The organism is Bradyrhizobium sp. B120, from assembly GCF_049075665.1.
Lineage (GTDB): Bacteria > Pseudomonadota > Alphaproteobacteria > Rhizobiales > Xanthobacteraceae > Bradyrhizobium.
On the sequence record NZ_CP185242.1, the window covers coordinates 5,762,928 to 5,991,741 of the forward strand.

Here is a 228,814-nt window from a genome sequence, read left to right on the forward strand (position 1 = left end):
ATTGCCAGCAGTTGCGGGCAGATCGCGAGATAGCCGGTGCCGGCACCGATGAACAGCATCGCCAGACATCCGGCGGCCGAGATCGCGGCGCCGAGCGCGATCGTCCGCGGCGAGCCGATCCGCTCGGCGAGATGCGGCGCGATCAAATTGGCGGGCAGCACGGCGCCGAGCATCGGCACGAAGGCGAGGCCGGTGGCGAACGCCGACAGCCCGTTGACCTGCTGGAAGTAGAGGCTGAGCACGAAGATCAGCCCGTAGAACGCAACGTTCACCAGCAGGCCGACCATCGAGGTCAGGGCAAACATCCTGTTGCCGAACAGCGAGAGCGGCAGCATCGGCTGCGCCGTGCGCGCCTCATGCCAGACGAACAGCACGGAGAAGACGGTCGCCAGAGCGAAGCCTGCGACGACGAACGGGCTATCCCAGCCGAGCGCGCCGCCTTCGATGAGCGCGCCGGCCAGCGTGCCGAGCGCGGCGATCGCCGCAATTTGTCCCGGCAGATCGAGCCGGTGCTGGGGATGGCGCGTGGTTTCGCCGGCAAAGCGCCAGGCGAGCCACAGCCCGGCCAGGCCGATCGGCAGATTGACCAGGAAGATCGCACGCCAGCCGACCAGCGTGATCAGCCCGCCGCCGACGAACGGGCCGGCGGTCAGCGCAAGGCTCGCGCCTGCGGCCCAGACGCCGACCGCGCGTCCGCGCGCCTTCTCGTCCGCATAGGCGTGGCGAAGCAGCGCGAGCGAGTTCGGCACCAGGATGGCCGCGGCCAGCCCCTGCACGCAGCGCCCGGCGATCAGCGTCACGGCATCAGGCGCGACGGCGCACCCAACCGATGCCGCGGTGAAGATGGCAAAGCCGGCCATGAAAATGCGCTTGGCGCCGATCCGGTCGCCGAGCGCGCCTGCGGTCAGGATGAAGGCGGCAAACGCGATGGTGTAGGCGCTGACCACCCATTGCAGCTCGGCGACGCCGCCGCCGAGCGAGCCGCCGATGGCGTTGAGCGCCGTGTTGACGATGGTGACGTCGAGCTGCACGACGCCGTAACCGAGACTCATCGCGGCGAGCGTCAACGTCGCCGCAAGCCCGGTCGACGGCTGATGCGACGCCGCGCGCTGGTCCGGCACGCGCCGGAGGTTCAGGGATGTCTGTTGCATGGTCTTGACCTCGCTTCTCGGCAACCAATGCGAGAGATAGGTCTTCGTTTCTCAATGATACTTCGCTGCGGATCGAAGTGTGGCATCGTCATGCCGGCCGGGGCCGCGTGGCCGCGGCGATGTTGCGCGGCGTTTTGCCTCAATAGACCTACGGACCGCCCCCCGGGCGCCTCATTCCGGCCCGAACGGCGGTCCACAGCCGGATCACGCAGATGCGCACATCGACTTCACGCTTTGGTAAACGCCGCAGCCGGCCCGGACCTCCCCCACGCTGATGCATATCGTCTATTCGCTCCGCTCCGACGGCCCCGCAGTGGCGCTGCGACGACGGCAAAATCGGCAAAAATACCAACGAAATCGCTGGGAACGGCTGACGGACGGCGGAACAGGCAGTGATGCCGTCGCGGACGACGACATGGCTGCGACTCACATTCCGCAGAGCGAGAACATATGTAGCCAGTATGACAACAACGCTGGACGGGAGCCGAAGGTTGGCTTGTCAAGGGCTGCACAACGCATCGGTTTTGCCTTATGGGTCATCGCGTACGGTGCGTTTGCCCGTCACCCGTCGCCGTTCGTGACCGGGTCCCACTGAAATTGTCCCTGCCGGGAGGATGAATGCTTCGGCTGCTGACCACGCTTGGGCGTGGCTTCAAGGAAAAGATCGGCTGGAAACGGCTCGGGATCGCTGCGAGCGTGCTCATCATCGCGTTCGCGGTCACGACGCTGGTCCACACCCTGAAGGGCGTCGACACCGGTATCATCCTCACCGCGCTGACCGACATCGCGCCGCACCGGATCGCGCTGGCGGCGCTCTGCGTGGTCGGGGCGTTCTGCACGCTGACCTTCTATGACTTCTTCGCGCTGCGCACGATCGGCAAGACCCACGTCCCCTACCGCATCGCAGCGCTGTCGAGCTTCACCAGCTACACGATCGGCCACAATATCGGCGCCACCGTCTTTACCGGCGGCGCGATCCGCTTCCGGATCTATTCCGATTACGGCCTCTCCGCGATCGACGTCGCCAAGATCTGCTTTCTCTCCGGCCTGACCTTCTGGCTCGGCAATCTGTTCGTGCTCGGCTTCGGCATGGCCTGGCACCCCGCGGCGGCGTCGGCGATGGACCTGCTGCCGCCGGCGATGAACCGGCTGATCGCGCTCGGCTGCCTTGCCGGCATCGGCGCCTATTTTGTCTGGCTCCTGACCGGCGAGAAGCGCCGCGAGCTCGGCCAGAACGGCTGGAAGGTGGTGCTGCCCTCGGCCAAGCTGACGCTGCTGCAGATCATCATCGGCGTGGTCGATCTCGGCTTCTGCGCGCTTGCGATGTATCTCTTGATGCCGACCGAGCCGCATATCGACTTCGTCTCGCTGGCGGTGGTGTTCATCCTGGCGACGCTGCTCGGCTTCGCGAGCCACGCCCCCGGCTCGATCGGCGTGTTCGACGCTGCGATGCTGGTGGCGCTGCCGGAGTTCAGCAAGGAGCAATTGCTGGCGACGCTGGTCGTGTTCCGTATCCTCTATTTCCTGATCCCGTTCGGGATTTCGATCTCGATCATGGGCATGCGCGAGCTGTGGCTCAACGTGGTGCGGCCCTGGCAGGAACGAAAAAGACTCAGCCAAGCCTGCACGGCTTCGGCGACCGTGCGGCAACCGATCGAAAGCCGGCAGCAGCAGATCAGGCGGCTGAGACGGTAACAGCGAACGTTATCGGCCTCTCGCCCCGGTGTTTCGATCCCGGATTGTTGGTCTCTGCAGCCGCTTCTCTTATTTTCGCCGTACCACTCGCGTCAAACCGCGCCATGATTGGCTTTCTGGTTCGATTTTCGTTTCGCGTCACGGTCTGCAGCGTGCTGCTCGGCAGCGCGCTCGCGGCGGTATTGGCTTCAGCCGCCGACGCGCAGGATACCCAGCTCTCGATCTCCTGGGAGGTCCGCAACCGCTTCCGGCTGTTCCGCGAGGAACGCGACTTCCGCCTGCAGGTCGAAAGCGGACTCGGCCGCAGCGTGCTGGCCTCGGAACAGGCGCTGGAGCTGCAGAGCGACGGCCGCGGCTGGGCGCGCAACACGGTCAACCGGCTCTGCATCGACCTGCAGGGCCGCGTCAGCGAGCCCTGCACCCGCGACAACGTCAAGGAAAGCTATCTGACGCCGATCGATCATCCGATCGTGGTGCGGCTCGCGGGTCCGGTTCCGGTCGGCGCGACCTGCGCCTGGTCGTTCGACGATGGCGACGGGCCGCAATCCTCGACATTCGATTGCGCCGAGCCGGTCAATCTGCGGGTCCGCTACGGCCGCACCACGGTCGCGACCGTCGATGTCGCCAGCGGCTCGGACGCCAATCAGCGCGTGACGACCCAGATCGCGGTGCGCGATTTGCTGATCGCCGGCCTCGGCGACAGCATCGCATCCGGCGAAGGCAATCCCGATCGCGCGATCGCACTTTCCGACGAGGGGTTCTGCTTCCGCTCCTATCTCGGCGGCGCGCAATACTACCGGCCGAGCCGCGCCGGCTTCAAAGGCGGCCGCGCTTGCGAAGCGCCCGACACCCTGACCAACTGGCAGCGCCAGAGCGCGCTGTGGCTCAACTCGGCCTGTCACCGTTCGCTGTACAGCTACCAGACCCGCACCGCGCTTGCGCTCGCCGTGCAATATCCGCACATCGCGGTGACCTATCTGCCGCTGGCCTGCACCGGCGCCACCATCGCCGACGGCCTGCTCGGCTCGCAGCAGGCGCGGGAATGTCTGCCGACGAAGACCGCCAACACCTGCTCGGGCACCGTCAACGGCCAGATCGCGGAGCTGCGCACGGCGCTCGCAGCCGCCAAGCGCCGGCAGCCGGACCGCACGCTCGATCTCGTGCTGCTGTCGGTCGGCGCCAACGACATCTACTTCTCCGGCCTCGTCGCCAACGTGATCGTCGACACGCCGACCGAACGCGCGCTGTTCAGCCAGGGCGGCTCGATGGCCAGCGTCGACGATGCCCGTTCGGCATTGGCGCGCGACCTGCCGGCCGACTTCGCCAAGCTGCGCGATGCGCTGAAGCCGTTGGTCGGCGGCGATCTCTCGCACGTGGTCTACACGGCCTACGCCAATCCGGCGCTGGCCAATGGCGGCGCGCCCTGCCCCGGCGGCCGCGCCGGCTTCGAGATCCATCCCTCGTTCAACGCCGATCCGAAGCGGCTCGCGGCGGTCTCGGGCTTCGTGCAGAACGAGTTCCTGCCGCAGCTCAAGGCCATCGCGCAGTGCCAGTCCGGCATCATCTGCCGCAATCCGCAGGCCGACCGCATGACCTTTGTCGATGCGCATCAGGATGCGTTTGCAAGCCACGGCTTCTGCGCACGCGCGTCGACCGATCCGGAGTTCGACCGCGACTGCTTCGCCGCCAACGGCGACAGCTTCGTCTCCGACATCGTCGCCGCGGCCAACCAGCCGCTCAAATGCGGCCGCAGCGCCGGCGAATACCGCGCCTATCTGCCGCGGGCGCGCTGGATCCGCGACGCCAATGACAGCTATTTCGCGGCGATGACCTACCCGCAGGGCCTGCCGTCCTCGATGCAGCCGACCGACATCCACGATGCGACATGGGGCATCCTGTCGGCGGTGTATGGCGGCGCGGTGCATCCGAGCGCCGAAGGTCATGCGGCGATGGCCGATGCTGCTGTCCCCGCAGCCGCCACCGTGCTTCAGTTGAACACCACGGTGCCTGAGGTGATCTCCGAGCCGGTCGCGCCATTGCCGACCGCACCGGTGCAACGCTGAACGCTGCACGCTCGCGACGCCGCACGTGTTGTGCGGCCGCGAACCAACGTGAACCCAATGAAGGTGTCTAGTGCCGCTTCGTCGCGGGCAAAGGCGCCGGCGGTGGCGGCGGCTTGATCGCTGCGGCTTGCGCCGGCAGATATTTGGCGACGATTGTGGGATCGAGCTGCGCCAGCGCCGTGTCCGGCAGCCGGGTCCAGACCTCGTCCTTGCCGAACAGCGAGATGCCGAGATAGCCGCGCATGGTCAGCGTCTGTCCATCGGCGCTCAGCGTCATCTTGGCCTTGTAGACCTTGCCGTTGCGCGGATCGAGCACGTTGCCGCCTTCATAGGCGAGCCCGTTGCGCTTCATGTCGCGGATCAGGGGAATGCCAAGCCACGGCATGTCCTTGCGATCGTCGGTGCATTTCGAGCAGACCGGATTGGGCGGATCGCCGGGCGCCGAGAACATCTTTGCGATCATGCCTTCGAACAGGCCGTTGCGCTCGATCACCAGGAACCAGCCCTCGGGCTTGCCGTCTTCGATCTTCTGCCAGAGTCCGGCCGCCGATAGCTCGGCCGCGGAAGCTGCAAGCGGAGCAGCTAGCGCAAAGGCCGTAGCGATCGCCAGGATCAGCCGAAGTCTGGATAGCGTGTTCCGCATCATCATCACCTGATCAATCGACAAACTCGATTACGAGCAGACTACGGCCATTTCGCGGAGTGTTCCAGTACCCGCGCCGCACGGGCCAAGAGACACGGGACATGGCCCATGCCCCGGCATTGGTCGCTGCTGAAGTGGAATCAGTTCACGCCAAGCTTCTTCTGCAAACTTGATGACGAGGTTGTGTACTGGAACACCAGCCGCTTGTCCGGATACACGTAGCGGTGCGCCTTCTGCGCCATCAGCGCGCCCTCATGGAAGCCGGAGAGAATGAGCTTCAGCTTGCCCGGATAGGTGTTGATGTCGCCGATCGCGAAGATGCCTGAAACGTTGGTCTCGAACGCTGCGGTGTCGACCGGCACCAGATTGTTCTCCAGCGCCACGCCCCAGTTCGCGACCGGACCGAGCTTCATGGTAAGCCCGAAGAACGGCAGCATCGTATCGCAGGTGATCGTCGACATCGCATTGTCGTTGCCCTTCAGCGCGGCGCCCGAGAGTTGACCGTTGGCGCCCTCGAGCCCGGTGACCTGGCCGATCTTCAGATCCATCTTGCCGTCGGCGACCAGCGAGCGCATCTGCTCGACGCTGTGCGGCGCCGCGCGGAAATCGTCGCGCCGATGCAGCAGCGTGATGCGCTTGGCGATCGGATGCAGGTTGAGCGTCCAGTCGAGCGCGGAGTCGCCGCCGCCGACGATCAGGATGTTCTTGTCGCGGAACTGCTCCATCTTGCGCACGGCATAGAACACCGACGTGCCCTCATAGGCCTCGATGCCCGGCACCGGCGGACGCTTCGGCTGGAACGAACCGCCGCCCGCGGAGATCACGACGACCTTGCACTCGAACTCCTTGCCGGCATCGGTCTTCACGCGGAACAGGGGATCGCCGATCTTCTCGATGCTCTCCACCATCTCGTTGAGGTGGAAGGTCGCGCCGAACGGCTTGATCTGCTCCAGCAGCTGCTCGGTCAGGCCCTGGCCGGTGACAAAGGGAATCCCGGGAATGTCGTAGATCGGCTTCTCCGGATAGAGCTCGGCGCACTGCCCGCCGATCTTGTCGAGGATGTCGACCAGATGCACCTTCATGTCGAGCAGACCCAGTTCGAACACGGCGAACAGTCCGCAGGGGCCCGCGCCAATTATCAGCACATCGGTCTTGATCGCTTCGCTCATGTCCGCTTCTTTTCAGTTGAGATCGACTGGACGGCTCTCGCCTGTCCAGCCGAATGGGCCGGATCGGGACATGCATAATAGGGACAGTGGCTGGCGCGGCAACCCCTTGCCGAGCCTGCGTAACTCGGCTGTATGGGCGGGAAACCGACGGAGATCCCCCTCGTGAATGCCCCTGTCCGCGCCGACGACGCACCGCGCCTGGAAGACTTTCCCTATCGCCTGTCCGACAATGTGCGCTTTGCCGATCTCGACCCGAACGGGCACGTCAACAACGCCGTCTATGCGAGCTATTTCGAGAGCGGCCGCGTCACGCTGGTGAAGGACCTCAGCATGGGGCTGATGCCGGCCGGGCTTGGCTGGATCATGGTGCGGCTCGACATCCATTTCCGCGCCGAGCTGCACTGGCCGGGACAGATCGAGCTCGGGCTCGGTCTCGTCAAGTTCGGACGGACGTCGACCACTTTCGATCAGGTGGTATTTTCGGAAGGGAGATGCGTGGCGTCGGCGAAGGCGGTCACCGTGATGATCGATGAGGCCACGCGCAGACCGACGCCGCTGCCGGCGGAGGTCAAGGAGAACTTCCGCCGCTGGGTCCGTCGCGGTGTGAACCCGGACGGCGAATAGGAGACGACAGAGCGTTTTCGAGCGAAGTGGACACCGGTTCGCGTGAAGAAAACGCGTCAGAACAAAATCTAGAGCCCCGTTCCGATTCAATCGGAACGAAGGGCTCTAGGCCTGGCGTTCCGGCGTCGACACGACCAGTCCGTCGAGATCGTCGGTCACCTTGATCTGGCAGGACAGCCGCGAATTCGGACGCACGTCGAAGCCGAAATCCAGCATGTCCTCTTCCATCGGCGACGGCGCGCCGACCTTCTCGCGCCACGCGTCATCGACATAGACATGGCAGGTCGCACAGGCGCAGGCGCCACCGCATTCGGCTTCAATGCCGGGAATGGCGTTGCGGATCGCACCTTCCATCACCGTCGCGCCGTTCTCGATATCAATGGAGCGTTTCTCTCCGGAATGGTCGATAAAGTGTATTTTGGCCATGATTGCTCGTGCTGCCGGAATGCGCCGGACGATGGTTGGAAAGGTCCCGGCAGTCGTATAACGGGTCGATCCGTACAGCGCTAGCACGGAGACCGAAAAGCTGCCGGCCGGCCAGGGACGGCGCCCTACTCGTTGCCGCAGGCCGTGGAGAGGGCCGAAAGCCTAGGAGCGGCCCAGAATCAGCTCGATCGCCGTGCGCGCCTCGGCAATCGCGGCCCCGAGCGCGGCAAGCGGCTGGGCCGGGTCGGAACCGGCGGTCAGCGCGGTTTCCAGGTTGGCGGCCGCCTCGGCGACGCCGAAGGCGCCAATCGCCCGCGCCGATCCTTTCAGGGTGTGGGCGTGGGTCGGAGCCTCGGGCGGCAGGGCAGCCAGCTCGCCAAGGATCCGGGCCGACTGGGTCGAGAACATCGCCAGCACTTCCCGTTCCAGCCCCGGGTCGCCCAGCGTCATCCGCCGGAGGTGATCGACGTCGATCGGCCCGTCGCCCGGCGCGAGCGGCGGCGATTGCGTCCATTCAACCCGTTCGAGATGAAGCGGCATGGCCTGTCCCTGTCGTCTCTGCCGGGCTTCACCGGCGGACCGTTCGCCCAGCCAATCACGAAACTGGTTAACGAATTGTTGTCGGGACGATCGGCAAAACCGCCCGATTCTGGACAATTTCCGGACACAATCGACCCTCTGGGGCAGGAATTTCGAGTACCCATAAGGCCTTATGGCGCAAAGCTGTTAACGATGATTAAGAAAGTATTAATCGCAAGCATTTCATTCGCATCGCTCTCCCAATAGGATGTTTGCGGATGTAGCGGACAAGCCGCCGAGGGGGCGCTTGCGCTCCGCTTGTGGGCACCGGCTTCGAGCTTGCGTGGGGACGATCGCAGGCTCGCCGACGCGTAAAATAGTGAGAGGGCTCAGACTGAACATGGCGAACACTCCCAAGAAGGTCAAAGATCCCACCGAAGTCGCGCTTTCTGCCATCCAGGAAGCCCTCAACATCAGCGAGCAAGGCGCGGAGAGCCGCAGCCCCCTCAACGACGGCGCCGCGCCGCCGAGCCTGCCGCCGTCAGCTCCGGATTTTTCAGCCGCATCGTTCGAGTCCCGCTCGAGCAGCGATCGTTCGGTGTTCGAGCCGATCGAGGAACCGCGCGCGCCGCGCCGCGCCGCCAATGATGATCGCGAGACCATCGGACAGATGCTGCAGACGCTGCAGGGAGGCCGCGCCCGCAACGCCTTCACGCTGTTCTTTGTCTGCTCCGGCGCCTGGCTGCTCGGCGGCGTCATCCTCACCATCGCGTTCTGGCCGGCCCTGCAGGCTTCGATGGCTCAGGGCACCGGCGTCCTGGTGCTCGCCGGCCTCGCCGCGTTGTTCGCCGTTCCGGTGCTGCTGTTCTACTATCTCGCCAGCCTCGCCTCGCATGGTCAGCGCATGCAGATGATCGCGCAATCGATGGCGCAGGTCGCAATGCGATTCTCCGAGCCGGAAAACGCCGCCGCCGATTCCATGGTGACGGTCGGCCAGGCGATCCGCCGCGAGGTCGCGGCGATGGGCGACGGCGTCGAACGCGCGATCGCGCGCGCCGGCGAACTCGAGACCCTGGTTGCCAACGAGGTGGCGGCGCTGGAACGCGCCTATTCCGACAATGAAGTGCGCATCCGCGCGCTGCTGCAGGACATCGCCCACCAGCGCGACAATCTGGTCGGCCAGGCCGAGCAGGTGCGCAGCGCGATCTCCGGCGTGCAGATCGACCTGCGCCACGACATCGCGCTGATCTCGGACGCCATTGCCTCGCGCGTCGACGAGGTCGCCAAGAGCATCACCGGCGCGCTGGAAGAGCGCGGCCAGCACATCACGACCGCGCTGAGCCATGCCGGCGACAACATGATCCTCGCGCTCGGCGAGCGCGGCGGCGACCTGCTCGACCGCCTCGAGGAAGCCAGCGCCGAGACCACGCGCGCGGTGATGGACGCCTCCGAGCGGCTCACCACCAGCCTCAACTTCAAGACCGGCCACGTCCATGACGAGTTCGTCGATCTGGCCGACCGCGTCCACGAGATGCTGAACGAGCGCATCGACCGCATCACCGGCGAGTTCGAGCAGCGTTCGTCTGCGATCGTCGACGGCATCTCCGACCGCACCGAAGAGGTCCACGACTCCCTGAAGAATTCCGCGGACTCGCTGCTGCTCGAGCTCGAACTGCGCAGCAACGACCTGGTCAGCAAGATCGACGACGCCGGCAACCGCCTCGCCGGCCAGATCATGAACTCCGGCGACAGGGCGAGCGAGGCGCTCGACGTTACCGTCAATTCGCTGGTCGCCAAGGTGGTGGGCCAGACCGAGACCGCGCACGACTCGCTGTCGCTGCAGATGAGCGCGTTCGACGACCTGGTGAAGAACCACGGCAGCGAGCTCGCCGAGAAATTCGCCCGCGACTCCGGCACGCTCGGTGCGCTGATCACCCGCCACATCTCGGAATTCGACCGCACCGTGAAGACGTTCGGCGGCGACATCGTCGAGCGCATGGGCCAGCGGACCCAGGACATCGCCGACAGCCTGAAGACCTATGTCGACACCTTCGACAATCGCGTCACCAGCAACAGCGGCGAGATCACCGCTTCGCTCGACCAGCGCCTGCTGCAGTTCGAGACCACGCTCGGCAGCCGCGTCACCAACCTCGACGCCTCGCTGACCGACAAGCTGTCGTCGTTCGACTCATCGCTCGCCACCAAGATCGGCTCGTTCGACGGCCGCCTGCAGTCGCTGGATGACGCGATCGACGGCCGCATGCGGACGCTCGAAGTCACCTTCGAGAGCCGCGCCAAGTCGGTCACCGACACCATCGACGGCCATCTCGGCACGCTCGCGACCCAGCTGACCGAAGGCGCCACCCAGGCGATCCACTCGATCGACTCGCGCCTCGGCCTGCTGACCACGACCCTGACCGAGGGCACCGTGCAGGCGATCGCAGCGGTCGACCACCGCATCAACGGCGTCACCGAGACCATCGACGGCCACAGCAACCGCCTGGTCGACACCATCAACGGCCACAGCACCCGCCTCGCCGATACCATCAACGGTCACAACACCCGCCTCGTCGAGACCATCAGTGGCCATAGCTCGAACCTGACCGACACCATCTCGGCGCGCTTCGCCGACATCCAGCAGGGCATCGAGAGCAGTGTCGGCGTCATCGCAGGTGACATCGACACCCGCGTCGCGCAGTTCGAGGATCTGCTGGGCTCGCGCGTCGAGGCCGTCGCCGGCCGCATCGAGAGCAGCGGCCGCCAGGCGAGCGAGGACATGATGTCCCGCGCCGAGCTGCTGTCGTCGAGTATCAAGTCCCATGTCGAGGACGCCGAGCGCTCGCTGACCAACCTCGTGGTCAACACCAGCGAAACCATCCAGACCGGCGCGCGCACCGCGCAGCAGGCGCTGCTCACCGTGTCCGCGGATGTCGGCAACCAGCTCAAGCTGAGCTCGGCCGAGGTCGAGGGCGTGCTGACCGCGGTCGGCACCAGCGCCGCCAACTCGATCCTCACCAGTGCCCGCGACGCCCAGGTCTCGCTGGTCGCCGCATCCGGCGACGTCGCCTCGCAGATCAAGGCGCTGTCGGAGGACGTCGAGCGCACGCTGCAGGCGGCCGGTAGCGCCACCGCGGCCTCGGTGTTGTCGGGCGCCCGCGACGCGCAGACCACGCTGGTCTCCGCCTCGATCGAAGCCGCAAGCCAGGTCAAGTCGCTGGCTTCCGATGTCGAGCAATCGCTGTCGATGTCCGGCTCTGCCGCTGCCGAAGCGATCATGACCGGCGCCCGCGAGGCCCAGACCACGCTGATCGCGACATCGGCCGACGTCACCGGCCAGGTCAAGTCGCTCGCCAGCGACGTCGAGCGCTCGCTGTCGATGGCCGGTTCCGCCACCGCGGAAGCCGTCGTCGCCTCCGCTCGCGAAGCCCAGAGCACGCTGGCCGGCGCCTCGACCGAAGCCACCAACCTCGCCCGCACGCTCGCGGCCGACATCCAGCACTCGCTCTCGACCGCCGGCACCGCGACCGCGGAAGCCGTTGTCGCCTCCGCCCGCGAGGCCCAGAACACGCTGGCCGGTGCATCGACCGACGCCACCAATCTGGTCCGCACCCTGTCGGCCGATATCGAGCGCTCGCTGTCGATGGCAGGCTCCGCCACCGCGGAAGCCATCGTCGCCTCGGCCCGCGAGGCCCAGAGCACGCTGGCCGGCGCATCCACCGAGGCCACCGATCTGGTCCGCACGCTGGCGGCCGACATGGAGCGCTCGCTGTCGATGGCCGGCTCCGCCACTGCGGAATCGATCACATCAGGCGCGCGTGAAGCCCAGAGCATGCTGGTCAACGCATCGACCGAGTCTGCGACAAAGGTGTCGGCGCTTGCCGCCGATATCCAGCGCGCGCTGTCGATGGCCGGTTCAGGCACCATCGAGGTGCTGACGGCCGGCGCGCGCGAGGCGCAGAACACCCTCGTCACCGCGTCGACGGATGCGGCCAACCACGTCAAGTCGCTGGCAGCCGATGTCGAGCGCACCCTGACCTCGGTCGGCACCAACACCGCCCAGACGATCCTCGGCAGCGCCCGCGATGCCCAGAACTCGTTCGTGGCAACCTCCAACGAGGCCGCAACCCAGATCCGCGCGATCTCGGTCGAGATCGAGCGCTCGCTGACCACGACCAGCGCGGAGACTGCACAGACCATCCTGGGCAGCGCCCGCGAGGCCCAGAGCTCGTTTGCGGCGACCTCCGCCGATGCCGCCGCCCAGATCCGCACGCTCTCGACCGATATCGAGCGCGCGCTGGGTTCGGTCACGGCCAAGACCACCGACAACATCCAGACCTCTGCGCAGAACGCACAGGCCGCGCTGATCACCATGTCCAACGAGGTCTCGACCAAGGTCAAGACGACCTCCGCCGACATCGAACGTTCGGTGCTGTCCGCGTCCAGCGCATTCGGCTCGGCGATGACCGGCAAGACCGACGAGATCGTCACCTATGTGCAGCAGCAGACCGAGCGGCTGTCGCAGATGGTCGACGGCCGCCGCGGCTCGCTGGTCGAGGCGCTGACCGCCAAGACCACGCAGCTGTCGAACGACATGGATCGCGCCACCGCGGACGCGCTGAAGGCGATCGAAACCCGCGGCCTCGCCTTCTCGCAGTCGATGGCGGCGCATGGCGGCGATGTCGCGCGCAACATCACCTCGGCCGGCGATCAGGCGACCGGCGCGGTGGCGAAGTCGCTCAAGGAGCTCGAGCAGGCCTCGCGCGCGGCGATCGACCAGTCGCGCCAGGTCTCGATCTCGGCCGTCACGGAGATGCAGGAGACCAGCAAGATCCTGCGCACCGATACGGTGGCGCTGTTCGAGCGGCTGCGCGAGGGCAACATCCTGCTACAGGAAGTGTTGACCGGCGCCCACGACAACCTCAACTCGCTGGAGCGCGCGCTGGTGACCCGCGTGGCCGACTTCGTGTCCGCCATGAACGACGTCACCTCGCGCAACGGCGTGGCGACCCAGACGCTGGAAGACCAGCTCACGGTGTTCAACAGCAAGACCGGCAAGGCGCTGGAAGATCTCGGCGCGCTGTCGAGCCAGTTCGAGACCCATGGCAAGGCGCTGATCGAGGCGGCTGCCGTGGTCGAACAGGCCAACCGCTCGACGACGGCCTCCGTCAGCGAGCGCAAGTCGGCGCTGGAATCGCTGGTCACCACCATCGACCTGCGCACCACCGATCTCGACCAGCGGCTGTCGCGCTTCACCGGCCTGCTCGATGAATCGCTCGGCGCGGCCGAAGAACGCGCCCGCGACATCGCGCGCGTGGTGGCGGAGACCGCAGGCGCCGGTTCGGCTGCGATCAGCAAGCAGTTCGAGGCGGTGCGCATGGCCGCCGAGAACGAGCGTCAGCAGACCGTCGACGCCATGAGTGACCTCTACCAGCAGAGCAACGCCGAGACCGACGCGATGTTCAAGGAATCGACGGAGAAGTTCTCCGCGATGGTCACGGCGATGAAGCAGATGGCGAGCGAGATGCACAGCGAGCTCGAGGCCACCCGCAACGAGCTGCGCCGCGGCGTGCTGGAAATGCCGCAGGAGGCCGCCGAAAACACCGCGCAGATGCGCAAGGTGATCGTCGACCAGATCGAGGCCTTGGCCGAGCTGAACCGCATCGTCGCCCATCACGGCCGCGGGCTCGACGTGGTCTCGTCCAACCGCGCCAGCGTCCGCCACGAGGAGCCGGTGATGGCTGCCGCCGGTGGCCGCGCCGACGTGCGGATGCGCGACAGCGTGCGCGACAATGGCAACAGCGCCTCGACGCTGCCGCCGCCGGATCTCGGCATGGCGACCTCGCGCCGCACCGAGGCCCCGTCGGTCAGCCCGGCCGCCGGCCCCAACAACGGCGATGGCTGGCTGTCCGACCTGCTCAACCGCAGTGACGCGCCGCCGCCTGCCCCGCAGGGCCGCGACGCCCAGCAGCGCCCGCGTCCGCAGCAGCAGCCGGCCGCCAATCCGCTGGAATCGCTGTCGCTCGACATCGGCCGGCTGATGGACCGCACGCTGGCGGCCGAGATGTGGGACCGCTACCAGCGCGGCGAGAACAAGGCGTTCTCCAAGCGCCTCTACACGCCGGCCGGCCAGAAGGCCTTCGATGAAGTGGCCCGCAAGTACCGCGCCGACCGCGGCTTCAAGCAGACGGTCGACCGCTACATCGCGGAGTTCGAGCGCCTGCTCGACGAAGTCGCCCGCGAAGGTCGCGGCCAGCAGGAGCTGAGCAGCCACCTGACCTCGGAGACCGGACTGGTCTACACCCTGCTCGCGCACGCCGCGGGACGGCTGGGGTAAGCGTTCGAACCGTCGCAGTACAAGAAACGGAGGCAGCGATGCCTCCGTTTTGCTTTTGACCGCCGCAAGACTAAGTTTTGCAGGAGAACGAGCTGGGAGGGTTCAGATGTTGCTCGCATGCTGGCGGCCCATCGTCGCGCTGACGATGCTCGGGACAATTGGGGTGGCCGCGATTGCGACGGCGGACCCGATCCAGCCGTCCAAAATCCGGACCATCAAAATACAGGAGCCGAACAAGCCGGCAGCCGACACGCCTGTCGTTCGAACGACGCCCGTCCGGCCGGCCGCCGGTGAGGTCCGCGATGCGTCCGGTCGCGAATGGCCGGCGGCTAACGGCGTCGTCGATGCGGCATCCGATCCTCGCCATATTCGCAGCTTGAGGATCCGCTCGGAGCAGACCTATCCGGACGACCGCTATCGCCGCTTCGTGCCTGAAGCAGCCGAGCCATCTCAGGCAGCGCCCCAGTAGGACTGCGACGATCGTCGGGACGAACGGAGGGCGCGTAGCCTATTGCTGCCGCCGCCGCGGCCCGGCCGGTGCTGCGGCCGGAGCCGGCGCGGGCTCGGGTGCGGCATTGTTGCTGCCGCCGAAGATCACCCGGCTCGGGTTGCGGTCGAAATTGTTCACGGCGCGGCTGATGTCGGACAGCGTGCGGCGGCCATCGTTGATCAGGAGATTGGAGCGCTTATCGAGATCGTCGGCGAGTTCGCGGATCGACTTCACCATCAGGTTCAGCTCGCTGCCATTGTTGCCGCCCGCGATCGCATTGAGGCCCAGCATCAGATTGTCGGCCTTGCCCATCACGCCGTCGACCTTGAGCATGACGTTGTCGATCTTCTCGGAATTGCGCGCTAAGGCCTGGGTGAAGACCTCGAGATTCTTCAGCGAATTCTTCACCGACTGCTGATTGTCGGCGACGATGCGGTTGACGTTCTGCAGGGTGGCGCGGATCGCCTCGGTGACGTCCTGCAGCGCGTTCGGGTCGGCGGTCAGAACCGGGATACCGTCCTCATCCAGCGGCACCGGCGGGGCGGCCTCTTCGCCGCCCTTCAGCGAGATCGCGGCGACGCCGGTCAGGCCCTGGAATTCGAGGCCGACCAGGGTGTCCTTGCGCAGCGGTGCGTTGTTCTCGATCATCGCCAGCGCGACGACGCGCCTGGGGTTGTCGAGCTTGACCGAGACCACTTCCCCTATCCTGATACCGTTGAAGTTGACGTTGCCGCCGTTGCGCAGGCCCGACGCCGGCCCCTCGAAGATCACCCGCAAAGGGCTCCGCTGCTTGGTCGTGTGCAGGCTCTGGAACCACAGCACGAAGCCGAACGCCGCGGCGATTACCGCCAGCGTGAAAGCCCCGATCAAGACGTAGTTCGCCCGCGTTTCCATCAATTGCTCGCGTTCATCACTCTTGGGCGCTGGCGCAGTCGGCCTGCGTTCGAGCCCGTCGAATTCCCTGTTGGCGCATGATCTCGTCCGAAAACCGGTCTTTTCGTTTCGGGATCATGGGCTAGGCCACAACGGCACGGGCGCGCTTGCCGTTGAAATATTGCTGCAGCCACGGATGCTGCGATGCCTTCATGTCGGCGATCGATCCTGCAGCAATGATCTTACCGTTCCCTAAAACCGCGATACGGTCGCACGCGGTGTAAAGGCTGTCGAGATCGTGGGTTACCATGAAAACGGTCAGCCCCAAAGTGCGCTGCAGGGTGCGCACCAGCTCGTCGAAATCGCCGGCGCCGATCGGATCGAGGCCCGACGTCGGCTCGTCGAGAAACACCAGCTCGGGATCGAGCGCGAGTGCGCGCGCCAGCGCGACGCGCTTGATCATGCCGCCGGACAGTTCCGACGGATAGCGATCGGCGACCTCGGGCTTCAGCCCGACCATCACCAGCTTCGCCACCATGATCTCGTCGAGCAGCCGCTGCGAGACCCGAAGATATTCGCGCGCCGGAAACTGGATGTTCTGGCGCACCGTGAGCGAGGAGAACAGCGCGCCCTGCTGGAACAGGATGCCCCAGCGCCGCTCGACGGCGCGGCGCTGCGCCGAGCTCGCGGCATCGAGATCGACGCCGAACACTTCGATGCGGCCGGAGACCTTCGGCACCAGGCCGATGATGGTGCGCGTCAGCACCGATTTGCCGGCACCCGACGGGCCGACGAAGCCGAGTATCTCGCCGCGCTTGACGTCGAGGTCGAGGCCGTCGAGCACACGCGTGTTGCCGAATTGGACCGTGATGTCGCGGACCCGGATGATGGCGTCGATGTCCTGCTCGGCCATGATCACATCCCGATCGAGGCGAAGAAGATCGCGAACACGCCGTCCATCACGATCACGAAGAAGATGCCTTTCACCACCGACGCGGTGGTGTGCTGACCGAGCGACTCCGCCGAGCCCTGCACCGCAAGCCCCTCGACGCAGGCGACGATGCCGATCACCGCGGCCATGACGGGCGCCTTGACCATGCCGACGATGAAATGGTCGATCGATATGGCATCACGAAGGCGGAGCAGGAAGGCCTCCGGATCGACGCCGCCATAGAGCCAGGCCACCAGGCCGCCGCCATAGAGCGCGGCCATCGCGCCGAGGAAGGCCAGGATCGGCAGCGCCAGCACCAGCGCCAGCATGCGCGGCAGGATCAAGACCTCGATCGGATCGAAGCCCATGGTGCGCAGCGCGTCGATCTCCTCGCGCATCTTCATCGAGCCAAGCTCGGCGGTATAGGCCGAGCCGGAGCGGCCCGCGACCATGATCGCCACCAGCAGCACGCCGATCTCGCGCAACACCAGCACGCCCAGCATGTCGACCACGAAGATATCGGCGCCGAACCTGCGGAAATGGAAGATGCCCTGCTGCGAGATGATGCAGCCGATCAGGAAGGTGATCAGCACCACGATCGGCACCGCGCGCAAGCAGACCTGCTCGAGGTGATGCACCGTCGAGGTGAGGCGGAAGCTGCGCGGATGGATCAGCACCTTGCCGGCCGCGGCCAGCACCGCGCCGAGCATATCCACCAGGCCGATGATGGTGGCGCTGATCCCGGCCACGGTGCGCCCGATCTGCTCCAGCATGCCTACTATCAAGAGCTGGTCGTTCGCGGCCTTGGGCGCAGGGCCGACGCGGCGCACCTCGTCGACCAGACTGGAATAATTGGCTGAGAGGCCCGCGATCTCCGCTTCGGCGCTGGCATCGCTGAGGCTGCGGCGCAGCCGCTCGATCAGCCACGCGCCGAACGTGTCGAGGCTCGCGACCTGCGAAACGTCGATGAAGATGTGGGGACGGCTGCCGCGCAGTTTCTCGGCGTCGGAGACGATCCGCTCGAGCGCGGGAGCAAAGCGGGCCGTCCAGTTGCCCGCCGCGCACAACGCCAGTCCTTCGCCTTGGGCTATCCGCTCCAGTGTCGGGTCGCCGCTCACCTTTTGCCTACCCCTCAAGCCGGCTGGCCGTTTGATCTCCGGCGGCTTGCCGGATCGGCTTGTCGAATCTGTCGCTAACCAGCCATAGTTGGTTGCGCGTCGCAAGCTACGGTTCAGGAAATAGTAGACTTTAAAATGACTTCCACCCCTCCCGGAGCGGTTTCCCTGACAGGGCGGATCGAGCGCTGGCCGATCGCCGGAACCTTCACGATCAGCCGTGGCGCCAAGACCGAGGCGGTCGTCGTGGTGGCCGAGGTGAGCCAGGGCGGCCTCACCGGCCGCGGCGAATGCATGCCCTACCCACGCTACGGCGAAACGCCCGAGGCGACGCTGCGGGCGATCCAGGCGATGCAGGAGCCGCTCGCCAATGGCATGGACCGTGTCGCCTTGCAGGCCGGCATGCCCGCCGGCGCGGCCCGCAATGCGCTGGATTGCGCGCTGGCGGACCTCGAGGCCAAACGCGCCGGCAGGCGGATCTGGAACCTGCTCGGCCGCTCCGCGCCCGAACCGCGCACCACGGCCTATACGATCTCGCTCGGGACATCAGAGGCGATGGCGGAGGCCACCGCGAAGGCCGCGCATCGCGCGCTGCTCAAGATCAAGCTCGGCGGCGATGGCGACATCGCGCGGATCGCCGCCGTGCGCAAGGCGGCGCCGGCATCCGAACTCATCGTCGATGCCAACGAAGCGTGGACCGAGGACAACCTCGCCGCCAATCTCGCGGCCTGCGCCGATGCCGGCGTCACGCTGATCGAGCAGCCGCTGCCGGCGGGCAAGGACGAGGCGCTGCTGCGGATCGAGCGCCCGGTTGCGGTCTGTGCCGACGAAAGCGTGCATGACCGCGCCTCACTCGAAGGCCTGCGCGGCCGCTACGACGCCGTCAACATCAAGCTCGACAAGACCGGCGGGCTGACCGAAGCGCTGGCGATGGCGGACGCCGCCCGCGCGCTCGGCTTCGAGGTCATGATCGGCTGCATGGTCGCGACCTCGCTCGCGATGGCGCCGGCGATGCTGATCGCGCAAGCCGCGCGCTTCGTCGATCTCGACGGCCCGCTGCTGCTGGCCAGGGATCGCGACAACGGCCTACGCTACGACGGCAGCCTGGTCTATCCGCCCGACGCCGCGCTCTGGGGCTAGTGGGTTAGCCGCTTGCGCGCCAACCACATCACCAGCCCGCCCACGGCCGCCATCACCGCCATCATGTCGTAGACGCCGAGCCCGAAGCGCGCATAGACCATGCCGCTGACGATCGCCGTGGTGCTGGCAACAATGCCGCCGCAGGCAGTCAGATAGCCCTGTGCACGCGCCATCACATGCACCGGCACGTGGTGGACCATCAGCCCCATGATGCCGACCTGGGTCAGGCCGAAGCTCAGCCCGTGTCCGAGCTGGACCACGGCCAGCACCGCAAGCGGCGGGTCCTGCGCGGTGATCGCCCAGCGCGCCACGGCGCTGGCGGCCGCGATCATCACCAGCACAGCCGACGGCAGCGTGAAGCGCGGCGAGGCCGCAAACAGCACGATCTCGGCGATCACGCCGAGCACCCAAAGGGCCGCGATGGTCAGGCCGCTGAAGCCGGCCTGCTGCCAGGCAATCGATGCGAAGATGTAATAGGCGCCGTGGCTGCCCTGGATCAGCGCGGAGGACACGATGATGGCGAGGAACGTGGGATTGCGCAGCAGTTTTGGCACGCCGGCCGTCGGCGTGGCGGTTGCCGTCGGGCGGCCCAGCGGCCGCAGTGTCAGCCCGACCAGCGCGCCGAGCACGGTCACCGCGGTGATGATCCAGATCAGATCGACCTCGGCGACATAGCGCAGCAGGAACCCGCTGATCAGCGCGCAGACCGCGAAGGCAGCCGAGCCCCAGAGCCGCAACGGTCCGTAGCTCAGGCCAAATTGCCTGACGCCGCGCAGCGCGTAGGCATCGGTGAGCGGCACCATCGGCGTCCACACGCAGCAGGTCAGCGCATAGACCGCGAGCAGCACCCACGGCTGGTGCTGGGTGCCGATCACGGCAAAGCCGAGCGCGGTGGCGAATCCCGTGGCGATCATCGCACCGCGCAGCATCTGGCGACGCTCCGCAGCCGCGGTGACCAGCGGCAGCACGGTGAAGCGCGTCACCGGCGGCACCGCGGTGATGAGGCCGATCCAGGTGGCATCGATCCCGATCGCCTTCAGCCACACCGTGAAAAACGGCAGGTGGACCCCGGTCATCCCGAACGTCGTGGCATAGAATGCCGCGAGGCTGCGCGCGAATCGCCGCGGTGCGACCTTGGCTGCGATGGGGATTTGTGATTCGGAAGACATCAATTCAATTGCGATTCGCGCGATATCGTGGTGATCGTTAGCGTAACGCGCAGTGATTTGCGCGGAGAGATTGTGATGGCCGAAGAAGCATTCGCCCTGTCTCCGATATCCGCCCGCGCGGCCCTGCCGAGCGAGGAGGACTATGCTGCGATCAGCGCGGCCTTCATGGAGACCTCGCGGGGCCGCTGGTTCCTCGGCGAATATGCCAAGCGCAACCGCAATGCGGATACCCGCATGGTGCTCGATGCCGTGGCGCGGATCGAGGACAGCCTCAGCGCGCAGCGGCAGGCGGCCGCAGCGGCCATCCGGGACGAGCAGCTGGCGCAGGCGCTGGCCGCCCTGCGCGGCGCGATCGAGGCCGCCCAGGCCTCCGCCATCGCGGCGCTCGACGGTATCAGCTTCGAGCCGAATCTCGCGCCGGTGCGCAAGGGCGTGCGGGTGATTCGGGAGATCTCCTGGCGGCTGCGCGAGATCGGCAATGACGGCCGGATCTGCGATATCATCGATTCGCAGGCCAGCGCGATCGAGGCCGGTGCGACCGAGGTCTCGATGGACGACGCCAAGGCCGTGCTGGATGCCGCTTTCGCGGCGCTGGCCCGCCGGCTCAGCGAATTCGATCCGGACAAGGCGGAAACGCCTGCGGCCAAACCCGATGTGGCCGAAGCACCGGTTGCGGAACCGCCCGATGCTGTCCCCTCGCCGCAACCAGCGGCGGAAAGCGTTGCCACCGCGAGCACTGCGCCCGATGCCGCCGTGGCCGCCACGTCGCCGGTGCCGCCTCAGGAGGCCGCTGCAACGCCGAGCATTGAGGCTACCGCGGCCGCAATGCCGGAGCCGAGCGAAGCATGGCTCAAGGCAGAGGCCGCGCTGGCCGCAGCCGAAGCCGCAGAGCTCGCCCGCGTCACCGAGGCCGCCGCTGACGCCCAGGACGAAGCGGTGCTCGACCTCATCGCGATGGAGATGGGCGCGCCCGATCCGATCGACGAAGAAGCGATCGCCGAGGAGATGCACCTTGCCGAGGAGATGCGCGTCGCCGAGGCGATGGCTGACGAGCCCGAGATGGTTGCACCGGCCATTCAGCCCGAGCCCGCACCGGCGCCCGAGCTGATCGAGCTCAAGGTCGAGCCGCCGCCGATGGCCGCAGCGCCGATTGCTGCAGCACCGGTTGCCGCGGCTCCGGCAGCCGTGCCGCCGCCTCTCCCACCCGCCGTCGAGGCTGCCGCAGCTCCCGCAGCAGAACTCTCACTCGGCTCGACCATCATCGCGAGTGGCCTTTTGAAAAAGCCGAGCGTCGCGGCCAACGATCCGCTGGCGCCGATCCGCCGCATGAGCCAGGTCGAGAGAATCGCGTTCTTCTCGTAGGCGCTGGACATTCGCTTTTCGTCATTGCCGGGCTTGACCCGGCAATCCATCAACAACAAAGGCTCTTGTTGTGATGGATGCGCGGGTCAAGCCCGCGCATGACGGGCGGTGCGGTCCGAGCATTCACCTCCCATTGACTGCCCACGCAGCGTGACCCAGCTCACTTACCGCGCCCCGATCTGCGCCTAGCCTCCCCGCGACCGGTCCTGCACCGGGACCAGCTTTTGGGAGCGCGCGATGGTCCGCCTGACATCCATCATGATATCGGCCGCGTTGCTCGGCCTGTTGAGCCTTGGTGTATCAGGCTCCGCATCTGCCGAGACCAGCGGCATCACCGTCGGCAATGCAACGCAGACGCCGGCACAATCGATCGATCAAGTAGCTTCGCCGGCGACATCTGCCGCAGCGGCGCCGGCTGCGCTACGCGGCCCCGAGCAGCGCGTCGCGCTCGTGATCGGCAATGCGAACTATGAGAATGCGCCAAAGCTGGCCAATCCCGGCAATGACGCGCAGTCGATGGCCGAGCTGTTGAACGCGGCCGGCTTCGAGGTGATCGCCGCGACCGACCTCAGGCAGGGCGACATGGTCAAGGTGTTGCAGGATTTCTCCGACAAGGTCTCAGCGCGCGGCCCCGGCACCGTCGCGATGATCTATTACGCCGGCCACGGCGTGCAGCTCGCCGGCGAGAACTATCTGATTCCGGTCGACGCGAAGATCGCAACGCCGTCCGACCTCGACGGCAATTCGGTGCGCCTCGTCGACGTGATGGGCACGCTCGAGAACGTCCCGAGCCGGATGCGCATCGTGGTGCTCGATGCCTGCCGCAACAACCCGTTTCCGAACGTCAACGACGCCGGCCGCGGTCTTGCCGTCGTTGACGCCCCGAGCGGCTCGATCGTCGGCTATTCGACCGCGCCCGGCATGGAAGCGCAGGACGGCAGCAACGGCCACAGTCCCTACACCAACGCCTTCTTGCGTCTGGCGCGCGAGCCCAACCTGCCGATCGAGCAGCTGTTCAAGCGCGTCCGCCTCGACGTCAACTCTACGACCGACGGCCGGCAGACGCCCTGGGAAAGCTCGTCGCTGACCTCCGACTTCTATTTCTTCGGCGACACCGCGGTCGCGTCGACCCGTGCACCGGCGAATGGCCCGGTGGTGCAGATGGCGTCGAACCTGCCGAACCGCTCGGTGCGCCAGGCCTATGACTTCGTGCTGTCGGAGGGCCGGCCGGAATACTATGAGGAGTTCATCCGGCTGTATCCGCGCGATCCGCTGTGCGATCGCATTCGCTTCCTGCTGACGAACTGGCTGCAGGTCGCGGCCTGGCACAAGGCGGTGCTCGCCAACACGCCGTTCGCCTACAAGACCTTCCACGACAATTTCGGCAACAGCCCCTACGCGCAGTCGGCGTTGAAGCTGCAGGCGCAGCCGAAGGCGATTCCGCTGATGCAGTTCACGCGGCTTTCTAGTCGTCCAGCCTTCCGGCCGATCAATGCCGGCGTGCAGAGTACCGTCGGCAAGATCGTGACCATGCCTGCGCCTGGAGCGAAGCCGGTCGGCATGCCGAGCTCAATCGGCAAGGGCAAAGTCGCGAGCCTTCCTGGAGCCAATGCCGGCAACACCACATCGAACCGGATCATGAAAGATAACAGCGGGCAGCGCCTGCGCGCCGAGCGGCAGAGCATGCGAGTCAACCGGACGGGATCAGGCGGCAGCAATGCCTCGTTCCACTCCAGTCCGTCCGGCTCACATCTCGGCGGAATGGGCGGCGGCAACCGTGGCGGCTTCAAGCACTGATCCGCCGCGCTCCACAACGAAACGGGGGCAGAGAGCGACGACTGCCCTGCCCCCTTTCTTTTCAGGATGCTGGTCTCAGGCGACGAGCTTCGCGAACAGGTCGGCGTCGACATTGCCGCCCGAGAGCACGATGACGACGTTCTTGCCCTTGGCGTCGATCCGCCCCGCCAGCAGCGCCGCGAGCCCGACCGCGCCGCCGGGCTCGACCACGAGCTTCAGCTCGCGATAGGCGAACGCGACGGCGGCACCGACCTCGTCGTCGGAGACGCTGACGCCATTTGCGAGCAGCTTGCTGTTGATGGCGAAGGTCAGCTCGCCCGGCATCATCGCCATCAGCGCATCGCAGATGGTACGCGGCGCAACCGCATGCGCCTCGCGATGGCCGACCTTGAGCGACAGAGCGTGATCGTCATAGCCCGCGGGCTCGGCGACGATCACCTGGGCCTGCGGATATTTTGCCTTCACCGCGGTAGCGACACCTGCGATCAGGCCGCCGCCGGAAGCCGGCGCGACCACGATGTCGGGCACGAGCCCGAGCGCGGCCATGTCCTCGGCGATCTCGCGGCCGGCGGTGCCCTGGCCCGCGATCACGAAGGGATCGTCATAGGGACGCACCAACGTCGCGCCGCGCTTGCTGGCGATGCCATTGGCGATCGCCTCGCGGTCGTCGCGATCGCGATCGTACAGCACGACCTCGGCGCCATAGGACTTGGTCCGCTCACGCTTGGTGATCGGGGAGTCCGCAGGCATCACGATGGTCGCCTGCATGTTGAGGATCTTTGCCGCCGCGGCAACGCCCTGGGCGTGGTTGCCCGAGGAGAACGCGACGACGCCCCCGCTCCGCTTGTCCTGCGGTATCGAGGCGAGCTTGTTGAAGGCGCCGCGGAACTTGAACGATCCGGTCCGTTGCAGCATCTCGGGCTTGAGGAAGACCTGGGTTCCAACGCGTTCATTGAGAACGGGGAAAGTCAGAAGCGGCGTGCGCACCGCGAACGGCGCGACCACCCTTGCGGCGGCATCGATGTCCGCAGCAGCGACGGGTGGATTGAGAGTGATGTCCGTCATCCACGATTTGTATCGCGGCGGCGGGTAACCCGGCAAGACGCTTTAGCGTGAGTTTGGCTGAGGCGCCGGCAAGGACGCGAAATGATGCTCTTCGGCGCCGAATTCGAGCGCCTCGCCCTCGCTGTCCGGCGGTGCGGGGCGGACGTTCATGCAGCGGTCGATGAACACCCGGGCCGACGCCTGCCAGGTGTGGAGTGCGGCAAAATCGACGCAAGCCTGCCGCGAGATGCCGAGCGCCTCCAGGCAGGCGTGGTGCAGATCCTCGTCGAGCACGCCGACCGGCGCGGCGCCGATCACGTCGCGGGGACCGGTGACCGGAAAAGCGGCAACCGGCAGGCCGCTGGCCAACGCCTCGAGCAGCACCAAACCGAACGTATCCGTGCGGCTGGGGAAAACGAACACATCGGCCGCGGCATAGATTTCGGCCAACTCTTCCCCATGGCGGGCGCCGAGGAAGACGGCTTCCGGATATTTCCGCTCCAGCGCCGCCCGCGCCGGGCCGTCGCCGACCACGACCTTGGTGCCGGGCAGATCGAGATCGAGGAACGCCTCGAGGTTCTTCTCCACCGCCACCCGGCCGACGCTGAGATAGACCGGCTGCGGCAGGCAGAGGTCGACATCGCGCGGATGGAACAGGGCGGTATCGACGCCGCGCGACCACAGCACCACGTTGCGGAAGCCGCGCTGGCGCAGTTCGGCGGCCAGCGCCGGGGTCGCGGCCATCACCGCCCGGCTCGGCTTGTGGAACCAGCGCAGCGCCCGCCACACCCAGGCTTCCGGGACCGGCGTGCGTGCCGAGACGTATTCGGGAAAGCGGGTATGGAAGCTCGTCGTGAACGGCAACCCGCGCTTGCGGCAATAGCGGCGAACCGACAGCCCGATCGGACCTTCGGTCGCGATATGGATGCTGTCGGGCCTGGCCGCCTCGATCAGGCTGGCGACCTTGGCCTGATACGGCAGCGCCAGCCGGAGATCGCGATAGCTCGGCATCGCGAAGGTGCGGAACTCGTCCGGCGTCAGGAAGCTCACCTCGACGCCGAGCGATTTCGCCGCCTGTGCCATCATGGTCAGCGTGCGGACAACCCCGTTGACCTGGGGATGCCACGCATCGGTCGCGACCAGGATATGCGTCATGCAGCGCGTGCCGTCACTCGCGGAACTGGCGCGATCCGGCGCACCGGGTCGGTCCAGGTGATGATCTCGAAATGGCCGTCCTCATGCTCGGCGAGGGCCGTGCAGCTCTCGACCCAGTCCCCGCAATTCATGTAGCGGATGCCGTGCTCGTCATGAATCGTCGCGTAGTGGATGTGGCCGCAGATCACGCCGTCGCAGCCGTGACGCCGCGCCTCGCCGGCCAGCGTCGCCTCGAACGCGCCGATATAGTTCACGGCCTTCTTGACCTTCAGCTTGGCCCATTGCGACAGCGACCAGTAGGGCACGCCGAACATCTTGCGGAAGAAGTTGACGAAGCGATTCATCTGGATCGCGAAGTCATAGGCCTTGTCGCCGAGATGGGCGAGCCAGCGCGCGTTCTGCACCACGAGATCGAAGATGTCGCCGTGGATCACGAGGTAGCGCTTGCCGTCGGCGCCGGTGTGAACGGTGTTCTCCACCACGTCGATGCCGCCGAAATGCGTGCCGTAATATTTGCGCAGGAACTCGTCGTGGTTGCCCGGGACGTAGATCACCTTGGCGCCCTTGCGCGCCTTGCGCAGCATCTTCTGCACGAAATCGTTGTGGGTCTGCGGCCAGTACCAGTTCGACTTCAGCGCCCAGCCGTCGACGATATCACCAACGAGGTAGATCGTGTCGGCATCGTGGGAGCGGAGGAAGTCCAGCAGGCGGTCAGCTTGCGAACCGCGGGCTCCGAGATGAACATCGGAGATAAACAAAGTGCGAAAGCGCCGCTCGGGGCTTTCTTCACTCAAGGAGTCACTTCCCATGCCTGTGCACCTAACAGATTCCTGTGACAAGGCGATGACGATCCCCGCGACCCAAGGCCTCACTAACAGTTAACGAGAATCAGCAGCACGCCCCTCCAGTGCGGATAACAGCGGCGTGCGACAATCTGGCGACATCGGTGGACGCAGCTGTGCGGAACAGTGGTTGTGTTGCCTGCATATCGCGGCGGAACACTACGCATTCAAAGAGGCGATGGATGCGTAGCCCGGATGAAGCGCAGCGTAATCCGGGGTCTTGCGTCCGCGGATGATCTGTTCCCGGATTTCGCGGAGCCTGTCATCGGGCGCGCATTCGCGCGACCCGTTGGCTTCATCCGGGCTACAAACTTCAGCCGGGCTACCGAGCGTCAGTAATATCTGTGGAAGTGATGCACCGGCCCGTGGCCATGTCCGACCGCGAAGCGATCGGCGGCGGCGATCGCATCCGTGATCCACGCCTTGGCGCTGCGCACGGCGGTCTCCATCGCCTCACCCTTCGCGAGCCCTGCCGCGATCGCCGATGACAGCGAGCAGCCGGTGCCGTGCGTGTTTGATGTCGCGATGCGCGGCGCCGCGAGCGCGATGCTGCGCTCGCCGTCGATCAGATAGTCGGTGCTCTCGGCGCCGTGCCCGTGGCCGCCCTTGACCAGCACCGCGCGACATCCCATCGCCAGCAATTGCCTGCCCTGTCGCGCGACGTCGGCCTCGTTTGAGGCGACCGGCTCGTTCAGCAGCGCCGCCGTTTCCGGCAGGTTCGGCGTAATCAGCGAGGCCAGCGGAAACAGCATGGTCTTCAGTGCATCGACCGCCTCGGCCGCGAGCAGCCGATCGCCCGAAGTTGCGACCATCACCGGATCGAGCACGACATGGCGCGGCGCCCAGCGCTTCAGCGCGCCCGCGATCGCCACGATGGTCTCGGCCTGCGCCACCATGCCGATCTTCACCGCGCTGACGTCGAGGTCGGAGAACACCGCATCGATCTGGGCCGTGACGAACGAAGCGGGCACCGGATGGATGCCGCTGACGCCGGTGGTGTTCTGCGCCGTCAGCGCCGTGATGGCCGAGGCGCCATAGACCCCGAGCGCGGCAAAGCTCTTGAGGTCGGCCTGGATGCCCGCCCCGCCCGAGGAATCCGAACCGGCAATGGTGAGCGCAACCGGCGTCATTGTGCGGCACCGGCGGTTGAGACGAATGAGACCATGACGAACAAGCTCATGGCCTGTCCTAGCCCGGCCGCCCGTCGGCAGCAAGTTCGCCTGACTTTACCGCGAGTTGGCCTTGTTGCCCCGTTGCCTTGCCCCTTGCCTTGGCGGCCGGTTTTTGGCCTATAGTCGCGGAAATCCCCGGAGACGACTTTGATGGTTCCTTTCTTCGTCCAGATCAAATGCAAGCTCGGCCAGTCCTACACCGTCGCCAACGCGCTGGCGGAAGCCGAGATTGCGTCCGAGATCTATTCCACCGCGGGCAATTACGATCTGCTGGTCAAGTTCTACGTCGACCACGACACCGACATCGGCCATTTCATCAACGAGAAGGTTCAGGTGATCCCGGGCATCCAGGACACCCTCACGATCATCACCTTCAAGGCGTTCGGCGCGAAGTAGCGCATCGACCTCCATACGTGCCCGATTGGCGAGGCGCGCGCCGCTAGGCGGCCGGCGCCGAGTCGATCAGCGCCTTCAGGAACGTGACGACGATACGGCCGCTGCGATTCACCTCGCCGCCCCTCGACAACAGCGCCATGCCGCGGCCCAATGCGATGAAGCCGGTAGCGATCTCCACGGGATCGGCGGGCGCCTGCTTGCCAAGCACCTCGAACAGGCGCGTCACCAGCACGCCCAGCGCACGGCGGTGCTTGCGGTTGAGTTCGTTATAGCCTTGCGCGAACGTCGGGCTGCGCAGCGCCTGCAATTGCAACTCGATCGCCAGCACGGCAAACCCCGGATCCGAATTGGCGGTGGCGGCCCATTTTTCGAGGCCCGCCATCACCTTCGCAGGCTCGCCCGGCGTCTGCCCCAACACGCTTTCGATTTTTGCACGCTCCTCGGATTGGTGCTGTTGCACCAGTTCCAGGAGGATCGCCTCCTTGTCGGGAAAATTCGAATAGAACGCGCCCTGCGAAAATCCGGCCGCGTCGGCGATGTCGCGCACGGAGGCCTGCGCAAACCCCTTCTTGATGATCTCCTCGCGCGCCGCCTCGATCAGGAGACTCTTCGTACGGGCCTGACTTTCCTCGCGATTTAGCCTGGGCAACGAATAAGACTCCCGAACCTGCAAATACCAATTGATTTTCAGATATCATCTGATATCTATTTTCAGATAGCAGTTGATATCTGTAACCCGACGAGTCGGCTCGACGCGCACGGAGTAGCTATATCATGCAGATCGGACGATTGGACCGCACGCTCGCAATCCTGGCGACGCTCGCGGCGTCGACCGTCGCCGCCATGGTGATCGGTATCCTGACCACCAAGGGTTCGCAGGACTTCTTCCAGACCGCCCGCTCCGTCGAAGCCTATGGCGCGTATCTTGCGACCCCCCTCGTGCCGTTCGGCCTGCGGCTCAATCTCGGGCTCGATAATCTCTTCATGATCTTCTACGGCGCATTTTTCATCGTGCTGGCCGCCCGGCTACGCATCATCATGGACCCCTATCTGCTGGGCACAGCGCTCGCCTCCATGATGCTCACGGTGATCCTCGATTGCGTCGAGAACCACCACATCATGACCATGGTGCATGCGATGCAGAACGGATTGCCGCTGTCGCCGGCCGATGGGGAGCTGCAGATGATCGCCTCCCAGGTCAAGTTTCACGCCAGCTATCTCGCAGTCTTGCTGTTCTCGTTCGGCTTCCTGCAGTTCGGCAGGCTCGGCAGGACCATCGCGGCGGTGCTGTGGTGCTACATCCCGTTCGGGGTCCTGATTTCGGTCACGCCGGTGGAGCAGGCGAAGGCATTGGTGCTGGGACGGACAATCTTCTTCGTCTTTGCCTTCATCCTGTCCGCCGTCCTGTTCGCTTCACAAGCCAAAAGCCACGGTCAGAACAGCCAATAACAAGCCCGGAGGATCCCCTGATGCCGATCACGATGGTCACGATTGCCGGACGAAGCCTGCTCGCATTGCTGTTCATCCTTGCCGGCGCAGCCAAGATCGCTGGCCCGAAGCCGTTCCTCGACCACATGGCGGCACACCATATTCCCGGCATGCTGCTGCCGCTGGTCATCGCGCTCGAGCTTGGCGCGGGCCTGGCGTTGCTGATCGGCTGGCAGCCGTCATTTACCGCCGGCGCGCTTGCGCTGTTTTGCCTCGCGACCGCGTTCGGGTTTCACCTCGACCTCGCCGACAAGGTGGAACGAACGCTCTTCTTCAAGGACCTCGCGATTGCCGGTGGCTTGATGGTCATTGCGGCCAGTGCGTGGCGCGGATAGCAGACCAAGCATCACCCGGCGCAATCAGGAAGGATCCGTCTTGTCCGCCTTGCGCGTCGGCTTCGGCGGCCCCTCGACCGGCGGCAGCGACTTGATGTATTCGGCGATCGCGTCGCGATCGGTCGGCGAGAGTTGCGAGGTGTTGCGGATCACGCGCACCATCGATCCGCCGGCGCTGTCGCCGTCCGGCGTCTGTCCGCTCTCGAGGAAATAGGCGATGTCCTTCGCGCTCCAGTCCGCGATGCCCCGCGGCGTGATGTTGGGCACCCAGCCCTCGCCTTCCGGATTCGGGCCACCGGCGAAGCGCTGCGAAGTGATGATGCCGCCGAGGAAATTGCGCGGGCTGTGACACTCGGCGCAATGGCCGAAGCCGTTGACGAGATAGGCGCCGCGATACCAATGCGCCGAGCGGCTGGCATCCGCGACGAACGGCTTGCCGTCCATGAACAGGAATTTCCAGACACCGACATTGCGCCTGACGTTGAAGGGAAACGGCACATCGTGGTCGCGCACCTTGCCGGCGACCGGCGGCAAGGTCTTCAGATAGGCGAACAGGTCGCGCACGTCATTGAGCCTGGCGTGCTGATAGGATGTGTAGGGAAACGCCGGAAAATAGTGCGTCCCCGACGGCGAGGTGCCCTTCATGACCGCGGTGACGAAATCAGCCTCACTCCAGCGGCCGATGCCGTCGTTCGGGTCGGGCGAGATGTTCGGCGCATAGAAGGTACCGAACGGCGACGGTATCGCGAGGCCGCCGCCGAGCCTGGTGCGGTCGTCCTGCTTCGGCACCGCGTGGCAGGAGGAACATCCTCCCGCATTGAACGTTGTGAGCCCGTTGGCCAGATTGGGCTGGTAGGCGGGCAGCGCACTCGCGGCGACGGTCGCGGGGATCGTCAACCACCAGAACACACCGAAGCCGATCAAGCCGGCCAAAGCGGCCAATAGGAGAATTCGTCGCAACATTCACCGATCCGTCATTGGTCGCGTCAGTTCATCAACCAGTATGATGGCAACCGATCGCACAAGCTCGCATCAAATTTGCCGCACTCACGATCATTTTGGGAATAAATCCGGAGAGCCGCGGTTTGAAGATTTGCAACCATCGTGTGACGTCAAAGGGGAGAGAACCATGCCAAACAAGACCTTGCTTGCCACGCTGACATTGGGCGCCGCCATCGCCCTCGCCGGTCCGGCCTTTGCCGAGAAGTTGACGGCGAAGCTGGACGGCAAGTCCGAAGTGCCTGCCAACACCAGCGCCGGCACCGGCACTGCCGACATCGACTACGACGCGGCCACCAAGAAGCTGAGCTGGAAGCTGACCTATTCCGGTCTGTCGGGCCCTGCGACCGCCGCACATTTCCACGGCCCCGCCGAGGCCGGCAAGAATTCCGGTGTCGCGGTCGCCATCTCGAACGCGACGTCGAGCCCGGTCGAAGGCAGCGCAACGTTGACCGACGCGCAGGCCGCCGATCTCCTCGCCGGCAAGTACTATGTCAACGTCCACACCGCGGCCAACCCGGGCGGCGAGATCCGCGGCCAAGTGACGAAGTAGATCTCACGAAGTAAACCTCAACAAGAAACGGCCGACACAACAAAGGGCGGATGCTTCACAGCATCCGCCCTTTTCATTGACCGAATGGCGTTCAGCCCTTCTTGAGGCGATAGGTCTCGTGGCAGCCGCCGCACTGCTTGCCGATCACGGTCAGCTCGGCCTTCAGCGTGTCGACATCCTTGATCTTGCCCTTGGCGTCGGCGACGGATTTGGCAAAGCTCGCGATGTGCTGCTCGAAGCCGGCCTTGTCTTCCCAGATCTTCGGCCCGGCGGAGTAATCGCCTTCCGTCTTGAGGCCCTTGCTGCTTTCAGGAAAGAGCGTCGGCAGCTTCTTGGCGGTATCCTCGAACTTCGCCAGCGCGGCGTCGACCGTTGCCTGGTCGTAGGGCTTCTCGCCCTTGATCATGGCGCCGAGCGCACCGGCGTTCTTGCCGGTTTCCTTCATCTGGGCCTGGGTCACCTTGACCTGCTCCTGGTCGGCCACCACCGCCCCCGCACTCAACGCAAGCATCGCTGCAACGACGACAATCCGCTTCATCGGCAAAACCCCTCAAATCCTGTTCTGTCCGGGTCCGCAGGAACGCGGCCGGCCTGGTTTGCAAACACCGCAGGCGGAATCTTCATTCCGCCTGCGACAAATTTATCAGAGATTATGGCGGCGCTGCGCCTCGCGGATCGCGATCCAGACCCGCTCCGGCGTCGCCGGCATGTCGATGTGGTCGATCCCGAACTCGCGATGCAGTCCCTCGACGATCGCGTTGACGACCGCCGGACACGAGCCGATCGCGCCGGCCTCACCTGCGCCCTTCACGCCGAGCGGGTTGGTCGTGCACGGCACGTTGTGGGTCTCGAACACGAAGGACGGCCCGTCGGCGGCGCGCGGCATCGCATAGTCCATGAAGGTGCCGGTGACGAGCTGACCGTCGGTCGGGCTGTACACCGCCTGCTCCATCAGCGCCTGCCCGATGCCCTGCATCGCGCCGCCATGCACCTGGCCCGCGAGCATCAGCGGATTGAGCGTGACGCCGAAATCGTCGACGATGACGTAGCTGACGATCTTGATGATGCCGGTGGCGGGATCGATCTCGACCTCGGCGAGGTGCGTGCCGTTCGGATAGGTGCCGTCGGCGCTGGCGAAGGTCGCGCTCGAATTCATCTTCGACGTATCGCCGCCGGGACGCTTGGCGAGATCGGCAAAGCTGACCGAGCGGTCGGTGCCGGCGATGCGGATGCGGCCGTCGGCGATCTCGAGGTCGCCGGCGCCGGCTTCCAGCGCCTGCGCCGCAAGCTCCTTCAGCTTGTTGCCGAGCTCGTGCGTCGCCCGCTGCACGCTGACGCCGCCGGACGGGATCGAGGCCGAACCGCCGGTGCCGAGACCGGTCGCGATCTTGTCGGTGTCGCCCTGCAGCACATGGACGCGCTCCGGCGGCACGCCGAACTGCTCGGCAACGATCTGCGCATAAGCGGTCTGGTGGCCCTGCCCGCTCGACTGCGTGCCGATCAGGATCGAGATGTCGCCGTTGGGATCGAGCGCCACATTGGCGGTCTCCTCGCCCATGGTGCCGCAGACCTCGACATAGCTCGCCATGCCGATGCCCCGCACCAGGCCGTCCTTCTTGGCGGCCTTGGCGCGCTTCGGAAACTCCTTCCAGTTCGCGATCTCCATCGCGCGTTTCATATGCGCGACGAAATCGCCGGAGTCGTAGACCTTGCCGGTCGCGGTCGTGTAGGGCAGCGACTTCGGCGGGATGAAATTCTTCCGCCTGATGGCATCCGGCGTCATGCCGAGCTTTCGCGCGGCTGCGTCGACCAGCCGCTCGATCACATAGGCCGCCTCCGGGCGGCCGGCGCCGCGATAGGCATCGACCGGCACCGTGTTGGTGAACACGGTGCGGACGCGGCAGTGGAAGGCCTGGATGTCATAGAGGCCCGGCAACATTCCGGCGCCGCCATGGGGGATATAGGGCGCAAACGTCGAGAGATAGGCACCCATGTCGCCCATCAGATCGACATCCATGCCGAGGAATTTGCCGTCCTCGGCGAGCGCCATCTTCGCGGTGGTGAGGTTGTCGCGGCCCTGCGCGTCGCCCATGAAATGGTCGGAGCGCTCGGCGGTCCACTTGACGGATTTCTTGAGCTTGCGCGCCGCAACCGAGATCAGCGCATACTCGCGATAGGGAAACAGCTTGGTGCCGAAGCCGCCGCCGACATCCGGGCAGATCACCCGCATGTTCTCCTTCGGCATCTTCAGGATCATGTCGCAGAGGATATCGCGCAGGCGGTGACTGCCCTGGCTGCCGATCGTCAGCGTCAGATGATCCTTCCTGGCGTCGTATTCGGCGACCGCGGCGCGTGTCTCCATGAAGTTGGTGATGACGCGCGGATTGACGATGGTGATCTCGGCCACCGCATGCGCCTTGGCGAAGGCGGCCTCGGCGGCGCCCTTGTCGCCGATCGAGACGTCGAACAGCAGATTGCCGGGCTTGTCGGGCCACACCTGCGGCGCGCCCTTCTTCACCGCATTGGTCAGGCCGGCCACCGCCGGCAGCGGCGTCCACTTGACGTCGATCGCCTCGATCGCGTCGCGGGCGTGATCGAGGGTATCGGCGACCACAAAAGCGATGGCATCGCCAACATGGCGCACCTCATCCTTGGCGAGGATCGGATAAGGCGGTGCGGTGAACGGATCGGTTTCGAGATTGAACAGGCACGGCAGGCCGCCGAGCTCGGCGACATCGGCCGCGGTCAGGATCAGCGCCACGCCGGGCATGCCGCGGGCCTTGCCGGCATCGATCGTGTAGGTCGCGTGCGCATGCGGCGAACGCAGCATCAGCGCGTGCAATGCGGGAGACGGGGCGACGTCGTCGGTATAGCGGCCCTTGCCGCGAATCAGAGCGTCATCCTCCTTGCGCCGTACACTTTGTCCGACGCCGAACTTGATGGGAGCTGCCATCGTCTCTCCAATTGCCTTGGTTGTTTGCGCGCATATTGGCGTGGTTGTCAGCGAAGCGCAAACGCCTTTCTCGGGTCGTTTTGCCCCTTGCGGAGCGGGCCTCGATCACTATAGCGGGTTCGGGCGGAGCGGCCTTGGCTCGATCGTCTGCCGGTAAAGCTCGATCGCCCGGCCGGCCTCCTCCATCCGATCTGTTTCCATCAGCCCGCCTGCATAAGCCATCCGCTCGACGAGCTGCGACGTCGCGAAGGTCCAATACTGGGACATCAATGGGTTGACGAACAGATCGCTGCCACTGGTGCGATTGGTGGCATGATAGTTTCCGAATTCTCCGCGCACGGCGCTTGCGATCGAATTGGAGACGATGCTCGGATGCGCCGGCTGGCGTTGGTTGGCATAGTCGACCAGATCGAGAAACGCCGCCCCTTCCGCCGTCTTAGACGACAGGGAAAAGGTGCCGAGAAATCCCCCGTCAGTTGTCAATCGCGCAACGTTCTCGAGGAAGGCATGGTGCGAGACGCCATGGAAATGATCGATGCCGAAACCGATCGCAGCAAGAAGTGCCCGCCCATCAGTGGCATTCTGCGCAGCGACGATCGATACCGCATCCTCGATGATGGTACCGAGTCCAGGCTCGTCGCCGAAAAGAATGCTGTCGGTGCCGCCATCGACCAGCACAACCAGATCGATTTGGTGCTGCTCGACGATCCAGCGGTAGGTGGCAGCAAGCGGCCGGACGCAACTCTTGGCAAAGGCGTAGATCGGTACAGCACGCTCACGCGTCGCAAGCCACTCCGCCAACCACTTCTCGGGAAAGTATGGAATCTCGGCAGAGCTCCGATCGACCCGCCAAGTGGTCGGATTGATGCGCTCGCCACCGCAAAGCCAGAGATTGGTGAACGAAAAATTCCCGAAGACGACCTGCTTGCCCCGCGACCAAAGGTGCTCGGCAATAGGCACGCCACCGAATACGTCGAAGCCCCCGCCGCAACCTGCGATGAGGACGTTGGTCGCCTGCTCCAGGCGATCGAGAAATGGGATCATGTGATACAGCCAATTGCTTCCTGGCGTGCCAGCCCTTGCTGCATTCGGGCACTATTCCAAGCGCTTGACAAGACTAAAGAAATCTATACGCGCCGCAGCGCGAACAGCCAGCCGCGGCCAAACAGCGTGAGGATCAGCAAGGCGTAGACGAAGACGCCGACCGCAATCAGCAGCAGCAGGATCATCTCATCGCGGAAGTGCTGCATCGGCGCGAACCACACATAGGCAAAATGCGAGGTCAGCCACAGCGCGAGCGCGAGCAGCACGCCGCACAGCGCAAAAGTGCCGAACGAGCGGATCAGCGCGCGATCGAACGCGAGGTAGCCGCGGCGCACGGCGAACAGCAGCACCAGCAGCAGATTGACCCAGGCCCCGACCGCGGTCGCGAGCGCGAGCCCGACCTGCGCCAGCGAGCCGACCAGCGCGATCTTCAGCGCGACGTTGACCGCGACCCCGGTCAGCGCCGCCTTGACAGGGGTTGCGGTATCCTTGCGGGCATAGAAGGTCGCGACCGCGCTGCGGATCATCACAAAGGGAATGAGCCCAACCGCATAGGCCGCGAGCGTGGCGCCGGCGCTGGCGGCATCGGCCTTCGAGAACGCGCCGCGGGCGAACATCGCGCGCATGATCGGATCGGCAACCGTCAGGAACGCCGCCACGAACGGCACCGAGAACAGCAGCGTGAAATCGAAGGCGCGGCGCTGCGCGGCCATGGCGCCTGTATGATCGTCGGCGGTCAGGCGCCGCGACATCTCCGGCAGCAGCACGGTGCCGATCGCGATCCCGATCACCCCGATTGGCAGTTGATTGAGGCGGTCGGCATAGTACAGCGCCGACAGCGCGCCGGCGGGCAGGAAGGTCGCGATGATGGTGTCGGCGAACAGCGCGACCTGCGTTCCCATCGAGCCCAAGGTTGCAGGCCCCAGCGCGCGGAAGAAGGCGCGGACATCCTCGTCGAGTTTCAACGGCGCGAATCGCGGCAGGCCGCCGTGGCGGGCGAGGTCGCCGGCGAGCAGGAAGAACTGCAAGAAGCCCGAGATCAGGACGCCCCAGGCCGCGGCGTGGCCGGCGCTGGGGAAGAACGCGGCGAGCGCCAGCGTCATCATCATGGCGAGGTTGAGGAAGATCGGCGCCGCCGCGGCGCTGGCGAAGCGATGCATCACGTTGAGCATGCCGCCGTAGAGCGTCACCAGCGTGATCAGCAGCAGATAGGGAAAGGTGATCCGCGTCAGCTCGATCGCGAGCTGGCGCTGCGATGCGTCCTCGGTGAAGCCCGGCGCGAGAATGCTCATCGCCTGCGGCATGAACACCATCGCCACCACCAGCAGGATCACCTGCGAGGCGAACAGCAGCGTGAAGATGCGGTCGGCGAACAGCCGCGCCGACGCCTCGCCGCGCTCGCCATGGACATGGGCATAGGCCGGCACGAAGGCGGCGTTGAAGGCGCCTTCGGCAAAGATCGCGCGGAAATGATTGGGCAGCCGCAGCGCCACGAAGAAGGCGTCGGCGACCGGCCCGGCACCGAGGATCGCCGCGAGCATGATGTCGCGCGCGAACCCGGTGACCCGGGATAGCAGGGTATAGCCGCCAACCGTGAAGATGCGCCCAAGCATGGCTGCTTCTAGCGCATCATCACCCTACGTCAAAATCAGGCAGAAAGTGCGCTGCGCACAGCCGCGATGACGCGGTCCTGCGCCGCCTCGTCGAGATAGGGGTGCATCGGCAGGGCGATGACGTCCTTCGACAGGCGCTCGCTGACCGGCAGGCCACCGTCGGCAACCGGATAGTGGCTGTAGGCCGTCTGCTGGTGGACCGACTTCGGATAGTAGATCATGGTCGGCACGCCCTGCGCCTTCAAGGCGGCCGCGAAGGCGTCACGATCGATGCCGTTGGTCAAACGGATGGTGTATTGCGCCCACACCGAGGTGCAGCCGGGAGCAACGCGCGGCACCGAAACCAGGTTGCCGAGCGCCCGCGAATAGCGTTCCGCCACCTTGTTGCGCGCCGCGATCTCGTCGTCGAAGATCTTCAGCTTCTCGAGCAGGATCGCCGCCTGCATGGTGTCGAGCCGCGCCGTGAGGCCGAGCCGCACGTTATCGTACTTGTCCGAGCCCTGGCCGTGGACGCGAATGCTGCGCAGCGTGCGCGCCAGTTCCTCGTCGTCGGTGAAGATCGCGCCGCCGTCGCCGAAACAGCCGAGCGGCTTGGCCGGGAAGAAGCTGGTTCCGGTCGCGAGCCCGAAGGTGCCGAGCTTGCGGTTCTTGTAGGTTGCGCCAAAGCCCTGCGCGGCATCGTCGAGCACGAACAGGCCCTCGGCCTCGGCGACCGCGCCGATCGCGTCGTGATCGGCGCTCTGGCCGAACAGATCGACCGGGATCACGGCAACCGGCTTCAACCCGCGTGCGCGCGCCGTCGCAATGCCGCGCTTCAGCGAGTTGACGTCGATGTTGAAGGTCTCTTCGTCGACGTCGACGAACACCGGCGTCGCACCGGTCAGCGTCACGACTTCGCCGGTCGCGCAGAAGGTGAAGGTCGGGCACAGCACCGCATCGCCCGGTCCGACATTCTTCGCCATCAGCACCATGAGGAGCGCGTCGGTGCCGCTGGCACAGCTCACCACGTGCTTGGCGCCGCTGTAATCCGCCAGCGCCTTCTCCAGCGCAATGACTTCCGGGCCGTTGATGAACTGGCAATGGTCGAGCACGCGCGCGACCGCGTCATCGATCGACTTGCCGAGCCGACGGCGCTGCGCGGCGATATCGATGAAGGGAATGGGCTCAAGCTGCATATGCTGGTTCATGGAAGCTCTTTGCACGTGTTGAATGGATGACAATCAGCCAGTGAAGGCAATCAGCCGGCGATGCGGCGCGGTCCCTTGCGCATCGTCGAGGCGGCGGGCCGCGCCGGCGATTCCAGGCAGCGGATCGCGATCTCGAGGCTCGCCACGCCTTCGTCGCCGGACACCGCCGGCAGCTTGCCGCTGCGCACGGCATCGAGGAAGGCAATCAGTTCGGCGCGCAGCGGCTCGTCGTGACCGACCGGCAGATGGCGCATCGAATAGCTGCCGTCCGGCTTGAAGCCGAAGCATTCGGTGACCTGGCGCGTGAGCAGGTCGCCCATCACGTACTTGCCGCGGGTTGCGACCGTGACGTTGCGCGCCTTGAACGGCGTCAGCCAGTTGGTATTGATATGGGCGAGCACGCCGGACGCCGTGCGGAACTGCAGCAGCGCGATGTCCTCGCGCTCGGCAACCGCGCTCGAGAGCTGCGGCTGCACCTCGACGATGTCGGACTCGGTGAACCAACGGATCAGGTCGATGTCGTGCACGGCAAGATCGATCACGACGCCGACATTGGACATCCGCGGTGGGAACGGGCCGACCCGGGTGATGCCGATCGACAGGATATCCTCGCCCGAGATCGCCTGCTTGATCGCGGCGACCGCCGGATTGAAACGCTCGACATGGCCGACCATCAGCGTGACGCCGGTCCGCTCGGCAGCCGCGACGATCTCGCGGCCCTCTTCGACCGTGGATGCGACCGGCTTCTCGACCAGGATGTGGATGTTGCGCGCGATGCAGGCGAGCGCGATCTCGTGATGCAGGTGGGTGGGTGCGGCGATCGTCACCGCATCGACGCCCTCGGCAAGCAGCTGATCGAGGTTTTCGAAGGCGCGGCAACCGACCAGGTCGATGGCGCGTGCGCGGTGCTCCGGCAGCGGATCGACGATGCCGATCAGCACGACGCCGGGCAGTCCGGCCAGTACGCGGGCATGGTTGCTGCCCATTACGCCGGCGCCGATCACGCCGACGCGTAATGCGCGGCCGATATCGGCCCTCGCGCCAGCTGCGGACACTTTTGCATTCATATCGTAGACCCCAAGTAGCGTTCTGGCGGTTGTCCCGGCTCCTCAGGGAGCCATCCAGGCTCCGAGGGAATCAGACCAAGGCCCCTCGTCCCGATCTGCGCCTCCGGCGCAGATCACCCCGCTTCGTTGGCAGCCGCTATAGCACGGCGTCACAAATGTGGCGAATGCCAAGGACGAAATCCGGACACGTTTTGATTCAAAGAGTTACATCGTCCCGCGCCCGGCGATTGGCGCGGGAACCGGCTCGCCTCAGTTGCGCCGGTAGTCGTCCTCGATGCGGATGATGTCGTCCTCGCCGAAATAGCTGCCGGTCTGCACCTCGATCAGCTCGAGCTGGATCTTGCCTGGATTCTCCAGCCGGTGCACCGCGCCGATCGGGATGTAGATCGACTCGTTCTCGTGCACTGTCTTGATCAGCTCGTTGACGGTGACCTGCGCGGTGCCGCGCACCACGATCCAGTGCTCGGAGCGGTGATGGTGCTTCTGCAAAGACAGCCGCCCGCCCGGCTTGACGATGATGCGCTTGACCTGGTGGCGGTCGCCATTGTCGACCGATTGATAGGAGCCCCAGGGGCGATGCACCTTGATGTGGTTCTCGGTCACCCCGGGCGCCGCCACTTTCAATTTCGCGACCAGCCGCTTCAGCCCGTTGGCGTCCTTCTGGCGTGACACCAGCACGGCGTCCTGGGTCGCGACCACGACGAGATCGTCGACGCCTTCGAGCGCGACCAGCGCCCGGTCGGTCGAGACGTTGCAATTGCGGGAATCCTCGAACACCGCCATGCCGCGCGCCGCGTTGCCGAGACTGTCCTTGTCGGAGAGCTCCCAGACCTGACGCCATGAGCCGATGTCGGACCAGCCGCACGCCACCGGCACCACCGCGGCATGAGCGGTCTTCTCCATCACCGCGTAATCGATCGAGATCGCCTTTGCCGCGCCGAACGCTGCTGCATCGAGCTTGACGAAGCCGAGATCCCGCGTCGCTGACGCAACCGACTGCTCCACCGACGCAATGCTGTCGGCATCGACATTGCGATACTCGTCGAGCAGCACGCTTGCGCGGAACATGAAGTTGCCGCTGTTCCAGAGATAGCCCGCATCGATATAGCCTGCCGCCGTCGCGGCATCCGGCTTCTCGACGAATTTTGCCACCGCGCGCACCTCGCCGGCGACCACCTCGCCCGGGCTAATATAGCCGTATTCGGTCGCGGGCCGTTCCGGCTTGACGCCGAAGGTGACGATGCGGCCGGCTTCGGCAGCCACCAATCCGCCGCGGCATGCGGCGACGAAGGCCGGCGTATCCCGCACCAGATGGTCGGCGGCGAGCGCCAGCACGATCGCTTCGCCGTCACGACTCTGCGCGAATGCCGCACCGGCCGCGATCGCGGGCCCGGAGTCGCGGCGCATCGGCTCCAGCAGCACATCTGCCTCGCGGCCGATCTCGGCCAGCTGCTCCAGCACCATGAAGCGATAGGCCTCGTTGGTGATCACGATCGGCCGCTCGAACAGGCCGGCGTCGGAGACCCGCAGCAGCGTCTCCTGGAAGGTCGAGCGCGCCCCGAACAGCGACAGGAACTGCTTCGGATGCACCTCGCGCGACGCCGGCCAGAGCCGCGTCCCTGCGCCGCCGCACATGATCAGGGGGATAATTCGTCGATCCATCGATGCCTCAAGTCCTGTCGTGGCAGTCCTGTCGTATCCATCCGCAGGCGGCACACCAAATTGGCCCGGGCTGCCGTGGCCGGCAGCCCTGTTACCTGGGAGGCACGATCCGGGCAGTCACGCGCCCCCACGCGTCTGGTCGGATCTTACCGGTCTTGTAAACTCCCGGTGAACGGCTGGCCGTCCCCCGTTCCGACCTGTTTAGCCGCCCCTTCGCGCCTGCCGCAATAGGGACCAGTACGGGTATTGCCAGATCGGTGCGGAAACCATACCAAGGCGGCGAATTTGGGCGCGCGAAAGCGTTTTGCGCTGTTTTTGACACATTCTGAAAACCTGGCAGCGCGAACGGAAATGCGCCGAATCCTGCTTTCGACCGTCAAGATCCTGATCTCGGCTGCGCTGCTCTATTTCTCGCTGCGCAAGGTCAACCTGTATGACCTCGCCTCCCGCATCCAGGTCGAGAGCCTGGGCTGGCTCGGCCTCGCGATCGCGGTCACCTTCCTGCAGATATTTCTCGGGGTGTTGCGCTGGCGCGAGATCAGCGTGGAGTGCGGCGCGCCGCTGGAGACATCCCAGGCGATGCGCTTCAACGTGATCGGCACCTTCTTCAACCAGACCCTGCCGTCCTCGATCGGCGGCGACGCCGTGCGGCTTTGGCTCGTCGCGCGCGCCGGCGCGGGCTGGCGCGCGGCCACCTATTCGATCTTCGTCGATCGCGCGGTCGGACTGATCGCGCTGGCCGTCGTCATCGCGGTCACCCTGCCCTGGAGCTATCGGCTGATCTCCGATTCCCACGGCTGGATGGCGTTGCTGCTGCTCGACCTCGCCGCGCTTGCGGCCGGATTTGGTTTCCTCGTGATCGGGCTGTTGCCGTGGCCCTGGCTGAAGCAGTGGTGGGCAACGCACCACATCCACGCCTGCGCGGTCATCGCGAACCGGGTGTTGTTCAGCCGCCAGCACGGATTGCGGGTCGCGACCCTTTCGATCGCCATTCACGTCGTGACCGTCGTGATCGGCTGGTGTGTGGTGAAGTCGATCACGGCCCCCGTCACCTTCGGCGAAATCTTCCAGCTGTTGCCCCCGGTGATGCTGATCACGATGATGCCGATCTCGATCGCGGGCTGGGGGGTGCGCGAGGCCACGATGGCGCTGGCCTTCGGCTATGCCGGCCTGATCGCGAATGAAGGCGTCAACATCTCGCTGCTGTTCGGCGCGGTGTCGTTCGTGGTCGGTGTGTTCGGCGGCCTGGTGTGGATCCTGAGCCCGGAGAAGGCCGCCAAGGGCGCCGAGCCGATCGAAGTCCCGGGATCGCAGTGACCGGACCAAAATGAGCAGTTTCGAGACCCTCCTGTCATTGATCGCAGCGGTGCTGGCCGCATCGATCTCGGCCGTCCTGATCCGCGCAACGCGGCCTCTGCTGCTGCGCGTGGCACTGGCGAAGCCGAATGCGCGCTCGTCGCACCGCATTCCAACGCCGCAGGGCGCCGGCATCGCGGTCATCGCAGCCACGCTGCTGGCGGGCGGGATCGTCATCGTGCTGGCCGGATCGCCGGACCTGACAATACCATTTGCGGTGTTCGCGGCCTGCCTGTTCATCGCGGTGGTGGGCTTTGCCGACGACATCCGGTCGCTACCTGTCGTCCCGCGGCTGTTGCTGCAGGCTGCCGCCGTTGCGGCCGTGGTGTTTTCGGCGCCGGTCGATCTCAGGCTCGTTGCGGCCTGCCCGGTCTGGCTCGAACGCGGCCTGCTGCTGATCGCCGGCCTCTGGTTCGTGAACCTCGTCAACTTCATGGACGGGCTCGACCTGATGACGGCGGCCGAGGCCGTGCCGATCACGGTGGCCGTCGCCCTGCTCGGCAGCTTCGGCCATGTGCCCGCGGCTTGCGCGCTGGTCGCGGCGGCGCTGTGCGGCGCGTTGCTCGGCTTCGCGCCGTTCAACCGGCCGGTGGCCAAGATATTCCTCGGAGATGTCGGCAGCCTGCCGATCGGCTTGCTGCTGGGCTGGTGCCTGCTCGAGCTTGCCCTGCATCAGCAATTCGCCGCCGCGCTGCTGCTGCCGCTGTATTATTTGACCGATGCGACGGTCACGCTGTTTCGCCGCATCGCGCGGCGCGAGCCGTTCTGGTCCGCGCACCGCTCGCATTTCTATCAGCGCGCGACCGACAACGGATTTGTGGTGTGGCGCGTCGTCGGCGAGGTCTTTGCGCTCAACGTGGTGTTGGCGCTGCTCGCGTTCGCCTCGGTCGCCCTCAATTCCCTCGCAGCAGACATCGTCCTGCTGCTGGCCGGCGCGCTCGCCGTCGCCTGGCAACTGCGCCGGTTCTCGCGACCGTTCTGATCGGGCCAGAGCGTTTTCCAGCGAAGTGGATACCGGTTCGCGTGAAGAAAACGCGTCAAAATAGAATCTAGATATCCGTTCGAGTCAGTGCGCGTCTCAGCCCCTCGTCGAGGCTGATCGGCTGCTGCCATCCGGTGCTCGCGACCTTGGACAGATCGAGTTCAAGCGAGGCGAACAGGCTGTCATAGGCTTCCTTGCGGCCGCCCACCGTGAGCGACAGTTTCAGGAGCGGCGACGGCAGCCAGAACAGACGCGGCGAGGTTTCTGCCGCGCGGGCAAGGCGTTCGACGAACTCCCGCGTCGAGACCTGCTCGCGGTCGGCCACCAGAAAGACGTCGAAATCATTTCCTGGTCGCGACAACCGATACAGAATGAACGACGCCAGGTTTTCCGCGGACAGGAACGCGCGGCGATTCTTCACAAAGGCGAGCGGGAGCGGCATGCGATTGATCACCGCACGCTTGAGCAGGGCGAAATTTCCTTTCGCACCGGCGCCGTAGATCAGCGGCGGCCTGATCACGGTCACCCTCATGCCGCTGCCCGGCACAATCCCCTTCAGACCAACCTCGGCGGCGGCCTTCGAGTTTCCGTAGAGACCGCGAGGTGTCAGGACATCGTCCTCGCGAAACGGCGGGCGTCCGTAATTGCTGCGCCCATGCACCAGGATCGTGCTGACAAAAATGAAATCCCGAACGCCCGCCGCGACCGCCGAACGCGCCAGGTGCAGCGTGCCTTCGATATTGACGTTGCGGTAGAGCTCGATCGCCTGTTCATCGGACTGCTGGTGAACGCGAGCCGCAAGATGAACGACGGCGTCCACGCCATCGAGCGCGGCGCGCCAATCGGTGGCGGGACTGAGCGAGCCGATCGCCACGTCGTTTGCGTCTTGCAGCGGGGTGCGCACCGCGCGTCGCACCAACCAGCCGTTCTGCTCCAGCTCGGGCACGACGTGGCGACCGACAAAGCCGCTCGCACCCGTCACAAGAACGGTCGGCCGGTGATCATTCATGCTGTCCGCTCCACGTCTTGATTGGATAACAGCTCCGCAACCAGCGCGGCGTAGCTCGACAGCGCCCGCTCGGGACTGAAGGTCCGCGCGGTCGCGACGGCGCGCTCGGCCATCGCGGCGTCTTGCGATTGCGACGCCATCCTGATCGCATCGGCGAGTTGGTCGGGCCGTCCCGGCGTGACAACCCAGCCCAGCCGGTTCTCGCTGACGGTCAGCGCGGCCTCGGCTTCGGGTTCGGAGACCAGGATGACGGGCCGGCCGGCTGCGAGCAGATTATAGAACCGGCTCGGGACCGATACACCGGCAACGTTCTCGCGATAGGGAATCAGCCAGACGTCCGCGCTGGAGAGCAGCGCATCGAGCTCGCCATCCGCGACGCGCTCGACCAGCGTGACGTTGGCGAGCTGCGCCTCGGCCTGCATCACCTTCAGCCGCGCAAAACCCATGCCCCATCCCGACAACAGGAAATGGATGTCGCGTTCGTCACGCAACAGCCGCGCGGCCCCGAAGACGATGTCCGGATCGTGGGTGAAGCCGAGATTGCCGGACAGGCCGACGACGAAGCGGGCGGCGATCGCCTTGCGAAACGGATTATCGGGGCTGACGGGACGATTGCCGGGATCGAGCGTGGCCCAGTTTGGGATGAACCTGATCTTGTCCGGTGTCATGCCACGATAGCGCAGCAGCAGCTTCTCGGCGTCGCGGCCGATCACGATAACGGCGTTCAAGGCACGGAACATCAGCGCGTTGATCGCGCGCATCGCCCGCGCAACCAGCGAGGACGGCCGCAGCAGGCCGGCCATCACGAGAACATCCGGAAACAAATCGTGCAGGATCAACGCCGACTTGGCCCCCTTCAGCCGCGCCGCGACGGCAACCGCATAAGGCAGCGCGAAGGGAGCGGTCACCGTCAGCGCCACGTCGCCGCGCTGCAGCCGCGACAACAACGCAATGAACATCCGTGCGGTGAACAGCGCCTCGGCGAGCGCGCGCTTGATCAGCGCCGCTTTTCCCGGCAACCAGTTCCTGATCTCGACGACGACGGGCCGCCCCGGCGCCGGCGCCCTCGCCGAGCCCGGCATCCCGGAGACCACCACCACCTCCGCCTCCTGCGCGATCCGTTCGGCGATCGCGGACATGATCGCGGCGGTCGTGCTGTGGTCCGGCGGATAATGCTGGCTGGCGACCACGACTTTTCGAGAACTGGGCATCAATGGCTTTCGAAGCGGTCCTGCCTGATCGCCCGCAGGACGGCGCGGTCAGGCGGCATTCGACCCGAACTCGGGCACGGCGTCCTGAAGGACGGCACGGATGGTGACGCGGTCATCCCTCTCGATCGCATCTTCCAGCGCCGCGAGCCACTTGCGCAGCGTCGACATTGGAGGCTGGTTCGGCTTGGCGGCCATGACGCCGGCAACGCCGATTTCGAGCGTCGGCTCCTGGCTTGCGAACAGGATCTCGTTCAGCCGCTCGCCGGGACGGATGCCGCTGAACACGATCTCGACGTCGGCGCCCGGTTGCAGGCCCGACAGGCGGATCATCCGCTCGGCGAGATCGACGATCTTCACCGGCTGCCCCATGTTCAGCACATAGACCGAGACGTCAGGCCGCGCCGGCGTCATGGCGTGCGTCGCGGCGGTGATCACGAGATCGCAGGCTTCGCGGATCGTCATGAAATAGCGGACCATATCCGGATGGGTCACCGTGATCGGTCCGCCGGCCTCGATCTGGGCCTTGAATTTCGGGACCACGGATCCGTTGGACGCCAGCACGTTGCCGAACCGCACCGAGATCAGCCGCATATGCGACTTGCCCCTGGCCTCGGCCATCAGGTCATGATCCATCGCCTGACAGTACATCTCGGCGAACCGCTTGGTCAGGCCCAGCATCGACACCGGCTCGATCGCCTTGTCGGTCGAGATCATCACCATGGCGCTCGCGCCCGCGGCACGCGCCGCGTCGGCGACGTTCACGGACCCGAAGATGTTGGTCTTGACCCCTTCGCTCCAGTCGCGCTCCAGGATCGGCACATGCTTGAGCGCCGCGGCATGGAACACGATGTCGGGCTTGAACTCGCTCATCAGGCGCGTGATGCGCTCGCGATCCCTGATGTCCGCGATCCGGCCCTCGATCTCGGGGCCCGCATCGCGCGCGGACAGCGCCTCGGTGACCGCATAGAGCGCCGGCTCCGAGTTCTCGACGACCAAAAGACGCGCCGCGCCGAAGGTCGCGACCCTCTCGCAGATCTCCGCGCCGATCGAGCCGCCGCCGCCGGTCACGATGACGGACTTGCCCTTCACCAGCGTCTCGAGCCGCGCATAGTCGATCTTCTGGCTCGGGCGCAGCAGCAGGTCCTCGACCGCGACATTGGTGAGCCGTGGCGTATCGCCGCCCTCCAGCGACGGCAGGCGGCTGACCATCAGACCGAGCCGCTTGGCGCGCATCAGCACGCTTTCCGGATGCGCATCCGGCTCGAAGGCCGAGGGCGTCATGATCACGCGCTTGATCGGCCGCTGGCGGCTCTCGAAATCCCGAATCACCGCTTCGATATCGTCGACGCCGCCGACCACGGGAATGTTGCGGATCATCTGGCCGCGGTCCGCGGCCGACGGCGAGAGCACGCCGACCGGCCAGAGCCGCTTGATGGCGCCGTTCTCGATGCCGCGCAGCACGACTTCCGCGTCGGCCGTGCGTCCGACCAGCAGCGCCGACGCGGCATTGTCGGATCGGGCATGAAGCCGCGTGCGCGAATAGCGGAAGTAGCGATAGCCGAGGCGCAGCGCGCTCAGCGCGAACACCTCGAGGAAGAAGAACAGGATGATCGTGACGCGGCCGAGGAACACCGGGCTTGGCGAATTCGCTCCGGTGAAGAAGTAGACATAGTCCACCACGACCAGCGCCAGCGTCAGCACCGCTGCGACCCGCAGGATGTTCACCGCGTCCGGCAGCGAGGTGAAGCGCCATTTCGCGGTGGTCAGATTGGAGAAATAGCTGACCACGATGCTGAACAGCACGAACCAGGGCAGAATGCGCAGCAAGTGCGGCAGCCGATCGGTAAGCAGGCTGCCCTCGAAGCGCAGATAGAAGCTCGCCAGCAACGCAAACGTCGTCGCCAGCGCGTCATGTGCCAGAATCAGGAAGTTGCGCAGGGTGAATTGTGAAAGGCGCGTCATCTAACGGACGGGTTGCTGGCAACTGGGAGTTGGCGACGAGACATTGGCAGGCTGTAGCGTATCTGCGGAGCCCTTGCCAGCGATCATGGACGGATCGGAGGCTCGGGTTCCATATCCGTCCCCAATCGCCCCTTCAACGCCATCCCGCCCGCAACGCCGACGCCCAGCACGTACATCCAGCCTTCATGAAAGTCGAAGATGTGTGAATTAAACAACGAACTTGAAATATTCTGTACCACGACGAGAAGCCCGATCCAGTTGACGAGACCGTCGCCGCGGAACAGCAACAGGTGCAGCAGCCACATCGCGTACAGTATCGCTACACCCACAATGCCCCACTGCACGGCGACGTTCAACGTTTGATTGTGGGGGTTTCCGATCACTTCGGCGGACGCCTGGTTCACGCCGCCGGCCGCGACGCGCTCGAACAGACCCCGCGTCGCGCCGGTACCGTGGCCGATGACCGGAGCCTCGGCGAAGAAGCCGAGCGACTTGCGCCAGAATTCGAGCCGCAGACCAAGCGACGTCGCCTCGTTGCGCTCCATGTAGAGCTTGTAGTCGCGCTGGAATGAATCGGCCGTCGCGCGCAGTTGCGGCGAGGCGTACCACGCCGCCACGAACAACGCGCCAGCCGCACACGCGATCAGGGCAATGCTGCGCCAGCGCAAATGCAGCAGCGCAAACACCGCGAACATGATCGGAATGGTCACCAGCGCGGTTCGCGACACCACCACGAACGCCATGTTGGCAAGCAGGCTGAGCGCAATCCCGACCAGCAACACGGCCGGCAGGACGCGACTGGCCCGCAACAGCATCACGATCGGATAGGCCAGCGCGACCGCGCACAGCGTGAATTCCTGGCTCTGGTCGATGTAGTTCTTGACGAAGACGCCCTGCTCGCCGGGGGCCGGCGCCCGCAGCGCGAGGTGGGGATAGGCAAGCACCAGCCACGACATCAGCATCAGCAGCGTGCAGGAGACGAGGAAAGCCACGAACACCCATGCCCCGCGGCTCGAGCGCTGGAAGTGATAGAGCAGCACCGGAAGCACCAAGAGCTTTGCGGTCGGCCCGACCGCGTAGAATCTCGCGCCCCAGGCGGCGTCCGACCAGAGCGTGCCGGTGAGCGCGAGGCAAAACAATGCGATCGGCGCCACGCAGATCGGCCGCTTCAGCAGCGTCCAGAACGCCCGCAGGTCGACGGTCGGCGCAATCGAGATCAGCAGCACCACGCCGAAGATGCCGACCAGCGAGGTCGACCACGGCAGCGACACCGCAATCAGGACCGCGACCACATCGGTCGTGCTCTGCCAGCGCGCCGGATCGCGCCAGGCCGGGCACGCCGCGGCGCCTGCCGGGGATGCCATGCTCGCGCTCACGCCTTGCCCTCACGGGCCCGGGCAACCAGCGACGTGGTGCTGTGGCCCTGCAGGATCTCGACCAGCACCACCTCGCCGCCGGCGGCCTCGACGATCTCGTGGCCGACCACCTGCTCGCGCGTATAGTCGCCGCCCTTGACCAGTACGCTCGGCCGCACCTTCGTGATCAGGTTGATCGGCGTGTCCTCCTCGAAGATTGCGACGAGGTCGACGGCTTCCAGCGCCGCCAGCACCTCGGCGCGGGCGCGCTCGTCCTGCACCGGACGTCCCTCGCCCTTCAGCCGCTTCACCGAGGCGTCGCTGTTCAATCCGACGATCAGCCGGTCACAGGCGCTGCGCGCGGCGGTCAGCACCTTGACGTGGCCGGGATGCAGGATGTCGAAACAGCCATTGGTGAAGCCGATCCGCAGATCCTGCCTGCGCCATTCCTCGAGATACGCGTCGACATCGCCGCCGGCCGGGACGATCTTCTCCTCCGCCGCCAGCGAGGCGTGCGGCAGGATCTTTCGCCGCAACTCGGCGGACCTGACGATCGCGGTACCGGTCTTGCCGACCGCAACCGCGGCCGCGGCGCTCGCGATCCGCAGCGCGCCGTCCCAGTCGGCACCGGCAGCCAGCGCCAGCGCCAGCGCCGCGGCGACGGTATCGCCGGCCCCGGAGACATCGCGCACCTTGACCGGCAGCGCCGGCACGTGGATCGAACCACCGTCCCGCGTCACCAGCGTCATGCCGCGCTCGCCCTGTGTCACCAGCATCGCCTCGCAATCGGCGAGGACCATCGCGTCGGGCGCGGCCTGCGCGATGCTGTCCTGGCTGTCGGCGCGGCTGCGGGTCGCCTCGGCGAATTCCTTCCGGTTCGGCGTCAACACGGTCGCGCCGCGATAGATCGCGAGGTTGGCGCTCTTCGGGTCGACGATCACGCGCTTGCCCGCCTGGCGCGCGGCGTCGATCACATTGCGGATCACGCGCGCGGTCAGCACGCCCTTGGCGTAATCGGACAGCAGCACGATGTCGGCGCGCGCAAGGCGCGGCAGGATCGCGTCGATCAGCTGCTGCTCGATGGCGGGCGCGGCCGGCGCGGCCAGCTCCCAATCGGAGCGCAGCATGTGGGTCGAGAACTGTTCGGAGACGAAGCGCACCTTGCGCGTGGTCGGACGCGCGGCGTCGCGCACCAGCACGGCCTCGATCCCGACCTCTTTCGCCAGCGCCTCTGATAGCACCGTTCCGGCGGCGTCCTCGCCGATCAGGCCGACGAAGATGCAGCGGCCGCCGAGCGCGGCGATATTGCGCGCGACGTTGCCGGCGCCGCCGATATTGATCTCGCTGCGCCTGACCGCGATCACCGGCGCCGGCGCCTCCGGCGAGATCCGCGACACCTCGCCATACACGAACTCGTCGAGCATGAGGTCGCCGACGCAGAGCACGGTCTGGCCGGACATTGCACGCGAGATCGCTTCAAAATCGAACATCAGTCACCGTCATCCGCTCTAGCGATAGCGATCCGCGCGATCGAGAAAGCCGTTCACATAGGCTCCGACCGCGTCTTCCAACTGCGTAAAACCGCCATTGTATCCGGCGCGCCCGAGACGATCGACGACGCTCTGGGTGAAATATTGGTAACTGCCGCGAATCTGCTCGGGCATGTCGACATACTGGATGTTCGGCTGCAGGCCGAGCGCGCCGTAGGCCGAGACGATCAGGTCCTTGAAGCTGCGCGCCTTGCCGGTGCCGACATTGAAGAGGCCGGAGACCCGCGGCGTCGCGACCAGCCACATCATCACCCGCACGACGTCGTCGACATAGATGAAGTCGCGGCGCTGATCGCCATCGGCGATGCCCTCGCGATGCGACTTGAACAGCTGCACGACGCGGCCCGCTCTGATGTCGTCGAAGCGGCGCGCCAGCACGCTCATCATCGTGCCCTTGTGATATTCATTCGGGCCGAACACGTTGAAGAATTTCAGCCCCGCCCATTGCGGCGGCAGCGGTTCGCCTTTCGCAGCGCGCTCGGCGACGGCGAGATCGAACAGGTTCTTGCTCCAGCCATACAGGTTCATCGGCCGCAGACGCTTCAACGCCTCAACGGAACCGTCGTCGTCAAAACCCTGGTCGCCGTCGCCATAGGTGGCGGCCGACGAGGCATAGATGAACGGGGTTCCAGTCGCGGTGCACCAGTCGAGCAGCCGCATCGAGAGACGGAAATTGGTCTCGATCACCAGATCGCCGTCGGTCGCGGTGGTCGCCGAGATCGCACCGAGATGGAGGACGGCATCCAGCCGCCGGCCCTGCAGCCAAGCCATCAACTCGGCCGGCGGCACGAAATCGGCGATCTGGCGCTTGGCCAGGTTCCGCCACCTGCCGTCGTCCCCAAGAAAGTCGCAGACCGTCACGTCGCTGCGCCCGGCGTCATTCAACGCGGCCACGACGTTCGATCCGATAAAACCGGCGCCCCCGGTTACCAGAAACATGATGAAATCCCGCCAGATTCCTTTGCAGCCGCCAGCTTTGCCCCACTCCTGCGCCACAGGCAACGACGGCTTTACCTCACATCGCGAACCGGTTACCGACTTGGCCGCGCCGATCCGGCTTTGGCCCATCTAGAAATGAATATTGATTCAATATCTGATATCGAAACCCAGGATACCGAGGATACCAGACCGATCCTCGTCGTGCCCTATGTTTGGATCGGCGATTTCGTGCGCGGCCACACCGTGGTCAGGGTGCTCCGCAAGCGCTGGCCCAACCGGCCGGTCGACCTCCTGACATCTAGGCTTTGCGCTCCTTTGGTCGATTATATGCCCGGCGTCCGTGCCGCCGTCGTGTTCGACCTGCCGCGCAGCCGGCTGGCGCTGGCCCGGCAGCGGGCGCTGGCGGCCGAGTTTCGGAAGCGGAATTACGCCACCGCGCTGGTGCTGCCGCGCACCTGGAAGGCTGCGATCGCGCCGGCCCTGGCGGGTATCCCGGAGCGGGTCGGCTTCTTCGGCGAGGCGCGGTTCGGCCTGATCAACGCCATGCGATGGGGCGAGAAGAAGCAGCCTCGGTTTATCGACAAGAACGCCATCCTGGCGTTGCCCGACGGCACGCCTCGGCCGCCCGAATGGCCGGTGCCGCAGCTACGGGTTCCCACCGACGAGGTCAGCCGATGGCGGCAGGCCAACGGCCTCGGCACCGGTCCCGCCATCGCACTCGGACCCGGCTCGGTCGGGGTCTCGAAACGCTGGACCTATTATCCGGAAGCCGCGCGGCTGTTCGCCGAACGCGGCTTCGACGTCTGGGTGGTCGGCGGCCCCGGCGAGAAGGCGCTGGCGCAGGAGATCGCGGCCGTCGGCGGCGCGCGGGTCCGCGATCTCACCGGCACCGATCTGCGCAACGGCGCGCTGGCGATGGCCGCAGCCAGCGTCGCTGTGACCAACGACTCCGGGCTGATGCACATCGCGGCCGCGATCGGCACCCCGACCATGGGCATCTTCGGCCCGACCGATCCCTATCTCTGGGCACCCCTCAACGGCCTCGCCGCCACGGTGCGGCAGACCAAAAGCAAGCTGCCGTGCCAGCCATGCCAGCGCACGGTCTGCACCATGAACGACCATCGCTGCATGCGCGACATCGCCCCCGAAGACATCGTCGGGATCGCCGAGCGCGTGCTGGCTCAGATCAGCGTGCGATAGACCGCCGCGATCGCGTTCGCCTCCGCATCGAGGCTGAACTTATCCACAACTCGTTGGCGAGCCCGCGCGCCCATCGCCTCGGCCGCGGCCGGATCGCGCATCAGGGGCTCGAGTGCCGCCACCAGCGCGTCGGCGTCGCCGGGCGGCGTCAGCACGCCGGTCGTGCCGTCCTCGACCACGAACTCGGCGGCGCCCGCGCGCGCGGCCACCAGCGCCGCGCCTGCCGACATCGCCTCGATCAAGGTCAGGCCAAAACCTTCATTGCGCGAGGTGAAGGCGTAGATCGTCAGCCGCTGGTACCAGCGCACGACATCCTCGATCGGCAGCTCGCCGGTGATGATGATGCGCGATTGCAGGCCGGCGGCGTCGATCTTCCGCTTCAGCTCATTGGCAAAGGCCAGTTGCTCCGGCACCACCGCGCCGACAATCACAGCGGTGAAATCGGGATAAAGCGGCAGCAGCCGGCACATCGCCTCGACGAACACGTCGCTGCCCTTCTGCGCGCGCACCCGGCCGAAGCAGCCGATCGCATAGCGCCCCGGCAATCCGCTTTCGGCGAAGGCATTCGCACGATCGGCCGGCGGCGCATAGCTGATGGTGTCGACGCCATGCATCACCACGGTAGCGTCGCGCTTCAGATAGGAGGCCGACAGCGGGCTGGTGGCGATGATCGCATCCTGGTTGCGGATCAGCCAGCGCGTCAGCCAGGTGTGATGGCGCTGCGCGGCTGACGTGAACAACAGTTTCAGCGGCCAGCCGAGCGCGCGCAGCAAAAGCCCGGCAATCATCTCGTCATTGCGCCGCGCGTGCCAGATCAGCGGCCGGGCGCGCCGCCACAGCCGCATCAGATCGACAAATCCGATCGCGTCGATGCCATCCGGCCGATGCGAGCCGAGCCAGCCTGCGCGAAACATCCTGGCAAGCTTCGGCGCGACCATGCGGTTGGTCGCGGTGACACCCGAATAGCGTCGGTGCAGATTGGGCACGATGAGCACGAGCTCGCCGGCAGGTGTGTTCTCGATCGGCACGCAAGTCTCCGTTTCGTGCCAGTTCCTATACGCAACATTAAGCATAGTGGCCAGTTCGGCCGCCGCGAAACCCCCTCTTCACCGCACTCCCGCTAGCATCGCCGGTTAAAGATATCGGGAGAGCTCTATCCATGACCGTGCTCGTGACCGGCGGTGCCGGCTATATCGGAAGTCACATGGTTCATGCGCTGGTCGATGCCGGCGAAAGCGTCGTCGTCGTCGACAATCTTTCCACCGGCTTCTCCGCGTTCCTGCCCGAAGGTGTTCCGCTGTTCATCGGTGACGCCGGCGACGAGAACCTCGTCGAGGGCGTGATCGCACAGCACGGCATCGACAGCATCATCCATTTCGCGGGCTCAGTCGTGGTGCCGGACTCGATGCGCGATCCGCTCGGCTACTACCGCAACAACACCATGACGACGCGCAGCCTGCTCAACGCGGCGGTGAAGGGCGGCGTCAACCGCTTCATCTTCTCCTCGACCGCGGCCGTCTACGGCAATCCGGACCAGGTGCCGGTGCCGGAGATCGCACCGACGCGTCCGCTGTCGCCCTACGGCTCGTCGAAGCTGATGACCGAGATCATGCTGCACGATGTCGCCTCCGCCCATGGCATGAGCTACGTCGTGCTGCGCTACTTCAATGTCGCCGGCGCCGACCCGAAGGGCCGCGTCGGTCTTGCCACCATCGGCGCCACCCATCTGCTCAAGATCGCGGTCGAGGCCGCGACCGGCCAGCGCGCCAAGATCGACGTGTTCGGCACCGACTATCCGACCCAGGACGGAAGCTGCATCAGAGACTTCATCCACGTCAGCGACCTCGTCGAGGCGCATCGCTCGGCGCTGTCCTATCTGCGCGCCGGCGGGCAATCGGTGACGATGAACTGCGGTTACGGCCGCGGCTATTCCGTGCTCGAGACCATCGAGGCGGTGCGCCGGGTCTCGATGCGCAATTTCGCGGTCGCCTATGCCGCGCGCCGGCCCGGCGACATCATGACCATGGTGGCCGATACGACCCGGATCCGCTCGCTGCTCGACTGGACGCCGCGGTATGACGATCTCGAGACCATCGCGAGCCATGCGCTGGCCTGGGAGGAGAAGCTGTTCCGGGAGCGCGGGGGTGCCGCGCGACAGGCAGAATCGGCCTAAAAATCAAGCCGTTATCAACCAGTTATTGTGCTTGAAAAAGCCCCGCCAAGCGGGCAAGGAGGTCCGCAACCCTGACGGCCGGCGCTGCCCGCCGTCAATGGAACGCGGATGGCTCAGTTTCCAAAGAAAATTACCGACGATCCCTATGGCGCGGCGATCCTGATTCGCCGTCTGGTCACGGAACAGGGGATCACCTACTGGCGGCGCTATTTGACGGCGTTCGCCCTGATGGCCGTTGCGGCCGGCTCGACGGCCGGCGCCACTTACGTGCTCGGCCAGGTGATCAACCAAGCCTATGTCGACAAGAACATCCCCGGCATCGCGATGTTTGCCGGGGTCACGGTGGTGCTGCTGTTCATCAAGGGCGTGGCGACCTACGGCCACATGGTGATCCTGTCGAAGATCAGCAACGCCATCCTGGCGCACAACCAGCGGCAATTATTCTCCAAGCTGATGAGCGAAAGCATCGGCTTCTTCTCGCAGCGGCACTCGTCGGAATTCCTGGCGCGGCTCACCGCCGGCGCCAAGTCGATCACCGACGTGCTCAACATGCTGGTCAATGCGATCGGCCGCGACTTCCTGATGCTGATCAGCATGATCGCCGTCATGGTCTGGCAGGACCCGCTGATGTCGTTCATCGGGCTGGTGGCGGTGCCGCCGGCGATGCTGGTGCTGCGCAAGCTGGTGAAGCGGATCAAGGGCCTCGCCTACAACCAGTTCACCGGCACCGCCGACATCATGGAGACGATGCAGGAATCGCTGCAGGGCATCCGCACCGTGAAGGCGTTCACGCTGGAAGACGCCATGCAGCAGCGGATCGACGAGAACATCGCGATCGTCGAGCGCAATGCCAACAAGATGGCGCATGTCGCCAACCGCTCCAACCCGCTGATGGAGATGCTCGGCGGCTTCGCGGTCGCCGGCTGCCTGATGTATGGCGGCTACAGCGTGGTGGCGCTCGGTTCCACGCCGGGCCAGTTTTTCACGTTCCTGACCGCCTTCCTGATGGCGACCGAACCCGCCAAGCGCCTGGCGCGCCTCAACATCGATCTCAACAGCCAGCTGGTCGGCGCGCGGATGCTGCTCGAAGTCGTCGACAGCCCGGCAAGCGAGCAGGCCGACGACGACAAGCCGGCGCTCAAGCTCTCCGATGCGCGGATCGAACTGCGCGACGTCAGCTTTGCCTATCGGCCCGGTGAGCCGGTGCTGAACCGCTTGAGCTTCATGGCCGAGCCCGGCAAGGTCACCGCGCTGGTCGGCCCCTCCGGCGGCGGCAAATCGACGGTGCTCGCCTTGCTGCTGCGCTTCTACGAGACGCGCGAGGGCGACATCCTGATCGACGGACAGTCGATCCTGTCGGTCTCGCGCAAGTCGCTGCGCCGGCAGACCGCCTATGTCGGCCAGGACGTCTATCTGTTCCGCGACACCATCCGCGCCAACATTGCGTTCGGCAAGCCGGGCGCCACCGAGGCCGAGATCGTCGACGCCGCCAAGGCCGCTTGCGCGCACGACTTCATCATGAGCTTCCCGCTCGGCTACGACACCCCGGTCGGCGAGCACGGCACGCAACTGTCCGGCGGCCAGCGCCAGCGCATCGCGGTCGCCCGCGCGCTGGTCAAGAACGCGCCGATCATCCTGCTCGACGAAGCCACCGCCGCGCTCGACTCGGAGTCCGAGAAGCAGGTGCAGGAGGCGATCGAGCATCTCTGCCAGGGCCGCACCACGATCGTGATCGCGCACCGCCTGCACACCATCATGCACGCCGATGCGATCCTGGTGGTCGAGGGCGGCGAGATCGTCGAGCGCGGGCGTCACGAGGATCTGCTGCGCCGCGGCGGCCGCTACGCCTCGTTCTTCCGCCTGCAGCATCACCACGACCCGTCGCCGCTGGCATTGGCGCCGATCAGCGCCACCGGCTGAGGTTCATCCCTTCTCGTCCTTGGCGACAAGGCCTGCGCGCAGCACGCGCAGGACATTGCCGCCCATGACCTTGCGGATGTCGTCCTCGGAGAACCCGCTCGACATCAGCGCCTGGGTCACGGCGGCGATCCCGCTCGCATCGAATCCCGTGGTGGTCGAGCCGTCGAAATCCGAGCCGAGGCCGACATGGTCGATCCCGACCAGGTCGCGGACATGGGCAATCGCCCGCGCGACATTGATTGGATCGAGCGAGCAGACCGCACCTTGCCAGAAGCCGATGCCAACCACGCCGCCGGTCCGCGCGACACCCCGGACCTCTTCATCGGTGAGATTGCGGTTGACCTTGCAGGTCGCCTGCACGCCGCCATGGCTCGAGACCACCGGACGCGTCGCCATCGCCAGCACGTCGGCGACCGCCGCGTGGCTCGCATGGGCGAGATCCACGATCATCCCCTTCGCCTCCATCCGCTGCACCACCTGCCGGCCGAGCGGCGTCAGGCCGCCCTTTGCCACGCCGTGCATCGAGCCTGCGACGTCGTTGTCGAAGAAGTGCGCGAGACCGGCCATCCTGAATCCGGCAGCGTAGAGCACGTCGAGATTGTCGATGTTGCCCTCGAGATCGTGCAGGCCCTCAATCGACAGCATTCCGCCAACCACCGTCATGCCGTTCTCGCGATCCGCCAGCAGGCGATCGATGTCGGCCGGTGTCGTGATCACGCGAAGCCGCCCAGTGGACTTGTCGGCGAAGCTGCGCAATTTCTCCGCATGCCATAGCGAGCGCTGCAGCAACGAGAACCACGTCCGCATCGGCTGCAGATCGATGATCGCAAGGTTCGTGATCGTGTCGGTGTCGCCGGCGTTGGCATCATAGTTCTGGCCCTCGGGCGACTTGGTGACCGACGAAAACACCTGCAACGCGTAGCGGCCCTCGATAAGGCGTGGCAGGTCGATATGGCCGCGATCGGATCGCGCGATCAGGTCGCGCTTCCACAACAGGCTGTCCGCGTGCATGTCCGCTACGTCGAGCGTCGCCTGCAAGGCCTGCGCGGCGGGCGTGATATCCAGGGCCACGCGCTGGACCTTGTTCTGCCCCCGGTCGATCCGTTCCGGGGTCACCACAAAAAAGCGAACAGCAGAGGCGAACAAGACAGCGGCAATCAGGGCTAGGCCGATCGAAAGCCATCTGCGCATCGGCATCACCGCTCTCGCCGGCCAAGGGCGGCCGCGCCCGGCGGAAAGCTGGCCTCACGTCTGCGCCTGGTGCAGCCGCGGCCCCTAGCCCCCAGCGCCGTAACCGCGTAAATACGGCCCGCGCTCCCTCCTTCAACCCTCCGGGACCCGTTCATGAACGCCGCCTCCACCGTCATTCCGCTTCCCCCGCAGCCCTCGCTCCCCGTCGTCGGCGAATCCGGCACCTATCCGGTCCGCCGCATCTGGTGCGTCGGCCGCAACTATCTCGAGCATATCAGGGAGATGGGCAATGACGAGCGTGCGCCGCCGTTCTTCTTCGGCAAGCATGCCGACATGCTGGTGCCGGACGGTGCGACGATCCCCTATCCGCCGCTGACCAAGGACCTGCATCACGAGGTCGAGCTGGTGGTGGCGATGAAGAGCGGTGGGCTCAACATTCCCGCCGACAAGGCGCTCGAGCATGTCTACGGCTATGCCGTCGGCATCGACCTGACCCGCCGCGACCTGCAGATCGCCTCGCGCAAGAAGGAGCGGCCCTGGGAGATCGGCAAGTCGTTCGACTATTCGGCGCCCTGCTCCGCGATCCAGCCGGCCTCAAAGATCGGCCATCCCTCCAGCGGCAAGATCTGGCTCACCGTCAACGGCAAGGAAGCGCAGAAGGGCGACCTCACCGAACTGATCTGGAACGTGCCTGAGATCATCTGGCAGCTCTCGCAGCAGGTGAAGCTCGCCGCCGGCGACATCATCATGACCGGCACGCCCGCCGGCGTGTCGCAGCTGCAACCCGGCGACAAGCTCGAATGCGGCGTCGACGGCGTCGGCACGCTGAAAGTATCGATCGGCAAGCCGGAGTAACTCCGGATCCGATCCACCGGCAGACCGCGGCCCCGAACCTGGTTCGGGGCCGTCGCTGTTTCAGAATTGCTCGTGGCCGGGATGGTTGGGGTCGCCGAGATATCCGCCGCCTCCGCTGCCACCGGCACTGTCACCGCTGTAATCAGTTCCGAGATAGGGCGGCGGATCGACCGGCTGGCGATGCGGGCCGCCCGAACCGCCCGGGGGCAGTTTCGCGCCCACATTCTTCGGCGGCGCCATGTGAAGTCCGCCGGCATGCGCAGAGCTCAGCGCGGTAACGCCGAACGCGACAACGGCAGCGAAGGCAAGAAGCGAATTGCGTGTCATGCGACGTCTCCTTGAACTCGGGCCGGGGCACCATGCGCCAGCTCCGACGCCGCACACTTCGCACGATCGCACTGGTCTCGCTGTGAGGTAGGTCACGCCCATTCCGCGGCCACTTCCGGGCGACATCGCATCGCCCGGGAACCCCCGGACCAGAGGTCCGGGGCTTTCCGCTGCGCGTGGTCAGCGCATCGTGCCGGGCATGCAGGGCGGCTCAGTGAAGGGCGCAGTTGCGAACGATCCGACGTTCGGCGCGCGCACGCAATCAGTCGTCTTGCTGCTGACCGGCGTCGTCGTCGTTGTCGTCGTCATCGAAGCATGGGCGCGCCGCACCGCAGCATTGTTGCTGGCGGCGGACGCCTGAGCCGAGAACGCAGCTGCCGCAACCAGAGCAAGCGTCACGAAGGTCAATTTGGTCATCGGGTTTCTCCGCACGTGGATGAAGCCGACCAAGCTCGGCTCCTGTGACCAATGACTGTGGACGCCGCGAAATTATTTCATCACGCGCGATCACCGAACCGCGAGCGGCCTCATCACGTTCGACGGACCGGGGAATACCAGAACGCGAGTGACACTCCATTTCATCAAGGCCGCGCGCGAACGCGGCGATGACGGTATGGAGATTCTCATGATCGATCTTCGGCGACTCGGCACAGGACTTGACACAGGACTTGGCAGAGGACTTGGCAGAACACTTGGCCTGGCTGCAATCCTGTCCGTGGCAGTGACGACCTCCGGCTTCGCACAGGCGACGGTTCAGGAGCCCAGTGCATTTGCCTCAAATGAAACCGCGACGCGGCCATGGTCGGCGCCGGTCGGTCATCGCCAGCCGCGCGCCGCCGACATTCCGGCGGCGGCGGCGTCATCGCAGCAGATCATCGATCAGGAGGACGCGATCGTCGACCGCAAGATCAAGGGCATTTGCCGCGGCTGCTAGGATACACGCACCGCAGCATGCGACCTGCCTCCGCGATCAGGAAGCGCCTGCTCCGGTGCGCCGATACGGAACGTAGCGCGGCGTCCAGATCTTGGCCTGGATGCGCGCCTCGACCTGGTCGATCGGAATATCCGTGGCGAGCCCTTCCTTGTGCGCCTGCAGCGCGACCGCCAGCGCCACCGTCAGCGAGACATCACGTAGAGCGCTGACCGGCGGCAGCAGATTGTGCTTCGGGTTGTTGCGGGCCGGCGAGACGCTGGCCAGCGCCTTGGCGGCGGCCATGAACATCCCGTCGCTGACCCGGCTGGCGCCGACCGCGAGCGCACCGACGCCGACGCCCGGGAAGATGTAGGAGTTGTTGGTCTGGTCGACCTTGAAGCGCGCACCGTCGCGCGTGATCGGCGGGAACGGGCTGCCCACGCCGATCAGCGCCCGTCCCTCGGTCCAGGCTTCGATATCGGAAGGCGTCGCTTCCTCGCGCGAGGTCGGGTTCGACAGCGGGAAGATCACCGGCCGCTTGTTGCACTCGGCCATCGCGCGGACGATCGGCTCGGAGAACGCGCCGGCCTGCCCGGAGACACCGATCAGCACGGTCGGCCTGGCGTTGCGCACGACGTCGAGCAGCGCGATCTTGTCGGGATGGTTGAGCTGCCAGCCCGCGATCGCCTGCTTGCTCTGGACAAACGGCAACTGGAACGGGGCGAGCCCGCTCATACCCTCGAGCAGCAGCCCGTCGCGGTCGACCATGAAGAAGCGCTTCGCCGCCTCGCCCTCCGACAGGCCGGCGTCGACCATCGCCGCGCGGATCAGGCTGGCGATGCCGCAGCCGGCGGAGCCCGCGCCGAACACCGCGACGCGCTGCTCGGTCAGCGGCACGCCGGTGACGTTGATCGCGGAGAGCAAGGCGCCGGTCGCGACCGCCGCGGTGCCCTGAATGTCGTCGTTGAAGGTCAGGAGCCGGTCGCGATAGCGCTCGAGCATGCGCGTCGCGTTGTTCTTGGCAAAATCCTCCCATTGCAGCAGGACGCGCGGCCAGCGCTTCACCACCGCCGAGACGAACGCCTCGATGAAGTCGTCATAGGCCTGACCGCGGACGCGCTCGTTGCGCCAGCCGATATAGAGCGGATCGGCCAGGCAATCGGGATTGTCGGTGCCGACGTCGAGCAAGATCGGCAAGGTCGTCGCCGGGTGCAGGCCGCCGCAGCCGGTGTAGAGCGCGAGCTTGCCGATCGGAATGCCCATGCCGCCGGCGCCCTGGTCGCCGAGGCCGAGGATGCGCTCACCATCGGTCACCACGATGGCCTCGACATGATCGAAGCGCGGATGAGCGAAAATGCGGTCGATCCGGTGCTGGTGCGGAATGCTGAGGAACAGCCCGCGCGGCTTGCGAAACAGCCGACTGAATTTCTGGCAGCCCTCGCCGACGGTCGGCGTGTAGACGATCGGCAACAGCTCCTCGAGATTCTCGACTAGCAGCGCGTAGAACAGGGTCTCGTTGGTGTCCTGCAGCTCGCGCAGAAAGGCATAGCGCTCGATGTCGGTCTCGTAGCCGCGCAACGCCTCGAGGCGGCGCGAAACCTGCTCGTCCAGCGTCAAGATATTGGGCGGCAGCAGGCCATGCAGGTCGAACGCCTCGCGCTCGGCCTCGGAGAACGCCGTGCCCTTGTTCAACTGCGGATCAGCCAACAGCTCGTAACCGCTCAGCGCAGTCGTCGCAAAAGCTCCAGTAGTCTCCGACATGACAAGGTCCCCTCGATGCGAAATGCCTGATGCGACCCTATCACGCCCGTGTAACGGATCGGAGCGCGAAGGCGCCGCGCCGGGCAAAGTTGAACGGCGCCGGCGTCGCTGCCGGCGAGATGGACCTCGCAGAAGAGTGCATCATCCCGGCGGAGTGTCGGCCAAGCGGCCATCAGTGTTCGTCCGGACTGAGGCAGCGCGCTCCCGCTGCGCCTCCGGACCGACATCAACATACCTTGGTATGGCCTCTCTGATTCCTTGTGATGCCCTGTACCTACGCTTGTACAGTTGAGCGATGGCGGGCGATTTTTATACTCGCGGTCACTCCAACGGGCGACCAACGACTGCGGGCGCAGCGTTCCGAAATCTGTGATCGGGATCACTGCTCCGGGGTGAAAAGCGCAGCACTATCACGGGAAGCAAGTGCCGACACGGACGCGGGTTCTTCGAGGAACACTCAGATGATCGTCAACATTCAGAAGCTGAACGGCCTGTGGCATCTCATCGTCGGGTCGTGCACGATCCGGACGCCGTTCCTGGAGACCCAGAACCGGGAGTGGGTCGTCGCCTATGCCAGGCGCGTCTACCCCGGCGCCAAGGTTTTCGAGCGCGACTGATGCTGTTCGCTTCACAGCTCACACCCCAGACAAGAAGCCCCGGATCGCTCCGGGGCTTTTGCTTTCAACGCGGTAATACCGCTGCGATCACCGCAGCGCCGACACCACGATCAGGCCGAGGATCAGCGCGGTCGCAGAATATTTGAGCGTGTAGTACACGTTCCGGTTCCACTCCTTGACCTTGCGGCTGGCGAGATGGATCTCGTAGAGCTTGCTGAACACCTTGTTCAGCGCGCCGACATGCTCGCCGTCGACGTTCTGGGTGGCCGACGCCTTGACGATGTTGTGGCTGACCCAGCGATTGATCCGGGTCATGAAGCCGTACTTCATCGGGCGCTCGACGTCGCAGAACAGGATGATGCGGTTGACGTCGGTCCTGTTTTCGGCGCTGTGGATGAAGGTCTCGTCGAACATGAAGGCCTCGCCGTCGCGCCAGACGCATTCGACGCCGTCGACCAGGATGCGGCACGCGTTCGAGTTCGGCGTCACCAGGCCAAGGTGATAGCGCAGCGAGCCGGCGAAGGGATCGCGATGCGCCCCGAGCTTGCCGCCGGGCGGCAGCATCGCAAACATCGCGCCGTGCACGTTCGGGATCGAGTTTAGCAGCTCCACCGTCTTCGGGCACAGTGTGCGCGCCGACGGCAGGAAGTCGTCGTACCATTTCAGATAGAAGCGCTTCCAGCCGCTCTTGAAGAACGAATAGAAGCCCCAGTCGTTGTTCTTGGCCGCGGCGCGGATGAAGCCCTCGTCGAACAGGCGCGTCGCCTCGTCGCGGATCGTCTCCCAATTGTCGGAGAGCTTGTTGAGCTCGGGAAACTGCTCGACCGGGATCACCGGCGTGTTCGGCACGGCGGAGCCCGCATACATCAGCACATTGTAGGGCGCGAGGTAGGTCGAGTGATCGCCGAGCTGGCGGGCGAACCGCAGCCGTTGCTTGCCGCGGAAGTGGACGTAGAGCGTAGAGGCCACCAGCACGTAGAGAATGACGAGCTGCGGCGCAAAGAGTTGTCTCAACATGGTCCGTCTATGATCGCAGCGCGCCGATGCTCTCCATGCACCGCCCCGTAGCAGCCTGGACCCTCGATGGGCGGCTTAGCCCCGGGCGGCGAAGCGCAACGCCGACCGCGAAAACTCCCCTTGTTTCATCCTGACTTGGCACTGCGGCGATATCCGGCGTGGGCCGGAAGCCCGCCGCGGTGTCGCCCGGCAGAACGATGTAAGCGTTCGCTCACCGATTTGAAGCGCCGCGCCATTGCAGGATCGAGCCTGTGGCATCGAGGACACATTATTCGCCATTGACAAATTGATTAGATAATACCTAATTCTGCGACCCGCCGAAGAACGGGGACATCCAAGAGGACATCCAGCAGGAGGAATGATGAGACATTTTTTGGCGGCGGCCACGATCGCAGCGATGACGACGGCCGCGCACGCCCAGGTTTCCGATGACGTCGTGCGCATCGGGGTGCTGACCGACCTGTCGAGCTGGGGGCGCGACAATTCCGGCCCGGGCTCGGTCGAGGCGGCCAAGATGGCGGTCGAGGAATTCGGCCCCACCGTGCTCGGCAAGCCGATCGAGATCATCTCCGCCGACCACCAGATGAAGACCGACGTCGGCGTGCAGATCGTGCGCGGCTGGTTCGACAACGGCAAGGTCGACGCGGTCGTCGACATCCCGAACTCCGGCATTGCGATCGCCGTCCACAACATGGTGCGCGAGCGCAACAAGATCGCCCTGCTGTCCGGCCCCGGCGCGAGCTCGCTCACCGATGAGCTGTGCAGCCCCAACACCGTGCACTTCACCTACGACACCTACGCGCTGTCGAAGGTGACGGCCTCGGCAGTGATCGCGGAGGGCGGCAAGTCCTGGTACTTCATCACCGCGGACTATGCCTTCGGCCAGCAGCTCGAGAAGGACGCGACGCGTTTCATCAACGAGATGGGCGGCAAGGTGCTCGGCAGCGTGCGCCATCCGACCAACACCGCCGACTTCTCCTCCTTCGCGCTGCAGGCGCAGAGCTCGAAGGCCGATGTGGTGGCGTTCGCCAATGCCGGCCAGGACACCGACAATTCGATCAAGCAGTCCGGCGAGTTCGGCCTCGTGCAGGGCGGCCAGAAGCTGGTCGGCCTTTTGATGTTCGACACCGACGTGCATGCGATCGGCCTCAACGCCGCGCAAGGCACCTACATGACGACGGCGTCCTACTGGAACATGGACGAGAAGACGCGCGCCTGGTCGAAGAAATTCTACGCCCGCACCAATGTGATGCCGACCATGATCCAGACCGGCGTCTATGGCTCGGTGCTGCATTATCTGAAGGCGATCCAGGCCGCCGGCACCGATGATCCGAAAGCGGTGATGGCCAAGATGCGCGAGCTGCCGATCGAGGATACCTTCGTGCATGGCGGCAAGCTGCGCGAGGACGGCCGCGTCATCCGCGACATGTATCTGGCGAAGGTGAAGAAGCCCTCGGAATCCAAGGAGCCGTGGGACTATCTCGACATCATCAAGACGGTGAAGGGCGAGGACGCCTTCCGCCCGGTGTCCGAGTCGAAGTGCCCGCTGCTCAAGAAATAGGATCGATCGCGTGGCCAACGAAGAAACGCAAGAAACGTATGATTGCGACGCGCTCGTCGTCGGCTCCGGCTGCGCCGGGCTGTCGGCGGCGGTCACCGCCGGCCATCATGGCCTGAAGGTCCTCGTCGTCGAGAAGGAGCCGCGCTTCGGCGGCACCACCGCGCGCTCCGGCGGCTGGCTGTGGATTCCCGGCACCTCGCTGGCGAAGGCCTGGGGCATCGAGGAGAGCCCCGATCAGGCCAAAACCTATCTGCGCCACGAGGCCGGCAACAGCTTCGATGCTGCGCGCGTCGATGCGTTCCTGAGCGAAGGGCCGAAGGCGGTCGACTTCTTCACGACCAAGACCGCGGTGCGCTTCGACATGCCGCTGACCTTCCCGGACTATCATGCCGAAGCGCCCGGCGGCGCGCAGGGCGGCCGCTCGATGGTGACGCGGCCGTTCGACGCCCACGAGCTCGGCGACGCCCTCAAAAATCTCGGCAGCCCCCTACCCGAACTCACCGTGTTCGGCATGATGCTCGGCTCCGGCAAGGAGATCGTCCACTTCATGCGCGCGACGCGGTCGCTGACCTCGGCGGCCTATGTCGCCAAGCGGCTGTCGAAGCACGCCATCGACGTGGTGCGCAACGGCCGCGGCATGACGCTGACCAACGGCAATGCGCTGGCCGGCCGGCTGGCGAAATCCGCCTTCGACCTCAAGATCCCGCTCTGGCTCAACTCGCCGGTGCGCGAATTGATCGTCGAGAACGGCGTGGTGCGCGGCGCGATCATCGCGCGCGACGGCCGCACCATCCGCGTCAACGCCAAGCGCGGCGTCGTGCTCGCCTGCGGCGGCTTTCCGCATGATGTCGCGCGGCGGCAGAAGATGTTTCCGCACGCGCCGACCGGCAAGGAGCATTACTCGCCGGGTCCGACCGGCAACACCGGCGACGGCCTACGGCTCGCGGAATCCGCCGGCGGCCGCGTCGAGGACTCGCTCCCCAATGCGGCGGCCTGGGTGCCGGTCTCGGTCACCACCCGCAAGGACGGCTCGAAGGGCGTGATGCCGCATTTCATCGATCGCGCCAAACCCGGCGTGATCGCGGTGATGCGCGACGGCAAGCGCTTTGCCAATGAAGGCAATTCCTACCACGACTTCGTGCAGGCGATGATCAAGGCGGCGAAGCCCGGCGAGGAGATCGCGGCTTTCTTGCTTTGCGATCACGAGACGTTACGCAAATACGGCCTCGGCTGCGTGCCGCCGCGCCCGATGCCGCTCGGCCACCATTTGAAGACCGGCTATCTCAAGCGCGGCGCGACGCTGTCCGAGCTTGCCGCGCAGGCCGGCATCGATGCGAAAGCGCTCGAGGGGACCGTCGCAACGTTCAACGCAACCGCGGCAGAGGGCCGCGATCCCACCTTCGGCAAGGGCTCGCGCGCCTATAACCGCTATCAGGGCGATGCACTGCACGGCCCCAATCCGTGCATCGCGCCGATCCAGCACGGGCCGTTCTACGCCATCAAGATGGTGGTCGGCGATCTCGGCACCTATGCCGGCATCCGGACCGACGCCAATGCCCGCGCGCTCGACGCCGACGGCCAGCCGATTGCCGGCCTCTATGCCGCCGGCAACGACATGGCGAGCATCATGGGCGGCAACTATCCCGGCGCCGGCATCACGCTCGGCCCCGCGCTGACCTTCGGCTACATCGCGGGCAAGCACATCGCCGATGCAGCGGCAGAAAGAAGCGCGGCATGAGCACGATGGCGACCTTGCTTGCGGGCAAGCACGCATTGGTGACCGGCGCCGCGCACGGCAACGGACGCGCCATCGCGCCCGGCGTGATCGAGACCGCGATGACCGAGGCGACCCGCAACGACCCTGCCCGGCTCGCCGGCTTTCTGGGCCGCACGCCGCTCGGCCGCGTCGGACAGCCGGAGGAGCTGGTCGGCCCGGTGGTGTTCCTCGCGTCGGAGCTGGCATCTTATGTGAACGGCGTGACCCTGCCGGTCGACGGAGGGTTTCTCGCCGTATAAGCACATTGTCGAAGAGTTGGCAGGGCGACATGACGAGAGAAAGCCGCGGCATACAATCGATCGAGGTCGGCGGAGAATTGCTCCGCGCGCTGGCCCGCAGCGGCGAGCCGATGATGCTGCGCGATCTCGCCCGCGAAGCCGGCATGCCGCCGGCCAAGGCGCATCCCTATCTGGTGAGCTTCTCCCGCATCGGCCTGATCGAGCAGGACGAGACCACCGGCCGCTATGAGATCGGGGCGCTCGCGCTCGAGCTCGGCCTGATCAGCCTGCGCCGGCTCTCCGCGGTGCGGATCGCGACGCCGCGGATCGCCGCGCTCGCCGACAGCATCAATCATGCGGTGTCGCTGTCGGTCTGGGGCACCCACGGCGCGACCGTGGTGCGGCTCGAGGAGCCGAGCCATCCCGTGCATATCGCGATGCGCGTCGGCTCGGTGGTGGCGCTGCTCGAGACCGCGACCGGCCGCGCCTTCGCCGCCTTCATGCCGCCGAACGCCGTCAAAACAGCGCTCGAAAGCGGCCTCGATCGCCTCGGCGTCGGCTACAATCCGAAACGCGAGACCATCACCGCGAAGACCACGGAGATGCTTGCCGAGGTGCAGAGCCGCGGGCTCGCGCGCGCGATCGGCGATCCCCTGCCCGGCGTCAACGCCTTCGCCGCGCCGGTGTTCGATCACGCCGGCCACGTCGCTTTGGTCATCACCGCGATGGGACCGGAAGGCACCTTCGACGCCAACTGGGACAGCGCGATCGCAACCGCGCTGCGTGATTGTGCGAACGACATCTCGCGGCAGCTGGGGCACGGCACGGTGCGGGGTATCGATATTGCGGCGAAGTGATCAGGGTGTTCAGCCGCCCTCTCATGCACATGCGCGGGTGATTGCACCGAGAGCTTGGCTGTTCGACATCATGAACCCAGAACCATCCTCATCGTCGTCCCGGCGAAGGCCGGGGCCCATAACCACAAATGGCAGTTGTTACGCGACCCTGGGGCCGCAGCCCCCTTCAACAACACAACCCTGTGGTTATGGGTCCCTGCTTTCGCAGGGACGACGGTTGTGGATGTGAGCCGCGCCACACAATCGGCGTCGTCCTGGCGAAAGCCAAGACGACGAATGGAGAGAGCCGCCTGCAAGTCAGCACAGCAAAAAAGCCCCGGACGATGCCGGGGCTCTTCACTTCATCGATCGCGGTCAGCGCAGATCAGTAGCGGTAGTGATCCGACTTGTACGGACCTTCCTGCTTGACGCCGATGTAGTCGGCCTGGTCCTTGCGCAGCTCGGTCAGCTTGACGCCGATCTTGGCGAGGTGCAGGCGAGCGACCTTCTCGTCGAGCGTCTTCGGCAGCACGTAGACCTTCTTGGCGTACTTGCCGTCCTTGTTGTTGGCGAACAGCTCGATCTGGGCCAGCGTCTGGTTGGTGAACGAGGCCGACATCACGAAGGACGGGTGGCCCATCGCATTGCCGAGGTTCACGAGGCGGCCTTCCGACAGCATGATGATGCGGTGCTTGTCGGGGAATTCGATCTCGTCGACCTGCGGCTTGATGTTGGTCCACTTCAGATTGCGCAGCGAAGCGATCTGAATCTCGTTGTCGAAGTGACCGATGTTACAGACGATGGCACGATCCTTCATCGCGCGCATGTGCTCGATGGTGATGATGTCCTTGTTCCCGGTCGCGGTGACGAAGATGTCGGCGCGCGGCGCCGCGTCTTCCATGGTCACGACCTCGTAGCCTTCCATCGCCGCCTGCAGCGCGCAGATCGGATCGACTTCGGAGACCATGACGCGGCAGCCGGCCTGGCGCAGCGAGGCGGCCGAGCCCTTGCCGACATCGCCGAAGCCCGCGACCATCGCGACCTTGCCCGACAGCATCACGTCGGTGCCGCGGCGGATGCCGTCGACCAGCGACTCGCGGCAGCCATAGAGGTTGTCGAACTTCGACTTGGTGACGCTGTCGTTGACGTTGATCGCCGGGAACAGCAGCGTGCCCTTGTTGGCCATCTCGTACAGGCGATGCACGCCCGTGGTGGTCTCTTCCGAAACACCCTGGATGTTCTTGGCGATCTCGGCGAAGTAGCCCTTCGGCTTCTCCTTCAGGAGACGCTTGACCAGCGCGTAGAAGATCTCTTCTTCCTCGGAGGTCGGCTTGTCGAGGAAGGCGGTGTCGCCCTGCTCGGCGCGGTAGCCGGCGTGCACCAGCATGGTGGCGTCGCCGCCGTCATCGAGGATCATGTTCGGCGTGCCGCCGCCATGCCAGTCGAACAGCTTTGCGGTGTAGTCCCAGTACTCGGTCAGCGTCTCGCCCTTCACGGCGAACACCGGAATGCCGGCCGCGGCGATCGCGGCGGCGGCGTGATCCTGCGTCGAATAGATGTTGCAGGAGACCCAGCGGATGTCGGCGCCGAGCGCAGCCAGCGTCTCGATCAGCACGGCGGTCTGGATCGTCATGTGCAGCGAGCCCGCGATGCGCGCGCCCTTCAGCGGCTGCTTGGGGCCGAACTCCTCGCGGGTGGCCATCAGGCCGGGCATTTCGGTCTCGGCCAGCGAGATCTCCTTGCGGCCGAAATCGGCGAGCGCAATGTCCTTGACGATGTAGTCGGTGAAGCCGGGCTTCGTGGGGGCGTTCATGTTGTTTTCCTGGTCGGTGTGTTCAGCGTGTCAGTAACAAAGCGAGCCAACCGCCCTGCGGCGCGGCCTACTCCCTCTCCCCGTCCTTACGGGGAGAGGGTTGGGGTGAGGGGCTCCATCCGCGCACTGAATTCGCGGAGAGTCCCCCTCACCCGCCACTTCGTGGCGACCTCTCCCCGCAAGCGGGGCGAGGTGAGAGCGTCAGAGCGCGCGCTTCAGCGGCTCGACGAGATCGGTCTTCTCCCAGGAGAAGCCGCCCTCATTGTCCGGCGTGCGGCCGAAATGGCCGTAGGCCGAGGTGCGCGCGTAGATCGGGCGGTTGAGGTCGAGATGGGTGCGGATGCCGCGCGGCGTCAGATCCATCGCCTTGGCTGCCGCCTTCTCGAGCTCATCCTCCGACACCTTACCGGTGCCGTGGGTGTCGATGTAGATCGACAGCGGACGCGCCACGCCGATCGCGTAGGCGAGCTGCAACGTGCAGCGGTCGGCGAGACCGGCCGCGACGATGTTCTTGGCGACATAGCGCGCGGCATAGGCGGCCGAGCGGTCGACCTTGGTCGGATCCTTGCCGGAGAACGCGCCGCCGCCATGCGGAGCCGCGCCGCCGTAGGTGTCGACGATGATCTTGCGGCCGGTCAGGCCGGAGTCGCCATCGGGACCGCCGATGAAGAACTTGCCGGTCGGATTGATGTGCCAGATCGTCTTGCCGTTGATCCACTCCTTCGGCAGCGCCTCGCGCACATAGGGCTCGACGATGTCGCGGATCTGGCTGGACGAGAGGTCCTCGACCAGATGCTGGTGCGACACCACGATCTCGCGAACGCCGACCGGCTTGCCGTTCTCGTACTGCACGGTGACCTGGCTCTTGGAGTCCGGACCGAGCACCTTCTCCTTGCCGGAGTGGCGCGCTTCGGAGATCAGCCGCAGGATCTTGTGGGCGTAGAAGATCGGCGCCGGCATCAGGTCCGGCGTCTCGTTGGTGGCGTAACCGAACATGATGCCCTGGTCGCCGGCACCCTCTTCCTTGACCTCGCCCGGCTGCAGCGCGTCGACGCCCTGCGCGATATCGGCCGACTGCGGATGCAGCAGGATCTCGATGTCGCAGGTGTTCCAGTGGAAGCCGTCCTGCTCGTAGCCGATGTCCTTGATCGCGGAGCGAACCACACCCTCGATCTGCTCGTTGGTGACCGAGGCCGGACCGCGGGTTTCGCCGGCGATCACCACCTTGTTGGTGGTCGCGAGCGTTTCGCACGCCGCGCGGATCTGCCACGGGTCGATGCCCGCCTTCGGCCCCTCGCGATAGAACAGATCGACGATCTCATCCGAGATGCGATCGCAGACCTTGTCCGGATGGCCTTCCGAGACCGACTCGCTGGTGAAGAGATAAGACGCGCGCATCAAGCAAACCCCTTGTTTCGTCGAAGTCCGACGTTGGTTGGTGAATATGTCCCCGGAATGTCAGTCTCGTCGCCGCGAGATGACGTAGGATTCGTCGTAAAACCACAGCCCGTTGTGTTTACGGAGAACCTCGCGTGTGGCCTCGAGAGCTCGTCCGTTTTCGGTCGTTTCAGTCAACCGCTCATCTTCGATCTGCGCGACATACACTGCTGCGTTCCAGGCGGCGAAGGCGGTCGAGGTTCCGATCGAGCCGGTCACCTCATTAGGCAGCGCTTCCATATCATATCGGAAGATCGAACGGTTATCGGCGTAGGCGTTGAAATTCAGCTCGCGGCCGGCCGAGCCCAACTCGTATTTCACCGCGCGCAGTATCTCATGACGGCTGACGGCGAAAGGATTTTCTCCGGGCCAGACGGCTTGAATGATTTCAAGCGCGGGATCGCTTCCGTGGGAGTGGATTCCTATCAGCCGTCCGCCGCCGCGCAGCGCGCGGGCCAGCGGCGCGATGATCCGCTTGGCGCGGAAATTCACCGAGGATTTGGCACGATAGGGCTGCGAGGCGATCACGAGGTCGAAATTGGCCTCGGTCCGGCCTGCGCGGGGAATGATGGAATCGAGCAGGAACCGGTGATCGTCCCGGTACAGCACCAGCGCCACCGGCCGCTCATAGATCGGCATCGCATTGCCGGGGCTGAGGTTGGCCCGCCAGTTCTGCTCCAGGAATGGACCGAGTTCCGCGATCTGGGTCTCGAATTCGCCGGAGGAAGCGCCCCGGAGCGCCACCTCGTGCCAGATCATGCTGGCGGCCGCCGCGGAGTTCTTGGGCGTCAGCCAGGGCGCCTCGGCGTAATACATATTGGTGAACACGAAGACGCTGGCCGGGTGCTCGAACAGACGGTCAGGGACCTTGTCGAGGGTGAGGCGAACGTCCTCCAGGCTCAGTTCCTTGCCGGCGACATAGAACGGCATATGTGGGAAGCGGCCATGCATGGCACGCAGGACCCGCGCCAGCACGGTGCCGTCGCCCATGCCGGCATCGAACACCCGCAGCGCCGGCGGCCGCGGGTGGATGGCGGCCAGCTCGAGCGCGACCCGGTCGGCGATCACCCGCTTCTCGCTGCAGGTGTGCACGAACAGCAGATAGCGCTGTCGGTTCTCGAAGAAGCGGAAATTGCCCCTCGGATCGCGCTTTTCCGGCGGCACCACGAGCCCGCGCGGCGGCGCCACGCCGCCCGGCGTCGAGGTCGCAATGAAGGCATTGATGCGGTCGAGCGTATCGATGGTGATGCGCTTGCCCTCGCGCAGCCGGTGCACCAGTTTGCCGTCGTTGACGGCACGGCGGCCGAATGTCGTCTCCGCCATGTCGGAGTGACGGCAGAAATCCGTGATCTGACTGAGGATTTCGTCGTTCTTCATGGTGCCTGGAGTGGGCAGCGGCCAGTGGGACAAGAGTGGGCAGAGATAGTGTGCGGCGAGGTCTTACCACCATTTTCCCACCAGTTGAACCCCCCTCCACAGCCGATCACCAAACAGTCATGGATACCTCCTGGACCGCCTCGCCGCCGACCACCGTGACGGCCTTACCTCTGGATGACCGATGCACCGCCTGCTGCTGATCCCCTGCCTGCTCGCGACCGTGCTGTGGTCGGCGCCCTGCTTCGCCCAGACGCGCGCCCAGCTCGGCCCACTCTGTACGACCGACACCACGCCGGCCGACCAGATGATCGACGCCTGCACCAAGATCATCGCGTTGAAGGTGTTTTCCGGCGAGAAGCTCGCGACGATCCATTTCTGGCGCGCTGTCGGTTGGAACAAGAAAGGCAACTACGCCCAGGTGATCGCTGACGCCACCGAGGCGCTGCGTCTGAAGCCGAGCACTGCCGTCTACAACCTGCGCGGCTCGGCCTATTACGACAAGGGCGAGTACGACATCGCGATTGCCGACTTCAACGACGCGCTGCGCATGGGGCCGCCGAGCGGCATCATCTATCACAACCGCGGCAACGCCTATCGCGGCAAGGGCGACTACGCCAAGGCGATCGCCGACTATGACGCCGCGATCAAGGCCGGTCCGAAGTCGGCGTTCTCCTATCAGAACCGCGGCGCCTCGAAGCAGGCGCTCGGCGATCTCGACGGCGCGCTCGCCGACATCAACGAGGCGGTCAGGATCGATCCGTCGCTGCCGCAGCCGCTGATCAGCCGCGCCGTGATCTGGCGCGCCAAGGGCGACATCGCGCGCGCGATTACGGATACGACGGAAGCGATCCGGCTGGCGAAGGCGAAGGCGCCCGCCAACATCATGACGCCGCCCGGCAGCGTCTTGATCTCGGCGTACACCCAGCGCGGCCTCGCCTATGAGGCGAAGGGCGATGCGGCGCACGCCAAGGAGGACTACGCCTCGGTGCTCGAGGGCCAGGCCTCCGATGCCGGCAGCAAGGCCAACCAGGCCACCGCCAAGGTGCGGCTCGCGCTGCTGAGGGAAGCCGACGCAGCGCCGCGCAAGACTGCGGCAGCGCCTGCCGCCGAGAGCAGCCCTGCGCCCGCACCGCCGGCGCCTGCGTCAGCAGCTCCGGCCGCACCCGCGGCGCGTGTGCAGGCCGCCGCAACCGGCCGGCGCGTCGCGCTGGTGATCGGCAACGGCGCCTATGCGCATGTGAAGGCACTCCCCAACCCACCGAATGATGCCCGCGCCATCGCCAGAAGCCTGCGCGACATCGGCTTCACCGTCTCGGAAGGTCTCGATCTCGATCGCGACGCGATGCAGAAGACGATCCACGATTTCCTGCGCGAGGCGGCGCGGTCGCAGATCGCCGTGGTCTACTACGCCGGTCACGGCGTGCAGGTGGACGGCCGCAACTACCTTGTGCCGGTCGATATCGAGTTCAAGGCGGGCGGCCGCATGACCGACGCGATGGTCGACATGGACACCATCATGGCCGGCCTCGACGACCAGATCCGCACCAACATTTTGATCCTCGATGCCTGCCGCAATAATCCGATGGCGCCGCAGGTGGCATCCGCAGGCCCGAGCCGCGGCATCGAGGCCGGCTCCGGCCTTGCCGCGCCCGCTTCGCTCGGATCAGGCTCGACGCTCGGCGCCGGCACGCTGATCGCGTTCGCGACGGCGCCGGGCCAGGTCGCACTCGACGGCGAAGGCGCCAACAGCCCGTTCTCGGCGGCGCTGTCGCGCCATGTCGGCACGCCCGGCCTCGAAGTGCAGCAGATGCTGACGCGGGTCCGCGCCGAGGTCGTCGCCGCGACCAAGGGCAAGCAGGTGCCGTGGTCGAACTCCTCGCTGCTTGGCGAGGTCTATCTGGCGGAGCAGTGACGGTGCGCTTGAGCACCGTCATCCCGGGGCGCGCGCAGCGCGAACCTCAGGGGCGCAATTGCGCCCCGGGGAATCTCGAGATTCCGGGTCTGGTGCTCGCGCACCATCCCGGAATGACGCTAGCGCGTCACTTCCCCCACACCTCGTTCGCGACCTCGACCGCGAGCCGCAGCTTGGCCCACTGCTCTTCCTCGGAGAGGATGTTGCCCTCCTCGGTCGAGGCGAAGCCGCATTGCGGCGACACCGCGAGTTGTTCGATCGGCGCGAACTTCGATGCCTCCTCAAGCCGCCGCTTGATGTCGTCCTTCTTCTCGAGCTCGCCGAACTTCGAGGTGATGACGCCGACCACCACGACCTTGTTGCCCTTCGGCAGGAAGCGCAGCGGCTCGAAGCCGCCGGCGCGATCGGAATCATATTCGAGGAAATAGCCGTCGTAATTGGTGCCGGCCAGCATGGTCTCAGCGACCGGCTCGTAGCCACCGGAGGAAATCCAGGTCGAACGGAAATTGCCGCGGCAGACATGCGTCGTGATCACCATGTCGGACGGACGATCGGCGATCGCGTAATTGATGACACGGGCATAGATCTCCTGCAGGCCATCGGGGTTGTCGCCGCGGTCGCGCGACTTCTGCAATTCCTCCTGCGAGCACAGATAGGCCCACACCGTGTCGTCGAATTGCAGGTAACGGCAACCGGCGTCGTAGAACGCCTTCACCGCCTTGCGATAGGTCTTGCCGAGGTCCTGGTAGAATTCCTCAAGGTCGGGATAGACCTCCTTCGAGATCAACTTGCGGCCGCCGCGGAAGTGCAGCACCGCCGGAGATGGGATCGTCATCTTCGGGGTGACATGGGCCTGGTCGGCGTACTTCTTCAGGAACCTGAAGTGATCGAGCATCGGGTGATGATCGGAGAAGTCGAGCTTGCCGATCACCCGGATGGCATCGTGCCGGGTCTGCACGCCCGCGAACTGGATGCCCATGTCGGGGTGGAACAGCTCGCAGCCGGTCAGGTGGCTGAGGAAATCGAAGTGCCACCAGGAGCGGCGGAACTCGCCGTCGGTCGCAAGCTTGAGACCGACCGAGGCCTGCTTGTGCACGACCTTCTCGATCTCCATGTCCTCGATCTTGCGCAGCTCGTCGGCCGAGATCTCGCCCTTCTCCAGCCTGGCGCGCGCTTCCTTGATCTTCGGCGGACGCAACAGGCTGCCAACCTCGTCGGCGCGGAACGGGGGCTTGGTTCGCTGCATGGTCAACTCCCTGCGGGCGTCAGTGTTTTTTGGTCCCGGCGACGCCGAGATGGCGCTCGAGGACGGCGGGATCGGCCTTCAGCGCGCTGCTTGCCGCATCATGCACGATCGTCCCGCGCTCCAATATCACAACGCGGTCGGCGAGCCCGAGAATCTTTTGTGCATTCTGCTCGACGATGATCGAGCAGATGCCACCCGAGCGCGTGATGGTTCCGATCGCCTTTAACAATTCCTCAACGATGATCGGCGCGAGGCCTTCGGTCGGCTCGTCGAGCAGCAGCACTTTCGGATTCAAGGTCAGCGCGCGGCCGATTGCCAGCATCTGCTGCTCGCCGCCGGACAGCTGGTTGCCGAAATTGCCGCGCCGCTCCTTCAGCCGCGGAAACATCTCGTACACCCGCTCGACCGTCCACGGCCCGGGCTGCGCCACCGCGGTCATGTTCTCCTCCACCGTCAGCGAGCGGAAGATGTTGCGCTCCTGCGGTACCCAACCGATCCCGGCACGGGCGCGCTGGTCGGGCCGCAGTGCCGTGATGTCGTGGCCCGCGAGCGCGACACTGCCGCCGAAGCGCCTGACGATGCCGACGATCGAATTGATCAGCGTGGTCTTGCCGGTGCCGTTGCGGCCGAGCAGCGCCAGCACCTGGCCCTCGGCAAGCGCCAGCGACATGTCGGGGAGCACCACCGCCTCGCCATATCCGGCGCGCAAGCCCTTGATGGAGAGCAAGTCAGGCATCGGCCGCCTCGCCGAGATAGACCGCCCTCACCTGCGGATCGCGCGCGACCTCGTCGGGTGCGCCTTCAGTGAGCAAGCCACCATTGACCAGCACCGAGATGCGGTCGGCGAAGGAGAACACGAGATCCATGTCGTGCTCGATCAGCAGCACGGTGACGTCGCGCGGCAATGCTGCGACCGCCGCCAGGATATCATGGCGCTCGCTCTCGGGCACGCCGGCGGCGGGCTCATCGAGCAGCAGCACGCGTGGCTTGGCGGCGATCGCGACCGCGATCTCGAGCAGGCGCTGCTTGCCGTAGGGCAATGTCGAGGTGAGCTCGGTCATCACATCCAGCAGATGGAAGCGCGACAGGATCTCGGCGATCTCGGCATTGACGTCGTCGCGCGTTCCCATCCGCCGCCACCAGTCGCCGCCGCGGCCCATTCGTTCGGAGACAGCAAGGCCGATGGTCTCGAGCGGGGTCAGGTCGGGATAGAGCTGATTGATCTGGAAGGTGCGCGACAGCCCGCGGAGGACCCGCTTGTGCACGGAGAGGCCGGTGATGTCGCTGCCCTCGAGCAGGATGCGTCCGCTGTTCGGGGTCAGGACGCCGGTCAGCTGATTGATGACCGTGGTCTTGCCGGCACCGTTCGGTCCGATCAGCGCATGGCGGGCGCCCTGCATCACCTTCAGCGAGAGATCGCGGGTGACGCGAAGACCGCCGAAGGATTTCTCGAGGCCGCGGGTTTCGAGCGCGATCGTCATGACGGATCACTCTCCGGCACGGCGACGGCGGCCTTGCGGCCGGCGAACTGGCGGATGATCAGGTTCGGCACGAACAGCACCCAGCGGTGGATCCGCGTGCGGCCGACCATCACGATCACGACCAGCACGAGGCCGATCCAGAACAGCCAGTATTGCGGGGTGATGCTCTGAAACAGCTCCTGCAGCATCTTGAAAACCACGGCGCCGATCAGGCCGCCATAGAGATAGCCGGTGCCGCCGATCACCAGCACCAGCATCAAATCGGCGGAGCGCTCGAAGGAAAACACGTCGAGCGAGGCCAGCGCCGTGGTCTGGGTGAACAGCGCGCCGGCGATCCCGGCATAGAAGGCGGCGAGCGTATAGACCGCGATCAGGCGGCGGTTGACCGGTATGCCGATTGCGGCCGCGCGCAGCGGATTGTTCCTGATCGCGCGCAGCGACAGGCCGAACGGCGAATGCACCACGCGACGGGCAAACAGGAACAGGACGAACAGCACGATCAGCGAGTAGAAGAGCCCGGTCTTGCCGAACATGTCGAAGGCAAACAGCCCGAGGATCGGCTGCATCTCGATGCCCTGCAGGCCGTCGGTGCCGCCGGTGATATCCGAGAAGCGTTCGGCGAGCGCTTCCAGAAGCAGCGCGATACCGAGCGTCACCATCAGCCGCGTCAAATCGACGCCGCGAATGACCAGGAAGCTGGTCAGGAAGCCGAGCACCGCCGCAACGAGGCCCGCAGCAACCAGCGCGATGACGGGCTCGTTGACGATGCCGTGCAGCGCCAGCAGCCCAGCCGAATAGGCACCCACGCCGAAGAAGGCCGCGTGGCCGAGCGAGACGATGCCGGCGTAGCCGAGGATCAGGTCGAGCGACAGCGCAAACAGGCCGAGCCGCACGATGTCGGTCATGATCAGATAGCGCGACGGGAACAGGAAGGCGCTGGCCAGCGCCAGCACCCAGAACACGACCTCGCTGATCCGCCAGCGCGCGCTGGCCATCGCATGAGTGGAGACGTCGGACAGCGCGGTCATGCCCGCCTCACCGCGCCGCGGTGCGGCCGAACAGGCCGTTCGGGCGCCAGAGCAGGATCACGATCATGACGGTGTAGATCACGAAGGGGCCGACCTTGGGCACGTAATATTTGCCGGCGACGTCGGCGATGCCGAGCAGCAGCGAGGCAAGGAACGGCCCGGTGATCGAGGAGGAACCGCCGACGGTGACGACGATCAGGAAGTAGATCATGAATTTCAGCGGGAAATACGGATCGAGCCCGAGGATCTCCGCGCTCAGCGCGCCGCCGAGCCCGGCGAGGCCGCAGCCGAAGGCGAAGGTGAACGCGAATACCTGCGGCACGTTGATGCCGAGCCCGATCGCGGCGCGCGGATCGTCGACCGCGGCGCGCAGGCGGCTGCCGAACCGCGTCTTGGCGAGGATCAGCTGCAGCGCCAGCGTCAGCAGGCCGCAGATCACGACGATCATCAGCCGGTAACGCCCGATGCCGACGCCGAACAGATCGATCTGGCCCTCCAGCGCCGCCGGCAATTTGATGAAGACCCGCGACGATCCCATGATGTAGTCGACCGCCGCCACCGACATGAACACCAAACCGATCGAGAACAGCACCTGATCGAGATGGCTGCGGCTATAGAGATGGCGGTACAGCGTGCGCTCCAGTGCGACGCCGATCACGGCACTCCCGACAAAGGCGAGCGGCAGCGCTGCGAAGAACGGCCAGCCGGAATTGTTGACCAGCACGGCGCAGATATAGCCGCCGGCCATCGCGAAGGCGCCATGCGCGAGGTTGACGAAGTTCATCAGCCCGAGCGTCACCGCAAGCCCGCAGGCGAGCACGAACAGCAGCATGCCGTAGGCGACGCCGTCGAACAAATTGGTGAGGATAGAGGCCATGAAGTCAGCTTAAGCGAGAGGGCGCAAACGACACCACGTCAACAGGATCTTCACGGCCGGGCTCGTCCCGGCCATGACATGCAGCGAGCGGAGCTTTCGCGCGTCACTTCTTGGTCTTGCCGGAATCCTTGACGGCCTCGAAGGTCGCGAACTCGACGTTGTAGAGTTCGCCGTCGACCTTCTCGACCTTGCGGATATAGATGTTCTGCACGATGTCGCGGGTTTCCGGATCGATCGAGATCGGGCCGCGCGGGCTCTCCCACTTCATGCCCTTCATCGCCTCGATCAGTCTGTCGCCATCGGTCGCACCATTGGTCTTCTTCAGCGCCTCGTAGATCAGATGGATGCCGTCATAGCCGCTGACTGCCATGAAGCCCGGACGGTTGCCGAACGCCTTTTTGTAGGCGGCGACGAAATCCTTGTTCATCGCGGACGGATGCGCCGCGGAATAGAGATGCGCCGTCACCGCGCCGAGCGCGGCATCGCCCATGTTGTTGAGCAGGTCGTCGTCCATCACGTCGCCGGGGCCGATCACCTTGATGCCGCTTTTGTCCAGCCCGCGCTCGGCATATTGCTTCATGAAGTTGCCGCCCTGCCCGGCCGGCACGAACACGAACATCGCGTCGGGCTTGGCGTCCTTCATGCGCTGCAGGAACGGCGCGAAATCTGGATTGGCAAGCGGGACCTTGACCTCTTCCACGATCTCGCCGCCGCCGGCGGTGAAGTGCTGCTTGAAGAAGGTCAGCGCGTCGTTGCCCGGCGCGTAGTCGGAGGTCAGCGTCGCGACCTTCTTGATGCCGTTCTTGACCGCCCAGTCGCCGATGATGGTGGAGGACTGCGCCAGCGTGAAGCTGGTGCGCACGATATAGGGCGAACGCTCGGTGATGATCGAGGTGCCCGCCGCCATCACGACTTCCGGGATCTTCGCTTCCGTCGCAAGCTTCGCTGCCGCGAGCGCGGCCGGCGTCACGCCGAAGCCGGCGATGAAACTGACCTTGTCATTGACGATCAATTCCTGCGCGAGCCGCTTGGTGTTGTCGGGCACCGCGGCATCGTCCTTCAGGATGATCTCGATCTTCTTGCCGGCGACGGTGTCGCCCTTCTGCTGCATGTAGAGCTTGATCGCGTTATCGATCTGCTTGCCGGTCGAGGCCTGGCCGCCGGTCATCGGCAGGATCAGGCCGATCTTGACGGCGTCGTCCGCCCACGCCGGCACGCTGGCGCACAAACCCGGAAGCACGGCCGAAGCGGCGCCCCACAGCAACATTTTGCGACGATTGAACATCGACGTCCCTCCCCCTTCCATTGTTCTGCGTCGAGCCGAGTGCCCGGCCCTTGCCTTACCCTTTACCCAACCATGTCACGGCCGAGCCGTAACGCGACAAGGCGTTTCCCCGCGCCCTCTGTCAATCGGACGATGGACGTGTGTCGCGCGCCATGATTTGGCCCGCTGCCGAAACAAGTATCAGGATACCACAATCATTCCCCGAAACTCAACGCCCCCACTAGAATCGCTCTCGTCTCTCAGGCCTCCCTCGGCCCACTCATTTGTACGATCGTACAAATCAATCTGTAATGTCAACAAACAAGCACAATTGCAGCCGAACGGTCGCGCCTGAGATCATCATCCATAAAGACCAGGGCTGTATGCTGCCGCCAATGCCGATCTTCACACGCCACATCCCTGCCCTGACTGCCCTCGCGCTCGCGGCCTGCGCGCTCGGGGGATGCAGCACCATGAACCAAAAGGTCTCGGCCGGCATGGCCGACTACATTCCGGCCTGGGCCGGCGGTCTGCCCGCAGACGCGCCGCCGCGGGCGGGCACCCCCGAATACGACAAGTTCATGCAGGAGCGGGAACGCAAGCGCCTGATGCCGGCGGCGGAGCGTGGCGACGCCGCCAAGCCGGCGGCACCGGCGCAGAACGCTACCCAATGACTGCCTGGCTGGGCGAATCCTCGCTGCGGATTTCGCCGCGGTAGCCGAACTCCACCATGTGCACGGTGACGTAGTCCGCGCCGATGAACGCGACGCCATAGGACTCCGGCAGATCGGCGACGGTCAGGACCTCCGCGAACACGGGATAGCTGGCGTGGTTCGTTCCGCGCAGCGAGGTCGTGGGGACACCGGCAACCGAACCGCTCAGCACCATGTGGCAGTGACCGAAGAAGATGTGCCTGACCTTGCTCCGGTGCTTCGCGACGATCGACCGGAACGCGGCATCGTCGAGCAGGCCGATCCGGTCCACCGGGGCGATATGCGTCGGGAATGGATTGTGATGCATGAACAGGAAGAACGGACCGTCATGCTCCGATAGCTGCCGCTCCAGCCAGGCCTGCCGCCTCTCGCAGAAACTGCCGGCGGCCGTCTCCGGCTCGTAGGTATCGAGGAGCAGGCAGCGACCGAACGAAGCGTCGTGAACGCCCTGCGCAAAGCCGTCCGCGTCGGCGCATTCGGGAAACACGCCGAGAAACGTCTCGCGATGGTCGTGGTTGCCGATACAAAGCCGCGTCGGGATCGGAAACCGGCTCAGGCGTTCGCGCAGCAATTGATAGTCGGCGAAGTCGCCGAGATCGGAAAGATCGCCCGAGATCACCATGAGCTCGGCATCGCGATGATCGGCAAGCACATGATCGAGCGCACGCTCGAAATTACCCAGAGGATCACGGCCGAAGATCGTCCGCCCCGGCACCGTCAGATGGATGTCGCTCATGTGGATGAGTTTCATGCAGCACCTCGATGCAAAGCGACACCAGCGCCGTCAAAGCGCGGCAACCGGGCTAACCTGCGGATCAGTCCACGAACACCACGGTCTTGCGCCCGTTGAGGATGACGCGGTCGGCGAGATGGTAGCGGATCGCCCGCGCCAGCACCCGGCGCTCAATGTCGCGGCCCTTGCGCACGAGATCCTCGGGCGTGTCGCGGTGGCTGATGCGCTCGACGTCCTGGTCGATGATCGGCCCCTCGTCGAGATCGCTGGTGACATAATGCGCGGTGGCGCCGATCAGCTTGACGCCGCGCTCATGCGCCTGGTGGTAAGGCTTGGCGCCCTTGAAGCCGGGCAGGAAGGAATGATGGATGTTGATGCAGCGGCCGGACAGCCGCGCCGACATCTCGTCGGACAGGATCTGCATGTAGCGGGCGAGCACCACGAGGTCCGTATTGGTGTCCTGGGCGAGCTTCCAGACCGCGTCTTCCTGCTGCCGCTTGGTCTCTTTGGTCACCGGCAGATGGTGGAACGGGATATCGCCGAAATCGAGCGATCCGTAGCTCTCGCGCGGATGGTTGGAGACGATCGCGGTCGGGATCATCTCGAGCTCGCCGGTGCGCCAGCGATAGAGGATATCGACCAGGCAGTGATCGGACTTCGACACCAGCAGCATCACCCGGCGGCGGTTGGCGCGATCGCGCATCTGCCATTCCATGCCGAAGCGTTCGGCAATCGCAGCAAAGCCGGTCTGCAGCGCGGCCAGCTCCACCGCGAGATCGGCCGCGGTGAACACCACGCGCATGAAGAACTTGCCGGTCTCGATGTCGTCGAACTGCTGGGCGTCCAGGATGTTCTGGCCGTTATGCGCCAGAAACGTCGAGACCGCGGAGACGATCCCCGGTCGATCCGGACAGGACAGGGTCAGAACGAATTGATGGTCGGGCATGCCAATTGACCAAAGCTTGAGCAGATACGTGGAACGGTCATTTTCGGCCCTCGTCTACACCGCAGGCGGCCTTGCGCCAATCCCGGCGCGGGGGTCAAATCGAACAAATGACGACAACGTTTGTTAGGGACCATCATGGCTGACCGGCTGAACGGCTACCGCATCCTGATCCTCGAGACGCGCGAGGAGGCGCAGTTTTCCCGCCTGCTCGCCGAGCAGGGCGCCGACGTGCTGCAATGCCCGATGTTCACCATCCATGACGCGCCGGATCCGGCGCCGATCGAGGCCTGGATTCGCCGCGCCATCGAGCGGCCGCTCGACGACCTCGTGCTGATGACCGGCGAAGGCCTGCGCCGGCTGATGAAGGTGGTGCGCCGGATCGGGGTCGAGGCGGAGTTTGTCACGAGCCTCGGCAAGGCGCGCAAATTCGCCCGCGGCCCCAAGCCCGGCCGCGCGCTGCGCGAGATCGCCCTGGAGCCGCAAATGACGACGGAGAAGCCAACCTCGGAAGGCGTTGCCGAGATGCTGGCAAAGCTCGACCTGAGCGGCCATCGGCTCGGCCTGCAGCTCTATCCGGACAAGGATCACGCCACGCTGATCGGCGCGATCAAGGCGCAGGGTGCGGAGGTCGATACGGTGCTGCCTTATGTCTATGACGCGCAGGCCGCCGACGCCAACATCGTCACCGCGATCGAGGAGATGGCGCAAGGCCGCATCGACGCCATCGCGCTGACCAGTTCGGGTCAGGTTCGCCGCCTGCTCGAGGTGGCGCAGGCGCATCGCTGCGAGGCGCAATTGCGCGAGGGCTTGCAGCAGACCCCGATCGCCTCCGTCGGGCCGGTGGTGTCGGACGAGTTGAAGGCCTACGGCCTATCCACCGACATCTACCCGGCGAACGATGCGTTCTTCATGAAGCCGCTGATCTCGGCGATGGCGACGGCGCTGGCGAAGGCTCCGCCCCGCGCGGCGGCGAAGTAGTTGCCCTAAGCGTCATTGCGAGGAGCGAAGCGACGAAGCAATCCATCGGTCCGCAAGCGGCGCGATGGATTGCTTCGCGGAGCCTGTCATCCGGCGGCGCTTCGCGCCGACCGGGTGGCTCGCAATGACGGCGTGGAAGTAGTCGAATTCTACTCCGCCGCCTGCTTGGTCTCGTTGAGATAGGCCTGGTAGGCGAGCTTGATGCCGTCCTCGAGCGAAGTCGTGGCGCGCCAACCGAGCTTGGCGAGCCGGCTGACGTCGAGCAGCTTGCGCGGCGTACCGTCCGGGCGCGAGGTGTCGAAGCTGATCTCACCGCGATAGCCGACGGTAGCAGCGACCACGCGGGCGAATTCGGCGATGGTGATGTCCTCGCCGGTGCCGATATTGACCAGCTCCGGCGAGGAATAGGTCTTCATCAGGTGGATGCAGGCGTCGGCGAGATCGTCGACATAGAGGAATTCACGGCGCGGCGTGCCGGTGCCCCACACCACGACGCTGCCTGCACCGGAGACCTTGGCCTCGTGGAAACGGCGGATCAGCGCGGCGACGACGTGGCTGTATTCGGGATGATAATTGTCGCCGGGACCGTAGAGATTGGTCGGCATCACGCTGATGAAATCGGCGCCATACTGGCTGCGATAGGCCTCGGCCATCTTGATGCCGGCGATCTTGGCGATGGCATAGGGCTCGTTGGTAGGCTCCAGCGGGCCGGTCAGCATCGAATCCTCGCGCAGCGGCTGCGGCGCCAGGCGCGGATAGATGCAGGAGGAGCCGAAGAACATCAGCTTCTCGCACCCGTTGCCATGGGCCGCCTGGATCACGTTGCTCGAGATCGCCAGATTGTCGTAGAGGAATTCCGCCCGCAGCGTGTTGTTGGCGACGATGCCGCCGACCTTGGCGGCGGCGAGGAACACCGCCTGCGGCCGCTTCGAGGCAAACCAGGCGTTGACCGCGGCCTGGTCGCGCAAATCGACCTCGCCGCGCGACACCGTCAGCAGATCGGCCTGTTCGCGCGCCAGCCGGCGCATCAGCGCCGAGCCGACCATGCCGCGATGGCCGGCGACGAAGACCGTCTTGCCCTTCAGTTCAAACGCCGTGCTTGCCATTGGCCGCATCCTGCCTGGCCTCGACGAGATCGCTGGCGACCATTTCCTTCACCAGTTGCGCGAACGGCGTCTTCGGCGCCCAGCCGAGCTTGGCGCGCGCCTTGCTGGCGTCGCCGATCAGAAGATCGACCTCGGTCGGACGGAAATAGACCGGATCGATCTGCACCAGGGTGTGGCCGGTCGCCTTGTCGACACCCACCTCTTCGACGCCCTTGCCGCGCCATTCGATGCCGCGGCCGACCTCGGCGAACGCCAGCTCGACGAATTCGCGGACCGAGCGCGTCTCGCCGGTCGCGAGCACGAAGTCGCCGGGCTCGTCCGCCTGCAGGATCTTGTGCATGCCCTCGACATAGTCGCGGGCGTGGCCCCAGTCGCGCTTGGCATCGAGATTGCCGAGATAGAGCTTGCTCTCCAGGCCGACCTCGATGCGAGCGACGGCGCGGGTGATCTTGCGCGTCACGAAGGTCTCGCCGCGGATCGGGCTTTCGTGGTTGAACAGGATGCCGTTGCTGGCGAACATGCCGTAGGCCTCACGGTAGTTCACCGTGATCCAGTAGCCATACAGCTTGGCGACGCCATAGGGCGAACGCGGATAGAACGGCGTGGTCTCCTTCTGCGGCACCTCCTGCACGAGCCCGTACAGCTCCGAGGTCGATGCCTGGTAGAACCGGGTCTCCTTTTCCATGCCGAGGATGCGGATCGCCTCCAGCAGGCGCAGCACGCCGATGGCGTCGGCGTTGGCGGTGTATTCCGGGCTCTCGAAACTGACCTGGACGTGGCTCTGGGCGGCGAGATTGTAGATCTCGGTCGGCCGGATCTGCTGCATCAACCGGATCAGATTGGTCGAATCGGTCATGTCGCCGTAGTGCATCAGGAACGGCACGTTGCCGGCATGCGGATCCTGGTAGAGATGGTCGACGCGCGCGGTGTTGAACGAGGACGAGCGGCGCTTGATCCCGTGCACGGTATAGCCGAGGCCGAGCAGATATTCGGCGAGGTACGCGCCGTCCTGCCCGGTGATGCCGGTGATCAGCGCAACGCGCCGCTTTGAGTCCTGAGCCGCCGAATCCTTAACCGCCATGTCATCTCCAGAGAGCGCGAAACCGCGCGGTCCCGACGAGGCCGGTCTGTAGCATCCGGCCTGCTTCAAGTCTAATGGCTTAATCGTTTGAAATCAGGACTTTAAGGCATGATCCGGAAAAGTGCGTAGCGGCTTTCCGAAAAGATCATGCCCAAACAAGAAGCTAAAGCGCGATCGATCTCATCGCGCTTTAGAGCCTCGAAAAGTGGCGTGGTTCGGCCCCGAGCCGGTCACTCCCCGTAATGGCGCAGCCGGTCGAGCTCGATGATCGTCACCCCGCCATATTCGAGCCGCAGCAGGCCCTCGCGCTCGAGCCGTTTCAGGCATTGGTTGGCGTTCTGCCGGGAGATACCCGACAGCGCCCCGATCTCCTCCTGGGTGATCTCCAGATGCAAGGTGAGCTCGGGGTAGAGAATCGGATTGAACAGCGAGGCGATCGAGCGCGCCAGCCGCGCGGTGGCGTCCAGCGTGCGGCCATATTCGAGCAGCGCGATAAACTGGCCGAGTCGTTCGTTGAGCTGTCCCACCAGGAAGCGGTTGAAGCCGACGCTGTTCTCGAACAGCCAGACGAAGGTCCGGCGATCCATCATCGCCAGGCGCGTGTCGCGCAGCGCGACCACGTCGTAGCGCCGCAGCTCGTTCTTGAGCACGGTACCCTCGCCGAACCAGGCGCCGGCGGTGAGGCCTGCGAAGCTCGCGGCCTTGCCGCCGCGCGAGACGATGCCCATCCGCGCCAGCCCGGTGACGATGCCGGTCCAGTACTGGAAATTGTCGCCGCGCATGAAGATGAATTCGTTGGCGCGGTAGGACTTCTCGGAAATGCCGGCGCGCGCGATCTCGATCTCTTGCTCGCTCAGTTCGCGCGACCAGGCCGCGATGCGCTTGAGGTATTCAGCAGCAATCATTCTGGCGACGGCATCCCACCCCAAAGACACTCGATATTGCACCGCAGCAACGCCGTGCGCGAAGCCAGGAACCCGCTTCCTGCAATGCCAGCGAAAATTCCTGACCAATTGTCGGGCACATGACAATTCAACCTATCGCTTTCTCGTATTCAGAGCCACCTCGCCTAACGCCGCGCGCAGCGCCTTGATGGATCACTGACCGCGGACGACGCGAGAGACGGGCTTGCAGGCGGGGTGCGGCGTTACCGCGCATGACGCAGGCGATCGGGGCGAGCGATGCTCCCGAACGCCGGCTTCATTAGTCGGATGGTCTCCCTCCGGCGGCCCATGTAAGATCGAAGTGTAAGATCCAAGCAGGATCGAAGCGAAGATAAAGAGCGCGCCAAAGCGCCCCTATCTGGAGGGAACAGGGTGGCCAACAGTCTCGAGGTGCGCGGAGTCTCATTGCGCTTTGGCGGCGTCCGCGCGCTGACCGAAGTCAGCTTCGGCGTCAACGAGGGCGAGTTGTTCTCCATCATCGGCCCGAACGGCGCCGGCAAGACCTCGATCGTCAACTGCATCTCCGGCCGCTACCGGCCGACCGAAGGCCAGCTGTTCTATCGCGGCCAGGACATCACCGGCCTCACCCCGAACGCACGGCCCCGTCTCGGCATCGGCCGGACCTTCCAGAATCTCGCGCTGTTCCACCATATGAGCGTGCTCGACAACATCATGGTCGGCCGCCATCACCTCTTGAAGAACAACTTCATCACGGGATCGCTGTACTGGCTGACCGGCGCGCGCCGCGAGGAGCTGGAGCACCGCCGCAAGGTCGAGGAGATCATCGACTTCCTCGATCTGCAGTCGGTGCGCAAGGCGACCGCCGGCACCCTGCCCTACGGCTTGCGCAAGCGCGTCGAGCTCGCCCGCGCGATGGCGCTGGAGCCGCAACTGATCCTGCTCGACGAGCCGATGGCCGGCATGAACTTCGAAGAGAAGGAAGACATGGCGCGCTACATCGTCGATCTCAACGAAGAGTTCGGCATGACCGTCATGATGATCGAGCACGACATGGGCGTCGTGATGGACATCTCCCACCGCGTCATGGTGCTGGATTTCGGCCGCAAGATCGCCGAGGGCGATCCGGCCGCCGTGCTGGCCGATCCCCATGTCAAGCGCGCCTATCTCGGCGAAGAGGACGAGGTGCTGGTCGATCCCGACGACAAGCCGGCGGTGCGGGAGAGCGCGGCATGATGGACTATGCCGGTCGCGCCGCGCAGGCCGACACCTTTCCCAAGATGCTGCGTCTCAACGCCAGGGAGCACGGCGGCGAGATCGCGCTGCGCGAGAAGAATCTTGGGCTGTGGCGCGAATTCACCTGGAACGACTACCAGACCCGCAGCCATGATTTCGCGCTCGGCATGGTCGAGCTCGGGCTCGGCCGCGGCGATGTGATCGGCATCATCGGCGACAACCGGCCGGACTGGGTCGCGGCCGAGATCGCGGCCCACGCGATCGGCGCGATGAGCCTCGGCCTCTACCGCGACGTGCTGGATGAGGAAGCTTCCTATCTCCTGACCTATGGCGAGGCCAAGCTGGTGTTCGCCGAGGACGAGGAGCAGGTCGACAAGCTGCTCGGCCTTGCCGACCGCGTGCCCAATCTCAAGCACATCGTCTATTCCGACCCGCGCGGCATGCGGAAATACGACGATCCGCGGCTGATGGAGGCGAGCAAGCTCGTCGCACTGGGCCGCGACCGCGCCGCGCGCGAGCCCGGGCTGTACGACCGGCTGGTCGATGCCACACGCGGTGAGGACGTCGCGATCCTCTGCACGACCTCGGGCACGACCGCCAATCCGAAGCTTGCGATGCTCTCGGCCGGCCGCGTGCTGCGACACTGCGCGACCTATCTCGCCTTCGATCCGAAGGGGCCGGACGACGAGTACGTCTCGGTGCTGCCGCTGCCCTGGATCATGGAACAGATCTACGCGCTGGGCAAAGCGCTGCTCTCCCGGATGAAGGTCAACTTCGTCGAAGAGCCCGACACCATGATGAACGACTTCCGCGAGATCGCGCCGACCTTCGTGCTGTTCGCGCCGCGGGTCTGGGAATCGATCGCGGCCGACGTCCGCGCCGGCGTGATGGACGCCTCGCCGTTCAAGCAGCGGCTCTACGACCTCGGCATGAAGACCGGGCTTGCGGCGCTCGCCGAAGGCAAGCGCTCTGTCTTCGCCGACCAGGTCCTGTTCCGTGCACTGCGCGACCGGCTCGGCTTCACGCGGCTGCGCTCGGCGGCAACCGGCGGCGCGGCGCTCGGGCCGGATACCTTCAAGTTCTTCCAGGCGATGGGCGTGCCGCTGCGCACGCTGTACGGCCAGACCGAGCTGCTCGGCGCCTACACGCTGCATCCCGAAGGCAAGGTCGATCCCGACACCACCGGCGTTCCGATGGCCGATAACATCGAGATCCGCATCGACAATGCCGACGTCAACGGCGTCGGCGAGATCGTGGTGCGGCATCCCAACATGTTCCACGGCTACTACAAGAACCCCGAAGCATCGGTCGCCGACATCAAGGACGGCTGGATGCGTTCGGGCGACGCCGGCTACTACAACGACAACCGGCAGCTTGTCGTGATCGACCGCATCAAGGACCTCGCCGAGACCTCGCGCGGCGAGCGCTTCTCGCCGCAATTCATCGAGAACAAGCTGAAGTTCTCGCCCTACGTCGCCGAGGCGGTCGTGCTCGGCGCCGGCCGCGACGCGCTCGCCGCGATGATCTGCATCCGCTATTCGATCATCTCGAAATGGGCGGAGAAGAACCGGATCTCGTTCACGACCTATACCGACCTGTCCTCGCGGCCCGAGGTCTACGCCCTGCTGAAGAAAGAGGTCGAGACGGTCAACGCCACGTTGCCGCCCGCGCAACGCATCTCGCGCTTCCTGCTGCTCTACAAGGAGCTCGATGCCGACGACGGCGAACTGACGCGGACCCGAAAGGTCCGCCGTGGCGTCATCAACGAGAAATACGCCGACATCATCGAAGCGATCTACCGCGGCAAGGCCAACATCCCCGTCGACACCGTGATCCGCTTCCAGGACGGCACCACACAGCGCGTCCGCACCACGCTCGAGGTCGTCGATCTCGGCCGCGCCGTCATCGCGGAGGCCGCGGAATGACACATCCAACGGCACGGACCGGCTTTCACCTCGCCCCGCTTGCGGGGAGAGGTCGGATCGCATCAGCGATCCGGGTGAGGGGGAGTCTCCCCGAGGGCGGTGACAATCGTTTCGAGGACACCGGCCAAATTGCCGGAGACCTCGTTGTTCCAAAACCGCAGAACACGATAATTGTGGTCGACGAGCCATTTGTCGCGAACAGCGTCGGGTTGACTGTCGGCGTGTTGCCCGCCGTCCACTTCAATCACGAGACGGCGTTCTCGACAGATAAAGTCGACGGTATAGGGTCCAATCGGTTCCTGTCTTACGAACTTGTGGCCATTCAGCCTGCGGGCACGAAGGCAGTACCAGAGCGTTCCTTCAGCATCTGTCGAAGCGTTTCGCAGCCTCCTTGCGCGTTTGATCTTGGACTCATCGGCACCGCGCATGCGGAGGCTCCCCCTCACCCGTCGCGCTTCGCGCGCCGGCCTCTCCCCGCAAGCGGGGCGAGGCGAACGGTTCAGTGTAGCACATGAACATCCAGTTCCTGATCCAGCTGATCGTCAATGGCCTCGTGGTCGGCACGCTGTACGGCGTGGTCGCGATGTCGTTCGTGCTGATCTACAAGGCGACGCAGGTCGTGAACTTCGCACAGGGCGAATTGCTGCTGGTCGGCGCCTGGGTGTGCTGGGCGCTGCTGACGAAGTATCAGGTGCCGTTCTGGGTCGGCATGCCGATCACGCTGGTGTTCATGTTCATCTTCGGCATCGCGATCCAGGTCGTGATCCTGCGGCCGATGATCGGCGAACCGATCATCTCGGTGATTATGGTGACGATCGGGCTCTCGACCGTGTTCCAGGCCGCGCTGAAGTGGATTTTCGGCGTCAACCCGCAGCCGTTCCCGCAGATATTCCAGAGCCAGTCAGTCAGCCTGTTCGGGCTGCAGATCCAGACCGTCTATGTCATGAGCCTCGTGGTCTCGCTCGCGATGATGGTCGGCATGGCCTGGTTCTTCCGTGCCTCCAAATACGGCCTCGCGATGCGCGCCACCGCCTTCAACCAGCAGGTCGCGCAGTCGCTCGGCATCTCCGTGAAGAGAGTGTTCGCGATGGCCTGGGCGATCTCGGCCACGGTCTCGGCGGTCGCCGGTGTCGTGGTCGCCGTGGTCAACGGCGTGTCGTCCGGCCTCTCCGCCTACGGCATCAAGGTGTTTCCGGCCGCGATCCTCGGCGGGCTCGACTCGGTCGGCGGCGCCGTGCTCGGCGGCATCATCATCGGGCTCCTGGAAAACGTCGCCCAGTATGTCGACAGCGAGTATCTGCACTGGGGCAATCTGTACGAGATCGCGCCGTTCTACGTCCTGATCATCATCCTGATGATCAAGCCGTACGGGCTGTTCGGCACCAAAGACATCGAGCGGGTCTGATCAATGGCAACGAGCACCCTCATCCCGTCGGGCGATTTCCGCACCAGCTACGCGGCCGACACCACGATCTTCCCGACCGCGACCAGCCGCAATTTCGCGATTCTGGGCATCGCGCTCGCCTGCTTGGCGCCGATGCTGCTGTCCAACTACCTGCTCTCGATTGCGATCCAGATCGGCATCTTCGCGATCGCGGCCCTCGGTCTCAACGTGCTGGTCGGCTTCACCGGCCAGATCTCGATCGGCCACGCCGCGTTCTTCCTGTTCGGCGCCTTCACCTCGGCCTACATCTCCAACAACGCGCCGATTCCGGTGTTCTTCGCGATTCCCCTCGCCGGTGTGATCACGGCGCTGGTCGGCCTGGTGTTCGGCGTGCCGGCGGCACGGCTGAAGGGGCTCTACCTCGTCATCGCAACGCTCGCGGCGCAATACATCCTGCTCGACTTCTTCTCGCGCGCCGACTGGTTCTCGGGCGGCTCGGTGCCGGCCAGCGCCAACCCGTTCTCGATCTTCGGCTATACGCTGCGCGGCGACCGGCAGTATTTCTACGTCGTGCTCGCCTACATGGTAATCAGCTATCTGCTGGTCACCAATTTGATGCGCACCCGCGACGGCCGCGCGCTGGTTGCGATCCGCGATCACTATCTCTCCGCCGAGATCATGGGCATCAACCTGACCAAGTACCGGACGCTGTCGTTCGGACTGGCCGCCTTCTTCGCCGGCATCGCGGGCGCGCTCTACGCGCATTATCAGCTGGTGGTCTCCCAGGAAGGCTTTGGCATCGAACGCTCGGTGCTGTTCCTGGCGATGGTCATCATCGGCGGCACCGGCTCAGTGATGGGCACGCTAATGGGCACGGCCTTCGTGGTGCTGCTGCCGGAATCGATGGAATGGCTGAGCGCCTGGCTGAAGGGTAGCGCCATCGACAAGGCGCTGCAGCTCAACAACAACATCACCTTCCTGCGCGAGATCGCGATCGGCCTGATCATCATCGGCTTTTTGATGTTCGAGCCGGACGGCCTCGCGCATCGCTGGCGGCAGATCAAGGCCTACTGGAAGCTCTATCCGTTCTCGCACTGAGGCTTGAAGCAACTCAAATTCTGTTCAACGAATAAAAGCAGGAGGAAACAACAATGACGATTAGATCCCTTTTGAGCTCGGTCTCGCTTGCGCTGCTGATCAGCAGCGCGGCCGCCACCGCGCAGGCGCAGATCGCCATCGGCCATCTGCAGGACCTCTCGGGCGGCACCTCCGACGTCGGTACGCCCTACGGCCAGGGCGTCGCCGACACCTTTGCCTGGGTCAACAAGAACGGCGGCGTCGGCGGCAAGCAGCTCAGCGTCGACAGCAACGACTATGGCTACCAGGTGCCGCGCGCGATCGCGCTGTACAAGAAGTGGTCGGCGTCCGACGCCAAGGTCGCGGCGATCATGGGCTGGGGCACGGCTGATACCGAGGCGCTGACCGGCTTCCTCGCCCAGGACAAGATCCCCGACATGTCGGGCTCCTACGCCGCCGCACTGACCGATCCCGAAGGCACCAGCGGCAAGGCCAAGCCCGCGCCGTACAATTTCTTCTACGGCCCGAGCTACTCCGATGCGCTGCGCGCCGAGCTGACCTGGGCGGCCGAGGACTGGAAAGCCAAGGGCAAGCCCGGCAAGCCCAAATTCGTCCACATGGGCGCCAACCATCCCTATCCGAACGCGCCGAAGGCGGCCGGTGAAGCGCTCGCCACCGAGCTCGGCTTCGAGGTGCTGCCGCCGCTGGTGTTCGCGCTGTCGCCCGGCGACTACTCGGCGCAGTGCCTGAGCCTGAAGAGCTCCGGCGCCAATTACGCCTATCTCGGCAACACCGCGGCTTCTAACATCTCGGTCATGAAGGCCTGCAAGACCGCAGGCGTCGACGTCCAGTTCCTCAGCAACGTGTGGGGCATGGACGAGAATGCCGCCAAGACTGCCGGCGATGCCGCCGACGGCGTGATCTTCCCGCTGCGCACGGCGGTCGGCTGGGGCGGCAATGCGCCCGGCATGAAGACGGTGATGGAAATCTCGAAGATGTCCGATCCGTCGGGCAAGGTCTATCGCCCGGTGCACTACATCGCCGCGGTCTGCAGCGCGCTCTACATGAAGGAAGCGCTGGATTGGGCCGCCAAGAACGGCGGAGCCACCGGCGAGAACGTCGCCAAGGGCTTCTACCAGAAGAAGGACTGGGTGCCGGCCGGCATGGACGGCGTCTGCAATCCCTCGAACTGGACCGAGAAGGATCATCGCCCGACGACGAAGGTCGACCTCTATCGCGCCAAGGTTTCCGGCGCGACCGATGGCGACATCAACGACCTGATGGGCAAGGGCACGATCAAGCTCGAGAAGGTGAAGACCGTCGAACTGCCGCGCAAGCCGGAATGGTTTGGCTGGTGAGGCCGTAACCGATCGCGCTCACGAATCGTCATGCGCGGGCTCGACCCGCGCATCCATCAAGACAAATCGTCCTTCCGATCGATGGATTGCCGGGTCAAGCCCGGCAATGACATCGAGGGGTGAACCAGAACCATGAACGAAACCCTCGAAACGACCCGCCCGGTGCCGACGGCCGTCCCGCCGCCGCCACTGCTCAGCGTCAACAATATCGAGGTCGTCTATGACGACGTCATTCTGGTGCTGCGCGGCCTCAGCCTCGAGGTGCCGAAGGGCGCGATCGTGGCGCTGCTCGGCGCCAACGGCGCCGGCAAGTCGACCACGCTGAAGGCGATCTCCGGCCTGCTCAAGACCGAGGACGGCGAAGTCACCCGCGGCGAGATCCTGTTCGAGGGCCAGCGCATCAACGGCATCGATCCCGACAAGATCGTCCGCCGCGGCATCTTCCAGGTGATGGAAGGCCGCCGCATCATTGCCGACATGACGTCGCTGGAGAATTTGCGGCTCGGCGCCTTCACCCGGCGCGACGGCGAGGTTTCGGCCGATATCGACATGGTGTTCAAATATTTCCCCCGACTGAAGGAGCGCACCGGCCTCGCCGGCTATCTCTCCGGCGGCGAGCAGCAGATGCTCGCGATCGGCCGCGCGCTGATGGCGCGCCCGAAGATGATCCTGATGGACGAGCCGTCGATGGGACTGTCGCCGCTGCTGGTCAAGGAAGTGTTCGCGATCATCAAGGAGATCAACCGCGATCTCGGGGTCACGATCCTGCTGGTCGAGCAGAACGCCCGCGCCGCGCTGTCGGTCGCGAGCCATGGCTACATCATGGAACAGGGCAAGGTGGTGCTCGACGGCTCCGCCGACGAGCTGCGCGACAACGAGGACGTCAAGGAATTCTACCTCGGCGGCGCCGGCGACCAACGCAAGAGCTTCAAGAACCTGAAGAGCTTCAAGCGGCGCAAGCGCTGGCTGTGAGGATATCGGGCGTTTTCGGGCGGAGTTGCGTGTGCAGAAAACGCGTCAGACCAGGAAGGCGGTTCTATCCGAGCACCTGCTCGGCCTCAGTGACCGCGCAGAGAACATGGTAGAACGACGACGCCGGGATTGCGGCGACCAGCGAATTTCCGTCGCGGTCGAACTGGTCGTACCAGCCGCCGGCCACGGGATGGCTGAGATAGTGGCGCTCCAGCAGCACCAGCGCCGCGCGCGCTTCGTCCGCCGCGCCGGCTTCCCCCGACTCCGCCTGCGCGATCCAGGCCTTCGCCAGCTCGCTCTGCGGCCACAGCCGCCTGCTGTGGCGGCGGATGTTGCCCTCGGTATCGCCCTCGTCGATCAGGCAGCCGGTGGCGTCGCGGTAGCGCAGCGCAGAGGCCAACAGCTCGCCCCGCGGGCGCCCGGTGGGACAGCCGGTGATCCGTTCAAATCCCTTCAGCAGCCAGACCCATTCCGCGAGGTGCCCGGGCTCGACGCTGACCGGCGGGATCCTCGACCAGTCCTCCTCGAAATATTCGCCGAGCGTGTGGGTCTGCTTGTCGTAGAGGTTGGCGAGGAACAGCGCGAAGAAATCGCCGGCGCGGTTCTGGAACGACAGATCGTGGGTCGCGTCGAAGCAGGCGATCATCGCCTCGAACAGATGCATTTGCGGGTTCTGCCGGCGCGGCATCGACGGCGGCAGGCCTTCCTGGAAGCCGCCATGCGGCGAGCGCAGCTGGGTGTCGAGGAACGACAGCAGCGCGTCGATCTCGCCGCGAATCTGGGCGTCCTGGTCGAGGCCGTAGGCGGTCGCCAGCGCGAGCAGCACGAAGGCATGGCCGTAGGTGTCGCGCAGCGGATTGTGCACGCCGCCGTCCGGCATCAGGCTGAACACGAAGCCCGGCCGGCCATCCGGTGCCTTGGCCTTGGCCAGCAGGTAGTCCAGCCCCTTCAGCGCGACCGCGCGGCCCTCGGGATACCAGCCCAGCTGGGCCGCCTTGGCGTAGCAATAGATCTGGCGCGCCTGCACAAGCAGGCGGCGCGGCGCGGCGTTGTCGGCTGTCCCATCCTGATGCAGCCGGTCGACAAAGCCGCCGGCCGTGCCGTCCCAGCCGACCGTCGACCACAGCGGCAAGGCGTGGTCGATGATGCGGCGCTTCAACCTCGCGACGACGTCGGCGGCCCCGTCCGCCGCAACGCTCTCTGCCTCAGCCATCGTGCTCCCTGGAACCGTCCCAATGTCAGCGGTCACCGTTTGATAGCACGGGCGGACGGGCACGCCACCTGCGCAAATCCTCTCAAGGACCTGCCATGACCGACCATTACGATGCCCTTGAAACGCGCGAGCCGGCCGAGCGCGAGGCCGCCCTGTTCGCCCGGCTGCCGGACGTGCTGCGCAAGGCGACGGCGGCGCCCGCCTACGCCAACCTGCTGAGGGGCACCGATCCCGCCTCCATCACCAGCCGGCAGGCGCTGGCGGGCCTGCCGGTGTTGCGCAAGTCGGAACTGCCAGCCTTGCACAAGGCCGCCCCGCCGTTCGGCGGTTTCGTGGCCGACAAGCCCGGCTCGTTCGCCCGGCTGTTCACCTCGCCCGGACCGATCTTCGAGCCCGAAGGCCGCCAGGCCGACCCCTGGCGCGGGGCGCGGGCGCTGTTTGCGGCCGGCTTTCGCGAGGGGGACGTGGTTCTCAACACCTTCAGCTATCACCTCACCCCCGGCGGCTTCATCTTCGACGCCTCAGCGCGGGCGCTCGGCTGCGCCGTGATCCCGGCCGGCCCAGGGAATACCGAGCAGCAATTCGAGCTGATCGAGGCCTATCGCCCGGTCGGCTATAGCGGCACACCTGATTTCCTGAAGATCCTGCTCGACGCCGCGGCAGCAGGCGGCCGCGACGTGTCCTCGATCAAGCGCGCTTTGGTCTCGGGCGCCGCATTTCCGAAATCGTTGCAGGAGGAGATGAAGTCGCGCGGCGTCGGGGCCTACCAGGCGTTCGGCACCGCCGATCTCGGCCTGATCGCGTTCGAGACGCCGGCGCGCGAGGGGATGACGGTCAATGAGGATTTGATCCTGGAGATCGTCAAGCCCGGCACCGGCGATCCCGTTACGCCGGGTGACGTCGGCGAGATCGTGGTGACCTCACTCGATCCGCATCATCCCTGGATCCGCCTCGCGCTCGGCGATCTGACCGCCGCCCTGCCCGGCGCGAGCCCGTGCGGACGCACCAACATGCGCATCAAGGGCTGGATGGGCCGCGCCGACCAGACCACCAAGGTCAAGGGCATGTTCGTGCGCCCCGAGCAGGTCGCGGAAATCGCCAAGCGCCATCCCGAGCTCGGGCGGCTGCGCCTCGTGGTCACACGCGCCGGCGAGGCCGACGCGATGACGCTGAAGGCCGAATGTGTTTCAGCGCCGGATGCGCTGTTGAATGAAGTTGCGGCGACGCTGCGTGCCGTGACAAAACTCGGCGGCGCCGTCGAGCTGGTCGGCGCAGGCTCGCTGCCGAACGATGGCAAGGTGATTGCGGACGAGCGATGAGCCGATCACCCTGTGTGGTCCGGTCCGCATTGTCGCGCGCGGCATTGTGAACTATTGAGCTGGCTCATGCCGCGTGGAGACGGGATCATCACCTCATGAGCAGCGCTTCCGAAAGTGAGCCGCGACGACCGGCGGTTTTCTTCGATCGGGACGGCGTCCTGAACCGGGACATCGGTTACCTGTTCGAGAGCCACAGGCTGATCTGGATCGACGGCGCGCGCGAGGCGGTGAAGGCTGTCAACGACATGGGCTATCTAGCGTTCGTCGTGACCAACCAGTCAGGCGTGGCAAGAGGCCTCTATGAGGAGGCGCACATCCAAGAGCTCCACGACTGGATGGCCGCCGAGCTCGGCAAGATCGGCGCGCATATCGACGCCTTCGAATATTGCCCGTTCCATCCTGAAGGAACCGTTGAGCGGTATCGGCAGGTCAGCCCCCGACGCAAGCCGTCGCCGGGCATGATCACCGATCTGCTGGAGCGCTTTCCGGTCGATGTCGAACGAAGCTTTCTGATCGGTGATCAGCCGACCGATCTCGAGGCTGCACGCGCAGCGGGCCTGAAGAGCTACCTGTTCTCAGGCCCCAATCTGGAAGCGTTCCTGAAGCCGCTGCTGCAGCGAAGCTGAGCCCCCGCGCCCGGCGCGAGCCGCGATCGCGATCGCGATCAGAACTTCCGAACCAGGTCGATCACCTCGTCCTGCTGCTGGCGCGTGATCTCGGCGAAGATAGGCAGCGAGAGAATCTGGCCCTGATCACGATGGGCGTTGGGGAATTGCTCCGGCAGGTGGCCAAACCGTGCATAGGCCGGCAGGAACGGCAGCGCGGTGGGGTAGTTGATCGCCGTCTGCACGCCATTGGCGTTCAGATGCGCGGCGAGCGCGTCGCGGCGCGGATGCCTGATCGTGTAGAGGTGGTAGACGTGGCTGCGCGCCGGCGCCACTTCGGGCACCACGACGTCCTCGATCTGGTTGAGGCCGGTGTCGTAGACCTCGGCGGCGGCCTGCCGGGCTTCGGTCCATGCGGTGAGATGCGGCAGCTTGGCCGAGAGGATCGCGGCCTGCATGCCGTCGAGCCGGCTGTTGACGCCCTCGATGTGGTGCTGGTGCTTCACCAGCCCGCCATGGCGCGCCAGCATCGCCATCTGCTCGGCCAGCGCCGCATCGTTGGTGACGACCGCGCCGGCATCGCCCATCGCGCCGAGATTCTTGCCGGGATAGAATGAATAGGTCGCGGCCTCGCCGAACGTGCCGACCATGCGGCCCTTGTAGCGCGCGAGATGGGCCTGGGCGCAATCCTCGATCACCCAGAGCTTGTGCTTCTGCGCGATCGCCATGATCGCGTCCATATCCGCGGCCTGGCCGTACAGATGCACCGGGATGATGCCGACGGTGCGCGGCGTAATCGCGGCCTCGATCGCCGCCGGATCGATCGTGAACGTCGCATCATCGGTGTCGCAGAATACGACGGTGGCGCCGGAATGGGTGATCATCGCCGCAGTCGATATCCAGGAATGCGCCGTCGTGATCACCTCGTCGCCCGCCTTCACCTTCAGCGCGCGCATGGCGAGGTAAAGCGCGTCGGTGCCGTTGGCGCAGGATACGCAGTGAGCCACCTCCGCGGCCGCGGCGAATTCGCGCTCGAAGGCGTCGACATAGCTGCCGCGGATGAACGCGTTGTCGCGGATCACGCCGGCGATCGCGGCATCGATCTCGCTCTTGATGGATTGATATTGCAGTTGCAGGTCGGCAAACGGCACCGGCATCGATATTCCCCTATTGGCTCGCCAGCAGCCGGCGCGCCGGATTGCCGGCATAGGTGCCTGATATCGTGATGTCCTTGGTCACCACGGATCCTGCGCCGATGACGACGTCATCAGTGATCCTGACCGGCATGATCGTGGCGTTGGAGCCGATCGACACCCGGTTGCCGATCACAGTCTCGCGCCACAGCTCCTTGCGTCCGCGCGCCGGGCCGCCGGTGGAGAACGTATCATTGACGAACATCACGCCGTGCCCGACGAAGCAGTCCTCTCCGATGGTGACGAGCTCGCAGACGAAGGCATGCGATTGCACGCGGGTGCGTGCTCCGACGACCACGCCCTTCTGGATTTCGGTGAAAGGCCCGATGAAACAGTCGTCGCCCAGCGTGCAGCCATAGAGGTTGCAGGGCTCGACGATCTTGACGCGTTCGCCAAACGCGACATCGCGCACGCCGGCCTGATGCACTTCCGGCCGATTCACGAAACGACACCCAGCCGGCTCAGCCGCGGCGTGAAGCGCAGCGCAACTTCCTCTCCGGTCTCGATCGACTCATAGAGGGCCGAGATCAGCTCCAGGCTCTTGCGGCCCTCGAGCCCGTCGACCAGCGCCGCGCGCTGGTTCTCCAGGCAATCGACCACATGATGATAGTAAGCCTGATGGCCGAAGCCGTAGACGTTGGGCGGGTTGACCGAGAACTTCTCCACGACGTCCTTGTCCGACGGCAGCTCGTTGACAAAGCGCCAGTGCCGGATCTGGTTGACCGCGAAACCGGAGATCTCGACCGTGCCCTTTTCGCCCAGGATCGACAGCGAGCCTTCGAGATCGGTCGGGCGCGCCGCGGTGGTCGCCTCGATGATCCCGAGCGCGCCGTTGCGGAACTTCAGCGTCGCGACGGCGGTGTCTTCGGTTTCGATGTTGGCCAGCGCCGTCGTCGCGCGCGCGTGCACGCTCACCACGTCGCCGAAGAACCATTCCAGCATATCGACATGGTGGCTCGCCTGGTTGGTCAGCACACCGCCGTCATAGGCCCAGGTGCCGCGCCAATCGTCCTGGTCGTAATAGGCCTGGTCGCGGCACCAGCGCACCCGCACGGTCCCCAGGATGAGCTTGCCGAAGCGACCGGCATCGAGCGCCTCGCGTGCCTTCACGACCGGCACGTTGAAGCGGTTCTGCTTGACGATGAACATCTTGATGCCGGCCTCGTCGCAGGCCCGGATCATGTCGTCGGCATCCTGCAACCGCAGCGCCATCGGCTTCTCGACCACGACGTGCTTGCCGGCCTTGGCGCAGGCGATCACATGCGCGGGATGCAGCCCACTCGGCGTCAGCACGGCAACGGCGTCGATATCCTTGCGGCCTAAGAACTCGTCCATGTCGTAATGGGCGGGAACGGCGAACTTCCCGGCAATCGCATCGGCACGCGCACGAAGCGGATCGCAGACGGCAACCAGGCTCGCTCCGGCGATGTGATTGCCACCCAGGAGATCGGAGTGGCGCTTGGCGATACGCCCGCACCCGAGCAGGCCAAATCTGATCATGCAACAGGCCCTGTCTTGTCTCGTGACCAGCCATTGCAGCCAGCCGAAGAGCCGAGGGAACAAGCGGCCTTGCGAGCCGCAGCATAGCGTCCATTACCCAGAAAACTCGGGATAAGGCAAGGCCTTGCCCCGATCGGACGGCACGACCCGCGGCGGATTTGTTGCTCAACGCAACGCCGCCCGTGCATCACCGGCAGGAAAAGCGGCATGAAGCGCCAGCCTATCCTTGTCGTCCTAGCGGCGGCGTGCCATGTCGTTGGACCCAGGAGGCGCTCGTGTGGCGATTATTCGGACCCAGCCTGGCCGAATACGACGATCACCAACGAGACAGTCCGAACACGGAGCCCGGTACGGCGGCAAATGAGAATGAAGCATCGCGTCATGCAGCTGGAGCCGGATTTGGGCTGGCGCCAAGCCAAACTTGCCCTGCTCGCCTATGCCCACGTCGCGATTTGTTGCATTTCGCTGTACTGCATCACGATCACAGATTCTTTCCCGGGCGTCATCGGCTTCGACAAATCGCACCTGACATCTGCGATCCTGAACGTTCTGGTGTTCAGTCCGGTCGTCATTCTGTTCGCAATCAGCCGCTTCAGTTTCGGCTATCTCGTCGGCTTCTACTTCTACATCATGGTCCTGGGATATCTCTGGCTGATCGAGTTCTCATTGCTCGACTACGATCACCGCCTGGCGCTCATCTCGATCGTGCTTTCGGCGTTCGCCTTCCTTGTCCCTACGCTGTTTATCACCTCGCCGATGCGGCAGGCTGTCGTCATGCCGGCCCGCGCCTTCCACATGATGCCTTCCGTCATCCTGATCGCCTCGGCCGCGATCATCGGCATCGGCGCGCTCTACAACCTCAAGCTGGTCGATCTCAACGAGATGTACAAATATCGCGCGGAGGTCGCGTTGCCGGGCATCCTGCGATATGCGGTCTGGATCGTCTCAAACGCCCTGTTGCCGCTCGCCTTTGCCTGCTTCGTCACCAGCAAGCGGTTCTGGCAGGCCGGGATCGCGCTCGTTCTGATGCTCCTGATCTACCCGATCATGCTGACCAAGATGGCGCTGTTCGCGCCGGTCTGGCTGCTGTTTCTCGCGCTCGTCTGCAAGCTGGTGGCTGAGGCCCGGGTTGCGACGATCCTGTCGTTTTTCCTGCCCGTCCTGATCGGCATGATCCTGTTCGTCCTGGTCAAGACCGATCTGTTTCCACTCAAACCAGGACTGGTTTACTTCGGCACCGTCAACACCAGGATGGTTGCGATTCCGTCGCTCGCCCTCGAGATCTACAACAACTACTTCTCGGCACATCCGCTGACCCATTTCTGCCAGATCAACGCGGTGAAGCTCGTGGTCCCGTGCGCCTACGACGAGCCGATATGGGCGGTCATGGCCAGGTCCTACGATCTCGGTGCTTTCAATGCGTCGCTGTTTGCCACCGAAGGCGTCGCTTCGGTCGGCCTCGTGCTCGCCCCGGTGTCCGCGCTGGGCTGCGGCCTGATCATTGCCCTCGGCAATCGCCTCTCGTCCGGGTTGCCGCCGCAATTCGTGCTGCTATCCGCTGGACTTCTTCCGCAAGTCCTTCTCAACGTACCGCTTTCGACAGCCCTGCTCACGAACGGCACCGGGCTGCTCTTCCTGCTTTGGTACATTGCACCGCGGTCGGCCTTCGACCAGACGGCAGCGTCGACAGTCGCAGTGAGCGACCATCGACAAGGCGCTGAGGCCGCCTAGCGCTTCGGTTCTGGGCGAATGGCAGCCGGAGCGCCTGCCAGGTCGCCTAGGCGCGAATGATATTGTCCGCCGGCTGAGGAAACTTTCCGCGACAATCGACCAGCAGCGGCGCATGCGCGCCGAGCAGTTGATAATCGAACTTGTCGTGGTCGGTCGCAAGCAGGACGCAATCGAATCCCCGCAGATTGTCCTCGGTGAGCGCGACACTCGACAGATCGAACGAATGCGCTCGCATCTTCGGGAACGAGGGGACGTGCGGATCGCTGTAGGACACCTTGGCGCCGAGATCACGAAGCCGCTCCATCAGCGCCACCGACGGCGATTCGCGAACGTCGTCGACATTCTTCTTGTAGGCGATGCCGAGCACCAGGATCGAGCTGCCGCTGATCGACTTGTGCCTCTGATTGAGCGCCAGCGAGATCTTCGACACCACGTAATCCGGCATCGAGGAATTGATCTCTCCGGCGAGCTCGATGAAGCGCGTGTGCATGCCGTATTCCCGCGCCTTCCACGTCAGATAGAACGGGTCGATCGGAATGCAGTGACCGCCGATGCCGGGGCCGGGGTAGTACGGAACGAACCCGAACGGCTTGGTTGCCGCCGCGCGGATCACCTCGTGAATGTCGATCCCCATCTTGTCGGCGACCATCTTCATCTCGTTGACGAGACCGATGTTCACCGAGCGATGGATATTCTCCAAGAGCTTGGTCAGCTCGGCGGCCTGCGTCGAGCTCACCGGGACGACCTTGTCGATCACCTGACCATAGAGCGCGATGCCGGCCTCGAGACATGCCGGCGTGCAGCCGCCGCAGACTTTCGGGATCGAGCGCGTCGTGAAGTTCTGGTTGCCGGGATCTTCGCGTTCCGGCGAGAAAACGAGAAATACGTCCTTGCCGACGGCGAAGCCGCACTTTTCGATGCGCGGCTTCAGCTCCTCCTCGGTCGTACCGGGATAGGTCGTGCTTTCGAGCGACAACACCATTCCCTGGTGGAGATACGGCAGCAGCGACTCCGTGGTGTTCAGCACGAAGCTGAGATCGGGCTCGCGATACTTGTTGAGCGGCGTCGGAACGCAAAGGATGAGCGCATCGACCTCGCGGGCGCGCGAGAAATCGGTCGTCGGCTCGAACCCAAGCTCCGTCGCATTCTTGATGCTGGCGCTCGAGATATGCTCGATATAGGAGCGGCCGGCGCGCAGCGCGTCGACCTTGGTCTGGTCGATATCAAAGCCGATCACCTTGTAGCCGACCTCGCAATAGCGAAGCATCAGAGGCAGGCCGACATAGCCCAAACCGACGATGCCGATCTTGGCCGTTCTGTCGTTGAGCTTCGCGATCAATTCGGAATTCATTTCATCACTCGTACGGGGTTGTTACGGATAATCGGCCTGAAAACCATCTAACTGGGCCTCTGATAGCGCCATAGCGGCAAAGCCACAACCCTGGAAGCCGTGCTGGAGGCCTCTCCCGACGGCAAGGCTAGCGCGGGCCGCCTGAGCTCAACAGGCGCGCGACATGGTAGGCGGCGCGACCAGTCCCATACTCGTCGATATCGCGCCGAACCGCCTGCGACGACTGCTTCCAGAGCCGGTTCCACCCGTGCGTGATGGTCTCCGTCCACTCGGTCTCGTCACGCAACGTGATGCACGGCACACGATGGAAATAGGCCTCCTTCTGCACCCCTCCCGAGTCCGTATAGACTTCAAGGGCGTTGTGAAGAAGCTTCGCCATATCGAGGTAGCCCACTGGATCGATGACCTTCAGGCCGCCCAGATCGACCCCCATCGCCAGCGCAGCCTGTCGGGTGCGCGGGTGCAGCGGGAGCACAACGGGAAATTTGCGCGACTGATCCTGCAGGAACTGCACGACCGCGAGAAGCTGCTGCCGATCGCCGGTGTTCTCGGCGCGATGGATCGTCGCGAGCGCATATGTCTTCGAGGCCAGCCCGAGATTGGTCAATATCGCCGAGCTCTTCTCTGCCTTGTCGGTCACGAACAGGGTCGCATCGTACATCACGTCCCCGACGTGATGGACGCCGGCCGTCACGCCCTCGGCGGCGAGATTAGTGACGGCGGTCGTCGTCGGACAGAGCTGCAGAGCGGAGAGATGGTCCGTCACGACCCGGTTGATCTCTTCCGGCATGCGTCGGTTGAACGATCGGAGTCCCGCCTCGACATGCGCGACCGGAATGTGCAACTTCGACGCCGCGAGCGCACCGGCCAGCGTCGAATTGGTGTCGCCGTAGACGACGACCCAGTCGGGCTTTTCCTCGAGCAGGATCGGCTCGATCGCCATCAGCATGCGTCCCGTCATATCGCCATGGCCGCCGCCATTGATATCGAGATGATGTCGCGGCTTGGGAATGTCGAGCTCTTCGAAGAAGACGTCGGACATGTTCGGATCGAAATGCTGGCCGGTATGCACCATCACTTCCGAGAGCCCTTCGGTTTCCCGGATCGCGCGACTGACGGCCGCGGCTTTGATGAACTGCGGCCGGGCACCAACGATGGTCAAAATCTTCAGCGTCATGGACTTCACTAACGGTGTTGCGATTCAGCCAAACGATGATCCGGTGCGTCGACAGGGCTCGCCGAGATCGTCTTTCGAATCCCTTCCTTGAGCTGCACAAATCGCCGCAAGTCCAAACGAGATGCAAGGCGGCTCAGATCAGGAACAATGTCGACGGCAGGGGTGTTCGGGTTCACGATCTCGAACTTCGGTTCGAGGCCGAGTTGCTGACCTATCGTGTTCGAGATCTGCCGGATTGAGAGCGTCTCGGAGGCCGCCACGTTGAGCGTATCCGTCCAGGACGACGCAATGCTCGCAAGGATGACCTCGACGATGTCGTCGATGAAGGTGGGAGCGAGGCGAATGCCCTCCGTGCCGCCGGAGAGCTGGATTGCCCCACCGTCCTGGATCCTCCGTATCAGCTGCGGAATGAGCCGATCGCGCTGGCCAGGGCCGTACGGAAAGAACAACCGCAGAATGCTCAAGGAAAAAATGCTGGAGAACGGCTTCGCAACGACTTCGGCCGCAAACTTGCTTGCGCCGAGGAAGCCGGGGGGCGCCAGGCTGGCATCCTCTCTCAGCGCTCCCGCGAACGGCTCGTAGACCGCCCCCGACGAAAGCAGGCAAAAGTGCTTGACCGCCGCCCGAGCTGCCCAATCCAGCAGCCGCATCGTCATGCCGACGTTGACGTCAAACATCTCGCGCGAATCCGCGGGGAAATCGCGGTAGCGCCGCGACTGAGCGGCATGGACAACGACATCGATCGTCTTGGGGAAGTTGGACACTTCGATCGAAGCCGCTCCATCCCAAACCACGGGTGGTCCGAAGGCGACCGACGTTCCCGGCCGGCAGACGCAGAAAAGCTCGTGCCCCTCGGCCACCAACCGAGGGCCGAGAGCAGAGCCGACGAAACCGCTACAGCCCGTCAATAATATCCGCATGCCCGTGTCAGACCGTTGGCTTCGTCAGCAAGACTGAGATTCCGTTCGGATTGGAGTCATTGAAGGCGTAGTCCTTGACTCCGAGCTCCTTCATCCAGCCCGCAACCTCGTCATCGCTGTGCTGCCAGGCGTTGTGCGGATGATACCAATCGAAGTTGACCATGTTGTTTGTTTCATAGTCGAACGCCTCGTTCCAGAAGCATTTCAGGAAATTATAGTACAGCAATCGCTGGACGTTGTGCGTTCCTGCGGGAATCCCGAGCACCGGTATCGGCTTCTCAAGCGTGATCGTGGCGTTCAGCCGCGATAGCTCCCGGCCCAGTTCCGTGATCCCTTCGCACGCCGCATAGCATTCCTCCGCGGAGAGCGGCATGAAATTCTGGCGGACATGGTCGTCGGCGAAGACGCGAACGGCGCCCATCTTCCGATAGACGTAGAAGAAGAACTGGCCGCCGGGCCTGACCTTTCGGTACAGGGCTTCCACCGCCGCCCTGGTGTTGGGCGTGTGATGCAGCACTCCGTCAGCGATGATGAAGTCGAACGTGTCGTCGGGGAACGGAGCTTCCATCAAGTCGGCCTGGACGACCGAGCAGTTCTCGAGATCGCGGGTGTTCTCGAACGTCGTCAACGCCGCATCAGACACGTCGAGCGCGAACACCTCACCCGGGCAATTCTCAGCGATGAACCTCGTGTTGAAGCCCGACCCTGGACCGACCTCGAGCACGCGCTGCTTGGACCGGTAGAAAGCCTTCAAGGCGTCCAGATCAGGCAGCCCAAGCTTCTTGCAATACCAGCCGAACAGGAATTCCTTGTGCTCGGGTTGCAGCCCATACTGCTTGAAGCGGCGCCACTTGTCCGAGAAGGTCTGATTTGTCTTGGCCTGCTCATGGGCTTCCGGCCGGCTCTGCGCGGTCGCCGGCTTCGGCAAGCCGTAGCGTGAGCAGAAATCGGTCAGGTCAGGCTGCATCGGGCCGCTCAGGAAGCAGGGAACCCCGTGCAAAATCGGATACCATAGCGATGCATCGGGCGTCCGAAGCACGCCTTCGATGACCTGGCCATCCTGTTGCGTGAAAGCCTCTAGCTGAAGCTCCATTCCGTTCGGACGGAGACGTGAAGACGCAACGGTTCGCATAAATCTAGCTCCTACAAACTGCAACTAATGAAGGGCGCCGCCATAGGCACCATGTTGCTTGCACCAGGACTCGAAGCTGAGCAGACACCAGATCAACGCGACATGGTTTGCCTTTTGCTCGAAATGCTCGTCCAGAATCCGGCGTACGAAATCGTGTTGGAATACGCCCCGCTGCCTAATGCGGGATTCCGGGAGCTGCTCCTCGATCCATGAGCGCAGAATCCCTCTGTACCAAGACGCGTCCGGAGGACCAAATCCCATCTTCGGTTTCCGGTAAATGGTGTCGGGGACCAGCGGCCGGACGGCTTCGCGAAACAGGATCTTGCCCGTGGAGCCGTCGGACAGCAGGCCCCAATCCACGCCGAGCAGATAGTCGACCAGTTCGTTATCCAGGAGCGGCACCCTGGTCTCAAGGGAATGCGCCATGGACAGCTTGTCTTCCAGCGAAAGAAGACCTGGAAGATAGGTGGTCAGGTCGACGTGCATGACGGCGTCCCAGGGATCCCGCGACGGAACCGCCCCGATCGCATCTCCGATCGCAGCGAGCGGATCGAAGCCACCTGCGGCGCGCAGAAATTCCGGCGTAAAGGCATCGCCGATCTTGTCGGCGGATACCGGGACGTTGAGGCTTGCCCGGTAGAGCGCAAACGGATCCCGCGAGGCCGCCGGATCTCCCGCCGCGGCGCGAAACCGCTGCATGACACGCTGCATCAGGGAAGCCGGAGCCGCCCTCGGCACGATGGCGTATCTGCCGACGTATCCTCCGGTGACTTCGTCACCGCCCGTGCCCGACAGGACGACCTTGGCGTCCTGAGCGACGCGTTGCGCGATCAGATAATTCACATAGGCCATTCCCATGCGAGGATATTCAATCGCGCCAACCGTCGCATCGAGATGGCGAGCCAAGGCATCCTGCGGCACCATGAGCTCGACACGCTCGATGTCGAGCTGCTTTGCGACCTCGCGGGAGAACTCGCGCTCGTCGACGAATTTGTCGACACCGACATTCTCAAGATCGAAGATACAGGAATACGCGCGGACCACCGGATCGATCTGGTGCGCACCTGCGGTGATCGCCGAGCTGTCGATACCCCCGGACAGATACGCCATGACAGGCACGTCCGCAGCCAGCTGCCTGCGCAACGCCGCCTGCAATATTTCGCCGAATTCGCCCGAAGCCCGCGCCAGACCTGGCGCGTATTTGCGATGGTAAGAGGCAGCCCAATAGGTGCCGCTCGAGCTCCCGCTCGCCGTAAATCGCTCGAACGTACCGGGCTTGAGGAGACGGACGCCCCGGAATGGCGTGCGCCCTCCCCAATTATTCATCAGCGTGAAGTACTCCAGCGTCGCTGATGCATCGAACTGCTTGTTCACCAATCCGCTGGCGTACAGCGCGCGCACTTCCGAGCCGAACACGAGACCCTTGCCGGGCAACTCCGCGACATAGACCGGCTTGATCCCGTATCGGTCGCGGGCGATCACCAGCTCACGCTGGTTTTCGTCCCAGATGGCGCAGGCGAACATGCCGTTCAGCTTGTTGAACAGCCCGTCCTTCCACTGCTCCCAGCCGTGGACCAGAACCTCGGTGTCCGAATGGTCGGTCGCAAAAACATGCCCGGCGGCCTCGAGTTCTTTTCTCAGCTCGCGGTGATTGTAGATCTCACCATTGAAGACCACCCATACGGTTGCATCTTCGTTGCTCATGGGCTGGTTGCCGGTGGCCAGGTCGACGATCGCAAGCCTGCGGAAGCCTAATGCGACGTCCGCCGTCACATGGAATCCACCGTCATCAGGCCCGCGATGCTCGATACTGGCCGCCATATTCCGAATCCGGGCGTTCGCGTCCGGACAGGCGCCAAAATGCAGAATGCCAGCAATGCCACACATCTGAATCTACTCGACCTCGGCGCCCGCGGGCGCCAGCACGAACTTACTGTCAGGGCTGCGATAGGCTTCGATCATCGCCCCGGCAATATGATCAGGATCATGCCATCGCTCGACATAGCGACGAGCCCGCTTCCCCAGCTCCGTCCACTCGGCGCGACGCTCGAGAATAGCCGCGAGATCTTCCGTGAGCCGCCCGGGATCGACGTTCAAGATCGCAAGATCATCCCGCATGGCCGGCGGGACGAACTGCAGGTCGCTTTCCCTGATGTAGCCTACCACCGGCTTTCCCATGGCCATCATCTCGACGGCAAAGCCGCCGTACCAACCCGCAAGCACCTGGTCAATGGCAAGATCGGCGGACCTGTAAATGGCCATCGCCTCTTCATGGGTTTTCTTTTCGACCAGGATCAGCTCGAAGTCGAACCGGGATTTCAGCCGCTCCAACGCATCGAGTATCATCTGAGTGCCCTTGATACTCGGATCGCTCGGCGCGTGGACAATTCTCGGCTTACCTTCAGCGCGGGGATACTCGGGCGAGAAATGACCGATCTCCACGTTGGCGTAAGGCAGGAACTGCCCTCCCGGCACGACGTGCCCGAGTTCCGGATTGAGATAGAACACGCGGTCAAACAGCGGAAGCACGCGCTCGATCAGGCGGGAGCGGCGCGCATCCAGCGACGTGACGCAAGTTTCATAGGCGGAGCAACGCCCGCTGGCGCACATGGTCCACGCATTGCGCCGATTGCCCTCACCTGCAAGCCTTGCGTCGCATCCCTGCAGGGTCATGAACCGCTTCTTGCCCAACCCCTTGGCCAGCTGGAGATCGATCGTCACGAGCCGATTCAACAGTGGCCCCATCCGACCGACGCCCTCGAACGCATAGCCCGGATAGAGGAAAGTTGTTCCAAAATAATAGTGGAGCACGTCGTAGCGCAGCAGCGCAGACAAACCGAACCACGCGCTTCGGGCCACCTTCTGAAAGTTAGTTGCCGTGTCGTCGTACAGAACCTTGTCGGCCGGATATCGAAACCAGGTCCCGCTTCGAATGACCAGGTCGCTCGTGTTTCCGCGCCGGCGCTCGGCACGCGAGAGTGACCAGGGCTGATTGCCGATATTGAAGGGGCCGTGAAGGATTTTCATCTTGCTGAGCGAATGTGACGATCTGTGCGTGTCGCTGTCATGCATCACGATGGCGGTTCAGGCCTGAACGGATTCGATCTGCCGTCGATACGCGGCCAACTGCAGCTCGACGATTCTCGCCGCGGAATGATACTTTTGGATCCAGGCTGCTCCGGCAGCGCCGAGTGATTGCTGGTCGTCCCGATCCGCGACAATCTTGCGAAGCGCTTCAGCGATCTCACTCTCGGTCGATGCCGACAGGGTGGGAGGCGCTTCGGAAAAGAACTCCTTGGCCGTCCCCGCATCCACGTTCGTGATCACGCGCCTGCCAAGCGCCAGCGCCTCAAAGGTGATTCCGCCGAATGATGGAAGAACGAACTGATCCAGCACAGCGTGGCTGCGGAGATACGTCCTCCACAACTCCGGTTTGCGCATCGGCGCAAGCCACTGCACCTTATCGTCGAGCCCCAGACTTCCTATGAGCTCCCGCGAGGCGTCAAGGTCGCGTCCCCAGGCGATCATCGCAAGTCGCAGCGCGGGCGCTTGCTGCGCAACGCGCGCAAAGGCACGGATCAGCCGGTCGTTACCCTTCACCAGGCTGGGGTCCGCGTCCCGCCAGTCCTGTCGGGTCGGATGAAAAACGACGACTTGGTCGTCGGGCGGCCTGATCGCGCGATTTCTGGCCCCGAATTCAACGAGCTTCGTATCGTCGAACGCATGCGGCAGCGGCGTGATCCGATCCGGCGGCACGCCAAGCCGTCGGGCGGCCGGCACGCAATCGATGTTGGTGACGAAGACGTGGTCGGCCCCGAGGAACACCGTGGCGGTGAGCCGCCCGAGCCCGTCGTCCTGAAACGGGATTGCGCGCAACGTTCCATGCTCATATCCGAAATAGGGGCGCTGAGCGAGCAGCGGCCAGGCACCATCGGTTGCGTAGGCCTGGATGACGTCAAACCGGTCCAGCAGGCCCATAAGCGGCGCGAGCCGCGCCCGGTAGCTGCCAAAGTCCGCGGCGCTTGGCGGAGAACCCGGCGCACGCCCTTGCCGCCAGACATCAACAAGCCGCTGCTGCTCCGGGTCATCCTTTGCCAGTACGCGTCGCATGAAGATGTCGCGCGCCATTGCGGGGGATCGACGAATCCTCCGTCTTATCTTCTGGCCAAGACGGATCACGCGGGCAGACGCTCTCTGCGAACATACGGACTGCCGGGCTCGATCCAGCGAGCGTCGGAATTCCTCGGCGAGGTCCGGATGCCCGCCAACCTCAGCGGCAATCATTGAGCAACATAAATTCAGGGGTCCGGATGCAAACCATCTCGGTCGCCGGTAGCCTCCGAGATCGACCTTCGTCCAATCCGGAAAGAATGGATCGCCGAGGTCTCCCTCGAACGTCGCCTCCTCCCATTCCGGCGAAGCCATGATGTGGTAGTTTTCGTAGGCGATGACATAAGCGTCGATGCCGTGCTGGCGCTGGATCCTGGCATTGTTGAACGCATTGTTCGCGATGTTGCCGAGGTGCAGTACGCGCAGCGCTCGCCCATGCTGCTCCTGGAAACGCCGATGCCAATCCAGCCCTTGTGGCGGCGGCGCGTGCGCGATTACGCCTGATGTGTCGACCGATGTCACCGGAGATGCCCTTGCGGTCCGATCATCGGGGAGTCGTCCCGGCGAGCGCGCTCAGACTTTCTGACGCAGGCTGCCTCGCGATCTGGAATGGATGCTGCCAATTCCTCACAAGGGGAACGGCGTTGCGCCGGGCTTCCTCCTGCTCCTGCTGGCACCGAATGCGATCGACGACACCAGGCGGAAAGTTTGCCGTGTCCCGATAAAGCTGTCCAAGCCGCGCAGCGATCGACGATATGCCGTGCCATCGCTCAACATAGCGCCGGCCCTGCTCGCCGATTGTACGAAGGCTATCCCGATTGCGGATGACCCACAGCAATGCCTGCTCAAGTTCATCCGGCGTTGCGTTGATGATCGGGCACTCCTCCGGCGCTTCGACCAGATCCGGACTTCTCACGTAGCTCAAGACCGGCTTGCCGAGCGCCATCGCCTCGAGCGCGGTGTAGCCGTAAGCACCGCCGATAAACTGATCCGCCACGATGTCGGATTGGGCGAAAAGCGCAAGGACCTCACTGTTGGGAACGCCTTGTACCTTGCAATATTCGATGTCGTATCCCTGCACCTTCAGCCTGTCTATCGTCCGCTCCAGGTATTTTGAGCCCTTGAAGTGCGTGTGATTAGGCGCGTGGGCGATGCGAAGCGGACCGGAGGGCGGCGCATCCGGGAGAACTGCGTTGAACCGATCCAGATCCAACGGCCAGTAATTGATGTGTTTTGCCGCAGGCATGTAGGTCAGCATGTCGCCGAGCGAGACCAGGGCCGTTACGGATCTGGTCAATTCGGAAACATAGTGTTGCGCCTCTGCGTCGTGACACGTGCAATATTTGGGCGGCTCCGTGCAGTCGACGCAGAAATTCCATTTGCCGAGGGCCAGGGTCGCAAGCCTGGTGCGAACATCGGCACCATACGCATAAATGTAGACGCGCTTTCTAGCCCGCCGCAGAGCCGCAAGCTCCTCGGAATTGATCTGCAACCGCTCCGTCGAATCAAGCAACCCGCGGTCGGCGAAGAAGTGAAACACGTCATACCGAACCAGGGCCCATGCGAGCACCAAACGCTGGAACGCAGGTCCGAAGCCATACCTGAACGCCAGAGCGTACGAACGATGAAGATCTAGATCGAAGCGTGACGTTATGACGTAGGTTACGTAGACGAGCGAGGTCGATCGAAAGCCAAGTGCCCGATCGGCCCTCGCTTTGAGCTCCAGGGTCAAGATCGGAGTTACACCCCACAAGCTCCTAGGTCGTCCGCGCCGCAGCCGCACGGCTCCAAATCCTGGAGCAATGAGAATCGCGAGCTTGAGAATGCCGCGCGAAAGTGCGGTGGCGCAGCGCCCGACCAGGCTCAAAAGTCTTTGCTTGAGTACCAGCAGCTGGTAGCGGACTATTGCCGCCCGATCTGGCGATTTCGCAATCGACCACAATGTGAGCATCCGCCTTCGAACGCTCCGCGGCAACACCAACCGCGCGAGCGATCTCAGTCGATCTCTCATTGCTTGGACCCGTAGATCCGGGGTTTTCTTAGGCCGTCGTAGAGCGAAACGACCTTCTGCCACTCCGACTTTGCATCCAGCGTCGCGAGAGTCTTCCGCGTACTGGCCGCGAAGGTCGCTCGCAGGTGCTCGTCCTGTGTCAGGCGGTTTATCGCTTCCGCGATGGAACGCGGATCGTAGGGATCGAACGTCAACCCGACCTCATTCTCGAGCACAAGGCGCTTCGCCTCGGGATAATGCGCAACAAGAACGGGAAGATCGGCCGCCAGATACTCGAAAATCTTGTTGGGGAGCGCAAAGGTGAAGTTGCGGCACAAAGCCGGCAACGTCCAAATCCCGGCATCCGCTCCTCGGGCGGCCGCGACGACGTCCTTCGATGGCACCGGCGGAGCAAGCACGACCCTGCCCTCCACGCCGGTGCGCTGCGCCAATGCCAGATAGTCGGGCCCGAACAGATCCAGCGAAGGACCTCGAATGACGAAAGTACAATTCGGAGCATAGGCAAGGGATTCAATGATTGGCTCGATCAGGCGGGTCGGGCCAGTCCCTCCTTGCCACAGCAGAACGAACGTCGAGTCCGGCAGCCCCAGTTGCTGCTTCAGCGGCGGATACTCGCGCGACGGCGTCACCGCGATATCGGGAATGTTGCGGACCACGACGGGACGGCTGCCGCCGAGCTCGGCCTCCATTGCATCCGCAATCGAGTCACAGACAGTGATCGTGGCGGACGCCTCGTTAAGACAACGAACTTCCAGCTCCTGAAGCGCCCGCTTCCACTCGGCGGGATACGGCGCCCAGGCGGACTGCTTTGTGTTCCAATGAACATTTTCCGAGAACCACTCGTGGAAGTCGACCACGAGGTGCGAGCCTCGATACCTTGCGGCCGCCATTGCGGCGTATGCCGTGGAGAGATCATGCGCATGGAAGGCAAATGGCGTTCGCTTCACCGCTTCCGAGTAAAGCTGATCCGCAAGGTAACCCGGCTGCTCGTTCATGAATGTCGCCGCCGTCCAATCGACGTATTCGATATGAACGCGGGGTCCCCAATCGATATTGAAGGATGCCCCTGCCCCCTCCGAGGGCTCCGGACAGATCACCGTCACGTCATACCCGGCGGCGCCAAGCGCACGAGCTTCTCTTTCAACTCTTGGGTCCACACGCAGATCGGAGACGACAAGCATCACCACTTCGCGACCTGAGGCGGATCTTCCAATCCGCTTACTTCCGGACTTGGTGTCACCAGCAGCAGACATCATCGGGATTCGAGCTTGCGCCAACCGCGCGCGGCGAATCCCAAGCCGTGTGATCGACGCATTCCAAAGGCCGAAAAGGAAATAGAATACCGGCCGCAACGCGCGAAAAAGAGGAGGATAGTTCTTGATGAAAGATGAGATCTGCTTGAGCATCGTTCTACGGCAACCTACGAGACCAGCGTCGATGTGACACGAAACACCATTACCACTGCCCCATCAGCAAATTGCCATACGCCTTGCACTGAAGAGCAACAATTCTTTCCGCGGAATGGAAAGTCGACATCCATTGAGAGGCAGCTTGGCCCCGGCCTTGGGTATCAAGAGGATCCTGGATGACTTCCCGCATCCGGGCTGCGCATTCAGCGACGTTACTCGCCGCGAGCAACGGCGGTTCTTGGCCAAAAAACAAGGCCGTCTGCTGCTTGTCGATGGCCGAAATCAACCGGACGCCCAACGCCATTGTCTCAAACCCAACGCCGCCGAGCGCTGGAACAACGAATTGGTCAACCACCGCATGCGATGCGCAGTAGTGCTGCCACAGCTCTCGTTTGGACATGGTCGGGATCCATTCGACCAACTCGGTCAGGCCTAGTTCCTCGATCAAATCTTTGCTGTCTGCAACCTCTTGGCCCCATTCGACGAATACAAGCTTGAAGTTTCTCGTCTCGCGCGCGACTTCGGCCGCAGCGCGGATGATCACGTCGTTGCCCTTCAGCCAGGATGAATTTCCCCGCTTCCAATGGTGACGCGAGGGACTAAAGAAAGTGACAGGCCCGCCGGTTGGGGGACTTAGTTCCGGGTGCGCATCGCGGAATGCGCGCAGCTTGTGATTATCAAACGCATGCGGGAGGTAGACCACCCTATCCTTCTTTAGTCCCAACCGCTCGACCGAAGGCAGCACGTCCGAATTGGTCACGAACACTGCGGGCGCGCGCTGAAACGAGATCCGGCAGATCACCCCGGTGAGATTGTTCTCGAACGGGATTTCACGCAGCGTTCCGTGCTCGTAGCAGCAGAAGTTCTTGACGCCGTTGATCATGGGTATCAGCCCGTCGATGGCATATCCCTGAATGATGTCATAGTGCGGGAGGATAGCATCGAAGGGCCTTGGATGCTGCGTCACGTACTCCTCGCGATAGCTAAGGGATTGACCGTCGAGCTCGGCAGGATCCTTCCTGATTTCATCCAGCAACGTCTCAATTTCCTTGGCTCGCGTTACCGGTTCGGACATCGACCGCGCCACACAGCCGGGCTTCGAGACCGGAATCCGCTTGAGCGTTACCCGCTCCAGGAGCGCTAAGCGCGCCAGGAAGCGATGGACCAGCGAACGAGCAAGCGAAGACGACGCCTCTTGGATTCCGCGAGCGCGCAGCCGGCGAACATCTTCCCGCAACGTGCTGAGTGCGGAGCGAGCCTCAACATCGGCTTCCGGGCCTTTGCGGGCAACTACCAACCATGCAGCTGCCGAGATTCGGTCCAACCAAACCTCGAAGCGACCAGCTTTGCATTCACGTCCGAGCACGCCATTTGCCACGAACGTTCCAAGCCATATTCTGTACAGGCTCACAGGCCAAAGCAGGAAACTCAGACGCCGGGGAACATTTTTAGCGCGGGATCTCGCATCCTCGCCGGAACGAGCGTCCTGAAGGGCGGTCAATTCCAGTTCCAACCATTTCAAATATGCCGTGGTTCTCCAACCTGCGTTCCGGGCGCGAAGGTATTCAATGCAAAGCGCGGATGGGCCCTGAACAAACCACCGGGGCCGCTTCCATCCTTTCAGGCTTGTCGCCCACCAATCCGGCCTGAAATGATCCTCGCCAAGCGCCGAGGATCCCTCTTGCAGCACACCATCCTCCCACTCGGGACACCCCATGATGTGGTAGTAGTTGTAACACAACACGTCCGCGTCGATGCCGTACTTCCGCTGAATGCGGGCGTTATTGTAGGCATTGTTGGCTATGTTGCCGATGTGAAGAACGCGAAGCGGCCGGCCCATTCTGCGCTGAAAGTCGTCAATCAAACGCAAGGCGCGTGCGTTTTCCGCCTCGATCGCCGGTGTTGAGTCGATTTGATTCAGGCGACTCTCGAGGCCGGTATCAACATAGGGAATTGACACTGGTTCAGGCGTCCCGCGCATCAGAAACGAGTCTGCAAGACCCGTTCATATTTTGGATCAGGGATCGCTTCGATGGCATCACGAATTCAGCGACTTCGCGCTTTCGGCGATTGTTGCTTTCAGCGGCTTTGGCAAATCCGCGGTCTCGACATATAGATCCGCCAAATGCTTGCCGAGCGCCTCTACGGAGTAGTTCTTCCGGACATAATCAGGGCCGGCGGCTCCGGCTTCCGAAAGCCGTGTGCGGTCCGAGATCAGCCGACGCAAGACTTCCCTGATGGTATCCGGATTTGCCTCAATGACCGGGCAGCTTTCGCGATCGGCGACCGCTACTCCATCGTGCAAATAGCAGATGACGGAACAGCCCGATGCCATTGCCTCAACGGCAGTCAATCCGAAGGATCCGCTTATGAGCTGGTCGACAAGAACGTCGATCTTCTGCATCGCCTCCAGTATTTCATGGTGCGGCTTTCCGCTCAGCAGCAAGAGCTCGACTGCATGACCTTCAGCCTGCAGGGAGTGGATCGCGGCTTCGAGATACTTCGTCCCCTTGAAATAGCCGTGGTTCGGAAAGTGGCCCACAACCAGTTTTCCATCGCTCTGAGACCAAGAATGACGGGGCGAGAATTTGCTAACATCGACTGTCAGGTACGGCACATTTCGAGCGCCCGGAATAAGCTTCATGGCCAGCCCATGCGCAATCACGGCGGTCGAGTACTCTCTGATGACCTGCAGCATCGCAGCGCCACCCGCATCGTCGCAGACACAATAGAGGCCCGGATCAGGACATTCGGAGCAGAAATTCCATTCGCCAAGAGCCAGGGTTTTCTCGCGCGTTCTGTGGTCGGCGCCGTACGCATAGGTGTAGAGCCGCTTCCCAGCTCGGCGATATACTTCCATTTCGCGCACCGCTATTCCGAAGCGGGGACTTCCATAGCCGCCGGCCGGCTCGACGATGCCGCGGTCGTTGTAGAGATGAAAGACATCATAATTGGCGATGGCCCAGATCAGCACGAGCCATCGAAACCGGTACAAGTCCTCGCCACGTTCAGCTATGACGCGCTCTTGAAGTTCCGATAATACGAAGTCAAAATTCGAGGAAGTATGGTACGTGGTGAACACGAGCGAGTGGGCATTCGTGCCCAGGGCGCGGTCCGCAGCAACGCACTCGCGCAGACTGACGATCGGCGTAACCCCCCAAAGCGAATTCAACTCGCCTCTCAGCAATCGATCCTCGGCTAGCACACGACAATCGGCCACAAGCGCACTCCAAAAATCATGCGCTTCGGATGATTGATCGGGATTTAGAAACGGTCGCAGCGCATCCAGCAAGGCGGTAAGGAGCGCGTAATTGCCCTCCGCAACAACCCGATTCACGCTCTCAAAGATCGCCTGATCTATACGCCCTCTCCGTCGTGCAGGAGAAAGCGCTGAAATAGCTGCGCCAAAATCATGGTTCTTTCGGGCGAGCCGCGACAGATTGGGAAAACGTGTTCCCTCAAATAGGCAGTAAGCCGACCGAAATAGCTTCGAGAACACCAACGCGACTCCGCCCTTGCTTCAAGCGCTGGCTCGATTGATGCAATCAACCACCTGGCGCTGATCCTCCTCCGTCATGTTCGGAAAAATCGGCAACGTGATAGTCGTGTCCTCGGCAAGCGCCGCGTTCGGAAACTGCTCGGGGCGCAAGCCATACTTGTTCTTGTAGTAGCCGAGCCGATGCACCGCATGCGTGCCCGGCCGGGTCTGAATTCCCGCCGCAGCCAGCGCCGCCATCACCGCGTTGCGGCGCTCGCGATGTCCGTCAACGATACGGATAACGTAGGATTGAAATGCATGCCCATCGACGTCCCCGCCGAGCGGTCGCGCAATCGAATTGTTTCCTGCCAGCAACTCGGAATAGCGACGCCCGAGACGCCGGCGTTCCGCCAGCAGCCGCTCAAGCTTGCCCATTTGCGCCACGCCGACCGCCGCCTGGATGTCGGACAAGCGCAAGTTGAAGCCGAGATTGTCAAACGTCGCCATCGTCCACGGGCCGTGAGGCTCGATCGACGGATCCGGAGCGCCTGTGGAGCCGTGGTTGCGCTGCGATCGCACGCGTTCCGCAAGATCGTCGCGGTTGGTGGTCACGGCGCCGCCCTCTCCCGTCGTGACGGCCTTACGCGGGTGGAACGAAAAGCAGCCGATGTCGCCAATCGCGCCAACCGGCTTGCCGTTGTAGGTCGTGCCGATCGCGCATGCGGCGTCTTCGATCACTTGAATGCCGCGCGGCCGCGCAATGGCCAGGATCTCGTCCATCGGGGCGGCGAGGCCGAACAGGTGGACCGCGATGATCGCCTTCGTGCGTGGCGTAATCGCGGCTTCCAGCCGCTCCGGATCGATATTATAGGTCGACAGATCGACATCGACGAAGACAGGCTTGGCACCGACGTACTCAGCCGAGTGCGCGCTTGTGACCCACGTGAAAGCGGGAACAATCACTTCGTCTCCCGGCCCGAGTTTCAGGGCCATGGTCGCCAGATGCAGCGCGGCGGTGCAGGACGTGCACGCAAGGGCATGCTTGACGTCGTGCTTCTCTGCAATGAGCCGCTCGAATCGTTCCGTGAGCGGCCCCTGCGTTACCCATTTCGAGTCGAGGCACTCTCGCAGCAACGCAATTTCAGCTTCGTCAAAACTTGGTTCTGTGATGTTCATTGGATCGCTACTCTCGATGCCTGGAATTCGGCGATGCGCTGAGGGACAGGTCTTTGACCTGACCTCAGGCCGAATACACTTCCACTCCGTAAGGTGCCAGCTTCGCCTTCACTTGATCGAAATAGACTGGGCTAATCGCCAGCGCCACGTGCCGAATCCCCAATTCCTTGATCTTGTCGAGACCACCCACCGGACGTCCGTTCAAGCCGCTTCCCCACGTGGAACGATTTTCATCGAGATAGGCCGCGATCTTCCCGGCGTCGAAGCCAAGGTAGAACGGCGCAAACAAGCCCGACGACCCCAAGCCGAAAATGGCGAATGGCTCTCCCGACGCATCGGCGGCCTTGCGACACCGATCGATCGCATCCATCGCACTCTTGGCCACGGTCGCGTTCTGATCAACTGTGTGCCGATTGAGTTCTGCCACGTTCACCGTGTGCGGCTTCGGCGCAGCAATCTTCCTCAGCAGAACAAAGATCGGCACACCTGCCTCTTTCGAGGACACCACATCAAATCCTGCGGCGTGCGCGAGCGATTCCAATGTATGGAGGGTGAGCTTCGAAAGGTGGTCTGCGCAAAACAGATCGTTCGGATTCTTCGCAAAGTTGGGAACGCGAATGTAGAAGAGACCCGCCTCCTTGAGGCGCCTGTGCGCCCACTTCAACATGTCGAGCGGATTCTCGACATGCTCCAGGACGCCCAAGGCGACGATCAGATCGAAGCTCGCCGCCTCAGCGTCGAAATCCTTGTAGTCGCAGCGTCGAAGCAGGGCGGAGGGAAATCTCTTCTGCAGCACGTCGAATGCCGAGCTCGGTTCGAATGCCGCCGCGCGCCAGTCGGGAGATTCTTCAACAAAATGTCCCAGGAAATCGCCCTTTCCGGCACCAATCTCCAGCACCGATCCGCCCGTCGGCAGATTGGTCATTTCCCTCAGGATCTGGTGCGTGCGTTCCGCTTGAGAGATGGGAGCCGGACCCGAGAAGCTCTGAATTGCCGCGTCCGGGCTCTTCATCATCAGATTGTAGCTGTCCTTATAGAAGGCTTCGGCACGCCCCCTCGTCCCGCCGGCGTTGAAGATCAGGCCGCATTCCTTGCACAGCCGATTGTCGAGGGATGCCTCGCGAAGCACCATCATGTCGGATGTGATGCAGGTCCCGGAGAAGGACGGATAGATATCACCTAGCTGCGTCGATTCGCATACCGGACATTGCGCTGTCATAAGCTCACTCCTTGTTGATCCGCTGCTGCCTGTCGAGTTCAGAACGCTCACTTAGCCAATCGAATGCTCTTGCAGGCCCCGCAGGATTGTCATTTCCTTGTATGGAAATCGCACCGGAATGTTCTCGCCGTAGACATCCCTTCGAACGAGAATGTCCGGCTCGTTGTATCCAGCCATCGCCCTCAGCGAGGTCGTTCCCGAAAACCGGGGATTGATCTCGAACGGGATCACGGCACCGTCCACGACACGACACTGCACGTTGATCGGAGCTCTCGGTGAAAGCGAGCCGGCGATTTTCTCGCACGCGCTTCGCACATCAGGCCAGTCGGCAATATGTCCCTGCGAAATGCCGGTCGAGATCACAAGCCGCGATCCGAGATCGGGACGACCCGACCGGTTGGGGACCTGAGTACGGATTGTCAGGGCGTTGTTGATGACCCGCCTGATGGCAATCGAATTGAGGAGGGCACCATCCGCACCGAACAGCACGCCGACCGTATATTCGTCTTCCGAGGTTCCGATGTATTCCTGGATAATGAAGGCTTCAGACGTCGCAAGCAGATAGCGCGAGAAGGCCAGCAGCTCTTCGCGCGATTGAACGATGAAGACATTGGCCGACCCGCCACCGCCGACCGACGGCTTGAGGATTGCCGGCAGGGTCTCCCATTGGTCGAGATCCGACAGCTCGCGCACTTCCATGAAGCTCGGCGCCGACAATCCGCACGAGGCCAGGTGAGCCATCGTTTTCGTCTTGTCCTGGCAAATCTCAAGAACCGCCGGCGGATTGACGGGCACGTACAGGCCGTCAGCCTCGAGCGCGGACCGCGCCCGGCTCAGAACAGCCATCTCGGGTTCTGATCCATGAAAGACGGCAACACATTTTTCCGATAGAGCCAGCGACCGAAGCTCATCCAGATACGCGGGGTGGCTCGCCCGCGGCAATTGCACAAACTTATTGACGAGGTTTCGGTTTGCGCACAGATCGCTGACGTCCGTGCCTACGATGTCGTACTCGAGCTCGCCCAACCGGAGAGCCTTGAGTATTTGTTCACCGTGACCGCCTCCGCCGATCCCCGTCAGCAGAACTTTTGCACGTCTACTCTTCAAGATTGCACCTCATTCGCTTTGAAATCGGCGCACTTCTCAAGCAGCGAAGCGACCGGGGGCGCAAGCGGATAGCGCGACAGGATTCGACGACAGGGGCCTGAGATGTTGAACCGGATGATCTCTGCGGCCCGCTCGCCTGGATCGTAGATACAGACCGATCCCCGAAGGTCCCTCCCTCGCGGAAGGCCGCAACTCCCCACATTGACAAAGAGCTTGTCCGCGTGCTGCCGCACAAAGGGATGATGTGTGTGCCCCATGAAGACGATATCCGCGTCGACTTCTGCAAAGTCCGACAGGCTGCTGTCCGGATATACGTAGCCTTCCAACGGGTTCTTTGGGCTGCCATGAACAAACAGGATCGTTCCACGCTCATCGCGGACGGTCAGTTTCGACGGCCAGCTCCCGACAAAGTCGCGCTCATCGTTGCTCAGCAGCGCAAACGTCTCACGATGCCGATAGATCGCCTCACGGTCCGCAGCCGTCGTCTGCCGGATCAGCATGTCGTCGTGATTCCCTCTCACGACCTGGATGCCGCTCGACCGAAGTGCGCTGACAACGCCCTTTTCCGGGATGTACCCAACTGCATCCCCCAGGAAGTAGATCGCATCGGCTTTCGCGTCCGCCAAAACGGCCAGCGCCAGCTCGAACGCCTCGATATTCCCGTGGGCGTCGGACAGAATGCCGAGGCGCATACTCAGCTGCTCCGTCGGCCCAAAAGCCGTGCCCAGGAGAAAGCCGGCCGAACGTCAGCCTGCCGCTGCTCGGGACGGCTCTCGAACCACGCGAGGCATTCGCTCATTGTCCACGGAACGAATCCGTCGTCGACGACCTTGCGAACCGCGTGATGCATCCCGCGGGTCTTGTCGATGTTCTCCGGATGCAGATTGACGACGATCACCCCAGGGACGCCGCTCTTCCGGATATCGTCCGCTAGTCCGAAAATGCAATCCGCCGATTGATCATCATTCCAGCCGTGCACGAACACGATCCCGTCGCCGATGGCGGTCAGGATGCTCCAGTGATCCGTGAGCGTGTCATCGAGCAAAAGTCTTGCGGGTAACAGCGAGCCGTTGAGCATGCGGCCGTCGAGCCCGGGCAGATTGGAACTCCCCTTCACGCCGTGCGCATTCCATGGCTCGGCATGTTTCCAATACCCGTCGTTCAGAAATCCATGGTTTCGGACAGTCCGCGCGTCCTCGCCCGTCAGCTGCTTGAACCAGCTCGCCTGTTCCGAGAACAGCTCGGCATATTTCTGCGGCTCCTCAAGCGCATCGGGATGCAAGCCAAGTTCGACGCGCCCGCGCGACTTGAGTTGCGCCAACGTCTCCGGTGTATGCTTGGTCAGCGGATGAAGAAAATATGTAACCGGCAGCGCGCCGAGCGCTTCCAGCTGCGCGGCATACCGATCGAGCGCAGCTTGATCGTCATCGCCCGTGATGACGATCGCGCCCGGCGCCCCATTCGGCAGCATCGGAAGCCTGGTCTCACCGCACAGGCGCGTCAGCGCGTCCGCCAAGGCTTCACACCACCAGTCGGCATGCCGCTCACGCGGATCCTCACCGGCAAGCTGGCCTTCGAAGAGATAGTTTGGCCGCTCACCGGCAAAGCCCCACATCGCATCCGTAGGCCGCTTGTCGGCGGCCGCAGGATCGCCCTGGCGATACCGAGCGAGGTCCGAAACGATATCGGTGCCGGCAAATATCATCGTCCCGCCCGCGGACGTGCGCAAGCCGAGCCAGGCAGCTCGCCCCTCGTCATCGGTGACGACAGGCACGCCTTCCGCGGCCACAAATCGCATATACGAGTGAAGCGTCCGCAGCCTTTTCCAGGGCTTCTGCCCGGCCATTTCGGCCTGCAGGACCCGCGGAGAATCGACGGCCCTCGCTTCCGACGTGACGGCGAATGCCTTCGCAAACCCAACGGCCGGCAACACGGCAACGACGGAGCCGCCGCGACCAAGAAAGTCGGACGCCCGGCTCACGTCCTCGCGCTGAGGACGGTACAGAACCAGAGGCCTGCCGTCCGGCGACGCAGAGGCACCAGGAAATCCGAAAACGCGCAGAAGGTGGGCAACAAATTCACCACCGGCGCGCGCGAACACAGAAGACTCCGCAGCGCGATAGCCCACGCCCCTGAGGCTCTCTTCCAACACAGGCATATCCCGACGGTACCTTTCCAGGCGACGAAACATGCTTCCCTGAATGATCGGCACCGACGTCGATCCGAACTTCGTCTTGAAGTACGATACTTTCGAGATCGGCCAGTCGCGCGGCACTTCCGGAAACCACGGCCCCAGACGATAGGTTCGGAATCCGGCGCGCTTGGCCCACAACATCGCGTTCCAATGAAGCAAGTCGTTGGGGCGGAGCTTCAAGGCATCGGGTCGAGCGGCTCCGGCCATGAAGTGCACGGCCGTCTTGTCACTGAGCACGATCAATCCGGCCAACCGGGCGGCTCGTTCACGCACGAAGAGCAGATGCGCCCGGCCCTGTGCGAAAAAGCCATCGAGGACCGCTTCGTAGTAGGAGACCGGCGGCAACGCCTCTCCCGTTCTCACGGCCGACTCTTCGGCTATTTCCAGGTAGTCCTTCAGAGCTGCTCGATCGGTGGCGACTTCGAACTCGAGACCTGCCTTGAGCGCCTTCCGAACGGCCCTTCGGCACCCTTCGTCCAAATTCGAGAACAAATCGTCTTCGGACTGGTCAAGATCGATCAGTTGATCGGCATTGACCGTCGAGAGACCCGGGAAAGGGCTCATTCCATTTGGACCAAACGCTATTCCCAACTGGAAACCAAAATCTCTCACCCAAAACGGAATTTCCTCGCGCGAACCCGCCTGATTGCTCGGTGCGAGATTGTGAGAATTGAGCTGGATCCGATCGACATCGTATAGTTCGGCCAGTCGAAATATCTCGTCCATGGCTGCTGTGCGGAGAGCTTTCCTGGTACCGCGGTCGATCCGTCCGCTCGTTGCCAAGCCGGTATGACGATGGATTCCCGAATGCAGAAGGCGCTCACCAAACGGCGTACCGGTCCCGTCGCTCAGATACAATGGCTGAATACCGACGATCTCATCGTTCTCGATCAGGGCAAACGACAGGTTGGCATCGACAAAGAAGCGCTCTTCGATCGAAACCCACGCCGTATCGTGGTTCAGCCACGCCTCGGGCGAAGATGCCACTAGCGCGTTCCAGCGGCCACGATCGACGTCGTGAAATCCGACGATTTTCATTTAGCGATGAAAATGACGTTGAAGCGCGTGCCGACATAGGGATTGCGCGGGTGGATGTCGACAATCTCTGTCTCGACCCGAAGGCGCTTTCCGAGATCGATGAAGTCCTCCTTGAGGAAGTCATACGACACGATTTCCGGCTTGATCTGCGCGGCGGGCGCGTCTTTGGCAAATCCAAGATAGCTTGCAACCCTGGCCAAAGAATTGAGCTTCCGTTGCTTGACCATGGTTTCCAGCGGCGGGCGAGCGGCTAGCTGTGCGCCGAACCCAGCCGCCAGTTGAGCCGCGATCTGCTGAGACTGTTCAAGCTTGCTTCGATCGGGCACAGAGCCGATGAGAACGCGCCCGCCAGGGCGCACGACCCGAAGCATCTCACGAATGATCAATTCGCCAGTCTGAAACTTCGGAAAGTTCGAGAACACATCATAGCAAAAGGCGGCGTCAAACTCGCGGTCGCCGAACTGCAAATTCTCGCCGGCGGCCTGATGGAACTCGGCATTGGGGAGCTCAAGCCGCCGCGCAACGCCGAGCGGGGTCTCCGCCAGATCGACGCCCACGTATTTGCCCACGTTCGGCGCAACGAGCATCGCAAGAAGGCCGGCGGCGCATCCCACCTCGAGAACCTTGCTGTTCTGGTCGAGCTGCATCAGACTCGACATGTGCGATTTCAGATCGGAAAGCAGGTCCTGATCGGTCCAGAGAAACGGATTTCTACCGGCGACGTAACAGAGGTCATCCAGCGTCGGCTTCTCCGATATCTGCCGTGCGCGAAGCTCAAAGAACGCCTCGAGCTTCTCCTGCCAATCACCATCCGTCATCGTCATCAGCTTCGCTCGATACTGCAGGTGAATTTCGGATCGTAGAGATAATTGAAATGCCACAGTGAGTTGCGCGACACCGAGAACTGCGCCGCCTTCTCGACATAATGCAGGATGGCTTCCGCCCCCTTGGGCAGCATGTGCCGGCACAGAGCGGCAGAGATGTAATATTGCCCTTCGCCAAGCGCGAGCTCGGGCACCTCGTAGATGACGCTGCCGCGTTCAGGCAGACCATCCTCTCCATCGAGAAACAGGCCACCGTCGTATCCCTCGATTCCGGTCACCGCCTGAAGCCGCGCGGTATCGATCCGCAGACTTGCGTAGATCTGCTTGTGCTCGGAGAAGCCTGACCACGACACGCGGATTCGAAGCGGCTGCCCATTCTTGACAACGCCGATCGGCTTGCCTTCGACGTCGATCACCTCGACGGCAATGATCTGCAGGGTGTCGCCGCCAAGCTCGTATTTTCCGGTTTCGGCCGTGCTCTCAATCGACCCGCTCAGCTTCTTGGTTTCCCGGAGATTGCGCGCTTCCTCGATATCCCAGACACTCTGCTCGTAGGCCTTGCTGACGCGCTGGGCATTTCCGTGCATCAGCACCCGCCCCTTGTCGATCCAGATCGCCTCGTCACACAGCTCACTGATCAGCCCGCTCGAGTGCGAGACGAACAGGACGGTGGCGCCGCTTTCGCAGATCTGACGAACCCGCTTCATGCACTTGTTGACAAAGGCGGTATCGCCTGCAGCGAGAGCCTCGTCGACGATGAATAGTTCCGGATCGACGCTGATCGCAGTGGCGAAAGTGAGCCGCGCCTGCATGCCGCTCGAATAGGTCCGGAACGGCTGATCGATCACCTCTGCAAGCTCGCTGAAATCGATGATCCAGGGAACCTTCGCCTCGATTTCGGCTCGGGTCATGCCGAGGCACATGCCGCCCAGCACGATGTTGTCGCGACCCGACACATCCGGATGAAAGCCGGTGCCCAATTCCAGAATCGCGGACAGCTTTCCGGCCACTTCAACTCGCCCGGTTGTGGCATCCAGCAGTCCGGCGATGATCTTCAGGAGGGTACTCTTTCCCGCGCCGTTCGGCCCGATGATGCCGACCACGCGACCGCGCATCACCTCAAAGGAAACATTCTGGATTGCCCAGTGCTCATGGTGCCGGGACTTTCCGGTGATGATCTCCTTCAGGAAATCCAACGGCTGCTGATAGAGCCGATAGGCCTTTCCAAGGTCGATGACCCGAATGGCGCACTGCGGGTCCAATGACCCGGCAAGCGGGATCAGTTCGCCGGCGTCTCGATTGTCAGAGAGCATTGCCATAGTACGGTTTCAGCTTTTCAAAGATGCGGTATCCGAGCCCCAGACTTAGCAGCGCGAACACGAGGGTCACCGCCCAGGCGTAAGGATGCTTGAACGAGCCGAAGAAGAGGACGTCCTGATAGACCCAGACGAGGTAACTGAAGGGATTCGAATAGATCAATGGACGGAGGGCACGCGGCATCCAGTCGGGCAGGTACACCGTCGGCATCAGATACATCGCGATCGAGGTGAAGACCGTGACGATCTCGCGCAGATCGCGAAAGAACGGAGTGATTGCAGCAAGGGCGAAGCTCAACCCGATTGCCAGAATTGCATGAACCGCAAATACGACCGGCAGCAGCAGGATCATCCAGCTGAGCCCCCCCACATAGCCCTTGTAGAGAATGACGAGCGCGAGGGCCGGCAGATGAGGGATCGTCGCAGCAATGGTCGCCGCGATCGGAAGCAGCTCGATCGGGAACACAACCTGCTTGACGAGACTTGCGCTCCCTATCAGGGCTCCGGGTCCGCGAGTCAGCGCAGCCTGCATCATCAGCCAGGGAACCAGGCTTGCGAGGATGTAGGCAGAGAAATCGCCGGGAAAATCTGCGCTGATCGACAGCTTGCTGCCCAGCACGAAGCCGAAGATGAGCAGGTATGTTCCGACGACAACGAGCGGATGAATGAAAATCCACAAGGCGCCAAACCCGTGCCGGGCATGCGCAGCGCTCAGGTCACGATCGACCATCTCCCGCAAGAGATCGGGATATCGCCGGATCTGATTGATCGTGGTCCATAAGGCCTGAGAGTTGCGGTATGGCGACAGGCCAACCCGCACCCATCTTGCCGCCGGGAAGAGACCGTTCATCTGCAGCGCGCTCCCATTTGTGCGTGCCTAAAAGCTGCTTTCCATGATCTGCTCGAGATTGAGCAAAGACCAGATCAGCAGCCGCCTGTTTTCCCGTCCTTCCAGATGTTCGTCGACCAACGAGCGAACGGTCTTTCGGTCGACCAGGTCGTAGATGCGGGCAGTGTTGCTGAAGAGCCTGCGTTTGACATACTCGATGCTCTCGCCCTTGAACCAGCTGGCGTCCGGCGCAGAGAAGCCCTGCTTCTCGCGCTCGGCCACCTCGTCGGGAATATGCCGGCTCATCATCTTCCGCAAAATCAACTTGCCGTCCCTGGTGCGCTCGTAATAGCGCTGCGCCTTTCCGCCGGGCTCGTTTTCGTTGAGGCGAATGACCTCGGTCAGATTGCCGAGTTTCATCTTGGCGGGAAGCTTCATTGCGAAATCGACGAGATCGTTGTCGAGAAACGGCACTCGGCTCTCGAGTCCATGCGCCATCGCCAGCTTGTCCTCGACGATAAGCAGCCCGTTGAGGAACGTCTTGGCCTCGAAGTAGAGCGAATGATTGACGTAGTCCTCGGGCCGCCGCAGCTCCGAGGCGTGCTCCTTGAACACTCCCCTGAAAATATCGATCGGCGAGGTCTGCCTGGCCTCATCCCATACCGGCCCCAGCAGCTTCGGCATCGTTCCGCTCGGAACCATGCGTTGCCAGAATCCGAAGTACTTCTCGATATAATGATCGAAGTCATCGTTCACGACGGCGCGGTAGTAACGCCAGGGGTATCCGCCGAAGAGTTCGTCTCCCCCGGTCCCCGTCAGGACCACCTTGCCAAATTTGGATGCGAGTTTTGCCGCATAGAAATTCGGATAGGACTGGCCGACGCGAGGCTCTTCCAGATGCCATGCAAGCTGAGGCAATGCCCGCTCCATGTCACCGGCCTTCAAGACCATCTCGTAGTGCTCGGTCTTGAACAAATACGACATATGCTCGGCCTTCGTCCGCTCGTCGTATCCGAGTTCGACGCCCGAGGCCGAGTTGAGATCGAATCCGACCGTAAACGTCCGCATGAACGGCAGTTGGCTCGATGCCAGCGCGGTGATGGAGCCTGAATCCATGCCGCCGGAAAGATAGCACCCGACCTCGACGTCGCTCACGAGCTGCCGGTTGACCGCCTGCCTGAACAGGCGATCGAGCTCGTCGGTCGCCTCATTCTCATCGACCGCGTACTCGGGCTCCTCGAAATGAAAATCCCAGTACTGAACCGGCTCGACGGCCCTGCTGTCCTGCGAAATTTGCAGATAGCAACCGGCCGGCAACAGCTTCACGCCGGCAAACAATGTCCGCTCGGCGAAGAAGTTCTGAAAGCTGAGATATTCCGACAGCCCCCTGATGTCGACGCGCGGCTTGTACTCCGAAAATGCCCGAAAAGCCTTGTGCTCGGAGGCGAAGACGAGGGTCTGCCCAAGTTCGGCGTAGTAGAGCGGCTTCACGCCGAAGCGATCCCGGGCCAAGGTGAGCTTCCGCTCGTGATTGTCCCAGATCGCAAAGGCGAACATGCCGTTGAACTTGAGAAGCGCACCGAGGCCCCACTCGGCGAAGGCGTGCAGCAGCACCTCGCTGTCGCCGGAAGAGTTGAAGACGTGGCCCCTCGCCGAAAGCTCGACCTTCAATTCCTTGAAGTTGTAGATCTCGCCGTTGTAGGTCAGCACGAATCGGCCGTCGCGCATCTCCATCGGCTGCCGCGCGGCGTCGGTCAGATCAATGATCGACAGCCGGCGATGACCGAGCCCAACGGGACCGTTGCAGTAGTGGCCCTCACCGTCCGGCCCGCGATGCGCAATGATATCGGTCATTGCCGTCAACGTGGTGATTGAAGCGGGCCGCCCGTCGCGGTGCAGAATTCCGGCTATGCCACACATGTTATTCTGGCCGATCTATTCAATGATGTCGGGTGCGAGCTCAGATCCGAGCCTTCAGATCTGAGCCTTCAGACCTGAGCCTTGGCACGACGCTGATCGACCTGATCAATATGGCTCCTGCGCCAGTCGATCAGCCGCCGCAACCCTTCGTCCAGGTCGATCGCGGCGGTGAAGCCGATCTCCTCCTGCGCCCGCTTCGGCGATCCGATCCGGTTACGCACCAGCGTGGCCTGGCTCCGCGGCGCATAGTTGATGGGCTGGTTAGAGCCGGTGAGGTTCAGGAGCTTTTCGGCGATCTGCTTCAGCGAGGTCCGGTGTCCAGTGCCGACATTGTAGAAGCGATCCGTCGCGCTCGCGCCCATGGCGCACAGATTGGCGCGCGCGCAATCTTCCACCGCGACGAAATCGAACGCCTCCGAGCCATCGCCCAGGATCGTCGGTCCCTCGCCCTTGTCGATCGCGTCGAGCATCTTCATGATCACGGCGATATAGGCTCCCCGGTAATCCTGACGCGGTCCGTACACGTTCATGTAGCGGAGGCCGACATAGTCGAGGCCGTAGCGGAAGTGGTAGGCACGGGCCATGGCCTCGCCGCAGATCTTGGTCGCACCATAGAAGTTCTTGTTGTTGAACGGATGGTCTTCCGTCATCGGCTCCTCGACGGCATCGCCATAGACGGAGGCCGACGACGACCAGACCAGCCGCTTGACACCGTTGCGCACGCATCCGTCCAGGACGTTGAACATTCCGTTGACGTTGACGTCAAAGGCCGTTCGCGGGAATTCGTGACACTGCAGCAGCCAGAGCGCAGCGAACTGAAACACTCCGTCGGCGCCCTTCAGGGCCGCATCGAGGATGTCGACCTGTGTGATATCGCCGCCGGCCTCGAAGATCTTGACGCGAGGGTCGCGCAGCGCGCCGGCAAGGTTCTCATGCGTGCCGCGCACGAAGTTGTCGTAAATGACGATCTCGCCGACGTCAGTCTGCGTCAGTTGATCGACCGCATGCGACCCGATCAGCCCGGCGCCCCCGATAACGACAACCTTCTTTCCGCGAATGTCCATCTTCTTCAACCCTCGATTTCAACCAGCGCTTCATTATGAAGCTCATAACGACGGTGAGTGCGTGGGCAGACCAGATCGCTACCCAGCCGCTCGCCTGCTCTACTCATCCAACCAATTCGGCGGGCCGGATTGCCTGCCATCAACGAAAATGCAGCGACATTCTTCGTGACGACAGCACCGGCTCCGATGAAGCAGTACTCGCCCAGCGAATGTCCGCAGACGATGGTCGCATTGGCGCCAATGCTGGCGCCGCGCCCGATCGGCGTCTTGCGGAACTCGTCCTTCCGCGACACGCCGGCGCGCGGATTGTTCACGTTCGTGAAAACGCAGCTCGGGCCGCAGAACACGTCGTCGCCGAGCTCGACGCCATCATAGATCGAGACGTTGTTCTGGATCTTGCAGCCGTTTCCGATCGTGACGTTCGGACCGATCATCACGTTCTGGCCGATCGAGCAGTCCTCGCCGATCACCGTGCGCGACAGAATATGGCAGAAGTGCCAGATCTTGGTGCCGCGCCCGAGCACCGCCCCATCGTCCACATAGCTCGATTGATGGATCAGGACGCCTGGAAAGCGCGGATCCTCGCGCATCTCGCTCATTTGTGCATCGCCTTCTGGGCAAAGGCGTGAACGCCGTTGCTTCTGACGATCGGCGCATCGCGGAACGTGGAGACGATATCGATCGAGGGGCGGACTTCGTCCAGCCTGAAGCCTCGGCCGGCGACGATCTCCTCGTAGCTGCGCGTATGGAGATCAGTGAACCCTTCCGAGAATTCGACCTCCTCGCCGTCGACGGTGATCGAGCGATAGGTCGTCTTCTTGCCTTTCACGCCGTCGGGCAGGTCGTTGCGGTCCAGCGACAGAAACCAGCTCACGTCCGCGCGCTCGCACTCCAGCGAGCCGGCCGCCCTCTCCGCCTCGCGCAGGTGCGCCTCGTTGCGGCTGGCGGGGCCGAACACGAAGCTCAGCATGTCGAAGAAGTGCACCCCGATATTGGTCGCGACACCACCCGACTTGCCGTCTGCGCCCTTCCAGGAGGTGTGATACCAGCGGCCGCGCGAGGTGATGTAGGTCAGCTCGACCTTGTGGCGCTTGTTCGAGTTCGCGAAGCGATCGCGCAGGGCGATGATCGCCGGATGCAGCCGCAATTGCAGAATGGTCGAGATGCGGCGGCCGGTGTCTTGCTCGATGGCGGCCAGGTCGTCGATGTCGCCGGGATTGAGGACCAGCGGCTTTTCGCAGATGGCATCCACGCCCGAGCGCAGCGCAAACCGGCAGTGCGCGTCGTGCAGATAGTTCGGCGAGCAGATCGACATGTAGTCGATCTTCCGGCCGCCCCTGCGCAACTGGTCGACATGGCGATCGAACAGCTCGAACTGGGTGAAGAACTCGGCATCCGGAAAATGGCTGTCCATGATGCCGACGGAATCGTTGGGATCGTACGCCACGGCGAGATTGCCGCCGGTCTCGGCCATCGCCCGCATGTGCCGCGGCGCGATGTAGCCGGCAGCGCCGATCAATGCGTAAGTCGTCATGGGCCCCTCTCTCAAACGTTTCTGCCTGCTTCAGGCAAGCTACCGCACTCGGGGTGAATCGAACATCACACCCAAGCCAAACACGTCGATTACGCCTGCCCGGAGGCAGACGCAGTTACGCCGCAGCGATCAGGTCCGTCCCGACAAGAACACGGACCTTGCGGCCCAACAGGTTCAAGAGAACCGCAACACGATGCTGATCGCTGGCGTCTTCAACGAGCGCAAGACTGTCGACGAACGCACCTTCGACAATTCGCACTTTATCCCCGGGCGAGAACGCCGGCCTGCGCGCAAGCGTGATGAAGCCGGCGTCGTCCTCGCGCCCTTTCAAGCCATCGATGACGCGGTCTTCCACCACTGCCGGCCGATCTCCCACACACACGAGATGCGACACGCCGAGCGTCGATTGAATGGCACGCCACCGCTGCGACGCGAGGTCGATCCCGACGAAGAGATAGCGCGGAAACAACGGACGCGGCACAGTCTCCACCTTCCTGGCGTGGCTGCGGCGCTTCAGGTAACGGGGAAAATAGATCGAAAATCCCTGCCGCTCGAGGTTGGCGGCCGCCTTTGCTTCGGCATTGACCTGCGTCTGGACGACGTACCAGCGTGAACTGAGCTCCATGGCCATCACGCCCCCAACGATTGCTTTGGACGCAGGCCCAGCAGATCCGGCGCAAGGACTTTCTCCGCCCCGAAATTGCTGACCGCCTGCTCGAACACGCTGCGCGCGGCCGTCAGATGCGTCACAACGACCGCATCGAACGGCTCGTCCACCAACGCGTAGGAGGAAACGACCTTGACGCCGATGAACCGGGTCGCGGTTGCATCGGGATCAACGATCGCAATGACCGAAATTGGCCCGTCGACCGCGCACAGGATCGCGATTTCGCAGAGGTCGGATTGCCCGGCGAGCACCACCCGCCTGAAGCCGAGCGCCTGAGCGCGCTCAAACAGCCTGCCATACTCCTCCTTCGCCTTGCGGAAGAGCGAAAACGAGTCCGACAGGAACTGGACGGTCAGTCGCGATTTCTCGGAGAAGCCTTGCGGCGTGAGGTAATAGGCATAACGCCGTGCCGGCGCCTGCCCGACCTTGACGAAGCCCTTCTTGATCGCCCGCTTCAGATACGCGTTGACGAGGCCGAGCGCGATGCCGAGATCGGCTGCGATCCGCCGTTGCGACTGCGCACCATCGGCTTCAAGCGAGGTGAGCAGACCGAGGACCAGCCGGTCGCTGTCATTCTCATCTGTCGGTAGAATGCCCGCCATCACGCCTATCCCCACTGGAAAGGCTGATAGCGCGTTCATCGGATGAACGTCAAGCGAATTCGTTCACGCGATGAACATCGTAAGATATTGATAACAAACATATTTACTCAAGGCCCATGTGTCGCCACAGCCACACCTAGGCCAGATTCCCGGCCTCGGCCAGATACCGTGCGGCAAGCGTGGAATAGCTGTACCGCTGCGCGATGGCGACCCGTTCGGCCCGCGAACGCGCCGGACCGTCCAGCGCCGCGCGCAGGGACGCGGCGAGTACACTGCCGTCGTCCGGCGCGCATCGCGCAGTCACCAAATCCTCGAGCCCGGCAAGCGCCTGCGCTTCGCAGGCAATGACGCTGCGCGGCGCGAACAGGCAGTAGTCGAACAGCTTGTTGGGGCTGATGCCGTGGTGGTAGAGCGCGTTCTTGTGGAAGGCGACGACCGCGCAATCGGACGCGTGCAGCATGCCATGTACGATCGACCGATCAACTTCGTCGTGAAACTCCACGTTGGCAAGCCCTGCCGCCCGCTGCTTCAGCGCGGCGAGCGAAGTGCCTGAGCCGATCAGAACGAAACTGATCTCGGGGCTTGTGCTGCCGAGGACAGCGGCGGCGTCGAGAACGACCTCCACTGCGTTTGGCGGCCCCATGCCGCCGGCATAGAGGACAACCCGCCTGCCCTGCTGCTTCAACTGATTGATGCGGCCGATCAACGGATGACCGAGAGTTTCGATCGTCAGCGCGCTCTGGATCTCGCCGTCGGACACCCCGTTGGGTATCCAGATGAACTTGCCGGCGCTCAAGCCGCGTGCCCGCATATGGGCTTCCGCACCGGCTAAAAGACAGATCACGCGATCCGCGGCGCGATAGGCGGACCGCTCCTTCCAGCCGAGCAACCTCACGAGGGGGTGCCAGGTCGGGGTCATTCCAAGCGCCACGATGCTCTCCGGCCAGAGGTCACGAACCTCCAGCCAGAACCTGGCGCCGAAGCGCTGCGCGATCTGACGCGCCGCCGATATGAAGAACAGATGCGGGCTGGACGCGATCATCAGATCCGGCTCGCCGAATTGCGCGGCGATCGCGGATGTCGCCGAGCGAAAGGCCGGCGCAAAGCTCAGATTGTTGCGCAGCCGCCCCAAATTGCCGCCATCATAGCGCGGGGTGTCGAGGAACCAGAAGTCGACACCGTTGATCCGCTGCGGTCCCGGAGCGCGCGGCTCCCGGTGCAGGTGATGGAAACCGGCACTGACCACCACCACCCGATGCCCCATCTTCCCCCAGGCATCTGCGAGCCAAAACGGACGCCAGTGACGGCCGAGGCCCGGCCCGCCTGCGAACGGATGCAATAGCCAGATGTTCATCGGGCCACCCGCAAAGCAACCGCCAACAAGCCGGCGCTCGTCGACGACGACGATGACATCCAGGAGCCACCAGGCCTCATGGCGCTTCGACCCGAAAGCGCTCGCCCCAGAGCGCAACGCAATAAAGCCGCCAGCGCATTCCAAGATCGAGCCGGTGAAATTTCCTCTTCAGCTTCGGCATGTCGACATAGCGGGCCAGGAGCTCGCTTGCGATCACCTTGTCATACATCGCGGCCGAGTGCCGCGTGAGCCAGATCCGGTCGGGGGCAGCAAAACCGATCTTGTCCCTCCGCCAGGTGATGGTGGCCGGCAGCAGATCGCTCATGGCGGCGCGAAGCGGCCATTTTGCCCATCCCTTGTTCAGCTTGATGCGTGTGGGAAGCGCCAAAGCAAACTCGACGAAGCGATAGTCGAGGAATGGAAGTCGCGTTTCGATGCCGAACCGCATGGAGTTCTTGTCCTCGAAACGCAGCAGCATCGGCAAATTGGTCTCGGTAATCTCCAGCACCTGCATGCCCTGTGCATCCCTCGTCTTCGACGCAAAGCGGCGAAGCGGCTCCGGCAGATCGGGATTTTTGAGGAAAGTGTAACGCAGCCGGTAATAGGCAGCGCGCAGCCCTGCCGAACCGGCACCGAACAAATACATCAGCAATCGCCGGCGCGAAATCCCCGCCCGCGTGGCGGCGCTGAAGGCGGACAGAAATCCACGGACGCCACCGCTGCGAAGATGGTCGAGCAGCCAGGCCGCATAGTAGCGATGGTACCCCAGCAACGTTTCGTCACCGCCCTGACCATCGAGCAGCACGATGACGCCATTCGATCGCGCGGCCTTCATCACCGCGTACTGCATCATGATCGAAGGACCTGCGAACGGCTCCTCCTGGACGTCGAGCAAGGTCTCCGCCGTCGATACAAAGTCCTGATAGGTCGGCTTGGTGCGCAGCCAGTTCAACTCCGCCCGCTCTGCAACCTCCGCCGCGTACGCCTCTTCATTGTTGGACGCCTGCTCGCTCACGGCCGTGATGGCAAAGAAGCGCTCGCTCGAGCCTGGCGCATAGCGCCGCGCGGCCAGCGTCGCGACACTCGAACTGTCCAGCCCACCCGACAGGCAGGTTCCGACCCGAACATCCGAACGCAGCCGCAGGCGCGTCGCGTCATCGAGCAGCTCCCGCAACGATTTCGCTGCGCTGCCTTCATCAGACACGGCCACCCCAGGCGCAAGTGAATAGTAGCGCTCGATTTCGACCTGCCCCGTCGACACATCGACGCGCATCCGATGCCCGGGAGGCAATTTCTCGACGCCCTTGAAGAAGGTCCGGCTGGTATGGTCGGTCATGCCGCAAACGAGGAAATCGTTGATCAGATCATCATCCGCGATCGGGCGCTCGATCAGCGGCATAAGCTGGCGGATCTCCGAGCCGAACGCGAACTGCTTCGCCGTATTGACGTAGTAGAACGGCTTCACGCCGAACCTGTCGCGGGCGCAGAACAGCGTGTTGTCGCGCTCGTCGTGAATCGCAAACGACCACATGCCGTTGAAGCGTTCGAGGCACGCTGGCCCCCAGCAAACATAGGCTGTGAGCAGGACCTCGGTATCCGAGGCCGTATGAAAGGTGTATCCGAGAGCCTCGAGCTCCGTGCGAAGCTCAACGTAATTGTAGATCTCGCCGTTGTAGGTGATCCAGATCGGAAGCCGTCTGTCGCGCATCGGCTGCGCGCCATCATCGGTCAGATCGATGATGGCCAGCCGCCGGTGTCCCAGCCCGACGTTCCCGTTGACCCTCACCCCACGCCCATCCGGACCACGGTGGGCAACGAGATCGGTCATCTGGTCCACTTGGCGGGCATCGACGGGCCCGGTCTTATCTATGAGGCCAAAAATGCCGCACACGAAATGCCTATCCAGATTGATTCGATGGCGGAGCTCGGTATAACCGCCGCGTCAGAATATGCGCGCATTTGGAACAAACCGCCGCTGTCTTAGCCTGATCATCTACTGAGCGTCAACGTTCCCGGACCGATCGAAGCTGTTTTCATACGCTGGTGAAACCTGAGATAGCGATGGCCGGCCGCCACTCTGCGCCGCCGCTCCGGACCCGCATCGCATGGCCGCTTCGGGCCAAACCTGTGCTAGAAGCTGCTGGCTGATGTTGAGTTGGCATCCATCGGATCCCTGAGTGAACAAGATCGAACCCATCGGACCGACGTCCCTGACGGAAGCGCCGCTTCCCGCCGACGACGTTGCATCTTCCCGGCCGGCCCAATCTGCCATCGCGGGTTTCGTCACGCGCATGCTTGTTCGCGCGGCGCGGCGCGCCACCGAGAAGCGTCTTGCGAAGGGAAAGGTGCGCACGTTGTGGGCCGCCACCCCGATCCTCACCTTGCCGCTTCTCGCACGCTGCGATCGGATGTTGGGATTTCGCTCCTCGTCGCTGGTGTTCAACACCTACTACGTGACGAGATCATTCGACATCAACCTCATCCTGTTCGAGGGCTTCCTTCGACTGCTGCGCAGCCGAAGAGGCCTCGGCCTGTTTCGTCGCATCGTTCTGGCGTGGGCCCTGCTGCGCTACGATATCTTCAACTACTTCTATGATCGCGGCCTGATGCTGAGCGATGGACGCTATGGCATCAACCCTGAGGAACTCGACCTCCTGTTCCAGTCGGGAAAGCGATTGTATACCTACGCCTATGGTGCCGACGTCCGAGCACGGGAAGCAACGCTCAAACTCGGTCATCCCAACCTGTGCGAAGAATGCCCCTCGCCGGGCAAGTTCTGCGTCTGCACCACGGAGATGCACGCCTCGTCGATCGACCGCCTCAAGGGCCGTGCGACCGCGCAGATCGCGATGGGGGATATGGTGGCGTATGTGCCCGGCTGCCGGGACATGCACTACTGGCCGATTGACGCAAGCAAGCTCGTCGCGCGGCCACCAGTCTACAAGGCCGGCGACGTGCTGAGAGTGGCACATGCGCCGAACCACGGGCACTTCAAGGGAACCAGGCTTCTGATCGAGGCGATCGATCGGCTGGTGAGGGAGGGAGAGAAGATCGAGCTGGTCTCCGTGCAGGGAGTTCCCAACAAGAAGGTCATCGAGCTTTTCGGCGCCTCGCACGTCGTTGCGGATCAGTTCGTCGCAGGCTTTCACGGCTATACGGCCCTCGAGGCGATGGCCATGGCCAAACCCGTTCTGTGCTTTCTGCGCAACGACCGAATGATGGTCGATCCGGCAACCTGCCCGATCATCAACACCCGTCCCGACGAAATCTATGATGTGCTGAAGCGATGCTTGAGGGGTGAACTCGACCTGAACGAAATCGGCAAGGCGGGGCGCCGCTATGTCGAAGCGCATTACAGCTTGCAAGCGGTCGCAGCGAGGCTCGGAAGGCTCTATTGTGAAACCGCCGATCTGCCCGACGATCTGCTGGCAAGCGTTACAAGGCATGTCGGCGAGCTCGAGAGAGTTGATCATGCCTCGTAGCCCTGTGCGGCCTTCGCGCCGGTCAGCGGACCTGAATACGCGCACATGAGAATCCTGCACGGACCAGTCAATGTCGGAAACCAGCCCTGGGTGCTGTCCCGCGCCGAACGGCAGCTGGGAGCATCCAGCGACGTGGTCGTTCGCAACGACACATGGCTCGGATACTCGGCAGACCGGATGCTGTCGGCAAAGGATGCCGGATTTCTCGAGACGGCGATTCGCAGCGCGGCGTTCGGTCTGAAGAACCAGTGGCATTACGATGTTCTTCACTACTATTTTGGACAGACCTTTCTGTCGCCGGGCTTCCCCCTCTCCGCGCCGGGATCAGTGCTCTCCCGGCCATCGCTGCTCACGGACATCATCAACAGACTGGCGACCGCAGACCTGCACGCCGCCCGCCTGTTCGACAAGAAGCTGTTCATGACCCTGCAGGGTTGTGATGTCCGGCTGGCGAACGAGGGAAACAAGCGAAACGAATGGACGATGTGCGCCGCGCAACACTGCGAGCTGTATCAACGATGCACGGACGCGCTCGACCATCGACGGCACTTTCTGATCGAAAAGGTTCTGCCGCTGTTCGATCGGGTCTTTTATCTCAATCCGGAACTCGGACACATCGTACCGAACGGCCAGTTCCTCCCATATTCAAACGTCGAGATCGAGAAGTTCGACGTTGCGCCGCCTTCCGAACAGGGGCGGCTCAAGATCGTTCATGCCCCGACCGCCGGACGGATCAAGGGTACACCGATGATCCTGAACGCCCTCGAACAATTGCGGTCACGGTACGACTTCGACCTCATCCTTGTCGAAAAGACGAGCCACGAGCAGGCGCTGGAGATCTATCGGTCGGCAGACCTCGCAATCGACCAGGTGCTGGCAGGCTGGTACGGGGGATTCGCGGTCGAGATGATGGCGATGGGAAAGCCGGTCGCATGCTACATCCGGGAAGAAGATATGATGTTCGTTCCGGACGCCATCAGGCGCGAGCTGCCCGTTTACAGACTTAACCCCGGAAACCTTGTCGAGGACATTGCCGCCGTTCTCGATCGCCGATCTGAATGGCTCACGTGTGGCCAGGCATCACGGCGCTATGTCGAACGATGGCACAACCCGGAGCTCATTGCGAAGGCCATGCTGAGGGTCTACGAAAGCCCCAACTCCGACTTCGAGCTGGTCCCGCAGGCGAAATGAAGCCCGGCGTTTCGCTCAACGTTTGCTTCCAACTTAGACGGGTTCAGACATCCCGTGCGGCCGCCCGGCGCATCGTCGCCGCGAAATTTGCCGCGAATGCGCTGACGTTGTCATCCTGATGCGGGACGACATTTCGAACCACGGGCCCGCGCGCCTCCTGTGAGGCTTGCGTCAGCTGATCCGCCAGCGCGACCGGATCATCGACGCCGAAATAGCGCGCAGCGCCGGCGGTCTGCTCCCGGTGCACATCGATGTCGGACAGGATCATCGGAACGCCGAACGACTTCGCCTCCTCGACCGTTGTGCTCCAGCCCTCGAAGCGCGACGGGTTGAGCAGGGCTGTGGAAGCCCGCAGCAGCGCGTAGACATGCGGCAACGGGATCACGCCGACGTGACGAAAATGCGTATCGAGCCCGTGCTTCCGGATCTCGGAGTTGACCAGATCATAGTAGCCGGGCTCGCGCCGATCTTCCGTGCTGCCGGATGCACAGACAACGACCTCGACCCCACGACGCTTCAGGATCGCCAGGGCGTCGACGACCAGCTGATGGTTCTTGTGGCGATAGAACTGATTGGGCAGATAGAAGTAGTTCGTCGGCAGATGGTACGCCGCGATTACTTCCAATGGGTCCGTGTCCAGGAATGTGGCCGGCGGCTGGGTCGCGAAGCGAACGACGCTGACCCGGTTGCTGGCGTGTGGGTAGTAGGCCCTGAAATCGCGGAAGGCGCTTTCGCTGCTCAGCATGATGGTCCGCCCTGACGCGATCTGAACGCGAAAGCCGATCTCGCGGCGCCAGCGTGCAGTTCTTGGAAACAGCTGAGGCAGCGAACGGTGCTGCAGATCCGGAATCCACGCCACTGCAGGGATCGCCAGCCGCCAACCGAAGAAGCGCGCGGATTCGACAACAACATCTACATGCGCGGAGCGAAACGCCGCCGCGGCGCCGCGGTCCAGACCAAGCGCGAGTGCCGCAGCGAGACCCGGCTGCCCGTCGAACACCTCCGATCGGACGATCTCGACACCCGGTATCGCATCAAGTTCCGCGAGTTCATTCTCGTCGGCCCGCGTCCCGGCAAAGACGACCGGGGCGAACTCGCCGGGCAGAAACCGATCGAGCGCCGCGAACAGATTGCGCTGATAATTATAGCCGCCGGCCCAAATCCGTCGCGAAATGTGATTGAACGCGAACCGCAATGGGCGGGACGTCACGAAGCCTGCCCCTTGAACCATGCCACGTAATCGGCGAGGCCCTGATCGAGCGGAATGCGCCAATCGAAGCCGATCTGGCGCAGCATCGCAGCATCGGCCAACAGGCTCATGGGATCACCGGGGCGGCTGACACCCGAATGCCGCACAACCGTCTTGCTGCCCCACTGTCCGATGAGACCGGCGGCGATGTCGGCAACGCTCGTCCCCTGGCCCGAACCGCCATTGATGACCCGGAAGGCCTGCTGTGACGACGGCGCTTCCGCGACGCTTGCAAGCAGCCTCGCGACATCGCGAACGTCGGTCCAGTCACGGATCTCGTTGCCGGTCCCACCGAGCGTGAGCACCCGCTCCTTGGCGTTGAGCCGCGAGCAGATATCCCAAAGCAATTGTTTGCGCAGGTTGGGCCCATACACAGAGAACAGCCGCACGACCGTGCAACGCAATCCGAATGACCGCGCGTAACTCGCGCACAATTGCTCCATCATCAGCTTATGCTGCCCATACGGCGACATCGGAGTGACGATCGCGCTTTCAGCGATCGGGCCGAAATGATCGGCGCCATAGACGGCCGCGCTCGACGCAGCGATCACCGCGCAGTCTGGTGCGGATCCGCGCAGCCATTCGAGCAGCCGCGCGGTGCTCGCGACAGTCCGCGAAAAATCCTCGAACGGCCGTTCGATCGAGACGCCGACGGACGATCCGCCGGCCAGATGAAAGACACGCGTCGGCAGCCCGTGCGCCGTTGCAAGCGCGTTGAGATTGGCCGCATCGATCTCGCCGTTGATCCAGCTCTGCAAGCCGAGCCGCCGGGCTTCGGTTGCGTCAAGCGCGCCGTGTCCGACGCCATGCACCGCACGGCCTGCCCCCGCCAGCGCATGCGCCAGATGGCGGCCGATGAACCCGTTCGCGCCTGTAACCCAGACGATCATCGCTCAAGCCTTGTGACAGACAAAGGAGTAGAGCCGTCCCGGTCGATGATCGAAACGCTCGGCCATCGACAGCAGCGAGCCGAACAGCCAACTTGGGGCAAGCGCAGTTCGCCACAGCGGAGCCACCGGAAGCTTCTGCGACAACTTGGTCACGATCGCGGCTTTCAGGGTCTCCGACGTATAGGGAAACAGGTTGATCGGGCTTTGCAGCGGCGCCAGCGTATCGACCGCGGAAAACCCTGCCTTGGTCAGCGCGCCGGTGTAGCGATCGAGCAGGAAGGCATGTTCGCCGCCGTAAAGATGATGCAGCGGATGCTGCGCCAGGAACTGCGGAAGGTCCGCCTCCTTGCTGATGACATGCTCGCGCGCCGCGATCAGCATGCCACCGGGCCGCAGCACGCGAAACATCTCCCGGCACGCCCCCTCGAGGTCGCGCGTATGGTGCAGCACAGCGCGGGCGAACACGACATCGAACGTCGCATCGGCGAACGGCAGCCGCTCGGAAAACTCTTCGACCACCTGGATCGGCAATTGCGTCTGTTGCGCCAGGCCGCGGATCGCCGCCCCTCCCACGATCGCGCTCGGGTCCGGTTCGAGCGCCGTCACGGCAAAGCCGGTTCGGGCGAGCGCGTAGCTCGCGATGCCGCGACCGGCTCCAACGTCGAGCGCGGCACCTGACCGGCCGGCGAGCAGCGTTGCGACCGCTTGCCACTCGGAGCTCTGGAAATAGCGCTCGGCAGCGCCAACCAGCGGATCGTCGTAGAACGCGTCGAGCACAAGCTGGCGCTGGTCCGGCTGATTGCGCAGCCAGACCACCGCATCCTCCCAGGTGGAAAACTTGCGCTCACCGTTCATCGGGGCCAAGCTCCCTCACCAGCACGGCCGGATTGCCCGCCACGATCGTGAACGGCGCGACATCCCTGGTCACGACCGCGCCGGCCGCAACGATGGCGCCCTGCCCAACCGTCACGCCGCGCAAGACCATTGCGCCCGCGCCGACCCAGGCATCATCGCAGATCTTCACCGGGCTCTCGTCAAGCGAGATATCGTTCGGATGTCCGCGCGTGAAAATCTGCTGGACCTGCCGATGCCGCTCCGTCGCCCGCAGCGGATGCGTGAGATTGTCGAAGACATTCGCCGAATGCGAGATCAGAACGCGATTGCCGATCTCGATCGAGGCCGCCGACCAGATCCGGGTGCCCTCGCCGACATAGCACCACTCGCCGATCTTGATCGCCCCACCATGCGCAAAGGTCAGGAGCTCGCCCAGGATGCGGCTATTGCGGCCGACGACGATCTTGTCGGAATCGCCGCGGATGTTTCTGATCCTGGCATGGCGGCCGAGCGCTGCGTCTGGCTGCAAGCGGCACGTCGCGCGACCGAGCAGACGCTGGATCAGATAATCGAGATTCATGCCGTCAACTGCAGGCACGCGACGGCGCGCGACGACGCCGCAAGGTCGTTGCCCTGCCCCTTGCCGGTGTGGATGTCGAAAACGGTAGCTTCGGCGAGCGCCTCGGCGCTCTGGCGCGACCAGCCTTGTCGCGAATAGCCGAAATAGTCGACATGGTGAGACACCGCGCCGAACGCCTCGATGATCCGTTCGATCATGGCAAGATCGAACACCTGATACCACCCGAGATTCTCGCGTTTGCCGAACGGCACCGAGATCAGGCAGGTGCCGCCGGGCTTGAGAATGCGCTTGAACTCCTGCACCGCCGGAACAAAGCCGTCCCGATCGGTCTCCGCGTCGCGCGGGTCGCCGGTGTACAGCATCTGATTGTCGAGGCCGATGTGCTCGATCGTCGAAATGCTTGCGACGGTGTCGAAGACCTGATCGCCGAACATGGTCTTCCGGAGATCGCCGAACACATAGGAGTAGCCGTCATGCCAATAGCACCGCCGCTCGGGTGCCAGCGTCATGATCGTGAGGTCCGCGCCGCGCAACGGCGGATGCGGCAGCAGGAAGTCGTGGCTGAAGGTCGATCCCGCGTCCAGCATCTTGCCGACATTGTTCAAGCGGCCATAGACCCAGGGATATTCCACCACGCGCTCGTCCATGGCGACGCCGTAGCCCAGTGGAAGCTCCTTTCCTGCCTGAAGCAGGCCCGCGTCGATGGCCGCAGTAATCGTATCGCGCTTGACCGTCTGATAGCCCGGCCCGAACGGCAGCGGCCGCAACCTGAACACCGGCACGGCAAGCCCGTCGGCCACCCATTTCAGTTGATGGATCAAGTCACTTGCAGACATCATCTCGGCCCGATCGCCCGCCCACTGGCCGGCACTGTGCACCGTCTAGAGCCTTTTCCGTTCCGATGGAATCGGAACGGGGCTCTAGATTGTTGTTTTGACGCGTTTTCCTTGCGCGAACCGGTATCCACTTCGCTCGAAAACGCTCTAGCACGGCTCAATCCGCGCGACGAGATCGATAAACTGGGCCCATTGCGAGGCCTTGCTGTAGGTCTGCTGCACGCGGCTTCGGCCGGACGCGGCGATGGCGGCCCATTGCGGCCAATCCCGCAGGCTGCTTGAAATCGCCTCGGCTGCCCGTTCCGGAGCGTCATAGGTGCGCATGGTCACACCCTCCTCCATCGCCTCCGGATAGTTGCCGGAGTCCGACACGAGCAGCGACCCGCAGCCCATCGCCTCGAAGCAGCGCATGTTGCCGCGGTCGTTGCCGGCCATGTCGATTGCGCCGTTGAGCACGATCTTGGCGGATCCGAACAGCTCGTAGAGGTCCCTGCCGAACAGCGGCAGCCGCGCTATTCGCGCGATGACGTCGGGCCTGCGGTGCTTTTGCAGCGGCAGCAACCGACCGACCGCGCTTTCGGCAAGCCGTGTCAGCCGCGACGCATCGAGGCAGAACACGATCTTGCGGTCGGCGGCCAGAGCCGCGACCTGTTCGAGCGTCCTGCCGCGCGCGCTGTGATGCCGCGAATATCCACCGACAAACGCCACATCGATCGGCCGTTCGCCGTGGCCGTACTGCTCCATGACAGGATCGATCGCGGGGAAGAACAGCTCCGCCCGGCAGCCCTTGCTACGCCAAGCCTCGAGGATCGAGGGGAAGTTTCCAAGCACCGCGCCGTAGGCGGTCAGGTCGGCATTACCGGAAGGTGCCGCGCGCCAGCACAATGTCTTCTTCACACAGCCGGGAAGCCTGGCGATGAACGCACTCGGATAACGCACCGGATCGAGATTGTAGAACACGTCGGTCCCGTGATGCTCGATCTGCGCGAGCAGAATGGCTTCGAGCGTCGGCGTGCCCTTCATGCCCTGCTCACGCGCCCACTGGCGCTGCAGCACTTCGTCGTCGCCATTGGTGAAGAAGGCTTCAGGCGCACCGTCGAGCACGGGCTCGAGAAAATGTGCCGCGCCGAAGCGATCGTGCAGGAACACGTCGCGACGCGCCGCGAAGCTTGACGCTTTTGCCGCAAGCTGGTTCAGCCGCGGCAGATAGGACGGATAGAGACCGCTATTCTGGAACAGACGCATTGGTTATACGGACCTTGCCAACATCCATTTCATGTTCAGGTATGGCCAGATCCGGCCGACGGATTCCCAATCCCAGCTCTGCGATGCCGTCAAGTGGCCGACCGTCTTTCGAAGCGGCGCTTCGTCGACGAACTCGGCAAACGCCGGGACATTGCGATTGAGCAGCTCATTGGTCCAGCCTGCCAACGGCCCATTCAGCCATTCCGGCATCGGCGAGTTGAAGCCGACCTTGCGGCGCGCGGTGCGGATGCTTTCGGGCATCAGGTTCGCCATCGCCTGACGCGCGACCACCTTGGTGATGCCGTCGGCCGATTTGCTGGCTTCCGGCAGCGCCATCGTATAGGTGACCAGCCGCCAGTCCATGAACGGCATGCGTACCTCGATGCCGTGCGCCATCGAGAGCCGGTCGAAATTGCGCAGAATGGTCGGCAGCGTCGTCGAGTGGAACATCCGATAGAGACGCCGGTTCAGCGCGCCCCACGCGTTCGGCAACTCGTCATCCTCGGCGACCAGCGGCAGAGCCGCAGGCATCGCCGTGAGGCCTCCCCGCAGGAAATAGTGCCCCTGGCGCCTGATCATCTGCGCCCGCAGGAAGTCGATGCCGCGCTGCGCCAGCTGCGATCGTGACGCGAGCGCGGCGGCGGCATTGCGGATCCGGAATGCGGTGGACTGCCCCTCCTGCAAATAGGCGCCCATCAATTCGTCCGCGCCGTGGCCGTCGAGCGAGACAGTGACGTTCTGGCGCCGGAGTTCGCGATAGATCAGCCACGGCGCGCTCGGCAGCCCGATATAGACGTCGTCGTTGTCGTCAAGGATCCGATCAAGGTCGGTGAGCGCATCGGCGCGCCCGATCTCGAGAAAGCTCGGCGCCACATCGGCCCACGCGGCCGCTTCCTCCGCCATCGGCCGCTCGTCGTTGCTGGCGCCGGGAAAGGTCGCGACAAAGGCGCGCCGCCAAGCCGTGCTATCGCGCGGTCCCATGCCGGCCTTCTCATGGGTCGCCATCGCGCAGATCACCGCAGACGAATCGAAGCCGCCGGACAGGCAGGTCCCGATCGGAACGTCACTGCGCATGCGCAAGGCGACGGAATCCTGAAACAGGTCGCGAAAGCGCCCGATGCGTTCGGATTCAGTATCAGGGATCGCGGGCAGATGATCCACGGTCCGCCACCAGCGGCGCACTTGCACCCGCCCCTGGCGCAACCACATGCAGTGCCCGCCCTGCAGGCGGCGCAGTTGCGCAAACAGGGTCCGCTCGCTGCCTTCGATGCCGAACGGGTCAAGCAGCAGCCGCCGCGCCACGTCGATATCCAGCGACGTCTCAAGCAGCCCGCTCCGCGCCAGCGCCCGCTGCTCGGACGCGAACACGAACCGTTCGGATGACAACGCGTACAGCAGCGGCTTGATGCCAAACCGATCGCGCGCCAGGAACAGATCATCCGTGACGGTGTCGTAGATCGCCAGCGCCCACATGCCGTTGAAGCGCAGCAGCATGTCCTCGCCCCACGCCTGCCAGGCGGCAAGGATCACTTCGGTGTCGGACTGGCTGCGGAAGACCGCGCCCTTCGCCTCGAGCTCGCGGCGCAATTCGAGGAAGTTATAGATCTCGCCGTTGTAGACGATCACATGGCGACCGTCGCCTGATGCCATCGGCTGATAACCACCCTCGCCGGGATCGATGATGGCGAGCCGGCGATGGCCGAAGGCGACGTTTCGCTTCGCGTTGAACCAGGTGCCCTCGCCGAACGGACCACGATGCGCAATCAGGCTCGTGAGCCGCGAGATGTCGGCCGGATCCACGGGGCCGCCGCGCAGATTGACGATGCCTGCGATACCACACATGTCTAGGCGGCCTTGAAGGGCAAGAAGCGTGCGATGATGATGCTGAGATCCCGCCAGCAGATGGCGCGATAGGGACCAAGCTGCGACACGGCGACGGCGGCGACAAAGATCGCCGCCGCCGACACGCCGTAGAGCGACACCACGTACCACCATGACGGCGCGTGGTCGAACGCCACGTGGCCAAGCTGCGCGCGCAGCACCAGCGCAACGGCGATGCCGGTGCCGAGCGGGATTAAGACGAAGTGCAGCATCCGTGACCACATGGCCGAGAGCCTGAAGGTTCGCCGCAGCAGCAGCACCGTGACGACCATCTGGGCAACCATTCCGACGCAGGAGCTCCAGCCGGCCGCCTGCCAGCCGAAATACGGCAACGCAACAGCGCTGGTCGCCAGCGTGAAGATGCCGGTGACGAGCGAAATCAACGCGTTGAAACTGGAGCGTCCCTGCGACAGCAGATAGAACGCGAACACGTTGGCGCTCGACCCCAATATCCCGCTGATCGCAAGCACCACCAGCACCAGCTGCGCCTCGGCGGCGACCTCGGCACCGGTCCATCGATACAGCAGCGCGCCGGCGACCGGGATCAGGCCGCCGAGCGCGCTCGCAGCCAGCACGTTGAGAATCCACGACGAGCGCAGCAGCAGGTCGACCTTGCGATCGTCATCCTCTTTCTGCAGCGTGCTGAAGAACGGGAACAAGATCTCGCCGATCTTCAGCACACCGATATAGACCGCCTCCTCCAGCCGCTGCGCGACGCTGTAGAAGCCGACGAATTGCGGCTGCAGCAGCGCGCCGAGCAGATAGCGGTCCGCCTGGCCGGCAAACAGCGCGCCGCTTTGCGCCGCGACCTGCCAGCCACCAAGTTTCACGAGTGCGCGCAGCGCAGTGCGATCAAGCGCGGGCCGTGCCAGCCAGTCACTGATGGCATGCCGCGACCAGGCGAAGGCCATCAGCAGATTCGTCGCGAAGCCCAGGGCCTGACAACCGAGAAAGGTCGAGGCGCGCGGCGCATATGGGATCAGCAGCAGCATCGACATCGTCGTCACCACCGTGCCGGTGATGCTGATCGACGCGATCCGCCGATAATCCTGGCGCGCCGTGAACAGCGAGAGGAAGACCGCGAACAGGCACTGGAACAGCCAGCCGGCACCGGCCAATGCAAAGGCAAGCCCGAGGTCGTCGGACGCCGAACCACCCAGGTGAAATCCCAATCGCGCGAGCGGCGGTCCGGCAAGGATCAGCAAGGCCGAGATCAGGCTGCCCACGGCGATCGCGAGCGCAAGGGCGGTCGCGAAGAAACGCCGCGCCTCGCCGCGATCGGACGGTTCCAAACGCTGCGCGAGCTCGCGCGCTGTCGAGAGGCCAAGCGCATTGCTGAACATCAGCGCAGGCGCGACGCAGGCCGTCACCAGACCCGCAACCCCGAAGGCGGCGAGGCCGAGCCGGAAGATCACGAATGGTAGAATCGCGAGATTGAGCAGCACCGCGACCGCGAACGCCGTCGCGTTCCATGCCGAATTGCCGAGCAGATGGGATGGACCCTTTTTCACCGCCATGCCCGCTTTCGGTCCATCGCCTCGATGCGCCTCAAGTGCCTCTTCCATAAGGGCAAAAACTCACTCGGATGGCGACGGGCTAGCAGCCGGCGCAGTGATTGTCGAGGGTTGGCGGATGGCGGGGCCTGTAAGCAGGTGTGGGGAAACCTGAAAGACAGCCGAGGCGGAGGCCGATCTGAACGGAACCATGCTGTTTGTTTCCAGCCCGGTTTGTTGCCCGGGTAACAGTTGGAAAGGTCAGCCAAATTGTCTATGGCAGATAGGCAGTAGCCCCAGAGCGGCCCGCCAAACAAGAGGTGTCTCAATGCCCTTTCCCCGCGCATCCCAAGCCCTGTCCCGGTTCACCGTGCTGGATTTGACCCGGGTCCGGTCGGGGCCGACCTGCGTGCGCCAGCTCGCCGACTGGGGTGCCAATGTCATCAAGATCGATGCGCTGCTGGAGGACGGCGGCGGCGAGCAGCCGGGCGGCCCGCGTGGCGGGTCGGATTTCCAGAATCTGCACCGCAACAAGCGGGCCATGACGCTGAACCTGAAAGACCCCAAGGGGCTCGAAGTGTTCAAGCGGCTGGCCGAGCAGGCCGACGTCATCGTCGAGAACTTTCGGCCCGATGTGAAGAGCAAGCTCGGCATCGACTATGAAAGCGTGCGCAAGATCAATCCGCGGATCGTCTATGGCAGCATCTCCGGGTTCGGCCAGGACGGCCCCTATCACAAGCGGCCGGGCTTCGATCAGATCGCGCAGGGCATGGGCGGCCTGATGTCGGTGACCGGCGCGCCCGGCGAGGGACCGATGCGGGTCGGCATCCCCGTGGCCGACCTCACCGCGGGGCTGTTCTGCGCGATCGGCATCCTCACCGCGCTCCTGGAACGCGACGTGTCCGGCGAAGGCCAATGGGTGCAGACCTCGCTGCTGCAGGCGCAGATCTTCATGCTGGATTTCCAGGCGGCGCGCTGGCTGATGGAAAAGGAAGTCGCCAAGCAGGCCGGCAACAACCATCCGACCTCGATTCCGACCGGCGTGTTCAAGACCACCGACGGCTACATCAACATCGCCACCACAGGCGGACGAATCTGGGAGCGCTGCGCACAGGCGATCGGCGCGCCCGACCTGGTCACCGACCCCGACTACGCGACCGCACCAGCGCGCTCGAAGAACCGCGACGCGCTGAATGCACGAATCAACGCGCTGACGGAAAAGAAATCGACCGAGACCTGGGTCCGCGAGCTCAACGAAGCCGGCGTGCCCTGCGGGCCGATCTACTCGATCGACCAGATGTTCGAGGATGCCCAGGTCAAGCACCTCGGCATGGCCCAGCACGTTCCGAATGACGAGAACCGGCATATCCAGCTGGTCAGCCAGCCCGTGACGCTGTCGCGGACGCCGAGCAAGATGGCGGCGCGGCCGCCGGAATTCGGCGAGCAGACCGAGGAAGTGCTGGCCGAATTCGGCTTCGGCAAGGACGAGATCGCCGAGCTGCGCCAGCGCAAGGTGGTTTGATGCGTTATGCCTTTGCCGGCCGCACCAGACGCGCGACGCCGGCAAAGGCCCGATCGATCACGGGCCAGAACAGCAGCACGATTGCCAGCGTCGTGATGGTGCCCACCAGGCCGTTCGACCAGAACACCTTCATGTCGCCGCCGGAGCCGATCATCGAGAGCCGGAATGCGTCCTCGGCGCGGCTGCCGAGCACCAATGCGAGCGTGAACGGCGCAAGCGGGATCCCGATCTTCTTGAAGACGTAACCGACCACGCCGAAGCCCAGCATTAGCCAGATGTCGAACATCGCATTCTGGATCGCATAGGCGCCGATCGCGCAGGACACCACGATCATCGGCGCGACAGCCGCGAACGGCACGCGCAGGATCGAGGCGAAGATCGGCACCGTGGTCAGCACCAGCACCAGGCCGACGACGTTGCCGAGATACATCGACGCGATCAGGCCCCAGACGAAATCCTTGTGCTCGACGAACAGCAGCGGGCCCGGGTTGAGGCCCCACACCATCAGGCCGCCAAGCAGGATCGCCGCGGTCCCCGAACCGGGGATGCCGAGCGCGAGCATCGGCAGCAAGGCCGCGGTGCCCGAGGCGTGGGCCGCGGTCTCCGGCGCGAACACGCCCTCGATGCGGCCCTTGCCAAAACTTTCCTGATCCTTGGCGAAACGCTTGGCAAGGTTATAGCCCATGAAGGACGCCGCGATCGCGCCGCCCGGCGTGATCCCGAGCCAGCAGCCGATCACGGACGAACGCAGCAGCGTCACCCAGTACTTCGGCAGGTCCCTCCACACCGACAGCACGACGCGCAGGCTGATACTGGCGGCGTGTCCGCGCAGCGCCAGGCGCTCTTCCATCGTGAGCAGGATCTCGCTGATGCCGAACAGGCCGATCACCGCGACCAGGAAGTTGATGCCGCGCAACAGCTCGGCGGAGCCGAAGGTCATGCGCAGCTGGCCCGACACCGTATCCATGCCGACGCCGGCGAGCAGCAGCCCGAGCGACATCGAAATCACGGTCTTGTGCTTGGCTTCGCGGCCGAGGCCGACGAACGAGCAGAAGGTCAGCAGATAGACGGCGAAGAATTCCGGCGGGCCGAACTTCAGCGCGAACGACGAGATCATGGGCGCCAGGAAGGTGATCAAGAGCACCGCGACCAGCGACCCGATGAACGACGAGGTGAACGCCGCGGTGAGCGCTTCGGCCGCCCTGCCCTGCTGCGCCATCGGATAGCCGTCGAAGGTGGTCGCGACCGACCAGGCCTCGCCCGGGATGTTGAACAGGATCGAGGTGATGGCGCCGCCGAACAGCGCGCCCCAATAGATGCAGGACAGCATCACGATGGCGGACGTCGGATCCATCGTGAAGGTCAAAGGCAGCAGGATCGCGACGCCGTTGGGGCCGCCAAGTCCGGGCAGCACGCCGACAAAGATGCCGAGCACGAGGCCGACCATCATCAACAGCAGCGTCTTCCACGTCAGCAGGACGGCAAAGCCGTGCAGCAGAAGACCGAAGGCTTCCATGTCTCGAAATCCTGTCGGTTAGCTCAGTAACCGAAGGCCGCTTCGAGCGGGCCCTTCGGCATGATGACGTCAAATGCGATGTCGAAGGTCACGAACATCGCGGCGGTGAAGACGAAGGCCGTGAGCAGCGATTTCCACAGCGCGATCTTGCCGACCAGGCGCATGAAGCCCGCGATCAGGAGAAAGCTCGCGACATAGAGGCCGAGATATTGGGTGGCGAGGCAGAACAGGAAGGTCGGCACGAACACCGCCATCACCCGGCGAAGCTGGGCGCGGGTGACGAAGGTCTCGGCGGCTTCCCGGCGCGAGACGAAGGCGACGCCGAGGCCGTAGAGACTGGCGGCGCCGAGAATCACCGAGAGATAGAATGGAAAATAACCCGGCTGCGGCCCGGTCGAATCCCACGATGCGCCGGTCCGCCAATTGTCCCAGCCGAGCACAAGTGCGAGCGCGAGCAGCAGCAGCGAGACGATGACATCGACCGCGCCGGTAGAGACGACGGCGGGCGAGTTCTCTTCAGGCGCGGTCGGATCGTCGACGACGATCTCAAGTTCGGTGTTGGACATGGACTGGACGGTCTGGGTTGCGAGGGCAACGATTGGGATAGCGTGCTGAACCAATCACCGTCAATGCAGCCTTCAGCTAAGCAGTGGAACGTTCGGGAAATGCGCTCGCAAGCGCAGCACGGTCAGCGCCGAGGACGCCGCGCTCGGTGATCAATCCGGTCACCAGCCGCGCCGGCGTGACGTCGAAGCCGAAATTGGCGACGGACGAGCCGTCCGGAACCACGCGCACGGTCTCGATCCGTCCATCCGCCGTGCGCCCGGTGAGGTGCGTCACCTCGGCGGCCGCACGCTGCTCGATCGGAATCTGCCTGACGCCATCGTCGATACTAAAGTCGATGGTCGGCGACGGCAGCGCAACGTAGAACGGCACGCCGTTGTCATGCGCGGCGAGCGCTTTCAGATAGGTCCCGATCTTGTTGCAGACGTCGCCATTGGCTGCGACGCGGTCAGTCCCGACGATCGCAAGATCAACCATGCGGTGCTGCATCAGATGGCCGCCGGTGTTGTCGGGGATCACGGTGTGCGGCACGCCGTGGTGACCGAGTTCCCAGGCGGTCAGCGAAGCACCCTGATTGCGCGGCCGGGTCTCGTCGACCCAGACATGGACCGCAATGCCGCGATCATGCGCCTGGTAGATCGGTGACGTCGCCGTCCCCCAATCGACGGTTGCAAGCCAGCCGGCATTGCAATGCGTCAGGACGTTGACCGGCTCGCCCGGCTTCTTGGTCGCGGCGATTTTTTCGATCAGGCCGAGCCCGTGGCGGCCGATCTCGCGGTTGATCTCGACATCTTCGTCGGCGATCTCGCGGGCGCGGGCATAGGCCGCTTCCGCCCGAGCCGACGCAGCGAGCGGCGCGAGCGCGCGCTGCATCTCGTCGATCGCCCACTTTAGATTGATCGCGGTCGGCCGGGTCGCAGCCAGCATCTTGCCGGCCCGGTCGAGCGCCGCATCGGAAGAATCGGCGCGCATCGCGAGCGCCATGCCATAGGCCGCGGTGGCACCGATCAGCGGCGCGCCGCGCACCAGCATCGAGCTGATCGCCTCGCCGGCCTCCTCAGCCGTCGTGATCTTTGCAATGATGAACTCATGCGGCAGCCGTCGTTGATCGATCGCGCCGACGGACCAGCCGTCGGGCTCCAGCCAGATACTGCGAAAATGGCGCCCGTCGACTTTCATGCGCGTAGCACCCTTCCGGCGACGGCATCAAGCTTCGCAAGCAGCTGCGGATCGCGTGCCGTGGGCGCGGTGATCAGTGCGGTGTCCAGCGCGCGATCCGAGCCGATCGGACACGGCTCATGCTCGCGCGGGAAATCCCGCGCCAGGCGCGCGACCAGCGCCTTGGCCTTCTCGGCGTTCGAATTCAGCACGCGGATGATATCCTGCACCGTCACGGCATCATGCGCTGGATGCCAGCAGTCGAAATCGGTGACCATCGCTACGCTGGCGTAGCAGATCTCGGCCTCGCGGGCGAGCTTGGCTTCCGGCATGTTGGTCATGCCGATCACCGAATAGCCCTGCGCCTTGTAGGTCAGGCTTTCGGCGAGCGAGGAGAATTGCGGCCCCTCCATGCAGAGATAGGTGCCGCCGCGCGCGAACGCGATGCGCTCGGCCTCGGCCGCCGCGGCGAGATGCTTGACCAGCAGCGGCGACACCGGGTGCGCCATCGAGACATGCGCGACGCAGCCCTTGCCGAAGAACGAGCTCTCACGCTTGTGGGTGCGATCGACGAACTGGTCGACCAGCACAAAAGTGCCCGGCGGCAGCTCCTCCTTGAACGAACCGCACGCCGACAGCGCGACCAGGTCGGTGACCCCCGCCCGCTTCAGGACATCGATATTGGCGCGATAATTGATGTCGGACGGCGACAGCGCGTGTCCCGGGCCGTGTCGCGGCAGGAACACGATCGGCAATCCCGCCATCTCGCCACGGCGCAACGGCGCCGACGGCTCGCCCCAGGGACTTACGATGGTTTCATCCCGGACATTTTCCAGGCCCGGCAGATCGTAGATGCCGGATCCGCCGATGATCCCCAACACGGCTTTGGTCATGATCGCTCCTCACGGTCCCGCAACGGCGACGGAGGGGTGACCCAGCCCGATCGGGCTCGCCGGCCGTTCGGCCATACTGCGGCGCAATAATCACTGCGCCGCAGCGGCTTGCAAGCCAATTCCGGCGAGAGGGTAAGCAAACCTCGACCGCTATTTCGCGACGAAGCCCGCCGCGTTCATCAGCGAGGCATTGAGCTTGTCGTCATCCTCGAGGAACTCGACCATGTCCTTGCCGGTGAGGAAGATCGGCTTCAAGGCCTGCTTCTCCATGTATTCCTTGTATTCAGCCGTCTGCGTCACCTTCTGGAACAGGTCGACATAGAATGCCTGCTGCTCCTGCGTGACCTTGCCCGGCAGGAACATCGCGCGCAGCATCAGATACTGCACGTCCAGCCCCTCTTCCTTGCAGGTCGGGATATCGTTCCAGGATTGCGTTTCGGTGACCTTGGTCTTGTAGGAGATGCGCTCCTTGTCGAACACGCAAAGCGCGCGAACCTGTCCGGCACGCCAGACTTCGAGGTTCTCGCTGGGATTGTTGACGTTGGACTCGGTGTGGCCGCCGACCAGCTGGGTCGCGGCCTCGCCGCCGGACTTGTAGGGCAGGTAGGAGAATTTCGCGCCGGTCTTCTGCTCCATGAAGACGGTGAGCACGTGATCTTCGCGCTTGGAGCCCGTGCCGCCCATCTTGAACGGCGCGCTCGCAGCCTTCGCGGCCGCGATGAAATCCTTCACAGTCTTGGGACCCGACGCATTGTCCCACAACACGAACTGGTCGAGCGCGATCACCGATACCGGCGTGAGGTCACGCCAGTTGAACGGGATCTTGGCCGACAGCGGCAGCATGTAGATCAGCGAATAGGCGATCAGCACCTTGTTGGGATCGCCCTCGCTGGACTTCATGTACATCAGCGCTTCCGCACCCGACGCGCCGCCCTTCAGCGACACCACCATCGGCTGCTTCATCAGATTGTTCTTCTGGATCGCCGCCTGCATCATCCGCGCCATCTGGTCGGAGGCACCGCCGGCGCCCGCCGCAACCACGATCTCGACCGGCTTGCTCGGCTCCCAGCCGGCGAAGGCCGGCGTGCTCAGCAGCAGCGCCGCGATGGCCGCCGTGGTTTTCACAATCTGTCCCACGTGTTCTTCCTTATCTATTTGTTCGGCTTCGCAAAACCGTCGAGGTGGCGGGTTCGTGTCATTGTGCCGAGAAAGCGAGTGAGTTCAAGCCGCCGAACTGCCGCATGACGTATGACTTTGGAATGAGGCGGGTGTGTCGCTCTGCTGCATCGTTATCAGCCCCGTCATCCTGAGGAGCGCGTAGCGCGTCTCGAAGGATCGACGGCCACCAGCCGGGCCGTGCATCCTTCGAGGCTCGCTCTGCTCGCACCTCAGGATGACGGTGATGGAGCTGGCGCGCGATTTCTCCGATGGTCGTCCCTGCGACAGCAGGGACCCATACTCCGCGGCGGGTGTTGCGAATGGGACTCGTCGTTCCAGCGTCGCACAACAATGAACTTCGGTGGTTATGGGTCCCTGCTTTCGCAGGGACGACACTGAATTTGTGGAGCGATCTGCGAGTCACACATGTGCCGTCTCGCGACACGAATTGCCCGAGAGCCACTCAGGCGACGCACCCCGCCGCCGTTACTTGCCCTTGAAGTTCGGCGTGCGCTTGTTGAGGAAAGCGTCCATGCCCTCGCGGAAATCCTCGCTCATATAGGCGCGCAGGATCAGGTCTTCGCCCTCGTCGCGCGACAGCGTGCGGCGGATGCGGCGCACCGCTTCCTTGGTTACCTCTAACGTGATCGGCGCATGGCCGGCGACGAGTTGCGCGGTCTCGGTGGCACGGCGCTGCAAGGTTGCCACATCGGGGACGACCTCGTTCAACAGCCCGAGCGCCAGTGCTTCGGGCGCCTCGACCAGGCGCGCCTTGAAGATCAGATCCTTGGTCCGCGCCGGACCGATCAGCGAGACCAGCCGCGAGATGTTGGACATCGAGAGGCAGTTGCCGAGCGTGCGCGCGATCGGGAAGCCGATCCGCGTCGCCTCGGTGCCGATGCGGATGTCGCAGCATGCGGCGATGCCGGCGCCGCCGCCGGTGCACGCGCCGGCGATCGCGGCGATCACAGGCACGCGGCACTGTTCGAGCGTTCCCAGCACGCGATCGATCCGCGCCTCATAGTCCAGCGCATCCTGGGCGGTCTTGAACGCCCGGAACTGCGAGATGTCGGTGCCGGAGGCGAACGCCTTGTCGCCCGCGCCGGTCAGGATCAGCGCCTTGATGGAGCGATCCTGATTGATGTTCTCGCAGATGGTGGCCATCTGCTCATACATCGCAAAAGTCAGCGCGTTGCGGGCCTGCGGCCGGTTGAACGTGATGCGCGCGATCCCGTCCGCGACGGAGTAGATCAGGTCTTCGGTCGGTGCGACGGGCGCGTTCATGTCTCGCTCTTTCTGTTCTTTGCGATAAGGTTTCAGGCCAGCCTACTCAAGCAACGGCTTTCGACGCCTGCGATGGGTCGCGTCCCTTGAGGACCTCCATCGCCGCCAGCACACCACCACTGCGATGCGGCACCTTGGCGAGATCAAGACCCATCTCGACGCCGGACAGCGTGCCCATCAGCATCAAATCGTTGAAGTGACCGATATGCCCGATCCGGAACACCTTGCCCTTGACCTTGTTGAGGCCGGTGCCGAGCGACATGTCGAAATTCTCCAGCACCACCTTGCGGAAGTGGTCGGCGTCGTGGCCGTCGGGCACACGTACCGCGGTCAACGCCGGCGAATGCGCGCCCTGCTCCTGGCACTGCGTCTCCAGACCCCAGACCTTGATGGCGGCACGCGTCGCTTCGCTGTGGCGCTTGTGGCGGGCGAACACACTGTCCAGCCCCTCCTCCTCCAGCATCTTCACAGCCTCGCGCAGGCCGAACAGCAGATTGGTGGCGGGCGTATACGGCCAGGTGCCGGCCTTGTTGATGTTGATGACCTCCTGCCAGTCCCAGTAGGAGCGCATCCCCGGATTGGCCTTGGCCACCGCCAGCGCCTTCTCCGACACGGCGTTGAAGCCGAGGCCGGGCGGCAGCATCAGCCCCTTCTGGGAGCCGGCAATGGAGACGTCGATGCCCCAGGCGTCGTGCTCATATTCCAGCGAGCCGAGGCCGGAGATGGTGTCGACCATCAACAGCGCCGGATGCTTCAATGTGTCGAGGATCTTGCGGACGTCGCGCGGATAGGTGACGCAGGCGGTCGAGGTCTCATTATGGACCACGCAGACGGCCTTGATCTTGTGCGCCTTGTCGGCGGCGAGCCTGGCCTCGATCTGCTCGAGGTCGGCACCATGGCGCCAGTCGCCCGGAATGAAATCGACGTCGAGCTTGAACTTGTCGGCGATGCCGTGCCACAGCACGGCGAACTGGCCGGTCTCGCACATCAGGACCTTGTCGCCCGGCTGCAGCGTGTTGACGATCGCGGCCTCCCAGGCGCCGGTCCCCGACGACGGGTAGATGATCACGGGCTGCTTGGTGCGGAACACACGCTGCATCGCAGAAAGCACGGCAAAGCCGATCTCGGCGAATTCGGCACCGCGATGGTCCATGGTCGGCATGTCCATCGCCCGCAGCACCCGGTCCGGCACGTTGGTCGGTCCCGGAATCTGCAGAAAATGCCTTCCAGTATGCACGGTCATGAGCGTCTTTCCCGGTCTTGCCTTGGTCTTGGTAAGCCGCTCGCATATCACTATTCGCCGGGTTTGTCCTAGGCCCGGCGGGGGGCCGTCATGCATATCTGACGGCGCTCCGCCGAAGCCGGCAGCCGCTCATTCGGCGGCCACCACCTTCCCCGTGGCCGCCAGTTCGCTCGCCTCCTCGAACGGCCGCTCGGGGTGCATCAGGAACGCCGAGAAACCACCAAGCAGCAGCAGGCCCATCGACATCAGGAACGGCAGGTACCAGTTTCCGGTGGCGTCGATGACGAAACCGGCAACCAGCGGCGAGACGATCGCCGCCAAAGCCGAGCCGCTGTTCATGATTCCCGCGGCGGTGCCGGAATATTTCGCCGCGATGTCCATCGGGATCGACCACATCGGGCCGATCACGAGCTCGGCGCAGAAGAAGCCGGCCGACAGGCAGATCGCGACCACCGTGATGTCGTGCACGAACAGGATCGGCATCAGCGAGAGCAGCGCGCCGGCGAAACCCACGACAGTCACGCTGAGTCGCGCCAGCCGCACATTGCCCGTGCGTTCGAGGATGCGATCAGAGATCACGCCGCCGACGCTGTCGCCGACGACGCCGGCAAAGAACACGCCGGATGCGAACAGCGCCGAGTTCTTCAGATCGAGGCTGTAGTTGTTCTTGAAGAACAGCGGCAGCCAGTTGAGGTAGAGCCACAGGCACCAGCCGTAGCAGAAGTACGTCAAGGTCACCGGCCACATCCGCTGCAACAGCGGTCCCCACGGCACCTTCGGCCGCTCGCCTTTCGGCCGCGGCGGCAGGGTCGCAAGCTCGGCCGCGGTGATCGAGCCATGGTCGCCCGGCTCGTTGCGGAAGTACCAGACCCACACAACACCCCAGATCAGGCTGACGATGCCGAGCGCGACGAAGGCGCCGCGCCATGTCAGCCACAGGATCAGGAGCGCAACCACCGGCGGGGTCACCGCGTTGCCGAGCCGTGCGAACGCGTGTGTCAGGCCTTGCGCGAAGCCGCGGCGGTTCGCGGGCGTCCAGTACTGCATGGCGCGCGTCGCGGTCGGGAATGTCGCGCCTTCGCCGAAGCCGAGTGCGAAGCGCGCGACGAACAGCGCGGCGAGACCATGGACGAAGCCGGTCATGATGGTCGCCGCAGCCCAGATCATGCCGCACCAGAACAAGGTCTTGCGCGGCCCGAAGCGATCGCCGACCCAGCCGCCGATCACCTGGAACAGCAGATACGGATAGGCGAAGGCCGAGAACACGATGCCAAGCTCGGTGTTCGACAGACCGAGCTCCTTCTGGATCTCGCTGGCCGCGGTGCCGATGTTGACGCGGTCCACATAGGTGATGAAATACATCACGCAGAGCATGGCCAACACGACATGGGTGGCCTTGAACCGAAGCCTCATATCCTTCCCCTCCCTGATCCGCGATTTTTCTGTGCCGTTGGCGTGCGGGATGCCGTTGGTCGGCGCTTAAGTGCTGACCACCTTCAGATGCGACGACGCGTTGCGTTGATCGCGCTGCTCGAGCAGCCGCATCGCTGCCTCGACGCCGCCCGAGCGGTGCGGCACGCCGGCGACCGACAGCCCCATCTCGACACCGGTGAGCGCGCCCAGCAGCGTCAGCTCGTTGCACTCGCCGAGATGGCCGATGCGGAACACCTTGCCGGCGACCTTCGACAGGCCGGCACCGAGCGACATGTTGAAATTGTCGAGCACCGCCTTGCGGAACGCATCGGCATCATGGCCGGGCGGCATCATCACCGCGGTCAGCACCGGCGAGAACTCCGACGGCTCCTGACAGAGATTCTCGAGCCCCCATTGATTGACGGCGGCCCGCGTCGCGGCGGCGAGCCGCCGATGGCGCGCGAACACGTTGTCGAGCCCCTCTTCCAGCAGCATCGCGATCGCCTCGCGCAGCCCGTAGAGCAGGTTCGTCGCCGGCGTGTAGGGGAAGAAGCCCTTGGCATTCGGCTTCAGCATCTCCTCCCAATCGAAATAAGAGCGCGGCATCTTGTTGGTGCGGGAGGCGGCGCGGGCCTTCTCCGAAATGGCGTTGAAGCCGAGACCGGGCGGCAGCATAAAACCCTTCTGCGAGCAGCTGACGCTGACATCGACCTTCCACTCGTCGTGCCGGTAATCGACGGAGCCGAGCGAGGAAATGGTGTCGACCATCAGGAGCGCCGGATGCGCGGTGCGGTCGATGGCGGCACGGATGTCGGCGATCCGGCTGGTCGCGCCGGTCGAGGTCTCGTTGTGAACGACCATCACCGCCTTGATGCTGTGCGCGGTGTCCGCGGCAAGCCTTGCTTCGATCAACGCAGGATCGGCGCCGCGCCGCCAATCGCCGGCAATGAAGTCGACCTCGATGCCGAAGCGGCCGGCGAGCTGCCGCCACAGCGTGGCGAAGTGGCCGGTCTCGACCATCAGGACCTTGTCGCCGGGCGACAGCGTGTTGACGATCGCGGCTTCCCAGGCGCCGGTGCCCGACGACGGGAAGATCACCACCGGGCCTGCGGTCTGGAAGATCTTGCCGCTGCCCTCGAGCACGGTGCGGCCAAGCTCGGCGAACTCGGCGCTGCGGTGGTCGATGACCGGCATGTCCATCGCGCGAAGAATGCGATCCGGAACGGGGCTCGGCCCCGGAATCTGCAGAAAATGGCGTCCTTGATGCATGAGAACCTCCCAATCGCCGGATTTCGGCTCCTTGGTTGACCATTTTGCATTCATTTTTTGTATTATCAATCGAATTTTGGTATTCGATTGTGGAGATCGACGCAGCCGCGCCGGCAAATTATTGTTCAGAATATGAAATCTGCGATTCCCGAGACCGGGGTTCCGATCACCCAACCCGCCGCCGGCAACGGCAGCGACCGCCAGGAGGTTTCGCTTCACGGCGAGATCCTGCTGCGGCTTCGCGACTATGTGGTGGAAGGCAACATTCCCGAGGGCGGGCGCGTTCCGGAACGCCAGCTGTGCGAAATGCTGGGGATCTCCAGGACGCCGCTGCGGGAGGCACTCAAGGTGCTGGCCGCCGAGGGTCTGATCGAGCTATTGCCCAATCGCGGCGCGCGGGTGCGCCAGCTCAGCCAGCGCGACCTCGAGGAACTGTTCGACGTCATGGCCGGGCTGGAGAGCCTCGCCGGACGGCTGGCATGCGAGAGCATCACCGACGAGGAAATCGCGGCGATCGAGCGGCTGCACTACGAGATGTACGGCCACTATCTGCACCGCGACATGCACGGCTATTTCCAGACCAACCAGCAGATCCACGAGAGCATCGTCGCGGCTGCGCGCAACGAGACGCTGAAGACGACCTACGCCAACTTCGCGGGCCGGATCCGGCGTGTACGCTACTCCGCCAATTTCGCCCGCAAGCGGCAGCGCTGGGCCGAGGCGATGCGCGAGCACGAGGCGATCCTCGATGCGCTGCGCCGCCGCGCCGGAAGCGAGCTCAGCGACATCCTGTTTGCCCATCTGCGCAACAAGCGAGGCGCCGCCCTCGAGCACCTCGCCGAGGGGCCGGACGCCGCCCCAGAGGCGACGCCCCAGAGCAGCTAGTTGCTCATTTTGAATTCATAATGTAATTCTCGGCGCAATCGAATGAATAATCCCCGGGCAATATGGATTGCGCCGCGGATCACATCGGATCTGGGATGAAGAACGCCTCCTCGCTCGAACAGCGCCTGCGGTCCGACCTGACCGGCGACGTGTTTTTCGATGCCTTCAACCGCGGCCGCTACGCGACCGATGCCTCGTTCTACCAGATCATGCCGGCCGGCGTGGTGGTGCCGCGAACCGTCGACGAGGCGCTGCGGACGCTTGCGATCGTCCGCGACGCCGGGCGGATCGTGACCCCGCGCGGCGGCGGCACCTCGCAATGCGGCCAGACCGTCAACGACGGCATCGTGGTCGACCTCTCCAAGTACCTGAACCGAATATTGTCGCTCGATGTCGAGAACCGGACCTGTGTGGTCGAGCCCGGCATCGTGCTCGACGATCTCAACCGTCAGCTTAGGAAGCACGGGCTGTGGTTTCCGGTCGACGTCTCGACTGCGTCGCGCGCCACGATCGGCGGCATGGCCGGCAACAATTCCTGCGGCGGCCGCTCGTTGCGCTACGGCACCATGCGCGACAACACGCTGTCGATGGATGCGGCACTCGCCGACGGCACGCTGCTGCATTTCGGCGAGGTGCCGCGCGACCTGACGCGGATCAATGCTGCCGACAGTGGTGAGAGGCTGTTCCGCGACATGCTCGATCTCGGCGAGCGCGAGGCGGCCGAGATCGCGGACAAATTCCCCAAGGTGCAGCGCCGGGTCGGCGGCTATAACCTCGACGCGCTGGTGCCGCGCAACGCGCCGAACAACATGGCGCATCTTCTGGTCGGCTCGGAAGGCACCCTCGCCTTCACGACGCAGGTCGAACTGAAGCTGTGGCCTGTGATCCGCAACAAGGCGCTCGGCGTCTGCCATTTCGGCAGCTTCTACGAGGCGATGGATGCCGCCCAGCATCTGGTGAAGCTGCGGCCGATCGCTGTCGAGCTGGTCGATCGCACCATGATCGCGCTCGGCCGCGAGATCGCGATGTTCCAGCCGATCATTTCCGCGGCGGTGCGCGGCGATCCGGACGCGATCCTGGTGGTCGAGTTCGCCGAGGAAGACCAGGCCGACAACCTCGCCCGCCTGAAGCAGCTCGGCGAGCTGATGGGCGACCTCGGTTTCGGCTGGGACAAGCCGCAGCGCAAATGGGGCGGCGTGGTCGAGATCGTCGAGCCCGCGCTGCAATCCGGCATCGCCGATTTCCGCGCGGCCGGGCTCAACGTCATGATGTCGATGAAGCAGGAGGGCAAGCCGGTCTCGTTCGTCGAGGATTGCGCGGTGCCGCTGCCGCATCTTGCCGACTACACCGAACGGCTCAATGCCGTGTTCGCCAAACACGGCACCCGCGGCACAATGTATGCGCACGCCTCCGAAGGCTGCCTGCATGTGCGCCCGGTGCTCAACCTCAAGCTCGAGAAGGACGTCAAGGCAATGCGCGCCATTGCCGAGGAAGCCTTCGCGATGGTGCGCGAATACAAGGGCTCGCATTCCGGCGAGCACGGCGACGGCCTGGTGCGCTCGGAATTCCACGAGACCATGTTCGGCGCGCGCATCGTGGCGGATTTCCGCGAGGTCAAGCAGCGCTTCGATCCCACCAATACGCTCAACCCGGGCAAGATCGTCGATCCGCCCAGGATGGACGACCGCTCGCTGTTTCGTTTTTCGCCGGACTATCGGGTCGGCGAATTCAAGACGGCGCTGGACTGGTCGGCCTATCCCGGCGCCGGCGGCGGTTTCCAGGGCGCCGTCGAGATGTGCAACAACAACGGCGCCTGCCGCAAGCTCGAAGGCGGCGTGATGTGCCCGTCCTATCGCGCGACGCGCAACGAGAAGGACGTTACCCGCGGCCGGGCCAACACGCTGCGGCTGGCGATCTCGGGCCAGCTCGGTGCGGGCGCGCTCGCCTCCGACGAGATGATGGAGACGCTGAAACTCTGCGTCTCCTGCAAGGCCTGCCGCCATGAATGCCCGACCGGCGTCGACATGGCCAAGATGAAGATCGAGGTGCTGGCCGCCCGCGCCGCGACGCACGGCCTGTCGCTGCGCGACCGGCTGGTCGGCTATCTGCCGCGCTATGTCGATCTCGCCTCGCGCTTTGCGCCGCTCGCGAACTGGCGCAACAAGAGCCCGCTGCTGCGCGCGCTGTTCGAGAAGCTCGCCGGCATCAGCGCCAAACGCGCGCTCCCGGAATTTCGCCGCGACACCTTCCGGCCGGACGCCGAGGTGCTGGGTCCACGCGACGGGCGCGAAGTCGTGCTGTTCGCCGATACGTTCAACCGCGGCTACGAACGGGAGAATCTCGACGCCGCGGTCGAGGTCCTGGTCGCCGGCGGCTATCGCGTCCATCTGCCCAAACCATCGGATGGCGGCCGCCCGCCGTGCTGCGGCCGGACGTTCCTGTCGGCCGGCCTCGTCGAGCAGGCCCGCGCCGAGCTCGACCGCCTGGTTGCGACCTACGCGCCGTTCGCGGCGCGCGGCGTGCCGATCATCGGCCTGGAGCCGAGCTGCCTGCTGACCCTGCGCGACGAGCTGCTGTCGCTGCGTTCGGATGACGCCGCGAAGACCGTCAGCGCCCACGCTTTGCTGTTCGAGGAATTCCTGGTGCGCGAGGCCGAAGCCGGACGCCTCGCCCTGCCGCTTGGCGCCGTCGCCAGCAAGGCCGTCGTACACGGTCATTGTCACCAAAAATCCTTCGGCGCGTTCAAGCCGGTGGAGAAGGTGCTGCGCCTTGTGCCCGGCCTCGACGTCACGACCATCGAGTCGAGCTGCTGCGGCATGGCCGGCGCGTTCGGCTATGGCGCGGACACCTATCAGGCCTCGATCGAGATGGCCGAGCTGTCGCTGCTGCCCGCGGTTCGCAGCGCCGATCCGGACACGCTGATCGTGGCCGACGGCACCTCCTGCCGGCACCAGATCAAGGACGGCAGCGGGCGCACGCCGCTGCATGTCGCCAGCGTATTGGCGATGAGCCTGAAACGTGCGACATCGAAATCCGACCAATCATTGCCGACAAAGGAAAAGGCCCATGGCTGAGCTCACTCTCGACATTGCCCGCAAGATTCTGGATGCCGCGCTCGCCAAGGGCGTCGAGAAGAAGCTGAAGCCGCTGGTGGTCACCATCCTCGACGCGCGCGGCGCCGTGAAGGTGACGGCGGCGCAGGACGGCACCAGCCTGATGCGGGCCGAGATCGCCCACGGCAAGGCCTATGGCGCGCTGGCGCTCGGGATGGGATCGCGGGCGCTGTATCAGCGCGCGCAGGAGCAGGCCTATTTCATCGACAGTGTAAACACGCTAGCGCAGGGCCGGCTGGTGCCGGTCCCGGGCGGCGTGCTGATCATGGACGGAGCCACCCTGCTCGGCGCCGTCGGCGTCAGCGGCGACACCTCCGACAATGACGAGATCTGCGCCGTAGCCGGCATCGAAGCCGCCGGCCTGAAGGCCAACGCGGGCTAGCGTGCAACGGGCATCGCGCTCCCTCACCCCGTTCTCCCGGGGAGAGGGTGCGAGGCGCGCTCGCGCGATTTCGGTATTATAGAATAATGCCGCTGATTTGCCCGACGTGTCAAGTTGCCGTGTCGAACGCCCACAGTCGCCCAGCTACTGTGCATGGGGTTGTTTTCGATATTTTGGCGGTGTGCCCTCCCCGCACGCGGGGCGAGGTGAAGCAGAGGCCACCGTTCAGCGCCCGGTCCAGGTCGGCTTGCGCTTCTCGCCGAACGCCTTGAGGCCTTCCTTGGCGTCCTCGGTCATCGCGAGCAGCGCGATCTGGCTTTCGGTGTAGGCGATGCTTTCGTCGAACGACATCGACGCGATCGCCCGCATCGCGTATTTGCCGCGACGGATCGCCGTCGGCGACTTGTCGACGATGCGGCTGATCAGCCAGTCGACCTTGGCGTCGAGCTCGGCCGCCGGCACGACGTAGTTGAGCAGACCCGCAGCCTGGGCGGTCTTGGCGTCGAACGGCTCGCCGGTCAGCGCCCATTCGTTGATCAGGCGTGCAGGAGCGATCGATTGCAGCAGGCTCAGCACCTGCATCGGAAACACGCCGACCTTCACCTCCGGCAGGCCGAAGATCACGCCATCGGCGGCCACCGCCATGTCGGTCATGCACAGCAGGCCCATGCCGCCCGCCATGCAGACGCCGCCGACCCGCGCGATCGCGGGCTTGGTCGCGTTCTGCGACAGCCGCAGCAGATCGGCGTAGTCGACATTGGGCCGCGAGAAATCCATCGAGAATGCCGCGCCGCTGTTCTGCAGATCGGCGCCGGCGCAGAACGCCTTGTCGCCCGCGCCCGTCAGCACGATGACGCGCACGTCCTTGTCGTCATGCGCCTCGCGATAGCCCTTGGCGATGCCCGCGATCACGCCGGCATTGAGCGCGTTGCGCTTGTCCGGGCGGTTGATGGTGATCCAGAACGCCTGCCCGCGCTTCTCGAGAAGAACGCTGTTGTCGGTCATGTTTCCTGCCTGTTTTTGCCTGTGCGCTGTTGACAGCGCACATTTGCGGCAGGATCGGCGCCGACTGCAAGCAGGATTTAAGCGGCGGCGGACGCCTTCCTGATCCAGACCTTGTTGTCGTGGAACGCGGCGCCGCCGAGCGGTGCGACGGCCTCCGCCCCGGTCAGCATGTTGATGCCACGCCCGCCGATGTGGGACTTGTTCGGATGGATCGACTCGGCGATCAGCACGCCGCGGCGCACGCCATCGAACAGTTTTGCGGTCAGCGTGGTCTCGCCGCGCGTGTTGCCGAGCGTCACGGCCTCCCCGTCGGCGATCGACAACGCGGCCGCATCATCAGGGTGGATCATCACGGTCGGCGCCCCCTCGCGGGCCTGCGACGACGGCGTCTCGTTGAAGCTGGTGTTGAGGAAGCTGCGCGAGGGCGACGTCGCGAGCCGGAACGGATGCTGCGCATCCGCCTCCTCGATGATGGTCCAGTGGTCGGGCAGCGACGGCATCTTGTCCCACGCGCCCATCAACCCGCCCGCGCCGACCGGGACTTTGCCCCAATCGACCTTGAAGTGGAACTTCTTGTCGGCATGGGCGAAGCCGTCGAGATAATGCGAGGTGCGGAAATCGGGCTGCAGGTCACGCCACAGCTCGGCCTCAAGCGTGTCGATATCGCCGTGCCCGCTCTTCTTCAGCGTCGCATCGATCAGCTGGCGCGGCGTCATGTCGAAACCGGGATGCACGGCATCGAGCCTGCGGCCGAGCCCCTGCAGCACCTCGTGGTTGGAGCGGCATTCGCCGGGCGGATCGATCAGCTTCGGGCCGACCGAGATGTGCTGGTGACCGCCACCGTAATAGAGGTCGTCATGCTCCATGAACATCGTCGCCGGCAGCACGATGTCGGCCATCTGCGCCGTCTCGGTCATGAACTGCTCGTGCACCGCGACGAACAGGTCTTCACGCGCAAATCCCTGGCGCACCAGCGCCTGCTCAGGCGCCACCGTCATCGGATTGGTGTTCTGGATCAGCATTGCCTTGACCGGCCCGCCCCCCTTCAGCGCCTCGGCATCGCCGGTCAGGATTCGGCCGATCTTCGACTGGTCGAGGACCCGCGTGGTCGGATCGATCGCGTCGTGGCCCTCAATGATCGACTCGTCGAAGCGCCAGATGCCGGCATTGTTGAAGAACGCGCCGCCGCCCTCATATTGCCAGGCACCGGTCACCGCGGGAATGCACAGCGCGGCGTGCATCTGCGCGGCGCCGTTGCGGCTGCGGGTGAACCCGTAACCAAGGCGGAAGAACGAGCGCTGGGTCGTCCCGACCAGCCGTGCGAACGCCTCGATCTCCTCGACCGGCACGCCCGAGATCGCTGACGCCCATTGCGGCGTGCGGGTCTTCAGATGCGCTTCCAGCTCGTCCGGGCAATCGGTGTAGCGCACGAGATAGTCGCTATCGGCAAATCCCTCGCGGAACAGTACGTGCATCACGGCGCACGCGAAGGCGCCATCGGTTCCGGGCCGCAGCAGGATCTTGATGTCGGCCTGCTTCATGGTCTCGTTGTTGTAAACGTCGACCGCCGCAATCTTCGCGCCGCGCTCCTTCCGCGCGCGCGATGCATGCGTCATCACGTTGACCTGGGTGTTCACCGGATTGGTGCCCCAGATCACGACGAGATCAGAGACGCCCATCTCGCGCGGATCGACGCCGGCGATCTTGCCGGTCCCGGCAGCGAAGCCGATGCGCGCGATGGTCGAGCAAATCGTTCCGTAGAAGCGCGAATACTTCTTCACATGCGACAGCCGGTTGAGGCCGTCGCGCATCACGAGCCCCATGGTGCCGGCGTAGTAATAGGGCCAGACCGACTCGGCGCCGAATTCCCGCTCGGCACCGTCGAATCGCGCCGCGATCTCGTCCAGCGCCTCGTCCCAGGAAATCCGCGCGAATTGTCCGGAGCCCTTCGGACCGGTCCGGCGCAGCGGCACCATCAACCGCTCGGCATGATGAATGCGCTCGGCATAGCGCGCGACCTTGGCGCAGACCACGCCGGCCGTGTAGGTCTGCCGTTTCGAACCGCGCACCCTGCCGATCGAGCGTCCCTCGATCACCTCGACGTCGAGCGCACAAGCCGAGGGGCAGTCGTGCGGACAGGTGGAATGGCGGATGTCGATCTTGGCATGCTGGTTCATGCCAAATTGGTAACATCAAAAATCCGCTCCGCCGAGGGGCATTATTGACCCAGTCCGGGCGAAAACCGCGCATATGCTATGCGGCAAACGCCCAAATGCTCGGCCACCGGCCCACTCCGTCCGCTAGACTCGGAAGATGCGGGTGTAGTGGGATTTGATCGATTCCCCTTCCCTCTCCACCGCGGCGGGGTCGTCCTTCATCGTCTTGATGTCCTTCAATGGCTTGCGCCCGGCCTTCTCCTGCGCCTGCGCGTGGACCGACCTGAGGCCGCCGATCTCGACGTTGAGCTGCTGTCCCTCGCGCCCGAGCGCGAACGATTGAAACAGCCTTGCCGCATTGGGATGCGGACAGTCCTTGAAGATCCCGTTGGGGCCGACAATGACCGGTGACCCCTCGGTGGCGTAGACCGGCGCGACCGGGCGGCCCATCTCCTTCAGCTGAAAGATGTTGTACTCGTTGCCGTCGGCCATCACCGCGCGCTCGCCGAGATCGAGCTTCTTCGGTGGATCGGTCGAGGACTGCACCTGCATGATGTTCTGCTTGGCGAGCTGCTCAAAGAAGCTCCAGCCGAGGTCGCGCTGCATCTGATAGGTCGCGGTCATGATGGTGCCGCTATAGCCGGGGTGCCCCTTGACGATCTTGCCCTTCCATTTCGAATCGAGCAGGTCGGCGAAGCTCTTCGGCGCATCCTCGGCCTTCACGAGATTGGTGTTGTAGGCAATGATCGACAGCCAGACCCGGAAGCTTGCGAACTGGCCATCCGGATCGCGATGCTCCTCCGGATAGTATTTCGCGACCTCCTCCGGGACGTAGGGCGCCAGAATGCCATCGCGCTTCCACACGATGAAATGCGCGGCGTCGGAGGAATTGACGACGTCGACCGCGTGAATGTTGCTGGAATATTCCTGGCCGACCCGCTGGAACACACGCTCCGCGCCGGTGCGTTCGACACGCACGGTGATCCCCGCGTACTTCGCCTCGAACGCCTTCGCTAGTTTCTCCGCGACCGGCAGATCGGTCGAGGTGTAATAGACGACCTGTCCCTCTTTCTTCGCCGCCTCGATCAGGATCAGCGTCACCGGTTCCGCAGGTGGCGCGGCGGCGATCACGCGCGTTGAAAAGGCGGACCCAGCCAGCACGGCGCCGGTGCCCTTCAGCAGATCGCGGCGCGACAGCCCAGTTTGTTTCCTCATTTGATTCCCCGCACGCGATGGCGAAGTTTGAGTACACCGTCCTCCCGCCCCATTCCGATGCGCGAAGACGATGTCTGTCGTCGACAGATGCTTCAGGTTGCAGCTAGACTTCTGGTCAAGAAAGAAGACTAAAGTTGGGGGAGACGATCAATGGCGGGCTTTCGGTACGCCTTGATGTGTGTCGCGGCATTGCTGACCGTGTCGATGTCAGGCGGACATGCGGACGCCGAGGATTACCCCGCGCGGCCGGTCAGGATCATCGTGCCCTTCGGTCCCGGCGGTCCGGCCGACGTCGTGGCGCGCCAGATCGGCAGCATCCTGCAACAAGGCCTCGGCCAGCCTTTCGTGGTGGAGAACCGCACCGGCGCCGGCGGCGTGATCGGAACGCTGGAGGTCGCGAAGGCCCCGGCCGATGGCTACACCCTCCTGATGATGTCGAACACCCAGACCGCCAATGAGTCGCTGGTGCCCCAGCGCAAATATGAGCTGATGCGCGACCTGACGCCGATCGCAACCCTGAACAGTTCGGATCTGGTGATCGTGGTCCACCCCACCGTGCCGGCCAGGACGCTGCAGGAGTTCATCGCTCTTGCAAAGGCAGAGCCCGGAAAGCTGAACTACGCCTCGTCGGGTCAGGGCACGCCCTATCACATGGCGGGCGAGTTGTTCAACGCCATGGCCGGGATCAACATCGTGCACGTGCCCTACCGCAACAGCGGCGAGGCCCGCAGCGGCGTCATCGGTGGCCAGGTCCAGATGATGATCGACGCCGTTCCGGCGATGGCACCGAATGTTGCCGAGAACCAGGTCCGCGCGCTTGCAACAACCGGCAAGTCCCGTTCCGCGGTGCTATCAAACGTTCCGACCGTGACCGAGCAGGGCGTTTCCGGCTATGAGGCGACGATCTGGCTCGGCCTGATGGCACCAGCGGGTACGCCGAAGCCGATCATCGAGAAACTCAACACGGCCGTGAATGCCGCGGTCAGGCGGCCAGAGGTCGAGAAGTTTTGGGCCGAGCAAGGCGCGGTGCCGATGACAATGACGCCGGAAGCCTTCGACAAATTTCTGCGCGCCGATATCGTGAAGTGGGCAGACGTCGTCAAAAGACTCGACAAGACCGAATAGGCACGTAGCGGCCAAGACCGTGGTGACGGAACAGGTGCGAATGAAGACCTTGAACATCCTGAGCGGCGGCGCAGCGCAGGGCCTGGTGCGCAGCCTTGCGCCAGCGTTTGAAGCCGAAACCGGCCTCGGCATTGCCGGCGATTTCGGCGCGGTCGGCGCCATGGCCGACAGATTGCGGGCCGGCGTTCCAACCGACATCGTCATCCTGACCGCTGCGCTGATCGCGAAGCTTGCCGACGAAGGGCTGGTCTTGCGCAGCTCGATCGCCGACATCGGCCGCGTTGAAACGGCGCTTGCAGTCCGCGCGGGCGATCCACCGGCGTGCACTGATGACGCCGCCGGCCTGCGCGCCGTGTTGCTCGCCGCGGACGCGATCTTCGTGCCCGACACCAAGGCATCAACCGCCGGAATTCATGTCGCCAAGGTGCTGGCGCAACTCGATATTGCCGACGTCACCGCCGACCGGCTGAGAATCTATCCGAACGGCGCGACGGCGATGCGGCATCTAGCCGAGTCCAGCGACCGGCGGCCGATCGGTTGCACGCAATCCACCGAGATCATCAGCACGCAGGGTGTCGTGCTATCGGGCATCTTGCCGCCGGGATGCGGGCTCGCGACCATGTATACGGCTGCGGTTGCGACGCAAGCATCGGCTGCATCGCAGGCGCAACGCCTGATCGCACTGCTGACGTCACCGGAGGCGTCGGAGGTCCGCAGCAAAGCGGGCTTTGTCGCCTAGCGCGCCAGTTGCGTGAGACCCGTCGCCGAGCGACGCCAGCGCTTCAGCCGAGGACTCGCCGATACCCGAGGCGGCGCCCAGCACCACGGCGGTCTTGCCGGTGAGATCGAATAGCATGCGGTAGTCGGTCAAGTGACCTCCCGGGTTGCGAGCGATGCTCGTTTGCCTTCCATGGCGACTTCATATACTAATATATCAATTTCTGAGAGCAACAATGCCCGCCCGCTCGCCGAAAAAGTCGGAGCTCCGCAACCCCGTCGGCCACCGGCGGACCGGTCGTCCGCGGACCGCAACTGCGGCGGCGCGGATCTATGCCGAGCTGCGCGCTGAACTGGTCTCGCTGAAGCGCCGGCCCGGCGATCCGATCATCGAGGCCGAGATCGCGCGCGCATATGGCGTCAGCCGGACACCGGTGCGGGAAGCCATCCTGCGTCTGTCGGACGAGGGCCTGGTCGAGATCTTCCCGCAGTCGGGCATCTTCGTGTCTCGCATTCCGCTGGCCGCTCTTCCGGAGGCGATTATCGTCCGCAGGTCGCTGGAGGAGACCACGACCCGCATGGCAACCGAGCGCGCCAGCGCCAGCCAGATCCTCAGCCTGCTCGCGATCCTCGAACGCCAACGCGAGGCCGAGATGGCCGCCGACCGCGAAGCATTCCATCAGGCCGACGAGGCCTTTCACGCCGCCATCGCCGAAATTGCCGGACATCCCGGCATCTGGAAGCTGATCCTGCAGGTCAAGGTTCACGTCGACCGTTTCCGGTGGCTGACCTTGCCGCAGCGTGGGCGAATGGCCGAGGTCATCGCCGAGCATGAGGCCGTGATGGCCGCGATCGAGGCCCGCGACCCGGCATCGGCCGGAGCGGCGATGGCGCGGCATCTCGAACGCCTGCTGGCCGATATCTCGGCCACCCAGCACAACAATCCGGAGTTCTTCGACACGCAAAGCCAGCCGGCATGACCGCGGCCGGACTCCGGCCAGGCATTTTTGGGAGGAATGATATGAACCGTACAGATCGATCGCAGCACCGCGGTGCCAGGCTCAACCGTCGCGACGTCATCAAGATCGGCGCCGGCCTTGGCGCGGTCGTTGCGACCTCGGGGCAGACCGCCCTCGCCCAGTCGAAAGCCGTCTTCAAGGCATCGGACGTGCAGCCGCCGGGCTACCCGACCGTGGTCGCGACGGAAAACCTCGGCAAGAAGCTGGCGGCGGCAACCAACGGCCGCCTGTCGCTGCAGATGTTCCCCTCGATGCAACTCGGCGGCGAGAAGGAAACCATCGAGCAGACCCAGATCGGCGCGATCCAGATGCTGCGCGTCAGCGCCGGCTCGATCGGCCCGATCGTCGATGACATCAACGTCGTCAACATGCCCTTCCTGTTCAAGAACATGGCGCATGCCGAGCGGATGATGGATGGCCCGATCGGCCAGGAGCTGCTGGACAAGATCACGGCGAGCCCGAATGCCGGACTGGTCGCACTGTGCTGGATGAATTCCGGCGCACGCAGCCTCTACAACACCAAGCACGCGATCAAGACGATTGCCGACATCAAGGGCCTCAAGTTCCGCGTCATCGGCAATCCGATCTTCATCGACATGATGAACGCGCTGGGCGGCAATGGTGTCGCGATGGGCTACGATCAGGTGTTCAGCGCGTTGCAGACCGGCGTCATCGACGGCGCCGAGAACAATCCCCCAAGCTACGTCTTCAGCAATCACTACACCGCAGCGAAACACTTTTCGCTCACCGAGCACCTGATCGTTCCCGAGCTGCTGGTGTTCTCGAAACGCGCCTGGTCGGCGCTGGCAGCCGATGACCAGACGCTGATCAAGAAGCTTGCCCGCGAGGCGCAGATGGAGGAGCGCGGGCTCTGGAACACCTACGAGCAGCAGGCGATGGAAAAGGCGAAAGCTGCCGGGTGCGAGATCATCGAGATCGCCGACAAGGCGCCATTCCAGAACGCGGTCAAGCCGGTATGGGACAAATACGGCCCGAAATACCAGGACATGATCGGACGTATCCAGTCCGCCTGACGTCACGCCATACGGGAAATCCTCCTCTTACAGGAAACGGACATGGCCGGATCATATCGCCGCGCGATGGACTATTTGTATCTCGCCTGCGTCATCACGGGCTCTGTCGCGCTGATCCTGATTTCAGCCGTCATCCCCTGGGCAGTGTTCACGCGCTATGTCCTGAACAGCGCCGCATCCTGGCCCGAACCGCTCGCGGTGCTGCTCACCATCGTCGTGACGTTCATCGGTGCGGCCGCCGGATATCGGCTCAATCTGCATATGAACGTCGCGTATTTTGCCAACAAGCTGCCTGATCCGCTTCGCAACCTGACCGACCTTGTGGTCCAGCTGCTGATGGGCCTGATCGCACTGTTCATGGTCATCTGGGGCGCTCGGCTCGTCGAGGTGACCTGGTACAACACGATCGCCGACTTCCCGTCGCTTTCGGTCGGCGTCACCTATCTTCCGATTCCGATCGGCGGCGCCTGTCTACTGCTGTTCATCATCGAGCGGATTTTTCTGGGTGCTCCGCCCGATCCGATTGCACCGCACCGCGAATTTTCCGCCGACTGATCGCGAGAGGCCCCGATGGATATCCTCATTCTGCTCGCGACCATGCTGCTGTGCTTTCTGATCGGCATGCCTATCGCCTACTCGCTGGCGATGGCGGCGATCGTCGGCGCCTTGTGGATCGGCATTCCCCTGGAAGCGGTGATGCTGAAGATCTCCGACGGCGTCAGCAAGGTCGCGATGCTGACGATCCCCTTCTTCGTGCTGGCCGGCGCGATCATGGCGGAGGGCGGCATGGCCCGCAGGCTCGTCGCGTTTGCCGACGTGCTGGTTGGACTGACCCGGCTGCGCGGCGGCCTCTCGATCGTCAACGTGCTTGCGACGACATTCCTGAGCGGCATTTCCGGATCGGCGGTCGCCGATACATCCGCGATCGGCTCGGTGATGATCCCGCAGATGGAAAAGAACGGCTATCCGCGCGTGTTCGCGACCAACCTGACGATCACATCGTCGGTGCAGGCCCTTCTGGTGCCGCCGAGCCACAATGCGGTGCTCTACTCGCTGGCGACGGGCGGAACGATTTCGATCAGCGCCCTCTTCATGGCCGGCGTGTTCCCCGGACTGCTGCTCGGCTTCTCGCTGATCATCCTGTGCCTCGCGGTCGCCTATCGCGAGAAGCACCCGCACGGCCAGACCGTGCCTGCCAAGGACGCGATCCGGATCGCCATCGATGCGTCCTGGGGCCTCATCACCCTCGTCATCATCCTTGGCGGCATTCTCGGCGGCATCTTCACCGCAATCGAAGCCGGCGCCGTCGCCTGCATCTGGGCCTTCTTCGTCACCATGTTCATCTATCGCGACTATCGCTGGCGCGACCTGCCGGTGCTTCTGCACCGAACGCTGCGCACCGTCGCGATGGTGATGACGCTGATCGCATGCGCCTCCAGCGTCGGCTACATCATGGCCCTGACGCAGATGCCGGCCAAGATGACCGCCTTCTTCCTGTCGATCTCCGACAACAAGTACGTCATCCTGCTCCTGATCAACGTGCTGCTGCTGGTGCTCGGAACACTGGTCGACATGGCGCCATCGATCCTGATCGCAACGCCGATCCTGTTGCCGGTCATGAAGAACTTCGGCGTCGACCCGGTCCATTTCGGCATGATCATGCTGCTCAATCTCGGCATCGGTCTGTGCCACCCACCGGTCGGAGCAATCCTTTTTGTCGGCTGCGCGGTCGGCAAGGTCACGATCGAGCAAGTCATGCGGAAGATCTGGCCGTTCTATGCGGTGATGTTCTTTGTCCTGATGTGCGTGACCTATCTGCCGGAAATCTCGCTCTGGCTGCCGCGGCAACTCCAGGTGCTGCACTGAGAGCAAGCGGCAGCTTGCGGAACTGCGGCCGTCACCGGAACCCATCGACATCATCGCCAAGGCCCGGGATCAAACCGGTCTGAGCAGATCAACATTGCGCGACACGCACAGCGTGTGACCTTGCGACCGTTCGCCAGCCCCCCTAGGCTCCCCGTCCATAACAAAAAGACCAGGGAGGCGATCGTCATGACCACAAGGCGGGATTTCCTGAAAGCGGGAGCAGCGGCGGCGGGCATCGTGTTCTGCGGCTGCGGGCTCGTCCACAATGCGAATGCGCAGCAATCGCGGCAGAAACTGCCGGTCACCGTCGACGGCAAGCGCATCAGGACGATCGACATTCACTCGCATTGCCACTTCCGCGAGGCCGGCGCGCTGCTCGGCGCCGACGCCGGAAAACTGCAACTGCCGCCGGTCAACGGCGCCGCCGAGGCCTTCGTCGAAATCGACAAGCGCCTCGCTGCGATGGACGCGCAGGCCGTCGATATGGAGGTGCTCTCGATCAATCCGTTCTGGTACGACCGCGATCGCGAGCTTGCCGGGAAGATCGTGAATATCCAGAATGAGAAGCTCGCCGAACTCTGCGCTTCGAAGCCCGACCGGTTCGCAGCCTTCGCCTCGCTGACGCTGCAGGCGCCGGACCTTGCGGTGCAGGAGCTGGAGACGGCGGTGAAGAAGCAGGGGCTGAAGGGCGCCGCGATCGGCGGTGTGGTCGATGGCGTCGAATTCTCCGACCCCAGGTTTCATCCCGTGTGGGCCAAGGCCGAGGAACTCGGCGTCCCCCTGTTCATCCATCCGCAGGGCGTGCCCGAGCTCGGCAAGCGGCTCACCGGCAATGGCTGGCTCGGCAACACCATCGGCAATCCGCTCGAGACCACGATCGCACTGTCCCATTTGATCTTCGAGGGCACGCTCGACCGCTTCCCGGGACTGAGGATCATCGCCGCGCATGGCGGCGGCTATCTCCCCTCCTATGCCGATCGCTCGGACCACCCCTGCCTGGTCGGACCCAAAGGATGCAATCCGCAGATCAAGCTCCAGAAGGCGCCGTCCGAATATCTCAAGCAGATCTACTTCGACTCGCTGGTCTTCACACCCGAAGCGATCCGGCATCTCGCCGCCCAGGTTGGCGCCGGCCAGATTGTGCTGGGAAGCGACTATCCCTATCCATGGCAAATGGCACCGGCCGACCACATCTTCGGCTGCTCATCGCTGAGCGACGACGACAAGGCCAACATTCTCGGCCGGACTGCAGCCAAGCTGCTCGGCGTTGCCGCGTAACGACGGTGCCGACGATCAGTTGGCCTTCACCGTTCGCATCTCATGGCGCGGCAGCGCCGTGGGCGCCGGCTGCGCAATCTTGGTCAATGGATCGACGTCGACGACGTCGGTTCCCACGAACTCCGCTTGCGCCGCGTCCGATATCCATTTCACTGCGGCAGGGTGGCTGACCAGCATCCCGATCAATGCAACGATCACGAGCACCGGCAGAGCGATCAGCTTGATGCTGAAGCTCTCGTAGTTGCTTTCCGGATCCTGCTGCCGGTTGTCGAAAGAGCCCTGCATGGATTCCTCCACAGTGCGAGTGTGCTCCACCGAAGCGTCACTTACCGCAGGGCACGCACGGCCGATGTGAATGGTTTCACAGGCTTTGTTAGGTTCACCGTTTCGTGAAGTGCGGGACTAACCGCGCAGACGGCAGCGACTACTCGCCGTCATCGGCCCCGGCGTCGACCAGCGCCTGAAGCGACTCGGGCTTCAGCACGACGATCGCGCCATGTTCGAGCCTGACCCAACCGCGCGTCGCCCAGGCGCGGAGCTGCTTGTTGATGCTCTCGCGAGTCATCCCGACCATCTCGCTGATCTCCTGCTGGGTGATCGAGATGGTGCGCCCCTGCGGCTTGTGCTTGTCGCTCAGGCGCAGCAGCGCGCTCGCCAGACGGCCCGGTAAATCCTGCAGGATCACCTGCTCGACCTGGTCACTGGTCCAGCGCAATCTTGCGCACAGCAGCTCGATGAACTTCATCGCAAGCGTCGGCTGGCTGCGCACGAACGGAATGAACTCGCGCCGGTCGATGACGAACAGCTCGCAATTGGTGTTGGCGGTGGCATCGGCCGTCCGCGACAAGCCGTCGAGCAGCGCGATCTCGCCGAATATCTCTCCTGCCTCGATCAGGTTCAGGATCGCGTTGCGACCATCCGGCGACGAGATGCTGATTTTCACCGTGCCCGAGATCACCGCGATCAGGCTGGTACCCGGATCGCCCTTGGAGAAGATCGTCGTTCCGCGCTTCAGCGTGGTGTGCTTGGCATAGCGGCAGAGCTGATCGAATGCCTCGGGTTCGAGATCGGCAAAGTAAGGGTGCTTGCGCAGCACCGACAGCTTGTTGTTCGAAAACAACGGCGCGCCGGCAGTTCGTTCTATGGGCGACGCACCGGTCATTGTGATCCAGACTGATTGTGTTGCGTTCAATCGGCGCGCCAGCAGCGCGACACCGACAAGCCATCGATCAATGAAAGTGGAAAGGACTATAACCCCACCGGGGGCCTACAGCAACAAAAGGTCCGAGCCGGTGAAATCGGGCCAGAAGGCATCTAAGGTACAATTTGGAATAAATATGCGGCTAGTTGCAACGCTCAATTGTAGCCGGCGGTTGCCCTCGATCTGGAAAACCCCGCCCATCAGCGGCAATCCCGCCTGGCGAAACCCATCCGTGTGAGGGGTCGACGCCAGCCACTCACAGCAGCTTGCCGTCCGGCCCAAAGAACGGATGCGGCCCGTCAAACTGGCCGATGGGGATCTGGTGCGTGACCAGCTGTCCAAAGTCGGGCCCGGGAAACCATATGTGCAAATGAAATGCAGGCGGTTCCACCTTGAATGAGGGTTCGCGGAGCTGTCCGAGGTCCAGGTCGACCGCATGGTTCGGCGCGGGGCATATTGTCACGGCAATCCCGGCGACGGTGGTCAGCATCGCACGATGGACGTGCCCGCACGCGATCAACCGCACACGCGGGTGACGCCTGACGATGTCTGCCAATGCGTCGGCATTGAAGAGGTCTTGCCGATCCATATGCCAGATGCCGCCCTTGAATGGCGGGTGATGCAGGAAAAGCAGCGCCGGCCGGTCGGCTGCCGTCGCCAGCGCGGCGTCCAGCCATTGCAGCGTGGATGCTTCGAGCATGCCGTGCGGCTTGCCGGCGACGCTTGAATCAAGCAGCAGGAGATCGAGGCCATTCACTTCGATCTTCTGGTCGAGCGGACCTGTTGCGTGAACATAGGGCGCGGCCGGAAACGCTTCGCGCATCCACTGGCGCGAGTCGTGATTGCCGGGAATGCCGGCGAACGGCAGGCGTAGCGGCGCGAGCAATTGCTTGAGATAGTCGTATTCCTCTACCGACGGCGTATCGACGAGGTCGCCCGAGATGACGACGAAATCGGGCGCCGGCTCGAACGCGCTGAGCGCGGCCACGCAGCGTTCAAGCGCCTTCGCGGTGTCGACCCGGCCATAGGCCAGCGTTCCCGGCGGCTTGATGTGGAGGTCGGATATCTGCACGATGAGGACAGGTTTCGACGACATCGATCAATCTCAAGGTTCGGACGGCAGCAGACGAAGCGCGTCGGGCGCGATCGACAGCCCGATTCGATCGCCAGCCTTGGCCAGGATTGTGTTGGGCGCGTCGACATTGAGCGGCTTGCCCGATGCACCACTCACCACAATTCGCTGCCGGTCACCGACGAAGCTGACGGAATCGACCACTCCCGAGAGCACCCCCGCACCGGCGTCCGTCACGCGAATGGTTTCGGGACGGACCATGACGGTCGCGTTCGCAGCTGTCGCGCCACCCTCGATCGGCAATCGTCCGCCGGGCAGGATCAGTATACCGTTCTCGATCGGAGCTTCCACGATGTTCGCAGCTCCGATGAACTCCGCCACGAAGCGGTCCTTCGGTGCGAAGTAGACCTCGCGCGGCGTGCCGATCTGGGCGATCGCACCTTTCCGCATCACGACGATGCGGTCGCCCAATTCCATAGCTTCGGACTGATCATGGGTGACATAGATCGTCGTGATACCGAGTGCTCGCAACAGCCGGTTGAGCTCGCCTCGCAACCGGTCCCGCAAGGCGGCATCGAGCGCGGTCAAGGGCTCGTCGAGCAGCAGTATGCCGGGCCGGATCGCGACGGCACGCGCCAGCGCGACGCGCTGACGTTGGCCGCCCGAAAGCTGGTCGATGCGGCGGTTCTCCAACTCAGTGATATTCGTGAGGGCAACCAGCTCCGCGACGCGTGCGGCACGCTCGTCCCTGGCAACACCCCGGATCTTCAGGCCGTAGGCGATATTGTCCGCCACCGTCATGTTGGGGAACAGGGCGTAGGACTGAAATACCATGCCGACATTACGCCGCTCGATCGGGACCGAGGTCATATCCTTGCCGTCGAACAGCACCTTGCCGCCCGTATCCGGCAGCTCGAGGCCGGCGATGATGCGCAGCATCGTGGTCTTGCCGCATCCGGACGGGCCAAGCAGCACCAGCGTCTCGCCGCGCGCGATATCGAGGGTCGCGGGATCGAGCGCCCGCGTGCCGTCGGCAAAGGTCTTGCCGCACGCCTCGATCCGCACTGCGGCACCGTGCCCGGTCGTATTCATCGCTTGTGATTCCTGTCGGCCAGCAGTTGCATCGCGACCAGCAGCGGAATGATCATCACGAAGAAGATCAGCGTGTAGGCCGAGGCCACTTCGAGCCGCATCGAGGCGTAGCTGTCGGCGAGCCCGATCGGCAGCGTCTTCGTCAACGGCGTATGCAGCATCCAGGTCAGGTTGAACTCGCCGAGCGACAGCGTGACCACCATCAGTGCACCGGCGAGAATTCCCGGTAGCGCGTTCGGCACGATGACATCGCAGAATCGCCGCCATGGCGATGCCCCGAGCGAGGCAGCCCCCTCATCGAGCGTCTTGATGTCCACGGTCGCAAACACCGCCATGACCGAGCGCACCATGAACGGCATGGTGAAGATCACGTGGCCGACCAGGATGAACAGCCAGGAGCGGCGAAAGCCGCCAAAGCTCCCATAGGTGAGCAGCAGTGCAAGCGCGATCGCAAGCCCGGGGATCGCCAGCGGCAAGGTGATGACCTCCTCGACGATGCGGGCAAGCCGACCGCCTCGCGTATGCAGCGCATAGGCCGCGGGGACGCCGGCGAGCAACGTGACGGCAAGTGTCGCGAAGGCGATCACGAAGGAGAGCAGAATGGTGCCGGCATAAAGCTCGCAGACCTGCGCGACCCATTGCAGGGTCACGCCGGATTGGATGCCCCGGAAATAATTCACGGTGACGCCGGCGGAGATCGAAAGTGCTGCGGGCACCACCAGGAATGCCGCAACGAGCAGCGTAAAGATGAACTGGCCGGTGAAGATCAGGCGATCGCGCATGCTTTCACCCGGCCGCTGCGACGGCACTGCCGCTGAACGTGCGGGCGAGCGCAAGGATGAGCCAGGTGATCAGGCCAAGCCCCACCGACAGCGCCGCCGAGGTCGCGAAATTGGCGGCCAGCGTGAACTCGGTGTAGATCAGCATCGGCAGCACGTCGATGTTGGTCGCCAGCGTGAAGGCGGTGCCGAAGGCGCCCATCGCGGTCGCAAACGCGATGGCGCCGGACGCAACGAACGCCGGCGCCAGTGCCGGCAGCACGACATCACGCTGCACTGCCCACGGGCTAGCGCCGAGCGAACGCGCGGCCTCCTCCAAACCGACATCGAGCTTCTGCACCGCTGCCATGATGGTGAGGATCACGCGCGGGATCGAGAAATAGAGATAGCCCAGGAAGAGCCCGTAGATCGAATAGGCGAAAACGAACTTCTCACCGAAGATCCGGTTCGAGAGATCGCCGATCAGCCCTTGCCGACCTGCCAGCAGAATGATCATGAAGCCGACCACCACGCCGGGAAACGCCAATGGAAAGGTCAGCATCGCGATCAGCAGGGCCCGCCCGGGAAAGCGGTGCCGCTGCAGAAACATTCCGGCGATCGTCGCCACGATCAGCGTGACGACCGTGGTTGCCGCCGCCAGCAGCACGGTGTTGATCAGCGTTGCGCGATAGCGGCCTTCGGTCAGGATGGCGAGATATCCGGCAAGCCCGTGCGGGCCTTCGGCGCCCGCCACCACCAGCCGTGCCATCGGCAACAGGAAGAACGCCGTCGTCACGACCGCAAGCGGCAGCAGGCAGAGCCAAACGAATGATTTTTGCGACATCGGAAGAGTGGTACCCTGTCGAAGGGCACCATATTGCCTCAGCGGACTTCGGCGAGATAGCGGTCGACGAAGGCTTTTTGCACGTTTTCCATCTCGCCCCAGTCGACGCTCTTGGCGCGGGCATAGTCGCTGTCGGGGAGGAATTTGCCCTTCACGGAAGCCGGCAGCTCGATCGGGCGGGCCGGACGCAGATAGGCATTGGTCCAGATCGCTTGCCCCTTGTCGGACAAGAGATAGTCCATCACCTTCTTGGCTTTCTCCTTGTCGGGCGCGTTCTTCACGAGACCGACAACATAGGGAAACACCACCGACCCCTCGCAGGGAATCACAAACTCGAAGTTGCCCTTCTCCGAATATTTCGCGCGGTAGGCGTTGAAGTCGTAGTCGAACAGGATCGGCATCTCACCGGAGACGACGCGGGCATATGACGTCTGCTTGGGCACGATCGGATCGTTCTTGCGCAGTTCCTTGAAGAAGGTGATCGCCGGATCGAAATTGGTGGGCGAGCCGCCCAGCGCGAGATTGACAGCGACCGCGCCGACATAACCGACCGCAGCGGACGACGGGTCGAGATAGCCGACCATGCCCTTGTAGTCCGGCTTCAGGAGGTCCTTCCAGCAGGCCGGCACCGGCTTGCCGCCAAGCGCGTCCTTGTTCACGAACAGGCCGAGCGTGCCGGAGTGGATCGTGGTCCAATAGCCGTCCGGATCCTTGAGACCGGCCGGGACCTGATCCCAATGCGCGGGCTTGTAGGGCTCGAGCGCGTCCTGGGCCTTGGCCTTCATGCCGAAGGTCACGCCGAAATATCCGATATCGCCGACCGGATTGCTCTTCTCGGCCAGGATCTGGGCCAGCGCCTGCCCGGAATTCTTGTTGTCATGCGGGATATCGTAATTGAGGTCCGCCTTGATCGCCTTCAGCATCGACGCCCAATCTGCCCATTCCGGCGGGCAGTTGTAGCAGATCACGTCGGCCGCCTTGGCAGATTGCCACGGCGCGATCAGTGTCAGCGCCAGCAACGCAAGGACAAGGCGGATCTTCATGGGAGGCTCCGGTCTGGGAGAGGATGCAATGCGGATTTCAACATCAACGGGGGACCAAGTATAGGCCGCGCATGAAGGTTTTGCGACGCGCTTGCTGCCGTGCAGCAATTGCGACAGCCCTGATGCCGAGGATCGGATGCTCGCGGCAGAGCGTCGTTTCGCGCTAGGCTGAGAGCCAAAACAGGAAGCGCCCATGTACCAGCCGCCCGGCGTCAAGACATCGCTCGATCTTCCCGTCCCCGACCAGATGAAAGCCTGGGTCCTTGGTGATCCCGACCAACTCCTGCTTCGCGAGAAGCCGACGCCGGTCCCGTCGCGCGCCGAAGTGCTGGTGCGCATCGACGCGGTTGCGATCTGCGCCACCGATCTCGAAATCATCCACGCCGGGTCGCCGGCAAGCATTCAAGGCGGCGTGCCCTTCAACAAGAACTTTACGCCGGGTCACGAATACATGGGCACGGTTGCCGCGCTTGGCCCTGATGTCGACGAGTTCAGGATCGGTGAGCGGGTCAGCGTGGAGATCCACGCCGGCTGCGGCCAATGCAAACGCTGCCGCCAGGGCATGTACACATCGTGCCTTAACTATGGAAAGCCGGAGAAGGGTCACCGCGCCAACGGCTTTACGACCGACGGCGGATTCGCCGAATACGCGGTCAATCACATCAATACGCTGGCGCGCGTCCCGGATACCATGAGCGATGCGGAAGCAACGCTCGTGGTGACGGCCGGGACATCGATGTACGGCTTGACGGAATTGGGGGGATTGGTGGCCGGCGAGAGCGTCGTGGTGATCGGCCCAGGGCCGATCGGTCTTCTCGCAGTTGCTGTGGCCAAGGCGCTTGGCGCAAGCCCGGTCATCCTGACCGGCACGCGCAACAAGCGGCTGGCGATCGGCGGGGAATTGGGGGCCGACCGCGTCATCAACATCAACGACGAAGACGTCGTTGAGGTCGTGAAGCAACTAACAGGGGGGATCGGCGCGGACTATGTCGTCGAATGTGCCGGCACCGAAGCGACACTCAACCAGGCCATTCACATGACCAATCGCAGCGGCAAGATCTGCCTGGCCGCCTTCCCGCACGAGGCCGCGACGCTGGACGTTGCGCACCTCGTTCGAAACAACATCTATGCCTACGGCATCCGAGGCGAAGGCCGCAGCGCCACTCACCGCGCGATGGAATTGATGGCAGCGAAGCGGTTCGACGCGACCAAGATCCACACGCACACCTTTCCGCTGGCCGACCTGCCGACGGCGCTGAGATATGCCCGGGACCGCGTTGATGACGCGATCAAGGTCGTCGTCACCAATCGGAAAGCCGAAGCGATCGCAAGCGCTGCGGAATAAGGCCCGTTCAGACCGTTCGCGGAAGCACGATCCTGAGGGCCAGCTCACACCGAGCAGTAGCGCTCCTTGATCTCGTCGTCGGCGAGCAGCGCCTGCGCCGAGGCCTGGTGCACCACCGCTCCCTGGTCCAGCACGTAGGCACGATCGGCGATGCCGAGTGCGAGCTCGACGTTCTGCTCGACCAGCAAAACCGTCGTTCCCTGCGCCTTCATGCTGCTGAACAGCTCGAACATCTCGTCGACCAGGACCGGCATGATGCCCTCCGACGGCTCGTCCAGCATGATCAGGTCGGGCTTTGCGATCATCGCTCGCGCGATCGCCAGCATCTGCTGCTCGCCGCCGGACATCGTGACCGCCTCTTGATCCATGCGCTCAGCCAGCCGGGGGAAGATCGCAGCGATCTCGTCGATCAGCTCGGCTTCCCGCTTCTTCTCCTTCGAGGCAACCAGCCCGAGCCGCAAATTCTCCCGCACGGTCAGTCCCTGCACGATCCGTCGTTCCTCCGGAACGTAGGCTAGTCCCAACGCGAAGCGCACATGCGCCGGCTGGCGCAGCAGCTCCTCACCCTCGAAGGTGACCGAGCCGCGCGCCCGCCCCATCAACCCCATGATCGATTTCAGTGTTGTGGTCTTGCCGGCTCCATTACGGCCAATGAGACAGACGATTTCGCCCCTGTTTACCTCGAGGCTGATGTCCTGCAACGCGTGGCTGGCGCCATACCAGGCATTGAGCTTGCTGACCTGCAGCATCGCGTCAGTGCTCCCGCTGACCGAGATAGACACGCTTCACCGCCTCGTTTTGCCGGACCTCCTGTGGCGTTCCCTCGGCAAGCAATTCTCCGTGGTGCAGCACGAGGATGCGATCGCTGATCCCCAGCACCAGTTTCATCTTGTGCTCGACAAGGATGACCGTACGCTCCTTGGCGAGTTTCACGATCAGATCCATCATGGTCCGGGTTTCTTCCGGGCTCATGCCGGCCGTCGGCTCGTCCAGCAGCAGCAAACGGGGCTGGCTGGCAAGCGCCATGCCGATCTCCAGTGCCCGCTGCTCACCATGGGCCAGCGTCTTGGCCGCACGTTCCCGGGATTCCCACAGCCCGACGAGCGCCAGCAATTCGTCCGCCCGCTCGACAAGCTCGGTCAGGCGCGCACGGGGACGCCAGATGTCGTATCGCGACACCAGCGCCTGCAGGCCAACGCGGATGTTCTCTCGTGTCGTAAGCTGCGGAAACACGCTGGTGATCTGGAAGGATTTCGCGATCCCCATATGTGCAAAGCGGTGTTGCGGCAGACCGGTGACATCCTTGCCCTCGAACTCTACACTGCCCTTCGTCGGCGGAAAGGCGCCGCACAGCAGGTTGAAGTAGGTGCTCTTTCCAGCCCCGTTCGGACCAATAATGGAGGTGATCGCTCCTCTGGAAAACTCGGCCGAGATATTGTTGAGCGCGACAAACTTCCCGAACGTCTTGCCGACGCCCCTCGTGCGCAGAATGATTTCTCCTGCGTGGCCTTCTGCGGCGCTCATCGTCTGCCCCGCGCGATCAGCGTGCCCCAGATGCCAGCCGGGAAGAACAGCACGCATGCAATGAAGATGGCTCCAACGATCAGTTGCCAGTGAACGGTCCACACCGAGACCACATTCTCCAGGACCAGGAAGACCGCAGCACCAATCATCGGCCCGAAGAACGTCCCCATACCGCCCAAGAGAGCGATCATCACGACCAGGCCCGAGGTCTCGTAATGCAGGATTTCGATCGGAACGATCGACAAATGCAGGGCCTGCAACGCACCCGCAAGGCCGCAGAAACCGCCGGACAGGACGAAGGTCAGCAATCGCGTCAGGGTCACGTCGTAGCCGGACGCGCGTGCACGCATCTCGTTCTCGCGCACCGCTTCAATCACGGCACCAAAGGGTGATGCCAGAATGCGTGACATCACAAAGAATGCGGCGATCACAAAAGCCGCGATGACGTAGTAGCGGGTCATCGGATTGATAAAATCGATCCGCAGGCCGAACAGATCGATGATGCGGAGGTTGATGCCGCGAAGGCCGTTCTCGCCGCCCGTCAAGTCAACCGCCTGGTAGAAAAGATAGTAGACGCACTGCGACAACGCCATTGTCACCATGGCGAAGTAGATGCCGCGGGTCCTGATCGCGAGCACGCCGATCAAGAGCGCCATCAACAATCCGCCGGCAACCCCGGCGGCAATGGCCGCATACCACGGCCAGCCGAAGTGCACGATGGCGATACCACAGAGGTAGGCGCCGGTCCCGAACAGCGCCGCATGACCGAACGACAACAGACCCAGATATCCAAACACGAGGTTGAAACCGAGGGCGTACAAGCCATAGATCAGGATATTCACGGCCAGGGCCGTGAACGGCATCACCAGCGGGAAAACCAGGATGACCGCCGCGACAATGCTGGCACGATGCCGCGTTGCGAACTCGTACCAACTGCCCGTCCCGGCACCCGGCTGTTTGATCGATTGAGTGGTTTCGGTCATGCCGGGCTCAGCTCATCAATCCGGCGCGGCCGAAGAAGCCCTGGGGACGAACGATCAGAACGACCGCCATCAAGGCAAAGATCGAAACCTTGGCCATCTCGGGTGCGAACAACGAGGTCATGCTGACCACCACACCGACCAGGAGGCCTGCCAGGACGGCGCCGCCGATCGACCCCATCCCTCCTACGACGGTCACAACGAAGGCTTCGGCGAGAATTGTGCCGCCCATCTCCGGAATGACGCCTTGAAGCGGCGCGGCCAACAGGCCGGCAAAGCCCGCGATCGCAGTACCGATCCCGAACACGATCAACCACACCTTGGAAACATCGACCCCGAGAACACGGACGATCTGCGGATCGCGCGCCCCGGCACGGATAATCAGTCCGAAGCTGGTCTTCTCCAGAAACAGCCAGAGCGCAAGCAGCACGACGGCCGTCGCGCCTATCACGAACAGGCGGTAGAGCGGAAAATAGCCGACACCAATATCGACGGCGCCTTGCAGAACCTCGGGCGTGTCGAAAGGATAGCCGGTCTTGCCAAAGGCGATGCGCACGCATTCGACCATCACGTAGCTGAGCCCGAAGGTCAGCAGCAGCGGATAGTCGATGCCGCGACCGTAAAGCGGCCGGATCAGCACGCGCTCGACGGCAAGGCCGAACAGTCCGATTGCGATCGGCACCGCCACGAGGCAGATCCAGAAATTGCCCCCGATCGAGATCAGATAGAGCCCGACATAAGCGCCAACCATGTAGAACGCGCCATGGGCGAAGTTGACAACCGTCAACATCCCGAAGATCAGCGAGAGGCCGATCGCAAACAGCACATAGATGGCGCCGAGCGCCAACCCGGCAAACAGTTGCAGCGCAATCAGGTCAAAGCTCAGGCCCGCCATTTGTCCCCCTCAGCACGGCGCGCACCGCCCCGCGGCGCGTGCCGTCGCACGAGCTCAACTCTTGTGACCGAGCGCTTCGCAGGTGCGCAGGTTCTTCTCGTTGGGCTCTTCGGTCGACAGAACCTCGAACACGTCGGACTCGTTCCTCAGGTCCTTGGATTTCGACTTGATCACGAGCACCGATTGCACCGACTGGTGGTCGCATTTGCGATAATATTGCGGCCCCTTGTAGTCGTCGTACTTCAGAGCTTCCAATGCAGCGACGACCTTGTCGGTCTCGGCGCTGCCGGCGCCCTTGACCGCCTCGAGCACGGTCCGAACACCGCCATAACCGAGCGCACCGTAGTCGGTCGGCAGCTTGCCATCGTACATCTTGCGGAACGCATCGTTGAACGCCTTGGTCGAGGCGAATTTGTCCTCGATACCCCAGTAGAAGGAGCAGCCGCCGACGACGCCTTCGAATGCCTGGGGGCCAGCCGCGACGCGGCTGGCATGCGAGAGCAGCGGCGCGATGATCTGGATCGACTTCTTGATGCCAAAGTCGGTCGCCTGCTTCAGCGCGATCTGCTGGTCGCGGCCGAAATTGCTGATGCACAGAATATCGGGTTTCAGCGCCTGGAGACGCGGCAGCAGGGTCGAGAAGTCGGTCGTTCCCAGCGGATGGCGGATGTCGCCGAGGTTCTCGACGTTGAACTCCTTGCCGACCTCGAGGAAACCGCGAACCATCTCGTGACCGTAGGCGTAATCCGCCGTGAGGAATGCGACCTTCTTGCCGAACTTGGCGAAGGCATAGCGGCCGACCGCGCCTGACGTCATGTGCGGGTTCAACGCTTCGTGGAATGTGTATTTGCTGAAGTCGGCCGCTTCGTTGATGGCGTCGGACTGGCTGATCGAATTGAAGATGACGCCGCGCTCTTTGGTGACGTTGTTGATCGCAAGCTGAACCGCGGCCGACAGGCTGCCGACGACGAAGTTCACCTTCTCCTTCTCGACCAGCTCCAATGTCCGCGTTGCCGCCTCACCGGGATTGAGCTTGTCGTCGCGCACGACGAGCTCGGCCTTGCGGCCGTTGAGGCCACCGGCATCATTGAATTGGGCAACGGCGAGCTGCCCCGCCCGCACCTGGTCCTGGGCCTCGGCGCCATACGGACCGGTCAAGGGAACAGGGAAGCCGATCTTGATGGGTGCTTCCTCGGCCTGGAGCAGATTGATCCGAAAAGGCGAGACGGCGAGAGCGGCGCCGGCGCTTGCCGTCGTCAGCAGACGACGCCGCGATATCGATCCAGCTTTGGTGACCTTGCTCGTCATGACTATTCCTCCCCAAGAAATGTCTGTGTTTTGCTTATCGTATTGTCTTTGCCCGGAACGTCTCCACTCAGATTCGTCCCAAGGCCGCCAGGATAACCTGAGGCGCGAGCGGAATCTCGGTAATTGTTGCGCCGAACGGCCGCAGTGCGTCATTGACCGCGTTGGCAACTGCAGCCGCCGCGCCGGCTGTCCCTGCCTCGCCTGCCCCTTTGGCCCCCAGCTCCGATTCCTGTGTCGGAGACACCACGTGGCCGATCTCGATATCGGGCATCTCGCCGGACATCGGGACCAGGTAGTCCGCCATGTTGGCGTTGGTCAGCTGACCGCGCTCGTCATAGATGCATTTCTCGAACAGCGCCGCGCCGAGCCCCTGCACGACCCCGCCCCGGATCTGCTCGTCGACCAGTTGCGGGTTGATGATGGTGCCGCAGTCTTCGACAACCCAATGCTTCAGCAGCGTCACGAACCCGGTCTCGGTATCGACCTCGAGCCAAGAGGCCTGAACCCCGTTGGTGAATGCGAAGGGATACTGGCGCGGCACGAAATGTCGGGTCGCCATCAACTCAGGCTGGATGCCCGGCGGGAGGGTATCCGGCCGAAAATAGACGATCCGTGCCAATTCGCTCAGCTCGATCCGCGACGCGCCGTCGTCGGCACTGACGATGCTGTTATTAACGATATCGAGCCCGGCCGGCGTCGATTGCAGGATGGCCGCGGCGATATCAAGGATATTCTGGCGCAGGGCCTTGGCGGCTTGTAGCGCGGCTTCGCCGCCGATGCCGGCACCGCGCGAGGCCCAAGTGCCGCCGCCATAGGGCGTGTTGTCGGTGTCGCCCAGGATCACCCGGACCCGCTCCATCGAAACGCCCAATACACTGCCCACGATCTGGGCAGTTAGCGATTCCGAGCCCTGCCCCTGCTCCGTGATACTGGTCTGGCAGATCACCGAGCCTTGCGCGTCGAGCCGAACCGCAACACCATCCTGCGACGAGATTTTCGCGCCGCCGACGCCATAGAACGCGGCGCTAGGATTGGTCACCTCGATGAAGCTGGCGATTCCGATACCCCGGTGAATGTTTCTGGCGCGCAATGCCGCTTGCTCGGCACGCAAGGCGTCGTAATCCATCATCTGCAGCAGCTTGGCCAGCGAGGCGTGATGCGAAAGCTGCTCGAATTTCATGCCGGAGGGAGATGCACAGGGATAGGCATCGTCGGCGATCAAGTTGCGCCGGCGGATCTCGACGGGGTCCATGCCGATCCTCGCTGCGGCAAGGTCGACCAGGCCTTCGGTGACCGAACAGGCAATCGGGTGTCCGACCGCCCGGTATTGACACATCACGTTCTTGTTCTGGAAGACGACCCGCGCTCGCGCCCGATAATTCGCCGTGACATACGGCCCGCCGACCAGATTGACCACCTGGTTGGCCTCGATGGCGCTGGTGCGCGGATACATCGAATAGGGCCCGATCCCCGTCAGGTCGTCGATCTCGAAGGCCGTGATGGTGCCGTCCGGCCTGACGCCGATCCGGCCCCTGCATCGATGATCGCGGGCATGAATGTCCGTGTTGAAGCTCTCGACACGGTCGGCCACGAATTTGATCGGCCGCCGTAGCAGCTTGGACAGCGCATAGGTGGCCATTTCGTCGGCGTAGATGTGGACCTTGATGCCGAACGAGCCGCCGACATCCTTGCAGACCACCCGGACCTGCGCTTCCCTTAGTCCGAGATGCAGGGCTGCGATGTTCTGCACCATGTGCGGCGCCTGCGTGCCCTGATAGATCGTGAGCCGCGCCTCGGCGGCATTCCAGTCGGCAACCACAGCCCGCGGTTCAAGCGTCACGCCAGTGTGGCGCCCGAATACGAAGTCGGCCTCGATCACCTCAGAATCCGACAATGCTTGGTCGACATCGCCGGCATCGAGGGTCCGTTCGAAGGCGAGATTGTCACCGAGCGAGGCGTGAATGACCGGCGTTGCCGGATCGAGCGCGGTGCGCATGTCCGTGACCGCCTCGAGCTCTTCATAGTCGACGACAACATGCTCCATGGCGTCTTCGGCTGCCGCACGGCTGGTCGCCACAATCGCCGCGACCGCCTCACCCTGCCAGCAGGCCCGATCGACCGCGATCGCGTGCTGCGGCGCCGACTTCAATCCCTTCAAATGCGAGAGCACGCCGACCCATGGCGTGATGACAGCCTCAAGCTCGCGACCTGTAACAATGGCAATAACGCCTGACATACGCCGTGCCGCATCGGCATCGATCGCCACGATCCTGGCGTGGGCATAGGGCGATCGCAGGAAGACCACATGCGCCATCCGCGGCAATTCCAGGTCACTGACGTATTGTCCGCGGCCTTGCAGCAACCGGTCGAGGTTGGGCCGTGGCACCGTCTTGCCGATATAGGAATTCGGGCGATCGAGCACCGAAAGTGTCTCTGCTGGAGCACGGGTCACCGTCATGCCGGCCGCTCCGCGCGCATCTTGGCGGTCGCCTCGACGGCGTCCACGATGGCTTGATAGCCGGTGCAGCGGCAATAATTGCCGGAGAGATGCTCGCGGATCGCTTGACGATCCGGCACGGGCAGATGCTTCAGCAAGTCCTGCGCCGTCATCAGCATGCCGGGCGTGCAATAGCCGCACTGCAATGCATTGCGTTCGCGAAAGGCCGCCTGAAGGTCGGCGATTTCGCCGCTGTCGGACAGCCCCTCGATGGTCTCGACTGACGCCCCCTGCGCCTGGACCGCCAGCATCAGACAAGAGCGGACGATCTCACCATCGAGCCGGACCGTACAGGCACCGCAAACGCCGTGCTCGCAACCGACATGGGTTCCGGTCAGCTTCAGATTTTCCCTGAGGAAATCAGCGAGATTGAGACGTGGCAATACAAATGCATCAATGGGCTCGCCGTTGACCAGAAGCGAAACCGACACCGGAGTGCTCATCCGGTCATTCCCGCTGCCAGATCGGGTCGCGCGAGCAATGCGGCCACGCAGCGCCGGAGCAATACTGTGGCGAGGTGTCGTCGCATCGCCGGGCTCGCCTGCTGATCTTCCTGCGGATCGAGTTCAGCGGCCAGCGCAGTCGCCGCCTCCGCGAGCAAGGCGGGCGTCACAGATGCATTGATCAGCTTGCCGGCGGCCGCTGCGAGCAGCGGTCGATCGCCAACCGCAAAGAAGCCGAGCCGAAGATCCGAGAACCTGCCACCGGCAACAATAGCGCGCGCGGCGAGACCAACGACGGCGTAGTCACCATGCCGCCGGGCATACTCCTGAAAGAAGAATGTCGAGCCCTGGCCCGCGACTGGCACCTCGATCGCGATAAGCAACTCGTCCGGCGACAGCGCCGTTTCGTAGATGCCCTTGAAAAATTCGGTCGCAGCAATCCGGCGCTCGCCCGTCGGGCCGCGAACAACGATCATGGCGTCAAGCGCGATGACACAAGCCGGCAGCTCCGATGCCGGATCGGCATGCGCAAGGCTACCGCCAATCGTTCCGCGATTGCGAATTGCAGGATGAGCAACGTGGGCAACGGCGTCCCGTAGCAGCGGCGCATGCAGTGCGACGTCTGTCGATCTGAGCAGCTCGACATGCCGCGTCAGCGCGCCAACGACCAGCACGCCTGCCATCACGGCGATGCCACGCAACTCGGCGAGGCCACCGATATCGACCAGGATGTCCGGGGATAAGAGCCGCAGGTTCATGGCCGGCATCAGGCTCTGACCGCCCGACAGAACCTTCGCCTTGTCGCCATGCGCGGCAAGCAACTCCAGCGCATTCACGACGCTGGTCGCGCGGGCGTAGGCGAAAGCCGCAGCTTTCATGTGGACGTGGCCTCCCGGCCCAATTTTGGTTTGCCCGATTAGAGGGCCGCCCCCTTTAAAGGTCAAGTTTGTTTATCGGATGATTATTTGTGCGGCAGGGCTTGTCTTCACCCTGGGAAGGCCGCAGGTTCCTACCAACTAAAGTTCAACGCGCGGGAGGCGGATGATGAAGCTCGGATTCTTTGCGATGCCGATCCATCCTCTCGACAAGGATTGGCGGCAATCGCTCCGGGAGGATCGGGAGGCCTTCCTGCTCGCGGACGAGCTCGGATTCACGGAGGCGTATGTCGGCGAGCATGTCACCGACAAGGCCGAGAACATCACCTCCAGCATCGCGTTCATTGCCTGGCTCGCAGCCGCAACCAGGCAGATCAAGCTTGGAACCGGCACCATCAACATGCCGAACACTCATCCGGCAGCGGTTGCCGCATCCGTCGCCATGCTCGATCACATGCTTGATGGCCGCTTCATACTTGGCATAAGCCCCGGCGGATTGCTGTCTGACGCGGAGGTGTTCGGCAATCTCGATGCCGACCGCAATGCCATGTTCCTGGAGGCGATCAATCAGGTTCTCGATATCTGGGCAGGCAAGCCGCCCTATGATCTGCAGGGCAGATATTGGAATGTCTCGGTCCAGCGAACCCTGATCGAGGACATTGGCCAGGGCTTCATAGCCCGCCCATTGCAAACCCCTCACCCGCCGATTGTAGTGACCGCGGTAGCGCCGTTCTCAAAAGGCGTCACGGAAGCCGCTGCGCGCGGCTGGGATCCGATCTCGGCGAACTTCCTGATGCCCGCCTGGGTGAAGAGCCACTGGCCCAAATACGTCGAGGGTTGCGAGCGTGTGAATCGGGTAGCCGACCCCGCCAATTGGCGCGTTGCCAAGAGCGTGTTCGTGGCGAAGGACGCAGCAACGGCGAAGGCCTATGCCACGTCGCCCGATAGCCCCTACGTGTACTATTATCACCAGTTGTTCACGAAGCTGAAGCGCGGCGGCCGGCTCGAACTGTTCAAGACGAGGCGGGATCAACCAGACTCGGAGGTCACCCTCGAATCGATCTGCGACAAGCTGATCGTCTACGGCACGCCCGAAAGCGTGGCCGATCAGCTGCTGGCATTCCGGGGAGAGATCGGCCCCTTCGGAACCTTGCTCTATGCTGGCAAGGACTGGAAGGATCGCGAGCTTGGTCGTCAATCGATGATACTGATGGCCGAGAAGGTCTTGCCGCGGATCAACACCGCCTGCGGATCATCCGCGTGACCTAAGGAGTTTCGACGTGGCTTTCACTGATCGCATTCCGTACCAGGCTCAGATCGACCGACCGAAACTGACGTTGCCTGATGGCAAGAAACTCGCGGTCTGGGTCATCCTCAACGTCGAGGAATGGCAGATCGGAAATGCGATGCCGCGCACCGTGCTGAGCCCTCCGATGGGCCAGCCCTTGCTGCCCGACGTGCCGAACTGGTCGTGGCATGAATACGGCATGCGCGCCGGCTTCTGGCGGCAATTCAAGGCCCTCACCGATCGAAAGATACCGGTGACGCTGGCCGCGAATGCCAACGTCTGCAACAGCTATCCGCGCGTGGCGTCGGCGGCGCGCGAGGCGGGCTTCGAATTCATGGGGCACGGGTTCGTCCAGGGCCCAATGCACAAGGTCGAGAACCAGGCGGATGCGATCAAGCGTGCTGTCGACACGATCGCCGCATTTACGGGCAAGCCACCGCGATCATGGGAAAGCCCGGGCCTGACCGAGACCGAAGAAACACTCGATCTGCTGCGCCTCAACGGGATCGAATACGTGGCCGATTGGGTGATCGACGATCTTCCTCAGGACATCGCGACACCGCACGGAACTGTGACGACGATTCCCTATTCCGTCGAGACCAACGACATTGTCATTCACGCGTTACAGCACCTGCCCTCGGACCAGTTCCTGACGCGCTGTACCGACCAATTCGATCGGCTGTATCTCGAAGGCGCAGAGAACGCGCGGGTCATGGCAATTTCGGTGCATCCTTACATCACGGGGGTACCACATCGAATCAAATACCTGGAGGCCCTGCTCGACTATGTGATTGGCCATGACGGCGTCGCGCTCATGACGGCGAGCGAGATTGGAGATTGGTATCGGGACCAGATGGCGGCAAGGTAATTCGGCTCAGCCGACGACCTTGATCGGTGCTCCCCGACGCTCGGTCGCGCTCTCGGCCATCCTCTCAAATCCCGCCAGAAAGAGATCCAGCGCATCACTGATCATCTGCGCCTTGTCCTCCAAGACGGGCGCTTCGTAGATGTACTTGCGTACACCATAATAGAAGATGCCGCCGTGAAACACCCAGGCCAGCTCCAGTTCGGCCGCGCTGGGCCTGCTCTGCGTGGCGAGGCCGGCGTCGTGGCGACATTCCCTGACAATGCGGGTCAGGATCTTGTCCTTGACCATGCCAACATACCAACGATTGATATCGAGGCCCTTCAGTCCAGAGTAGAGATAGATTCGCAGCCATTTTCGGTTGAAGATTGCGTCCGTGTAGACTTCGTAAAATTCCAGAAGCCGCACGCGGAGCGGACGCGACCGGTCGGAGAGCAACTTTTCCCAACCGATTTCAAGGGGCTCGAGATAGACCTTGCGGTAGACCTCCTTGATGAGATCGTCCTTGCTCGGAAAGTAGCGATAGAGCAACGGTTGCGTCACACCGAGCCTGCGAGCAAGGGCTCGCGTGCCGCCGCCAAACCCCTCCTCCGCAAAAAGCTCTGTCGCCTTGCTGACGAATTCACTGCGACGATCATCAGCTGATAGTCGCCTCTGCTTGGCACGAGTTCGCTTGACGGGCGCCTTCCGATTCATGATGCGTTGCCGTCATCGTCGGCCAGAAACCGGCCAAAACCTCCCTGCGCGAACAGCAGCGGATTGTTGCGGTTATAGGCGTAGGCCTCCACCGCCCCAAGGAAAATGACATGATCGCCGCCGTAGTAGCGGTTGGCAGCCCGGCATTGGAAATTTGCGACCACATCGTCAAGCACGGGAGCGTTCCCAAGACCTGGTGACCAACTCACACCGGCGAATTTGTCACCCGACGATCTGGCAAACTTCATCGCCAGCGTCTGCTGCGACGCGTCAAGAACGTTGACCGTGAAATGACTGGCATTCTGGAAGATCGGCAGTCCCTGCGAAAACATCCCCAGGCTCCACAACACGAGTGGGGGGTTGAGCGACACCGACGCAAAGGAATTGCAAGTGATTCCGTACGGACGTCCTTCGGTCGACATCGCGGTGACGATCGTCACACCGGTTGCAAACATACCGAGGGCATTGCGGAAGTCGCGGGGATCGATCGTCGAGCTGTCGCTTGCGAGTTCATTAGCCGGGTCCGGCGGATGTTTGGGTGAGTCAGACATCCCAGCCTCAAAGCGTCAGGTTTTCAGACGGCAGTCCAAGAGCTACCCGCCCATAGTTGGTGCCCGCCGCGTCGAAATTGAAGGCGAGATGCGCGTTCACTGCATGCGCATCGCGAAATTGGCGCTGCAGTGCTCCCGAGGTGAACAGGCTGCGCGCCCCGCTCGCTGCGAACAGAAGAGAAACCGCTTCGGTGCACATATTGACCGCGAACGCGCCATCGCGCCGGAGCTTCGTCTTCGCCGCAATGCTGGGGACATCACCACGCCTGACCTCTGCAAGCACGTCAATGCAGTTCGTGCGCATGATCAGCCGTGCGGCATCTATCTTCGCAGAAGCCTCGGCGATCTTGATCTGTGTGCTCTGCAGGTCGCCGAGCTTGGCCCGATTATATGTCGAGGCACGATGTCGCGCGATCTCGACGTAATCATCGAGGCACGCCTGGGCATTTCCCAGACCGACCCCAGACAGCACGTAGGGGAACAACGAGAAAACCGGAAGCATGTAGAGCGCGTTCGGATTGACGACACTACCTGGCGTTGCGCCACCCGCAAGATCGCTGACGGCAACCGTCATGTGCTCGGGAACGAATGCGTCAGTTACTCGCACATCGTTCGATCCTGTTCCGCGCAGGCCCGCCGCGTTCCAGGTGTCGTCGATGCTGTAGTCTCGTCTGTTCAACAGGAAGAGCCGATACTCGACGCCGTCGGCCTCATCATCCGAGGCAACCACGCTCGCGAGCATGTTCCACCCGCACGCTTCCACTCCGGACGAGAACGGCCAATGACCGCTCAGCAAATAACCGCCACTTGTCTTCCTGGCCCGTCCTGCCGGAAAAACAAAGGAAGACGCGATCAGCGTATCAGGATTCTCGCCCCACACGGCGTTCTGCGCCTCGGGCGCGAACATACCCAGCATCCAGTGGTGGCTCGCAAGATTGGCAAAATTCCAGGAGACCGAGGCGTCGCCCTGCCCGAGGGCGTCCGCACAGTCGACCAGCGCAACATAGTCGAGCTCGCTGCCCCCGACGCGCTTGGGCTGCAGGATTCGGAACAGCCCACTATCGTGTAGATCCCGCTCGGTCTCGGGCGGCAAACGGCGCAATTCTTCGGTCCGCGCTGCCCGTTCACGCAAAGCCGGTGCTAGCGCCCGGGCTCGCGCGACCATGAGCGAATAATGATCCCGATCTGACCCTGGCGGCATCTTGGTGTCGAGCCCGCGGCCAACCTCAACCATGGTCTCTTCCTTCGTTCGATCGCCGAAACATTCGCGCGGCGGGTCGTTCGGTTCAGTTTATCGAGCGATCACCAGAGATCAAGACGCGCAAGCCTGCGTCCAGCGAATTCAAAGCACAGAACTCTCAACTGCCGCCACCGCGGCGTCCAGTGACGGGAACGCTCTCGGCCATGTTTCGTCCGCGCGGGACAGGGCACCCTAGCGCTCTCCCGCCCACAATCCGATGCGCGGCCAAGCTCCGGCTAACGACCGCAGCTTACCGAGGGGTGCGGCCTACGAACCAGAAACGCCAAGAGGCCCGGCGGCCAACCGACCGCCGGGCGCCCTACGTCGTCGACTGTCGGCAACGGTCAATTCCGCCTCACAGGAACTAGACGAGCTCCTTCCGCCAATACAGCGTGTGCAGCCATGCCCAGGGCGAAGCAGGTTGGAAGAGCCGATACCCCTGCCGGATGAAGTTGTTGGCCGAGAAATGATTGTCGGTCGTATCCGAGACGATCGCTTTCCAGCCGGCCCGCCGCGCGCGTACTTCCAGCGCGCGAGTGAGCCGCACTTGCAGCCCGTGGCCGCAGTGCGGCGTCACGACCCCAACACGGCACAGATATCCGGCGTTGGCAACATGGGTTGACGGAACGACGCCCGCGAATGCAATCGGCTTCGGCCCGCGGAAGGCAATCCACCAGTACCCCTGCTCGAAGTCGGGCACACGCGTCCCATCGCAGAAGGTCAGCTGATGAAGCTCGGTGAGCGCATCCGCGACCTCTTCGTCCTGCGGATCAACCTCGCGTATCCTGTACATTCTTCGCACCTCGAGATTCTATTGTCCGCCAAGGTACTTGGCTCTCCGGTCTGGAGCGAGATGCGCCCACTCCAGCTGCAACACCAGTTACTTTCCGAGCGTAGCCTTGATACCCAGCCAGACGGCGCCGAGAAAGCCGGTAGCGATCACGGTGATCACTGCCTTGAAAGTGTAGCTTTGCGCCTGCTCCACGCTCCGTCGCCACCGCCGGAGATGCTGAAAGTCCGCGCGCAATTCTCGTCGGTCCCCCTCCTCGAATCCGAATGATGTCAAGACCGTCGCGATGGTCTTGACCACGACGGCATCGATGTCGCTTCGGCGCACCCGATCCTGTTCGATCAGCGTTTCCATCACGATTGCTTTGACATCGGCTTCACGCATCGGATCACCTTCGTATGATGCGGGCGACATTCTCAAACGTACGCTTTCCGAAGTAGAAGCCCATGATCATGCCAGCCCAGGTGCTCACGTCTCCCGCAAGTTGCGGCGTCGTCCCGAGGCCGAGAACCTTGTCCCAGATCACGCATTTCCCCGATCCGCGGCCGCCGAACGCTCCTTTGTATCGCGCCGGCCGAAGCAGTGGCTCGAACACTTTTGCGGTTGGAATTTTCAGGATCGACAAGGCTTCTCTCGATAAGGCGAGGCCACTTGCGCGCCGGGGTGCTCCGTTGCTGCGATCGTCGGCCATGAACTGTCATTGACGCGCACGCGGCCGGATCAGGTCGGCAAGCCAGTCATTGAAATCCGTCTCCGGCACGTCGGAATTGTCCGGAAAGCCAAACACAGACGGCGGCAGGTATCGCATTGGCTGCCCGCTCACCGGGCCCGACGGGCTCATCGAGACCGAAGGCGTACCCACCGGCGCAGGAGGAGCGGGAAACCGTTCGTCGAATGTCGTGGGCCGGCCGGAAGGCGCGATTGATGCCGACGGAACGAACGGCACGGCCGGTGCTCCAGCGTCGAATGCAGTTTGCCCCTCGCCCGCGACCGGTACACGGACCAGGTGCCGAATAGCCGCCTTCTTACTGGCTTCCTCCTGCGAAACATCGTCGGGTAGCGTAGCGAATGATCGAGCCGCGTCGCCCCTCGCAGCAGATGCGGGCACCGCGCGCCAACGGTCCGCAAAGTCGGCCGGTCCGTCAGCTAACGCCTGCGCCACCGCGGCTTGGTTTGCCAGATATGTCGCGCCAGCTCCGTCAGCACCAATCTGCGGAACGTAAGGAACACCGCGCTGCACAGCATTCCACTTGTTTCTCAGCACCCGCTCCGGAGTCGGACCCTGCTTGTAGAACTGAACAAGCAGTGCGCGTTGCAGCTCCGGGCTTAAACTGTGCCAGGCGTTGATCCCCGTCGTCGAATCTCCGTTGACGCTCATGTTGGATTGATAAACGCCAAGACCATGCTGCAAATATACGCAGCGATCGTTGATGCTGTCAGCGCTTTGTCGCTGCCATTCTGCAGAGCGACGCCTGCCGAATATAGATTCTTCGTATAGGGCGCGAAGGCGGGATCATTTGGATTTTCCAGAATTGCCTGAATAGCATTGTGAAATTTCATGCCGGCAGGACCGTAATCGACCAGCAGCGGGTTGAAGATTTTCGTCCAGGCATCCGATCCAACCGTTATCGCGTTGGGATTGGCACGATATCTTCCAAGAATGTGGTCCGAAGCTCCCCGCTCCGCATTGAATGGGTTCCTTGCCAGCCCCCGCGCGTAGGCGGTGCCAAGAGACATGTCTGCGTAGAGAGACGAGAGGTAAGCCTTCATCTCATTTTCGTAGCTTGCGGTCTGATCGAACTGCTCTTGAGCCAAAGCTCCGGCAATGGCTTCTGCAGGTACTCCATACCTCGCTGCCGCAGCGGTGATCTGGGGTGCCATCGATTGAACCAAGGCCAGGGTTTTCTTGCCGTATGACGGAGTGGAGGCCATGATTAATCTCTTTGGGTATTTGCTTCAGGTCGGTTTGCGAGTACTTACGAAAGCGCCCAGAAGTAGGCCCGGACTCCCGCCCAATCCAAAATGACGCAAGTCAAGACAACCGTGTTCCACAAGACGACGCGTGAGATCCACTTGATCCCCACAAGAATTGCGGTCAGGACAACAACGAGCGGTGAGAACGACACAAGTGTAACGATTGCAATATCACGAGCGAACTCGTCCAACGGGCCAAAGAGCAGCGCCGTGATCCAGATCGCCAACGTCGAAAGGCCGAAGATGATCCCCACAGACAGGACCAATCTGTAAGTCGTCGGACGGAGATGGAGAAAATACGTTGGAAACACGCAGCCGATAGCGGCAATCGTGGAGAGATGATTGATCATCGGTGTCGCGCGGATAATCTGCTCGGCGTCCATGAATTGTCCCCGCGGAAGGCGATTTAGATAAGCCATCACCCAACTGCTCATGATTGAACCAAGCGAACTTACAACACCCGCGGTTCACCGCCAGCAATCAGAGGCGGATCTGCTCTCTAAAGTATACGAGCAAATGCCGCGCAGCAGTGCCCACAATCCCGAGCATTTGTTGCGCATTAGCTCAGGAGTTTTTGTGCAGAACAGAGACGCCTACCGCTCAGCGACGCCCACGATGTCGCGATCCGGCTCCAGGCGTTTGGCTTCCCGATGACGTGACTAACCTGTTGGAGGTTTCTCCGACAGCCGGCCGGCAAACCGCCGAACTGGACGCCGCTGCTCTACGTATCCTCGCCTTCAATCTCCTCGGGCCCGACGATGACTCGCTCGATGCGGTGCACAAGTTCGAGCGCTCCGTCGCCGTTCTCGATCGCCTGCGGCGCTTTGCCCCAGCCGCGATCGAGGATGGCGTTGGCTGCGGAGACGCGGGCTGCCGGAGTTGCGCTGGTCGATCGCATCACGCCGACCAGTGCGTTGAGTGCGCTTCTTGTATGGCTCCGCGCAAGTGAGCGGATCTGCGTAATCGACTTTGCCAACCTACTTCTCCTGCCAATCGGACGGGAGATATTCGCACGGAGCCGTGTCGGCGCGGTCCGCTTCTGAGTCGGGCAACGTCAAGCGGAATGCGATCGTAGGAAAATCCGTTTGCTCGCGATCGCGGCGTGGCTGGGGAATGAACTGAATGATCTCAGCACTCATTCGACTGTCTCCCACAGGACGAGGGCTAACAAACCCGCAAGCGCGAGCGATATGAGATAGGCGGTCATGCAAACCTCGTTGATCGGCCGTCCGCGCGATGCGACCATGGAATGAATGTGCGGCAGATCGCGCAGCGGGCGGCGATCTTTGGGGCGCGAACCTTATCCCTGACGCGTGGGGCCGCGGGCGGCGCCGGCTTTCGCCGCGCCGCAGGACCGGCGCGTTCGCGCGCACCGGCCAATTTCGTGCTCGTTTCAATGGGTTCGGACGGCGGCTCGCTTGCGACGCTCAGGCGACGGGCTGGGAGGATGTGGCGTCGTGACGTTGCGGCCGCCGTCCGATTGGTGAAACGGCAAAGAAAAAGCCCGCCGCGGATTGCTCCGCGCGGGCTCAACAATTTCTGATTTTCGGATTATGCCCCTGAGTTGCCCGACGTGTCAAACGTTTTTGCGAGCTGAATGCGATCGGTAAAATGTGATGCGTCGGCTTCGACGGCGGGAAACCGCTTTGACCGAAACTCTGCGCATGATCCGGAATCGCAACACGAGCCGGCGCCGATCGGCCGTATGCTTGTTGCGATGATGTCAGTGTGCCGCTGAGTTGCCCGACGCGTCAAGCGGACAAGCGGCTCGCGACATTTGGATCGACATCAGGACAGTTTTGGCTCGGTCGACCCGCGCCGCAGTTTGATTGCAAGGAGGACGCGCCGATGTATTTCGTTGCTGCCGTGCTCGCGGTCCTGTCCGGCCTGTTCTATGCAGCGGGCCATCATGAGATCGGCTCGATCGGTGCCACCATGTGCCAGTATGGTGGCATCTTCTGCGACAGCCCGGTGCTGGTTCTCGTCGGTGCCGGGTTCGCCGCGGCGTGGGGCATGCTCGTCAGCGTGCGCTGATCGTCCCGCGCTATTTCGACTATAGCTTTGTGCCGCTGATTTGCCCGACGAGTCAATTCCTGCAATTTGCGTCGGGTGCAATCTCACGAACACCCCACATCTATTGCGGCGTGCTCGGGTTTGCCGGCTGAGCGGGCTTTGGGCCGGGCGGATCAGGCTCAATCGGTGTCTTGGGCTCGGTCGGTATCACCTTTGCGCCGGCCGCGCGTGCCGCCTCGCCCGTCGTTGAGTAGTTGGCGGAAGCGGCGAGCTGCACCTTCGGCTTGCTCCACGGACCGTGGTCGACCATCAGCATGCCTAGCACGCCGAGGATCGCAACCAGGGCCGCTATCAACAGCGGCGCTCCGCCGTGCCGATTTCGATGCTTGACCGAACGACCATCCGATATGCCATACGCCTGCATTGTCATCATCGTCTCCTCCCCGGAAACAAGCCGCAACCGGCAGGGAAGTTTCCTGTTCCCCGATGCGAAAGCGAGGCATGTTGCTGGAACCAATCCCCAGCTGCTGAATTTCCCCGATATGTGGACGTCGCTACGCGCACGCGCGGATAGCCGGGTTAACGGCCACCCCACCTTTAGTGAAATCGCGGCACGGCACATGAGCTCTGAAACACCCGAGTCTCCGCTTCAGCCCACACTCGGTGAGCGGGCGATCGACACCGCGACGGACGTTTCGCGTACCATCACGGAGTTGTCGGACGGACTTCGAGCGGCGGCCGATCGCCTCAGCGACGCGATCGCGACCTCACGCCGGCCGGGCGGCGTCCTCGCCACCGTGAGCGCGGTCACGCGCGAAGCGCCGCTCGCAAGCCTGTTTGTCGCGTTTCTGCTCGGCGTCGCGGTCGCGCGCCGGCGCTAGTGGCCGCCCCGCCGCGAAGGCCGCCTGCCCTAGAACTTGCCCTTGGTGGCGTCCTTGGTGGCGGACATCACGCTTCCGCTGATCTGGCGCATATGTTCGCCGGCATTGGTGAACTGGCTGCGCAGAAATTCCGACTGGATCCTCATCGCCTCCTGCAGATCGGTCGCGTGCACGAGCTTGCGCGCATGCTCGAACGCCGCCTTCATGTTCTGCTCGGTGAACGACAGCGCCTGTTTCGAAATCTCGGTCCCGGTGCCCGGCATCGCCGTCATCGACTTGCTCGCGGCATCAAAGAACAGGCTGAAGGCCTGCTCGGCCTGGTCGATGGTCTTTTCCGCCAGATCGCGCAACTCGGCGGGAACTTCAAGCTTCGGCTCAATCATGATCGCGCCCCCTGAAAAAAGCGTCTGCCGAGGTTAGCATAGATTGTGACGGCGTCAGCGCCGTATCGCCAAGCCCTTGAGAGGCCTGCTTGTTGCAGCCAAGGAAAATTTACCTAGCGGCGACTGGACTGCACCGCAGGCCGATTCCAATCATGTCAGCACTGTGGCATAGTGATTCGGCCTCGTCGTTGGTCGCGTTCGCGTCTCTTGTGGGGAATAAGGGGATCCGATGCTGCGCGCCGTTCGTCCAACACCGACCTGCACCCGTTTCAAGACCAGCATAGAGATGCCGTGCATGAAGTGCGGCACGCAAATGCGGCTCGCCTTGATCGAGCCGCGCGACCAAGTCTACGACGTGCTGACCTATCAGTGCGCGCCGTGCAATTCCGGCGAAAGCTTCCTGAACGCGCGCTAGGATAACGGCCCATTCAGTCGTTCAGCACCGCGGCCCCCGCCTCCGTCAGCTCGGGCTGGTCGTCATACAGTTCGACCAGACCAAGTTCGATGAGGACGCCCAGATCCTCGTCGCTGACCGGCGACAGTTTGAGCCGGCCGGCCTGGATATCGCGGAGGGTCCAGCGCAAGGCGATCGCGCGCTCAAGTGAATATTCAGCGAATGGATTGTTTGCCATTCGCTTCGACTAGTGCGGCATTTGGATCAGACTTTGTCTTTGCCGCGGCGGCTTCATGGACACTACAGATTGACGGCGAGCCGGCGCGATCGAGGTACCGGGCGCCCCGATCGCGTCATCACTCCATATGTCTTCGGAGCGGCGCGGCTCAGTAGCGGTAGGGATCTATATCGAGCAGCGGGAATGCGCTGAACACGCTCGGCAGATTGGTCGGCGTCGCCGGATGCAGATAGGACTTGTCCAGTTCGGCGAAGCTGGTGACGCCCAGCAGACCGAGGCAGCGGATCACCTCGTCCTCCAGCAATTCAAGCATCCGGACGATGCCGGCCTCGCCGGCCGCGGCGAGCGCCCAGCATTGCAGACGGCCGATCCCGACAAGGTCGGCCCCCGAGACGATGGCCTTGACGATGTCAGTGCCACGGCAGATCGAGCCGTCGACCATGATCTTGGCACGGCCTGCGACGGCTTGAACGATCTCGGGCAGGACATGCATGGACCCGCGGCCGTGGTCGAGCTGCCGTCCGCCGTGATTTGAGACGTAGATCCAGTCGACGCCGTGATCGAGGGCGATCTTGGCATCTTCCGCGGTGGCGATCCCCTTCAGGATGAGCGGGATCTTGAACTTGTCCTTGATCAACTTCACCGTCCGCCATTCCAGACCCTTCTGGAAATCGCCGCCGGTAGCGCGGATGCGGCTTTCGCGGACATAGCGCTTGGCGATGTCGCGCTCACGCCGGCTGTAGTGGGCGGTGTCCACGGTGAGGCAGAACGCGGCGTAACCGTTGTCGATGGACCGGCTGACCACATCCTCGACGAACGCATCGTCACCGCGCACATAGAGCTGGAAGATGCGCAAAGCGTCAGGCGCCGCCTTGGCGGTGTTCTCCAGTCCCGGCTCCGACACCGAACTCAGCATATGCGCCGCGCCGAACGTTCCCGCTCCGCGCGCGACGGCTGCGCCGGCATCCGGATCGAAGATCTCGAGCGCGCCGACCGGGGCGATCATCACGGGAAGCCGGAGCTTGCGGCCGAAGACCTCGGTGGAAGGATCGACATTGATGACGTTGCGCAGCACGCGCGGCCGGAACGCGATCTCGTCGAGCGCCATTCTGTTGCGGCGCATCGTGGTCTCGGTTTCCGAGGCGCCGACGATATAGTCCCAGGCGTTCTGGTTCAGCCTGGCGCGGGCCTTTTGCGCGAATTCGTGCAGGTTCTGGAATTCCTCGCCGCTGGCGCCGAGTTCGACGTTGCGCGCCTGCTGAATGGGGGTCCCGTCATTCATGGTCGTTTCTTCTCCCGATTTGGCCGGCACATTAGCCGCAGACAAACTGGAAAAGCTACCACCTTGACCGACGAATCCGGCCAGCGAAGGCCAGCTATTCGCTTGTGAGATAGATCGGATTTCGACGCGATGTGGCCGCTTCCGAACTGAGCCGTCCGACACGCTAGCTGCCCGAGAACCGGTTTCGGTACTCGGTCGGCGACACGCCGAGGTGGCGCAGGAAGGCCCGCCGCATTCGTTCGTCATCGCCAAATCCCGCGCGCTTGGCGACCTCGACCACGCCGCCGATCTGGCGGCTTTCGAGCAGCAAGCGCGCGGTCTCAACGCGCAGCGCCTCGACACCGCTAGCAGGTGTCATGCCGGTGCGGCTGACATAGGTCCGGGCAAAGGTGCGCGGTGTCATCCCGGCCTTTTCCGCGAGGGTCTCAACCTTGAGGTCGCTCGTGATGTTCTCGATGATCCAGGCATGCAGCGCGCTGAAGCGTCCCTCGACGTCCGACGCCTGGGCCGCAAGGACGGTGGAGAACTGACTCTGGCCGCCCGGCCGCTTCAGAAACACCACAAGTCTGCGCGCGACATCGAGCGCGATGGTGTGGCCGAAATCCTCCTCGATCATCGCGAGCGCCAGATCGATGCCGGCGCTGACCCCCGCCGACGACCAGACATGTCCGTCCTTGACGAAAATCGCATTGGGCTCGACGCGGATCTCGGGAAAGCTGTCCTGCAAACGCGGACAATAGCGCCAGTGCGTTGCAGCACGCTTGCCGTCCAGAATCCCGGTCCAGGCCAGCGCAAATGCGCCGAGGCAGACTGATGCGATACGGCGCGCCTTCGGCAGCGCCTCCGCAATCCAGTTCATCAACTCTGCGTCGTTGCGGATCTTCCAGATGCCGGGTCCGCCGGGGATCACCAGCGTGTCGACCTCGGCGGGCGCAACACTGGCGATCGGCGCCGTGTCGATCATCATTCCGACATCGGTCGGTACCAGGCCGCCTGAAGTCGACAGATAGGATAGCGAATAGTCAGGCCCGGGCAGTTCGATCGCCTCCAGCTCCGCGAACACCTGAGCCGGCCCCGAGATGTCAAGCAAGGTCACGCCCGGAAAGGCAACGATCGCAATCCGCCGCGTCGCTTTCTTGTCGCGCGGCTCGGGCCGGGGCGGCTTGGCAGTTTTCGAGGGCATATTGTCCTTTAAGCCATTCGAGGCTGCCCTGTATAGCTTGCAATGGAATTCTGGAGTTCTGCCATGTCGCGAAATCTGGGCAGCGGATACGAGGCGATCAAATCGCCTTGGGCGGATTACGCGATCTACAGTCTGCCCGATGCCTCCCGGATCGAAGCCTGCGACCGCCAGCCGCTGATGGACGCCATGAACGGCATCATTGCCGTCAACTGGCAGGCCACCGAACCGCACTGGACGGCAACCTCCTCACCCTTCGACCAGAAGTACAGCCTGGTCCTCGTCTATGACGGCTCCGGCCTCGTGGCCTTTTCGGTCTACCGCATCCTGCAGATGTCGGCCGGACTCGGAATCTATCGCAGCGGGACAGAAGTACTCCCGGCGCATCAGGGCCGCGGCCTCTACGGCTTCTTTACAGCGGAGGTTCTGAGATGCTCCGGCGCCGCCGAGCGGGCCGACGGCAACGTGCTCTACGGCTGGCGGACCCGCAATCCGATCGTCTGGGCAGCGAACGCTAAAATTTGCGAGAAAGTTTCTCCATCATTGCTCGATGATGCGCAGGACCCGGCGTTGCAGGCGGCCTGTGTCGAGATGTGCACCTCGCTCTATCCAGGCAAGCCGCTCGAACTGCCCGACATGATCATGCGGGGCGCTTACGGCCATATTAAGCACCATCGGCAGGCCTATCGTGGCACCGCGTCGCTGGTCGATGCTGCGATGTCGCGGAAGATTCCGAATTCAGCAGATGCCCTGTTCTCGGTGGGTTACGCGAGGGTGTGATGTCGATGCTCGGACAACAAGCCGTTTACGCCCCGACGTCGCGCTTCACCGACCGCGCCTATCTCGCCTGGACGGCGGTGGCCATCGCCTACGCCATTGCTTTCCTGCAGCGGGTGTCACCGCAATCGGTCAGCCTCAGTTTCATGCACGACTTCAACACCGATGCGGCCGGTGTTGCGATGCTCGCCTCGAGCTATTTCTGGGGCTACACCTTGATGCAGATTCCGGCCGGCCTGCTGGTCGATCGCTACGGCGTCAAGCGCGTCGTCCTTCTCAGCATGATCGCCTCGTCGCTCGGCAGCGCAGCGTTCGCGCTGGCGCCGAACCTGCTCGACGTTTTTGCTGCGCGCCTGATTGTCGCTTGCGGCGATGCGTTGGTCTTCACGGCACTCCTCAAGCTCGTGGCACAAAGCTTCGCTGACGAGCGGTTCGGCATGATGTCGGGCATCTCGCAGGTCTCGGGCTATGTCGGAGGCGTGATCGCGACCACGCCGCTGGCAGCCGCCGTCTCGGGGTTCGGCTGGCGGGCCTGCTTCCTGTTCATCGCCTGCATTGGTCTCGCCAACCTCGCCTTCGCCAAGCTCGCGCTCAAGCCTGATCCGGCATCGCATAGCAACAAGACGCTGAAGGGCGTCGTGATCGCTGCGCGGCAATCGCTGGCCCATATCGCGAACTGGGGCTGCGCGATGACGTTTGCGTCGCACTTCGCAGTTGTGACGACGCTGTCGGGCGTCTGGGGCATTCCGATGGTCGCCCACTTCTTCCATATCTCCCCGACGGCTGCCGGAACGCCGCTGCTCGCCTTCATGATTGGCAATGCGCTCGGCTCGATCTGCCTCGGTCACGCCGCCGATCGTGCCGCGGCGGCGCTCGACCGCGCATTGATCGGCATTTGCGTATTGCGCATGCTGCTGATCGCGATGCTGCTGCCGCAGGTCGCCCGGACATTTGGTCTCGCCTACGTCACGGTTGTGTTCACGGCCTTGGGGCTCGTCGCCGGCGGCACCGTCCCGCTGGTGCTGAAATGTGTGAAGAAGCTCTACACCTCCGAGCTGATCGGTGTCGGCGCTTCCGTGAACACCACCGCTGCCGGGATCTTCGCCGGCGTCTCGCAGCCGATCATCGGCTTTGCGATGCTTGCCGCCAGCAACGCCTCCGGAACCGACGCCGTGCACAATACGGCCGCGATCGGTGACGGCGGCTACAACGCCTTGATCGTCATTCTGCTTCTCATGTCGCTGCCGGGCATTGCCGGGCCGCTATTGATGAGAAGCAAGTTGATAGCTCGTTAGTGTCGTTATGAGTGTAGGGGGTGTTATGGAGCGCTTGTTCTTGAGAAAAGGCGAGGTCGCGTCAAACTTTCCGGTCAGCAGCTGGCAGAGCGTGATGTTCTCGGAGTTTGAAGCGCAGATGAGCAGCGAGGCAAGGCCGTTCCCTTGCGTGTTCGGGGTGACCGGACATCGCCAGGATCAGCTACGCTATCTTTTCCTCGATCCGTATGACGTCGCAGTGCTCGGCGAGCAGCTCGCACAATATGTTTCGGAGGCGCGCTCGTTCGGCCCCAACACCTCCTTGATCGTGTTCACGCGTCCCCGCCCTGTGCAGACGCTCGATGCCTATTATCGCAAGATGTGGCTCACGCTCGACCAGCTCGCACGCCTGGACAAGAACCCGTGGCCATCAGAGATTCCGGAACAGATCGACCACCCGATGTGGGAGTTCTCGTTTGCGGGTGAGCCCATTTTCGTCGTGTGCACGACGCCCGCTCATGTGATGCGCCAGAGCCGCCGATCCAGCGCCTTCATGCTCACGTTCCAGCCGCGCTGGGTGTTCGATAAGATCCTCGGGACGGAAAAGGCGGCGACCGCCGCGTTCGCCGAGGTGCGCAAGCGCCTGATCCCGTACGACAGCGCGAGCCCCTCTCCGCTTCTTGGCCGCTACGGCGCGACCGATGGCCGCGAATATCTGCAGTACTTCCTGCACGACGACAACAATCCGAGCGGAGGCTGCCCCTTTGCCAAGCTCGCGCAGAACAAGACGCCCTCTATCTCGAACAAGGAACAGGCAGCATGACCCAGATCATCGCGGGCACGAAGACCGAATTTGCCATCGATCCGGAGATTCTCAACCTGCTCCCGGCCCAGGGTTCCGTCGAGCTGCAGCATGATGCAGCCGGCAAGGTGCATCACTTCCATACTCATCCGGTCGATGAAATCCTGATGATCATCAGCGGCCGGCTGAACTTCATCTGGGACGGCGGTGAGCGGGTGGTCGGGGCCGGCGACACCATCCTGCTGCCTGCCGGCACCCGGCATCAATCCGAAGCGCTCGAGGGTGGTGCAATCTACGTGATCGCGACACAGCCGCCCGCCACGCCAATGAACAACTGACGTCCAGGAAAAACGCGAACACCTCAGGACAGTGAGGGATCGCGCGGCGGTTCAACCGCCAAACGTTCGACCAGCTCGATGACCTCGGAACGCTGGTCGGGCGCAAGTCGAAGGAAAGCCTTCAACAGTCGCAGGCTTTCCAGTGTTTCGCTCGATGGAGCTCCGAGCTTGTTCTGCAGCTCTGCAACGTATGTGGGATTTTTCATCTCGCACCTTAAGTGAGGATTACGAATGGCATACCCAGGTAAACGTGAAGGCTTGGCCCAGAAGGTCGACACCGCAGCGCAAGAGGCCGAACGCCTCGGCCTAACCACGGCAACCCTCATACTCCGGATGGCCCGTCTCGAAATTGACCGAGCAGAGCCCGAGGAAGTTGAAAGTATGCCAAGGAACAACTTGCGCAGCAAGCCGAACTGAGGTCCCGAACGGGCCAGTTCCGGGTCGAAGGCCGCCGGCACGCGGTGGGGGCCCGTGACGTCTGAACGACATCTTGCGAGGCGAGAGGCTTCCCTCTCGCCTCAGGTCAGGTGGTTGGCGCGTATCTGATCTTTGGTTCAGGCCAAGCGGCTAGCCGGTGTTGCCTGGCTTGCCGAACGCGCCTGCCTCGGCCAACGCGGCGATGCGCCGGTCGTCGTAGCCAAGCGTCTTGCTCAACACATCCCGGGTGTGCTGACCGAGCAGCGGAGCCGCAACGGGATCGACCGTCGGCGTCAGGCTCATATTGACCGGCGACTCGATGTTCGGAACCGAGCCGGCGGTCGGATGCGCGATCTTGCTCAGGCGATGACGATCGCGCACCTCGGGTGCGTTGAAGCCTTCCTCGACCGTACGCAGATAGCCAACCGGAATATTGGCCTTCTTCATCTTTGCCATCCAATGCTCGAGCGTGTCGCTTGCAAACACGCTGGCGATGATGGCGCGCAGCTTCTCCTTGTTGGCGGTCCGCGCCTTGCGGTGAGCAAATTCGGGGTCGGTGACGAGATCCGGGCGCGCGAGTACGTCGGTGACGAGCCGGCGATAGAGCCGGTCGTTGGCGCAGGCCATATAGAGCGGACCATCGGACGCCCGGTAGACGCCGACAGTCGGCGAACCGTTCGGTGAGTTGCCGAAACGACCGGGGTTGTTGCCGTTGATGAGATAGGCCATGCCGTAGAAGCCAGTCATCGCCACCGCGGTGTCGATCAACGCGACCTCGACCTGCTGCCCGCGACCGAGCCGATCCCGCGCAATCAAGGCGAGCAGGATGGCGTTGCAGGCCGACATGCCGGTTGCCATGTCCACGATCGGTGGCCCGGTGCGCACCGGTTCGCCATCCGGAAAGCCGTTGAGCGACATGAAGCCGCTTTCGGCCTGCGTAATCGGGTCGAAGCCCGGGCGCAGCGCGAAATCACCTTTGCGGCCATAGGCGGAGATCGAGCAATAGATCAGCCGCGGATTGGTCGGCGCCACCGACGCATAGTCGAGGCCAAATTTCTTCATCACGCCGCCGGAGAAATTCTCCACCACGACGTCTGCCTTGGCAATCAACGCGCGCGCGACTTCGAGCGCCGCAGGATTGTTGAAATCGAGCGCAATGCCGCGCTTGTTGCGGTTGAGGCTCAGATACGCCGCGCTCTCCCCGCCGATCTCGGCATGCTCGTAGGCGCGCGTGTCGTCCCCACCGTCCGGATTCTCGATCTTGATGACCTCGGCCCCGAAATCGGCGAGCGTTTGCGTGCAGGCCGGGCCGGCAACGACGCGGGTGAAGTCGACCACCAGCAGGCCATCGAGCGCCGTCGGAACTCCCTCCCCGCGCGGCGCGCGCCCTGGCAATTCTGGCTTGGTCATGATCTGACGCTTCCTCTGTTATTTTGTCAGGCGAAATACGACGGCCCTTGCCAGGACCGGCGCTGCCTGCCATTTAGCGGAAGCCCGTCGCCAAAACCAAACCCGGATTTTGCAGGGCGGGACCTTCGCCTGACATGGCTGTCACCGGCAACGGGGTCCCGCAGTGCCGACACGGTCGAACGATTCGAATGTCAAGGAAATCCGCCGGATACCGAATCCGTCAGCGCGTCCGGCGAGCGGAAGAATGGACATCGGCGGGGAGCGACGCTCCGTCGCCACCCGCTCGAGAACCGTCGCGCTATTCGGCGATCATTTCGCCGGAGCCGCCGAATTCGGCCGGAAAGTCCTTCAGCTTCGGCAAGCCATCGCGTATCGGCAGCACCGCCTCGGAATAGTTGACGTGAACGCCGGGGCTGAACTTCAGCGTTGGGATCGTTGCCGTGAACACGTCGACCAGACCAAGCGTCGGGTGGTTCGTCATCAGGTGACCACCGCACTTGGTGCAGTATTTGCGCTGGCTCATCGCGGTCTTCTCGAACGTCCCGAGATGATCGGCGCCCTTGGTGACTTCGACCGCCTCGGGCTTCCAGAGACTGAACGCATTCACTGGGCCGCCGGACCAGGAACGGCATGAACGGCAGTGGCAGTAGCCCATCGCCTCAGGCTCCCCAGTGACCTTGAGTTCGACGGCGCCGCAAAAGCAGGTTCCAGTGTGATTCATCGCTCGGTTCTCCCTTGGGTGAATTGATCGGAGGGTGAATTGATCGGACTCCGCGCCGGCATCGACCCACGTTACTCGTCATGTTCGCGATGCAGGATAAGATCAAGGCGGGCTTGGCCGCTGCGAACTCCCTTGTGGACGTACCAGACCATTCCCCCGCAGCAGAAGCAATCACACCGCGCTCGAATGCGGGCAGGTCGTCGACGCGAGCGAAGTTACATGAGAGTCCGCGCTGCTGTCGACCGTCTTCGACGCAGATCAGAACAAGCTCAATGTGAGGCAAGGCACAGTGCCGCAATGTGATGAATCGCTGCCGCGCCGGCTGCCTGTGCGGCAACCGGCACGTGAGCATATCACTTCAGATCAGCATTGACGGTCCTTCACGGGAACCTTGTTCGGCGTGGCAAGCCCGTACATCAGCGCCAGACGATCGAGGCATTCCTTGAGACGCCGCGCAAAATAGTCCTGCCAGCGCTGCGTACGCAAGCCGCGCCGCTGCCCCACCTGCTCCATGGTCATGCCGAGGATCAGGACGTCGTGCACCAGTGCCGAACCGTCGGCACCGAGCTCATGCTCGGCGCGATTCAGGCGCAAGGTCGCCTGCCGTTGTCCCTCCGTGATCGGCTCACGTTGCTGACCACCGTCAACGTATTCACGCGTCGTATCCACCGCGCGCGGGCCGCGCTCGGCCTTCTCCCAATCGTTCTGGAAGGCCCGACCGCTTCGATACTGTGTGTCGTCGATCTGCCGGTGTGCATGCAACCGGCCGAGCGGATCGTTGCGTATCGAGCGAAAGGCAACGATCTTCTCGCCCAGCTCGAGCGCGAGGGGATCGTCGATCTCGACGGTCGCCACCTCGGCGTTGAAGGGCAGATCCTGGGAGCGCCGATCGTGTGTTCCAGCGGGATCGTACGGATTCCGGCGTTTTGCGCGCGGCATTGGTGACCTCCGAAAATGTGTCATGAATGCGCGCGGCGTCCTCCGCGCGATCGCGGTTGTGGACCGACATCCATCGGTCGGAAGATCAGCGGCCTCAGATGGCCCCGATAGCGTGAAGCCAGGCGTTGTTCAGGACCGGCCGTGCCGATGCCTCGGGATCGCGGCTCAGGTGAAAATGCGGCGTGCAATAGCTCGAGCCCGGCCGACGCGGGTGACCACAGAAAGTCATGGTTTCGCCCTCGGCATCCCCGCCATAGGGATAGCGGCAGTCTCCGCGCTTGAGGTCGAGCAGTGAGAGGTGGCGTGGCGCGACCGCCACGCAACGAAGTTGGGGCATCTCCACCGTTTCGGTGAAGATTTTCGGCCAGCGAAGCAGATCGAGCTTCAGCTCGGCCTGCGCTTCACGCAGGCGCCCGATCCTCGGTGGCTCCGGCAACGCCGGCTTGGGTGGATCGAGATGCCCCGGCAGGGACGGCTCGGGCCGATCGAGGCCGGCCAACCCCATGCGCTGCGCCCGGCTGAGGGCCGCATTGCGTGTGTAGGCCGTACTGAAGGTTGCGTTGATCGTTTCAGCGATTTCCGAATAGGACAAGCCGCGGGCGCGCAGGTCCTGCAAGGCAGCCGAATGCTCCGGCAGCCAATTCACCATATCCATTCCAAATTCCCATTTTTGTCATTCCGCCGGCGCCTCGCACACCTTCCGATATTCCGAAGAAAAAGTCAAGCTTGAATTCTGATAATCGTAACGCTAGTAATGTATCCAGCTTTGGAAAGGATCAAACATGCTGGACGCGGCACTTATCGAACGAGCACTGGAAAAGACCGGAAAGAGCAAGGGCGGGCTTGCCCGCGCAATGGGCGTACGGGCCGGGGCGGTGTCCGAAATCCTGTCGGGAATCCGTTTGATCAAGGCATCGGAGATCGCCCCGATCATGGAATATCTGGAGCTGAACGCGGTGCCGATCGTGGGCCGGGTCGGCGCCGGCGCCTCGATCCAGCCGGAGCTTGAGCAGGTCCCACCGGAGGGTCTCGGCGAGATCGAACTCCCGTTCCCGATGACGGAGGAAACCGTCGCTTTCGAGGTTTCGGGCGATTCGATGCTGCCGAAATACGAGAACGGCGATGTCATCGTGGTCTATCGCGAGCAGCGCTATCCGCTGTCGAGCTTCTACGGAGAGGAAGCTGCGGTCCGTCTGAAGAGCGGCGAGCGCTATCTGAAGACGATCGAGCGGGGCAGCTCGTCCGGCACGGTCAACCTCAAGAGCTTCAATGCCAAGCCGATCAACGGCGTCAAGCTCGAATGGATCGGCGAGATCTGCGTCACCCTGCCCCGCGGCCAGATCGAAAGGCTGCGCGGCAAGACGGCGGCGAAGGGCCGCAAATCCGCCCGGGCGCAGGGCGGACGGTCGTCCGAAAAATAGCCGCGGCTTCAGGGAGGCCAGCCTGACCGATTCGGATGCCTTCGGCCCGAATCGGGCGGTGGGGCCGCGCCCGAGTTCCGATTATCGTCAATTTCCCTTGACATAATTCCGATTATCGGAAATAATGCACAACGAAAGTCAACGCATCGAACCGCCAGGCAATGCAGTATTTTGTTGTGATGATCGACTATGGCCGCCGTGGCCGCGAGGCGATCGTCGATCCCGAAATGACGCGGCGCGAGGTCATCTCGCGGGTCGCGTCAGGGGAATACACCAACATCAGCTTCATCCACGAGGTTGCCGAGTGCTCGGTCGAGGATATCACGGACGATATCCTCGCGGAGGCCGCCCTGCCGCAGGTCGCCCCGACCGGCGCAAACCTGCAAGCCAATACACTGGATCACGCCCGCGACCTGCGCAAACACGAGCCGGTCTGACCGCGCTCACGTGGTGATTGCGAAAACGTGATCTTTCTTGAACCGGCCACTTGGCCGGAACCCTAAACGGACTAGATAGGGTTCACGCAGAGTCTATTCGGACCGGGCGTGGGTTCCCACTAGATTCGCGAAATCGTTTTCTCGGGCCGGCAGATTTCAGCTTCAGATGACTTCGACAACAAACGCCGAGATCGCGAGGGCCGACGGCGATCTCAGGATCGCGCTGCTGCTTGGCATCGCAAACTGGTTTCTGTTTCTGGATCACGTTCCGCACAACGTCGTCAGCGCGCTGACCATGCGCAATTTCGGCTTTAGCGGCGCGACCGACCTTTTTGTGTTCATCGGCGGCTATGCGGTGACGCTCATTTACGCCCGGATGGCGCTGGAACGCGGATTCGTGGTGGCCGCGACCCGGATCTTCAAGCGCGTATGGCAGCTCTATGCTGCCTATATCGTCCTGTTCGTGATCTATGTCGAGTTGATCAGCTATGTCGCCGCGCGGACCGCAGCGCCCGAGATCATCAGCGAGTTCAACATCACCGGATTCATCGACCACCCGGTCCGGACGCTGATCTACGGCTTGTTCCTGCAGGCCAAGCCCCTCAATCTCGACGTGCTGCAACTCACTATCGCCCTGATGGCCTTCCAGCCGTTCGTCGTATTCGGATTGCTCTACGTGCCGAACGCAACGCTTCTCGCGTCCGTGGCGCTTTACGCTACCGCCCGCGTGTTCGACTGGAACCTGACTTCATATCCGTACGGAGATTGGTACCTTAATCCGTTCTGCTGGCAATTGCTGTTCGTGATGGGTGGCTGGCTCGCGCTCATCGGCACGCGCTATGCACCCGCGATCCGCGCGATGCAGGCCGTTGCCGCGCTGCGCGCCACGGCGTTGCTGTACCTGCTATTCGCGCTGACGATCGTCTCCAGTAGCGATATCCCGGCACTCGCACAAATGATGCCGAGCGGACTAAGCGACATGCTGCTGCAGAACGATCGGGAGGATGTCGCACCTCACCGCATCCTGCATTTCCTGACCCTGACATTCCTGTTCACCTGGTTGGTGCCGCGCGACTGGGGATATCTGCGATCTTACGCCCTGCAGCCGATCATCAAATGCGGCGAGGAATGGCTGGCCGTGTTCTGTGCAGGCGTGTTCCTCTCCTTCGCCGCGCATTTGATTCTGATCACCGGCCCTTACTCACTGACAAGGCAGGTCGCGGTCAGCCTCGCCGGTCTCGCGGCAATGACGGCTGTCGCCTATTACGTCTCATGGTCGAAGCAGCAGGACAACAAATCGGCGGTCGGCGCTCATTCCTGAATCCATCGATCTAGTCGACCAGCAGCGCGCGCCTTAGCCGCGTCTCGCTGTCGTGCAGCATGGCGGTGTCGAGGCCCCCTCGCGCAGCTGCATCCGTCGCGCAAGCGAACAGGCGGTAGAATTGCAACCCGTCATAGGCGACCAGCAACAGATCGACGCCCGCGTTCAACGCCTCCACGACCGCGGTACAGACATCATGCTGATAGATCGCGCCCATCACCAGATCGTCCGTCATGACGATGTCCTGGTAGTTCCAGCTTTTCCGGATCAGCCCGTCGATGACGGCCTTTGAATGTGACGCCGGCCGCCCTCGGTCGACCGCACTCACCGCCACATGCCCGACCATTAGGCGCGCGCCGGTCGACGACAGCACATCGCGGAACGGGCGCCAGTCGGTCGCCTCCAGTTCGCTGACCGGCGTATCGAGATCGGCGTTGAAATGATGGGTGTCGGCGCGCACGCGGCCCAATCCCGGAAAGTGCTTCACGGTGGCATTGACGCCCGCGGACTCGAGGCCATGGATGTAAGCGCCCGCGATCGCGCTCACCTTGGCCGGATCATCGGAGATCGCGCGCTGATTGATCAGCGTATTGAAATCGAGCCGGTTGTGCTTCGCCGCCGGCCGCAGGTCGAGCACCGGGGCAAAATTGAGGTTGATGCCAAGTGACGCCAGGTCGCGTCCATGGATGCGCCCGAACTCCTCGGCTTTGGCTTTTTGCTCATCCGGTGCCAGCTCGGCCAGGGAGGCCAGTGCGGGCAGCCTCGTCAGCGGCGGTGCCAGATGCGAAACGATGCCGCCCTCCTGATCCGTCGCGACCATCAGCGGCGGCAGCTTCGCGGCCCGCCGCATCGCCTGTAATGTGGCGATTTCCGCCTTCAAGGCGTCGGCCGTCCTGCCGGCGACGTTGCGCCGGGTGACATAGATGCCCGCAACGAACCCCCTCTCCACCAGCGGCGCGACCTCGTCGAACGACCGATAGCCGACGATAAAGTGCTGCCCCAGCGACCGCGCGAGGACCGGCTCAGTCTGCAGAACGCGGTGCTTCCGCACCTCGAACACACCATGCGCGGCGAGCATCGCGAGCGGCGGTAAGCACCACAGGATAACCAACAACCGTGCGGCCCACGTCCGCCTGCGCCAGCCCGCACGCCGGAGCAACAGGAGGACGACGGCGACGCTCGTGATCACGAGCAGCAGATTGCCGATCCCGCGTAGCGGGACGAGATAGGGATCGTTGTTGTTGACGCCGGCCAAGACGAACACGGGCCCGACGATCCAGGCCAGGGCAATGCCGACGCGCTTGATGATTTGCATGGAGACGGGGGCTGAACGAACTGAACAAATTGTCCGTATCAGAGCAGACTCGCTACAGCGAGCGGATAAGACCGCACTGCACGCAATCTGCATAACAATCCTGAACTCCTGCTGATCGCCTTCCCGCTGTCTGCACGCGGCCAACCCAAGGTGCGCCTTGCCGCAACCAGGATCGCGTTCGCACACCCGTCGATGACGTCAGCGCGGCCGCCGAAGTCCACACGTCCTTCAATCCAGAGGTCATGATGACAAGCCTAGAGTCACCGGAAACCGAGACCCAGTCGATTGCCAATGGTTTGCCGCCGGCCAAGGCCGCCGCCGCGCTTGCGCTCGCCGCGCTGGCCGATTGGTTGTTCTATGATCAGAACTCCGGACTCTCGGTGGTCCTCTTCGCCTTCTTGCTGGCCGGCGTGTCACTGGCCGCCAACTTCGGTCACGTCGCTCGGCACAGGCTGCCGATCGCCGGCGCGATCGTTGTAGCCGGGCTACTCCCTGCCCTGGAGGAGGTCAACGCAGTCTCGCTGGCCTTCGCCATTCTTGCGCTCGGCACCGCGCTTGCTCTGACGACCAATCCCCGTCTCGACAGTGTGACCAGGGGAGCTGCCTCGCTGGTGGATCTCTTTCTGGTCAGCCCTTTCAGGTTGTTCCGGGACGTCGTCAGCGCATTCGACCTGCCGGGTCTCACCAGGGGGTTCATCCTATGGTTCGTGCCACTACTGCTCGGAACCGTATTCGCCTTTCTGTTCGTCGCAGCCAATCCGGTGCTGGAGATATGGATCGGCCAGCTGAACCCCGGCAATCCCGCCGCCAGCCTCAGCCTCGGTCGCACGCTGTTCTGGATCCTCGTATTGGCGTTGGTCTGGCCATTCGTCCAGGTCAAATGGCGGCGCTACACCAACGTCGCGCCCAACGGACCGCGGTCTTCTGCGCAGGGTCCGGCCGAACCCGATCATTTCATCGACTTGCTCGGCGCAGGCACCATTCTGCGTTCCCTGATCCTGTTCAACTTGCTGTTTTCGATTCAGACAATTCTCGATGCGGTCTATCTCTGGGGCAACGCAACGCTTCCCGCCGCCATCACTTACGCGTCCTACGCCCACCGTGGCGCCTATCCGCTGATTGTCACGGCGCTCCTGGCCGCGGCCTTCGTTCTGGTCGCGATGCGGCCGGGCGGCCCGGCCGAACAATCGCGGGTGATCCGACCGCTCGTCTACCTCTGGGTCGGGCAGAATGTCCTGCTGGTGATCTCCGCGATGCTCCGGCTTGATCTCTATATCCAAACCTATCTGCTCACCTACTGGCGCGTCGCGGCATTCGTCTGGATGCTGCTCGTCGCAATCGGGTTGATCCTGATTCTGGTGCGCATTGCCCTGCGGGCATCGAATGAATGGCTCGTCCGCGCCAATCTGTCGGTACTGACCATCGCGCTCTATGTCTGCTCCTTAATCAATTTCGCCGCCGTCATCGCCGACTATAATGTCAGTCACAGCCGCGAAGCCTCGGGCAGCGGCGTCAGTTTGGATATGGACTACCTGATGCAGCTCGGCCCGAACGCGCTCCCTGCCATCGACCAGGCGATCCAACTGCGTTACGCTAACCCGGTCCTTGTCTCTCGCCGCAATAGCCTTGTAGAACAGCAACGCCAGCAGATGGCCTCATGGCGCAGCTGGAGCTTTCGCGGCTGGCGGCTTCAGCGTTTCCTGGACGGACAGCAGAGCAACGTACCGGGATAGTCGAAGCGCCGGTTTTCGGAGACGACTCGTGACGCACCACATCCTCATCGTCGACGACGACCTGCATATCCGCGAGGTCATCCGCGTCGCGCTCAAGAAGGCCGGCATGAACGTGGCCGAGGCCCGCGACGGCAAGGAGGCGCTGACCCGGTTTGCCGGCGAGCGGCCGGACCTGATCGTGCTCGACATCGGCATGCCGGAATTCGACGGCCTCGACGTTTGCCGCGAGATCCGCAAATCGTCCGACGTGCCGATCCTGTTCCTCTCCGCCCGTGACGAGGAGATCGATCGCATCCTCGGCCTCGAGATCGGCGGCGACGACTATGTGACCAAGCCATTCAGCCCGCGCGAGCTTGTCGCGCGGGTGAATGTCATCCTGCGGCGCCTGACCCCGCGGAAGGCGGGGACAAGGACAGAGACCGGCGTGCTCTCCCGGGGACATCTCTCGGTTGACCCCGAGCAGCACGTAGCGGCATTCGCAGGCGTGCCGCTCCGCCTGACCGCGATCGAGTTCGGAATTCTGCGCGCCTTCCTGGCGCGGCCAACGGCGGTGTTCAACCGCGAGCAGATCATGAGCGCGGCCTACCAGCTCAACATCCAGGTCTCCGACCGCACCATCGACAGCCACATCCGCAACATCCGGGCCAAGCTCGCAGCCGTGAACTGCGACAACGTTATCGAAACCGTTCACGGCGTAGGCTTCAGGCTCGGTCGCTGCGAGCAGCAAGCATGACATCGTTCCGCGCCCGCCAGAAGTGGCGACCGTCGCTTGGTCTGGTCATCTTCACCGTGCTCGCCTCGGTCGCGGCGCTGCCGCTGATGGGGCTGTTCTTCTTCCGCCTCTACGACAACCAACTGATTCACCAGACGCAGGCCGAGCTGATCGCGCAGAGCCGCGTGCTGGCCGCGATCTATGCGCGGGACGTGCAGGCACGGCTTGGCAATGGCATCCCGCTCGGCGCTGCAGTCCCTCGGGAGGCCCTGCCCGACCCCGACGACCAGGTGGCGCCGATCCGGCCCGCGCTCGATCTCGCCGGCAACGACCTGCTGCGGCGGCGGCCCGACGCGCTGCCGGCGGCGAAGCCGGCGGATCCGGCCTATGTCGAGATCGGTACCGCGCTCATGCCCATCATCCTGGAGACCCAGAAGGTCACGCTGGCGGGCTTCCGCATTCTCGATCCGCATGGCGTGGTGATCGCCGGACGCCAGGAGGTCGGGCAGTCACTTGCCCATATCGAGGAAGTGGCCGCGGCGCTGGGCGGCCAGTATAGCGCCGCGCTGCGCATCCGCATGCCGGACAAACCTCCGCCACCGATCTATTCGATCAGCCGTGGCGTCGGTGTCCATGTCTTCTCCGCGATGCCCGTGATCGTCAACGACCACGTCGCCGGCGTGGTCTACACCTCGCGGACGCCGAGCAACATCTTCGATCATCTCTATCAGGAGCGCGGCAAGTTCCTGCTCGCCACATTGGCCGTGCTGCTGGCGACCGTTGCGATCGGGCTGATGTTCTCACGAACAGTCACGCGCCCGATGCGCGAGCTCGTCGATCGCGCCGTGCGGATCGGCCGCGGCGACCGCAACGCGTTTCAACCGCTGCAGCATTATGGAACTCGCGAGCTCGCCCAGCTCTCCGACAGCTTTCTCCACATGGCCCAGCAGCTGTCGCGGCGTTCCGACTATATCGCCACCTTCTCGGCACACCTGACGCACGAATTGAAATCGCCGCTGACATCGATCAGGGGCGCGGCCGAGCTGCTGCAGGATTCGCTTCAAAGCAAGTCGGACACGCTGACCCGATCCGAGCAACAGAGCTTCATTTCGAACATCCTTGGCGACGTCGCGCGGCTCGATGCGATGAGCCAGCGGCTGCGCGAGCTGGCGCGCGCGGAGAGCGCTCCGCAGAACGAGCAAACCTCACTCTCTGGCGTCATCGCGAACCTGAAGAACCGCTTTGCGCAGCGGACAATCGTGGCCAGCGGCGACCTCGACCGCCCGATCGGGATGTCCGGCGAGAAGGCCCTGATCGTGCTGGCGCATCTGGCCGACAACGCGTTCCGTCACAATGCCAAATTGGTGCAGCTCGACGCGACTGCCGAAGCCTCGACCGTCAGGGTGACGGTGAGCAACGATGGCGACCCGATCTCCAACGCCAACAGCGACAAGATCTTCGATGCCTTCTTCACCACCCGCCGCGATAGCGGCGGCACCGGCATGGGCCTCGCCATCGCGCAAGCCGTCATGGTGAGCCACGGCGGTACGATCCGTCTCCTGCCCGCCAGCCAGGGCGTCGCTTTCGCGCTCGAGTTTCCCGCGGTCTAACCGGCTTCGGACCGGCTCGATGATGATCGCGGCCGTCATGCCGCCGGCGGCGGCGCTGAGCCTCGAGCACACCGGAGGAATTTCCCGCGTGGTGGACAAAATTGATCGAGATCTGGTTGCCTCTCAGCATCAACTTCCAGCCGGTTGGCCATCGCGCGCTTACGGCTTGAAATCAAGCGCATCGACGTCCTCGCGTGATCCCTTCCGCCCTCGCAATCGCATCGGCGCATGGCGGCCCGCGCTCTCCGGTTGTCCGATCAGGCATGCTCAGCCGAGCCCTGCTTGACGCGCAAATTCGTTTGTGCGCAGCTGCTCAAAACAACAAGGCTACTCAGGGGCAGGACATATGGGCGGGCTTCGGCGGGCGCTGGCCGGTTACGGCTTCCTCATCGCATCGATCAATCTGGCGGTAGCGGCGGAGCCGATCAAGCTGCGGGTGGCCGACTCCTTTCCGAAAGGGCATTACCTCGTCCGCCTCGTGCTCGAGCCTTGGATGGCCGAGGTGCAGAAGCGCACCAACAACGCCGTGACGTTCGAGCACTATCCGGCCCAGCAGCTCGGCAAGGCCGCCGACATGCTCAAGCTGACGCAAACCGGCGTCGCCGATATCGGCTACGTCGCGCCCGCCTACGTATCCGACAAGATGCCGGTCTCCGAAGTCGCGATGCTCCCCGGCGCGTTCGAGCATTCCTGCCAGGGCACGCTCGCCTATTGGAAGGCCGCGCGGAGCGGCGTGATTGCAGAGCAGGATTATACCGCAAACGGCATCCGCCTGCTGCTCGCGGTGAGCCTGCCGCCCTACCGCATCCTGACCGTGAAGCAGCCGGTGAAGGATGTCGCCGACATCAATGGGCTGAAGCTGCGGTCGACCGGCGGCGCGCAGGACCTCACCTTGCGCGCGATCGGCGCGGTGCCGGTGCGGATGGCGGCCCCGGATGCCTACGAATCGCTGTCGCGCGGTACGATGGACGGCCTGCTGTTTCCGCTCGAGAGCGTCGTCGCCTATGGCGCCGACAAGCTCGTGAAGCATTCTACCGACGGCTTTGGCTTCGCGAGCTTCGTGGTCGCCTATTCGATCAGCGAGAACGCCTGGAAGAAACTGTCGCCGGAGATCCAGAAGGCGATGATCGACACCGCCGAGGAAATCCTGCCGTCCGCCTGCAAGGAAGTGCAGAAGCAGGACAGCGAGACCATGAAGTCGATGGAAGCCGCGGGCGTCCACTTCGATACCCTGCAGCCCGACGTCGTCGCAAAGCTCAAGGACCTGACGAAGGGCGTCGGCAAGGCATGGGCCGACGGGCTCGATGCGCGCGGCAAGCACGGCAGCGACGCGCTGAAGGAATTCAGTGCCGCCGTTGCGGCCGTGCCGGCCCAGTAACGCGGACGGAGCCCGACGTGATCAAAACAAGCCTGAAGGCACTGACCGCCATCGAAAAGGTGACCTCGGCCATCGCCGCGGCGATGATGTTTGCGATCATGATGATCGTCTTCTCGGATGTCGTGATGCGCTACGTCTTCAACCGGCCGTTCTCCTGGGCCTATGATTTGATCTCGCTCTACGTGATGGCCGGCGTGTTCTTTCTCTCCCTCTCCGGCACCTATGCGGTCAACGGACATATCAGCGTCGATATCCTGCTGCCGCGGTTCTCGGCGGTCATTCAGCGCCTCTGCGTCGTCATCTCCAACGTCGTTGGCCTCGCGATCTTCGTTCCGATCGCCTGGCTCGGTTATCAGCGCGCGCTCGACAATTATGTCTCGGGCGACGTCATGGCTGGTGCGATCCCGTGGCCGACCTGGGCGTCCTCGATCTTCGTGCCGGTCGGGGCGGGAATACTCGCGCTGCGCCTTGCCGTTCATCTCATTGCCAATACCGCAAGCCTCCTGACCGGCGAGAACTTGTTGCCGCTGCCGGCCATCTCCGGCCATTCGGACAAGGCTGCCGGAGGTTTCGAATGATCCCGACCTTCATCCTCGCGCTGCTGTTCTTCCTGCTCGCGATCGGAACACCGGTCGCGTTCGCCATGGCATTCTCCGGCGGGCTCGGCCTCTATCTGACCGGCGGCCTGCCGATCCTGCTCGGCGTGCTGCAGACGACGCCACTGTCGGCCGTCACCTCCTACGAGCTGATCACGATCCCGATGTTCCTGTTGATGGCAGACCTGGTGCTGCTGTCGGGCGTCGCCGACGATCTGTTCAAGACCGCCGCAGCCTGGGTTGGACGCATCCCCGGCGGTCTCGGCATGGCGACTGCGTTGGCAGGCGCGGGCTTCGGCTCGATCTGCGGCACCAGCACGGCCTCGGCCGCGACGCTGTCCTCGACCAGCCTGCCCGCCATGATCCGCCAGGGCTACGAGCCCAAGATGGCGGCCGGCGTCGTCGCGATCTCGGGCACGCTGGCGATGCTGCTGCCGACTTCAGTGGCGCTGGTGATCTTCGGCCTGCTTGCCGAGGTGAACATTGGAAAACTCCTGATCAGCGGCATCATCCCGGCGATCTTCGTCACCATCATCATCATGTCGACGATCTATATCCTGGTGCTGCTCGATCCCACGCGCGCTCCAACGATATCGGCTGTGACATGGTCGGAGCGGTTCAGCCTGCTCTGGCAGGTCAGCCCGATGGTGATCCTGTTCTCGATCGTCACAGGCACGATCTATCTCGGGATCGCCACCCCCACCGAAGCTTCGGCCTTCGGTGCGTTCGGCGCCTTCTGTCTCGCCTGCTGGAAGCGCAAGATCAACCTGACCTCGCTCTACACGACGTTACGGCATGCGGCCCAGGGCACCTGCATGATCGTGCTGATCATCATGTGCGCGCACATCTTCGGCTATTTCTTCACCCTCACCCAGGTGACGCAGAACATCGTCGGCTGGGTCGGCGGGCTCGACGTCTCGCGCTGGATCATCATCACGCTGATCCTGTGCGGCTACATCGTGCTCGGCTCGTTCATGGATCAGATCGCGATCCTGGTGCTGACGGTTCCGATCGTGCTGCCGCTGATCAAGTCGCTCGGCTTCGATCCGATCTGGTTCGGCGTCATCAAGATCGTGACCGCCGAGGTCGGCATGATCACGCCGCCGATCGGATTGAATTGCTTCATCGTGGCGCGTTACGCACACCGCCCTGTCGGCGAGGTGTTCCACGGCACATTCCCGCATTTCATCGCGCATCTGATCGCAATTGCCATTTTCGTGGCATTTCCGGAGATCATCCTCTGGCTGCCGAACCATATGCAACATTGAAGAAGCCGTCGGTCGAGACGGCCATCTCTGGGAGACCATGATGAGTTTGTATTCCCGCTTCCTCGCCGGCGCAGCTGTCGCCACTGCCTTTCTGGCGACTTCCGCATCACCGGGCCTTGCCCAGGAAAAGATCACCCTGCGCCTTGCCGACAGCCTGCCCTCCGGGCATGTGATCCACGAACTTGTCGGCAAGCCGTTTTCCGAGCTCGTCACCAAACTGACCAACGGCCAGGTCACGTTCCAGCACTTCCCGGCGGAGCAGCTCGGCAAGGCCAAGGACATGGCTCAGCTCACCGCGCTCGGCGTTGCCGACGTCTCCTACATCGTGCCGTCCTATTCGTCGGACAAGTTTCCGCTGACGGCGGTTGCCGAATTGCCCGGCATCTTCGACAACGAATGCCAGGGCTCGCTCGCATTCTACAAGGTCTCGCACAATGGCGGCATCCTGGAGACCAAGGAATTCGCGCCGAACCAGCTTCGGCCGCTGGTGACGCTCGCGCTGCCAGCCTACCAGGTCCAGCTGGCGACCAGCCGCGATGTGAAAACCGCGAAGGACCTCGAAGGCCTGAAGATCCGCACCACCGGCGGCGCGATGGACCTGATGATGCGCTCGATTGGCGGCGTGCCTGTGCGGATGGCCGCGCCCGAGATCTATGAATCGCTGACCCGCGGCACGCTCGACGGGCTAATCTTCTCCTACCAGAGCTCGGCATCCTACGACTTCGGGAAGATCCTGAAGTCGGGCACCGAGGGGCTGAACTTCGGCACCGCGATCTTCACCTATTCGATCGGCGAGCTGAAATTCAAGTCGCTGCCCGAGAACGTGCGCAAGGCGCTGGTTGAAGCCGGCGAGCAGACCACGCGCGAGGCCTGCAAGCGGTTCGAGGACGGCGAGAAGGCCGCGGCCGACAAGATCAAGTCGCAAGGCATGAAGGTCATCACCTTCAGCGCCGACGACAAGAAGGTGTTCGACACCGCCTTCAAGTCGGTTGCGCAGGATTGGGTGAAGGACGTCGACAAGCGCGGCAAGCCGGGCACCGACGTCTTCAAGGCCTTCACCGAAGCACTGGCCGCCACCCATTGAGTCAGGCACCGACGAGAGACAAGCCATCAGCGCCGGCGGGCCCGCTCGCCGGCGTCAGGATCATCGACCTCACCAGCGTGATGATGGGCCCCTACGCGACCATGATCCTCGGCGACTACGGCGCCGACGTGATCAAGGTCGAGAGCCCCGATGGCGATGTGATGCGCCACGCCGCCCCGATGCGCCATCCCGCGATGGGCGCGATGTATCTGCAGGGCAATCGCAACAAGCGCTCGATCGTGCTCGACCTGAAGAAGGCCGGCGGCCGCACGGCGCTGCTGCGCCTTGCCGCGGACGCCGACGTGTTCGTCCATAACGTTCGTCCTGCGGCCATGGAGCGGCTGAAGCTCGGCGCCGACGATCTGCTCGCCACCAATCCGCGGCTCGTCTATGCCAGCCTGCACGGCTTCGGCGAGACCGGGCCCTATGCCGGCCGGCCCGCCTATGACGACCTGATCCAGGGGCTGACCGCCCTGCCCGCGCTGACCGGCAGGATCACCGGTGAGCCGCGCTACTCTCCGGCGACCATGGCCGACCGAATCGTCGGCCTCAATGCCGTTCACGCTATCCTCGCGGCGCTGTTTCACCGCGAGCGCACCGGCGAAGGCCAGGCGATCGAAATCCCGATGTTCGAGACCATGGCGCAGTTCGTGCTCGGCGATCACATGGCCGGCCGCAGCTTCGAGCCGCCGATCGGCCCGCCGGGTTATTCCCGGCTGCTGTCGCCCGACCGCCGTCCGTATCAAACCAGCGACGGCTACATCTGCGCGCTGGTCTATTCCGACAAGCAGTGGAACGCGTTCTTCGCCAAGATCGGCCTTGCGAACGAAGCCGACCGCGACCCGCGGCTGAACAGCATCTCGGCAAGAACCCGGAATTACGACTTCGTCTACGACTGGTTCTCGCAGATGATGAAGACCCGCAGCACCGCCGAATGGATGCGCTTCTTCGAAGAGGCCGACATTCCGCATGCGCAGCTGCACGATCTCGACAGCCTGATCGACGATCCGCATCTGGGAACCGTCGGGCTGATCCAATCGGTGGAGCATCCGACTGAAGGCACGCTGCGCCTCGCCGGCCCGGCCGCCACCTGGAGTCGGACGCCGCCATCGATCCGGACCTATCCGCCGAACCTCGGCGAGCATGGCCGGGAGATCCTGCGCGAGGCTGGACTTGCAGATGCGGAGATTGCGGCCCTCCTCGAGGAGGGCGCGCTGATCGAGCCCGGCTCCTGATTATTTCCTGCGCGATGCCAGGATCTTCTCGGCCGCACGCAGATGCGGCTTGTCCAGCATCTTGCCGTCCATCTTGGCGACACCAGATGGATTATTGGCGAACGCAGCGATCACCCGCTCCGACCACGCGATCTCCTCGTCGGTCGGCATGAAGGCCGCGTTGACGACATCGACATGCTTGGGATGGATCACGGCCTTGGCCAGGAAGCCGTCCTGCCGTGCGGCAATCGCCTCCGCCTTCAACGCGTCGAGATCGTTGATATCGGTGGCGATGGTGTCGATCGCGACCACGCCGGCCGCTGCTGCGCCAATCAGGCAGAGATCGCGGGCAAGAATGAAGGGCGAGTGATAGCGGCCGTCGGTGCGGTTGCGCGTCGCGCCGAGCGAGGCCGCAAGGTCCTCCGCACCCCACATCATGCCCCAGAGCCGCGGGCTCATGTTCTCGAAGTCGAGGATCTTCAGCACCGCCCGCGCCGTCTCGGTTGCGACCGTAACAATCCGCGTGGTGCCCTGCGCGATACCTGAGGCGGCCTCGAATGCATCGAGATAGAGCGCAAGCTTGTTGACATCGGCGGCGCCGGCGCATTTCGGCAACACGATGCCATCAGGCTTTCCGGGTATCACGGCCGCGAGGTCGCCGAGCGTCAGATCGGTGTCGAGCGCATTGACGCGGATATAGAGCTTCTGGTCCGGATTGCGCGCATCGAGCATCTCGCGCGTGATACCGCGCGCAACCACCTTCTGGTCCGGCGCGATGGAGTCCTCGAGGTCGAGGATCAATGCGTCGGCCGCGGTCTTCTTGGCGCTCTCATATTTCCGGGTGCTGTCGCCGGGAACGAACAGGAACGATCGCATCGTCTATGCCTTCGGCTTGCAATGCATCAGGCCAGTGCGGCGGCAGCTTGCCACCACCTCGCCGCGCTGGTTGGTCATGGTGTGCTCGAACTCGACAATACCCTGGGTCGGTCGCGACTTGCTGGCGCGCTTGCCGATGATCCTGGTATGCGCTTTCAAGGTATCGCCGTGAAAGACTGGCTTCGGAAACTTGACGTCGGTCATGCCGAGGTTTCCGACCGTGGTTCCCAAGGTCGTGTCGTACACGCTCATGCCGATCATGATGCCGAGCGTATAGAGGCTGTTGAACAGCCGCTGGCCGAACTCGGTCTTTTCGGAGAAATGCGCGTCGATGTGCAGCGGCTGCGGGTTCATGGTCAGGAGGCTGAACATGGTGTTGTCCATCTCCGTCACGGTCCGGCTGAACTCGTGATGGAATTCCCGCCCGACTTCGAACTCTTCGAAATACAATCCAGCCATTTATCGTCCCTTGTAGTTGGGCGTTCGCTTTTCAACGAACGCATTCAGCCCTTCCTGGCAGTCTTCGGTCGATGCGACCACCACAAAACTTTCCGCAGTGTTCTCCACCGAGCGGCGGAAATCGGCATCGACCGCACGCATGAAGGCATCGCGACCGATCTTCATCACGATCGGCGATTTCGCGGCAAGTTTCCGCGCGATCCCGCGGGCTCGATCGAGCGCGGTGCCCTTCGGCACCACTTCGCTGAGCAGCCCCATGCGATAGGCGGTCGCGGCGTCGAACGGCTCGCCGAGGAACAGCGGGCCGAACGCCTGGTGTTTCCCCACCAGCCGCGGCAACTGCACGAAATGGATCGCCGGGATCAGGCCGACATCGATCTCGGGATAGCCGAAGGTCGAGCTGTCGCCTGCGATGATCATGTCGCAGGAGATCGCGATCGTCATGCCGCCGGCCCGCACCGCGCCATCGACCGCTGCGATGGTCGGCTTGCCCATGCGGTATTGCGTATCGTTCAGCGCGAAATACAGCCGCTCGAGAAATGCCTTGGTCTCGATCGCGGGCTTGCCCCTGACGATGTCGAGGTCGAGGCCGGCGCAAAACACCTTGTGTGCGCTGCTCACAATGACGGCGCGCACCGCGTCATCATCGCGCGCTTTCGCCAGCGCCGCCAGCAACGCGTCTATCAAGGGGATGCTGAGGGCATTGACTGGCCCGCGATCCAGCACGATCTCCGCGATCTGCTCAGTGACCGAGTAACGAACGAGGGCCGTGCTCATGATGTCTTGCCTCCTGTCATCGCCTTGGCCTGTCGCACCGCGCCCGACAGCAGCAAGCCGTCGATCTCGGCCGAACCAAGACCAGCCTCCGTCAGCACCGCGCGGCTGTCCTGCCCGACATCAGGCGCGGGACAAAGATGATCCTCGGACAGGCTCGCGATCCCCGGCGTCCGCGGCGAATAGACCGCGCCGACGCCCGGCGTATCCTGGCGCACCGACGCGCTGATC

The 228,814-nt window shown here is 63.7% G+C and carries 211 protein-coding genes and 1 pseudogene (2 of these 212 only partly in view); 71 read left to right on the plus strand and 141 right to left on the minus strand.

Annotated elements, in window-relative coordinates; all coding sequences use genetic code 11:
- Positions 1–1,151, minus strand: the 5' portion of a protein-coding gene (locus tag ACOIX3_RS26865; protein WP_420965014.1) for an MFS transporter. The gene continues 268 nt to the left of window position 1, outside the view; only the first 1,151 of its 1,419 coding nucleotides appear in the window; its start codon is at positions 1,149–1,151; its stop codon lies beyond the left edge, outside the window.
- Positions 1,152–1,425: 274 nt separating this feature from the next.
- Between ACOIX3_RS26865 and ACOIX3_RS26870 the strand changes: the two genes are divergently transcribed.
- From ACOIX3_RS26870 to ACOIX3_RS26880, 3 genes are all read left to right on the plus strand, one after another.
- Complete coding sequence (locus ACOIX3_RS26870) at positions 1,426–1,746, plus strand: hypothetical protein (protein WP_420965016.1); 321 nt, start codon at positions 1,426–1,428, stop codon at positions 1,744–1,746.
- Between the two features lie 23 nt (positions 1,747–1,769).
- A complete protein-coding gene (locus tag ACOIX3_RS26875) occupies positions 1,770–2,846 on the plus strand; it encodes a lysylphosphatidylglycerol synthase transmembrane domain-containing protein (RefSeq protein WP_229169985.1) in 1,077 nt (358 codons plus the stop codon).
- A gap of 104 nt (positions 2,847–2,950) precedes the next feature.
- Positions 2,951–4,909 carry a hypothetical protein gene (locus ACOIX3_RS26880; RefSeq protein WP_420965017.1) on the plus strand — a complete coding sequence of 653 codons (1,959 nt, stop codon included), beginning with the start codon at positions 2,951–2,953 and terminating at the stop codon, positions 4,907–4,909.
- A 67-nt stretch (positions 4,910–4,976) separates the two neighbouring features.
- Here ACOIX3_RS26880 and ACOIX3_RS26885 read toward each other — a convergent pair whose 3' ends face one another.
- Positions 4,977–5,552 carry a DUF2147 domain-containing protein gene (locus ACOIX3_RS26885; protein ID WP_420965018.1) on the minus strand — a complete coding sequence of 192 codons (576 nt, stop codon included), beginning with the start codon at positions 5,550–5,552 and terminating at the stop codon, positions 4,977–4,979.
- A 140-nt stretch (positions 5,553–5,692) separates the two neighbouring features.
- Complete coding sequence (locus ACOIX3_RS26890; protein ID WP_420965019.1) at positions 5,693–6,721, minus strand: NAD(P)/FAD-dependent oxidoreductase; 1,029 nt, start codon at positions 6,719–6,721, stop codon at positions 5,693–5,695.
- A gap of 162 nt (positions 6,722–6,883) precedes the next feature.
- On the opposite strand from ACOIX3_RS26890, the gene ACOIX3_RS26895 reads away from it, so the two are divergent.
- Positions 6,884–7,345 carry an acyl-CoA thioesterase gene (locus ACOIX3_RS26895; protein WP_420965020.1) on the plus strand — a complete coding sequence of 154 codons (462 nt, stop codon included), beginning with the start codon at positions 6,884–6,886 and terminating at the stop codon, positions 7,343–7,345.
- A 105-nt stretch (positions 7,346–7,450) separates the two neighbouring features.
- On the opposite strand, the gene ACOIX3_RS26900 is transcribed toward ACOIX3_RS26895, so the two are convergent.
- Both ACOIX3_RS26900 and ACOIX3_RS26905 read right to left on the minus strand, forming a co-directional pair.
- Positions 7,451–7,771, minus strand: a complete 321-nt coding sequence (locus ACOIX3_RS26900) for a 2Fe-2S iron-sulfur cluster-binding protein (protein ID WP_092115454.1) — start codon at positions 7,769–7,771, stop codon at positions 7,451–7,453.
- Positions 7,772–7,933: 162 nt separating this feature from the next.
- Complete coding sequence (locus ACOIX3_RS26905) at positions 7,934–8,311, minus strand: Hpt domain-containing protein (protein ID WP_092115455.1); 378 nt, start codon at positions 8,309–8,311, stop codon at positions 7,934–7,936.
- Positions 8,312–8,690: 379 nt separating this feature from the next.
- Between ACOIX3_RS26905 and ACOIX3_RS26910 the strand changes: the two genes are divergently transcribed.
- Positions 8,691–14,624, plus strand: a complete 5,934-nt coding sequence (locus ACOIX3_RS26910) for a negative regulator of septation ring formation (RefSeq protein WP_420965021.1) — start codon at positions 8,691–8,693, stop codon at positions 14,622–14,624.
- Between the two features lie 106 nt (positions 14,625–14,730).
- Positions 14,731–15,093 (plus strand): hypothetical protein, encoded by a 363-nt coding sequence (locus ACOIX3_RS26915; protein ID WP_420965022.1) that lies wholly within the window; start codon positions 14,731–14,733, stop codon positions 15,091–15,093.
- A 39-nt stretch (positions 15,094–15,132) separates the two neighbouring features.
- On the opposite strand, the gene ACOIX3_RS26920 is transcribed toward ACOIX3_RS26915, so the two are convergent.
- The 3 genes from ACOIX3_RS26920 to ACOIX3_RS26930 all read right to left on the minus strand — a co-directional run bounded on the left by ACOIX3_RS26920 (position 15,133) and on the right by ACOIX3_RS26930 (position 18,036).
- Positions 15,133–16,008: an MlaD family protein gene (locus ACOIX3_RS26920; protein ID WP_106328293.1), complete on the minus strand. Its 876-nt coding sequence runs from the start codon at positions 16,006–16,008 to the stop codon at positions 15,133–15,135.
- 121 nt (positions 16,009–16,129) lie between these two features.
- Positions 16,130–16,900 (minus strand): ABC transporter ATP-binding protein, encoded by a 771-nt coding sequence (locus ACOIX3_RS26925; RefSeq protein ID WP_173637607.1) that lies wholly within the window; start codon positions 16,898–16,900, stop codon positions 16,130–16,132.
- Between the two features lie 2 nt (positions 16,901–16,902).
- The gene (locus tag ACOIX3_RS26930; protein WP_420965023.1) at positions 16,903–18,036 is read right to left on the minus strand and encodes an MlaE family ABC transporter permease; all 1,134 of its coding nucleotides are present in this window, start codon (positions 18,034–18,036) and stop codon (positions 16,903–16,905) included.
- Between the two features lie 135 nt (positions 18,037–18,171).
- Here ACOIX3_RS26930 and dgcA point away from each other — a divergent pair, with 135 nt between their 5' ends.
- Positions 18,172–19,173: an N-acetyl-D-Glu racemase DgcA gene (dgcA, locus tag ACOIX3_RS26935; RefSeq protein ID WP_420965024.1), complete on the plus strand. Its 1,002-nt coding sequence runs from the start codon at positions 18,172–18,174 to the stop codon at positions 19,171–19,173.
- Here the strand turns inward: dgcA and ACOIX3_RS26940 are convergent.
- Complete coding sequence (locus tag ACOIX3_RS26940) at positions 19,170–20,342, minus strand: MFS transporter (RefSeq protein ID WP_420965025.1); 1,173 nt, start codon at positions 20,340–20,342, stop codon at positions 19,170–19,172. The two genes, dgcA and ACOIX3_RS26940, sit on opposite strands and share 4 nt — an antisense overlap.
- A gap of 75 nt (positions 20,343–20,417) precedes the next feature.
- Between ACOIX3_RS26940 and ACOIX3_RS26945 the strand changes: the two genes are divergently transcribed.
- The gene (locus ACOIX3_RS26945) at positions 20,418–21,704 is read left to right on the plus strand and encodes a hypothetical protein (RefSeq protein WP_420965026.1); all 1,287 of its coding nucleotides are present in this window, start codon (positions 20,418–20,420) and stop codon (positions 21,702–21,704) included.
- Between the two features lie 237 nt (positions 21,705–21,941).
- Positions 21,942–23,501 carry a caspase family protein gene (locus tag ACOIX3_RS26950; RefSeq protein ID WP_420965027.1) on the plus strand — a complete coding sequence of 520 codons (1,560 nt, stop codon included), beginning with the start codon at positions 21,942–21,944 and terminating at the stop codon, positions 23,499–23,501.
- Positions 23,502–23,576: 75 nt separating this feature from the next.
- Here ACOIX3_RS26950 and ACOIX3_RS26955 read toward each other — a convergent pair whose 3' ends face one another.
- The 4 genes from ACOIX3_RS26955 to thiD form a co-directional block, all read right to left on the minus strand.
- On the minus strand, positions 23,577–24,566 hold the full coding sequence (locus ACOIX3_RS26955) for a threonine/serine dehydratase (protein WP_420965028.1): 990 nt from the start codon (positions 24,564–24,566) through the stop codon (positions 23,577–23,579).
- Positions 24,567–24,608: 42 nt separating this feature from the next.
- Positions 24,609–25,700 (minus strand): glycosyltransferase family 4 protein, encoded by a 1,092-nt coding sequence (locus tag ACOIX3_RS26960; RefSeq protein ID WP_420965029.1) that lies wholly within the window; start codon positions 25,698–25,700, stop codon positions 24,609–24,611.
- On the minus strand, positions 25,697–26,509 hold the full coding sequence (locus tag ACOIX3_RS26965) for a UDP-2,3-diacylglucosamine diphosphatase (RefSeq protein ID WP_050403538.1): 813 nt from the start codon (positions 26,507–26,509) through the stop codon (positions 25,697–25,699). The genes ACOIX3_RS26960 and ACOIX3_RS26965 overlap by 4 nt, the downstream gene beginning before the upstream one ends.
- Positions 26,510–26,874: 365 nt before the next feature.
- Positions 26,875–27,672 (minus strand): bifunctional hydroxymethylpyrimidine kinase/phosphomethylpyrimidine kinase, encoded by a 798-nt coding sequence (thiD, locus tag ACOIX3_RS26970; protein ID WP_420965030.1) that lies wholly within the window; start codon positions 27,670–27,672, stop codon positions 26,875–26,877.
- Positions 27,673–27,864: 192 nt separating this feature from the next.
- Between thiD and ACOIX3_RS26975 the strand changes: the two genes are divergently transcribed.
- A complete protein-coding gene (locus ACOIX3_RS26975) occupies positions 27,865–28,110 on the plus strand; it encodes an Lrp/AsnC ligand binding domain-containing protein (RefSeq protein WP_016845986.1) in 246 nt (81 codons plus the stop codon).
- Between the two features lie 43 nt (positions 28,111–28,153).
- Here the strand turns inward: ACOIX3_RS26975 and ACOIX3_RS26980 are convergent, their stop codons facing one another.
- Entirely contained in the window at positions 28,154–28,783 is a 630-nt protein-coding gene (locus ACOIX3_RS26980) for a TetR/AcrR family transcriptional regulator (RefSeq protein WP_420965031.1), read from the minus strand.
- 101 nt (positions 28,784–28,884) lie between these two features.
- Here ACOIX3_RS26980 and ACOIX3_RS26985 point away from each other — a divergent pair, with 101 nt between their 5' ends.
- Positions 28,885–29,559: a hypothetical protein gene (locus tag ACOIX3_RS26985; protein WP_420965032.1), complete on the plus strand. Its 675-nt coding sequence runs from the start codon at positions 28,885–28,887 to the stop codon at positions 29,557–29,559.
- A 20-nt stretch (positions 29,560–29,579) separates the two neighbouring features.
- Positions 29,580–29,933 (plus strand): DoxX family membrane protein, encoded by a 354-nt coding sequence (locus ACOIX3_RS26990; RefSeq protein WP_420965033.1) that lies wholly within the window; start codon positions 29,580–29,582, stop codon positions 29,931–29,933.
- A 24-nt stretch (positions 29,934–29,957) separates the two neighbouring features.
- On the opposite strand, the gene ACOIX3_RS26995 is transcribed toward ACOIX3_RS26990, so the two are convergent.
- Positions 29,958–30,896 (minus strand): c-type cytochrome, encoded by a 939-nt coding sequence (locus tag ACOIX3_RS26995; RefSeq protein WP_420965034.1) that lies wholly within the window; start codon positions 30,894–30,896, stop codon positions 29,958–29,960.
- Between the two features lie 166 nt (positions 30,897–31,062).
- Between ACOIX3_RS26995 and ACOIX3_RS27000 the strand changes: the two genes are divergently transcribed.
- Complete coding sequence (locus tag ACOIX3_RS27000) at positions 31,063–31,485, plus strand: CHRD domain-containing protein (protein WP_420965035.1); 423 nt, start codon at positions 31,063–31,065, stop codon at positions 31,483–31,485.
- Between the two features lie 91 nt (positions 31,486–31,576).
- Here ACOIX3_RS27000 and ACOIX3_RS27005 read toward each other — a convergent pair whose 3' ends face one another.
- The 7 genes from ACOIX3_RS27005 to ACOIX3_RS27035 all read right to left on the minus strand — a co-directional run bounded on the left by ACOIX3_RS27005 (position 31,577) and on the right by ACOIX3_RS27035 (position 41,011).
- Positions 31,577–32,023 (minus strand): c-type cytochrome, encoded by a 447-nt coding sequence (locus tag ACOIX3_RS27005; RefSeq protein WP_420965036.1) that lies wholly within the window; start codon positions 32,021–32,023, stop codon positions 31,577–31,579.
- 105 nt (positions 32,024–32,128) lie between these two features.
- Positions 32,129–34,438 (minus strand): xanthine dehydrogenase family protein molybdopterin-binding subunit, encoded by a 2,310-nt coding sequence (locus ACOIX3_RS27010; RefSeq protein WP_420965037.1) that lies wholly within the window; start codon positions 34,436–34,438, stop codon positions 32,129–32,131.
- Between the two features lie 108 nt (positions 34,439–34,546).
- Complete coding sequence (locus ACOIX3_RS27015) at positions 34,547–35,482, minus strand: DUF1152 domain-containing protein (RefSeq protein WP_420965038.1); 936 nt, start codon at positions 35,480–35,482, stop codon at positions 34,547–34,549.
- Between the two features lie 83 nt (positions 35,483–35,565).
- Positions 35,566–37,095: a murein biosynthesis integral membrane protein MurJ gene (murJ, locus tag ACOIX3_RS27020; protein ID WP_420965039.1), complete on the minus strand. Its 1,530-nt coding sequence runs from the start codon at positions 37,093–37,095 to the stop codon at positions 35,566–35,568.
- A 35-nt stretch (positions 37,096–37,130) separates the two neighbouring features.
- The gene (locus tag ACOIX3_RS27025; protein ID WP_420965040.1) at positions 37,131–38,282 is read right to left on the minus strand and encodes a DegT/DnrJ/EryC1/StrS family aminotransferase; all 1,152 of its coding nucleotides are present in this window, start codon (positions 38,280–38,282) and stop codon (positions 37,131–37,133) included.
- Between the two features lie 50 nt (positions 38,283–38,332).
- Positions 38,333–39,349 (minus strand): Gfo/Idh/MocA family protein, encoded by a 1,017-nt coding sequence (locus tag ACOIX3_RS27030; protein ID WP_092115473.1) that lies wholly within the window; start codon positions 39,347–39,349, stop codon positions 38,333–38,335.
- A 249-nt stretch (positions 39,350–39,598) separates the two neighbouring features.
- Positions 39,599–41,011, minus strand: a complete 1,413-nt coding sequence (locus tag ACOIX3_RS27035) for a mannose-1-phosphate guanylyltransferase/mannose-6-phosphate isomerase (RefSeq protein ID WP_420965041.1) — start codon at positions 41,009–41,011, stop codon at positions 39,599–39,601.
- 351 nt (positions 41,012–41,362) lie between these two features.
- On the opposite strand from ACOIX3_RS27035, the gene ACOIX3_RS27040 reads away from it, so the two are divergent.
- Both ACOIX3_RS27040 and ACOIX3_RS27045 read left to right on the plus strand, forming a co-directional pair.
- Entirely contained in the window at positions 41,363–42,328 is a 966-nt protein-coding gene (locus ACOIX3_RS27040) for a lysylphosphatidylglycerol synthase transmembrane domain-containing protein (protein WP_420965042.1), read from the plus strand.
- 10 nt (positions 42,329–42,338) lie between these two features.
- Positions 42,339–43,349: a glycosyl transferase gene (locus tag ACOIX3_RS27045; RefSeq protein ID WP_420965043.1), complete on the plus strand. Its 1,011-nt coding sequence runs from the start codon at positions 42,339–42,341 to the stop codon at positions 43,347–43,349.
- Between the two features lie 67 nt (positions 43,350–43,416).
- Here ACOIX3_RS27045 and ACOIX3_RS27050 read toward each other — a convergent pair whose 3' ends face one another.
- The 6 genes from ACOIX3_RS27050 to rfaD all read right to left on the minus strand — a co-directional run bounded on the left by ACOIX3_RS27050 (position 43,417) and on the right by rfaD (position 51,375).
- Entirely contained in the window at positions 43,417–44,358 is a 942-nt protein-coding gene (locus ACOIX3_RS27050; protein WP_420965044.1) for an NAD-dependent epimerase/dehydratase family protein, read from the minus strand.
- On the minus strand, positions 44,355–45,569 hold the full coding sequence (locus ACOIX3_RS27055) for a glycosyltransferase family 4 protein (protein WP_420965045.1): 1,215 nt from the start codon (positions 45,567–45,569) through the stop codon (positions 44,355–44,357). The genes ACOIX3_RS27050 and ACOIX3_RS27055 overlap by 4 nt, the downstream gene beginning before the upstream one ends.
- A 48-nt stretch (positions 45,570–45,617) precedes the next feature.
- On the minus strand, positions 45,618–47,531 hold the full coding sequence (locus ACOIX3_RS27060; RefSeq protein ID WP_420965046.1) for an SDR family NAD(P)-dependent oxidoreductase: 1,914 nt from the start codon (positions 47,529–47,531) through the stop codon (positions 45,618–45,620).
- 83 nt (positions 47,532–47,614) lie between these two features.
- Positions 47,615–48,895 (minus strand): O-antigen ligase family protein, encoded by a 1,281-nt coding sequence (locus ACOIX3_RS27065; RefSeq protein WP_420965047.1) that lies wholly within the window; start codon positions 48,893–48,895, stop codon positions 47,615–47,617.
- Positions 48,896–48,903: 8 nt separating this feature from the next.
- Positions 48,904–50,376 (minus strand): D-glycero-beta-D-manno-heptose-7-phosphate kinase, encoded by a 1,473-nt coding sequence (gene rfaE1, locus ACOIX3_RS27070; protein ID WP_420965048.1) that lies wholly within the window; start codon positions 50,374–50,376, stop codon positions 48,904–48,906.
- 18 nt (positions 50,377–50,394) lie between these two features.
- The gene (rfaD, locus tag ACOIX3_RS27075) at positions 50,395–51,375 is read right to left on the minus strand and encodes an ADP-glyceromanno-heptose 6-epimerase (RefSeq protein WP_420965049.1); all 981 of its coding nucleotides are present in this window, start codon (positions 51,373–51,375) and stop codon (positions 50,395–50,397) included.
- Positions 51,376–51,510: 135 nt separating this feature from the next.
- On the opposite strand from rfaD, the gene waaF reads away from it, so the two are divergent.
- On the plus strand, positions 51,511–52,575 hold the full coding sequence (gene waaF, locus ACOIX3_RS27080) for a lipopolysaccharide heptosyltransferase II (protein ID WP_420965050.1): 1,065 nt from the start codon (positions 51,511–51,513) through the stop codon (positions 52,573–52,575).
- On the opposite strand, the gene ACOIX3_RS27085 is transcribed toward waaF, so the two are convergent.
- Positions 52,557–53,597 (minus strand): glycosyltransferase family 4 protein, encoded by a 1,041-nt coding sequence (locus ACOIX3_RS27085; protein ID WP_420971801.1) that lies wholly within the window; start codon positions 53,595–53,597, stop codon positions 52,557–52,559. The genes waaF and ACOIX3_RS27085 overlap by 19 nt on opposite strands.
- 137 nt (positions 53,598–53,734) lie before the next feature.
- Between ACOIX3_RS27085 and galE the strand changes: the two genes are divergently transcribed.
- Positions 53,735–54,748 carry a UDP-glucose 4-epimerase GalE gene (galE, locus tag ACOIX3_RS27090; protein ID WP_420965051.1) on the plus strand — a complete coding sequence of 338 codons (1,014 nt, stop codon included), beginning with the start codon at positions 53,735–53,737 and terminating at the stop codon, positions 54,746–54,748.
- 108 nt (positions 54,749–54,856) lie between these two features.
- Positions 54,857–56,668 carry an ABC transporter ATP-binding protein gene (locus ACOIX3_RS27095; RefSeq protein ID WP_420965052.1) on the plus strand — a complete coding sequence of 604 codons (1,812 nt, stop codon included), beginning with the start codon at positions 54,857–54,859 and terminating at the stop codon, positions 56,666–56,668.
- Positions 56,669–56,671: 3 nt separating this feature from the next.
- On the opposite strand, the gene ACOIX3_RS27100 is transcribed toward ACOIX3_RS27095, so the two are convergent.
- Positions 56,672–57,859 carry a dipeptidase gene (locus ACOIX3_RS27100; protein WP_420965053.1) on the minus strand — a complete coding sequence of 396 codons (1,188 nt, stop codon included), beginning with the start codon at positions 57,857–57,859 and terminating at the stop codon, positions 56,672–56,674.
- Between the two features lie 153 nt (positions 57,860–58,012).
- Between ACOIX3_RS27100 and ACOIX3_RS27105 the strand changes: the two genes are divergently transcribed.
- The gene (locus ACOIX3_RS27105; RefSeq protein ID WP_229170116.1) at positions 58,013–58,714 is read left to right on the plus strand and encodes a fumarylacetoacetate hydrolase family protein; all 702 of its coding nucleotides are present in this window, start codon (positions 58,013–58,015) and stop codon (positions 58,712–58,714) included.
- 60 nt (positions 58,715–58,774) lie between these two features.
- Here the strand turns inward: ACOIX3_RS27105 and ACOIX3_RS27110 are convergent, their stop codons facing one another.
- Together ACOIX3_RS27110 and ACOIX3_RS27115 are read right to left on the minus strand one after the other, a co-directional pair.
- On the minus strand, positions 58,775–59,041 hold the full coding sequence (locus ACOIX3_RS27110) for a hypothetical protein (RefSeq protein WP_420965055.1): 267 nt from the start codon (positions 59,039–59,041) through the stop codon (positions 58,775–58,777).
- A gap of 180 nt (positions 59,042–59,221) precedes the next feature.
- Positions 59,222–59,458, minus strand: coding sequence for a hypothetical protein (locus ACOIX3_RS27115; RefSeq protein WP_420965056.1), 237 nt, complete (start codon positions 59,456–59,458; stop codon positions 59,222–59,224).
- A 298-nt stretch (positions 59,459–59,756) separates the two neighbouring features.
- Here ACOIX3_RS27115 and ACOIX3_RS27120 point away from each other — a divergent pair, with 298 nt between their 5' ends.
- On the plus strand, positions 59,757–59,975 hold the full coding sequence (locus ACOIX3_RS27120; protein ID WP_420965057.1) for a hypothetical protein: 219 nt from the start codon (positions 59,757–59,759) through the stop codon (positions 59,973–59,975).
- A gap of 36 nt (positions 59,976–60,011) precedes the next feature.
- Here ACOIX3_RS27120 and ACOIX3_RS27125 read toward each other — a convergent pair whose 3' ends face one another.
- Positions 60,012–61,715, minus strand: a complete 1,704-nt coding sequence (locus tag ACOIX3_RS27125; protein ID WP_420965058.1) for an NAD-dependent malic enzyme — start codon at positions 61,713–61,715, stop codon at positions 60,012–60,014.
- A 461-nt stretch (positions 61,716–62,176) separates the two neighbouring features.
- Here ACOIX3_RS27125 and ACOIX3_RS27130 point away from each other — a divergent pair, with 461 nt between their 5' ends.
- Complete coding sequence (locus ACOIX3_RS27130; RefSeq protein ID WP_198964751.1) at positions 62,177–62,332, plus strand: hypothetical protein; 156 nt, start codon at positions 62,177–62,179, stop codon at positions 62,330–62,332.
- Positions 62,333–62,419: 87 nt separating this feature from the next.
- On the opposite strand, the gene ACOIX3_RS27135 is transcribed toward ACOIX3_RS27130, so the two are convergent.
- Complete coding sequence (locus tag ACOIX3_RS27135; RefSeq protein WP_420965060.1) at positions 62,420–63,349, minus strand: aspartyl/asparaginyl beta-hydroxylase domain-containing protein; 930 nt, start codon at positions 63,347–63,349, stop codon at positions 62,420–62,422.
- 358 nt (positions 63,350–63,707) lie between these two features.
- Here ACOIX3_RS27135 and ACOIX3_RS27140 point away from each other — a divergent pair, with 358 nt between their 5' ends.
- From ACOIX3_RS27140 to ACOIX3_RS27155, 4 genes and pseudogenes are all read left to right on the plus strand, one after another.
- The gene (locus ACOIX3_RS27140; protein WP_420965061.1) at positions 63,708–64,910 is read left to right on the plus strand and encodes an ABC transporter substrate-binding protein; all 1,203 of its coding nucleotides are present in this window, start codon (positions 63,708–63,710) and stop codon (positions 64,908–64,910) included.
- A gap of 10 nt (positions 64,911–64,920) precedes the next feature.
- Positions 64,921–66,648: an FAD-dependent oxidoreductase gene (locus ACOIX3_RS27145; protein WP_420965062.1), complete on the plus strand. Its 1,728-nt coding sequence runs from the start codon at positions 64,921–64,923 to the stop codon at positions 66,646–66,648.
- A gap of 68 nt (positions 66,649–66,716) precedes the next feature.
- Positions 66,717–66,926, plus strand: a pseudogene (locus tag ACOIX3_RS27150) (SDR family oxidoreductase); the annotation flags it as partial.
- A 29-nt stretch (positions 66,927–66,955) separates the two neighbouring features.
- Positions 66,956–67,762 carry an IclR family transcriptional regulator gene (locus tag ACOIX3_RS27155; protein WP_420965063.1) on the plus strand — a complete coding sequence of 269 codons (807 nt, stop codon included), beginning with the start codon at positions 66,956–66,958 and terminating at the stop codon, positions 67,760–67,762.
- Positions 67,763–68,126: 364 nt separating this feature from the next.
- Here ACOIX3_RS27155 and ahcY read toward each other — a convergent pair whose 3' ends face one another.
- From ahcY to ACOIX3_RS27170, 3 genes are all read right to left on the minus strand, one after another.
- On the minus strand, positions 68,127–69,554 hold the full coding sequence (ahcY, locus tag ACOIX3_RS27160) for an adenosylhomocysteinase (protein ID WP_092115494.1): 1,428 nt from the start codon (positions 69,552–69,554) through the stop codon (positions 68,127–68,129).
- A gap of 201 nt (positions 69,555–69,755) precedes the next feature.
- Positions 69,756–70,952, minus strand: coding sequence for a methionine adenosyltransferase (gene metK, locus ACOIX3_RS27165; protein WP_223969238.1), 1,197 nt, complete (start codon positions 70,950–70,952; stop codon positions 69,756–69,758).
- Between the two features lie 60 nt (positions 70,953–71,012).
- Positions 71,013–72,368, minus strand: coding sequence for a hypothetical protein (locus tag ACOIX3_RS27170; RefSeq protein WP_298375366.1), 1,356 nt, complete (start codon positions 72,366–72,368; stop codon positions 71,013–71,015).
- A gap of 181 nt (positions 72,369–72,549) precedes the next feature.
- Between ACOIX3_RS27170 and ACOIX3_RS27175 the strand changes: the two genes are divergently transcribed.
- Positions 72,550–74,280, plus strand: a complete 1,731-nt coding sequence (locus ACOIX3_RS27175) for a caspase family protein (RefSeq protein ID WP_420965064.1) — start codon at positions 72,550–72,552, stop codon at positions 74,278–74,280.
- 127 nt (positions 74,281–74,407) lie between these two features.
- Here ACOIX3_RS27175 and ACOIX3_RS27180 read toward each other — a convergent pair whose 3' ends face one another.
- The 6 genes from ACOIX3_RS27180 to ACOIX3_RS27205 form a co-directional block, all read right to left on the minus strand.
- Positions 74,408–75,526 (minus strand): cobalamin-independent methionine synthase II family protein, encoded by a 1,119-nt coding sequence (locus ACOIX3_RS27180; protein ID WP_342727975.1) that lies wholly within the window; start codon positions 75,524–75,526, stop codon positions 74,408–74,410.
- Between the two features lie 19 nt (positions 75,527–75,545).
- A complete protein-coding gene (locus ACOIX3_RS27185) occupies positions 75,546–76,262 on the minus strand; it encodes an ABC transporter ATP-binding protein (protein WP_420965065.1) in 717 nt (238 codons plus the stop codon).
- Positions 76,255–77,007, minus strand: a complete 753-nt coding sequence (locus tag ACOIX3_RS27190) for an ABC transporter ATP-binding protein (RefSeq protein WP_420965066.1) — start codon at positions 77,005–77,007, stop codon at positions 76,255–76,257. Before ACOIX3_RS27190 ends, ACOIX3_RS27185 begins: the two co-directional genes overlap by 8 nt.
- Positions 77,004–78,035 carry a branched-chain amino acid ABC transporter permease gene (locus ACOIX3_RS27195; protein ID WP_420965067.1) on the minus strand — a complete coding sequence of 344 codons (1,032 nt, stop codon included), beginning with the start codon at positions 78,033–78,035 and terminating at the stop codon, positions 77,004–77,006. Before ACOIX3_RS27195 ends, ACOIX3_RS27190 begins: the two co-directional genes overlap by 4 nt.
- A 7-nt stretch (positions 78,036–78,042) precedes the next feature.
- Positions 78,043–78,912, minus strand: coding sequence for a branched-chain amino acid ABC transporter permease (locus ACOIX3_RS27200; protein ID WP_420965068.1), 870 nt, complete (start codon positions 78,910–78,912; stop codon positions 78,043–78,045).
- Positions 78,913–79,015: 103 nt separating this feature from the next.
- The gene (locus ACOIX3_RS27205; RefSeq protein WP_420965069.1) at positions 79,016–80,197 is read right to left on the minus strand and encodes an ABC transporter substrate-binding protein; all 1,182 of its coding nucleotides are present in this window, start codon (positions 80,195–80,197) and stop codon (positions 79,016–79,018) included.
- A 374-nt stretch (positions 80,198–80,571) separates the two neighbouring features.
- Between ACOIX3_RS27205 and ACOIX3_RS27210 the strand changes: the two genes are divergently transcribed.
- Positions 80,572–80,850 (plus strand): hypothetical protein, encoded by a 279-nt coding sequence (locus ACOIX3_RS27210; RefSeq protein ID WP_420971802.1) that lies wholly within the window; start codon positions 80,572–80,574, stop codon positions 80,848–80,850.
- Here ACOIX3_RS27210 and ACOIX3_RS27215 read toward each other — a convergent pair.
- Positions 80,840–81,640 carry a phosphodiesterase gene (locus ACOIX3_RS27215; protein WP_420965070.1) on the minus strand — a complete coding sequence of 267 codons (801 nt, stop codon included), beginning with the start codon at positions 81,638–81,640 and terminating at the stop codon, positions 80,840–80,842. The genes ACOIX3_RS27210 and ACOIX3_RS27215 overlap by 11 nt on opposite strands.
- Positions 81,641–81,704: 64 nt before the next feature.
- A complete protein-coding gene (gene purU, locus ACOIX3_RS27220; RefSeq protein WP_420965071.1) occupies positions 81,705–82,568 on the minus strand; it encodes a formyltetrahydrofolate deformylase in 864 nt (287 codons plus the stop codon).
- A gap of 135 nt (positions 82,569–82,703) precedes the next feature.
- Here purU and ACOIX3_RS27225 point away from each other — a divergent pair, with 135 nt between their 5' ends.
- Positions 82,704–83,546, plus strand: coding sequence for a uroporphyrinogen-III synthase (locus ACOIX3_RS27225; protein ID WP_420965072.1), 843 nt, complete (start codon positions 82,704–82,706; stop codon positions 83,544–83,546).
- A 149-nt stretch (positions 83,547–83,695) separates the two neighbouring features.
- Here ACOIX3_RS27225 and fcl read toward each other — a convergent pair whose 3' ends face one another.
- The 3 genes from fcl to ACOIX3_RS27240 all read right to left on the minus strand — a co-directional run bounded on the left by fcl (position 83,696) and on the right by ACOIX3_RS27240 (position 86,638).
- Positions 83,696–84,652, minus strand: coding sequence for a GDP-L-fucose synthase (gene fcl / locus ACOIX3_RS27230; protein WP_420965074.1), 957 nt, complete (start codon positions 84,650–84,652; stop codon positions 83,696–83,698).
- Positions 84,633–85,733 carry a GDP-mannose 4,6-dehydratase gene (gene gmd, locus ACOIX3_RS27235; protein ID WP_420965075.1) on the minus strand — a complete coding sequence of 367 codons (1,101 nt, stop codon included), beginning with the start codon at positions 85,731–85,733 and terminating at the stop codon, positions 84,633–84,635. The genes fcl and gmd overlap by 20 nt, the downstream gene beginning before the upstream one ends.
- A 230-nt stretch (positions 85,734–85,963) precedes the next feature.
- Complete coding sequence (locus ACOIX3_RS27240; RefSeq protein ID WP_420965076.1) at positions 85,964–86,638, minus strand: Crp/Fnr family transcriptional regulator; 675 nt, start codon at positions 86,636–86,638, stop codon at positions 85,964–85,966.
- A gap of 411 nt (positions 86,639–87,049) precedes the next feature.
- On the opposite strand from ACOIX3_RS27240, the gene ACOIX3_RS27245 reads away from it, so the two are divergent.
- Positions 87,050–87,871, plus strand: a complete 822-nt coding sequence (locus ACOIX3_RS27245; RefSeq protein ID WP_106328397.1) for an ABC transporter ATP-binding protein — start codon at positions 87,050–87,052, stop codon at positions 87,869–87,871.
- The gene (locus ACOIX3_RS27250) at positions 87,868–89,796 is read left to right on the plus strand and encodes a long-chain fatty acid--CoA ligase (RefSeq protein ID WP_420965077.1); all 1,929 of its coding nucleotides are present in this window, start codon (positions 87,868–87,870) and stop codon (positions 89,794–89,796) included. The genes ACOIX3_RS27245 and ACOIX3_RS27250 overlap by 4 nt, the downstream gene beginning before the upstream one ends.
- 62 nt (positions 89,797–89,858) lie before the next feature.
- On the opposite strand, the gene ACOIX3_RS27255 is transcribed toward ACOIX3_RS27250, so the two are convergent.
- Positions 89,859–90,224, minus strand: coding sequence for an endonuclease domain-containing protein (locus ACOIX3_RS27255; protein ID WP_420965078.1), 366 nt, complete (start codon positions 90,222–90,224; stop codon positions 89,859–89,861).
- Between the two features lie 83 nt (positions 90,225–90,307).
- Between ACOIX3_RS27255 and ACOIX3_RS27260 the strand changes: the two genes are divergently transcribed.
- The 4 genes from ACOIX3_RS27260 (at position 90,308) to ACOIX3_RS27275 (ending at position 94,587) form a co-directional block, all read left to right on the plus strand.
- Positions 90,308–91,201, plus strand: coding sequence for a branched-chain amino acid ABC transporter permease (locus tag ACOIX3_RS27260; RefSeq protein ID WP_420965079.1), 894 nt, complete (start codon positions 90,308–90,310; stop codon positions 91,199–91,201).
- 3 nt (positions 91,202–91,204) lie between these two features.
- A complete protein-coding gene (locus ACOIX3_RS27265) occupies positions 91,205–92,278 on the plus strand; it encodes a branched-chain amino acid ABC transporter permease (protein WP_420965080.1) in 1,074 nt (357 codons plus the stop codon).
- A gap of 53 nt (positions 92,279–92,331) precedes the next feature.
- Entirely contained in the window at positions 92,332–93,615 is a 1,284-nt protein-coding gene (locus tag ACOIX3_RS27270; RefSeq protein ID WP_420965081.1) for an ABC transporter substrate-binding protein, read from the plus strand.
- A gap of 132 nt (positions 93,616–93,747) precedes the next feature.
- The gene (locus ACOIX3_RS27275; protein ID WP_420965082.1) at positions 93,748–94,587 is read left to right on the plus strand and encodes an ABC transporter ATP-binding protein; all 840 of its coding nucleotides are present in this window, start codon (positions 93,748–93,750) and stop codon (positions 94,585–94,587) included.
- 64 nt (positions 94,588–94,651) lie between these two features.
- Here ACOIX3_RS27275 and ACOIX3_RS27280 read toward each other — a convergent pair whose 3' ends face one another.
- Positions 94,652–95,800, minus strand: a complete 1,149-nt coding sequence (locus tag ACOIX3_RS27280; protein ID WP_420965084.1) for an AGE family epimerase/isomerase — start codon at positions 95,798–95,800, stop codon at positions 94,652–94,654.
- Positions 95,801–95,895: 95 nt separating this feature from the next.
- On the opposite strand from ACOIX3_RS27280, the gene ACOIX3_RS27285 reads away from it, so the two are divergent.
- Both ACOIX3_RS27285 and ACOIX3_RS27290 read left to right on the plus strand, forming a co-directional pair.
- The gene (locus tag ACOIX3_RS27285) at positions 95,896–97,119 is read left to right on the plus strand and encodes a phenylacetate--CoA ligase family protein (RefSeq protein ID WP_420965085.1); all 1,224 of its coding nucleotides are present in this window, start codon (positions 95,896–95,898) and stop codon (positions 97,117–97,119) included.
- Positions 97,120–97,214: 95 nt separating this feature from the next.
- A complete protein-coding gene (locus ACOIX3_RS27290; protein ID WP_420965086.1) occupies positions 97,215–97,745 on the plus strand; it encodes an HAD family hydrolase in 531 nt (176 codons plus the stop codon).
- A 38-nt stretch (positions 97,746–97,783) separates the two neighbouring features.
- On the opposite strand, the gene ACOIX3_RS27295 is transcribed toward ACOIX3_RS27290, so the two are convergent.
- The 3 genes from ACOIX3_RS27295 to ACOIX3_RS27305 are packed head-to-tail and all read right to left on the minus strand — an operon-like array spanning position 97,784 to position 100,417.
- Positions 97,784–98,881: a DegT/DnrJ/EryC1/StrS family aminotransferase gene (locus ACOIX3_RS27295; RefSeq protein WP_420965087.1), complete on the minus strand. Its 1,098-nt coding sequence runs from the start codon at positions 98,879–98,881 to the stop codon at positions 97,784–97,786.
- Positions 98,882–98,891: 10 nt separating this feature from the next.
- A complete protein-coding gene (locus ACOIX3_RS27300; protein ID WP_420965088.1) occupies positions 98,892–99,359 on the minus strand; it encodes an acyltransferase in 468 nt (155 codons plus the stop codon).
- The gene (locus ACOIX3_RS27305; protein ID WP_420965089.1) at positions 99,356–100,417 is read right to left on the minus strand and encodes a Gfo/Idh/MocA family protein; all 1,062 of its coding nucleotides are present in this window, start codon (positions 100,415–100,417) and stop codon (positions 99,356–99,358) included. Before ACOIX3_RS27305 ends, ACOIX3_RS27300 begins: the two co-directional genes overlap by 4 nt.
- Before the next feature lie 366 nt (positions 100,418–100,783).
- On the opposite strand from ACOIX3_RS27305, the gene ACOIX3_RS27310 reads away from it, so the two are divergent.
- Positions 100,784–102,148, plus strand: coding sequence for a hypothetical protein (locus tag ACOIX3_RS27310; protein ID WP_420965090.1), 1,365 nt, complete (start codon positions 100,784–100,786; stop codon positions 102,146–102,148).
- A gap of 46 nt (positions 102,149–102,194) precedes the next feature.
- On the opposite strand, the gene ACOIX3_RS27315 is transcribed toward ACOIX3_RS27310, so the two are convergent.
- The 27 genes from ACOIX3_RS27315 to asnB (ACOIX3_RS27445) form a co-directional block, all read right to left on the minus strand.
- The gene (locus tag ACOIX3_RS27315; RefSeq protein WP_420965091.1) at positions 102,195–103,499 is read right to left on the minus strand and encodes a nucleotide sugar dehydrogenase; all 1,305 of its coding nucleotides are present in this window, start codon (positions 103,497–103,499) and stop codon (positions 102,195–102,197) included.
- Positions 103,500–103,626: 127 nt separating this feature from the next.
- Entirely contained in the window at positions 103,627–104,676 is a 1,050-nt protein-coding gene (gene wecB, locus ACOIX3_RS27320; protein ID WP_420965092.1) for a non-hydrolyzing UDP-N-acetylglucosamine 2-epimerase, read from the minus strand.
- A gap of 8 nt (positions 104,677–104,684) precedes the next feature.
- Positions 104,685–105,536, minus strand: coding sequence for an NAD-dependent epimerase/dehydratase family protein (locus tag ACOIX3_RS27325; protein ID WP_420965094.1), 852 nt, complete (start codon positions 105,534–105,536; stop codon positions 104,685–104,687).
- Between the two features lie 67 nt (positions 105,537–105,603).
- Complete coding sequence (locus ACOIX3_RS27330; protein ID WP_420965095.1) at positions 105,604–106,563, minus strand: class I SAM-dependent methyltransferase; 960 nt, start codon at positions 106,561–106,563, stop codon at positions 105,604–105,606.
- Positions 106,564–106,752: 189 nt separating this feature from the next.
- Entirely contained in the window at positions 106,753–108,615 is a 1,863-nt protein-coding gene (asnB, locus tag ACOIX3_RS27335; protein ID WP_420965096.1) for an asparagine synthase (glutamine-hydrolyzing), read from the minus strand.
- Positions 108,616–108,621: 6 nt separating this feature from the next.
- The gene (locus ACOIX3_RS27340; protein ID WP_420965097.1) at positions 108,622–109,800 is read right to left on the minus strand and encodes a hypothetical protein; all 1,179 of its coding nucleotides are present in this window, start codon (positions 109,798–109,800) and stop codon (positions 108,622–108,624) included.
- 12 nt (positions 109,801–109,812) lie between these two features.
- Positions 109,813–111,360, minus strand: coding sequence for a glycosyltransferase family 4 protein (locus tag ACOIX3_RS27345; protein ID WP_420965098.1), 1,548 nt, complete (start codon positions 111,358–111,360; stop codon positions 109,813–109,815).
- Positions 111,361–111,382: 22 nt separating this feature from the next.
- A complete protein-coding gene (locus ACOIX3_RS27350; protein WP_420965100.1) occupies positions 111,383–112,780 on the minus strand; it encodes a glycosyltransferase in 1,398 nt (465 codons plus the stop codon).
- A 65-nt stretch (positions 112,781–112,845) separates the two neighbouring features.
- The gene (locus ACOIX3_RS27355; RefSeq protein ID WP_420965101.1) at positions 112,846–114,255 is read right to left on the minus strand and encodes a glycosyltransferase family 4 protein; all 1,410 of its coding nucleotides are present in this window, start codon (positions 114,253–114,255) and stop codon (positions 112,846–112,848) included.
- 49 nt (positions 114,256–114,304) lie between these two features.
- Positions 114,305–116,218: a glycosyltransferase gene (locus ACOIX3_RS27360; protein ID WP_420965102.1), complete on the minus strand. Its 1,914-nt coding sequence runs from the start codon at positions 116,216–116,218 to the stop codon at positions 114,305–114,307.
- Positions 116,219–116,296: 78 nt separating this feature from the next.
- Positions 116,297–117,757 (minus strand): glycosyltransferase, encoded by a 1,461-nt coding sequence (locus tag ACOIX3_RS27365; RefSeq protein WP_420965103.1) that lies wholly within the window; start codon positions 117,755–117,757, stop codon positions 116,297–116,299.
- A gap of 21 nt (positions 117,758–117,778) precedes the next feature.
- Entirely contained in the window at positions 117,779–118,912 is a 1,134-nt protein-coding gene (locus tag ACOIX3_RS27370; RefSeq protein WP_420965104.1) for a DegT/DnrJ/EryC1/StrS family aminotransferase, read from the minus strand.
- 64 nt (positions 118,913–118,976) lie between these two features.
- Entirely contained in the window at positions 118,977–120,131 is a 1,155-nt protein-coding gene (locus ACOIX3_RS27375; protein WP_420965105.1) for a class I SAM-dependent methyltransferase, read from the minus strand.
- 51 nt (positions 120,132–120,182) lie between these two features.
- Positions 120,183–121,238 carry an ATP-grasp domain-containing protein gene (locus tag ACOIX3_RS27380; RefSeq protein ID WP_420965106.1) on the minus strand — a complete coding sequence of 352 codons (1,056 nt, stop codon included), beginning with the start codon at positions 121,236–121,238 and terminating at the stop codon, positions 120,183–120,185.
- Positions 121,235–121,930: a metallophosphoesterase family protein gene (locus ACOIX3_RS27385; RefSeq protein WP_420965108.1), complete on the minus strand. Its 696-nt coding sequence runs from the start codon at positions 121,928–121,930 to the stop codon at positions 121,235–121,237. Before ACOIX3_RS27385 ends, ACOIX3_RS27380 begins: the two co-directional genes overlap by 4 nt.
- Before the next feature lie 2 nt (positions 121,931–121,932).
- A complete protein-coding gene (locus ACOIX3_RS27390) occupies positions 121,933–124,470 on the minus strand; it encodes a lipid II:glycine glycyltransferase FemX (protein WP_420965109.1) in 2,538 nt (845 codons plus the stop codon).
- Entirely contained in the window at positions 124,467–125,294 is an 828-nt protein-coding gene (locus tag ACOIX3_RS27395; RefSeq protein WP_420965110.1) for a class I SAM-dependent methyltransferase, read from the minus strand. Before ACOIX3_RS27395 ends, ACOIX3_RS27390 begins: the two co-directional genes overlap by 4 nt.
- The gene (locus ACOIX3_RS27400; protein ID WP_420965111.1) at positions 125,294–126,613 is read right to left on the minus strand and encodes an ABC transporter ATP-binding protein; all 1,320 of its coding nucleotides are present in this window, start codon (positions 126,611–126,613) and stop codon (positions 125,294–125,296) included. The genes ACOIX3_RS27395 and ACOIX3_RS27400 overlap by 1 nt, the downstream gene beginning before the upstream one ends.
- Complete coding sequence (locus tag ACOIX3_RS27405) at positions 126,597–127,460, minus strand: ABC transporter permease (RefSeq protein ID WP_420965112.1); 864 nt, start codon at positions 127,458–127,460, stop codon at positions 126,597–126,599. Before ACOIX3_RS27405 ends, ACOIX3_RS27400 begins: the two co-directional genes overlap by 17 nt.
- 27 nt (positions 127,461–127,487) lie before the next feature.
- Positions 127,488–129,359 carry an asparagine synthase (glutamine-hydrolyzing) gene (asnB, locus tag ACOIX3_RS27410; RefSeq protein ID WP_420965113.1) on the minus strand — a complete coding sequence of 624 codons (1,872 nt, stop codon included), beginning with the start codon at positions 129,357–129,359 and terminating at the stop codon, positions 127,488–127,490.
- Positions 129,360–129,427: 68 nt separating this feature from the next.
- Entirely contained in the window at positions 129,428–130,423 is a 996-nt protein-coding gene (locus tag ACOIX3_RS27415) for an NAD-dependent epimerase/dehydratase family protein (protein WP_420965114.1), read from the minus strand.
- Positions 130,424–130,428: 5 nt separating this feature from the next.
- Positions 130,429–131,022 (minus strand): acyltransferase, encoded by a 594-nt coding sequence (locus ACOIX3_RS27420; protein ID WP_420965115.1) that lies wholly within the window; start codon positions 131,020–131,022, stop codon positions 130,429–130,431.
- The gene (locus ACOIX3_RS27425) at positions 131,019–131,957 is read right to left on the minus strand and encodes a Gfo/Idh/MocA family oxidoreductase (protein WP_420965117.1); all 939 of its coding nucleotides are present in this window, start codon (positions 131,955–131,957) and stop codon (positions 131,019–131,021) included. The genes ACOIX3_RS27420 and ACOIX3_RS27425 overlap by 4 nt, the downstream gene beginning before the upstream one ends.
- Before the next feature lie 115 nt (positions 131,958–132,072).
- Entirely contained in the window at positions 132,073–132,588 is a 516-nt protein-coding gene (gene nusG, locus ACOIX3_RS27430) for a transcription termination/antitermination protein NusG (RefSeq protein ID WP_420965118.1), read from the minus strand.
- Positions 132,588–133,226, minus strand: coding sequence for a winged helix-turn-helix transcriptional regulator (locus ACOIX3_RS27435; protein WP_420965119.1), 639 nt, complete (start codon positions 133,224–133,226; stop codon positions 132,588–132,590). Before ACOIX3_RS27435 ends, nusG begins: the two co-directional genes overlap by 1 nt.
- Before the next feature lie 136 nt (positions 133,227–133,362).
- Positions 133,363–134,724, minus strand: coding sequence for a glycosyltransferase family 4 protein (locus tag ACOIX3_RS27440; protein WP_420965120.1), 1,362 nt, complete (start codon positions 134,722–134,724; stop codon positions 133,363–133,365).
- Positions 134,657–136,408: an asparagine synthase (glutamine-hydrolyzing) gene (asnB, locus tag ACOIX3_RS27445; protein WP_420965121.1), complete on the minus strand. Its 1,752-nt coding sequence runs from the start codon at positions 136,406–136,408 to the stop codon at positions 134,657–134,659. Before asnB (ACOIX3_RS27445) ends, ACOIX3_RS27440 begins: the two co-directional genes overlap by 68 nt.
- 349 nt (positions 136,409–136,757) lie before the next feature.
- On the opposite strand from asnB (ACOIX3_RS27445), the gene ACOIX3_RS27450 reads away from it, so the two are divergent.
- Positions 136,758–138,062 (plus strand): hypothetical protein, encoded by a 1,305-nt coding sequence (locus tag ACOIX3_RS27450; protein WP_420965122.1) that lies wholly within the window; start codon positions 136,758–136,760, stop codon positions 138,060–138,062.
- A gap of 45 nt (positions 138,063–138,107) precedes the next feature.
- Positions 138,108–139,253 (plus strand): glycosyltransferase, encoded by a 1,146-nt coding sequence (locus ACOIX3_RS27455; RefSeq protein ID WP_420965123.1) that lies wholly within the window; start codon positions 138,108–138,110, stop codon positions 139,251–139,253.
- Between the two features lie 43 nt (positions 139,254–139,296).
- Here ACOIX3_RS27455 and ACOIX3_RS27460 read toward each other — a convergent pair whose 3' ends face one another.
- From ACOIX3_RS27460 to ACOIX3_RS27495, 8 genes are all read right to left on the minus strand, one after another.
- Entirely contained in the window at positions 139,297–140,463 is a 1,167-nt protein-coding gene (locus ACOIX3_RS27460) for a glycosyltransferase family 4 protein (RefSeq protein ID WP_420965124.1), read from the minus strand.
- The gene (locus tag ACOIX3_RS27465; RefSeq protein WP_420965125.1) at positions 140,460–141,392 is read right to left on the minus strand and encodes an NAD-dependent epimerase/dehydratase family protein; all 933 of its coding nucleotides are present in this window, start codon (positions 141,390–141,392) and stop codon (positions 140,460–140,462) included. The genes ACOIX3_RS27460 and ACOIX3_RS27465 overlap by 4 nt, the downstream gene beginning before the upstream one ends.
- Positions 141,393–141,395: 3 nt before the next feature.
- Positions 141,396–142,247, minus strand: coding sequence for a class I SAM-dependent methyltransferase (locus ACOIX3_RS27470; protein ID WP_420965126.1), 852 nt, complete (start codon positions 142,245–142,247; stop codon positions 141,396–141,398).
- Positions 142,237–142,806, minus strand: coding sequence for an acyltransferase (locus ACOIX3_RS27475; RefSeq protein ID WP_420965127.1), 570 nt, complete (start codon positions 142,804–142,806; stop codon positions 142,237–142,239). Before ACOIX3_RS27475 ends, ACOIX3_RS27470 begins: the two co-directional genes overlap by 11 nt.
- Complete coding sequence (locus tag ACOIX3_RS27480; RefSeq protein WP_420965128.1) at positions 142,803–143,642, minus strand: methyltransferase domain-containing protein; 840 nt, start codon at positions 143,640–143,642, stop codon at positions 142,803–142,805. The genes ACOIX3_RS27475 and ACOIX3_RS27480 overlap by 4 nt, the downstream gene beginning before the upstream one ends.
- 147 nt (positions 143,643–143,789) lie before the next feature.
- On the minus strand, positions 143,790–144,887 hold the full coding sequence (locus tag ACOIX3_RS27485; RefSeq protein ID WP_420965129.1) for a glycosyltransferase family protein: 1,098 nt from the start codon (positions 144,885–144,887) through the stop codon (positions 143,790–143,792).
- A gap of 3 nt (positions 144,888–144,890) precedes the next feature.
- Positions 144,891–146,729 carry an asparagine synthase (glutamine-hydrolyzing) gene (gene asnB, locus ACOIX3_RS27490; protein WP_420965130.1) on the minus strand — a complete coding sequence of 613 codons (1,839 nt, stop codon included), beginning with the start codon at positions 146,727–146,729 and terminating at the stop codon, positions 144,891–144,893.
- Between the two features lie 2 nt (positions 146,730–146,731).
- Positions 146,732–148,285, minus strand: coding sequence for a lipopolysaccharide biosynthesis protein (locus tag ACOIX3_RS27495; protein WP_420965131.1), 1,554 nt, complete (start codon positions 148,283–148,285; stop codon positions 146,732–146,734).
- Between the two features lie 304 nt (positions 148,286–148,589).
- On the opposite strand from ACOIX3_RS27495, the gene ACOIX3_RS27500 reads away from it, so the two are divergent.
- Positions 148,590–149,783, plus strand: a complete 1,194-nt coding sequence (locus ACOIX3_RS27500; RefSeq protein WP_420965132.1) for a CaiB/BaiF CoA transferase family protein — start codon at positions 148,590–148,592, stop codon at positions 149,781–149,783.
- 4 nt (positions 149,784–149,787) lie between these two features.
- Here the strand turns inward: ACOIX3_RS27500 and ACOIX3_RS27505 are convergent, their stop codons facing one another.
- The 9 genes from ACOIX3_RS27505 to ACOIX3_RS27545 form a co-directional block, all read right to left on the minus strand.
- Entirely contained in the window at positions 149,788–151,299 is a 1,512-nt protein-coding gene (locus ACOIX3_RS27505) for a tripartite tricarboxylate transporter permease (protein WP_420965133.1), read from the minus strand.
- Positions 151,300–151,322: 23 nt separating this feature from the next.
- Positions 151,323–151,865 (minus strand): tripartite tricarboxylate transporter TctB family protein, encoded by a 543-nt coding sequence (locus ACOIX3_RS27510; RefSeq protein WP_420965134.1) that lies wholly within the window; start codon positions 151,863–151,865, stop codon positions 151,323–151,325.
- Between the two features lie 76 nt (positions 151,866–151,941).
- Positions 151,942–153,042, minus strand: a complete 1,101-nt coding sequence (gene mtnA, locus ACOIX3_RS27515) for an S-methyl-5-thioribose-1-phosphate isomerase (protein ID WP_420965135.1) — start codon at positions 153,040–153,042, stop codon at positions 151,942–151,944.
- Positions 153,039–153,914 (minus strand): S-methyl-5'-thioadenosine phosphorylase, encoded by an 876-nt coding sequence (locus tag ACOIX3_RS27520; RefSeq protein ID WP_420965136.1) that lies wholly within the window; start codon positions 153,912–153,914, stop codon positions 153,039–153,041. Before ACOIX3_RS27520 ends, mtnA begins: the two co-directional genes overlap by 4 nt.
- 150 nt (positions 153,915–154,064) lie before the next feature.
- Positions 154,065–155,042, minus strand: coding sequence for a Bug family tripartite tricarboxylate transporter substrate binding protein (locus ACOIX3_RS27525; protein ID WP_420971803.1), 978 nt, complete (start codon positions 155,040–155,042; stop codon positions 154,065–154,067).
- Between the two features lie 516 nt (positions 155,043–155,558).
- Positions 155,559–156,356, minus strand: coding sequence for an enoyl-CoA hydratase/isomerase family protein (locus ACOIX3_RS27530; protein ID WP_420965137.1), 798 nt, complete (start codon positions 156,354–156,356; stop codon positions 155,559–155,561).
- A 46-nt stretch (positions 156,357–156,402) separates the two neighbouring features.
- A complete protein-coding gene (locus ACOIX3_RS27535; RefSeq protein ID WP_420965139.1) occupies positions 156,403–157,599 on the minus strand; it encodes a pyridoxal-phosphate-dependent aminotransferase family protein in 1,197 nt (398 codons plus the stop codon).
- A gap of 129 nt (positions 157,600–157,728) precedes the next feature.
- Positions 157,729–159,012 carry an MFS transporter gene (locus tag ACOIX3_RS27540; RefSeq protein ID WP_420965140.1) on the minus strand — a complete coding sequence of 428 codons (1,284 nt, stop codon included), beginning with the start codon at positions 159,010–159,012 and terminating at the stop codon, positions 157,729–157,731.
- A gap of 66 nt (positions 159,013–159,078) precedes the next feature.
- A complete protein-coding gene (locus ACOIX3_RS27545; protein WP_420965141.1) occupies positions 159,079–160,281 on the minus strand; it encodes a pyridoxal-phosphate-dependent aminotransferase family protein in 1,203 nt (400 codons plus the stop codon).
- 132 nt (positions 160,282–160,413) lie between these two features.
- Here ACOIX3_RS27545 and ACOIX3_RS27550 point away from each other — a divergent pair, with 132 nt between their 5' ends.
- The 3 genes from ACOIX3_RS27550 (at position 160,414) to ACOIX3_RS27560 (ending at position 164,661) form a co-directional block, all read left to right on the plus strand.
- Complete coding sequence (locus ACOIX3_RS27550; RefSeq protein WP_420965142.1) at positions 160,414–161,166, plus strand: GntR family transcriptional regulator; 753 nt, start codon at positions 160,414–160,416, stop codon at positions 161,164–161,166.
- Between the two features lie 95 nt (positions 161,167–161,261).
- Positions 161,262–164,240 carry an FAD-binding and (Fe-S)-binding domain-containing protein gene (locus tag ACOIX3_RS27555; protein ID WP_420965143.1) on the plus strand — a complete coding sequence of 993 codons (2,979 nt, stop codon included), beginning with the start codon at positions 161,262–161,264 and terminating at the stop codon, positions 164,238–164,240.
- Positions 164,233–164,661: a GlcG/HbpS family heme-binding protein gene (locus tag ACOIX3_RS27560; RefSeq protein WP_420965144.1), complete on the plus strand. Its 429-nt coding sequence runs from the start codon at positions 164,233–164,235 to the stop codon at positions 164,659–164,661. The genes ACOIX3_RS27555 and ACOIX3_RS27560 overlap by 8 nt, the downstream gene beginning before the upstream one ends.
- Positions 164,662–164,886: 225 nt before the next feature.
- Here the strand turns inward: ACOIX3_RS27560 and ACOIX3_RS27565 are convergent, their stop codons facing one another.
- The 3 genes from ACOIX3_RS27565 to ACOIX3_RS27575 all read right to left on the minus strand — a co-directional run bounded on the left by ACOIX3_RS27565 (position 164,887) and on the right by ACOIX3_RS27575 (position 169,037).
- A complete protein-coding gene (locus ACOIX3_RS27565) occupies positions 164,887–165,666 on the minus strand; it encodes an enoyl-CoA hydratase/isomerase family protein (protein ID WP_420965145.1) in 780 nt (259 codons plus the stop codon).
- Positions 165,667–165,743: 77 nt separating this feature from the next.
- Positions 165,744–167,843: a molybdopterin oxidoreductase family protein gene (locus ACOIX3_RS27570; RefSeq protein WP_420965146.1), complete on the minus strand. Its 2,100-nt coding sequence runs from the start codon at positions 167,841–167,843 to the stop codon at positions 165,744–165,746.
- Positions 167,844–167,966: 123 nt separating this feature from the next.
- Positions 167,967–169,037 carry an ABC transporter substrate-binding protein gene (locus ACOIX3_RS27575; protein ID WP_420965147.1) on the minus strand — a complete coding sequence of 357 codons (1,071 nt, stop codon included), beginning with the start codon at positions 169,035–169,037 and terminating at the stop codon, positions 167,967–167,969.
- A 174-nt stretch (positions 169,038–169,211) separates the two neighbouring features.
- Between ACOIX3_RS27575 and ACOIX3_RS27580 the strand changes: the two genes are divergently transcribed.
- From ACOIX3_RS27580 to ACOIX3_RS27610, 7 genes are all read left to right on the plus strand, one after another.
- Positions 169,212–170,162, plus strand: a complete 951-nt coding sequence (locus ACOIX3_RS27580; protein WP_420971804.1) for a Bug family tripartite tricarboxylate transporter substrate binding protein — start codon at positions 169,212–169,214, stop codon at positions 170,160–170,162.
- 40 nt (positions 170,163–170,202) lie between these two features.
- Positions 170,203–170,901: a molybdate ABC transporter substrate-binding protein gene (locus tag ACOIX3_RS27585; protein WP_420965148.1), complete on the plus strand. Its 699-nt coding sequence runs from the start codon at positions 170,203–170,205 to the stop codon at positions 170,899–170,901.
- 214 nt (positions 170,902–171,115) lie between these two features.
- The gene (locus tag ACOIX3_RS27590) at positions 171,116–171,859 is read left to right on the plus strand and encodes a GntR family transcriptional regulator (RefSeq protein WP_420965149.1); all 744 of its coding nucleotides are present in this window, start codon (positions 171,116–171,118) and stop codon (positions 171,857–171,859) included.
- Positions 171,860–171,900: 41 nt separating this feature from the next.
- Positions 171,901–172,932: a TRAP transporter substrate-binding protein gene (locus ACOIX3_RS27595; protein WP_420965150.1), complete on the plus strand. Its 1,032-nt coding sequence runs from the start codon at positions 171,901–171,903 to the stop codon at positions 172,930–172,932.
- A gap of 42 nt (positions 172,933–172,974) precedes the next feature.
- Positions 172,975–173,487, plus strand: a complete 513-nt coding sequence (locus tag ACOIX3_RS27600; RefSeq protein WP_420965151.1) for a TRAP transporter small permease — start codon at positions 172,975–172,977, stop codon at positions 173,485–173,487.
- A gap of 15 nt (positions 173,488–173,502) precedes the next feature.
- Positions 173,503–174,798 carry a TRAP transporter large permease gene (locus ACOIX3_RS27605; protein ID WP_176530067.1) on the plus strand — a complete coding sequence of 432 codons (1,296 nt, stop codon included), beginning with the start codon at positions 173,503–173,505 and terminating at the stop codon, positions 174,796–174,798.
- Positions 174,799–174,984: 186 nt separating this feature from the next.
- Positions 174,985–176,076, plus strand: coding sequence for an amidohydrolase family protein (locus tag ACOIX3_RS27610; protein ID WP_420965152.1), 1,092 nt, complete (start codon positions 174,985–174,987; stop codon positions 176,074–176,076).
- A gap of 15 nt (positions 176,077–176,091) precedes the next feature.
- Here ACOIX3_RS27610 and ACOIX3_RS27615 read toward each other — a convergent pair whose 3' ends face one another.
- The 7 genes from ACOIX3_RS27615 to ACOIX3_RS27645 form a co-directional block, all read right to left on the minus strand.
- Positions 176,092–176,361 (minus strand): hypothetical protein, encoded by a 270-nt coding sequence (locus tag ACOIX3_RS27615; RefSeq protein ID WP_420965153.1) that lies wholly within the window; start codon positions 176,359–176,361, stop codon positions 176,092–176,094.
- A gap of 139 nt (positions 176,362–176,500) precedes the next feature.
- Complete coding sequence (locus ACOIX3_RS27620; RefSeq protein WP_342727895.1) at positions 176,501–177,238, minus strand: Crp/Fnr family transcriptional regulator; 738 nt, start codon at positions 177,236–177,238, stop codon at positions 176,501–176,503.
- A 295-nt stretch (positions 177,239–177,533) separates the two neighbouring features.
- Complete coding sequence (locus ACOIX3_RS27625; RefSeq protein WP_420965155.1) at positions 177,534–178,373, minus strand: phosphodiesterase; 840 nt, start codon at positions 178,371–178,373, stop codon at positions 177,534–177,536.
- A 9-nt stretch (positions 178,374–178,382) separates the two neighbouring features.
- Complete coding sequence (locus tag ACOIX3_RS27630) at positions 178,383–179,441, minus strand: ABC transporter ATP-binding protein (protein ID WP_420965157.1); 1,059 nt, start codon at positions 179,439–179,441, stop codon at positions 178,383–178,385.
- Positions 179,438–180,223, minus strand: a complete 786-nt coding sequence (locus tag ACOIX3_RS27635) for an ABC transporter permease (protein WP_420965158.1) — start codon at positions 180,221–180,223, stop codon at positions 179,438–179,440. Before ACOIX3_RS27635 ends, ACOIX3_RS27630 begins: the two co-directional genes overlap by 4 nt.
- 4 nt (positions 180,224–180,227) lie before the next feature.
- Positions 180,228–181,043, minus strand: a complete 816-nt coding sequence (locus ACOIX3_RS27640) for an ABC transporter permease (RefSeq protein ID WP_420965159.1) — start codon at positions 181,041–181,043, stop codon at positions 180,228–180,230.
- Between the two features lie 38 nt (positions 181,044–181,081).
- On the minus strand, positions 181,082–182,086 hold the full coding sequence (locus tag ACOIX3_RS27645) for an ABC transporter substrate-binding protein (protein ID WP_212310226.1): 1,005 nt from the start codon (positions 182,084–182,086) through the stop codon (positions 181,082–181,084).
- A 331-nt stretch (positions 182,087–182,417) separates the two neighbouring features.
- On the opposite strand from ACOIX3_RS27645, the gene ACOIX3_RS27650 reads away from it, so the two are divergent.
- Positions 182,418–183,431, plus strand: a complete 1,014-nt coding sequence (locus ACOIX3_RS27650; RefSeq protein ID WP_420965161.1) for a zinc-dependent alcohol dehydrogenase — start codon at positions 182,418–182,420, stop codon at positions 183,429–183,431.
- Between the two features lie 44 nt (positions 183,432–183,475).
- Here ACOIX3_RS27650 and ACOIX3_RS27655 read toward each other — a convergent pair whose 3' ends face one another.
- The 8 genes from ACOIX3_RS27655 to ACOIX3_RS27690 all read right to left on the minus strand — a co-directional run bounded on the left by ACOIX3_RS27655 (position 183,476) and on the right by ACOIX3_RS27690 (position 191,956).
- Positions 183,476–184,180 (minus strand): ABC transporter ATP-binding protein, encoded by a 705-nt coding sequence (locus ACOIX3_RS27655; RefSeq protein WP_420965162.1) that lies wholly within the window; start codon positions 184,178–184,180, stop codon positions 183,476–183,478.
- A 4-nt stretch (positions 184,181–184,184) separates the two neighbouring features.
- Positions 184,185–184,955, minus strand: a complete 771-nt coding sequence (locus tag ACOIX3_RS27660) for an ABC transporter ATP-binding protein (RefSeq protein ID WP_092115585.1) — start codon at positions 184,953–184,955, stop codon at positions 184,185–184,187.
- Positions 184,952–185,938, minus strand: a complete 987-nt coding sequence (locus ACOIX3_RS27665) for a branched-chain amino acid ABC transporter permease (protein WP_420965163.1) — start codon at positions 185,936–185,938, stop codon at positions 184,952–184,954. Before ACOIX3_RS27665 ends, ACOIX3_RS27660 begins: the two co-directional genes overlap by 4 nt.
- Positions 185,939–185,945: 7 nt before the next feature.
- Positions 185,946–186,830 (minus strand): branched-chain amino acid ABC transporter permease, encoded by an 885-nt coding sequence (locus ACOIX3_RS27670; protein ID WP_298363053.1) that lies wholly within the window; start codon positions 186,828–186,830, stop codon positions 185,946–185,948.
- 54 nt (positions 186,831–186,884) lie between these two features.
- Positions 186,885–188,138: an ABC transporter substrate-binding protein gene (locus ACOIX3_RS27675; protein WP_420965164.1), complete on the minus strand. Its 1,254-nt coding sequence runs from the start codon at positions 188,136–188,138 to the stop codon at positions 186,885–186,887.
- Between the two features lie 67 nt (positions 188,139–188,205).
- Positions 188,206–190,596, minus strand: coding sequence for a xanthine dehydrogenase family protein molybdopterin-binding subunit (locus ACOIX3_RS27680; RefSeq protein WP_420965165.1), 2,391 nt, complete (start codon positions 190,594–190,596; stop codon positions 188,206–188,208).
- A complete protein-coding gene (locus tag ACOIX3_RS27685) occupies positions 190,593–191,078 on the minus strand; it encodes a (2Fe-2S)-binding protein (protein ID WP_420965166.1) in 486 nt (161 codons plus the stop codon). The genes ACOIX3_RS27680 and ACOIX3_RS27685 overlap by 4 nt, the downstream gene beginning before the upstream one ends.
- On the minus strand, positions 191,075–191,956 hold the full coding sequence (locus ACOIX3_RS27690; protein WP_420965167.1) for an FAD binding domain-containing protein: 882 nt from the start codon (positions 191,954–191,956) through the stop codon (positions 191,075–191,077). Before ACOIX3_RS27690 ends, ACOIX3_RS27685 begins: the two co-directional genes overlap by 4 nt.
- 166 nt (positions 191,957–192,122) lie before the next feature.
- Between ACOIX3_RS27690 and ACOIX3_RS27695 the strand changes: the two genes are divergently transcribed.
- Both ACOIX3_RS27695 and ACOIX3_RS27700 read left to right on the plus strand, forming a co-directional pair.
- Positions 192,123–193,217, plus strand: a complete 1,095-nt coding sequence (locus tag ACOIX3_RS27695; protein WP_420965168.1) for an LLM class flavin-dependent oxidoreductase — start codon at positions 192,123–192,125, stop codon at positions 193,215–193,217.
- Positions 193,218–193,233: 16 nt separating this feature from the next.
- Positions 193,234–194,109 (plus strand): polysaccharide deacetylase family protein, encoded by an 876-nt coding sequence (locus ACOIX3_RS27700; protein WP_420965169.1) that lies wholly within the window; start codon positions 193,234–193,236, stop codon positions 194,107–194,109.
- A gap of 6 nt (positions 194,110–194,115) precedes the next feature.
- On the opposite strand, the gene ACOIX3_RS27705 is transcribed toward ACOIX3_RS27700, so the two are convergent.
- The 11 genes from ACOIX3_RS27705 to ACOIX3_RS27755 form a co-directional block, all read right to left on the minus strand.
- Positions 194,116–194,802: a TetR/AcrR family transcriptional regulator gene (locus ACOIX3_RS27705; RefSeq protein WP_420965170.1), complete on the minus strand. Its 687-nt coding sequence runs from the start codon at positions 194,800–194,802 to the stop codon at positions 194,116–194,118.
- Complete coding sequence (locus ACOIX3_RS27710; RefSeq protein WP_420965171.1) at positions 194,799–195,353, minus strand: flavin reductase family protein; 555 nt, start codon at positions 195,351–195,353, stop codon at positions 194,799–194,801. The genes ACOIX3_RS27705 and ACOIX3_RS27710 overlap by 4 nt, the downstream gene beginning before the upstream one ends.
- Positions 195,354–195,360: 7 nt before the next feature.
- Complete coding sequence (locus tag ACOIX3_RS27715) at positions 195,361–196,554, minus strand: acyl-CoA dehydrogenase family protein (protein WP_420971805.1); 1,194 nt, start codon at positions 196,552–196,554, stop codon at positions 195,361–195,363.
- Positions 196,555–196,957: 403 nt separating this feature from the next.
- Positions 196,958–197,386: a GNAT family N-acetyltransferase gene (locus ACOIX3_RS27720; protein WP_420965172.1), complete on the minus strand. Its 429-nt coding sequence runs from the start codon at positions 197,384–197,386 to the stop codon at positions 196,958–196,960.
- Positions 197,387–197,473: 87 nt separating this feature from the next.
- On the minus strand, positions 197,474–197,767 hold the full coding sequence (locus ACOIX3_RS27725; protein ID WP_420965173.1) for a hypothetical protein: 294 nt from the start codon (positions 197,765–197,767) through the stop codon (positions 197,474–197,476).
- Positions 197,768–197,771: 4 nt separating this feature from the next.
- Positions 197,772–198,074, minus strand: coding sequence for a hypothetical protein (locus tag ACOIX3_RS27730; RefSeq protein WP_420965174.1), 303 nt, complete (start codon positions 198,072–198,074; stop codon positions 197,772–197,774).
- Positions 198,075–198,080: 6 nt separating this feature from the next.
- The gene (locus ACOIX3_RS27735) at positions 198,081–198,761 is read right to left on the minus strand and encodes a hypothetical protein (protein ID WP_420965175.1); all 681 of its coding nucleotides are present in this window, start codon (positions 198,759–198,761) and stop codon (positions 198,081–198,083) included.
- A complete protein-coding gene (locus tag ACOIX3_RS27740; protein ID WP_420965176.1) occupies positions 198,758–199,315 on the minus strand; it encodes a hypothetical protein in 558 nt (185 codons plus the stop codon). The genes ACOIX3_RS27735 and ACOIX3_RS27740 overlap by 4 nt, the downstream gene beginning before the upstream one ends.
- A 44-nt stretch (positions 199,316–199,359) precedes the next feature.
- A complete protein-coding gene (locus tag ACOIX3_RS27745; protein ID WP_420965177.1) occupies positions 199,360–199,740 on the minus strand; it encodes a hypothetical protein in 381 nt (126 codons plus the stop codon).
- 338 nt (positions 199,741–200,078) lie between these two features.
- The gene (locus ACOIX3_RS27750; RefSeq protein ID WP_420965179.1) at positions 200,079–200,333 is read right to left on the minus strand and encodes a hypothetical protein; all 255 of its coding nucleotides are present in this window, start codon (positions 200,331–200,333) and stop codon (positions 200,079–200,081) included.
- Position 200,334: 1 nt separating this feature from the next.
- The gene (locus ACOIX3_RS27755; protein ID WP_420965180.1) at positions 200,335–200,496 is read right to left on the minus strand and encodes a hypothetical protein; all 162 of its coding nucleotides are present in this window, start codon (positions 200,494–200,496) and stop codon (positions 200,335–200,337) included.
- A 709-nt stretch (positions 200,497–201,205) separates the two neighbouring features.
- On the opposite strand from ACOIX3_RS27755, the gene ACOIX3_RS27760 reads away from it, so the two are divergent.
- Entirely contained in the window at positions 201,206–201,391 is a 186-nt protein-coding gene (locus ACOIX3_RS27760; protein ID WP_173637755.1) for a hypothetical protein, read from the plus strand.
- 100 nt (positions 201,392–201,491) lie between these two features.
- Here the strand turns inward: ACOIX3_RS27760 and ACOIX3_RS27765 are convergent, their stop codons facing one another.
- Positions 201,492–201,725 (minus strand): hypothetical protein, encoded by a 234-nt coding sequence (locus ACOIX3_RS27765; protein ID WP_420965181.1) that lies wholly within the window; start codon positions 201,723–201,725, stop codon positions 201,492–201,494.
- A 265-nt stretch (positions 201,726–201,990) separates the two neighbouring features.
- Here ACOIX3_RS27765 and ACOIX3_RS27770 point away from each other — a divergent pair, with 265 nt between their 5' ends.
- Positions 201,991–202,251, plus strand: a complete 261-nt coding sequence (locus ACOIX3_RS27770; RefSeq protein ID WP_420971806.1) for a hypothetical protein — start codon at positions 201,991–201,993, stop codon at positions 202,249–202,251.
- Between the two features lie 29 nt (positions 202,252–202,280).
- Here ACOIX3_RS27770 and ACOIX3_RS27775 read toward each other — a convergent pair whose 3' ends face one another.
- Entirely contained in the window at positions 202,281–202,634 is a 354-nt protein-coding gene (locus tag ACOIX3_RS27775; protein ID WP_021080362.1) for a phasin, read from the minus strand.
- Between the two features lie 229 nt (positions 202,635–202,863).
- On the opposite strand from ACOIX3_RS27775, the gene ACOIX3_RS27780 reads away from it, so the two are divergent.
- A complete protein-coding gene (locus ACOIX3_RS27780; protein WP_050419149.1) occupies positions 202,864–203,049 on the plus strand; it encodes a hypothetical protein in 186 nt (61 codons plus the stop codon).
- Positions 203,050–203,062: 13 nt separating this feature from the next.
- On the opposite strand, the gene ACOIX3_RS27785 is transcribed toward ACOIX3_RS27780, so the two are convergent.
- The 3 genes from ACOIX3_RS27785 to ACOIX3_RS27795 form a co-directional block, all read right to left on the minus strand.
- The gene (locus ACOIX3_RS27785; RefSeq protein ID WP_298362988.1) at positions 203,063–203,266 is read right to left on the minus strand and encodes a hypothetical protein; all 204 of its coding nucleotides are present in this window, start codon (positions 203,264–203,266) and stop codon (positions 203,063–203,065) included.
- A 148-nt stretch (positions 203,267–203,414) separates the two neighbouring features.
- Complete coding sequence (locus ACOIX3_RS27790; protein ID WP_420965182.1) at positions 203,415–204,548, minus strand: alpha-hydroxy acid oxidase; 1,134 nt, start codon at positions 204,546–204,548, stop codon at positions 203,415–203,417.
- Between the two features lie 163 nt (positions 204,549–204,711).
- On the minus strand, positions 204,712–205,731 hold the full coding sequence (locus tag ACOIX3_RS27795; protein WP_092115605.1) for a GlxA family transcriptional regulator: 1,020 nt from the start codon (positions 205,729–205,731) through the stop codon (positions 204,712–204,714).
- 42 nt (positions 205,732–205,773) lie between these two features.
- Here ACOIX3_RS27795 and ACOIX3_RS27800 point away from each other — a divergent pair, with 42 nt between their 5' ends.
- Genes ACOIX3_RS27800 through ACOIX3_RS27815 form a run of 4 tightly spaced genes read left to right on the plus strand, consistent with a single transcriptional unit; the run spans position 205,774 to position 208,898 of the window.
- Entirely contained in the window at positions 205,774–206,508 is a 735-nt protein-coding gene (locus tag ACOIX3_RS27800; protein ID WP_420965183.1) for a hypothetical protein, read from the plus strand.
- Entirely contained in the window at positions 206,508–207,800 is a 1,293-nt protein-coding gene (locus ACOIX3_RS27805) for an MFS transporter (RefSeq protein ID WP_420965184.1), read from the plus strand. Before ACOIX3_RS27800 ends, ACOIX3_RS27805 begins: the two co-directional genes overlap by 1 nt.
- A 25-nt stretch (positions 207,801–207,825) precedes the next feature.
- Positions 207,826–208,581: a YqcI/YcgG family protein gene (locus ACOIX3_RS27810; protein WP_420965188.1), complete on the plus strand. Its 756-nt coding sequence runs from the start codon at positions 207,826–207,828 to the stop codon at positions 208,579–208,581.
- The gene (locus ACOIX3_RS27815; RefSeq protein ID WP_420965189.1) at positions 208,578–208,898 is read left to right on the plus strand and encodes a cupin domain-containing protein; all 321 of its coding nucleotides are present in this window, start codon (positions 208,578–208,580) and stop codon (positions 208,896–208,898) included. The genes ACOIX3_RS27810 and ACOIX3_RS27815 overlap by 4 nt, the downstream gene beginning before the upstream one ends.
- A 23-nt stretch (positions 208,899–208,921) precedes the next feature.
- Here ACOIX3_RS27815 and ACOIX3_RS27820 read toward each other — a convergent pair whose 3' ends face one another.
- The 5 genes from ACOIX3_RS27820 to ACOIX3_RS27840 all read right to left on the minus strand — a co-directional run bounded on the left by ACOIX3_RS27820 (position 208,922) and on the right by ACOIX3_RS27840 (position 213,040).
- A complete protein-coding gene (locus tag ACOIX3_RS27820; protein ID WP_092115610.1) occupies positions 208,922–209,104 on the minus strand; it encodes a hypothetical protein in 183 nt (60 codons plus the stop codon).
- A gap of 361 nt (positions 209,105–209,465) precedes the next feature.
- The gene (locus ACOIX3_RS27825) at positions 209,466–210,728 is read right to left on the minus strand and encodes a CaiB/BaiF CoA transferase family protein (RefSeq protein WP_420971807.1); all 1,263 of its coding nucleotides are present in this window, start codon (positions 210,726–210,728) and stop codon (positions 209,466–209,468) included.
- A 295-nt stretch (positions 210,729–211,023) separates the two neighbouring features.
- Entirely contained in the window at positions 211,024–211,446 is a 423-nt protein-coding gene (locus ACOIX3_RS27830; protein WP_173637763.1) for a GFA family protein, read from the minus strand.
- 363 nt (positions 211,447–211,809) lie between these two features.
- Positions 211,810–212,385 carry a DUF6456 domain-containing protein gene (locus ACOIX3_RS27835; protein WP_420965190.1) on the minus strand — a complete coding sequence of 192 codons (576 nt, stop codon included), beginning with the start codon at positions 212,383–212,385 and terminating at the stop codon, positions 211,810–211,812.
- 94 nt (positions 212,386–212,479) lie between these two features.
- A complete protein-coding gene (locus tag ACOIX3_RS27840) occupies positions 212,480–213,040 on the minus strand; it encodes a GcrA family cell cycle regulator (RefSeq protein WP_420965191.1) in 561 nt (186 codons plus the stop codon).
- A gap of 127 nt (positions 213,041–213,167) precedes the next feature.
- Here ACOIX3_RS27840 and ACOIX3_RS27845 point away from each other — a divergent pair, with 127 nt between their 5' ends.
- From ACOIX3_RS27845 to ACOIX3_RS27855, 3 genes are all read left to right on the plus strand, one after another.
- Positions 213,168–213,806 carry a LexA family transcriptional regulator gene (locus ACOIX3_RS27845; protein ID WP_092115615.1) on the plus strand — a complete coding sequence of 213 codons (639 nt, stop codon included), beginning with the start codon at positions 213,168–213,170 and terminating at the stop codon, positions 213,804–213,806.
- 161 nt (positions 213,807–213,967) lie between these two features.
- On the plus strand, positions 213,968–214,243 hold the full coding sequence (locus ACOIX3_RS27850) for a hypothetical protein (protein WP_420965192.1): 276 nt from the start codon (positions 213,968–213,970) through the stop codon (positions 214,241–214,243).
- Between the two features lie 166 nt (positions 214,244–214,409).
- Positions 214,410–215,564: an OpgC domain-containing protein gene (locus tag ACOIX3_RS27855; protein WP_420965194.1), complete on the plus strand. Its 1,155-nt coding sequence runs from the start codon at positions 214,410–214,412 to the stop codon at positions 215,562–215,564.
- Positions 215,565–215,574: 10 nt separating this feature from the next.
- Here ACOIX3_RS27855 and ACOIX3_RS27860 read toward each other — a convergent pair whose 3' ends face one another.
- The gene (locus ACOIX3_RS27860; RefSeq protein WP_420971808.1) at positions 215,575–216,879 is read right to left on the minus strand and encodes a glycoside hydrolase family 3 N-terminal domain-containing protein; all 1,305 of its coding nucleotides are present in this window, start codon (positions 216,877–216,879) and stop codon (positions 215,575–215,577) included.
- 245 nt (positions 216,880–217,124) lie between these two features.
- Here ACOIX3_RS27860 and ACOIX3_RS27865 point away from each other — a divergent pair, with 245 nt between their 5' ends.
- From ACOIX3_RS27865 to ACOIX3_RS27900, 8 genes are all read left to right on the plus strand, one after another.
- A complete protein-coding gene (locus tag ACOIX3_RS27865) occupies positions 217,125–218,612 on the plus strand; it encodes a DUF4173 domain-containing protein (RefSeq protein WP_420965195.1) in 1,488 nt (495 codons plus the stop codon).
- 28 nt (positions 218,613–218,640) lie between these two features.
- The gene (locus tag ACOIX3_RS27870) at positions 218,641–219,345 is read left to right on the plus strand and encodes a response regulator transcription factor (protein ID WP_420965197.1); all 705 of its coding nucleotides are present in this window, start codon (positions 218,641–218,643) and stop codon (positions 219,343–219,345) included.
- Positions 219,342–220,934 (plus strand): ATP-binding protein, encoded by a 1,593-nt coding sequence (locus tag ACOIX3_RS27875; RefSeq protein ID WP_420965199.1) that lies wholly within the window; start codon positions 219,342–219,344, stop codon positions 220,932–220,934. The genes ACOIX3_RS27870 and ACOIX3_RS27875 overlap by 4 nt, the downstream gene beginning before the upstream one ends.
- A gap of 346 nt (positions 220,935–221,280) precedes the next feature.
- Positions 221,281–222,312, plus strand: a complete 1,032-nt coding sequence (gene dctP, locus ACOIX3_RS27880) for a TRAP transporter substrate-binding protein DctP (RefSeq protein ID WP_420965200.1) — start codon at positions 221,281–221,283, stop codon at positions 222,310–222,312.
- 17 nt (positions 222,313–222,329) lie between these two features.
- The gene (locus ACOIX3_RS27885; protein WP_420965202.1) at positions 222,330–222,890 is read left to right on the plus strand and encodes a TRAP transporter small permease; all 561 of its coding nucleotides are present in this window, start codon (positions 222,330–222,332) and stop codon (positions 222,888–222,890) included.
- Positions 222,887–224,176, plus strand: a complete 1,290-nt coding sequence (locus tag ACOIX3_RS27890) for a TRAP transporter large permease (RefSeq protein ID WP_420965204.1) — start codon at positions 222,887–222,889, stop codon at positions 224,174–224,176. The genes ACOIX3_RS27885 and ACOIX3_RS27890 overlap by 4 nt, the downstream gene beginning before the upstream one ends.
- A 40-nt stretch (positions 224,177–224,216) precedes the next feature.
- On the plus strand, positions 224,217–225,260 hold the full coding sequence (gene dctP / locus ACOIX3_RS27895) for a TRAP transporter substrate-binding protein DctP (RefSeq protein ID WP_420965206.1): 1,044 nt from the start codon (positions 224,217–224,219) through the stop codon (positions 225,258–225,260).
- On the plus strand, positions 225,257–226,495 hold the full coding sequence (locus ACOIX3_RS27900; RefSeq protein ID WP_420965208.1) for a CaiB/BaiF CoA transferase family protein: 1,239 nt from the start codon (positions 225,257–225,259) through the stop codon (positions 226,493–226,495). The genes dctP (ACOIX3_RS27895) and ACOIX3_RS27900 overlap by 4 nt, the downstream gene beginning before the upstream one ends.
- Here ACOIX3_RS27900 and ACOIX3_RS27905 read toward each other — a convergent pair whose 3' ends face one another.
- The 4 genes in view from ACOIX3_RS27905 to ACOIX3_RS27920 are tightly spaced (at most 3 nt apart) and all read right to left on the minus strand, a layout consistent with a single transcriptional unit that may run on beyond the window.
- Positions 226,496–227,350 carry an HpcH/HpaI aldolase/citrate lyase family protein gene (locus ACOIX3_RS27905; protein ID WP_420965210.1) on the minus strand — a complete coding sequence of 285 codons (855 nt, stop codon included), beginning with the start codon at positions 227,348–227,350 and terminating at the stop codon, positions 226,496–226,498. It lies immediately after the preceding gene.
- Between the two features lie 3 nt (positions 227,351–227,353).
- Complete coding sequence (locus tag ACOIX3_RS27910; RefSeq protein WP_420965212.1) at positions 227,354–227,809, minus strand: MaoC family dehydratase; 456 nt, start codon at positions 227,807–227,809, stop codon at positions 227,354–227,356.
- Positions 227,810–228,586, minus strand: a complete 777-nt coding sequence (locus ACOIX3_RS27915) for an enoyl-CoA hydratase/isomerase family protein (protein WP_420965214.1) — start codon at positions 228,584–228,586, stop codon at positions 227,810–227,812. It lies immediately after the preceding gene.
- Positions 228,583–228,814, minus strand: the final stretch of a protein-coding gene (locus ACOIX3_RS27920) for a CaiB/BaiF CoA transferase family protein (protein WP_420965216.1). 989 nt of this gene lie beyond the right edge of the window; only the last 232 of its 1,221 coding nucleotides appear in the window; its start codon lies off the right edge, out of view; it ends in the stop codon at positions 228,583–228,585. Before ACOIX3_RS27920 ends, ACOIX3_RS27915 begins: the two co-directional genes overlap by 4 nt.

Coding starts and splice junctions, on each gene's coding strand:
- ACOIX3_RS26870 (WP_420965016.1), top strand. CDS start 1,426: ATGCATATCGTCTATTCGCTCCGCTCCGACGGCCCCGCAGTGGCGCTG.
- ACOIX3_RS26875 (WP_229169985.1), top strand. CDS start 1,770: ATGCTTCGGCTGCTGACCACGCTTGGGCGTGGCTTCAAGGAAAAGATC.
- ACOIX3_RS26880 (WP_420965017.1), top strand. CDS start 2,951: ATGATTGGCTTTCTGGTTCGATTTTCGTTTCGCGTCACGGTCTGCAGC.
- ACOIX3_RS26885 (WP_420965018.1), bottom strand. CDS start 5,552: ATGCGGAACACGCTATCCAGACTTCGGCTGATCCTGGCGATCGCTACG.
- ACOIX3_RS26890 (WP_420965019.1), bottom strand. CDS start 6,721: ATGAGCGAAGCGATCAAGACCGATGTGCTGATAATTGGCGCGGGCCCC.
- ACOIX3_RS26900 (WP_092115454.1), bottom strand. CDS start 7,771: ATGGCCAAAATACACTTTATCGACCATTCCGGAGAGAAACGCTCCATT.
- ACOIX3_RS26905 (WP_092115455.1), bottom strand. CDS start 8,311: ATGCCGCTTCATCTCGAACGGGTTGAATGGACGCAATCGCCGCCGCTC.
- ACOIX3_RS26910 (WP_420965021.1), top strand. CDS start 8,691: ATGGCGAACACTCCCAAGAAGGTCAAAGATCCCACCGAAGTCGCGCTT.
- ACOIX3_RS26915 (WP_420965022.1), top strand. CDS start 14,731: ATGTTGCTCGCATGCTGGCGGCCCATCGTCGCGCTGACGATGCTCGGG.
- ACOIX3_RS26920 (WP_106328293.1), bottom strand. CDS start 16,008: ATGGAAACGCGGGCGAACTACGTCTTGATCGGGGCTTTCACGCTGGCG.
- ACOIX3_RS26925 (WP_173637607.1), bottom strand. CDS start 16,900: ATGGCCGAGCAGGACATCGACGCCATCATCCGGGTCCGCGACATCACG.
- dgcA (WP_420965024.1), top strand. CDS start 18,172: ATGACTTCCACCCCTCCCGGAGCGGTTTCCCTGACAGGGCGGATCGAG.
- ACOIX3_RS26940 (WP_420965025.1), bottom strand. CDS start 20,342: ATGTCTTCCGAATCACAAATCCCCATCGCAGCCAAGGTCGCACCGCGG.
- ACOIX3_RS26945 (WP_420965026.1), top strand. CDS start 20,418: ATGGCCGAAGAAGCATTCGCCCTGTCTCCGATATCCGCCCGCGCGGCC.
- ACOIX3_RS26950 (WP_420965027.1), top strand. CDS start 21,942: ATGGTCCGCCTGACATCCATCATGATATCGGCCGCGTTGCTCGGCCTG.
- ACOIX3_RS26955 (WP_420965028.1), bottom strand. CDS start 24,566: ATGACGGACATCACTCTCAATCCACCCGTCGCTGCTGCGGACATCGAT.
- ACOIX3_RS26960 (WP_420965029.1), bottom strand. CDS start 25,700: ATGACGCATATCCTGGTCGCGACCGATGCGTGGCATCCCCAGGTCAAC.
- ACOIX3_RS26965 (WP_050403538.1), bottom strand. CDS start 26,509: ATGGGAAGTGACTCCTTGAGTGAAGAAAGCCCCGAGCGGCGCTTTCGC.
- thiD (WP_420965030.1), bottom strand. CDS start 27,672: ATGACGCCGGTTGCGCTCACCATTGCCGGTTCGGATTCCTCGGGCGGG.
- ACOIX3_RS26975 (WP_016845986.1), top strand. CDS start 27,865: ATGGTTCCTTTCTTCGTCCAGATCAAATGCAAGCTCGGCCAGTCCTAC.
- ACOIX3_RS26985 (WP_420965032.1), top strand. CDS start 28,885: ATGCAGATCGGACGATTGGACCGCACGCTCGCAATCCTGGCGACGCTC.
- ACOIX3_RS26990 (WP_420965033.1), top strand. CDS start 29,580: ATGCCGATCACGATGGTCACGATTGCCGGACGAAGCCTGCTCGCATTG.
- ACOIX3_RS26995 (WP_420965034.1), bottom strand. CDS start 30,896: ATGTTGCGACGAATTCTCCTATTGGCCGCTTTGGCCGGCTTGATCGGC.
- ACOIX3_RS27000 (WP_420965035.1), top strand. CDS start 31,063: ATGCCAAACAAGACCTTGCTTGCCACGCTGACATTGGGCGCCGCCATC.
- ACOIX3_RS27005 (WP_420965036.1), bottom strand. CDS start 32,023: ATGAAGCGGATTGTCGTCGTTGCAGCGATGCTTGCGTTGAGTGCGGGG.
- ACOIX3_RS27010 (WP_420965037.1), bottom strand. CDS start 34,438: ATGGCAGCTCCCATCAAGTTCGGCGTCGGACAAAGTGTACGGCGCAAG.
- ACOIX3_RS27015 (WP_420965038.1), bottom strand. CDS start 35,482: ATGATCCCATTTCTCGATCGCCTGGAGCAGGCGACCAACGTCCTCATC.
- murJ (WP_420965039.1), bottom strand. CDS start 37,095: ATGCTTGGGCGCATCTTCACGGTTGGCGGCTATACCCTGCTATCCCGG.
- ACOIX3_RS27025 (WP_420965040.1), bottom strand. CDS start 38,282: ATGAACCAGCATATGCAGCTTGAGCCCATTCCCTTCATCGATATCGCC.
- ACOIX3_RS27030 (WP_092115473.1), bottom strand. CDS start 39,349: ATGAATGCAAAAGTGTCCGCAGCTGGCGCGAGGGCCGATATCGGCCGC.
- ACOIX3_RS27035 (WP_420965041.1), bottom strand. CDS start 41,011: ATGGATCGACGAATTATCCCCCTGATCATGTGCGGCGGCGCAGGGACG.
- ACOIX3_RS27040 (WP_420965042.1), top strand. CDS start 41,363: ATGCGCCGAATCCTGCTTTCGACCGTCAAGATCCTGATCTCGGCTGCG.
- ACOIX3_RS27045 (WP_420965043.1), top strand. CDS start 42,339: ATGAGCAGTTTCGAGACCCTCCTGTCATTGATCGCAGCGGTGCTGGCC.
- ACOIX3_RS27050 (WP_420965044.1), bottom strand. CDS start 44,358: ATGAATGATCACCGGCCGACCGTTCTTGTGACGGGTGCGAGCGGCTTT.
- ACOIX3_RS27055 (WP_420965045.1), bottom strand. CDS start 45,569: ATGCCCAGTTCTCGAAAAGTCGTGGTCGCCAGCCAGCATTATCCGCCG.
- ACOIX3_RS27060 (WP_420965046.1), bottom strand. CDS start 47,531: ATGACGCGCCTTTCACAATTCACCCTGCGCAACTTCCTGATTCTGGCA.
- ACOIX3_RS27065 (WP_420965047.1), bottom strand. CDS start 48,895: ATGGCATCCCCGGCAGGCGCCGCGGCGTGCCCGGCCTGGCGCGATCCG.
- rfaE1 (WP_420965048.1), bottom strand. CDS start 50,376: ATGTTCGATTTTGAAGCGATCTCGCGTGCAATGTCCGGCCAGACCGTG.
- rfaD (WP_420965049.1), bottom strand. CDS start 51,375: ATGTTTCTGGTAACCGGGGGCGCCGGTTTTATCGGATCGAACGTCGTG.
- waaF (WP_420965050.1), top strand. CDS start 51,511: ATGAATATTGATTCAATATCTGATATCGAAACCCAGGATACCGAGGAT.
- galE (WP_420965051.1), top strand. CDS start 53,735: ATGACCGTGCTCGTGACCGGCGGTGCCGGCTATATCGGAAGTCACATG.
- ACOIX3_RS27095 (WP_420965052.1), top strand. CDS start 54,857: ATGGCTCAGTTTCCAAAGAAAATTACCGACGATCCCTATGGCGCGGCG.
- ACOIX3_RS27100 (WP_420965053.1), bottom strand. CDS start 57,859: ATGCGCAGATGGCTTTCGATCGGCCTAGCCCTGATTGCCGCTGTCTTG.
- ACOIX3_RS27105 (WP_229170116.1), top strand. CDS start 58,013: ATGAACGCCGCCTCCACCGTCATTCCGCTTCCCCCGCAGCCCTCGCTC.
- ACOIX3_RS27110 (WP_420965055.1), bottom strand. CDS start 59,041: ATGACACGCAATTCGCTTCTTGCCTTCGCTGCCGTTGTCGCGTTCGGC.
- ACOIX3_RS27115 (WP_420965056.1), bottom strand. CDS start 59,458: ATGACCAAATTGACCTTCGTGACGCTTGCTCTGGTTGCGGCAGCTGCG.
- ACOIX3_RS27125 (WP_420965058.1), bottom strand. CDS start 61,715: ATGTCGGAGACTACTGGAGCTTTTGCGACGACTGCGCTGAGCGGTTAC.
- ACOIX3_RS27130 (WP_198964751.1), top strand. CDS start 62,177: ATGATCGTCAACATTCAGAAGCTGAACGGCCTGTGGCATCTCATCGTC.
- ACOIX3_RS27135 (WP_420965060.1), bottom strand. CDS start 63,349: ATGTTGAGACAACTCTTTGCGCCGCAGCTCGTCATTCTCTACGTGCTG.
- ACOIX3_RS27140 (WP_420965061.1), top strand. CDS start 63,708: ATGATGAGACATTTTTTGGCGGCGGCCACGATCGCAGCGATGACGACG.
- ACOIX3_RS27155 (WP_420965063.1), top strand. CDS start 66,956: ATGACGAGAGAAAGCCGCGGCATACAATCGATCGAGGTCGGCGGAGAA.
- ahcY (WP_092115494.1), bottom strand. CDS start 69,554: ATGAACGCCCCCACGAAGCCCGGCTTCACCGACTACATCGTCAAGGAC.
- metK (WP_223969238.1), bottom strand. CDS start 70,952: ATGCGCGCGTCTTATCTCTTCACCAGCGAGTCGGTCTCGGAAGGCCAT.
- ACOIX3_RS27170 (WP_298375366.1), bottom strand. CDS start 72,368: ATGAAGAACGACGAAATCCTCAGTCAGATCACGGATTTCTGCCGTCAC.
- ACOIX3_RS27175 (WP_420965064.1), top strand. CDS start 72,550: ATGCACCGCCTGCTGCTGATCCCCTGCCTGCTCGCGACCGTGCTGTGG.
- ACOIX3_RS27180 (WP_342727975.1), bottom strand. CDS start 75,526: ATGCAGCGAACCAAGCCCCCGTTCCGCGCCGACGAGGTTGGCAGCCTG.
- ACOIX3_RS27185 (WP_420965065.1), bottom strand. CDS start 76,262: ATGCCTGACTTGCTCTCCATCAAGGGCTTGCGCGCCGGATATGGCGAG.
- ACOIX3_RS27190 (WP_420965066.1), bottom strand. CDS start 77,007: ATGACGATCGCGCTCGAAACCCGCGGCCTCGAGAAATCCTTCGGCGGT.
- ACOIX3_RS27195 (WP_420965067.1), bottom strand. CDS start 78,035: ATGACCGCGCTGTCCGACGTCTCCACTCATGCGATGGCCAGCGCGCGC.
- ACOIX3_RS27200 (WP_420965068.1), bottom strand. CDS start 78,912: ATGGCCTCTATCCTCACCAATTTGTTCGACGGCGTCGCCTACGGCATG.
- ACOIX3_RS27205 (WP_420965069.1), bottom strand. CDS start 80,197: ATGTTCAATCGTCGCAAAATGTTGCTGTGGGGCGCCGCTTCGGCCGTG.
- ACOIX3_RS27210 (WP_420971802.1), top strand. CDS start 80,572: ATGCCGATCTTCACACGCCACATCCCTGCCCTGACTGCCCTCGCGCTC.
- ACOIX3_RS27215 (WP_420965070.1), bottom strand. CDS start 81,640: ATGAAACTCATCCACATGAGCGACATCCATCTGACGGTGCCGGGGCGG.
- purU (WP_420965071.1), bottom strand. CDS start 82,568: ATGCCCGACCATCAATTCGTTCTGACCCTGTCCTGTCCGGATCGACCG.
- ACOIX3_RS27225 (WP_420965072.1), top strand. CDS start 82,704: ATGGCTGACCGGCTGAACGGCTACCGCATCCTGATCCTCGAGACGCGC.
- fcl (WP_420965074.1), bottom strand. CDS start 84,652: ATGGCAAGCACGGCGTTTGAACTGAAGGGCAAGACGGTCTTCGTCGCC.
- gmd (WP_420965075.1), bottom strand. CDS start 85,733: ATGGCGGTTAAGGATTCGGCGGCTCAGGACTCAAAGCGGCGCGTTGCG.
- ACOIX3_RS27240 (WP_420965076.1), bottom strand. CDS start 86,638: ATGATTGCTGCTGAATACCTCAAGCGCATCGCGGCCTGGTCGCGCGAA.
- ACOIX3_RS27250 (WP_420965077.1), top strand. CDS start 87,868: ATGATGGACTATGCCGGTCGCGCCGCGCAGGCCGACACCTTTCCCAAG.
- ACOIX3_RS27255 (WP_420965078.1), bottom strand. CDS start 90,224: ATGCGCGGTGCCGATGAGTCCAAGATCAAACGCGCAAGGAGGCTGCGA.
- ACOIX3_RS27260 (WP_420965079.1), top strand. CDS start 90,308: ATGAACATCCAGTTCCTGATCCAGCTGATCGTCAATGGCCTCGTGGTC.
- ACOIX3_RS27265 (WP_420965080.1), top strand. CDS start 91,205: ATGGCAACGAGCACCCTCATCCCGTCGGGCGATTTCCGCACCAGCTAC.
- ACOIX3_RS27270 (WP_420965081.1), top strand. CDS start 92,332: ATGACGATTAGATCCCTTTTGAGCTCGGTCTCGCTTGCGCTGCTGATC.
- ACOIX3_RS27275 (WP_420965082.1), top strand. CDS start 93,748: ATGAACGAAACCCTCGAAACGACCCGCCCGGTGCCGACGGCCGTCCCG.
- ACOIX3_RS27280 (WP_420965084.1), bottom strand. CDS start 95,800: ATGGCTGAGGCAGAGAGCGTTGCGGCGGACGGGGCCGCCGACGTCGTC.
- ACOIX3_RS27285 (WP_420965085.1), top strand. CDS start 95,896: ATGACCGACCATTACGATGCCCTTGAAACGCGCGAGCCGGCCGAGCGC.
- ACOIX3_RS27290 (WP_420965086.1), top strand. CDS start 97,215: ATGAGCAGCGCTTCCGAAAGTGAGCCGCGACGACCGGCGGTTTTCTTC.
- ACOIX3_RS27295 (WP_420965087.1), bottom strand. CDS start 98,881: ATGCCGGTGCCGTTTGCCGACCTGCAACTGCAATATCAATCCATCAAG.
- ACOIX3_RS27305 (WP_420965089.1), bottom strand. CDS start 100,417: ATGATCAGATTTGGCCTGCTCGGGTGCGGGCGTATCGCCAAGCGCCAC.
- ACOIX3_RS27310 (WP_420965090.1), top strand. CDS start 100,784: ATGAAGCATCGCGTCATGCAGCTGGAGCCGGATTTGGGCTGGCGCCAA.
- ACOIX3_RS27315 (WP_420965091.1), bottom strand. CDS start 103,499: ATGAATTCCGAATTGATCGCGAAGCTCAACGACAGAACGGCCAAGATC.
- wecB (WP_420965092.1), bottom strand. CDS start 104,676: ATGACGCTGAAGATTTTGACCATCGTTGGTGCCCGGCCGCAGTTCATC.
- ACOIX3_RS27330 (WP_420965095.1), bottom strand. CDS start 106,563: ATGCAGCCTGACCTGACCGATTTCTGCTCACGCTACGGCTTGCCGAAG.
- asnB (WP_420965096.1), bottom strand. CDS start 108,615: ATGTGTGGCATTGCTGGCATTCTGCATTTTGGCGCCTGTCCGGACGCG.
- ACOIX3_RS27340 (WP_420965097.1), bottom strand. CDS start 109,800: ATGCATGACAGCGACACGCACAGATCGTCACATTCGCTCAGCAAGATG.
- ACOIX3_RS27355 (WP_420965101.1), bottom strand. CDS start 114,255: ATGCTCAAGCAGATCTCATCTTTCATCAAGAACTATCCTCCTCTTTTT.
- ACOIX3_RS27370 (WP_420965104.1), bottom strand. CDS start 118,912: ATGAACATCACAGAACCAAGTTTTGACGAAGCTGAAATTGCGTTGCTG.
- ACOIX3_RS27375 (WP_420965105.1), bottom strand. CDS start 120,131: ATGACAGCGCAATGTCCGGTATGCGAATCGACGCAGCTAGGTGATATC.
- ACOIX3_RS27385 (WP_420965108.1), bottom strand. CDS start 121,930: ATGCGCCTCGGCATTCTGTCCGACGCCCACGGGAATATCGAGGCGTTC.
- ACOIX3_RS27390 (WP_420965109.1), bottom strand. CDS start 124,470: ATGAAAATCGTCGGATTTCACGACGTCGATCGTGGCCGCTGGAACGCG.
- ACOIX3_RS27395 (WP_420965110.1), bottom strand. CDS start 125,294: ATGACGATGACGGATGGTGATTGGCAGGAGAAGCTCGAGGCGTTCTTT.
- ACOIX3_RS27400 (WP_420965111.1), bottom strand. CDS start 126,613: ATGGCAATGCTCTCTGACAATCGAGACGCCGGCGAACTGATCCCGCTT.
- ACOIX3_RS27405 (WP_420965112.1), bottom strand. CDS start 127,460: ATGAACGGTCTCTTCCCGGCGGCAAGATGGGTGCGGGTTGGCCTGTCG.
- asnB (WP_420965113.1), bottom strand. CDS start 129,359: ATGTGTGGCATAGCCGGAATTCTGCACCGCGACGGGCGGCCCGCTTCA.
- ACOIX3_RS27415 (WP_420965114.1), bottom strand. CDS start 130,423: ATGGACATTCGCGGAAAGAAGGTTGTCGTTATCGGGGGCGCCGGGCTG.
- ACOIX3_RS27420 (WP_420965115.1), bottom strand. CDS start 131,022: ATGAGCGAGATGCGCGAGGATCCGCGCTTTCCAGGCGTCCTGATCCAT.
- ACOIX3_RS27425 (WP_420965117.1), bottom strand. CDS start 131,957: ATGACGACTTACGCATTGATCGGCGCTGCCGGCTACATCGCGCCGCGG.
- nusG (WP_420965118.1), bottom strand. CDS start 132,588: ATGGCCATGGAGCTCAGTTCACGCTGGTACGTCGTCCAGACGCAGGTC.
- ACOIX3_RS27435 (WP_420965119.1), bottom strand. CDS start 133,226: ATGGCGGGCATTCTACCGACAGATGAGAATGACAGCGACCGGCTGGTC.
- asnB (WP_420965121.1), bottom strand. CDS start 136,408: ATGACCGATCTCGTTGCCCACCGTGGTCCGGATGGGCGTGGGGTGAGG.
- ACOIX3_RS27455 (WP_420965123.1), top strand. CDS start 138,108: ATGAGAATCCTGCACGGACCAGTCAATGTCGGAAACCAGCCCTGGGTG.
- ACOIX3_RS27465 (WP_420965125.1), bottom strand. CDS start 141,392: ATGATCGTCTGGGTTACAGGCGCGAACGGGTTCATCGGCCGCCATCTG.
- ACOIX3_RS27470 (WP_420965126.1), bottom strand. CDS start 142,247: ATGAACGGTGAGCGCAAGTTTTCCACCTGGGAGGATGCGGTGGTCTGG.
- ACOIX3_RS27475 (WP_420965127.1), bottom strand. CDS start 142,806: ATGAATCTCGATTATCTGATCCAGCGTCTGCTCGGTCGCGCGACGTGC.
- ACOIX3_RS27480 (WP_420965128.1), bottom strand. CDS start 143,642: ATGTCTGCAAGTGACTTGATCCATCAACTGAAATGGGTGGCCGACGGG.
- ACOIX3_RS27485 (WP_420965129.1), bottom strand. CDS start 144,887: ATGCGTCTGTTCCAGAATAGCGGTCTCTATCCGTCCTATCTGCCGCGG.
- asnB (WP_420965130.1), bottom strand. CDS start 146,729: ATGTGTGGTATCGCAGGCATCGTCAATCTGCGCGGCGGCCCCGTGGAT.
- ACOIX3_RS27495 (WP_420965131.1), bottom strand. CDS start 148,285: ATGGCGGTGAAAAAGGGTCCATCCCATCTGCTCGGCAATTCGGCATGG.
- ACOIX3_RS27500 (WP_420965132.1), top strand. CDS start 148,590: ATGCCCTTTCCCCGCGCATCCCAAGCCCTGTCCCGGTTCACCGTGCTG.
- ACOIX3_RS27505 (WP_420965133.1), bottom strand. CDS start 151,299: ATGGAAGCCTTCGGTCTTCTGCTGCACGGCTTTGCCGTCCTGCTGACG.
- ACOIX3_RS27510 (WP_420965134.1), bottom strand. CDS start 151,865: ATGTCCAACACCGAACTTGAGATCGTCGTCGACGATCCGACCGCGCCT.
- mtnA (WP_420965135.1), bottom strand. CDS start 153,042: ATGAAAGTCGACGGGCGCCATTTTCGCAGTATCTGGCTGGAGCCCGAC.
- ACOIX3_RS27520 (WP_420965136.1), bottom strand. CDS start 153,914: ATGACCAAAGCCGTGTTGGGGATCATCGGCGGATCCGGCATCTACGAT.
- ACOIX3_RS27530 (WP_420965137.1), bottom strand. CDS start 156,356: ATGAACGCGCCCGTCGCACCGACCGAAGACCTGATCTACTCCGTCGCG.
- ACOIX3_RS27535 (WP_420965139.1), bottom strand. CDS start 157,599: ATGACCGTGCATACTGGAAGGCATTTTCTGCAGATTCCGGGACCGACC.
- ACOIX3_RS27540 (WP_420965140.1), bottom strand. CDS start 159,012: ATGAGGCTTCGGTTCAAGGCCACCCATGTCGTGTTGGCCATGCTCTGC.
- ACOIX3_RS27545 (WP_420965141.1), bottom strand. CDS start 160,281: ATGCATCAAGGACGCCATTTTCTGCAGATTCCGGGGCCGAGCCCCGTT.
- ACOIX3_RS27550 (WP_420965142.1), top strand. CDS start 160,414: ATGAAATCTGCGATTCCCGAGACCGGGGTTCCGATCACCCAACCCGCC.
- ACOIX3_RS27555 (WP_420965143.1), top strand. CDS start 161,262: ATGAAGAACGCCTCCTCGCTCGAACAGCGCCTGCGGTCCGACCTGACC.
- ACOIX3_RS27560 (WP_420965144.1), top strand. CDS start 164,233: ATGGCTGAGCTCACTCTCGACATTGCCCGCAAGATTCTGGATGCCGCG.
- ACOIX3_RS27565 (WP_420965145.1), bottom strand. CDS start 165,666: ATGACCGACAACAGCGTTCTTCTCGAGAAGCGCGGGCAGGCGTTCTGG.
- ACOIX3_RS27570 (WP_420965146.1), bottom strand. CDS start 167,843: ATGAACCAGCATGCCAAGATCGACATCCGCCATTCCACCTGTCCGCAC.
- ACOIX3_RS27575 (WP_420965147.1), bottom strand. CDS start 169,037: ATGAGGAAACAAACTGGGCTGTCGCGCCGCGATCTGCTGAAGGGCACC.
- ACOIX3_RS27580 (WP_420971804.1), top strand. CDS start 169,212: ATGTGTGTCGCGGCATTGCTGACCGTGTCGATGTCAGGCGGACATGCG.
- ACOIX3_RS27585 (WP_420965148.1), top strand. CDS start 170,203: ATGAAGACCTTGAACATCCTGAGCGGCGGCGCAGCGCAGGGCCTGGTG.
- ACOIX3_RS27590 (WP_420965149.1), top strand. CDS start 171,116: ATGCCCGCCCGCTCGCCGAAAAAGTCGGAGCTCCGCAACCCCGTCGGC.
- ACOIX3_RS27595 (WP_420965150.1), top strand. CDS start 171,901: ATGAACCGTACAGATCGATCGCAGCACCGCGGTGCCAGGCTCAACCGT.
- ACOIX3_RS27600 (WP_420965151.1), top strand. CDS start 172,975: ATGGCCGGATCATATCGCCGCGCGATGGACTATTTGTATCTCGCCTGC.
- ACOIX3_RS27605 (WP_176530067.1), top strand. CDS start 173,503: ATGGATATCCTCATTCTGCTCGCGACCATGCTGCTGTGCTTTCTGATC.
- ACOIX3_RS27610 (WP_420965152.1), top strand. CDS start 174,985: ATGACCACAAGGCGGGATTTCCTGAAAGCGGGAGCAGCGGCGGCGGGC.
- ACOIX3_RS27615 (WP_420965153.1), bottom strand. CDS start 176,361: ATGCAGGGCTCTTTCGACAACCGGCAGCAGGATCCGGAAAGCAACTAC.
- ACOIX3_RS27620 (WP_342727895.1), bottom strand. CDS start 177,238: ATGACCGGTGCGTCGCCCATAGAACGAACTGCCGGCGCGCCGTTGTTT.
- ACOIX3_RS27625 (WP_420965155.1), bottom strand. CDS start 178,373: ATGTCGTCGAAACCTGTCCTCATCGTGCAGATATCCGACCTCCACATC.
- ACOIX3_RS27630 (WP_420965157.1), bottom strand. CDS start 179,441: ATGAATACGACCGGGCACGGTGCCGCAGTGCGGATCGAGGCGTGCGGC.
- ACOIX3_RS27635 (WP_420965158.1), bottom strand. CDS start 180,223: ATGCGCGATCGCCTGATCTTCACCGGCCAGTTCATCTTTACGCTGCTC.
- ACOIX3_RS27640 (WP_420965159.1), bottom strand. CDS start 181,043: ATGTCGCAAAAATCATTCGTTTGGCTCTGCCTGCTGCCGCTTGCGGTC.
- ACOIX3_RS27645 (WP_212310226.1), bottom strand. CDS start 182,086: ATGAAGATCCGCCTTGTCCTTGCGTTGCTGGCGCTGACACTGATCGCG.
- ACOIX3_RS27655 (WP_420965162.1), bottom strand. CDS start 184,180: ATGCTGCAGGTCAGCAAGCTCAATGCCTGGTATGGCGCCAGCCACGCG.
- ACOIX3_RS27660 (WP_092115585.1), bottom strand. CDS start 184,955: ATGAGCGCCGCAGAAGGCCACGCAGGAGAAATCATTCTGCGCACGAGG.
- ACOIX3_RS27665 (WP_420965163.1), bottom strand. CDS start 185,938: ATGACCGAAACCACTCAATCGATCAAACAGCCGGGTGCCGGGACGGGC.
- ACOIX3_RS27670 (WP_298363053.1), bottom strand. CDS start 186,830: ATGGCGGGCCTGAGCTTTGACCTGATTGCGCTGCAACTGTTTGCCGGG.
- ACOIX3_RS27675 (WP_420965164.1), bottom strand. CDS start 188,138: ATGACGAGCAAGGTCACCAAAGCTGGATCGATATCGCGGCGTCGTCTG.
- ACOIX3_RS27680 (WP_420965165.1), bottom strand. CDS start 190,596: ATGACGGTGACCCGTGCTCCAGCAGAGACACTTTCGGTGCTCGATCGC.
- ACOIX3_RS27685 (WP_420965166.1), bottom strand. CDS start 191,078: ATGAGCACTCCGGTGTCGGTTTCGCTTCTGGTCAACGGCGAGCCCATT.
- ACOIX3_RS27690 (WP_420965167.1), bottom strand. CDS start 191,956: ATGAAAGCTGCGGCTTTCGCCTACGCCCGCGCGACCAGCGTCGTGAAT.
- ACOIX3_RS27695 (WP_420965168.1), top strand. CDS start 192,123: ATGAAGCTCGGATTCTTTGCGATGCCGATCCATCCTCTCGACAAGGAT.
- ACOIX3_RS27705 (WP_420965170.1), bottom strand. CDS start 194,802: ATGAATCGGAAGGCGCCCGTCAAGCGAACTCGTGCCAAGCAGAGGCGA.
- ACOIX3_RS27710 (WP_420965171.1), bottom strand. CDS start 195,353: ATGTCTGACTCACCCAAACATCCGCCGGACCCGGCTAATGAACTCGCA.
- ACOIX3_RS27715 (WP_420971805.1), bottom strand. CDS start 196,554: ATGCCGCCAGGGTCAGATCGGGATCATTATTCGCTCATGGTCGCGCGA.
- ACOIX3_RS27720 (WP_420965172.1), bottom strand. CDS start 197,386: ATGTACAGGATACGCGAGGTTGATCCGCAGGACGAAGAGGTCGCGGAT.
- ACOIX3_RS27725 (WP_420965173.1), bottom strand. CDS start 197,767: ATGCGTGAAGCCGATGTCAAAGCAATCGTGATGGAAACGCTGATCGAA.
- ACOIX3_RS27730 (WP_420965174.1), bottom strand. CDS start 198,074: ATGGCCGACGATCGCAGCAACGGAGCACCCCGGCGCGCAAGTGGCCTC.
- ACOIX3_RS27735 (WP_420965175.1), bottom strand. CDS start 198,761: ATGAGCGTCAACGGAGATTCGACGACGGGGATCAACGCCTGGCACAGT.
- ACOIX3_RS27740 (WP_420965176.1), bottom strand. CDS start 199,315: ATGGCCTCCACTCCGTCATACGGCAAGAAAACCCTGGCCTTGGTTCAA.
- ACOIX3_RS27745 (WP_420965177.1), bottom strand. CDS start 199,740: ATGGACGCCGAGCAGATTATCCGCGCGACACCGATGATCAATCATCTC.
- ACOIX3_RS27755 (WP_420965180.1), bottom strand. CDS start 200,496: ATGAGTGCTGAGATCATTCAGTTCATTCCCCAGCCACGCCGCGATCGC.
- ACOIX3_RS27760 (WP_173637755.1), top strand. CDS start 201,206: ATGTATTTCGTTGCTGCCGTGCTCGCGGTCCTGTCCGGCCTGTTCTAT.
- ACOIX3_RS27770 (WP_420971806.1), top strand. CDS start 201,991: ATGAGCTCTGAAACACCCGAGTCTCCGCTTCAGCCCACACTCGGTGAG.
- ACOIX3_RS27775 (WP_021080362.1), bottom strand. CDS start 202,634: ATGATTGAGCCGAAGCTTGAAGTTCCCGCCGAGTTGCGCGATCTGGCG.
- ACOIX3_RS27780 (WP_050419149.1), top strand. CDS start 202,864: ATGCTGCGCGCCGTTCGTCCAACACCGACCTGCACCCGTTTCAAGACC.
- ACOIX3_RS27785 (WP_298362988.1), bottom strand. CDS start 203,266: ATGGCAAACAATCCATTCGCTGAATATTCACTTGAGCGCGCGATCGCC.
- ACOIX3_RS27790 (WP_420965182.1), bottom strand. CDS start 204,548: ATGAATGACGGGACCCCCATTCAGCAGGCGCGCAACGTCGAACTCGGC.
- ACOIX3_RS27795 (WP_092115605.1), bottom strand. CDS start 205,731: ATGCCCTCGAAAACTGCCAAGCCGCCCCGGCCCGAGCCGCGCGACAAG.
- ACOIX3_RS27800 (WP_420965183.1), top strand. CDS start 205,774: ATGGAATTCTGGAGTTCTGCCATGTCGCGAAATCTGGGCAGCGGATAC.
- ACOIX3_RS27805 (WP_420965184.1), top strand. CDS start 206,508: ATGTCGATGCTCGGACAACAAGCCGTTTACGCCCCGACGTCGCGCTTC.
- ACOIX3_RS27810 (WP_420965188.1), top strand. CDS start 207,826: ATGGAGCGCTTGTTCTTGAGAAAAGGCGAGGTCGCGTCAAACTTTCCG.
- ACOIX3_RS27815 (WP_420965189.1), top strand. CDS start 208,578: ATGACCCAGATCATCGCGGGCACGAAGACCGAATTTGCCATCGATCCG.
- ACOIX3_RS27820 (WP_092115610.1), bottom strand. CDS start 209,104: ATGAAAAATCCCACATACGTTGCAGAGCTGCAGAACAAGCTCGGAGCT.
- ACOIX3_RS27830 (WP_173637763.1), bottom strand. CDS start 211,446: ATGAATCACACTGGAACCTGCTTTTGCGGCGCCGTCGAACTCAAGGTC.
- ACOIX3_RS27835 (WP_420965190.1), bottom strand. CDS start 212,385: ATGCCGCGCGCAAAACGCCGGAATCCGTACGATCCCGCTGGAACACAC.
- ACOIX3_RS27840 (WP_420965191.1), bottom strand. CDS start 213,040: ATGGATATGGTGAATTGGCTGCCGGAGCATTCGGCTGCCTTGCAGGAC.
- ACOIX3_RS27845 (WP_092115615.1), top strand. CDS start 213,168: ATGCTGGACGCGGCACTTATCGAACGAGCACTGGAAAAGACCGGAAAG.
- ACOIX3_RS27850 (WP_420965192.1), top strand. CDS start 213,968: ATGCAGTATTTTGTTGTGATGATCGACTATGGCCGCCGTGGCCGCGAG.
- ACOIX3_RS27855 (WP_420965194.1), top strand. CDS start 214,410: ATGACTTCGACAACAAACGCCGAGATCGCGAGGGCCGACGGCGATCTC.
- ACOIX3_RS27860 (WP_420971808.1), bottom strand. CDS start 216,879: ATGCAAATCATCAAGCGCGTCGGCATTGCCCTGGCCTGGATCGTCGGG.
- ACOIX3_RS27865 (WP_420965195.1), top strand. CDS start 217,125: ATGACAAGCCTAGAGTCACCGGAAACCGAGACCCAGTCGATTGCCAAT.
- ACOIX3_RS27875 (WP_420965199.1), top strand. CDS start 219,342: ATGACATCGTTCCGCGCCCGCCAGAAGTGGCGACCGTCGCTTGGTCTG.
- dctP (WP_420965200.1), top strand. CDS start 221,281: ATGGGCGGGCTTCGGCGGGCGCTGGCCGGTTACGGCTTCCTCATCGCA.
- ACOIX3_RS27890 (WP_420965204.1), top strand. CDS start 222,887: ATGATCCCGACCTTCATCCTCGCGCTGCTGTTCTTCCTGCTCGCGATC.
- dctP (WP_420965206.1), top strand. CDS start 224,217: ATGAGTTTGTATTCCCGCTTCCTCGCCGGCGCAGCTGTCGCCACTGCC.
- ACOIX3_RS27905 (WP_420965210.1), bottom strand. CDS start 227,350: ATGCGATCGTTCCTGTTCGTTCCCGGCGACAGCACCCGGAAATATGAG.
- ACOIX3_RS27910 (WP_420965212.1), bottom strand. CDS start 227,809: ATGGCTGGATTGTATTTCGAAGAGTTCGAAGTCGGGCGGGAATTCCAT.
- ACOIX3_RS27915 (WP_420965214.1), bottom strand. CDS start 228,586: ATGAGCACGGCCCTCGTTCGTTACTCGGTCACTGAGCAGATCGCGGAG.